196 protein-coding genes, 2 tRNA genes, 1 other RNA gene and 3 pseudogenes (1 of these 202 only partly in view) are annotated in these 230,686 nt (G+C 66.2%); 122 read left to right on the top strand and 80 right to left on the bottom strand.

What is annotated here, in order from left to right; translation table 11 throughout:
- On the bottom strand, positions 1-526 hold the 5' portion of the coding sequence (locus CR918_RS15210; RefSeq protein WP_099785293.1) for a hypothetical protein. The gene continues 158 nt to the left of window position 1, outside the view; 526 of the gene's 684 nt are visible here — the first part of the coding sequence; its start codon is at positions 524-526; its stop codon lies beyond the left edge, outside the window.
- A gap of 107 nt (positions 527-633) precedes the next feature.
- On the opposite strand from CR918_RS15210, the gene CR918_RS15205 reads away from it, so the two are divergent.
- The 3 genes from CR918_RS15205 (at position 634) to CR918_RS15195 (ending at position 3,642) form a co-directional block, all read left to right on the top strand.
- On the top strand, positions 634-1,452 hold the full coding sequence (locus tag CR918_RS15205; RefSeq protein ID WP_033831932.1) for an SDR family oxidoreductase: 819 nt from the start codon (positions 634-636) through the stop codon (positions 1,450-1,452).
- Positions 1,453-1,544: 92 nt separating this feature from the next.
- Complete coding sequence (locus CR918_RS15200) at positions 1,545-2,537, top strand: YiiG family protein (protein ID WP_099843547.1); 993 nt, start codon at positions 1,545-1,547, stop codon at positions 2,535-2,537.
- Between the two features lie 190 nt (positions 2,538-2,727).
- Positions 2,728-3,642, top strand: a complete 915-nt coding sequence (locus CR918_RS15195) for a YiiG family protein (RefSeq protein ID WP_415847031.1) — start codon at positions 2,728-2,730, stop codon at positions 3,640-3,642.
- Between the two features lie 187 nt (positions 3,643-3,829).
- On the opposite strand, the gene CR918_RS15190 is transcribed toward CR918_RS15195, so the two are convergent.
- Complete coding sequence (locus tag CR918_RS15190; RefSeq protein ID WP_025874187.1) at positions 3,830-4,702, bottom strand: ion transporter; 873 nt, start codon at positions 4,700-4,702, stop codon at positions 3,830-3,832.
- 63 nt (positions 4,703-4,765) lie between these two features.
- On the opposite strand from CR918_RS15190, the gene CR918_RS15185 reads away from it, so the two are divergent.
- Entirely contained in the window at positions 4,766-5,992 is a 1,227-nt protein-coding gene (locus CR918_RS15185) for an acetylornithine transaminase (protein ID WP_088101212.1), read from the top strand.
- 72 nt (positions 5,993-6,064) lie between these two features.
- Here CR918_RS15185 and CR918_RS15180 read toward each other — a convergent pair whose 3' ends face one another.
- On the bottom strand, positions 6,065-6,667 hold the full coding sequence (locus CR918_RS15180; protein ID WP_099843543.1) for an HAD-IA family hydrolase: 603 nt from the start codon (positions 6,665-6,667) through the stop codon (positions 6,065-6,067).
- Between the two features lie 122 nt (positions 6,668-6,789).
- Here CR918_RS15180 and azu point away from each other — a divergent pair, with 122 nt between their 5' ends.
- On the top strand, positions 6,790-7,239 hold the full coding sequence (gene azu, locus CR918_RS15175) for an azurin (protein ID WP_033831930.1): 450 nt from the start codon (positions 6,790-6,792) through the stop codon (positions 7,237-7,239).
- 46 nt (positions 7,240-7,285) lie between these two features.
- On the opposite strand, the gene CR918_RS21375 is transcribed toward azu, so the two are convergent.
- From CR918_RS21375 to thiE, 3 genes are read right to left on the bottom strand one after another with little or no spacing between them, the layout of a single operon-like run.
- Positions 7,286-7,420, bottom strand: a complete 135-nt coding sequence (locus tag CR918_RS21375; protein WP_279323984.1) for a hypothetical protein — start codon at positions 7,418-7,420, stop codon at positions 7,286-7,288.
- 54 nt (positions 7,421-7,474) lie between these two features.
- On the bottom strand, positions 7,475-8,764 hold the full coding sequence (gene hemL / locus CR918_RS15170) for a glutamate-1-semialdehyde 2,1-aminomutase (RefSeq protein WP_025874191.1): 1,290 nt from the start codon (positions 8,762-8,764) through the stop codon (positions 7,475-7,477).
- 15 nt (positions 8,765-8,779) lie between these two features.
- Positions 8,780-9,415 carry a thiamine phosphate synthase gene (thiE, locus tag CR918_RS15165; protein ID WP_025874192.1) on the bottom strand — a complete coding sequence of 212 codons (636 nt, stop codon included), beginning with the start codon at positions 9,413-9,415 and terminating at the stop codon, positions 8,780-8,782.
- 34 nt (positions 9,416-9,449) lie between these two features.
- Here thiE and CR918_RS15160 point away from each other — a divergent pair, with 34 nt between their 5' ends.
- Complete coding sequence (locus CR918_RS15160) at positions 9,450-9,674, top strand: rubredoxin (RefSeq protein WP_025874193.1); 225 nt, start codon at positions 9,450-9,452, stop codon at positions 9,672-9,674.
- 48 nt (positions 9,675-9,722) lie between these two features.
- Here CR918_RS15160 and CR918_RS15155 read toward each other — a convergent pair whose 3' ends face one another.
- The 8 genes from CR918_RS15155 to CR918_RS15120 all read right to left on the bottom strand — a co-directional run bounded on the left by CR918_RS15155 (position 9,723) and on the right by CR918_RS15120 (position 13,976).
- On the bottom strand, positions 9,723-10,568 hold the full coding sequence (locus CR918_RS15155; protein ID WP_099843541.1) for a SirB1 family protein: 846 nt from the start codon (positions 10,566-10,568) through the stop codon (positions 9,723-9,725).
- A gap of 317 nt (positions 10,569-10,885) precedes the next feature.
- Positions 10,886-11,332, bottom strand: a complete 447-nt coding sequence (locus CR918_RS15150; protein WP_025874195.1) for a DUF192 domain-containing protein — start codon at positions 11,330-11,332, stop codon at positions 10,886-10,888.
- A gap of 21 nt (positions 11,333-11,353) precedes the next feature.
- Positions 11,354-12,001: a ribose-5-phosphate isomerase RpiA gene (rpiA, locus tag CR918_RS15145; RefSeq protein ID WP_099843539.1), complete on the bottom strand. Its 648-nt coding sequence runs from the start codon at positions 11,999-12,001 to the stop codon at positions 11,354-11,356.
- 24 nt (positions 12,002-12,025) lie between these two features.
- Positions 12,026-12,505 (bottom strand): EVE domain-containing protein, encoded by a 480-nt coding sequence (locus CR918_RS15140; RefSeq protein ID WP_025874197.1) that lies wholly within the window; start codon positions 12,503-12,505, stop codon positions 12,026-12,028.
- Positions 12,502-13,095: a 5-formyltetrahydrofolate cyclo-ligase gene (locus CR918_RS15135; RefSeq protein ID WP_099843537.1), complete on the bottom strand. Its 594-nt coding sequence runs from the start codon at positions 13,093-13,095 to the stop codon at positions 12,502-12,504. Before CR918_RS15135 ends, CR918_RS15140 begins: the two co-directional genes overlap by 4 nt.
- A gap of 83 nt (positions 13,096-13,178) precedes the next feature.
- Positions 13,179-13,364: non-coding RNA, 6S RNA (gene ssrS, locus CR918_RS15130), on the bottom strand.
- 97 nt (positions 13,365-13,461) lie between these two features.
- Positions 13,462-13,758 (bottom strand): cell division protein ZapA, encoded by a 297-nt coding sequence (locus tag CR918_RS15125; RefSeq protein ID WP_025874199.1) that lies wholly within the window; start codon positions 13,756-13,758, stop codon positions 13,462-13,464.
- Positions 13,755-13,976 (bottom strand): TIGR02449 family protein, encoded by a 222-nt coding sequence (locus CR918_RS15120; RefSeq protein WP_025874200.1) that lies wholly within the window; start codon positions 13,974-13,976, stop codon positions 13,755-13,757. The genes CR918_RS15125 and CR918_RS15120 overlap by 4 nt, the downstream gene beginning before the upstream one ends.
- 153 nt (positions 13,977-14,129) lie before the next feature.
- Here CR918_RS15120 and CR918_RS15115 point away from each other — a divergent pair, with 153 nt between their 5' ends.
- Together CR918_RS15115 and CR918_RS15110 are read left to right on the top strand one after the other, a co-directional pair.
- The gene (locus CR918_RS15115) at positions 14,130-14,678 is read left to right on the top strand and encodes a UPF0149 family protein (RefSeq protein WP_025874201.1); all 549 of its coding nucleotides are present in this window, start codon (positions 14,130-14,132) and stop codon (positions 14,676-14,678) included.
- 5 nt (positions 14,679-14,683) lie between these two features.
- Entirely contained in the window at positions 14,684-16,006 is a 1,323-nt protein-coding gene (locus tag CR918_RS15110) for an aminopeptidase P N-terminal domain-containing protein (RefSeq protein WP_099844393.1), read from the top strand.
- Positions 16,007-16,491: 485 nt separating this feature from the next.
- Here CR918_RS15110 and pepQ read toward each other — a convergent pair whose 3' ends face one another.
- The 7 genes from pepQ to rph all read right to left on the bottom strand — a co-directional run bounded on the left by pepQ (position 16,492) and on the right by rph (position 23,661).
- Positions 16,492-17,823 carry a Xaa-Pro dipeptidase gene (pepQ, locus tag CR918_RS15105; protein ID WP_099843535.1) on the bottom strand — a complete coding sequence of 444 codons (1,332 nt, stop codon included), beginning with the start codon at positions 17,821-17,823 and terminating at the stop codon, positions 16,492-16,494.
- A gap of 75 nt (positions 17,824-17,898) precedes the next feature.
- Entirely contained in the window at positions 17,899-18,273 is a 375-nt protein-coding gene (locus CR918_RS15100) for a PilZ domain-containing protein (RefSeq protein WP_025874204.1), read from the bottom strand.
- Positions 18,270-20,546: a DUF1631 family protein gene (locus tag CR918_RS15095; protein WP_099843533.1), complete on the bottom strand. Its 2,277-nt coding sequence runs from the start codon at positions 20,544-20,546 to the stop codon at positions 18,270-18,272. Before CR918_RS15095 ends, CR918_RS15100 begins: the two co-directional genes overlap by 4 nt.
- A 119-nt stretch (positions 20,547-20,665) precedes the next feature.
- Entirely contained in the window at positions 20,666-21,898 is a 1,233-nt protein-coding gene (hemW, locus tag CR918_RS15090) for a radical SAM family heme chaperone HemW (RefSeq protein ID WP_243379174.1), read from the bottom strand.
- A 58-nt stretch (positions 21,899-21,956) separates the two neighbouring features.
- The gene (gene rdgB / locus CR918_RS15085; RefSeq protein WP_080150629.1) at positions 21,957-22,553 is read right to left on the bottom strand and encodes an RdgB/HAM1 family non-canonical purine NTP pyrophosphatase; all 597 of its coding nucleotides are present in this window, start codon (positions 22,551-22,553) and stop codon (positions 21,957-21,959) included.
- Positions 22,553-22,939 (bottom strand): VOC family protein, encoded by a 387-nt coding sequence (locus CR918_RS15080; protein ID WP_025874209.1) that lies wholly within the window; start codon positions 22,937-22,939, stop codon positions 22,553-22,555. The genes rdgB and CR918_RS15080 overlap by 1 nt, the downstream gene beginning before the upstream one ends.
- Entirely contained in the window at positions 22,936-23,661 is a 726-nt protein-coding gene (gene rph, locus CR918_RS15075) for a ribonuclease PH (RefSeq protein WP_025874210.1), read from the bottom strand. Before rph ends, CR918_RS15080 begins: the two co-directional genes overlap by 4 nt.
- A gap of 122 nt (positions 23,662-23,783) precedes the next feature.
- Between rph and CR918_RS15070 the strand changes: the two genes are divergently transcribed.
- The 10 genes from CR918_RS15070 (at position 23,784) to CR918_RS15025 (ending at position 35,773) form a co-directional block, all read left to right on the top strand.
- Positions 23,784-24,644, top strand: a complete 861-nt coding sequence (locus CR918_RS15070) for a YicC/YloC family endoribonuclease (protein ID WP_032976986.1) — start codon at positions 23,784-23,786, stop codon at positions 24,642-24,644.
- Positions 24,641-25,303, top strand: a complete 663-nt coding sequence (gmk, locus tag CR918_RS15065) for a guanylate kinase (protein ID WP_032976987.1) — start codon at positions 24,641-24,643, stop codon at positions 25,301-25,303. The genes CR918_RS15070 and gmk overlap by 4 nt, the downstream gene beginning before the upstream one ends.
- A gap of 110 nt (positions 25,304-25,413) precedes the next feature.
- Positions 25,414-25,713: a DNA-directed RNA polymerase subunit omega gene (gene rpoZ / locus CR918_RS15060; RefSeq protein ID WP_005410877.1), complete on the top strand. Its 300-nt coding sequence runs from the start codon at positions 25,414-25,416 to the stop codon at positions 25,711-25,713.
- Between the two features lie 106 nt (positions 25,714-25,819).
- Positions 25,820-27,982: a RelA/SpoT family protein gene (locus tag CR918_RS15055; RefSeq protein WP_025874213.1), complete on the top strand. Its 2,163-nt coding sequence runs from the start codon at positions 25,820-25,822 to the stop codon at positions 27,980-27,982.
- Positions 27,983-28,179: 197 nt separating this feature from the next.
- Complete coding sequence (locus CR918_RS15050) at positions 28,180-28,566, top strand: RidA family protein (RefSeq protein WP_025874214.1); 387 nt, start codon at positions 28,180-28,182, stop codon at positions 28,564-28,566.
- Positions 28,567-28,573: 7 nt separating this feature from the next.
- Positions 28,574-30,685: an ATP-dependent DNA helicase RecG gene (recG, locus tag CR918_RS15045; protein ID WP_099843531.1), complete on the top strand. Its 2,112-nt coding sequence runs from the start codon at positions 28,574-28,576 to the stop codon at positions 30,683-30,685.
- Positions 30,686-31,559: 874 nt separating this feature from the next.
- Positions 31,560-32,498 carry a nucleoside hydrolase gene (locus CR918_RS15040; RefSeq protein ID WP_059064983.1) on the top strand — a complete coding sequence of 313 codons (939 nt, stop codon included), beginning with the start codon at positions 31,560-31,562 and terminating at the stop codon, positions 32,496-32,498.
- An 87-nt stretch (positions 32,499-32,585) separates the two neighbouring features.
- Positions 32,586-32,828: a type B 50S ribosomal protein L31 gene (locus tag CR918_RS15035; RefSeq protein WP_006389217.1), complete on the top strand. Its 243-nt coding sequence runs from the start codon at positions 32,586-32,588 to the stop codon at positions 32,826-32,828.
- A gap of 296 nt (positions 32,829-33,124) precedes the next feature.
- Complete coding sequence (locus CR918_RS15030) at positions 33,125-34,402, top strand: citrate synthase (protein ID WP_025874217.1); 1,278 nt, start codon at positions 33,125-33,127, stop codon at positions 34,400-34,402.
- A 270-nt stretch (positions 34,403-34,672) separates the two neighbouring features.
- Positions 34,673-35,773 (top strand): hypothetical protein, encoded by a 1,101-nt coding sequence (locus CR918_RS15025; protein WP_099843530.1) that lies wholly within the window; start codon positions 34,673-34,675, stop codon positions 35,771-35,773.
- 237 nt (positions 35,774-36,010) lie between these two features.
- On the opposite strand, the gene CR918_RS15020 is transcribed toward CR918_RS15025, so the two are convergent.
- Entirely contained in the window at positions 36,011-36,784 is a 774-nt protein-coding gene (locus tag CR918_RS15020; protein WP_099843529.1) for an AraC family transcriptional regulator, read from the bottom strand.
- A 93-nt stretch (positions 36,785-36,877) separates the two neighbouring features.
- Here CR918_RS15020 and CR918_RS15015 point away from each other — a divergent pair, with 93 nt between their 5' ends.
- The 7 genes from CR918_RS15015 to CR918_RS14985 all read left to right on the top strand — a co-directional run bounded on the left by CR918_RS15015 (position 36,878) and on the right by CR918_RS14985 (position 48,866).
- The gene (locus CR918_RS15015) at positions 36,878-37,645 is read left to right on the top strand and encodes an alpha/beta fold hydrolase (protein WP_099843527.1); all 768 of its coding nucleotides are present in this window, start codon (positions 36,878-36,880) and stop codon (positions 37,643-37,645) included.
- Positions 37,646-38,038: 393 nt separating this feature from the next.
- Entirely contained in the window at positions 38,039-38,545 is a 507-nt protein-coding gene (locus CR918_RS15010) for a CS1 type fimbrial major subunit (protein WP_025874221.1), read from the top strand.
- A 49-nt stretch (positions 38,546-38,594) separates the two neighbouring features.
- Positions 38,595-41,318 (top strand): TcfC E-set like domain-containing protein, encoded by a 2,724-nt coding sequence (locus tag CR918_RS15005; protein ID WP_099843525.1) that lies wholly within the window; start codon positions 38,595-38,597, stop codon positions 41,316-41,318.
- Positions 41,315-42,445, top strand: a complete 1,131-nt coding sequence (locus CR918_RS15000; RefSeq protein WP_238379115.1) for a CfaE/CblD family pilus tip adhesin — start codon at positions 41,315-41,317, stop codon at positions 42,443-42,445. The genes CR918_RS15005 and CR918_RS15000 overlap by 4 nt, the downstream gene beginning before the upstream one ends.
- A gap of 19 nt (positions 42,446-42,464) precedes the next feature.
- Positions 42,465-43,163, top strand: a complete 699-nt coding sequence (locus CR918_RS14995) for a pilus assembly protein (protein WP_099843523.1) — start codon at positions 42,465-42,467, stop codon at positions 43,161-43,163.
- Between the two features lie 66 nt (positions 43,164-43,229).
- Entirely contained in the window at positions 43,230-48,059 is a 4,830-nt protein-coding gene (locus CR918_RS14990; RefSeq protein ID WP_099843521.1) for an ESPR-type extended signal peptide-containing protein, read from the top strand.
- Between the two features lie 69 nt (positions 48,060-48,128).
- On the top strand, positions 48,129-48,866 hold the full coding sequence (locus tag CR918_RS14985) for a hypothetical protein (RefSeq protein WP_099843519.1): 738 nt from the start codon (positions 48,129-48,131) through the stop codon (positions 48,864-48,866).
- A gap of 61 nt (positions 48,867-48,927) precedes the next feature.
- On the opposite strand, the gene CR918_RS14980 is transcribed toward CR918_RS14985, so the two are convergent.
- Both CR918_RS14980 and CR918_RS14975 read right to left on the bottom strand, forming a co-directional pair.
- The gene (locus tag CR918_RS14980; protein WP_099843517.1) at positions 48,928-49,572 is read right to left on the bottom strand and encodes a hypothetical protein; all 645 of its coding nucleotides are present in this window, start codon (positions 49,570-49,572) and stop codon (positions 48,928-48,930) included.
- Positions 49,573-50,062: 490 nt separating this feature from the next.
- Positions 50,063-52,489 carry a penicillin-binding protein 1A gene (locus tag CR918_RS14975; protein ID WP_099843515.1) on the bottom strand — a complete coding sequence of 809 codons (2,427 nt, stop codon included), beginning with the start codon at positions 52,487-52,489 and terminating at the stop codon, positions 50,063-50,065.
- Between the two features lie 217 nt (positions 52,490-52,706).
- Here CR918_RS14975 and CR918_RS14970 point away from each other — a divergent pair, with 217 nt between their 5' ends.
- The 13 genes from CR918_RS14970 to tkt all read left to right on the top strand — a co-directional run bounded on the left by CR918_RS14970 (position 52,707) and on the right by tkt (position 68,524).
- Complete coding sequence (locus CR918_RS14970) at positions 52,707-53,765, top strand: pilus assembly protein PilM (protein ID WP_032951624.1); 1,059 nt, start codon at positions 52,707-52,709, stop codon at positions 53,763-53,765.
- Positions 53,765-54,655, top strand: coding sequence for a PilN domain-containing protein (locus CR918_RS14965; RefSeq protein WP_099843513.1), 891 nt, complete (start codon positions 53,765-53,767; stop codon positions 54,653-54,655). The genes CR918_RS14970 and CR918_RS14965 overlap by 1 nt, the downstream gene beginning before the upstream one ends.
- Complete coding sequence (locus CR918_RS14960) at positions 54,652-55,308, top strand: type IV pilus inner membrane component PilO (RefSeq protein WP_099843511.1); 657 nt, start codon at positions 54,652-54,654, stop codon at positions 55,306-55,308. Before CR918_RS14965 ends, CR918_RS14960 begins: the two co-directional genes overlap by 4 nt.
- A 26-nt stretch (positions 55,309-55,334) precedes the next feature.
- On the top strand, positions 55,335-55,841 hold the full coding sequence (locus CR918_RS14955; protein WP_080150643.1) for a pilus assembly protein PilP: 507 nt from the start codon (positions 55,335-55,337) through the stop codon (positions 55,839-55,841).
- Between the two features lie 21 nt (positions 55,842-55,862).
- Positions 55,863-57,842: a type IV pilus secretin PilQ gene (locus CR918_RS14950; RefSeq protein WP_099843509.1), complete on the top strand. Its 1,980-nt coding sequence runs from the start codon at positions 55,863-55,865 to the stop codon at positions 57,840-57,842.
- Positions 57,843-58,019: 177 nt separating this feature from the next.
- Positions 58,020-59,045 (top strand): AAA family ATPase, encoded by a 1,026-nt coding sequence (locus CR918_RS14945; protein WP_099843507.1) that lies wholly within the window; start codon positions 58,020-58,022, stop codon positions 59,043-59,045.
- Between the two features lie 8 nt (positions 59,046-59,053).
- Positions 59,054-59,983, top strand: coding sequence for a DUF58 domain-containing protein (locus CR918_RS14940; RefSeq protein WP_099843505.1), 930 nt, complete (start codon positions 59,054-59,056; stop codon positions 59,981-59,983).
- Entirely contained in the window at positions 59,980-60,429 is a 450-nt protein-coding gene (locus CR918_RS14935; protein WP_099843503.1) for a DUF4381 family protein, read from the top strand. The genes CR918_RS14940 and CR918_RS14935 overlap by 4 nt, the downstream gene beginning before the upstream one ends.
- Complete coding sequence (locus CR918_RS14930; RefSeq protein ID WP_080150603.1) at positions 60,426-61,430, top strand: vWA domain-containing protein; 1,005 nt, start codon at positions 60,426-60,428, stop codon at positions 61,428-61,430. Before CR918_RS14935 ends, CR918_RS14930 begins: the two co-directional genes overlap by 4 nt.
- Before the next feature lie 17 nt (positions 61,431-61,447).
- Positions 61,448-63,235, top strand: a complete 1,788-nt coding sequence (locus tag CR918_RS14925; protein ID WP_243379168.1) for a tetratricopeptide repeat protein — start codon at positions 61,448-61,450, stop codon at positions 63,233-63,235.
- Positions 63,232-64,932, top strand: coding sequence for a BatD family protein (locus CR918_RS14920; RefSeq protein WP_099843499.1), 1,701 nt, complete (start codon positions 63,232-63,234; stop codon positions 64,930-64,932). The genes CR918_RS14925 and CR918_RS14920 overlap by 4 nt, the downstream gene beginning before the upstream one ends.
- Positions 64,933-64,989: 57 nt before the next feature.
- Complete coding sequence (locus CR918_RS14915) at positions 64,990-66,324, top strand: dicarboxylate/amino acid:cation symporter (protein WP_099843497.1); 1,335 nt, start codon at positions 64,990-64,992, stop codon at positions 66,322-66,324.
- A gap of 202 nt (positions 66,325-66,526) precedes the next feature.
- Positions 66,527-68,524, top strand: a complete 1,998-nt coding sequence (tkt, locus tag CR918_RS14910; RefSeq protein WP_032977193.1) for a transketolase — start codon at positions 66,527-66,529, stop codon at positions 68,522-68,524.
- A gap of 109 nt (positions 68,525-68,633) precedes the next feature.
- On the opposite strand, the gene ybiA is transcribed toward tkt, so the two are convergent.
- From ybiA to CR918_RS14890, 4 genes are all read right to left on the bottom strand, one after another.
- Positions 68,634-69,182, bottom strand: a complete 549-nt coding sequence (ybiA, locus tag CR918_RS14905) for a riboflavin biosynthesis intermediates N-glycosidase (protein WP_099844389.1) — start codon at positions 69,180-69,182, stop codon at positions 68,634-68,636.
- A 99-nt stretch (positions 69,183-69,281) separates the two neighbouring features.
- Positions 69,282-69,755, bottom strand: coding sequence for a hypothetical protein (locus CR918_RS14900; protein WP_025874243.1), 474 nt, complete (start codon positions 69,753-69,755; stop codon positions 69,282-69,284).
- A gap of 98 nt (positions 69,756-69,853) precedes the next feature.
- Positions 69,854-71,806 carry an acetyl-CoA hydrolase/transferase C-terminal domain-containing protein gene (locus tag CR918_RS14895; RefSeq protein WP_099843495.1) on the bottom strand — a complete coding sequence of 651 codons (1,953 nt, stop codon included), beginning with the start codon at positions 71,804-71,806 and terminating at the stop codon, positions 69,854-69,856.
- Positions 71,807-71,838: 32 nt separating this feature from the next.
- The gene (locus CR918_RS14890) at positions 71,839-72,396 is read right to left on the bottom strand and encodes a flavin reductase family protein (RefSeq protein WP_099843493.1); all 558 of its coding nucleotides are present in this window, start codon (positions 72,394-72,396) and stop codon (positions 71,839-71,841) included.
- A gap of 118 nt (positions 72,397-72,514) precedes the next feature.
- On the opposite strand from CR918_RS14890, the gene CR918_RS14885 reads away from it, so the two are divergent.
- The 3 genes from CR918_RS14885 to CR918_RS14875 are packed head-to-tail and all read left to right on the top strand — an operon-like array spanning position 72,515 to position 74,647.
- Positions 72,515-72,880: a BlaI/MecI/CopY family transcriptional regulator gene (locus tag CR918_RS14885; RefSeq protein ID WP_099843491.1), complete on the top strand. Its 366-nt coding sequence runs from the start codon at positions 72,515-72,517 to the stop codon at positions 72,878-72,880.
- Positions 72,873-74,087, top strand: coding sequence for a M56 family metallopeptidase (locus CR918_RS14880; protein ID WP_099843489.1), 1,215 nt, complete (start codon positions 72,873-72,875; stop codon positions 74,085-74,087). The genes CR918_RS14885 and CR918_RS14880 overlap by 8 nt, the downstream gene beginning before the upstream one ends.
- A complete protein-coding gene (locus tag CR918_RS14875) occupies positions 74,087-74,647 on the top strand; it encodes a hypothetical protein (protein ID WP_099843487.1) in 561 nt (186 codons plus the stop codon). Before CR918_RS14880 ends, CR918_RS14875 begins: the two co-directional genes overlap by 1 nt.
- A gap of 41 nt (positions 74,648-74,688) precedes the next feature.
- On the opposite strand, the gene CR918_RS14870 is transcribed toward CR918_RS14875, so the two are convergent.
- From CR918_RS14870 to CR918_RS14860, 3 genes are all read right to left on the bottom strand, one after another.
- Complete coding sequence (locus CR918_RS14870) at positions 74,689-75,489, bottom strand: MBL fold metallo-hydrolase (RefSeq protein ID WP_033831871.1); 801 nt, start codon at positions 75,487-75,489, stop codon at positions 74,689-74,691.
- Between the two features lie 10 nt (positions 75,490-75,499).
- A complete protein-coding gene (locus CR918_RS14865) occupies positions 75,500-76,318 on the bottom strand; it encodes a S1/P1 nuclease (protein ID WP_032977182.1) in 819 nt (272 codons plus the stop codon).
- 647 nt (positions 76,319-76,965) lie between these two features.
- Positions 76,966-77,595, bottom strand: coding sequence for an OmpW/AlkL family protein (locus tag CR918_RS14860; protein ID WP_025874251.1), 630 nt, complete (start codon positions 77,593-77,595; stop codon positions 76,966-76,968).
- Positions 77,596-77,788: 193 nt separating this feature from the next.
- On the opposite strand from CR918_RS14860, the gene gap reads away from it, so the two are divergent.
- The 8 genes from gap to CR918_RS14820 all read left to right on the top strand — a co-directional run bounded on the left by gap (position 77,789) and on the right by CR918_RS14820 (position 89,615).
- Positions 77,789-78,793, top strand: a complete 1,005-nt coding sequence (gap, locus tag CR918_RS14855; RefSeq protein WP_025874252.1) for a type I glyceraldehyde-3-phosphate dehydrogenase — start codon at positions 77,789-77,791, stop codon at positions 78,791-78,793.
- Positions 78,794-78,920: 127 nt separating this feature from the next.
- Entirely contained in the window at positions 78,921-81,605 is a 2,685-nt protein-coding gene (locus CR918_RS14850; RefSeq protein ID WP_099843485.1) for a DUF2339 domain-containing protein, read from the top strand.
- Positions 81,602-82,978, top strand: coding sequence for a DUF3999 domain-containing protein (locus CR918_RS14845; protein WP_025874254.1), 1,377 nt, complete (start codon positions 81,602-81,604; stop codon positions 82,976-82,978). Before CR918_RS14850 ends, CR918_RS14845 begins: the two co-directional genes overlap by 4 nt.
- Positions 82,979-83,685: 707 nt before the next feature.
- Positions 83,686-84,861: a phosphoglycerate kinase gene (locus CR918_RS14840; protein WP_099843483.1), complete on the top strand. Its 1,176-nt coding sequence runs from the start codon at positions 83,686-83,688 to the stop codon at positions 84,859-84,861.
- Positions 84,858-85,526, top strand: a complete 669-nt coding sequence (locus CR918_RS14835) for an HAD hydrolase-like protein (RefSeq protein ID WP_099843481.1) — start codon at positions 84,858-84,860, stop codon at positions 85,524-85,526. The genes CR918_RS14840 and CR918_RS14835 overlap by 4 nt, the downstream gene beginning before the upstream one ends.
- Positions 85,527-85,706: 180 nt before the next feature.
- On the top strand, positions 85,707-87,173 hold the full coding sequence (gene pyk, locus CR918_RS14830; RefSeq protein ID WP_032975201.1) for a pyruvate kinase: 1,467 nt from the start codon (positions 85,707-85,709) through the stop codon (positions 87,171-87,173).
- A gap of 198 nt (positions 87,174-87,371) precedes the next feature.
- A complete protein-coding gene (locus CR918_RS14825) occupies positions 87,372-88,376 on the top strand; it encodes a class I fructose-bisphosphate aldolase (protein ID WP_025874258.1) in 1,005 nt (334 codons plus the stop codon).
- A 135-nt stretch (positions 88,377-88,511) separates the two neighbouring features.
- Positions 88,512-89,615: an ABC transporter substrate-binding protein gene (locus tag CR918_RS14820; protein WP_099785226.1), complete on the top strand. Its 1,104-nt coding sequence runs from the start codon at positions 88,512-88,514 to the stop codon at positions 89,613-89,615.
- 72 nt (positions 89,616-89,687) lie between these two features.
- Here CR918_RS14820 and CR918_RS14815 read toward each other — a convergent pair whose 3' ends face one another.
- Together CR918_RS14815 and cysK are read right to left on the bottom strand one after the other, a co-directional pair.
- A complete protein-coding gene (locus tag CR918_RS14815; RefSeq protein WP_099843479.1) occupies positions 89,688-90,284 on the bottom strand; it encodes an O-acetyl-ADP-ribose deacetylase in 597 nt (198 codons plus the stop codon).
- 322 nt (positions 90,285-90,606) lie between these two features.
- The gene (gene cysK, locus CR918_RS14810) at positions 90,607-91,566 is read right to left on the bottom strand and encodes a cysteine synthase A (RefSeq protein ID WP_032975199.1); all 960 of its coding nucleotides are present in this window, start codon (positions 91,564-91,566) and stop codon (positions 90,607-90,609) included.
- A gap of 208 nt (positions 91,567-91,774) precedes the next feature.
- Between cysK and CR918_RS14805 the strand changes: the two genes are divergently transcribed.
- From CR918_RS14805 to CR918_RS14765, 8 genes are all read left to right on the top strand, one after another.
- A complete protein-coding gene (locus tag CR918_RS14805; RefSeq protein WP_025874261.1) occupies positions 91,775-92,758 on the top strand; it encodes a LysR family transcriptional regulator in 984 nt (327 codons plus the stop codon).
- Positions 92,759-93,400: 642 nt separating this feature from the next.
- The gene (locus tag CR918_RS14795) at positions 93,401-93,826 is read left to right on the top strand and encodes a DUF2946 family protein (RefSeq protein ID WP_265350036.1); all 426 of its coding nucleotides are present in this window, start codon (positions 93,401-93,403) and stop codon (positions 93,824-93,826) included.
- Positions 93,827-93,898: 72 nt separating this feature from the next.
- On the top strand, positions 93,899-95,962 hold the full coding sequence (locus CR918_RS14790) for a TonB-dependent copper receptor (RefSeq protein WP_099843477.1): 2,064 nt from the start codon (positions 93,899-93,901) through the stop codon (positions 95,960-95,962).
- A gap of 317 nt (positions 95,963-96,279) precedes the next feature.
- Entirely contained in the window at positions 96,280-97,386 is a 1,107-nt protein-coding gene (locus tag CR918_RS14785; protein WP_025874264.1) for an efflux RND transporter periplasmic adaptor subunit, read from the top strand.
- On the top strand, positions 97,383-100,508 hold the full coding sequence (locus tag CR918_RS14780; RefSeq protein WP_025874265.1) for an efflux RND transporter permease subunit: 3,126 nt from the start codon (positions 97,383-97,385) through the stop codon (positions 100,506-100,508). Before CR918_RS14785 ends, CR918_RS14780 begins: the two co-directional genes overlap by 4 nt.
- Positions 100,501-101,040, top strand: a complete 540-nt coding sequence (locus CR918_RS14775; protein WP_025874266.1) for a GNAT family N-acetyltransferase — start codon at positions 100,501-100,503, stop codon at positions 101,038-101,040. Before CR918_RS14780 ends, CR918_RS14775 begins: the two co-directional genes overlap by 8 nt.
- A 236-nt stretch (positions 101,041-101,276) precedes the next feature.
- On the top strand, positions 101,277-102,794 hold the full coding sequence (locus tag CR918_RS14770; RefSeq protein WP_025874267.1) for an alanine/glycine:cation symporter family protein: 1,518 nt from the start codon (positions 101,277-101,279) through the stop codon (positions 102,792-102,794).
- Positions 102,787-103,620, top strand: a complete 834-nt coding sequence (locus tag CR918_RS14765; RefSeq protein ID WP_099785218.1) for a TrmH family RNA methyltransferase — start codon at positions 102,787-102,789, stop codon at positions 103,618-103,620. The genes CR918_RS14770 and CR918_RS14765 overlap by 8 nt, the downstream gene beginning before the upstream one ends.
- A 140-nt stretch (positions 103,621-103,760) precedes the next feature.
- On the opposite strand, the gene CR918_RS14760 is transcribed toward CR918_RS14765, so the two are convergent.
- The 4 genes from CR918_RS14760 to CR918_RS14745 form a co-directional block, all read right to left on the bottom strand.
- Positions 103,761-105,182 (bottom strand): M28 family peptidase, encoded by a 1,422-nt coding sequence (locus CR918_RS14760; protein ID WP_099843475.1) that lies wholly within the window; start codon positions 105,180-105,182, stop codon positions 103,761-103,763.
- Between the two features lie 224 nt (positions 105,183-105,406).
- Complete coding sequence (mscL, locus tag CR918_RS14755) at positions 105,407-105,811, bottom strand: large-conductance mechanosensitive channel protein MscL (protein ID WP_033831860.1); 405 nt, start codon at positions 105,809-105,811, stop codon at positions 105,407-105,409.
- 56 nt (positions 105,812-105,867) lie between these two features.
- Complete coding sequence (locus tag CR918_RS14750; protein WP_025874273.1) at positions 105,868-106,584, bottom strand: fumarylacetoacetate hydrolase family protein; 717 nt, start codon at positions 106,582-106,584, stop codon at positions 105,868-105,870.
- A 70-nt stretch (positions 106,585-106,654) separates the two neighbouring features.
- A complete protein-coding gene (locus CR918_RS14745; RefSeq protein ID WP_025874274.1) occupies positions 106,655-106,936 on the bottom strand; it encodes a hypothetical protein in 282 nt (93 codons plus the stop codon).
- Positions 106,937-107,114: 178 nt separating this feature from the next.
- Here CR918_RS14745 and CR918_RS14740 point away from each other — a divergent pair, with 178 nt between their 5' ends.
- On the top strand, positions 107,115-107,450 hold the full coding sequence (locus tag CR918_RS14740) for a Rieske (2Fe-2S) protein (protein WP_049469607.1): 336 nt from the start codon (positions 107,115-107,117) through the stop codon (positions 107,448-107,450).
- Between the two features lie 439 nt (positions 107,451-107,889).
- Here the strand turns inward: CR918_RS14740 and CR918_RS14735 are convergent, their stop codons facing one another.
- From CR918_RS14735 to thiS, 4 genes are all read right to left on the bottom strand, one after another.
- The gene (locus CR918_RS14735) at positions 107,890-109,737 is read right to left on the bottom strand and encodes an SLC13 family permease (protein ID WP_025874276.1); all 1,848 of its coding nucleotides are present in this window, start codon (positions 109,735-109,737) and stop codon (positions 107,890-107,892) included.
- 27 nt (positions 109,738-109,764) lie between these two features.
- A complete protein-coding gene (gene trmB, locus CR918_RS14730) occupies positions 109,765-110,499 on the bottom strand; it encodes a tRNA (guanosine(46)-N7)-methyltransferase TrmB (RefSeq protein WP_099843473.1) in 735 nt (244 codons plus the stop codon).
- Positions 110,499-111,293: a thiazole synthase gene (locus CR918_RS14725; protein WP_032975186.1), complete on the bottom strand. Its 795-nt coding sequence runs from the start codon at positions 111,291-111,293 to the stop codon at positions 110,499-110,501. The genes trmB and CR918_RS14725 overlap by 1 nt, the downstream gene beginning before the upstream one ends.
- Before the next feature lie 132 nt (positions 111,294-111,425).
- Positions 111,426-111,626 carry a sulfur carrier protein ThiS gene (thiS, locus tag CR918_RS14720; protein ID WP_025874279.1) on the bottom strand — a complete coding sequence of 67 codons (201 nt, stop codon included), beginning with the start codon at positions 111,624-111,626 and terminating at the stop codon, positions 111,426-111,428.
- A gap of 207 nt (positions 111,627-111,833) precedes the next feature.
- On the opposite strand from thiS, the gene CR918_RS14715 reads away from it, so the two are divergent.
- The 3 genes from CR918_RS14715 (at position 111,834) to CR918_RS14700 (ending at position 114,429) form a co-directional block, all read left to right on the top strand.
- Positions 111,834-113,666, top strand: a complete 1,833-nt coding sequence (locus CR918_RS14715; RefSeq protein WP_099785212.1) for an autotransporter outer membrane beta-barrel domain-containing protein — start codon at positions 111,834-111,836, stop codon at positions 113,664-113,666.
- Positions 113,667-113,772: 106 nt separating this feature from the next.
- Positions 113,773-113,846 (top strand) — tRNA-Gly (locus CR918_RS14710).
- 349 nt (positions 113,847-114,195) lie between these two features.
- The gene (locus CR918_RS14700; RefSeq protein WP_099843469.1) at positions 114,196-114,429 is read left to right on the top strand and encodes a hypothetical protein; all 234 of its coding nucleotides are present in this window, start codon (positions 114,196-114,198) and stop codon (positions 114,427-114,429) included.
- Here the strand turns inward: CR918_RS14700 and CR918_RS21435 are convergent.
- From CR918_RS21435 to CR918_RS14685, 3 genes and pseudogenes are all read right to left on the bottom strand, one after another.
- Positions 114,325-114,984: pseudogene (locus CR918_RS21435) on the bottom strand (acyl-CoA dehydrogenase family protein); the annotation flags it as partial. The gene CR918_RS14700 and the pseudogene CR918_RS21435 overlap by 105 nt on opposite strands.
- 386 nt (positions 114,985-115,370) lie before the next feature.
- Positions 115,371-115,796: an acyl-CoA thioesterase gene (locus CR918_RS14690; protein ID WP_099843467.1), complete on the bottom strand. Its 426-nt coding sequence runs from the start codon at positions 115,794-115,796 to the stop codon at positions 115,371-115,373.
- Between the two features lie 33 nt (positions 115,797-115,829).
- A complete protein-coding gene (locus CR918_RS14685; protein WP_099843465.1) occupies positions 115,830-117,041 on the bottom strand; it encodes a YbfB/YjiJ family MFS transporter in 1,212 nt (403 codons plus the stop codon).
- 90 nt (positions 117,042-117,131) lie between these two features.
- On the opposite strand from CR918_RS14685, the gene CR918_RS14680 reads away from it, so the two are divergent.
- The 8 genes from CR918_RS14680 (at position 117,132) to CR918_RS14645 (ending at position 123,678) form a co-directional block, all read left to right on the top strand.
- A complete protein-coding gene (locus CR918_RS14680; RefSeq protein ID WP_099843463.1) occupies positions 117,132-118,157 on the top strand; it encodes a GlxA family transcriptional regulator in 1,026 nt (341 codons plus the stop codon).
- Between the two features lie 87 nt (positions 118,158-118,244).
- Positions 118,245-118,493 (top strand): hypothetical protein, encoded by a 249-nt coding sequence (locus CR918_RS14675; protein ID WP_223486525.1) that lies wholly within the window; start codon positions 118,245-118,247, stop codon positions 118,491-118,493.
- A gap of 93 nt (positions 118,494-118,586) precedes the next feature.
- Positions 118,587-119,465: a 30S ribosomal protein S6--L-glutamate ligase gene (gene rimK, locus CR918_RS14670; protein WP_099843462.1), complete on the top strand. Its 879-nt coding sequence runs from the start codon at positions 118,587-118,589 to the stop codon at positions 119,463-119,465.
- Positions 119,466-119,720: 255 nt separating this feature from the next.
- Positions 119,721-120,197 carry a hypothetical protein gene (locus tag CR918_RS14665; RefSeq protein WP_099843460.1) on the top strand — a complete coding sequence of 159 codons (477 nt, stop codon included), beginning with the start codon at positions 119,721-119,723 and terminating at the stop codon, positions 120,195-120,197.
- Positions 120,198-120,286: 89 nt separating this feature from the next.
- Positions 120,287-120,760, top strand: a complete 474-nt coding sequence (locus CR918_RS14660) for a hypothetical protein (protein WP_025874285.1) — start codon at positions 120,287-120,289, stop codon at positions 120,758-120,760.
- Between the two features lie 8 nt (positions 120,761-120,768).
- Positions 120,769-121,446, top strand: coding sequence for a response regulator transcription factor (locus tag CR918_RS14655; RefSeq protein ID WP_025874286.1), 678 nt, complete (start codon positions 120,769-120,771; stop codon positions 121,444-121,446).
- A complete protein-coding gene (locus CR918_RS14650) occupies positions 121,409-122,779 on the top strand; it encodes a sensor histidine kinase (protein WP_080150572.1) in 1,371 nt (456 codons plus the stop codon). Before CR918_RS14655 ends, CR918_RS14650 begins: the two co-directional genes overlap by 38 nt.
- Positions 122,780-123,291: 512 nt before the next feature.
- A complete protein-coding gene (locus CR918_RS14645) occupies positions 123,292-123,678 on the top strand; it encodes a hypothetical protein (RefSeq protein ID WP_025874288.1) in 387 nt (128 codons plus the stop codon).
- 51 nt (positions 123,679-123,729) lie between these two features.
- Here CR918_RS14645 and coaE read toward each other — a convergent pair whose 3' ends face one another.
- The 3 genes from coaE to CR918_RS14630 are packed head-to-tail and all read right to left on the bottom strand — an operon-like array spanning position 123,730 to position 126,483.
- Complete coding sequence (gene coaE, locus CR918_RS14640; RefSeq protein ID WP_099843458.1) at positions 123,730-124,341, bottom strand: dephospho-CoA kinase; 612 nt, start codon at positions 124,339-124,341, stop codon at positions 123,730-123,732.
- An 11-nt stretch (positions 124,342-124,352) separates the two neighbouring features.
- Positions 124,353-125,216, bottom strand: a complete 864-nt coding sequence (locus tag CR918_RS14635; RefSeq protein WP_025874291.1) for a prepilin peptidase — start codon at positions 125,214-125,216, stop codon at positions 124,353-124,355.
- A gap of 7 nt (positions 125,217-125,223) precedes the next feature.
- Positions 125,224-126,483, bottom strand: coding sequence for a type II secretion system F family protein (locus CR918_RS14630; protein ID WP_099843456.1), 1,260 nt, complete (start codon positions 126,481-126,483; stop codon positions 125,224-125,226).
- A 351-nt stretch (positions 126,484-126,834) separates the two neighbouring features.
- Here CR918_RS14630 and CR918_RS14625 point away from each other — a divergent pair, with 351 nt between their 5' ends.
- The 3 genes from CR918_RS14625 to pilB all read left to right on the top strand — a co-directional run bounded on the left by CR918_RS14625 (position 126,835) and on the right by pilB (position 129,761).
- Complete coding sequence (locus CR918_RS14625) at positions 126,835-127,257, top strand: pilin (RefSeq protein ID WP_099843454.1); 423 nt, start codon at positions 126,835-126,837, stop codon at positions 127,255-127,257.
- A 149-nt stretch (positions 127,258-127,406) separates the two neighbouring features.
- Complete coding sequence (locus CR918_RS14620) at positions 127,407-127,814, top strand: pilin (protein WP_080150564.1); 408 nt, start codon at positions 127,407-127,409, stop codon at positions 127,812-127,814.
- Between the two features lie 219 nt (positions 127,815-128,033).
- On the top strand, positions 128,034-129,761 hold the full coding sequence (gene pilB / locus CR918_RS14615; protein ID WP_099843452.1) for a type IV-A pilus assembly ATPase PilB: 1,728 nt from the start codon (positions 128,034-128,036) through the stop codon (positions 129,759-129,761).
- A gap of 200 nt (positions 129,762-129,961) precedes the next feature.
- Here pilB and CR918_RS14610 read toward each other — a convergent pair whose 3' ends face one another.
- The gene (locus CR918_RS14610) at positions 129,962-131,335 is read right to left on the bottom strand and encodes a sigma-54-dependent transcriptional regulator (RefSeq protein WP_099843450.1); all 1,374 of its coding nucleotides are present in this window, start codon (positions 131,333-131,335) and stop codon (positions 129,962-129,964) included.
- Between the two features lie 54 nt (positions 131,336-131,389).
- Positions 131,390-133,003: a sensor histidine kinase gene (locus CR918_RS14605; protein ID WP_099785194.1), complete on the bottom strand. Its 1,614-nt coding sequence runs from the start codon at positions 133,001-133,003 to the stop codon at positions 131,390-131,392.
- A gap of 376 nt (positions 133,004-133,379) precedes the next feature.
- On the opposite strand from CR918_RS14605, the gene sucC reads away from it, so the two are divergent.
- The 3 genes from sucC to CR918_RS14590 all read left to right on the top strand — a co-directional run bounded on the left by sucC (position 133,380) and on the right by CR918_RS14590 (position 137,299).
- Positions 133,380-134,549: an ADP-forming succinate--CoA ligase subunit beta gene (gene sucC, locus CR918_RS14600; RefSeq protein WP_025874298.1), complete on the top strand. Its 1,170-nt coding sequence runs from the start codon at positions 133,380-133,382 to the stop codon at positions 134,547-134,549.
- Positions 134,550-134,570: 21 nt separating this feature from the next.
- Entirely contained in the window at positions 134,571-135,446 is an 876-nt protein-coding gene (gene sucD / locus CR918_RS14595) for a succinate--CoA ligase subunit alpha (RefSeq protein ID WP_017356169.1), read from the top strand.
- A gap of 218 nt (positions 135,447-135,664) precedes the next feature.
- Complete coding sequence (locus CR918_RS14590; RefSeq protein ID WP_099786123.1) at positions 135,665-137,299, top strand: NAD+ synthase; 1,635 nt, start codon at positions 135,665-135,667, stop codon at positions 137,297-137,299.
- 110 nt (positions 137,300-137,409) lie between these two features.
- Here the strand turns inward: CR918_RS14590 and CR918_RS14585 are convergent, their stop codons facing one another.
- A complete protein-coding gene (locus CR918_RS14585) occupies positions 137,410-138,609 on the bottom strand; it encodes a lipase family protein (protein WP_099843448.1) in 1,200 nt (399 codons plus the stop codon).
- Positions 138,610-138,763: 154 nt separating this feature from the next.
- Positions 138,764-139,648 carry an outer membrane protein assembly factor BamD gene (locus CR918_RS14580; protein ID WP_032975164.1) on the bottom strand — a complete coding sequence of 295 codons (885 nt, stop codon included), beginning with the start codon at positions 139,646-139,648 and terminating at the stop codon, positions 138,764-138,766.
- A 113-nt stretch (positions 139,649-139,761) separates the two neighbouring features.
- Between CR918_RS14580 and rluD the strand changes: the two genes are divergently transcribed.
- The 3 genes from rluD to CR918_RS14565 are packed head-to-tail and all read left to right on the top strand — an operon-like array spanning position 139,762 to position 141,943.
- A complete protein-coding gene (rluD, locus tag CR918_RS14575) occupies positions 139,762-140,751 on the top strand; it encodes a 23S rRNA pseudouridine(1911/1915/1917) synthase RluD (RefSeq protein ID WP_080278287.1) in 990 nt (329 codons plus the stop codon).
- On the top strand, positions 140,751-141,518 hold the full coding sequence (gene pgeF, locus CR918_RS14570; protein ID WP_032975162.1) for a peptidoglycan editing factor PgeF: 768 nt from the start codon (positions 140,751-140,753) through the stop codon (positions 141,516-141,518). The genes rluD and pgeF overlap by 1 nt, the downstream gene beginning before the upstream one ends.
- On the top strand, positions 141,518-141,943 hold the full coding sequence (locus CR918_RS14565) for a thiol-disulfide oxidoreductase DCC family protein (protein WP_099843446.1): 426 nt from the start codon (positions 141,518-141,520) through the stop codon (positions 141,941-141,943). Before pgeF ends, CR918_RS14565 begins: the two co-directional genes overlap by 1 nt.
- 74 nt (positions 141,944-142,017) lie before the next feature.
- Here the strand turns inward: CR918_RS14565 and otsA are convergent, their stop codons facing one another.
- From otsA to CR918_RS14545, 4 genes are all read right to left on the bottom strand, one after another.
- Positions 142,018-143,382: an alpha,alpha-trehalose-phosphate synthase (UDP-forming) gene (gene otsA / locus CR918_RS14560; RefSeq protein WP_099785186.1), complete on the bottom strand. Its 1,365-nt coding sequence runs from the start codon at positions 143,380-143,382 to the stop codon at positions 142,018-142,020.
- Entirely contained in the window at positions 143,379-145,160 is a 1,782-nt protein-coding gene (locus CR918_RS14555) for a glycoside hydrolase family 15 protein (RefSeq protein WP_032975222.1), read from the bottom strand. Before CR918_RS14555 ends, otsA begins: the two co-directional genes overlap by 4 nt.
- Positions 145,161-145,198: 38 nt before the next feature.
- On the bottom strand, positions 145,199-145,957 hold the full coding sequence (gene otsB / locus CR918_RS14550; protein ID WP_088101059.1) for a trehalose-phosphatase: 759 nt from the start codon (positions 145,955-145,957) through the stop codon (positions 145,199-145,201).
- 166 nt (positions 145,958-146,123) lie between these two features.
- A complete protein-coding gene (locus tag CR918_RS14545) occupies positions 146,124-148,556 on the bottom strand; it encodes a TonB-dependent receptor plug domain-containing protein (RefSeq protein WP_099843444.1) in 2,433 nt (810 codons plus the stop codon).
- 239 nt (positions 148,557-148,795) lie between these two features.
- Here CR918_RS14545 and CR918_RS14540 point away from each other — a divergent pair, with 239 nt between their 5' ends.
- The 4 genes from CR918_RS14540 (at position 148,796) to CR918_RS14525 (ending at position 154,332) form a co-directional block, all read left to right on the top strand.
- Entirely contained in the window at positions 148,796-149,272 is a 477-nt protein-coding gene (locus CR918_RS14540) for a DUF3574 domain-containing protein (protein WP_032975156.1), read from the top strand.
- Between the two features lie 36 nt (positions 149,273-149,308).
- A complete protein-coding gene (locus CR918_RS14535; RefSeq protein WP_099843442.1) occupies positions 149,309-150,169 on the top strand; it encodes an SH3 domain-containing protein in 861 nt (286 codons plus the stop codon).
- A 109-nt stretch (positions 150,170-150,278) separates the two neighbouring features.
- Positions 150,279-151,997 (top strand): thiamine pyrophosphate-dependent enzyme, encoded by a 1,719-nt coding sequence (locus CR918_RS14530; protein WP_099843440.1) that lies wholly within the window; start codon positions 150,279-150,281, stop codon positions 151,995-151,997.
- Positions 151,998-152,724: 727 nt separating this feature from the next.
- Positions 152,725-154,332, top strand: a complete 1,608-nt coding sequence (locus tag CR918_RS14525) for a SulP family inorganic anion transporter (protein WP_099785180.1) — start codon at positions 152,725-152,727, stop codon at positions 154,330-154,332.
- Between the two features lie 59 nt (positions 154,333-154,391).
- Here the strand turns inward: CR918_RS14525 and CR918_RS14520 are convergent, their stop codons facing one another.
- Positions 154,392-155,102 (bottom strand): glutathione S-transferase, encoded by a 711-nt coding sequence (locus CR918_RS14520; RefSeq protein WP_032975154.1) that lies wholly within the window; start codon positions 155,100-155,102, stop codon positions 154,392-154,394.
- A 149-nt stretch (positions 155,103-155,251) separates the two neighbouring features.
- Between CR918_RS14520 and CR918_RS14515 the strand changes: the two genes are divergently transcribed.
- On the top strand, positions 155,252-156,067 hold the full coding sequence (locus CR918_RS14515; protein WP_099843438.1) for a DUF3014 domain-containing protein: 816 nt from the start codon (positions 155,252-155,254) through the stop codon (positions 156,065-156,067).
- 180 nt (positions 156,068-156,247) lie between these two features.
- Positions 156,248-158,833 carry an ATP-dependent chaperone ClpB gene (gene clpB / locus CR918_RS14510; protein ID WP_032975152.1) on the top strand — a complete coding sequence of 862 codons (2,586 nt, stop codon included), beginning with the start codon at positions 156,248-156,250 and terminating at the stop codon, positions 158,831-158,833.
- A gap of 84 nt (positions 158,834-158,917) precedes the next feature.
- Here the strand turns inward: clpB and CR918_RS14505 are convergent, their stop codons facing one another.
- The 3 genes from CR918_RS14505 to CR918_RS14495 all read right to left on the bottom strand — a co-directional run bounded on the left by CR918_RS14505 (position 158,918) and on the right by CR918_RS14495 (position 161,880).
- Positions 158,918-159,718 carry a MipA/OmpV family protein gene (locus tag CR918_RS14505; RefSeq protein WP_099843436.1) on the bottom strand — a complete coding sequence of 267 codons (801 nt, stop codon included), beginning with the start codon at positions 159,716-159,718 and terminating at the stop codon, positions 158,918-158,920.
- A 141-nt stretch (positions 159,719-159,859) separates the two neighbouring features.
- Positions 159,860-161,149 carry an ATP-binding protein gene (locus CR918_RS14500; RefSeq protein WP_099785174.1) on the bottom strand — a complete coding sequence of 430 codons (1,290 nt, stop codon included), beginning with the start codon at positions 161,147-161,149 and terminating at the stop codon, positions 159,860-159,862.
- Positions 161,146-161,880: a winged helix-turn-helix domain-containing protein gene (locus CR918_RS14495; protein WP_099785172.1), complete on the bottom strand. Its 735-nt coding sequence runs from the start codon at positions 161,878-161,880 to the stop codon at positions 161,146-161,148. The genes CR918_RS14500 and CR918_RS14495 overlap by 4 nt, the downstream gene beginning before the upstream one ends.
- A gap of 180 nt (positions 161,881-162,060) precedes the next feature.
- On the opposite strand from CR918_RS14495, the gene CR918_RS14490 reads away from it, so the two are divergent.
- Positions 162,061-163,347 carry an O-acetylhomoserine aminocarboxypropyltransferase/cysteine synthase family protein gene (locus tag CR918_RS14490; protein WP_099843434.1) on the top strand — a complete coding sequence of 429 codons (1,287 nt, stop codon included), beginning with the start codon at positions 162,061-162,063 and terminating at the stop codon, positions 163,345-163,347.
- 511 nt (positions 163,348-163,858) lie between these two features.
- On the opposite strand, the gene ybaL is transcribed toward CR918_RS14490, so the two are convergent.
- Positions 163,859-165,559, bottom strand: a complete 1,701-nt coding sequence (ybaL, locus tag CR918_RS14485; RefSeq protein WP_025874691.1) for a YbaL family putative K(+) efflux transporter — start codon at positions 165,557-165,559, stop codon at positions 163,859-163,861.
- A gap of 158 nt (positions 165,560-165,717) precedes the next feature.
- Entirely contained in the window at positions 165,718-168,105 is a 2,388-nt protein-coding gene (locus CR918_RS14480; protein WP_032975147.1) for a TonB-dependent receptor plug domain-containing protein, read from the bottom strand.
- Positions 168,106-168,439: 334 nt separating this feature from the next.
- On the opposite strand from CR918_RS14480, the gene CR918_RS14475 reads away from it, so the two are divergent.
- Positions 168,440-170,305, top strand: coding sequence for an ABC-F family ATP-binding cassette domain-containing protein (locus CR918_RS14475; RefSeq protein WP_025874689.1), 1,866 nt, complete (start codon positions 168,440-168,442; stop codon positions 170,303-170,305).
- Positions 170,306-170,396: 91 nt separating this feature from the next.
- Here the strand turns inward: CR918_RS14475 and ampR are convergent, their stop codons facing one another.
- Positions 170,397-171,260 carry a LysR family transcriptional regulator AmpR gene (gene ampR, locus CR918_RS14470; protein WP_025874688.1) on the bottom strand — a complete coding sequence of 288 codons (864 nt, stop codon included), beginning with the start codon at positions 171,258-171,260 and terminating at the stop codon, positions 170,397-170,399.
- Between the two features lie 174 nt (positions 171,261-171,434).
- Between ampR and blaL2 the strand changes: the two genes are divergently transcribed.
- The 3 genes from blaL2 to CR918_RS14455 all read left to right on the top strand — a co-directional run bounded on the left by blaL2 (position 171,435) and on the right by CR918_RS14455 (position 174,368).
- Positions 171,435-172,349, top strand: coding sequence for a L2 family extended-spectrum class A beta-lactamase (blaL2, locus tag CR918_RS14465; protein WP_099843432.1), 915 nt, complete (start codon positions 171,435-171,437; stop codon positions 172,347-172,349).
- Positions 172,350-172,455: 106 nt separating this feature from the next.
- The gene (locus CR918_RS14460) at positions 172,456-173,670 is read left to right on the top strand and encodes a cation:proton antiporter (RefSeq protein WP_099843430.1); all 1,215 of its coding nucleotides are present in this window, start codon (positions 172,456-172,458) and stop codon (positions 173,668-173,670) included.
- A 56-nt stretch (positions 173,671-173,726) separates the two neighbouring features.
- The gene (locus CR918_RS14455) at positions 173,727-174,368 is read left to right on the top strand and encodes a hypothetical protein (protein ID WP_099843428.1); all 642 of its coding nucleotides are present in this window, start codon (positions 173,727-173,729) and stop codon (positions 174,366-174,368) included.
- A 112-nt stretch (positions 174,369-174,480) separates the two neighbouring features.
- On the opposite strand, the gene CR918_RS14450 is transcribed toward CR918_RS14455, so the two are convergent.
- A complete protein-coding gene (locus tag CR918_RS14450) occupies positions 174,481-175,233 on the bottom strand; it encodes a DUF3011 domain-containing protein (RefSeq protein ID WP_033831829.1) in 753 nt (250 codons plus the stop codon).
- 160 nt (positions 175,234-175,393) lie between these two features.
- On the opposite strand from CR918_RS14450, the gene aspS reads away from it, so the two are divergent.
- From aspS to queC, 18 genes are all read left to right on the top strand, one after another.
- A complete protein-coding gene (aspS, locus tag CR918_RS14445) occupies positions 175,394-177,145 on the top strand; it encodes an aspartate--tRNA ligase (protein WP_059064882.1) in 1,752 nt (583 codons plus the stop codon).
- 16 nt (positions 177,146-177,161) lie between these two features.
- Entirely contained in the window at positions 177,162-177,497 is a 336-nt protein-coding gene (locus CR918_RS14440; protein WP_025874681.1) for a hypothetical protein, read from the top strand.
- Positions 177,498-177,529: 32 nt separating this feature from the next.
- Positions 177,530-178,051 (top strand): GNAT family N-acetyltransferase, encoded by a 522-nt coding sequence (locus tag CR918_RS14435; RefSeq protein ID WP_099843426.1) that lies wholly within the window; start codon positions 177,530-177,532, stop codon positions 178,049-178,051.
- A 77-nt stretch (positions 178,052-178,128) separates the two neighbouring features.
- The gene (locus CR918_RS14430) at positions 178,129-178,761 is read left to right on the top strand and encodes an esterase/lipase family protein (protein ID WP_025874679.1); all 633 of its coding nucleotides are present in this window, start codon (positions 178,129-178,131) and stop codon (positions 178,759-178,761) included.
- A 165-nt stretch (positions 178,762-178,926) separates the two neighbouring features.
- Entirely contained in the window at positions 178,927-179,658 is a 732-nt protein-coding gene (locus CR918_RS14425; RefSeq protein ID WP_032975140.1) for a YebC/PmpR family DNA-binding transcriptional regulator, read from the top strand.
- A gap of 129 nt (positions 179,659-179,787) precedes the next feature.
- The gene (gene ruvC / locus CR918_RS14420) at positions 179,788-180,309 is read left to right on the top strand and encodes a crossover junction endodeoxyribonuclease RuvC (RefSeq protein WP_025874677.1); all 522 of its coding nucleotides are present in this window, start codon (positions 179,788-179,790) and stop codon (positions 180,307-180,309) included.
- A gap of 13 nt (positions 180,310-180,322) precedes the next feature.
- Positions 180,323-180,916: a Holliday junction branch migration protein RuvA gene (ruvA, locus tag CR918_RS14415; protein WP_099843424.1), complete on the top strand. Its 594-nt coding sequence runs from the start codon at positions 180,323-180,325 to the stop codon at positions 180,914-180,916.
- A gap of 49 nt (positions 180,917-180,965) precedes the next feature.
- Positions 180,966-182,885, top strand: a complete 1,920-nt coding sequence (locus CR918_RS14410) for a potassium transporter Kup (RefSeq protein ID WP_033831825.1) — start codon at positions 180,966-180,968, stop codon at positions 182,883-182,885.
- 504 nt (positions 182,886-183,389) lie between these two features.
- Positions 183,390-184,430 carry a Holliday junction branch migration DNA helicase RuvB gene (ruvB, locus tag CR918_RS14405; RefSeq protein WP_099843422.1) on the top strand — a complete coding sequence of 347 codons (1,041 nt, stop codon included), beginning with the start codon at positions 183,390-183,392 and terminating at the stop codon, positions 184,428-184,430.
- Positions 184,420-184,857: a tol-pal system-associated acyl-CoA thioesterase gene (gene ybgC / locus CR918_RS14400; protein WP_032975136.1), complete on the top strand. Its 438-nt coding sequence runs from the start codon at positions 184,420-184,422 to the stop codon at positions 184,855-184,857. Before ruvB ends, ybgC begins: the two co-directional genes overlap by 11 nt.
- Before the next feature lie 10 nt (positions 184,858-184,867).
- Positions 184,868-185,647, top strand: coding sequence for a protein TolQ (tolQ, locus tag CR918_RS14395; protein ID WP_025874672.1), 780 nt, complete (start codon positions 184,868-184,870; stop codon positions 185,645-185,647).
- 24 nt (positions 185,648-185,671) lie between these two features.
- Entirely contained in the window at positions 185,672-186,100 is a 429-nt protein-coding gene (gene tolR / locus CR918_RS14390; RefSeq protein WP_025874671.1) for a protein TolR, read from the top strand.
- Positions 186,090-187,145, top strand: a complete 1,056-nt coding sequence (gene tolA, locus CR918_RS14385) for a cell envelope integrity protein TolA (RefSeq protein ID WP_080150524.1) — start codon at positions 186,090-186,092, stop codon at positions 187,143-187,145. The genes tolR and tolA overlap by 11 nt, the downstream gene beginning before the upstream one ends.
- A 249-nt stretch (positions 187,146-187,394) precedes the next feature.
- Entirely contained in the window at positions 187,395-188,714 is a 1,320-nt protein-coding gene (tolB, locus tag CR918_RS14380) for a Tol-Pal system beta propeller repeat protein TolB (protein ID WP_025874669.1), read from the top strand.
- Positions 188,715-188,778: 64 nt separating this feature from the next.
- Positions 188,779-189,297: a peptidoglycan-associated lipoprotein Pal gene (gene pal, locus CR918_RS14375; protein WP_025874668.1), complete on the top strand. Its 519-nt coding sequence runs from the start codon at positions 188,779-188,781 to the stop codon at positions 189,295-189,297.
- 3 nt (positions 189,298-189,300) lie between these two features.
- Complete coding sequence (gene ybgF / locus CR918_RS14370; protein WP_025874667.1) at positions 189,301-190,119, top strand: tol-pal system protein YbgF; 819 nt, start codon at positions 189,301-189,303, stop codon at positions 190,117-190,119.
- Between the two features lie 245 nt (positions 190,120-190,364).
- The gene (gene queE, locus CR918_RS14365) at positions 190,365-191,066 is read left to right on the top strand and encodes a 7-carboxy-7-deazaguanine synthase QueE (protein ID WP_099843420.1); all 702 of its coding nucleotides are present in this window, start codon (positions 190,365-190,367) and stop codon (positions 191,064-191,066) included.
- Between the two features lie 77 nt (positions 191,067-191,143).
- Positions 191,144-191,809, top strand: a complete 666-nt coding sequence (gene queC / locus CR918_RS14360; protein ID WP_099843418.1) for a 7-cyano-7-deazaguanine synthase QueC — start codon at positions 191,144-191,146, stop codon at positions 191,807-191,809.
- Between the two features lie 100 nt (positions 191,810-191,909).
- Here the strand turns inward: queC and CR918_RS14355 are convergent, their stop codons facing one another.
- The gene (locus CR918_RS14355) at positions 191,910-192,923 is read right to left on the bottom strand and encodes a DUF2268 domain-containing putative Zn-dependent protease (RefSeq protein WP_099843415.1); all 1,014 of its coding nucleotides are present in this window, start codon (positions 192,921-192,923) and stop codon (positions 191,910-191,912) included.
- Positions 192,924-193,097: 174 nt separating this feature from the next.
- On the opposite strand from CR918_RS14355, the gene CR918_RS14350 reads away from it, so the two are divergent.
- Positions 193,098-193,173, top strand: a tRNA-Lys gene (locus CR918_RS14350).
- Between the two features lie 14 nt (positions 193,174-193,187).
- On the opposite strand, the pseudogene CR918_RS21320 reads toward CR918_RS14350, so the two are convergent.
- A pseudogene (locus CR918_RS21320) lies at positions 193,188-193,403 on the bottom strand (hypothetical protein); the annotation flags it as partial.
- Positions 193,404-193,421: 18 nt separating this feature from the next.
- On the opposite strand from CR918_RS21320, the pseudogene CR918_RS14340 reads away from it, so the two are divergent.
- A pseudogene (locus CR918_RS14340) lies at positions 193,422-193,892 on the top strand (phage portal protein); the annotation flags it as partial.
- A gap of 81 nt (positions 193,893-193,973) precedes the next feature.
- Here the strand turns inward: CR918_RS14340 and CR918_RS14335 are convergent.
- The 3 genes from CR918_RS14335 to CR918_RS14325 form a co-directional block, all read right to left on the bottom strand.
- Positions 193,974-195,491 carry a DUF4365 domain-containing protein gene (locus CR918_RS14335; RefSeq protein ID WP_099843413.1) on the bottom strand — a complete coding sequence of 506 codons (1,518 nt, stop codon included), beginning with the start codon at positions 195,489-195,491 and terminating at the stop codon, positions 193,974-193,976.
- Positions 195,492-195,687: 196 nt separating this feature from the next.
- Complete coding sequence (locus tag CR918_RS14330; protein ID WP_108723612.1) at positions 195,688-196,914, bottom strand: phosphoribosyltransferase; 1,227 nt, start codon at positions 196,912-196,914, stop codon at positions 195,688-195,690.
- Between the two features lie 4 nt (positions 196,915-196,918).
- Positions 196,919-197,881, bottom strand: coding sequence for a DNA-processing protein DprA (locus CR918_RS14325; protein WP_099843410.1), 963 nt, complete (start codon positions 197,879-197,881; stop codon positions 196,919-196,921).
- An 860-nt stretch (positions 197,882-198,741) separates the two neighbouring features.
- Between CR918_RS14325 and CR918_RS14320 the strand changes: the two genes are divergently transcribed.
- Positions 198,742-199,017, top strand: coding sequence for a hypothetical protein (locus CR918_RS14320; RefSeq protein WP_099843409.1), 276 nt, complete (start codon positions 198,742-198,744; stop codon positions 199,015-199,017).
- Between the two features lie 145 nt (positions 199,018-199,162).
- Here CR918_RS14320 and CR918_RS14315 read toward each other — a convergent pair whose 3' ends face one another.
- From CR918_RS14315 to CR918_RS14305, 3 genes are all read right to left on the bottom strand, one after another.
- Positions 199,163-200,668, bottom strand: a complete 1,506-nt coding sequence (locus tag CR918_RS14315) for a P-loop ATPase, Sll1717 family (protein ID WP_099843407.1) — start codon at positions 200,666-200,668, stop codon at positions 199,163-199,165.
- A gap of 277 nt (positions 200,669-200,945) precedes the next feature.
- Complete coding sequence (locus tag CR918_RS14310; RefSeq protein ID WP_099843405.1) at positions 200,946-201,263, bottom strand: hypothetical protein; 318 nt, start codon at positions 201,261-201,263, stop codon at positions 200,946-200,948.
- 79 nt (positions 201,264-201,342) lie between these two features.
- A complete protein-coding gene (locus tag CR918_RS14305) occupies positions 201,343-201,699 on the bottom strand; it encodes a hypothetical protein (protein WP_099843403.1) in 357 nt (118 codons plus the stop codon).
- A gap of 713 nt (positions 201,700-202,412) precedes the next feature.
- Between CR918_RS14305 and CR918_RS14295 the strand changes: the two genes are divergently transcribed.
- Both CR918_RS14295 and CR918_RS14290 read left to right on the top strand, forming a co-directional pair.
- Complete coding sequence (locus tag CR918_RS14295) at positions 202,413-203,258, top strand: alpha/beta hydrolase (RefSeq protein ID WP_099843399.1); 846 nt, start codon at positions 202,413-202,415, stop codon at positions 203,256-203,258.
- A gap of 83 nt (positions 203,259-203,341) precedes the next feature.
- A complete protein-coding gene (locus CR918_RS14290) occupies positions 203,342-204,277 on the top strand; it encodes an alpha/beta hydrolase (RefSeq protein WP_099843397.1) in 936 nt (311 codons plus the stop codon).
- Positions 204,278-204,582: 305 nt separating this feature from the next.
- Here the strand turns inward: CR918_RS14290 and CR918_RS14285 are convergent, their stop codons facing one another.
- Both CR918_RS14285 and CR918_RS14280 read right to left on the bottom strand, forming a co-directional pair.
- The gene (locus CR918_RS14285) at positions 204,583-205,008 is read right to left on the bottom strand and encodes a response regulator (RefSeq protein ID WP_025874652.1); all 426 of its coding nucleotides are present in this window, start codon (positions 205,006-205,008) and stop codon (positions 204,583-204,585) included.
- Between the two features lie 92 nt (positions 205,009-205,100).
- Positions 205,101-205,868 carry a CPBP family glutamic-type intramembrane protease gene (locus tag CR918_RS14280; RefSeq protein ID WP_243379107.1) on the bottom strand — a complete coding sequence of 256 codons (768 nt, stop codon included), beginning with the start codon at positions 205,866-205,868 and terminating at the stop codon, positions 205,101-205,103.
- Between the two features lie 150 nt (positions 205,869-206,018).
- Here CR918_RS14280 and CR918_RS14275 point away from each other — a divergent pair, with 150 nt between their 5' ends.
- On the top strand, positions 206,019-206,342 hold the full coding sequence (locus tag CR918_RS14275; protein WP_099843393.1) for a TFIIB-type zinc ribbon-containing protein: 324 nt from the start codon (positions 206,019-206,021) through the stop codon (positions 206,340-206,342).
- Positions 206,343-206,348: 6 nt separating this feature from the next.
- On the opposite strand, the gene CR918_RS14270 is transcribed toward CR918_RS14275, so the two are convergent.
- From CR918_RS14270 to CR918_RS14245, 6 genes are all read right to left on the bottom strand, one after another.
- Positions 206,349-206,861, bottom strand: coding sequence for a GNAT family N-acetyltransferase (locus CR918_RS14270; RefSeq protein WP_099843391.1), 513 nt, complete (start codon positions 206,859-206,861; stop codon positions 206,349-206,351).
- Positions 206,862-206,942: 81 nt separating this feature from the next.
- Complete coding sequence (locus tag CR918_RS14265) at positions 206,943-207,902, bottom strand: copper resistance protein B (protein ID WP_099843389.1); 960 nt, start codon at positions 207,900-207,902, stop codon at positions 206,943-206,945.
- On the bottom strand, positions 207,899-209,710 hold the full coding sequence (locus CR918_RS14260) for a copper resistance system multicopper oxidase (RefSeq protein WP_099843387.1): 1,812 nt from the start codon (positions 209,708-209,710) through the stop codon (positions 207,899-207,901). The genes CR918_RS14265 and CR918_RS14260 overlap by 4 nt, the downstream gene beginning before the upstream one ends.
- 75 nt (positions 209,711-209,785) lie before the next feature.
- Complete coding sequence (locus CR918_RS14255) at positions 209,786-210,172, bottom strand: CopL family metal-binding regulatory protein (RefSeq protein WP_025874646.1); 387 nt, start codon at positions 210,170-210,172, stop codon at positions 209,786-209,788.
- Positions 210,173-210,347: 175 nt separating this feature from the next.
- Complete coding sequence (gene recQ / locus CR918_RS14250; RefSeq protein WP_025874645.1) at positions 210,348-212,153, bottom strand: DNA helicase RecQ; 1,806 nt, start codon at positions 212,151-212,153, stop codon at positions 210,348-210,350.
- A gap of 665 nt (positions 212,154-212,818) precedes the next feature.
- Positions 212,819-213,367 (bottom strand): Dps family protein, encoded by a 549-nt coding sequence (locus CR918_RS14245; RefSeq protein WP_088100980.1) that lies wholly within the window; start codon positions 213,365-213,367, stop codon positions 212,819-212,821.
- A gap of 86 nt (positions 213,368-213,453) precedes the next feature.
- On the opposite strand from CR918_RS14245, the gene hrpA reads away from it, so the two are divergent.
- Positions 213,454-217,539 carry an ATP-dependent RNA helicase HrpA gene (gene hrpA / locus CR918_RS14240; RefSeq protein WP_099843385.1) on the top strand — a complete coding sequence of 1,362 codons (4,086 nt, stop codon included), beginning with the start codon at positions 213,454-213,456 and terminating at the stop codon, positions 217,537-217,539.
- Positions 217,540-217,677: 138 nt separating this feature from the next.
- Here the strand turns inward: hrpA and CR918_RS14235 are convergent, their stop codons facing one another.
- Positions 217,678-218,214, bottom strand: a complete 537-nt coding sequence (locus CR918_RS14235; protein WP_025879372.1) for a hypothetical protein — start codon at positions 218,212-218,214, stop codon at positions 217,678-217,680.
- 130 nt (positions 218,215-218,344) lie between these two features.
- Here CR918_RS14235 and CR918_RS14230 point away from each other — a divergent pair, with 130 nt between their 5' ends.
- The 8 genes from CR918_RS14230 to tsaB all read left to right on the top strand — a co-directional run bounded on the left by CR918_RS14230 (position 218,345) and on the right by tsaB (position 230,495).
- On the top strand, positions 218,345-220,501 hold the full coding sequence (locus CR918_RS14230; protein WP_099843383.1) for a bifunctional (p)ppGpp synthetase/guanosine-3',5'-bis(diphosphate) 3'-pyrophosphohydrolase: 2,157 nt from the start codon (positions 218,345-218,347) through the stop codon (positions 220,499-220,501).
- Between the two features lie 30 nt (positions 220,502-220,531).
- A complete protein-coding gene (locus tag CR918_RS14225) occupies positions 220,532-222,103 on the top strand; it encodes a hypothetical protein (protein WP_099843381.1) in 1,572 nt (523 codons plus the stop codon).
- Positions 222,104-222,166: 63 nt separating this feature from the next.
- Positions 222,167-223,063 carry an NAD-dependent epimerase/dehydratase family protein gene (locus CR918_RS14220; RefSeq protein ID WP_099843379.1) on the top strand — a complete coding sequence of 299 codons (897 nt, stop codon included), beginning with the start codon at positions 222,167-222,169 and terminating at the stop codon, positions 223,061-223,063.
- Positions 223,060-224,088 (top strand): glycosyltransferase family 2 protein, encoded by a 1,029-nt coding sequence (locus CR918_RS14215; RefSeq protein ID WP_099843377.1) that lies wholly within the window; start codon positions 223,060-223,062, stop codon positions 224,086-224,088. The genes CR918_RS14220 and CR918_RS14215 overlap by 4 nt, the downstream gene beginning before the upstream one ends.
- Before the next feature lie 90 nt (positions 224,089-224,178).
- Positions 224,179-226,620 carry a penicillin-binding protein 1B gene (gene mrcB, locus CR918_RS14210; protein WP_099843375.1) on the top strand — a complete coding sequence of 814 codons (2,442 nt, stop codon included), beginning with the start codon at positions 224,179-224,181 and terminating at the stop codon, positions 226,618-226,620.
- Positions 226,617-227,153 carry a hypothetical protein gene (locus CR918_RS14205; RefSeq protein ID WP_080278370.1) on the top strand — a complete coding sequence of 179 codons (537 nt, stop codon included), beginning with the start codon at positions 226,617-226,619 and terminating at the stop codon, positions 227,151-227,153. The genes mrcB and CR918_RS14205 overlap by 4 nt, the downstream gene beginning before the upstream one ends.
- A 570-nt stretch (positions 227,154-227,723) precedes the next feature.
- A complete protein-coding gene (yoaA, locus tag CR918_RS14200) occupies positions 227,724-229,772 on the top strand; it encodes a DNA repair helicase YoaA (protein ID WP_099843373.1) in 2,049 nt (682 codons plus the stop codon).
- A gap of 9 nt (positions 229,773-229,781) precedes the next feature.
- Complete coding sequence (gene tsaB / locus CR918_RS14195) at positions 229,782-230,495, top strand: tRNA (adenosine(37)-N6)-threonylcarbamoyltransferase complex dimerization subunit type 1 TsaB (RefSeq protein WP_099843371.1); 714 nt, start codon at positions 229,782-229,784, stop codon at positions 230,493-230,495.
- Positions 230,496-230,686 lie beyond the last annotated feature (191 nt).

Raw genomic sequence — 230,686 nt, 5'->3', positions numbered from 1 at the left:
CCGCGGCCTGCGCCGGCGCGAACGGCGTGGCCTGCGGATGCGCCTTGAGCGCCTCCTGCACGCCGGGATCGGCGCGCAGCGTGTCGTCCAGCTGCACCGCATCCACGTCGATACGCTTGCCTGCGGCATCGACCAGGCGCGTGCCTTCATTGGTATTGGCGCGGAAGGGATACTCGACGGTGGCCACGCCCAGGCCGTCGTGTTCATGCCAGGCGGTCACGTAGGCTAGTTCGCCACCGGTGGACAGCTGCTCGGCCGCAGTGACCGCATCGGCACTGGCCCCACCGGACCGCATCGCATCGCGCAGGCAATCGCGGGTGGCCGCGCTGTCGCCCTGGCGGCAGGCGTTGAGGTCACCATCCCAGACAACGGCCTCGCTCCAGCGCAGCTTGCCATCACCGGTGGCCTTGTCGACGCTGGCGGCGTCATCCTTGGCCGGCGCGCTGCCGGGTTCGGGCGAGCGGCCCTGGCAGGCGGTGAGCAGGGCTAGGCCCAGGGCAGGCAACAACAGGCGGGAACAGCGCATGGCATGGACCTCGTGCAGTGACCGGGGCGCCAGTATCGTCAACGTGCGGTGAACTCCGCGTCGGCGCGGCATACTAGCGGCTCATTGCATACGCTGGAGTGTGGAACGTGGGCAGTCTGCAGGGCAAAACCCTTTTCATCACCGGTGCCTCGCGTGGCATCGGCCTGGCGATCGCGCTGCGGGCCGCGCGTGACGGCGCCAACGTCGCCATTGCCGCCAAGTCGTCGGTGCCCAATCCGAAGCTGCCGGGCACCATCCACAGTGCTGCCGAGGCCGTCACTGCAGCCGGTGGCCAGGGCCTTGCGCTGAAGTGCGACATCCGCGAAGAAGACCAGGTGCAGGCGGCCGTTGCTGCCGCCGTGGACACGTTCGGTGGCATCGACATCCTGGTCAACAACGCCAGCGCCATCTGGTTGCGCGGCACCCTGGACACGCCGATGAAGCGCTTCGACCTGATGCAGCAGGTCAATTCGCGCGGCAGCTTCCTGTGCGCGCAGGCCTGCCTGCCGTACCTGCTGCAGGCGCCGAACCCGCATATCCTGACCCTCGCGCCGCCGCCGAGCCTCGAGCCCAAGTGGTGGGGCGCGCATACCGGCTACACGCTGGCGAAGATGGGCATGAGCTTTGTCACCCTCGGCCTGGCCGCCGAGTTCGGCCCGCAGGGCGTGGCGGTCAATGCGCTGTGGCCGCGCACGGTCATTGCGACCGATGCGATCAACATGATTCCCGGCGTGGACGTCAGCGGCTGCCGCACGCCGCAGATCATGGCCGACGCTGCACACGCGGTGCTGGTGCGCGAGGCGGCAGGTTTCCACGGCCGTTTCCTGATCGATGACGAGGTGCTGGCCGAAGCTGGCGTGACCGATCTTTCCGGGTATGCGGTGGATGCGTCGCGTCCGTTGCTGCCGGATCTGTTCCTGGATTGAGCCTGCCGGTAGGGAAAGGCCGATGGCTGCCGCCTTCGGCCCGCTGCGCTAGAATGCGCGGCTGTAATCGTTTTCAACAGGGATGTGAGCCCATGTCACGTACTCTTTCCATCGCGGCGCTCGCCGCTTCGCTGTCGCTTCTTCTGGCTGCCTGTGGTGGCAAGGCGCCCGCAACCGACGGCGACGCGGGTTCCGCCGGCAAGCCGGAGGCCAGCACGGCGCCGGCTGACGCCCAACAGCAGTTGACCGCAAAGCTCAACGCCTACATCGGCTGCTTCAACGCGCTTGATTCGAAGACGCACGGCAGCATCCAGACCTACACGCGCTGGATCAAGGACGTGGACGCCGGCCCGAGCGGGCGCGAGACGAACGTGTACGGACCGTTCGAGATCGGCGATTACGACATGAAGCAATGCGACGCCCCCGTGACCGAGGCGATGGCTGCCAAGCCGGCGCTTGCCGATCTCGATGCCGCTGCGGGTCGCTATCAGCAGGCGCTGAAGGCCCTGGTGCCGATCAGCAAGGACGCGCACGACTACTACGATCGCCAGGACTACGAAGACGACGGGTTTGCCAAGGGCAAGCAGCTGCACGCGCCATTGATGGCCGCCTTCAAGGATTTCGTCGTTGCCAGTGAAACGTTCAACGCCGAACTGGAGCGCCAGAACGACGCTGCCCAGCGCGAACAGCTCAAGGCGCTGGAGCAGGCCGAAGGGCGCACCCGCGAGTACTACCGACTGGCGATGATGCTGGAAGCGAAAGCGATCATGGAGATGATGGGCGAGGACGACTTCGACGTGGCCCGGGCACGGGAGCGACTGGACGCCTTCAACCGCATTTCCGACGAAGCGCATGCCAAGGTGGCCGATCAGGAGCCGGGCAAGCTGGACTGGAACAGCTTCGAACGCGAGGCCGAGAACTTCCGCCGCGAAGGCAAGGAGCGGCTGCAGCGGGTCAGCGACAAGGTTCCGTACACCGATTTCGAGCAGAGGATGCTGGCGTCGCCGTCGATGGCGCCGAGCGGCTCGACCGGGCGACTGCTGCACATCTACAACGCACTGGTGTTCCAGAGCAATCGCCAGTAATCCGGCGCACTGCCCCCACTTTTGTCGCATTCGACCTGGCTGATTGCGACGTGAAGGATGGGGTGTCCCGTCGTCTCAATGGCATCGGCGTCCGCGTATGCGGGCTGTTCCACCGCGCGCGAGAATGTGCGCCGTCTCTTATCTGCAAGGAACCGGTTTGAATTCTTCCGCGCGTGTACTTTCTCTGCTTATGCTCGGCGCTGCCGCCGCCCTCTCTGGTTGCAACGGATCGACAGGACTGGCGGTGGCCGATCCGGGCCTGCAGAAGATCAACGCCTACATCGAGTGCTACAACGGCGTCGAACAGCCCATCCACGAGGGCTTCCAGACCTATACCGGCTGGATCAAGGATCCCGAAGCCGGGCCGACGGGCAAGGAAGCGCAGCCGCGCTCGCCGGGCAAGGTGCTGTCGCATCGTGTCGAGTACTGTGGCCAACCGCTGACCGATGCATTGGCCCGGACGCCGGCCACGCCGCTGGATGAGCCGGTGCGGCAGTACCAGACGGCCTTCCAGTCGTTGAATGCGCTGATCGAACGCGCTGATGGCTACTTCACCCGTGAGGACTATCGGCGCGACAACGGCGAAGGCATGCGCGCGCAGCATGCGCCGCTGATGCAGGCCTACGCTGACTTCTTCAAGGCCAGCGAGGCCCTGGATGCGGCGCTGGAGAAGAACGAGGAGGAACGCCGTGCCGCGCAGCTCAAGCAGATCGAAGCGGACGAAGGTCGTTCACTGGCGTACTACCACCTGCGCATGATCGGTGACGGCAAGCAGCTGGTGATGGTCCTGCAGGGCGACGAGCCGGAGCTGACCGAGGCCCGTCGGCAGTTGGCCGCCTACCAGGCGATGCTGGCCGAAATGCAGAGCGCCGGCGTAGGCAAGGACAACCCGATGTGGGCGCATGTGCAGCGCTCGGCCGATGTGCTGGTGCGCGATGCCGGACGCCGTATCGACCGGTTGGCATCGGGCAAGCCGTTCACCGCGCGTGAGCTGCAGGAAGATCTCGAGGCGAAGGGCAGCATGCTGACTGCACCGGACGGGGCGCAGTCGAAAGTGGTCGCCGCCTACAACGATCTGGTGACCACCAGCAATCGCATGAATTGAGCCAGTGGGTCGACTTCGATGGATGGATGCGGGACGCCGTATCCATCCATCGCGCGGATCTGATGTGTGCCTTTGGTGGGTGCGGACCTTGGTTCGCACCGCGATGGCTCCGGTGGGGCTTCATCCACGCATGGCGTGGATCTACTGTGCTGGCTATGGTGGGGCCGGCCGTCGGCCGCGCTCATCGTCAGTGGCTGAACGTATCCGGCAACGGTCCGCCACACTTGCGGCAGTGCCGCGCATCCGGCTCGTGGCCCTCCAGCCCGCAATGCGGGCAGCCACGTGCATCGCGGCGCGCGGCCAGCTCGGCATCGCGCATGGTGCTGGCCAGTTCGGCGGTGTAGATGCCGGTGGGCACGGCGATGATGCTGTAACCGATCAGGATCAGCACCGAGGTGACGAAGCGGCCGAGCACGGTCTGCGGCACGATGTCGCCGAAGCCGACCGTGGCCATCGTCACCACCGCCCAGTACATGCTGCTGGGAATGCTGGTGAAGCCATGGTTCGGTCCCTCGATCACGTACATCAGCGTGCCGGCGATGATGGTGATGGTGACCACCGTGAACAGGAACAGCAGGATCTTGCGCCGGCTGCGCCACAGCGACTGCATCAGCACGCCGCTTTCTTCGATGTAGCGGGTCAGCTTGAGGATGCGGAACACGCGCAGGATGCGCAGTGCGCGCACCACCAGCAGGCTCTGCGCACCGGGAATGAACAGCGACAGGTAGGTCGGCAGGATCGAGGCCAGGTCGATGATGCCCCAGATGCTCACCGCGTAGCGCAGCGGGCGCTTGACCACCACCAGCCGCAGCACGTATTCGGCGGTGAACAGGATGGTGAAGCCCCATTCCAGCACGTAAAGCCAGTCGGCATGGGCGATGTGGAAGCGTTGCACGCTGTCGAACATCACCACCAGCACGCTGGCGATGATCGCGTAGACCAGCAGCAGGTCGAAATTGCGCGAGGGCCGGCTGTCGTGGCGGTAGATGATGTCGAACCACCGGCGGCGCCAGCCGGTCTCGGTGGCGGGGTTCAGCTGGGGGGCGGAAAACGGTCGCATGCGTGCATTGTGCCGCACGGGTTCCAGCGCGAGAATGGGCATTCCTGAACCCTGCTGACCGCCATGACCGCCGCTACCGATCCGCTGATCTCCCTGTCGCACTACTACCTGCCGGTGTACAAGCCCCGCCAGGTGGTGCTGGAGCGAGGCCAGGGCGCCCGCGTGTGGGACAGCCAGGGCCGTGAGTTCATCGATCTGGCCGCGGGCATCGCCGTGTGCGGCCTGGGCCACAACGACCCGGACCTGGTCGCCGCGCTGGTCGAACAGGCCGGCAAGCTGTGGCACACCAGCAACGTGTTCTACAGCGCGCCGCCGCTGCACCTGGCCGAGGAACTGGTGAAGGCCAGCCGCTTCGCCGAGCGCGTGTTCCTGTGCAACTCCGGCGCCGAAGCCAACGAAGTGGCGATCAAGATGGTCCGCAAGTGGGCCTCCAGCCAGGGCCGCCCGGCCGACAAGCGCGTGATCATCACCTTCCGCGGCAGCTTCCACGGCCGCACCATGGGCGCGGTGACCGCCACCGCGCAGCCGAAGTACCAGGAAGGCTACGAGCCGCTGCCGGGGGGCTTCCGCTACATCGACTTCAACGATGAAGTTCAGCTGGAAACGGCGATGGCCGCTGGCGACGTGGCGGCGGTGATGCTGGAGCCGATCCAAGGCGAGGGCGGGGTGATGCCGGCCAAGTCCGGGTTCCTCAAGCGCGTGCGCGAACTGTGCGACCAGCACAACGCACTGCTGGTGCTGGACGAGATCCAGGCCGGCATGGGCCGTACCGGTACCTTGTTCGCGCATTGGCAGGATGACGTGGTGCCGGACATGGTGACCCTGGCCAAGGCGCTGGGTGGTGGTTTCCCGATCGGCGCGATGCTGGCCGGCCCGAAGGTGGCCGAGACCATGCAGTTCGGTGCCCACGGCACCACCTTCGGCGGCAATCCGCTGGCCGCGGCCGTCGCCCGCGTGGCGCTGCGCAAGCTGGCCTCGGCCGAGATCGCAGCCAATGTCAGCCGCCAGTCGAAGGCGCTGCGCGATGGGTTCGCCCGCATCAACGATGAGTTCAAGGTGTTCAGCGAGGTGCGCGGTCGCGGCCTGATGCTGGGTGCGGTGCTGAGCAAGGAGTTCGCTGGCCAGGCCGGTGCCATCCTCGACCACGCTGCGGAGCAGGGCCTGTTGACCCTGCAGGCTGGCCCGGACGTGCTGCGCTTCGTGCCGTCGTTGAACATCACTGACGAAGAAGTGGCGGAAGGCCTGAAGCGCCTGCGCGCGGCGATTGCCGCGTTCGTCGCCGCGCGCTGATCATTGACCAAGGTAGCGCCGGGCCATGCCCGGCGTTGCTTTTCCGCTGCGCTCGTCGCGCATGGCCCGGCGCTACCGCACCCCGTAGCGCTTCAGCACCTTCCCCAGTCCGCGTCCGTCCTGCACGGTTTCCGCGTGCAGGCCCGCTGCGCGTGCACCGCGCACGTTGACGAACAGGTCATCGACGAACAGCGTGTGCGCCGGTGCCACCTCGAGGGCTGCGAGCGTGCGCAGGAACACCTCCGGCGCAGGCTTGCGCAGGCCGAAGTCCGCGCTGCAGAACACCCGGCCGTGCAGCATGGGAAACAGCTCCGGCAGCAGCGTCGGCAGCGCCTGCGTCATCAAGGCACCATTGTTGGTCAGCACCGCCATCGGCACCTGCAGGGCATGCAGCCGTTGCAGCACGGCGTGCTGCGGGTGGCTGGCCGCGTGCCGGGCGGCGATCCAGGTGTGCAGCGTTACCGTTGTGCCGAGCCGTTCGCCCAGCTGGGCCAGATAGCGCGCGCCATCCAGCGTACCGCTGTCGTGTGCGGCTTCGAGCCCGCTGTCGTACAGCGCGGCCTGCACGTGCGCGGTCGGCACGCCCAGCGTCTGCGCCAGATGCAGCACGCGCTGTGCACGCTGGTAGTGCAGCAGCACGCCATCAACATCGAGCAGGAGAAGATCGATCCGCATCGGTCGAGCATGCCATTGCCGTATCCGCACGCAAACCCTGGACCACCACTGCGACACACGGTCGCAGCCGGGTGGCCAGGTGTCTGCCTAGAATGACCACCGAACCTGCAGGAGACGCGACGATGAAAGCTTGGATGGTAGCGGTGGGGCTGGGTGCGCTGATGCTGGCGCCATCGGCGATGGCGCGCGTATGTGCGGTGAGCATCGACAGCACCGACCAGATGAGCTTCAGCAGCCGGGAGATCAAGGTGGCTGCCGATTGCAGCGAAATCGACCTGACCCTGCGCCACACCGGCAGGCTGGCCGCCACCGCGATGGGCCACAACTGGGTGCTGACCCGCACCGCCGACTACCAGCCGGTGGCGATGGCGGGCATGCGCATGACCCTGGCCGACAGCTACCTGCCGAAGGCCGACAAGCGCGTGCTGGCCCACACCAAGGTGATCGGTGGTGGCGAGACCGCCCGCGTGCGTTTTTCCACGAAGGGCATGCAGAAGGGCGGCGATTACACCTTCTTCTGCTCGTTCCCCGGCCACTTCGCGATGATGAAGGGCAAGTTCGTCTTCGGTTGAGTGCGCAGCAGCCACGCATGGCGTGGCTCTACTCCAGAGACGCAGCTCAGTAGATCCACGCCATGCGTGGATGAAGCACATCGATCCAGTAGATCCACGCCATGCGTGGATGAAGCACATCGATCCAGTAGATCCACGCCATGCGTGGATGAAGCACGTCGATCCAGTAGATCCACGCCATGCGTGGATGAGGGCAGGCAGTGCCGACCACGGTCGGCACCTACCAGGCCGGGGTTCAGCCCTTGGCCGCCTTGAACGCCACGCGTGCCGCTGCCAGCGTGGCCTCGATCACGTCATCGTCGTGTGCGCTGGACAGGAAGCCGGCCTCGTACGCCGACGGTGCCAGGAACACACCCTGGTCCAGCATCGCGTGGAAGAAGCGGTTGAACGCCGGGATGTCGCAGGCCGTGGCCTGGGCGTAGGTCTCCACCTTCTCAGCGGTGAAGAACAGCCCGAACATCGCGCCCACCTGGGTGGTGGTCACCGCTACGCCTGCATCGGCGGCGGCAGCTTCCAGCCCCGCGCACAGGCGTGCGGCGCGCGCGCTCAGATCGTCGTGGAAACCCGGCTGCTGGATCAGCTCCAGCATGGCCAGGCCGGCGGCCATCGCCACCGGGTTGCCGCTGAGCGTGCCGGCCTGGTAGATCGGGCCAGCGGGCGCGATCTGCTGCATCAGCTCGCGGCGGCCGCCGTAGGCGCCCACCGGCATGCCGCCGCCGATGATCTTGCCGAAGGTGGTCAGGTCCGGGCTGATACCGTAGTGCGCCTGCGCACCGCCAAGGGCAACGCGGAAACCGGTCATCACTTCGTCGAAGATCAGCAGCGCGCCATGCTGCGTGCACAGCGCGCGCAGGTGCTGCAGGTAGCCTTCGCGGGGCGGAATGCAGTTGGCGTTGCCGACCACCGGCTCGATGATCAGGCCGGCGATCTCGCTGCCGCGTGCGTCGAACAGGGCGGTGGCCGCCTCGAAGTCGTTGTAGGGCAGGGTCAGGGTCAGTTCGCTCAGGCCGGCCGGCACGCCGGGCGAGGTCGGCACGCCCAGGGTCAGCATGCCGCTGCCGGCCTTGACCAGGAACGAGTCGCCGTGGCCGTGGTAGCAGCCTTCGAACTTGACGATGCAGCTGCGGCCGGTGGCACCGCGCGCCAGGCGGATCGCCGACAGGGTGGCTTCGGTACCGGAGTTGACCATGCGCACCATCTCGCACGACGGCACCAGCCGGGTGATGGTCTCGGCCATGGTCACTTCCGCTGCGCACGGCGCACCGAAGGACAGGCCGTTGTCGATCGCCTTCTTCACCGCCTGGCGTACGGCGGTGTGGTTGTGGCCGACGATCATCGGGCCCCACGATCCCACGTAGTCGATGTAGCGGTTGCCGTCGACGTCGTACAGGTAGGCGCCGTCAGCGCGCTCGACGAAGAAGGGTTCGCCGCCGACCGACTTGAACGCGCGCACCGGTGAGTTGACGCCGCCAGGCAGCAATTCCTGGGCGCGGGAGAACAGGGCGTGGGACTGGTCGTGGTTCATGGGGTTTCCTGGGGGTTACTGCTGCGTATCGAATCGGGCGAGGTAGGCGCGCTGGGTCGCGACCGGGTCCTGCGCGGCGTAGATGCCGCTGACCACGGCCAGCAGGTCGGCGCCGGCATCGATGATGGGACCGACATTGTCCGGGCTCAGGCCACCAATCGCCACCCGCGGCACGCCCAGTGCGGCGCTTTGCCGCAGCAGGTCGGGGTGGGCGCGGCTGCTGGTGACCTTGGTGGTGGTGGGGAAGAACGCGCCGAAGGCCACGTAGCTGGCGCCGGCCGCCACGGCACGCTCGGCGTTGGCCAGCTGGTCGTAGCAGGAGGCGCCGATGATGGCGTCCGGGCCGAGCAGGCTGCGTGCGGCGCCGATGTCACCGTCAGTGCCGCCCAGGTGCACGCCCGCCGCGCCGATGGCCTGGGCAAGCTCGGGGTCGTCGTTGACGATCAGCGGCACGCCGTGGGCGGCGCACAAGGCCTGCAGCGCCGTGGCCTGTTCCCGTCGCAGGGCATCGCTGGCGCTCTTGTTGCGGTACTGCAGCCAGGTGGCGCCGGCGGCGAGCAGCGGCGCGGTGCGCGCCAGCAGGCGGGCGGTATCGGGTTCATCCGGGGTGATCAGGTAGACGCCGCGGGGCGCCGGGGAAGCAGAAGTCATCGATGGCTACCGGTGAGTGGACCGCGATGGGACAATGGCGGCCCGTGAATCCAGCCCTGATTATCCGATGAGCGAAGCCACCCCCACCACCCTGCGTACCTGGATGTGCGTGGTCTGCGGATTCCTGTACCGCGAAGCGGATGGGCTGCCGGAAGAGGGCATCGCCCCGGGAACGCGCTGGGAAGACATTCCCGAGACCTGGACCTGCCCGGATTGCGGCGTGACCAAGGACGATTTCGAGATGGTCGAGATCGATTGATCGGACCTATCTGTGGGTGCGGACCGTTGGTCCGCACACCGGACAACCTCAATGCAGCCGCGGTACCGGGCCGCCCAGGTCGATCAGCTTCTCGCGCAGCCATTGCGCGTCGCTGGCCTCGGGGTTGCGCTTGAGGTACAGGCCCAGGTCGTTGCGCGCGCCGGCCAGGTAGTCCAGCTGCAGGTAGGCCAGGCCGCGATCGCGCAGGGCATCGTCCTGTTCGGGGGCAAGCTTGAGCAGGCGGTCGGCACTGCGCGCGGCACGATCCCACTCGCTGGCCTCGGCATAGACCCCATGCAGGTTGCGCAGCATGCGGATCAGGATCGCGCGGCTCGGTGCAGGATCGAGGATCTGCGCCAGCACCTGGTCGTCGGGCATCTGCCCGCCCAGGTGTGATTTGGCGCGTTCGCGCAGTTCGTCCACGTCCAGCGGCCGGCCCCCATTGAACGGGTCCATCACCAGCACGCCATCGTCAACCGGCAGGCGCACCAGGAAATGACCGGGGAATGACACGCCGTCCAACGGAATGCCCAGCCGTCGCGCCACCTCCATCTGCACCAGTGCCAGCGAGATCGGATTGCCCAGACGGCGCTCTAAGACCTGGTTGAGGTAGCTGTTGCGCGGGTCGTAGTACTCCTGGTGGTCGCCGCTGTAGCCCAGCTCATCGAACAGATGCCGGTTGATGGCCGCCATCTTCAGCGGGCTGTGCTCGATGCTGTCCACCTCGGCGCGCAGGTGCTCGACGTGGCTCTGCACCAGCGCATCGTAGGTCGACGGCTGCAGATCGGGATATTCATCGCGCGCGATCAGCAGCGCGGTCGGCAGCAGTGGCAGCGCCTCGTCGTCGAAGTCGGCCAGTGCATCCCAGTCGGGGAGTGTGATCCGGTCCTGCATGTCCACAGACTGGCGGCAATCGCAGGCGGTTTCAAGCAGCGTGGCGTGAATTCATCATCCCCCACGTGTCCCCATCCACGCATGGCGTGGATCTACCGTGTCGACCAAGGTCGACACCCACCAACAGCGGCAGGAAGCTGTCAGAGGTGGGGTGGTGTGGGCTTGCAGGCCCGCAGGCGCCATGGATGGCGCCTACGAGCCCCCAGGGATGGGTTTACGGCGTGTCCTGCAAGCCCACACCGCCCCACCATGCCTCGATAACCCAGCTCTTGCTTTTGATGTCGATTCGGCGGGTGCCGGGCGCAGCCCGGCCGCCCCTACTTCTCGATGCCCGGGCCGAAGATCAGCTCGGTGCCATCCTTCAGCTTGAGCTTCTCCGCCTGGCCGGCATTGAGTTCCAGCACGAAGCGTGCCGGGCCACCGCTGGGGTAGGGCGGGCACATGTCACCGGCCGAGCACGGCGGCACGTCGCGCTGCTGGCTCACCAGCCGCCGCTCGCTGTCGAAGTACAGGATGTCCAGCGCGATCTTGGTGTTCTTCATCCAGTACGCCTGCATTTCCTCGCGGTCATGCACGAACAGCATGCCGTGGTCCTCGGCCATCTGGTCGCGGAACATCAACCCGCGCGCACGGGTTTCATCGTTGGTGGCCAGTTCAACGTCATAGCGCGCACCGTCAAGTTCCACCCAGTGGCGGGCAGCATCGGTGGCGCAGCCGGTCAGGGCCAGCAGCGGGAGCATCAGCAGTGAGCGCAGCAACGACATCGTCAGGGTCCTTCGAAAGGGTCAGAGCACGATCGGCGGCTCGCCGCCGACGATCACCACATCGGCACGGCGCCGTGCGAACAGGCCGACGCAGACCACGCCCGGCAGCTGGTTGAGCTCACGCTCCAGTTTTTCCGGATCGGTGATCTGCAGGTTGTGGATGTCCAGGATCTGGTTGCCGTTGTCGGTCACCACGCCCTCGCGCCAGGTCGGCTGGCCGCCGGTCATGTCGCGGATCTGGCGGGCAACCAGGCTGCGGGCCATCGGGATCACTTCCACCGGCAGCGGGAACCTGCCCAGCACCGGTACCTGCTTGCTCGGGTCGACGATGCAGACGAAGCGCTCGCTGGCCTCGGCGATGATCTTCTCGCGGGTCAGCGCAGCGCCGCCGCCCTTGATCAGGCACTTGCCGGGATCGCACTCGTCGGCGCCATCCACGTACAGCGACAGGGTGCCGGTGTGGTTCAGCTCGATCACCTCGATGCCATGCTGCTTCAGGCGCGCGGTGCTCTGTTCGGAACTGGACACCGCACCCTTGATGCGATACTGGATGCGGGCCAGCGCATCGATGAAATAGGCGACGGTGGAACCGGTGCCGACACCGACGATCATGCCGTCTTCGACGTACTCGATGGCCTTCTCGGCGGCCAGGCGCTTGGCTTCAGACATTGCGGAGAACTCTCAGGCAGGGAATCAGGATTTCTTTTCCAGCGACAGCAGCAGCTTCCACTGCGCAGCGGTCACCGGGAACACCGACAGGCGGTTGCCCTTGGCAACCAGCGGGAAGCCTTCGCCGAGTTCCTCGGCATGCAGCTTGATCTCATCCAGCGCGATCACCTGCTTCAGCTTGCGGTCGAAGGCCACGTCCACCAGCATCCAGCGCGGGTTCTCGCGCGTGCTCTTGGGATCGTGGTAGTCGGATTTCGGGTCGAACTGGGTGTCGTCCGGGTATGCCGCGCTGGCCACCGTGGCCAGGCCGACGATGCCGGGCACCTTGGTATTGGAGTGGTAGAACAGGATGCCGTCACCGACCTGCATGCCATCGCGCATGAAATTGCGCGCCTGGTAGTTGCGCACGCCGTTCCAGGGTTCAACCTTGACCTTGGCCAGGTCGTCGATGGAAAAGGCGTCCGGTTCGGACTTCATCAGCCAGTAGCGCTTGCGGGCGGTCATGCGTTCACGGGGGCAGCGGAAGGGAGCAGGGTGCCGGCTTCAGTGCAGATCGCATCCACCGGCACGTCCCAGGACGCCACCGGCAAGGACTCGACCTGCTGCACCGAGAATGCCGCGCCGACCAGCCAGGGTGGCGCCGGCCGATCATGGCGGAAGGCGAAGCTGCGATCATACCAGCCACCTCCCATGCCCAGCCGCCGGCACCGTGCGTCGAAGCCCACCAGCGGCGTCACCACCAGGGCCATCTGCGCCGGTTCCAGCGTGTCTTCGATGGCGATGTCCGGTTCGGGAATGCCGTAGCGGTTGCTGGTCAACGGTTGGCCGGGGCGCCAGGGCGCGAAGCGCAGCACGTCGCCGTGCAGCACCGGCAGGCAGTAGGTCAAGCGATCGGGCAGCTGCAGTTGCCAGCGGTGCAGGGCGATTTCGCCATCCAGCGCCCAGTAGCCGGCCACGGCGCCTTCGCGCGGGGCGAACGGCAGCGCCAGCAGCGCATCGGCCAGCGATTCGGCAGCGGCGATACGGGCGGGGGCGGAAAGGTCGCGGCGGCGTTGCCGCAGCTCGTGGCGCAGGGCCTGTCGCGGGTCGGTCATGGCAGCGTGCGGCAAGGATCAGCCGTCATTGTGCCGGAAAGAACAAGGGCGACGCCCGAAGACGCCGCCCTTGCTGGAATATTGCATTCTCCGCAATGTCGATGCATGCGAAACGACCTTGAACCCGGGGGCTCAAGTGGGAACGCTGGAGAACCATCGGGCTTCCCGCTGCAAGGCGGACCTGCACTCCCGGCGCTGTCGCGCTCCCGGTGTCGTTCTTAAGGGACAAGGCGAATGTTTGCACATGCCGTCGAGTACCGCAGAGAACGCGTGGCCATTATAGCTACCGCGCGTGATCTGGATAGGCCGTTCGTCGGCAACAGTGCGTGCCAATTCAGAAAAGAGAAGGCGCATTCCGCGCCTATCTCAGGTGCTGCTGTCGATCGCCCGGTCCAGGCGCCGGTTCAGGTCGGCCAGGGTCTGTTGCAGGGCGACCGCCTGGCGGGCGTTCTCATCGCGCAGCAGCTGCAGTTCGTGTGCCAGGTTGAGTGCCGCCAGCACCGCGATGCGGTCCACCGCGGCCATCCGGTTGCTGCCGCGGATCTCGCGCATGCGCGCATCCAGCAGGCGGGCGGCCGCCATCAGGCTGTCGCGTTCATCGCCACCAACGCCGACCGTGTATTCGCGGTCTAGGATTCGGACGCTGACCGGTTCGGCACTCATGTGTGCTGCTCCAGGGATTTGAGCCGGGTGATCATCGCTTCGACCCGGGAACGCGCCTGCTCGTTCTTGGCCAGCAGCGTCGAGCGCTCGGCCACCAGCTGTTCCTGCTGGTGGCGCAGGCTGCGGTTCTCCTCGGCCAGCCGCTGGTTGCGGTCGAGCAACGCCTCCACACGGGCGGCGAAGGCCTGCAGCTGGGCAAGGGGATCGGCGGGTTCCATGCCCGCACGATAGGCAAGCCGGGTCAGGGCGGTCAAGCACTGTCGCAGCAGGGCCCGGCGGCTACGGAGAGCAGGCGGACACATTGCTACACTACCGGGCTCACGGGCGCGCGCGTGCGCGCTCCGCAGTTTCCCTTCCGAACGAGCCGCACGATGACCGAACTTCCCTCCGTCGACGACGTTACCCGCGCCAGCCAGGAACTGGGCCTGGGCGCCACTGCTGCCGAGCTGCATGGCGGGCTGTGCGGCTGGCTGGCCGCTGGTGGTGCTCCCGGCAACGATTGGCCGGCGCGCGTGCTGGCCGACGACAATCTGCCGCAGGCAGCTGCCGACAGTGCGCTGGCGCAGTTGCTGGAGGCCACCATCAAGCAGCTGGAAGACCGGGACTTCGCCTTCGAGCTGCTGTTGACCGACAGCAGCGACGTGGCCGCGCAGGCGGACGCCATGTTCAGCTGGACCCGTTCCTTCCTGGGCGGCTTCGGCCTGGGCAGTGGCGGCCACCGGCCGGCCCTGTCCGAAGAAGGCGAGGAGGCGCTGAACGACCTGGCCAGCCTGGCCCGTGCCTCGAGCGAGGATTTTGAAGCGGGCGGTGATGATGACGACGAAGCCCTGTCGGAGATCGAGGAGTTCATCCGCGTGGCGGTGCTGCTGCTGCACGGTGACGTGGTGCTGGCCGCGCGCCATCGGCAGCGCCTGAACTGATGGATATCAAGCAGCGCACCGGCATCGCTGCCGGCGAGTACAAGCGTCGTCGCCGGCAGTTGATGGACATGGCGGGCGAAGACGCGATCCTGGTGCTGCCGGCGGCATCTGAGAAGGTGCGCAGCCTTGATACCCATTATCCGTACCGGCAGGATTCGGATTTCCAGTACCTGAGCGGCTTCCCGGAGCCGGAAGCGGTACTGGTGCTGATTCCCGGCCGGCGCCACGGCGAAGCGATCCTGTTCTGCCGCGAGCGCGATCCCGAGCGCGAAGCCTGGGATGGCGGTCGCGCCGGCCAGGAAGGCGCCGTGGCGCAGTTCGCGATGGACGATGCCTACCCGATCACCGACCTGGACGACATCCTGCCGGGCCTGCTGGAAGGGCGTTCGCGGGTGTACTACCACTTCGGCCGCGATGCGGATTTCGACCTGAAGCTGATCGGCTGGGTGAACCGCGTACGTTCGCAGGTGCGTCATGGTGCGCAGCCGCCGCATGAGTTCCTGGAACTGGGCCATCTGCTGCACGAGCAGCGGTTGTTCAAGTCCGGTGCCGAGGTGGCGTTGATGCAGCGCGCGGCCGACATCAGTGTGCTGGCGCATCGCGCGGCCATGCAGCGTGCGAAGGCGGGCATCCACGAGTACGAACTGCAGGCCGAACTGGAGCGGGTGTTCCGTGCCAACGACGCGGTGCCTGCGTACTGCAGCATCGTCGGTGCCGGCCGCAACGCCTGCATCCTGCATTACCGCGACAACAACGCACGCTCGCGCGACGGTGAACTGGTGTTGATCGATGCCGGCGCCGAGTACCGCGGCTACGCCAGTGACATCACCCGTACGTTCCCGGTCAATGGTCGTTTCAGCGCCGAGCAGCGCGCGCTGCATGATCTGGTGGGTGCCGCGCAGGCGGCGGCGCTTGCCCAGGCCAAACCGGGCGTGGCGTACGAAATGGGCCATCTGGCGGCGGTGCAGACCCTTACCGAGGGGTTGCTGCAGCTGGGCCTGTTGAAGGGCACGCTGGAAAAGAATCTCACCGAAGGCTTGTACCAGCGCTTCTACCGGCACAAGACCGGGCACTGGATCGGGCTGGATGTGCACGACGTAGGCGACTACCGCCTGGCCGGCGATTCACGCCTGCTGGAGCCGGGCATGGCGTTCACCATCGAGCCGGGGCTGTATATCGGCGTGGACGACACAACGGTGGAACCGCGCTGGCGCGGCATCGGCATCCGTACGGAAGATGACGTGCTGATCACCGACGACGGGCATCGGGTGTTGACCGAAGGGCTGGAACGCAGCGCCGACGAGATCGAAGCGTTGATGGCGGGGTAAGGGTGTTTTTGCAGGGCTTGCAGCCCTGCATCCGCTACAAGCCAGAGCAACAGCAACAGCAACAGCGGCATTCGATGGGATGGCGGGGTACTGTGGGTTTGCGGGGCCGCCGCAAGTACGTCCTTGTAGGCTTGGTCGCGGCATCCATGCCGCTCACACCCCGCAAACCCACAGTACCCCGCCTTCGACAGTTTCCCGCGGCTGTTGGTAACGGCGGTTGTCGGCACGCGGGACTATTGGTAGGTGTCGACCTTGGTCGACACGGAGCGAGCGCAGCAAGCGACCCGCTCCTGCTTTTCTTTTTTCTTTTCCGTGGTTGGACGCGCGCAAGGAACTGTCAAAGGTGGGGCGGGTGGGCCATGCAGGGGCGTTGGCGCCATGGATGGCGCCATCGAGCTTACAGGGACGTACTTGCAGCGTCCCCTGCATGGCCCACCCGCCCCGCCAACCGCGGCTTTTGATTTCAGCATCCAACCACGAGGGGCTCAGCCGTTCGCCGCCGCAAACACCGGGCGCGTCAGGTTGTCCGCCTCGCCATCAGAGCACAGCACTTCGTCTTCAATGCGGATGCCGCCGTACGGACGGAAGAAGTCCACACGCTCCCAGTTGATCGCATCGCCATGACCGGCGGCCTTCACTTCGTTCAACAGCATGTCGATGAAGTACAGGCCCGGCTCGATCGTCACCACCATGCCCGGCTCCAGCACGCGGGTCAGGCGCAGGTACGGATGGCCGGCAGGACGCTCGATGCGGCCGCCTTCATCGCTGGCCGCGAAACCGGCCACGTCATGCACCTGCAGGCCGATCAGGTGGCCGATGCCATGCGGGAAGAACGCGGCGCTGACGCCGGTTTCCAGCGCAGTCTGCGGCGATACCTTGATCACGCCGAAGTCCTTCAGCACGCCCATCAGCGACAGGTGCGCATCCACGTGCAGCTGCTTGTAGTCGAAGCCCGGGCGCACGGCCGCGCACATCGTCTGCTGCGCGGCATCGACCGCTTCGATCATCGCCGCGAACTCGTCATGGCCGGCGGCGGCGTAGGTGCGGGTGATGTCGCTGGCATAGCCGTGCGCGCTGGCGCCGGCATCGATCAGGAAGCTGCGCAGCGGCTGCGGTGCCTTGCGGCCCAGTTCGGTGTAATGCAGCACCGCCGCATGCTCGTTCAAGGCCACGATGTTGCCGTACGGCAGCTCGGTGGCGTCCTGGCCCACGGCCTGGCAGTACGCCATGTGGATGCTGAACTCGTCGGCGCCGTTGCGGAACGCCGCTTCGGCCGCGCGATGGCCGCGCACGCCGAGCACCTGCGCCTGGCGCATCAGGGCGATTTCGTACGGCGTCTTGCTGCCGCGGTGCCATTCCAGGTAGTTCACCACCGGCGCCGGATTGTTGGGCACATACGCGCCCAGCGCGCTCTGCGGCTCACCCAGGATCGCGCAGCGCGCCGGGTCGGGCGGCAGCAGTGCCAGCGCTTCGTCCGGCGTGCGGATGATATGGATGTCGAAGTGCTCGACCCACCAGCCGCTCGGTGCATCCGGCACCACATGCCAGTAGTCGAACGGCTGGTGGAAGATCACCGCCGGACGCTTGCCCGGGGTGAACACGATCCAGCTGTTGGGTACACGGGTCAGCGGCAGCCAGGCCTTGAACTGCGGGTTGACCGCGTACGGATAGTCACGATCGTCGAAGACCTGGTAGTGCAGGGTGCCGCTGGGCACCACCAGGTGGTCGAAGCCGCCGCGTGCCAGCGCCTGCTCGGCGCGTCGGCACAGCACGGCCAGGTGGTCGGGATACAGGGCGCCGGGGTCTTGCTGGATCATTGCGGTGGCTCGACACGGAAAACGGCCCTAGATTCTGCCGGATACCGACGCAATCCGCTGTGCCGGAACCGGCACTCAGCCCGTCGAAACCGGTGCCTCGTCGCTGTCTTCGCCGATCCACCGGCGCAGCAGCTGCCGATGCTCGCGTGACAGGGTCAGGAAGCGGAAGCCTGCCCAGCTCTGGCCGGGGGCATGCGCCGGTTCGCTCCACAGCAGGTGTACGCCGACGTCGATCCACTCGCTGCGGCCATCGGCCAATGGCAACGGGAAGCGCAACTGATACAGCGCATCGTCGCGCAGCGCGGCGCTGGCCAGCATCAGCATGCCGGTCTCGGACACGTTGCCAAGCCGGCCGACCACGCTGTCGCGCATCTGGTCGGTCACCGGTACCAGATCGGACACCTGCCGGCGCGGCGCGCGGCGGGTATCAACGGGCGGCTGCGTACTCATGCGTTGGGCTCCTGCGGGCGACGTCCGGCCAGCGTGCGCAGTGCGCTCAGGCTGGCCTGCCAGGCGCGGTCGACCAGACGGCCCTTGTCTTCGGTGACCAGCTGCGCGCGTCCGACGGCCATCTGCCGGGCGAGGGCATCCAGGGTGGTCTCGCCGATCTTCTGCCCACGCGCGTTGACCAGCAGCACATGACCGGTCAGCAGGCTGTACCAGGACAGGCGCTGGCGGCGCAGCGCGCCTTCGCCATCGTCGATATCAAACCAGCTGCCGAAGGGCAGCGCGCACAGCTGCTGGTAACTGGCCTCCTCGGCCTCGCTGCGCGGTGCGGCGTCGCTTGCCAGGGCCTGTGCGCCGGTGTGTTCGCCCAGCCGTGCATGGGCCTTCAGGCGTGCACTGAGCTCGGTGCGCGAGGTGCTTTCGTCTTCGCCACCCGGCGTGGACAGGCGGCGCGCGACGGCAGCCGCCTCCTCTGCGTGGTAGCCCACCTGCAGCAGGGCCGATTCAACCTCGGCAGCCAGCGCAGCGTCGGTCGCGCTGCTTTCGCTGGCGGCCTCGGCAGTGATCGCCGCGATGCGTTCGGTCTGCTGCAGGCGCTCCTGCCATTGCGGCGAATCATCGCCGTGGCGCAGGCGGGTCAGTGTCAATGCATCTGCCCACGCCTGGCGCAGCAGTGTCTGTACGAAGCGCGGCGGCTCCTGCGTATCGCAGCACTGGTCGATCTGCGCATTGGCCTGGCGTCGCGCAAGTTCCAGCCGCTCCTTGCCGCGTGCGGCTTCCACGTGGCGGCGCTCGGCCAGCTCGGCGCGGTGCGCGGCGGCGCGCTGGTGCTGCTGTATCTCGTCGTTGGCGGCGGCAAAGGCCTCGGGCGTGCGTGCATCCTGGCCGAGCAGGCCCTGCACGCTCTGCGCCAGCCGCTGCAGCAGCTGCGGATCGACATCGTCATCGCCGAGCCAGCTGGCGCCGGCTTCAGCGACATGGTTGAGCAGTTCGCGTGCAGGATGTTCGTCGCGCACGAAGAAGCCCGGGTCGGCCATCGCTGCGCGCGCCAGCGGTACCTGCAGGCGCGCGAGCAGCGCAGCTGGCACCGGGTCCGGCCGTTGCTGCTGCTGCACCTGCTGCAGCAGCAGGCGCAGCAGATCGAGATTGTCGCGGTCGTGGCTGCCAAGGCTGGCCTGCGTGCCATGTTCGCTGCGCAGCTGGGCGAGCACGGCGGCCTGCAGATCGGTCATGGCGCTGGCGGCGCTGGCCTGCCCCTGCAGGCGCGCCAGCACGGCATCAACCGCTGCACTGGGCAGGGCCGCTGGATCGGCCGCTGGCTGTGGGGTCTGCCGCGCCTGTTGCAGCATCTCGTGCAGCACGCTGCTGGCCGGTACCGTCATGCCGGCCGACGCGCCGGGCGCGTCCGCATCCGCGAAGGCGTCCTGCATCAACGTCGACCACGAGCCGGGCGGTGCCGAGCCACCCCAGCCGGTCATCGGCGTGGGCACGCGCGGAGACGGGCGTCCGCTGCGGCCGCTGCCGACCGACTGGGTGATGATCCGGCGGGTGCTCGAAGAACGTGCCAGGTACGGGGTGTAGACCAGGCCCGGCAGGATGCCGTGCTGTGCCAGCAGCGCATTGGCGCGGTCGAGCACGTTGCCCAGCCGCTCCAGTACCTGCCGCTCGAAGCTACGGTACAGCGCCATCTGTACCTCGGCGCTGAGGGCATCCTGCTCGGCCAGCTTCCGCACCATCGCGCACAGGGCCTGCGGTGCCAGGGGCAGGGTGTCAGCTTCAAAGGCCGGTGCACCGGCGACAACACCCAGGCGCTGGCCCAGCAGGTTCAAGGCGTTGGCCGAACGCAGGGTTTCCCGGCGCACCATTTCGGTCAGCAGCAGGTCGCGGTCGACTTCATGCTCGGCCACCAGGCTCAACCCCAGCATGCCGGGCAAGGGCGGTGGTGTGGCGGCAGCCACGACCGGGGTGATCGGTTCACGCAGCCGCGCAAGCGCATCGGCCAGCGCATCGAGCATGCGGTCGCTGAAGTGGCCGGCGAACGCATGCAGCTGGCCGCGCTGTGCCAGCAGGTCGGCCTGCTGTTGCGGGTTGCGGGCATGGTCGGCGTCATGCAGCAGGGTCTGCTCCAGCGCTTCCACGGTCAGGATCAGCGGTGCCGTCAGGGCCTGGTGGCACAGGCCGATCAACGCGCCCAGCAGCTCGCGCACGCGCGGCGGCAGGTCGGCTGCCGCCAGGCGGGCAGTGTCGGCACTGGAAAGGGAAAAGACAGCAGACATCGGCGAGGGGGTCCGGATTCCCGCGGATCGATCTTGGAATCTACCGTGTCGGCCGGTGAAGGCGCTACTTTAGCGATGGATCCATTCAGGGCCGCCTTCGATGGCGGCGCCGCAGCAGATCATGCTTCCAGGAACAGGCTGACCACATCGTTGGTGAAGCGCCGGCCCAGTTCGGTCGGCTGCACGTGCCCGTCTGCCACCACCAGCCAGCCACGCTGCACTGCTTCGCGCAGTGGTACGTCCAGCACGCTGCGGGCCAGGCCGGTGCGCGATTCGAAGTCGCGCAGGCTGAACCCTTCGTGCAGGCGCAGCAGGTTGAGCATGTACTCGAACGGCAGGCGCTCGGCGGCAATCACTTCGTCACCGCCGAACGATGCGGCCGTGCCTGCGGTATCCATGAACGTCTGCGGGTGCTTGTGCTTCCAGCGTCGCAGCACGTGTTCCTCGGCGCCGGAACTGATCTTGCCGTGTGCGCCGGCACCGATGCCCAGGTAGTCACCAAAACGCCAGTAATTCAGGTTGTGCGCGCTCTGCCGGCCGGGGCGGGCATAGGCACTCACCTCGTACTGGCCGAAGCCGGCCTGCGCCAGCAGCGCCTGGCAGTGTTCCTGCATGTCCCAGGCATTGTCTTCATCGGGGATGCCCTGCGGCGGCCGCGCGAAGAACACGGTGTTCGGTTCCAGGGTCAGCTGGTAGTGCGAGATGTGGGCCGGCTGCAACGCGAACGCGCGTTCCAGATCGGCCTCGGCACCGGCCAGGGTCTGCTCCGGCAGTGCGTACATCAGGTCGATGTTGAAGTTGTCGTAGCCCGCGTCCTGCGCCATCTTCACCGCGCGCTCGGCCTCGCCACTGTCGTGGATGCGGCCCAGTCTTTTCAGCGCGGCATCATCAAAACTCTGGATGCCGAAGCTGAGGCGGTTGACCCCGGCCGCGCGGTAACGATCAAAGCGACCGTGCTCGGCGGTGCCCGGGTTGGTTTCCAGGGTGATCTCGGCATTCGGTGCAAAGCGCAGGCGGGCACTGGCCTGCTGCAGGAAGCGGTCGATCGCCTCGGGCGGGAACAGGCTGGGCGTGCCACCCCCGAAGAACACGCTGCTGACCACCCGGCCCCAGACCAGCGGCAGGTCCTGGTCGAGGTCGCGCACCAGCGCATCGATGTAGGCATCGAAGGGCAGTTCGCCCTTGGCCTGGTGCGAGTTGAAGTCGCAGTACGGGCACTTGCGCACACACCACGGCAGATGCACGTACAGCGCCAGCGGCGGTGGCACCAGACGCGGTGGTGTGTCGTGGTCGCAGGACTCGCCGGGCAGGTGGTTGCAGTGGTCGTGGTCGTGATCGTGATCGTGCGGCATGGTGGTCATCGGTAGTGCCGGCCGCTGGCCGGCTTCCCTGTGTCGATCGGGTGGGGTATCAGAGCCAGGCCGCGAGCTGCTGCTTGAGCTGCTGCAGGGCGATGGCGCGATGGCTGATGGCGTTCTTCAACGCCGGTTCCATTTCCGCAGCCGTCAGGCCGTGGGTGGTGTCCAGGAACACCGGGTTGTAGCCGAACCCATTCGTACCGCGCAGTTCGCGGATGATCTGACCTTCCCAGCGGCCTTCGCAGATCAGCGGCTGCGGGTCGGTGGCATGGCGCAGCAGCACGATCACGGCGTAGAAGCGGGCGCTGCGCTGGCCATCGGCGATGTCGGCCATCGCTTCCAGCAACTTGGCATTGTTGGCCGCCGCATTGGTCGGGTGACCGGCATAGCGCGCGCTGTACAGGCCCGGTGCACCGCCGAGGGCATCGACGATCAGGCCCGAATCATCGGCCAGCGCCGGCAGGCCGGTCGCTTCGCAGGCCGCGCGCGCCTTCAGCAGCGCGTTCTCGACGAAGGTCAGGCCGGTCTCTTCCACATCGCCCAGCCCCAGTTCGGCGGCAGAGGTGATCTGCAGCGGCAGGTCGGCGAGGATTTCCTGCATTTCCACCAGCTTGCCAGCGTTGTGGCTGGCCAGGACAAGCTTCTTCATCAGCGGGGCTCCAACAGGTCCCAGGTGTTGCCGTACAGGTCGCGGAACACCGCGACCGTGGCGTAGGGTTCTTCGCGCGGTTCTTCCAGGAACTGGACACCGGCAGCCAGCATCGCCGCGTGGTCGCGGCGGAAGTCATCGGTGTTGAGGAAGAAGCCGACGCGGCCACCGGTCTGGTTGCCGATACGACTGCGCTGCTCGTCGTCGCTGGCGCGGGCCAGCAGCAGGGCGGCGGCGCTGCCATCGGTCGGGCCGACCACCACCCAGCGCTTGCTGCCCTGGTCGATGTCGTCCAGCAGCTGGAAGCCGAGCTTGCCGGTGTACCAGGCGATGGCCTCGTCATAGTCGGCCACCACCAGGGTGGTCAGGGCAATGCGCCGGTTCATGCCGACAGCGCTGCCTGCTGCGCGGCCAGCAGCTCGGTCACGCCCTTCTCGGCCAGGCCCAGCAGGGCATCGAGCTCGTCACGGCGGAAGGCATGGCCTTCGGCGGTGCCCTGCAGTTCGATGAAACCGCCGCCGTCGTTCATCACCACGTTCATGTCGGTGTCGCAGTCGCTGTCTTCGGCGTAGTCCAGGTCCAGCACCGGGGTGCCGCGGTAGACGCCGACCGACACCGCCGCCACCGCGCCGAGGATCGGATTGCGCTTGATGTCGCCGCGCTTCATCAGCACGTTCACCGCATCGACCAGGGCCACGTAGGCGCCGGTGATGGCCGCGGTACGGGTGCCGCCGTCGGCCTGCAGCACGTCGCAGTCCAGGGTGATGGTGCGTTCGCCCAGTGCGTTTCGGTCCACGCAGGCGCGCAGGCTGCGACCGATCAGGCGCTGGATCTCCAGCGTGCGGCCGCCCTGCTTGCCGCGTGCGGCTTCGCGGTCGCTGCGGGTGTGGGTGGCGCGCGGCAGCATGCCGTACTCGGCGGTCACCCAGCCTTCGCCCTTGCCACGCAGGAAGCCCGGCACCCGGTTCTCGATGCTGGCCGTGCACAGCACGCGGGTTTCACCGAAGCAGACCAGCACCGAACCTTCGGCGTGGCGGGTGAAACCGCGCTGGATGACGACCGGGCGCAGCTGATCGGGCTGACGGCCACTGGGGCGGAAATCGGACATGGGGCAGGTTCCGTAGGGAAAGGGAGTACGCCACCATCCCCGCGGCCTTCACGGGGCGGGGAAAGGGGCTCAAAAGAGACCGCTAGGGTACCATTCCCCCTTTGCAAGCACCGGATACATCCATGATTCGAAGCATGACGGCCTATGCCGGCGGCGAGCGCTCCACCCCGTGGGGAACGCTGGGCTGCGAGCTGCGCTCGGTCAACCACCGCTTCCTGGAAGTGGGCACGCGCCTGCCCGAGGAACTGCGCGCATTGGAACCGCAGCTGCGCGAACGCATTTCCGCGCGCCTGAGCCGTGGCAAGCTGGATCTGGTGATGCGCCTGCGCGCGCCGGACTCGGCCGCCAGCCTGCAGGTCAACGAGGTGCTGCTGGGCCAGCTGGGCCAGCTGGCGCACCGGCTGACCTCCGATTTCCCCAACCTGCAGGTCAGCTTCACCGACCTGCTGCAGCTGCCGGGCGTTACCCAGGGTGAGGCCACCGATGCGGCAGCCCTGCAGATTGAAGCACTGGCGCTGCTGGACCAGGTGCTGGAGGGCTTTATCGCCGCCCGCGAGCGTGAAGGCAATACGCTGGCCACCGCCATCGCCGAGCGCGTGGATGCCATCGAGCGCATCGCCGCGGAGGTCCGTACGCTGATTCCCGCCATTCGCGACGGCCAGCGCACCAAGCTCGCCGCTCGCCTGGCCGACCTGCCGCATCCGGTTGATCCGGGCCGCGCCGAGCAGGAACTGGTGATGTGGCTGCAGAAGCTGGACGTGGACGAGGAGCTGGATCGCCTGTCCAGCCATATCGTCGAGATCCGCCGCGTGCTCAAGCAGCGTGAACCGGTCGGCCGCCGCCTGGACTTCCTGCTGCAGGAGTTCAACCGCGAGGCCAACACGCTTGGCTCCAAGTCGGTGGACAGCCGCACGTCCAACGCCGCCGTCGAGCTGAAGGTGCTGATCGACCAGATCCGCGAGCAGGTGCAGAACATCGAATGAGCATTTCCACGCCCCCGGCCGCGATCGCACGCGGCACGCTGTACATCGTTGCCGCCCCCTCCGGCGCCGGCAAGAGCAGCATCGTCAACGCCACCCTGGCCCGCGACCCGCAGATTGCCCTGTCGATCTCGTTCACCTCGCGCGCCATGCGCCCGGGTGAAGTGAACGGCCAGCACTACCACTTCGTCAGCGCCGAGAAGTTCGAGGAAATGATCGCCGCCGGCGATTTCTTCGAACACGCCTGGGTGCATGGTGACTGGAAGGGCACCGCCCGGCAGTCGGTGGAGCCGCAGCTGGCCGCCGGCCAGGACGTGCTGCTGGAAATCGACTGGCAGGGCGCGCAGCAGGTGCGCCAGCTGGTGCCGGGCACGGTGACGGTGTTCATCCTGCCGCCGTCCAAGCAGGCCCTGCAGGACCGCATGCGCAAGCGTGGCCAGGACAGCGAGGCGGTCATCGCCCAGCGCCTGGGCGCCGCCCGCGATGAAATGCTGCACTTCAACGAGTTCGACTACGTCATCGTCAATGAAGTGTTCGACACCGCCGTGGACGAACTGTGTGCGATCTTCACCGCCAGCCGCCTGCGCCGGGACGCCCAGAAGGTCCGCCATGCCGGCCTGATCCAGGCCCTGCTGACCCCGGATGCGGGTTCAACTGATTGATTCCTAAAGGGTCCGGTGGGGGTTGGCTTGATTTTGTCCAGCCCCTGCCAGTACACTCCGTCCCCTTTCCCTCATTCGACTGAGCGGCCGACCGGTCGCCGGGAGCCCGTATGGCCCGCATTACCGTAGAAGATTGCCTGGAAGTCGTTAACAACCGTTTCGAGCTGGTGATGATGGCCTCCAAGCGCGCCCGTCAGCTCGCCAATGGCGTGCAGGCCACGCTGGACAACAGCGAGACCGAGGACAAGCCGACCGTGCTGGCGCTGCGCGAAATCGCTGCCCGCAAGATCGACAACGCGCTGATCGACGAAGTCGAGAAGGCCGAGCGTGAGCGCGCCGAGCGCGAAGCGCTGGAGTGGGCCGCCGCTGAAGTGGTCGCCGACGAAGACATGTCCAAGAACGACGATTGATCGCATCGATCAACGTCATTGCTGGATACGCCGAACAGCCCGCCCCGTGCGGGCTGTTTCGCATTCAGGGTTTGCCGTAAACGTCGCACTGGCATAGGCTTTGGCCATGAACCCAGGCCCCACTGCCAAGGTCGCCGCAGTCCCCGCTGCCGCCGTACCCGATTACGTCCTCCAGCTCGAACGCGCCGCCCACTACCTGCCGCCCGAGCAGCTGCCGCTGCTGCGCCGTGCGTGGGAAGTCGGCGCCTCCGCGCACGCTGGGCAGACGCGCAAGTCGGGCGAACCCTACATCACCCATCCGGTGGCCGTGGCCCAGGTGCTGGCCGAGCTCGGCCTGGACGTGGAAGCGCTGATCGCCGCGATCCTGCACGACACCATCGAAGACACCCCGCTGACCCGCGAGGCCCTGTCGGCCGAGTTCGGCGAAGCCGTGGCCGAACTGGTGGACGGCGTCACCAAGCTGGACAAGCTGAAGTTCCGCGACCGCCAGGAAGCGGCCGCCGAGAGCTTCCGCAAGATGCTGCTGGCGATGTCGCGCGACCTGCGCGTGATCATGATCAAGCTGGCCGACCGCCTGCACAACATGCGCACGCTGGGCGCGCAGAGCCGCGAAGCGCGTGGCCGCATCGCCCGCGAGACGTTGGAGATCTACGCCCCGATCGCGCAGCGGCTGGGCATGAGCCTGGTCAAGAGCGAACTGCAGAACCTTGGCTTCAAGGCGCTGTACCCGTGGCGCCACGCGATCCTGGAAAAGCACATCCGCAGCCAGCCGGTCGTGCGCCGCGAGGCGCTGGCGCAGGTGGAAGTGCAGCTGTCGCAGCGCTTGGCCAAGGAAGGCATCGAGCACCGCCTGGTCAGCCGCATCAAGACCCCGTGGAGCATCTACAACAAGATGCGCGACGAGAACAAATCCTTCGACCAGGTGATGGATGTGTTCGGCTTCCGCCTGGTGGTGCGCGGCGTACCGCAGTGCTACCACTCGCTGGGCGCGGTGCATGCCGCGTTCAAGCCGCTGGATGGGCGCTTCCGCGATTTCATCGCCATTCCCAAGGCCAACGGTTACCAGTCGCTGCACACGGTGCTGTTCGGCCCGTATGGTTCGCCGATCGAGGTGCAGATCCGCACCGAGGAAATGGACCTGATCGCCGAGCGCGGCGTGGCTGCGCACTGGACCTACAAGTTCGGCGGTGATTCGCCCAACAGCGCGCAGAGCCGCGCCCACGCCTGGATCGTCGAACTGATCGATTCGCAGCGGGCCGCCGGTTCGTCGCTGGAGTTCCTCGACAACGTCAAGGTCGACCTGTTCCCGGACGAGGTCTACCTGTTCACCCCCAAGGGCAAGATCCTGGCCCTGCCGCGCAATTCCACCGCGCTCGACTTCGCCTACGCCGTGCATACCGACGTCGGCAACATGGCTGTGGCCTCGCGCGTGGACAAGAAACTGGTGCCACTGCGCACCAAGCTGGTGTCGGGGCAGTCGGTGGAGATCATCACCGCGCGCTCGGCCACGCCCAAGCCGCAGTGGCTCGAATTCGTGGTGACCAGCAAGGCGCGCACCGCCATCCGCCACCAGCTCAAGCAGCTGGAGCACGAAGACGCCGTGCAGTTGGGCCACCGCATGCTCGACCGCGCGCTGGAGGCGATGGACAGCTCGCTGGAGCGCCTGCCCAAGGGCCGCCTGGATGCCTTCCTGGCCGAACACCGGTTCCCGCGCCTGGAGGCCCTGCTGGCGGAAGTCGCGCTGGGCAACTGGATGCCGACCCAGGCTGCGCAGGCACTGATGGCCTACGCCGAACTGCGCGGCGGCGCGCATTCGCGCCACAGCTCGCAGGAAAAGATCCTGATCAACGGCAGCGAGCGTGGCGTGGTCACCTTCGCCGGCTGCTGCCAGCCCATTCCCGGCGACGACATCATGGGCTACCACACGGCCGGCAAGGGCATCGTGGTGCACCGCATGGATTGCCCGAACCTGGCCGAACTGCGCAAGTCGCCCGAGCGTTGGGTGCTGATCGGCTGGGATACCACCGTATCCGGCGACTACGACACCTCGCTGGTGGTGGAAGTGGAGAACGGTACCGGCGTGCTTGCACAGCTGGCCGCGGCGATCGCGCAGAGCCATTCCAACATCGAGCGCGTGGATTACCTGGACCGCGATTTCAACGCCGCAGTGCTGGCGTTCAACATCCAGGTACGCGACCGCAACCATCTGGCTGAAGTGATGCGTCGCCTGCGCCGCCTGTCGGTCGTGCAGGCCGTTCGCCGGCAGTAGATCCTGCGCGTACCCTGGTAGCGCCGGGCCATGCCCGGCGAGCGCGCAGCGCGGCATGAATCAAATGCCGCCGGGCATGGCCCGGCGCTACCGGATCCGCGCTGTTTCCCAACGGGAAGAGGATCCGACCCCAGCCGACATTGCCCCCACCCGGTACAATCACCGCTCTGTTTTCCCCCAACGCACCGGAGCGACCCATGTCCCGCCAGATCATCAACACCGAAAAGGCCCCGGCCGCCATCGGCCCGTACTCGCAGGCCGTGCGCGCCGGCAACACCGTGTATTTCTCCGGCCAGATTCCGCTCGACCCGGCCACCGGCGACATCGTCGGCGTCGGTGACGTCGAAGCGCAGGCCCGTCGTGCCTTCGACAACCTCAAGGCCGTGGCCGAAGCCGCCGGCGGTTCGCTGGACAAGGTCGTGCGCCTGGGCCTGTACCTGACCGACCTGGCCGAATTCGCCAAGGTCAACGCGGTGATGCAGGACTACTTCCAGGCCCCGTTCCCGGCCCGTTCCACCATCGAAGTCTCCGGTCTGCCGAAGGGCGCCAACTTCGAGGTCGACGCGGTGATGGTCATCGACTGACCGCCACGTGGCACGCAAGGCGGCGGTCACCCCGGCACTGGCACCGTCCGGTGAAGCATCGCTTGCGATGCTCGCCGGCGTCGGGCCGGCCGTGGCCGCCAAGCTGCAGGTGCGTGGACTGGCCACCCTGCAGGATCTCTGGCTGCACCTGCCGCTGCGCTATGAAGACCGTACCCGGCTGACCCGCATCGAAGACCTGCGCAACGGCATTCCGGCGCAGGTGGAAGTGCGGGTGGTGGCCGTCGAGCGCGGCATGCGCTACCGGCCGATGCTGAAAGTGGCAGTGGAGGATGAAGGGCAGGGCACCCTGGTGCTGCGCTTCTTCCATTTCCGCCAGCAGCAGGTCGGCCAGTTCGCGGTCGGCAACCGCCTGCGCTGCTTTGGTACGCCCAAACCGGGGCACCTCGGTTTGGAGATTGTCCATCCCAGCTACCAGGTACTGGGCCGCAACGACGATCCCGATCTCGGCGACCGCCTCGACCCGGTGTATCCCACCGTCGAAGGCGTCGGCCCGATGACGATGCGCAAGCTGATCGGCCAGGCGCTTGATCGCCTGCCGGAAGAAAGCACGCTGGAACTGCTGCCGAACGGCTGGCTCGAGGGCCTCGGCCTGCCATCGCTGCGCAGTGCGCTGCTGACCGTGCATCAACCACCGCCGGATGCAGACCTGGCCGCACTTGCCGCCGGTACCCATCCAGCGCAGCGCCGGCTGGCAATGGAAGAATTGCTGGCGCACCACCTCAGCCTGCGTCGCCAGCGCATTGCGCTGCAGGCGCATCACGCGCCGCCGCTGGCCGGTCCCGGCAAGCTGGCCAAGGCGTTGTTGAAGCAGTTGCCGTTCGCGTTGACCGGCGCGCAGGCACGCGTGTTCAAGCAGATCCGCGAAGACCTTGCGCGCCCCAGCCCGATGCTGCGGCTGGTGCAGGGCGATGTCGGCTCGGGCAAGACCGTGGTGGCGGCATTGGCAGCGATGCTGGCGGTGGAGCAGGGCAAGCAGGTCGCACTGGCCGCCCCCACCGAACTGCTGGCCGAACAGCATCTCAACAACCTGCGCGGCTGGCTGGAGCCGTTGGGCGTGCGGATCGCCTGGCTGGCCGGCAAGGTCACCGGCAAGGCGCGCGCGAAGGTGATGGAACAGGTTGCCAACGGCGAAGCGCAGGTGGTGGTGGGTACCCACGCACTGATGCAGGAGGCGGTGGTATTCCACGATCTGGCGCTGGCCATCGTCGATGAGCAGCACCGCTTCGGCGTTCACCAGCGCCTGGCGCTGCGCGACAAGGGCAAGGGCGGCAACAACGTGCCGCACCAGCTGGTTATGACCGCCACGCCGATTCCGCGCACGCTGGCGATGTCCGAATACGCCGACCTGGATGTATCGGCCATCGACGAACTGCCGCCGGGCCGCACGCCGGTGCAGACCGTGGCACTGAACAACGATCGCCGCCCCGAGCTGATCGAGCGCATCGCCCTGGCCTGCCGCGAAGGGCGGCAGGTGTACTGGGTGTGCACGCTCATCGAAGAAAGCGAAGAACTGGATGCCACCCCGGCACAGGCCACCTACGAATCGCTGCAAGCACTGCTGCCGGGCGTACGCGTGGGGCTGGTGCATGGCCGGCTGAAGGCGGCCGAGAAGCTGGCGACGATGGTCGCGTTCAAGGCCGGCGACATCGACCTGCTGGTGGCCACGACCGTGATCGAAGTCGGCGTGGACGTGCCCAACGCCTCGCTGATGGTGATCGAGAACGCCGAGCGCCTGGGCCTGGCCCAGCTGCACCAGCTGCGTGGCCGCGTTGGCCGTGGTTCGGCGGTGTCGCGCTGCGTGCTGCTGTACCAGGCACCGCTTTCGCAGATGGCACGCGAACGCCTGCAGACCATGCGCGAAACCAACGACGGTTTCGTCATTGCCGAGAAGGATCTGGAGCTGCGCGGGCCCGGCGAACTGCTGGGCACCCGGCAGACGGGCCTGGCCGGTTTCCGCATTGCCGATCTGGCCCGCGATGCCGGCCTGCTGCCGGGCGTGCATGCGCTGGCCGAACGCCTGCTGGCGCAGCAACCGGCGCTTGCAGATCGCGTGGTGCAGCGCTGGATCGGTACGGCCGTGCGCTACGCCTCGGCGTAAGGATCGGGCAGCCGGCCGGGGTCAGAGCCCTTGCCCTGCGACCAACGGATCCGACCCCTGCATTTCCTACGCTGCCGGCAACTGCGTGCCCATGTATTCGGCCAAACCCCGGCATGCCAGCAGCAACCCGAAGGGATAACGGGACGCGGTCATGTCGGCGGTCCTTGTGCGCAAGGCAGGAGGGCACCCACGCGAAGGCGAGGGTGGTGGACGGTGAGTGGTTCCAATACCGGTGACGGCCTCAAGAGCGCCGACGGGCGCGAAGCCCCCACGCACCGCCCGCCATAGAACGCGCGGACGGATTGCCTGCCGGACGCCACGCAGTAACACGCGCGCAACGCCGGCAGGCAAGCGTAAACAACAAGGCAGTCAAACGGGATTGGAAGCCCGCGCCATCCGTTGTCGATGGCCTCCCATGTTTTCCATGAAGGGCTGTGCGTCTCAATGAGAAAAGTTGGAGAGATCGAAAACGCTGCAATTGCAGCGCGGCCCCGCCCGGCACGCCGATTACGTCATCTTTCCCGATCCCGCCGACGTCCATCCACGCATGGCGTGGATCTACCGTGTCGACCAAGGTCGACACCCACCAACAGCAGCGGGAACCTGTCGAAGGCGGGGTGGGTCCGGTTGCGGGGGCGTGAGCCGCATGGATGCGGCGACCGAGCTTACATGGACGTACTTGCAGCGTCCCCCGCAACCGGACCCACCCCGCCATCCCACGGAATGCCAGCTTCTGCCGTTGCCGTTGCCGTTGCCGTTGCCGTTGCCGTTGATTCGGCGGGTGCCGGGCGCAGCCCGGCCGAACCCGACCCCCCGTACTTGCAACGGTCATCATCCCGGTCCACACTTCGTTGCCGATCTGAAGACGGCAACGATGACCAAGAAGATCCCGCTGTTGATCGATACCGACCCCGGTGTCGACGACGCACTGGCCCTGCTGATGGCCTTCGCCGATGAACGGCATGACGTGGTTGCCCTGACCATCGCCGCCGGCAACGTAGGCCTGCAGTACACCGTCCGCAACGCCCTCAAGCTCTGCGACATCGTCGGCCGCACCGACGTGCCGGTGTTCGCCGGCAGCCCCGATCCGCTGCTGCATCCATCCGTCGACGCCGCCCACGTGCATGGCCGCGATGGCTATGGCGATGTGGACCTGCCGCCGCCGAGCCGCCAGGCCGACGCCGAGCACGCCGCGCTGGCCATCCTGCGCCTGTCGCACCAGCATGCCGGCGAACTGATGCTGGTGATGCTCGGCCCGCTGACCAACCTGGCGCTGGCGCTGAAGCTCGATCCGACCCTGCCCCAGCGCATCAAGCGCATCGTGGTGATGGGCGGCGCAGTTACCTGCCACGGCAACATCACCCCCGCCGCCGAATTCAACATCGCCTTCGATCCGGAAGCCGCGCATGTGGTGTTCACCGCGTTCCCGCACTTGCTGGTGTCGGACTGGGAAGCCACCGTTGCCCACGGCCTGCCGTTGGCCGAAGCCGAGCAGTGGCTGGGTGCCGATTCCGATCGCGCGCGCTTCTACGAGCTGATCTCGCGCAAGACCCGTGGCCTGTCAGAAGACAGCAAGGGCGGCCGCTGGTATACCGCCGACGCGCTGGCCATGGCCTGGGCGCTGAACCCGGAAGGGCAGCTGCAGGTTGAATCGCGGCCGCTGAATGTGGAACTGAACGGCACGTTCAGCCGCGGCGCGACCATCGTCGACTGGAACCGCCAGACCGGCCAGCCGGACAACTGCGATCTGCTGATGGCCTACGATCAAGGGCGTTTCGAGGCCCTGGTACGCCAGGCCCTGGGTGCGGACTGAGGTCAGCCCCCTGCACTGGTTGCCCCGGGCGGCAACCAGTGCTTATAATGCCGCTCTTGACCACCAGCCCATTTACGGTGTGAGCCCATGAAGGCCGATATCCATCCGAACTACCGCGACGTCGTCTTCCATGACGTCACCTCCGATTTCAAGATCCTGACCCGCTCGACCATGAGCACGAAGGAAACCATCAAGTGGGAAGACGGCAACGACTACCCGCTGGTGAAGGTTGAAATTTCCTCGGCTTCGCATCCGTTCTACACGGGCAAGCACAAGGTCATCGACACCTCGGGCCGTATCGACAAGTTCCAGAAGCGCTACGCGCGCTGATACGTCGTACCCGGTTCGAACCGACGGCCGCGCTCTGCGCGGCCGTTTGTTTTTGTCCAGCGCCTACCCAACGGGCGTTTGGATGGACGGAACACTGCGTCCTTGTGACAACGCTTTTGCCGATCCCGGCCGCTCGCTGGCAGGGTGCCGGCTGCCTGTCGTCTACGACTTCTGTCTAGCGCCCGGCAAATGCTGCTGTGCGATAATGACCTGATCCCCGGCACAGGCCGAGGACGTCATTCACGTGCCTGACCAATGCGCTTGGGCAGGCGCCTTCCCATGAAGGAGCGCACACAGTGTCCGATCTTGATCAGGTCACGCTCAACGCCGGCGATAAGTCGGTCGTTCTGCCCGTCATCAAACCCACCCTCGGCAACGACTGCGTCGACATCGCGAAGCTGACCAAGGAAACGGGGTATTTCACCTACGATTCCGGTTTCACCGCGACGGCCAGCTGCAAGTCCGCCATCACCTACATCGACGGCGACAAGGGCGTGCTGCTGTATCGCGGCTACCCGATCGAGCAGCTGTCGGAAAAGTCGAGCTACGTCGAAGTGGCCTACCTGCTGATCAACGGCGAGCGCCCGAGCGCCGAGCAGCTGAAGGCCTTCACCGACGAGCTGGCTGCCGAAGCCAACGTCGATGAGTCGATCAACACCCTGATCGGCAGCTTCGCCAAGGATGCCCATCCGATGGCCATCCTGACCGCCGCCATCGCGCAGCTGTCGGGCATCTACCACGCCTCGCTGGACCTGTCCGACGCCGAACAGCGCCGCCAGGCCGCCGTGCGCCTGATCGCCAAGGTGCCGACCCTGTCGGCGCTGATCTACCGCCACGGCAAGGGCCTGCCGGCCAACAAGCCGGATACCTCGCTGGACTACGTCAGCCGCTTCCTCAAGCAGACCTTCGAGTCGGCTGATGGCAAGTACGAGCTGAACCAGGACGTGGTCAAGGCACTGGACCTGCTGTTCATCCTGCACGCCGACCACGAGCAGAACGCGTCGACCTCGACCGTGCGTCTGGTCGGTTCGACCGGTGCCAACCCGTATGCGTCGGTCGCCGCTGGCGTCACCGCGCTGTGGGGTCCGGCCCACGGCGGTGCCAACGAAGCCGTGCTGAAGATGCTGGAAGAGATCGGTTCGGCCGACAACGTCGAATCGGCAGTGCTGAAGGCCAAGGACAAGACCTCCGGCTTCCGCCTGATGGGCTTCGGCCACCGCGTGTACAAGAACTTCGATCCGCGCGCCAAGGTCATCGGCGAGATGACCGGCAAGGTGCTCAAGCAGCTGGGCGTGCAGGATCCGCTGCTGGACGTGGCCGTGAAGCTGGAACAGGCCGCGCTGCAGGACGAGTACTTCGTCGCGCGCAAGCTGTACCCGAACGTCGATTTCTACAGCGGCATCATCTACAAGGCGCTGCAGATCCCGACCGAGATGTTCACCGTCATGTTCGCCCTGGGCCGTACCTCCGGCTGGGTCTCGCATTGGCTGGAACAGCAGGTCGACCCGGAAATGAAGATCGGCCGTCCGCGCCAGGTCTACACCGGCCACGACGTGCGCGACTACCAGGGCTGATCGCCTGCGGTAGGTTGTGCTGAAGACGCCCCGCGATTGCGGGGCGTTTTTTTTTGCTTCGCTTTTGGTAGATGCCAACCTTGGTTGGCAAGCTTTCGGCGCCCGCGACACATCATCCACGCATGGCGTGGATCTACTGCGCCCGGGCGCTTGGCACGATGTTCGCCGCGGCAAGACCGCGTGATTCAAGGGTCTCACCAGCTTCACAAGCGCTCGCGCAGCCTCAGGACGCCAGCTGCACCTGCAGCACTGATACGGAGCGTCCAACCCATGAGTACCCGTTTCGACCTGCCCGAGCGCGATCCACTCGGTCCTGACATCGCCACCGTGGTGGCCACTCCCGTCGTGCCACCGCCCAGCGAAAGCGCGGTGTCCTGGGGCGCCATTTTCGCCGGCGCCGTTGCGGCCGCCGCACTGTCGCTGATCCTGTTGATCCTGGGCGTTGGCCTCGGCCTGTCCTCGGTTTCGCCCTGGTCGTTCGAAGGGGTGTCCAAGGAAACCTTCGGCTGGACCAGCGTCGCGTGGCTGACCTTCACCGCGCTGGCCGCTTCCGGTCTGGGCGGCTATCTGGCCGGTCGCCTGCGCACCAAGTGGACGCAGCTGCACGGTGATGAAACCTACTTCCGCGACACCGCGCACGGCTTCGTGTCCTGGGCTGTGGCGACCCTGCTCACTGCTGGCCTGTTGACCTCGGCCATCGGTGGCGTGCTGGGCGCCGGCGCAAAGGTTGCCGGCGCGACCGCAGGCGCCGCTGCCACCACTGCCGGTGCTGCCGTGGCCGGAGCTGGCAGCGCTGCTGCAGGCGCACCGGAGAGCGACCTCAACTACTGGGTGGATTCGCTGTTCCGCGGGGCCACCACGGCGGGCCCGGACGCTGCCGGTGCACCTCCGGTTGCGCCGGCAGCGGGCGCAGCGCCGGGTACCAGCCCAATGGACCCTGCCGCACCGCCGCCGCCCCCGGCCGCCGCCAGCGTCGGCCCACGTGACGCCCGCACGGCCCCGCCGCCGCCGCGCCCGATGCCGGGCAATGGCCCGATGGGCGACCGCCGCGAAGTCCGTGCCGAAGTGAACCGCATCATCGTCAACAGTCTGCAGGGGGACGGCCTGGACCCGGCCGATACCCAGTACCTGTCGCAGCTGATCGCGCGCGAGACGGGCATGAGCGCGGCTGAAGCGCAGGCCCGTGTGACCGACGTGCAGACCCGCATGCGTGCTGCGCTGGAAAAGGCCAAGAACACCGCCAAGCAAGCTGCCGACGATGCGCGCAAGGCAACGGCCTATGCCGCACTGTGGCTGTTCATCACCCTGCTGATCGGCGCGTTCTTCGCCAGCCTCAGCGCCACTTGGGGCGGCCGTCGCCGCGACCTGTAACCCGCATCTGATGCAAGGAGACCTGCCATGAAAACGCTTCTGCTGTGGTTCCTGGGCGTGCCGATTCCGCTGTTGATCCTGTACGCGATCTTCTTCTGAGATCGTGTCGTTGAGTGAGATCCATCAGGCCGCCGCGAGGCGGCCTGATGCCATCCAGTCGCGCATGGACATTTACAGCGTCGAGCCACGCTCGACCCACGCGCGCAGCGCGCATGACAACCAAGCATCGGCCGAGCACTACGCCTCTGAGTACCGGCTCGGCGAACATCCCAGCACACGCCGGAAGGCAGCAGAAAACGCGCTCGGGCTTGCATAGCCCAGGTCCAATGCCACACGCGTCACCGCCTGGCCCTGTCCCAGCCGCTCGATGGCCACCAGCAGGCACACCTGCTGCCGCCACTCGGCAAAACCCACCCCGGTATCGGCGCGGAACAGGCGCGTGAACGTGCGCCGGCTCATGCCTGCTTCGGCGGCAACGTCATCGAGGCGCACTGCCAGCGAAGGACTGTCGAGCAATGCGCGGCAGACACGTGCGAGGCGTGCATCGGTGGGCAGAGGTGCATGCAGGGAAAGTGTCGGCATCGATGCGATTTCCGCCACCAGCAGCTGCATCAGTTTGCCTGCGCGCCCGTCCTCGTCGTACAGCGGGGGCAGGTCCACCGCCGCCTCCAGCAGCTGGTGCAACAGCGCAGAGACCGCGTACACCCGGCAGTGCGCCGGCAGCGCCACGGCGTCGGCCGCCTCGGCGGAGAGAAAGGCGTTGAGCATCGTCACCGGCCCGCGCATGGTCATCTCATGCCCCAGGCCTGCAGGCACCCAGCAGGCGCGCCGTGGGGGAACCAGCCACCGCCCCTGCGGCGTAGCCACACTGATGGTGCCGCGCGCAGCGAACGCGAACTGCCCGCGCCGGTGGGCATGGCGGGGAAACGCAAATTCGGCGGCGTAGTCGTTCGAGGTGACCACGACATCGCGTGGCAGGTCTTCGTAGGGATCAAGCAGCGAATTGCGCATGGCCCGGATTCTATAGCGATTGACCCGTCATCGACGGTGGGCCGGATCCGCGCTGTCTAGCATCAACGCTCCCCTCAGCTGTAATGGAACCACATGACCAATACTTTCCATCGCGTGGGACACGGACCCCATGCTGTCCTGGTGCTGCACGGCTGGTTCGGCGACGCGCACGCGTTCGAGCCCATCGAGCCATGGCTGTCGCGCGACGACTTCAGCTACATCTTCATGGACTGCCGGGGCTACGGCGGCATGCGCGATGCACGGGGGGCCTATACCATCGGCGAGATTGCATCCGATGCATTGGATCTGATGGCGGTCCTGGTCCACGAACGCTTCAGCGTGGCAGGTCATTCGATGGGCGGCATGGCCATTGAACGTATGGCGGTGCTTGCGCCGGAACGGGTACACGGCATGGTGGCCATTGCGCCGGTGCCCTGCGGCGGCATTGCCTACGACGCCGCGACGCGAAGCCTGCTTGAAACGGCAGCCGGGGACGTAGGCGTGCGTCGGTCCATCATCGATCGCAGTACCGGCGGGCGGCTGCCAGCGCAATGGCTCGACTGGAAGGCCGCGTATTCGGCGGCACACGCTTCACCTGCAGCATTTGCTGCCTATCTTCCAGCATGGGCGGATACCGATTTCAGCAATGAGATCGTCGGCAAGCATCGGTTGAAGGTGCTGGTGGGTGCGCACGATCCCACCTTCAACCGCGCACTGATGGAGCGCACCTATCTGCGCCGCTACCGGCAGGTCACGATGGAGGTCCTGGAGGATGCCGGGCATTACCCGATGAACGAAACGCCGCTGGCCCTGGTGGCGGCCATGGAATCGTTCCTGAAAGAGGCGTCGGTTCCGGGATGAATGGTTTCTGGCACGGGAGGTCGTTTCCACATCTTTTCGGATCATCACATCCGCGACCAGCGTGACGACCAGCCTGTAGTGCTGCCGGGCACGCTGGTGGCCAGGATTGGCCACCAGTGCTCAACACGAGCACCCGTGCGTCGATCATGGCTCGACTCTGCAAAGTGCATGTCTCGCAATGAGGTTTGTTGCAAAGACCGGGTGAGGAAATTTGCATAACCCTCAAACATTGAACGCCTTCAAAAAATTTCCTTAACGTTCAGTTATTTAGGAATGGTTGAATGGCCGTCGCAGGGTAGGCGTACCTACCATTCTCTCCGTCGCCCGCCCCCACGCAGGCGGGTGATGCCTCCGCACTGGAGGCCTCATATCCCACCGTCCGAGAGAGACACCATGAACTCCATCCTGAAGAAGGCCGCGCTCGCTGCAGCGCTGGCCACCGTTTCGCTGTCCGCCAATGCATTCGATGCCGACATCAAGGTCTGGGCCAACGTCGATCCGACCCTGGCCCTGCTCAAGGCCGATGGCACTGCGCTGGATTCGGTGGTCAACATGGTCCACAACCCGGTCAGCGGCCTGGTGCCCTGGTCGCAGCAGGTGCGCATCTACTCCAACGATGAAAGCAAGGACATCGAAGTGCGTGTTGGCAGCACCCCGCAGCTGCTCAACACCGATGGTGGCGGCGCGCCGGTGCCGCTGACCGTCAGCCTCAATGGCAGGGCGCTGACCGTGGCGGCGCAGGACTTCTCCGCAACCGACCTGTTCGACGGCGCACTGCCGGGCGCATCGATCCCGCTGGCGCTGCGTATTGCACAGACCGTCCAGGCGCCGATCGCCCGCGGCGGCAGCTACGAAGGCATCGTCACCATCGCCATGCAGCAGAAGACCACCAGCCCGTAAGGCACCCGCGCCGGCCCGCTTGCCGGGCCGGCTGCTTCCGGTAATCCCCATGAATGCTCCCGCACCCGCCGTCACCCGGCTGGCGGTCGCGCTCGCCCTGTCGCTGGCCACACCCCTGGTCGCGGCGCGCGGCGTTCCCGCCGGTTTCGAGGATCTGGTCGAAGGCCAGACCGAACAACTGGAGATCCGTCTGTTCGGTCGTTCGACCGGGCTGGTGCCGGTGCGTGTGACCCTGGAACACGTGCAGCTGGAAACCCCGGCCGAGGCGCTGCAGGCATTGCAGCTGTCCGCCGAAGCGCAGGCTGCGCTGCTGCCGGCGTTGTCGCAGCCGCTGCCGCGGAACAGCCACCTGGCATGCCGTTACGGCGGTGCCAGTGCCGGTTGCGGGTACATCGATCCTCCCCAGGAGCCCACTGCCGTGCGCGCGCTGTATGACGAAGGCGAGGGCGCAGTGCGCCTGTTTGTCGCCCGCCAATGGATCCCCGGCGAGCCGGCCGCCGAGCGCTACCACCAGGTCAGCGCCAATGCCGAGAACGCCTTCCTGCACCAGCACACCTTCAATGTCAGCGGTGGCCGGGGCTACCAGGCGCTGGCCGCGCAGGGCATGGGTGCACTGGGCGTGTTCCAGCGCGGACACCTGTCCGCCGACTGGACCTTCAGCCAGCAGCACTACCGCGGCGGTCTTGCCAGCCGCCGTTTCCAGCTCGACAACGCCTACTACCGCCATGACCTGGGCCAGCAGCACTACCTGCAGGCCGGGCGCATGGACCGCCGCAACCTGAGCAGCCCGCAGGGCGGCACCTTCAGTTTCAGCATGCTGCCGATGGATCGCTTCCAGGGCCTGCGGCTGGGCACCACGCAGGCCTACGTGGACTCCGCCGCCGCCGTGCAGGCCACGCCCCTCACCGTGCTGCTGGCGCGCGATGCGCGTGTGGATGCGTTCGATGGCGAGCGCCTGTTGCAGACCTTCTACCTGCAGGCAGGCATCAACCAGCTCGATACGCGCCGGTTCCCCATGGGCAACTACACCGTCAGCCTGCGCATCTACGAAGACGGCGTGCTGGTACGCAACGAGGACGCGCCGTTCGACAAGGGCGGTGACTGGACCGACAGCAGCGTGCAGTGGTTCCTGCAGGGCGGCCGCCGCAACGAGCGCCGCAGCGACCGCTTCGACGACGAACTGGCGGCCATGGGCGGCCTGCGCGTGCCGATGGGGCGCAACGTGGCCATGACCGCTGGCATCGCCGATCTGGGCGGTTTCAGCTACGGCGAACTGCGGGTGGACCTGCGCCATGTGTTTGCCACCCAGGAAGTCCGCGCCACCTTCAGTGGCATGCACGGCAGCGATGGCAGCCGTGGCCAGCAGCATCAGCTTTCCTACCGTCGCCGCGCTTCGTGGAATGTGTACCACCAGCGCATGCGCGGCCGTGCCTGCCAGTTCGAGGATGACGCGCGCGACCGGCTCGGCTGCGCCGATTCGCTCAGCGCCTCGATGGCGCTGCCGGTGGCCGGCGGCAACGCCTACCTGGCCTATACGCGCCGCCAGACCTGGCGTGCAGGCACCGTGCGGCCGGGGCTGGATGATGATCCGCTGGCCGGACTTGACCCGCTGCTGCCGCCGTGGATGCCACAGCCCGCGCGCATACCGCAGCTCAGCCGCACCTGGCAGGCCAGCTACAGCCGCAGCCAGCGCTGGGGCGAGTTCAGCGTCTCCAGCCGCATCGGCGTGTGGCAGCAGACCAGCGGCGGTGGGCTGCGCGATGGACGTGACCGCGGCATCTACCTCAATTTCAGCCTCAACCGCCTGCAGCACGATGACCGCGGCAGTTCGCAGCGACGCTATGGCGTGGACGTGCGGCAACCACAGCATGCGCGGCCGGATATCAACTACAGCGCCGGGCAGACGCTGCGCCAGGAATACGAGGATCAGTACCGCGAGGTATCGGGCGAACTGCGCGGCAACAACAACGAGCGCTACAGCGCCACGCTGAGTACCCAGCTGCAGAACCGCATCGGCCAGACCGGTGCCACGGTGTCGCGCTACCAGCACCAGGGTGGCAACGAAGTGGCGTACAGCGCCACGCACAGTTCCGGCCTGGCCATCGGCAAGCGCGGCGTGTACTGGGGCGCTGGCGTTGGCGCCGACGCGGGGCTGGCGGTGCAGGTGGATGACACCGACGACCTGGACCTGAGCGGCGTTGCCGCCGAGCTGCAGGTGGGCGGGCTGCGTCGACAGCGACTGAAGCTGGGCGAGCGCCGGCTGCTGCCGATTTCCGCCTACCAGTCGCACCGCGCTGAAGTGCAGGACGCCAGCGCCCTGGACAGCATCGCCGCCGTGCGCGTGAGCGGTGTGGGCGGCGCGCGTCCGTTGTTCCTGCCACCAGGCCGGCTGGTGCGCATGCCGGTGCCTATTGAAGTGACCTACACCTTCATCGGCAACGCCCAGGACATCGCCGGCGCACCGCTGCGCGGTGCCCGCATTCTCAACGCGCCGGTGCCCGGCACCGGCAGCAATGGAGGTTTCGTGGCCGACTTCCCACGACGCGAGAAGACCCTGTACCTGCTGCAGGACGACCGGTTGCTGCACTGCCCGCTGCAGGTGCGCGAGCGCCGCAGCGTGGTGATGCTGGTAGGCGCCGTGCAGTGCGAGCCGCTGGCCGTGGCCCAGCTGCCGGCCGACATCCGCCACCAGGCACGGGTGACGCGGCTGCTGCAGGAGCAGGCGCTGATCGCCGCCACGCCACAGACCGCAGCAGCGGGAGGTGCGAAGTGAGCCGTCGGTTGTGGTGGGTGATGGCGGTGTTGTGTGGGCTGGTGCTGTTGGTGCCGAGGGCGAAGGCGCAGAGGCCGCCGGAAACGCATCCGTCGAGCGAGCACCGCGACATCGTGATGAGTTGGGATCGCTCTGCGATGCCGGGAGATATCGAGTTGTGGGCGCGGAGGACTGTGCTGGGCTATGAACTGCTTGGGACGCTTGACTACGGAAGGTTGTATCTGACCTGCAAATCAAGCAGTGACTCAGCACAGGGGAAATGCCCGGTCAATGACACGCTTGAGAATGCGACAAACATCAAGAGTGTTATTCCACTTCGATTTACCGAACGACGAAGTGGAATGACAGAAGATCTCGACGTGGTAGCAGAGCTGCGTCGAGGCGAAGCAACAACAGCCTGTAGCCTTGATTACTGGGATAGTTTAATTCGCCTGATTTGGTCATCGAGTTTCACGCCCTGCTTCGGGAAACCAGTGGGAACGGCTGTGTCAATGGAGCTGCAAGGAAAGCAGCTTGAGAGGTTGGTTGCAGGGAACTGGACGGCTCAACTGGCTCTTTCACTGCACACACCATCTCATTTGAATATCGCAACGTATACGTTTGATTTTGCTCTTGCGGTAACGGACAAGAACGCGGTCTCCATCTACTTCCCGCTTTTCGATCAGGTCACCCCGCACGTCGGTCTGAACCTGCAGTACGACCCGATCGCGCAGACCATCGGTGGCCGTACCCAGCTCGACATGTGCCTGTACGACGGACTTGGTTCGCAGAGTGCCTACCTCGGCGTCACCGTGCGTGACAGCGGCGCGCAACCTCCCGGGCCCTCGGGCTACTCGGTATGGCACGTCGATGGCGGCAGTGATGCCAGTCAGCGCGTGGACTACACCGTCACCCTGGATCACAACGGCAGCAGCCTGCCCATGCGCAATGGTGTGGAGCAGCTGCTGCACGGCATCGATACCGCACGGCTGCGCCTGGTGCTGCTGCCCGGCATGACGCAGCCGGTGTTCTGCGTGCCTACGCCATTGACGCTGGAAACACCGCGCGTGCCGGTCAGCACCAAGCGCCCCGGCTACTACAGCGGCGATCTCAAGGTGGAACTGCGTGTTCCCACCGTCACGCCCTGAACCCCACATGGAGTCCCCGATGAAACCCCTAGTCCGCTGCCTGCTGCCGCTGTCGCTGCTGATGGCGTTGCCTGCCCATGCCAATCTCACCGTGCACCCCATGCGTACGTCGGTGGACGCGAAGAAAGGCGCACAGATACGCATCTACTCGCAGTCCACCCAACCGCAGTACGTGCAGGCATCGATCAAGCGCATCGTCAACCCGGCGGGGGCAGGTGAACAGGAGGTTGAGGTGGAGCCGAATGAGGCCGCCATCGCCATCACGCCAGGAAAGTTCGCCCTCGCCGGTGGTGGCAACCGGCTGATCCGTGTGATTCCGCTGCAGCCGGTCGAAAAGGAAACGGCCTACCGCGTGTACTTCGAGGGCGTGCGCGGCCCCGAACGTGCTGACCCTGCAGGCGAGGGTGAGAGTGCCCAGGCCAATGTCGGCGTCAGCCTGGTCTGGGGCGCGCTGGTCAATGTATTGCCCGCGCAATCGACGATGGACGTGCAGGTGGAGGGAAACCAGCTGCGCAACACCGGCACGGTACGCGTGGGCATCACCAGCATCGCTGACTGCGATGGTGTGCGCTGCACCGCACATGACGTCTCGCGCAGCCTGTACCCCGGCAGCGCGCTGGAGCTGCCGTTCCCATTGCAGCCGGGTCACACGCTGCAGCTGCGCTATCGGCTGACCCGCGATGGCTATCGCGAGCACCTGCACAACGTCGCGCTCTGAATGCATCACGCCGCTGTGGCTTGGTGCCACAGCGGTTCCTTCTGTTTCGTTTGTTAAGGAGAATCCATGAACAAGATCTATCGACGACTCTGGTCCGCCGCCCGCCAATGCTGGGTGGTGGCAAGTGAGCTGACCCGAAGGAAGGGACGCAGCGCGGGAGGTGTCCAAGGCGGCTTGCTGGCATCCGTTTTGATTGGCTCACTTTCCACCACTGCGAGCGCGGCCATTTTCTATGGCTGTGATGGTGGTGTGTCCGGAATTGTCCGCTGCGCTCCGTTCGTTGGGCACGAGGACATGGGAAATGCGAATGCTTCGTCGCGTAGTTCCTACTATCTTTCCATGGGAGGGGGAGCATGGACCGACGGTCTCTACTCCACCAGTTTCGGAAACCGAACGTCTGCCGAGGGTGACAAGAACTCAGTATTTGGCTACGGAGCGGTGGCGAAAAAGGGATATGCCTCGGTATTTGGTGCGCATGCGGTGGGCGATGGTATTGGTGCAATCGCGTTCGGCCACAACGCGAAGGCTTACACCGAAAATTCCATCGCAGTCGGCAGCGGCTCAAGGACAAATGAGGGCGCAGGCGTGTCGAAGATTGCCATCGGCGGTGATGCCTATGCAGGGACCGCTGGTTGGACCGGCGCCATCGCGCTTGGCGGCAAGGCACGTGCCGAGTTCGACGGCCTGGCCATGGGCTACGAGGCCAAGGCTACTGCGAATGGCACGGTGGCACTCGGACGTGGTTCGGTCGCCAACGAAGGCAATACGATATCGGTTGGCAACACCAACACCAAGCGCCGTATCGTCAATGTGGGCGATGCACGCCTGAATGCCACCAGCACAGATGCAGTAACGGGAAAGCAGCTGTATCAGTTGTCGACTGCGACCAGTGGCCTGATCAGCCAGGCGAGCACGGGCGGGGCGGTTCGCATTGGTGCGGAGAACACCGGCACGACACTGACGGTCAGCAATAAAAGTGGTGCTGCCCGCTATCTCAACGGTGTCCGCAACGGCACGCTGAGCGCAACCAGTACCGATGCGGTTACCGGGCAGCAGCTGTTCGCCACCAATCAGAACGTGACGGCGGCAACCAATCGCATCAATGCGAGAGCACTGTCACTGGGTGAAGGCGCAACCGCCGAATCGGTTGCGTACGGGGTGAGTACAGCGCTTGGGTACAATGCCAAAAGCTACAACGGCCAGAGTGTGGCCGTGGGTTTTGACGCCCGTGCTGGTGTGGATGCCGCTGGCAACAAGGTGGTAAACCTGAATGCAGGTGTCTCGCTGGGTTCGCGCAGCCGCAGTGGCAATGGTGCCGTCGCGGCAGGGCTGCAGGCCAGCGCGGTGGGTGATCGTGCCATTGCCATTGGCCATGAGGCATCGGCGGATGTGATTCACGCCACCGCGATCGGATATCAGAGCGAGGCCAGCGCTGGGCACTCCATCGCACTCGGGCGCGGTACCCACGCAAGCGGCCTCTACGCGACGGCCATGGGCAATCTGGCCAGGGCCTCGGCCGAAAGTGCTGTGGCCATTGGTGATCGTTCCCTGGCTCAGCACAATGGTTCGGTGGCGTTGGGCAATGGTTCGCAGACCAGCGCCGCCAATCAGATTTCCGTCGGCAGCAGCGCCATCAAGCGCAAGCTGGTCAATCTGGCCGACGGTACGCTCAGTACGTCCAGCACCGAGGCCGTGACCGGCAAGCAGCTCAACGCTACCAATGCCAACGTGGTCACTGCACAGAATACAGCCAGTGCCGCGCAGGTGGCCGCTACCGGGGCGAAGACCGCAGCCGACAGCGCGCTTGCCAAAGCCACCACCCTGGCCGGCCTGGTGAGCCAGGTGTCCACCACGGGCAATATGCGTATAGGCAGCGAAAATGCCGGTACTGTGTTGGACGTGCGCAACAAGGCCAATGCCAACCGCAGTATCAGCGGGGTTGCCGACGCGACGCTGAGCAACAGCAGCACCGAGGCTGTCACTGGCCGACAGCTTGCGGCTACCAACAGCAACGTAACCACGGCGCAGAACACCGCCAACGCCGCGCAGACGGCGGCAACTGCGGCCAAGACCACTGCGGACAATGCGCTGGGCAGGGCCACAGCGTTGAGTGGTCTGGTCAGCCAGGTATCGGCCACGGGCAATGTGCGCCTGGGCGCAGACAATGCGGGCACCGTGGTGGATGTGGCCAACAAGGACGGCGCGAAGCGGCGCGTCAACAACGTCGCCAATGGCGTGCTGAGCAGCACCAGTACCGATGTCGTGACCGGACAGCAGCTTCATGCCACCAACCAGTCTGTTTCCACGCAGGGCCAGTCACTGTTGCTGCACGGCCAGCAGCTGGCAACGCATACCCAGGCCCTGGACGCGCAGGACCAGCGCGTCGCGACCAACCGCGCCGACATCGATCAGCTTCGTACGGACGTGGACAACTTTGATCCGGATCTGGATGGGGTAGTGAAGTTCAGTGCTGATCGCCTGCTTGTGGACATGGAGGGTGCGCGCATATCGGGAGTGGCGGCGGGGGATGTCAGCTCGGCGGCCAGTACCGATGCCGTGAATGGTGGGCAGTTGTTTGCGGCCAACGAGAAGATCTCGGCACTTGAAGGCGCCGGAAAGTTCGTTGCTATAGGCGGCGGTGGACCGGCCGATAGCGCGGCTGCGGGATTGGTCGCGGTCGCGGTCGGGGATTCGGCGAGGGCCGAGGCTGAAGGAGCGGTGGCCGTTGGTAGTTTCGCGATAGCAGCGGGAAAGAACTCAGTTTCCTTGGGTAGGGCTTCAAGCGTCGCGGCAAAGGCTGAGGATGGCTTCGCGCTAGGAGTCAGGGCATCCGTTGAGTCGGAGAAGGGTGTTGCAATAGGTGCCGGCAGCTCTGTTTCCGAAGCTGCTTTCAACAGTGTCGCCGTGGGCGCCGGCTCCATTGCAACTGAGGCGATGACGGTCTCAGTTGGACAAGGTGTTTTGAAGCGCCGGGTTGTGAATGTCGCTCGGGGTGTGAATGAAGGTGATGCATCGACGATTGGTCAGGTCAGTGACGCACTGGCAATGCTCGGCGGAGGCGCCGGCTTTGGCTCAGGAGGCGATGTCATTGCTCCTGTCTACAATGTACAGGGTGGCACGCAGAACAGCGTAGGTGACGCCTTGGCTGTGCTCGATGGCGCAGTGCTCAGGTCCGATAGCCGAGTAGATGGCGTCGAAGGCCAGCTGCGTGCGACATTCCAACAGTCGCCATCAACCAGCGCAGAAGGAATCGCCCAGGTGAACCTGGCTGGCGCGCAGGGCATGGTTCTGTCGAATCTGGCAGATGGTCGCATTGCTGCGGGTAGTCGTGATGCGGTGACTGGCAATCAGCTGTTTGCAGTCAAGCAGGATGTTGATCGGAACCGAAGCGAACTGAATGCATTGCTTGATGCAAGCGGATCTGGTGCTTCAACTGCCGGGGACGCATACGGCGTGATCGACTACGGCGGCGCCACGCTGACGGGTGTATCAGATGGTGAACTGTCGTCTGGGAGTAGGGATGTTGTGAACGGTGGGCAGCTGTTCTCCACAAATCTGCGCGTGCGAGAGCTGGAGCAGACGGGGCGTTTCCTGAGCGTGGGATTTGACGGCCTGAGCAATGATGCCGAGGCTGGTCTCCTCGGTGTCGCATTGGGGGATTCCGCCAAGGCGTCTACCGGCTCTGAAGGTGGTGTGGCCATCGGGAGTTACTCGATTGCACAAGGGACGAACTCAGTTGCGCTGGGCCGAGGATCTAACGTGGCCGATTCTGCTGAGAGCGGGTTTGCTCTGGGCGTTGGTTCGAATGTCTATGCGAACCAGGGTGTGGCCTTTGGCGCGTCGAGTCGTGTGGTAGCAGGCGCTGATGGAGCGCTCGCGCTGGGTTCCTACTCAATCGCGACCGAATCAAATACGGCTTCATTCGGTAACGGCTCGGTTAAACGGCGTTTGGTGAACCTTGGTCGCGGCACTGGTGAGCATGATGCAGTCACCGTGGCACAGTTGAGCGAGTCGCTAGCTGCACTTGGGGGCGGTGCGGGTCTCGATGAGGATGGTCGTGTCGTCACCCCCGGCTTCAACGTCCAGGGCCAACACCAGAACACCATCAACGAAGCCCTCGCCACGCTCGACTCGGCCGTAGTCACCACCGGCTCCCGTGTCGACCGTGTGGAAACCCAGCTCCGCTCGGTGTTCCAGGAATCTCCGTCCGTCCGCAGCGACGGCGCCGCCCAGCTCACCCTGGCGGGTGCCAACGGCATGGTCATCTCCAACGTCGCCAACGGCTTGATCGCCGCCGGCAGCCGCGAGGCGGTCAACGGTGGCCAGTTGCATGCCGCGCAGCAGCAGCTCAACGGTCGCATCGATGGCCTGGAGCAGCGCGTGGACGGCCAGCCGCAGGCGCGTGCAATGGCCACGGCATCGGCGGCGCCGACCGAAGAGATCATGCCAAGCCCGGAAGCCAGCGGTTCGCCGCAGGTCGCTTCGGCAGGCGAGGGCGCTTCGCCTGCACCGCAGCCGAAGTCGAAGAAGGACGATTCACCCGCGCCCACGCCGCAGGTCGACACCGCCGAGTTGGAAAAGATGCTGGCCCGCGCCAACGAGTACACCGACGGTGCGATCAGCAACTTCGAGCGCCGCCTGGACAAGATGGACAAGCGCTTCAACCGCATGGCGGCGATGAGCAGCGCGCAGACGGCCATGGCCATGAACACCGCCGGCCTGGCCACCTACAACCGCCTTGGCGCGGGCGTGGGCTACGCCGAGGGCGAGTCGGCCATGGCGGTGGGTTACCAGCGCGTGCTCAACGACAAGGGCTCAGCCACCTTCAGCCTCAATGGTGCCTTCACCAACAGCGGTGAACGCAGCATGGGCGTGGGTGTGGGCATCGGTTGGTAAGCCATGGCGCCCCGGTGTGGTGCGCGTAACGAGCCCCGCCGCGCCGGGGCCATTGCAGAGGAGGTTGCAATGTATCGCTTCATGAGCCGCTTCATGACCTATCGGCGCTACTACCTGTGGCGCGCCCGCATCCGCTACTTCACCCACGACATGGATACGTGGACGCTGGCCTGCCTGGTGCTGATGGTCTGCATGGGGTTGATGGTGTGGGGGTTCTGGCGCGTGGTGAACGTGCCGCAGCCGCGCATCCATCCGGAGGCCGCAGCCGTGCGGGTGGAAGTGCTGACCGACGAAGCGATCCATCGCATCGTGCTGGTGCGCCACGGCGGCACGACGCCGGGTGATCCCTTCTACAGTGCTGCGGAGATCCGCGGCAGCACCAAGCGCACGTTGCGGGTCCGGCAGACGCTGCAGGACCCGGTGGCGATGAAGCTGCAGGCGGACATGTACGCCGACATCGCCGACTACATCAACGCTACCGGTGCCTGCATGCCCTTTCCCTGCCGCCGCGTGAGTTTCCGCATCGAACAGCTGCAGCGGTCGGGGCACGAGAGTGCGGTACGCAACAAGGCGCTTGCCGAGATCCTGCAGGTGCCGTGGTACCTGGTGCCGAACCTTGATGGCGAACGCACGCGCGTGCGCAGTGGCTGGGCCGATGACTTCCAGGATGTGTATGCGCACGCCTGGAACCTGCATGACCTGCAGAAGATGCATGCGCGCATGATGGCCGAGTATCCGTACCGTGCGGCGGTGCCGTGGCTGGCACGATTGGCAACCCCTGCCCAGGAACAGCTGATCTTCCAGTAGCGCTGGGCCATGCTCGGCTGCTCTTGGCGCAGAGCCGGGCACAGGCCCGGCTCTGCCATGATCAACCGCCGATGTAGGCGGTGATTTCCATCTCGGCCAGCAGCTGCCGCAACTGCGTGGCCGAGGCCCGCCGCATGGGTTTCTCGTCCACCGGCGACAGCGGGGCCTGGCGCAACGCATCGTAGGGCAGGACGGCCAGGTCGAAGGTCAGGTCTTCGGCACTGAACACCCACACCGGTACATCCAGGTTGCGCTCACGGTCCATCCGCAGGCGCCGCGTACGCGATTCGGCGGGGATGCGATGTTCGTCCAGGAAGCGATTCACGGCCTCCGGGTCGTCACTGTGCAGGTGCAACTGCACGGGGCTGTTGGCATCGGCGGTGCCGTCCAGCACCGGTCCGGCCAGGCGCGGCGAAAACCCGTGCAGGAACTCCAGCGCCCGCAACGCGGACTCGCGCCGCCGCTGTAGTTCGCTGCCGTGCTGCGGGCCGGAGAACAGCCGCTGGTACTCGCGCAGCGCCTGTTCGATCTCGACGTTGCGGGGCAGGGAAGCATCGTCGTGGATGCCAAGGCGGCTGGCGGCCTTGAGTTTGGCCTGGTGGAAGTCGCGGATTCCGCCTTCGGCCATCAGCCGGGCGGCTTCGTGGGCGAGGCGATGACGCCGTTCGCGGGTCTGGCTGACAGCATGCTGGTGAGCGCGGTGCATGCGATGACTCCCTGTTGCGACCTGGCCACAGACTAGCGCAGGCGTGTGACATCTGCGTGGGCGAAGGCAACGGCGCCGCTACGCTCGCCGGCCATGGCCCGGCGCTACCGGAAGAGGGTGCCCGACGGGCGCGGCATGGTAGCGCCGGGCCATGCCCGGCGAATGCATCGGCGCCAACCGACGTTGGCATCTAGCGGGGTAGGGCCGGGCCATGCCCGGCGGATGCATCGGCGCCAACCAAGGTTGGCATCTACCGGGGTAGCGCCGGGCCGTGCCCGGCGAATGCATCGGCGCCAACCAAGGTTGGTATCTACCGGGGTAGCGCCGGGCCATGCCCGGCGGATGCATCGGCGCCAACCGAGGTTGGCATCTAGCGTGGTAGCGCCGGGCCATGCCCGGCGGATGCATCGGCGCCAACCAAGGTTGGCGACTACCAGGGCAGCGTCGGGCCATGGTGCCAACCAACGGTTGGCACCCACCCAGCCTGGCTTCAGAAGATATCGAACGCGGCCGCGTCAGCCTGCGGGGTGCTCTGCAGGTTGAGGTCGTAGTCGGTCAGGCGGTCCATGTCTTCCACCTTCACCCACTCCACCGCACCGTTGAGGGTGGCCTGGACCATGCCGCTCGGCGGTTCGTTCTGTGCGATCGGGGTGTCCTTCAGCGCGGTGCGCATGTAGTCGATCCAGATCGGCAGGGCGGCCTTGCCACCGTATTCGCGGTAGCCCAGCGAGCGGAAGTCGTCGCGGCCCACCCACACGGTGGTCACGTACGGGCCGCCGAAGCCGGAGAACCAGGCGTCACGGTGATCATTGGTGGAGCCGGTCTTGCCGCCCACGTCTTCGCGGCCGAGTACCTTGGCCTGCGCGCCGGTGCCGCGCTGGACCACGTCGCGCATCATCGACACCAGCTGGTAGGCGGTACGGGCGTCGATCGCACGCGGTGCGGTACGCGCGTCCGGGTTGGCGGGTGCGGCCGGCGTTTCGGTCTTGGCTTCCGGCTTGGCGGCGGCGGTGGCATCGACCTTGGGTGCCGGGGCGCCGAAGTTGAAGCCGTCCACGACCTGGTTCACCGGCTGGTCGCTGCTGCCGGCGCAGTCGCGGCAGGCCATCGCCGGGTTTTCCTTGAACACCAGGTTGCCATCGCGGTCGTTGACCTGGTCGATCAGCCAGGTGTCCACGCGTGAGCCGCCGTTGGCGAACACGGCATAGCCGCGGGCCACCGACAGCGGGGTCAGCGAGGCGGTACCCAGCGACATCGACAGGTTCGGCGGCAGCTCGGATTCGGCAAAGCCGAACTGGCTGATGTACTTGCGCGCGTAGTCCACGCCCATGCCATCAAGCAGGCGTACCGAGACCAGGTTGCGTGACTGCACCAGCGCTTCACGCAGGCGCATCGGGCCGCGGAAGCCGCCGCCGTCGTTCTGCGGTGCCCAGGTCTTGCCGCGGCGGTCGCGGAACACGACCGGGGCGTCGAGTACGATCGAGGCCGGGTTGTAGCCCTTGTCGAAGGCGGCCGCGTAGACGAACGGCTTGAAGCTCGAGCCGGGCTGGCGACGGGCCTGGGTGGCACGGTTGAACTTGTTGCCGGAGAAGCTGAAGCCGCCGACCAGCGCCTTCAGGGCGCCGCTGTGGGCGTCCAGCGAAACCAGGGCAGACTGGCCGCGCGGGAGCTGGTCGAGCAGCCATTCGCCCTCCTTGGCACCGGCGCGCACGCGCACGATGTCGCCGCGCTGCACCAGCTTGGCCGGGCTCTTGTTGGTCCACTTGGCGGCACCGGCCGGCAGCACGATCTCGCTGCGGTTGGCCAGCACCACAGTGGCGCTGCCGTCGGCGCCGGTGCTGGCGACGATGGCCGGCAGCAGGCCGGCCTGGCCGAACATGCCACGCAGGTGCTCGGCCAGGGCCGTGGCGTCATCGCCGGCGCCCAGCTGCACCTGCTTCTCCACGCCGTGCCAGCCGTGGCGATGGTCGTACAGCAGCAGGCCGTCGCGCACCGACAGGTTGGCGGCGGTCTGCAGGGTCGAATCGATCGTGGTGGTGACGTGGTAGCCCTTGTTGACCACGTCGCCGCCAAAGCGGGCGATCATTTCCTGGCGCACCAGCTCGGCCACGTACGGGGCATCGACCTGCACCGGCGGCTCGTGGGCGGTGGCGTGCATCGGCACGGCCTTGGCCGCATCGGCCTCGGCCTGGCTGACGAACTTCAGGTCGGCCATGCGCTGCAGCACATAGTTGTCACGACGCTGGCGGGCGCGCTCCGGGTTGGAGATCGGGTTGCCCGAGGACGGGAACTTGGGGATGCCGGCCAGCGAGGCCATCTCGTCCAGGTCCAGCTCGCCCAGCTTCTTGCCGTAGTAGAACTCGGCGGCGGCGGCCACGCCGTAGGCGCGGTTGCCGAAGAAACTCTTGTTCAGGTACAGCTCGAAAATCTCGTCCTTGCTCAGCTCGGACTCGATCTTGCGCGCCAGCAGGATCTCGGCCAGCTTGCGGGTATAGCTGTACTCGGAGCTGAGGAAGAACTGGCGGGCCACCTGCTGGGTGATGGTGGAGCCGCCGGGCACGCGCTTGTCGTTGGTGGTGGCCAGCAGCCACACCGCGCGACCGATGCCCTTGTAGTCCACGCCGCCGTGCTCGTAGAAGCGGGCATCCTCGGTGGCCAGGAACGCCTGCTTCAGCTTCTCCGGCACGTCCTTCATGGTGATGGGGGTACGCCGGGTCTCGCCGAACACCGCCATCAGCTTGCCGTCGGCAGCGTAGACGTACATCGGCTCCTGCATTTCCACGTCGCGCAGGGTCTGCACGTCGGGAAGCTTGGAAGAAACGGCGTAGTACAGGCCGCCAACGGCGGCCGCTCCGACCAGCGCCAGGACCAGGACAACAAGAAAGATCCAGCGCAGCCAGCGGCGGAGACGGGTCATCGGTGTCAGATTCCGATTGCGAATTTCGTGGTCGCAGAGTATAGATTACGCAAGGTGGCGGCTGGGGCCGGCACTGGGGAGTGCAAGGGGACGCCAGGGGCTGCGTGTTCATCCTGTGAGGGATGTCACAGCAGGGCGGTTGCCATTTGCTAAGAATACGTTATTAATGCGCGGACGCAGCTCTTGCGTCCAAGTGCCCGTCGGCAGGGGAGAAACCGTGGGGCTCATCCCAAAAAGTCAGTCGCCGCTCATTGGCGTCGACATCAGTTCGACTGCGGTAAAGCTGTTGCAGCTTTCCCGCAGCGGCAACCGTTTCCGTGTGGAACATTATGCCGTGGAACCGCTGCCGCCGAATGCGGTGGTGGAGAAGAACATCGTTGAAGTGGAGGCCGTGGGAGAGGCCATCCGCCGGGCGATGAACCGTTCCGGCAGCAAGGCCAAGCTGGCTGCTGCGGCCGTGGCTGGTTCGGCGGTGATCACCAAGGTGATCCCGATGCCGGCCGACCTGGACGAGAACGACATGGAAGCCCAGATCGAGCTGGAAGCGGTCAACTACATTCCGTATCCGATCGAGGAAGTGAACCTGGACTTCGAGGTGATCGGGGCGATCCCGAACAACCCGGAAATGGTCCAGGTGCTGCTGGCGGCCTCGCGTTCGGAAAACGTCGAGCTGCGCCAGTCCGCACTGGAACTGGGCGGCCTGCAGGCCAAGGTGATGGACGTGGAGGCCTTCGCGGTCGAGAACGCCTTCGCCCTGGTGGCCAGCGAACTGCCGGTGTCGGCCGAGGGCGTGGTTGCGCTGGTCGATATCGGCGCCACCATGACCACCCTCAACGTGCTGCGCGGTGGCCGTAGCCTGTACAGCCGCGAACAGGTGTTCGGTGGCAAGCAGCTGACCGACGAGATCATGCGCCGCTATGGCCTGAGCTACGAGGAAGCCGGTCTGGCCAAGCGCCAGGGCGGGCTGCCGGAAAGCTACGAGATGGAAGTGCTGGAGCCGTTCAAGGAAGCCACGGTCCAGCAGATCAGCCGCCTGCTGCAGTTCTTCTACGCCGGCAGCGAGTTCAACCGCGTCGATCACATCGTGCTGGCTGGCGGCTGTGCTGCCCTTGCAGGCCTGCCGGAGATGGTTGAGGAACAGCTGGGCGTGCCGACCGTGGTCGCCAACCCGCTGGCACAGATGACCCTGGGGCCGAAGGTGCAGGCGCACGCGCTGGCCCAGGACGCCCCCGCGCTGATGATCGCGACCGGTCTGGCGCTGAGGAGCTTTGACTGATGGCACGCATCAATCTATTGCCCTGGCGCGCCGAACGGCGCAAGCAACGCCAGCGCGAGTTCGGCATCATGCTGGGCATGGCCGCCCTGGGGGGCCTGCTGCTGTCGCTGTTGATCTGGTTCTACTACGACATGCAGGTCAGCGGGCAGAATGACCGCAATGCCTACCTGCAGACCGAGATCGACAAGGTCAAGGAGCAGAACAAGGAAATCGACCGCCTCGACGAGCAGAAGAATCGACTGCTGGCCCGCAAGGCCGTGATCGAGCAGCTGCAGGCCAAGCGTTCGCAGATGGTCCACCTGTTCGATGCGCTGGTCCGCACCATTCCCGATGGTGTGGTGCTCACCGCTCTGCAGCAGGAAGGCGACGTATTGACCCTGGAGGGCCGCACCCAGTCCAACGCCCGTGTCTCGGCGTACATGCGCAACCTCGAAGTTTCCGGCTGGATGACCAATCCGGAACTGGCGATCATCGAGGCGCGTGAGCCGGAGAAGGACAAGGAAGGGCGCGCGACCGGCCCGGTGGCTGACATCAAGGCCTTGCCGTACGTGTTCAAGGTCAAGGTCAAGCTGCCTGCTCAGAGCGAGGAAGCAGGCGCCACGCCGGGCCTGAACCCGGATGGCAGCGTGGCCGGCACCGCGCCTGTGGCACCGACGGTCGCACCGCTCAGCGCCGGGCCCGACGCCGCCGCACCGGCTGCCGCCGCACCAGCGCCGGGATCGACTCCAGCACCGGCAGCTACGCCTGCGACCGCACCTGCACAGGCGCCGGCGGCGACGCCTGCGCCGGCCACGCCTGCACCAGCCGCACCGGCCACCAAGCCTGAGGGCAGCCGCCTGGCGCAGCCGCCGCAGGCCTTCCACGCCCCGCTGCAGGGGGATCGCGCATGAGCAAGAAAGTCGACATCAAGAACCTGGACTTCAACGACATCGGCAATTGGCCGAGGAACGCGAAGATCGTGTTCTGCTCGCTGATTGCCGTGGTGATCATGTTCGTGCTCTGGATGCTGCTGATCAGCGGCAAGCGCGAGGAGCTGGCGGGCCTGGAATCGCGGGAAACCGAGCTGCGTGCCGAGTTCACCAAAGAACAGGAACGCGCGGTCAACCTGGAGCCGTTGAAGCAGCAGCTGGCACAGATGGAGCAGGTGCTGCAGCAGATGCTGCGGCAGCTGCCCAGCAAGACCGAAATGCCGGACCTGATCATCGACATCTCGCAGACCGCGTTGTCCAGCGGCCTGGCCAACGAGCTGTTCGAGCCCGAACAGGAGCAGATCAAGGAGTTCTACGCCGAGAAGCCGATCAAGCTGCGGATGGTGGGCAGTTACCACCAGTTCGGCGCCTTCGTCAGCGGCGTGGCCTCGTTGCCGCGGGTGGTGATCCTGACCATGCACGACATCAACCTCAAGCCGAAGGACAAGACCGGCGGCAACATCCGCGCCGGTGCGCTGGAACTGTCGGGCACGGTCAAGACCTACCGTTACCTGGATGAGGCCGAGGTCGCCGAACAGCAGAAGGCTGAAGCGGGCAAGGAGGCGAAGAAGTGATCCGTTCCTTCATTGCGCGTGGCGGTATGGCGTTGACCGTGCTGCTGCTGGCCGCCTGTGGCCGCGGCGTGACCAGCACGCCGGGTGATGCACCCAATCTGGAAAAGTGGGTCGAGAGCGAGCGTGCGCGACCGGCGCAGCCGCTGGAGCCGCTGCCGGTGATGCAGCAGTTCGAGACCTTTGAATACTCCGCGCAGGGCATGCGCGATCCGTTTACCGATGCCTGGACCAACCCGCAGCAGGGGAATGGGGGACTGCGGCCAGACCCGAACCGGCGCAAGGAGCCGATGGAAGGCTTCCCGCTGGACGCGCTGGACATGGTCGGCACCATCGGCACAGGCGCCGGCACCGTGGCGCTGGTGATGGGGCCGGACAAGGTGACCTATCGGGTGCGTCCCGGCGGTTACCTGGGGCAGAGCGACGGGCGGGTCACCGCGGTCTTTGAAGACCGCGTGGAGCTGATCGAACTGGTGCCGGATGGCGCGGGTGGCTGGCTGGAACGTCCAGCAACGCTCGCGCTGGAAGATCAATGATCGTTTACTGGGGATAGCACGATGACCTTTCACCAAGCCAAGGGGCTGCGTCCCATCCGGCGCTCTACCTTGAACCGCATCAGCGCGCTGGGAGTCGCGTTGATGCTGGCCTGCGCTCCGGCGCTGGCCGCCGCACCGTCGGAAAAGCCGACCGGCACGGCGCTGGCGGCCACGCCGGCCGCTGCACCGGCAGGCCTGTCGGTCGCACGCATCGATTTCAAGCGTGGCGATGACGGCGCGGGCCGTCTGATCCTGCAGTTCGACGGCCAGGGCGCCATGCCCGACCTGCGCAGCCAGGGCAACAGCGTGGTTGTCGATGTCGGCAACGCACGCCTGCCGGCCAACCTGCAGAAGCCGATGAACGTCACCGACTTCGCCACCCCGGTGCAGCGCATCGACGCCAAGCCGTCCGGGGCCGGCACCCAGCTGGTGCTGAGCACGGGCGGTCCGGTCGAGTCGCTGGCCTACCAGAGTGGCAACGAGTATGTGGTGGAGATCAGCCCGCGGCAGGCCCAGGCCGCCGTTGGCGCAGTCACTGCCGGCAGCGTGACCCAGGCCGCCAAGGGCGTGCCGCAGCGCGGCTACGCCGGCAAGCCGGTGACCTTCAACTTCCAGGACGTGCCGGTGCGCACCGTGCTGCAGTTGATCGCAGAAGAGTCGAATCTGAACGTGGTGGCCTCCGACTCGGTGCAGGGCAATGTGACCCTGCGTCTGGTCAACGTGCCGTGGGACCAGGCGCTGGATATCGTGCTGCGTGCCAAGGGCCTGGACAAGCGTCGTGACGGCAGCGTGGTGTGGGTTGCGCCGCAGTCCGAGCTGGCCAAGTTCGAGCAGGAGAAGGAAGACGCGCGCATCGCGATCGAGAACCGCGAAGACCTGGTGACCGACTACGTCCAGATCAACTACCACAGCGCCACGCAGATCTTCAAAGCGCTGACCGAAGCCAAGGGAATCGGCGGCGGTGGTGGTGGTGGTGGCGGCGGCGGTGGCGGTGGTGGCAGTTCGCAGGAAGAAAGTGGCTTCCTCTCGGGACGCGGTCGCATCGTCGCCGACGAGCGCACCAACACGCTGATGATCAGCGACATTCCGAAGAAGATCGCGCGCATGCGCGAGTTGATCAGTGTCATCGACCGCCCGGTCGACCAGGTATTGATCGAAGCACGCATCGTCATCGCCACCGACACGTTCGCGCGCGAACTGGGTGCCAAGTTCGGCATCAGCGGCAGCCGTGACAACGTGTATTTCAGTGGTGACCTGGAGGCCAACGCCAAGACCCGCGAATCGCAGGTGGATGCCGCCAGCACCAACGCCAAGGCTGAGCGCGACTGGATCGCCGGTGGTCGCGTGGGCCCGCCGCCGGTGTCGGTCGGTTCGGCCATCACCCGTGGCCTGAACTGGAACCTGCCGGTGGCAGCTGCCAGCAATCCAGGTTCACTGGCGCTGTCCATCCTCAACGCAGGCTATCTGCTTGATGTGGAATTGTCCGCCATGCAGGAAGAGTCGCGTGGTGAAGTGATTTCCAATCCGCGGGTGGTGACCACCAATCAGCGCGAAGCGCTGATCAAACAGGGCAAGGAAATCGGCTATGTCACCATCAGTGGCGGCGGCGCTGGCGGTGTAGCCACCCCGAACGTCCAGTTCAAGGAAGTGGTGCTGGAACTGAAGGTCACCCCGACCATCACCAACGACAACCGCGTGTTCCTCAACATGGCGGTGAAGAAGGACGAGGTCGATCAGCTGATCCAGCTGCAGGGCTACGGTACCGTGCCGTCCATCAACCGCCGCGAGGTCAATACCGCCGTGCTGGTGGAAGATGGCCAGACCGTGGTGATCGGTGGCGTGTATGAATTCACCGACCGCAACAGTGTCAGCAAGGTGCCGTTCTTGGGCGATGTGCCGTTCCTGGGCAATCTGTTCAAGAAGCGCGGTCGCAACAAGGACAAGGCCGAACTGCTGGTGTTCGTGACCCCGAAGGTCCTGCGCGTGGCCCGCCAGAACTGAGGCATCACATCTGTTGTATCCGACCGGGGCCGCCACGTGCGGCCCCGCGTCGTTTGCGCGGGAGGCCCGGTTGATCGGTCATGCGTGGAGGCTGTTCAGCCGTTCTTGATGCCAGCAGCCGGACGGCCTGCGATGATGTGGGGAACCCGAGCCATCCCGCGCCGGTCAAAGGCCCCCATGAACCTGCCTCCGCCGATGCCCGAATCCATTTCTCCGCCGCCTGCCCCCACCACCTCGCGCCTGCATGCGGCCTTCAGCGATCTGCGCGATGCACTGTCGGCCGAGATCGTCGGCCAGGCGGCGCTGGTCGAACGCCTGCTCATTGCCTTGCTGGCCGATGGCCACCTGCTGGTGGAAGGTGCCCCGGGCCTGGCCAAGACCACGGCCATCCGGGCCCTGGCGGCGCGGCTGGAAGCAGACTTCGCACGTGTGCAGTTCACCCCGGATCTGCTGCCTTCCGACCTGACCGGTACCGAGATCTGGCGCCCGCAGGAAGGTCGTTTCGAATTCGTGCCGGGGCCGATCTTCCACCCGATCCTGCTGGCCGATGAAATCAATCGTGCGCCGGCCAAAGTGCAGTCCGCGCTGTTGGAAGCGATGGGCGAGCGCCAGGTCACCGTCGGTCGCCACACCTATGCGCTGCCGTCGCTGTTCCTGGTGATGGCCACGCAGAATCCGATCGAGCAGGAAGGCACCTTCCCGCTGCCGGAAGCGCAGCTGGATCGTTTCCTGATGCACGTACGCATCGGTTATCCGGACCAGGCGGCCGAGTCGGAGATCCTGCGGCTGGCCCGCGAGCGCGCCCGCGGCGCGCTTGGCGAGGCCGCAGCGACGCCGGAAAAACTGCCGATGCAGGATGTCTTCGATGCGCGCCGCGAGGTGCTGGAGCTGCACATGGCCCCCGCGCTGGAGCGCTATCTGATCGAGCTGGTACTGGCATCGCGTGATCCCTCGCGCTACGACGCCTCGCTGGCGCGCCGCATCGCGTGGGGCGCCAGCCCGCGTGGCTCCATCGCACTGGAGCGGTGCGCACGGGCGCGGGCGTGGTTGTCCGGGCGTGATTTCGTCACTCCCGACGACGTGCGTGCCGTGGCCGCCGATGTGCTGCGCCACCGGGTTCTGCCCAGTTATGAAGCCATCGCCGAAGGCTGGGATGGTGAGCGCTTGGTGCAGGAACTGCTGGCCCGGGTCCCGGCGCCCTGAGCGCGCGCATGACCGGCACGACCAACGGACCTGCTCCGGTTACCAGCGAAGGCGATGGCCTGCGACCGCAACTGGCCGAGCTGGTGGCATTGCGCCGCCTGGCACAGCGTCCGCCGCCGCCTCGTCGTGGGCGCGCGGGCAGCGCCGGGCAAGCGCCTTCGCCGCTGCGCGGACGCGGCATGGAATACGCAGAATCGCGCGAATACGTGGCGGGCGACGACGCGCGCCACATCGACTGGCGCGTCACCGCGCGCACCGGGCGCACGCACACCAAATTGTTCCAGGCAGAACGCGAACGGGTCACCCTGATCGTTGCCGATACTTCACCTGCGCTGTACTTCGGTACCCGCGTGCGCTTCAAGTCGGTGCAGGCAGCACGCGCTGGCGCGGTTGCGGCATGGTCCGCACAGCGCCGCGGCGACCGCATCGGTGCATTGCGCGGTAGTGATCGCGAGGCGCCGATCGCGCCGGCCGGCGGTGCCCGCGGCGTACTGCGTGTACTCGATGCACTCACGCGCTGGTACGCGCAGCCACCTGCCGATGACCTTGGCCTGGAACGCGCGCTGGACCATGCCGGTCGGGTGCTGCGCCCCGGCGCCCGGATGCTGGTACTGGCCGATCCGCAGCAGGCGATCCGGATTCCGCCGGCGCGCTGGAGCGCGTTGGCCCAGCACCATGACCTGAGTCTGCTGCTGCTGGTCGATCCGCTTGAGTTGAAGCCGCCAACGGCGCCCCTGCAGTTTCTCGCCGCGCAGCAGCGCATCGGCCTGGACCTGCGCCGCAGCGATGTGCAGGCGCACTGGCAGGCGCATTTCGTTGAACCGCTGCAGCAGCTGCGCAGCCAGCTTGCCGCGCGTCGCGTCGATGTGCAGGTGCTGTCCACCGATGCGGCAAGCGATGCCTGGCTGGCGCCGGCACCGACGGAGGTGCCGGCATGAGTGCCTCCCTGCCACTGCGCGACGTGCAGTTGCCGCCCTCGCCAGCGTGGTGGCCCCCCGCACCTGGCTGGCTGATACTGATCGCATTGGTTCTGCTGTTGCTGGCCATCGTTGCTGCGGTGGCATGGCGTCGTCGTCGCCGCCGCCAGCAGTGGATGCGCGTGTTCGATCAGGAGATTGCGGCAGTGAACGGCGCGCCGTCGGAACTTGCGGCCATCGCCAGCCTGCTGCGGCGTGCGGCGCGTCAGGCACGCCCCGGTAGCGAAGCCCTGCGCGATGACGCGTGGTGGCAGTACGTCGATCCCAAGGACACCCTGTCGCTCGCGCAGCGCAACCTGCTGGCCGAGGGGGCGTATCGTCCAAGCGTGGATGCCGCTGCCGTGGCCGGCGTGCGCGCGTGGGCGCGGGCACGCTACCTGGCGTTGCTGCAGGAGCGCCGCCGATGAGCGCGCTTGCAGCTTACTGGCCGTGGCCGGATCTGCAGCTGGCCTGGCCGCTGGCACTGCTGGCACTGCCGTTGCCGATCCTGATGCTGGCATGGAAGCGGCGGGCCGATCCGGGCGCTGCGTTGCGCGTGCCCTACGCCGCTGCCGAACTGGAAGCACTGGCTGGCGGCGGTCGTGTCGGCGTTTCCTGGCTGCGCAGCGGCTTGCTGTGGCTGGGCTGGCTGGCGCTGTGCCTGGCGATGGCGCGACCACAGCAACTGGGTGAGGCGATCACCCCGCCGCAGGAGGGCCGGCAGATGATGCTGGCGATGGACGTGTCCGGCAGCATGAGCGAGCCGGACATGGTGCTCGGTGCGCAGGCGGTGGAGCGCTTGACCGCAGCCAAGGCGGTGCTGGCCGATTTCCTGGACCGTCGTGCCGGCGATCGCGTCGGCCTGCTGGTGTTCGGTGATCGTGCCTACACACTCACACCGTTGACTGCGGATCTGTCCAGCGTGCGCGATCAACTGCGCGACAGCGTGGTTGGCCTTGCCGGGCGCGAGACGGCCATTGGTGACGCCATCGCGCTGGCGGTCAAACGCCTGCGCAATCAGCCCGAAGGGCAGCGTGTACTCATCCTGCTGACCGACGGCGTCAGCAACGCCGGTGTGCTGGAACCCCTGCGCGCAGCCGAGCTGGCACGTGCCGAAGGGGTGCGCGTGCACACCGTGGCGTTTGGCAGCGACGGTAGTGCGCGGTTCTTCGGCATTCCCGTGGCCGCCGACCGCGATCCGGTGGATGAGGCAACGCTGCGCAGGATCGCCGAGATGACCGGCGGCCGCTTCTTCCGTGCGCGTGACACCGACCAGCTGGCTGGCATCTATGCCGAACTGGACAGGCTGGAGCCAATCGCAGCGAAGGGACCGACACTGCGTCCGCGCAACGAGCGCTATGCATGGCCACTGGCCGTCGCCTTGCTGCTGGGCGCATTGGCGTGGGCCTGGCCGGAACGTCGCCGATGAACGCCACTTTCCTGAAGATGCCCGACTGGAGCGCGTTCGACTGGAGTGCATTGCATTTCCTGCGGCCGGACGGCTTGTGGTTGCTGGCGGCACTGCCGTTGATCGTCGCGGTGGCCATCTACCGGCAACGGCGCAGCGACGCGTGGCGGCAGGCGGTCGACGCCCATCTGCTGTCGCAGCTCCTGGCGGGCGAGGGCAAGCGACGCACGCGCCTGCCATGGGCATTGCTGTTGGGCTGGACCCTGGCGGCACTGGCGATGGCTGGCCCCAGCTGGAGGCAGCAGGCGCAGCCGATCTATCAGGCCAGTGCGCCGTTGGTGGTGGTGCTGGATCTCTCCAGCCGCATCACCGCGACCGACCTGCCACCCTCGCGCCTGCTGCAGGCGCGGGCAAAGATCGGTGCTCTGCTGCGCGCCCGTCAAGGCGGACAGGTGGGCCTGGTGGTGTATGCCGAAGATGCCTATACCGTGGCGCCGTTGACCGACGACGCTGCCAACGTGGCGCTGTACCTGGACGCGCTGTCGCCGGAGGTGATGCCGCGTGATGGACAGCGCGCCGACCGTGGCATCGACTGGGCGGTCAGGTTGCTGCGGCAGACCGGTGCCCTGCGCGGCCAGATCCTCCTGGTCAGCGACCAGGCTGACAGCGAAGCGGCGCTTGCCGTAACGCAGGCGCGTGGCCTCGGCCTGCAGGTGTCGGTGCTGGGCCTGGGCACACCATCCGGCGCCGCTTATCGCGATGGTCAAGGCCAGATCGCACAGGCCGCGCTGGATGAAACCAGCCTGCGCGCCGTCGCCACCGCAGGCGGTGGGCGTTACCAGCGCATCGCCAGCGATGATCGCGACCTGAAGGCATTGGACGTACTTGATGCCAGCGAAGGTGGCGCACTGGAGCGGCCCGGGCAGGCCCGGCAATGGCAGGACGAAGGCTATTGGTTGTTGCCGCCGGTGATGCTGCTGGCACTGCTGGCGTTCCGCCGCCGCGCGGTGCTGGCGGCGGTGCTGGCCGTGGGTCTTCTGCCCTTGAGCGGGCAGTTGCAGGCACAGCCGCGCGCGCCCATGGCTGCGCCGACAGCGGGCACGATGTGGGAACGTGCCGACCAGCGTGAGCATGCACGCCTGGCCGAGGGTGTGCAGGCGTACCGTCAAGGTGATTTCGCCACCGCCCGCAAGCAGTTCGAAGGCATCGACAGCGATGCGGGCTGGTACAACCTCGGCAATGTGCTTGCTCGCCAGGGCGACTACGACGGTGCCATCGCCGCCTACGACAAGGCCTTGGCGCGCCACCCGCAGATGGCCGACGCCGTCGCCAACCGTGCGGTGGTCGACGCCGCGCGCAAGCGCAAGTCGTCGTCGAACAACAGCCAGGGGCAGGGCAAGGGGCAGCAGAAGCCGCAGCAGGGACAGCAGCAGAATCAGCAAGGCCAGCAGAATCAGCAGCAGGGCCAGCAAGGCCAACAAGGCCAACAAGGCCAGCAGCAATCGCAGGGCCAGCAGGGCCAGCAGAACCCGGCGTCTGCAGGTTCCGGCCAGCAGGGGGCGAAGCAGGAGCCGCAGGCAGCCGACGCGCAGGCCCAGGCGCAGGCCGATGCCCAGCAGCGCCAGCGCATGCAGCAGGCCCTGCAGCAGGCGCGTGCCGGCGAAGCCGGCAAGGCAGCAGTGCGCGGCGATGGCGGCACGCCGCAACAGCGTGAGGAACAGCAGGCCGTAGAGGCGTGGATGCGGCGCGTGCCGGATGATCCGGGGGCACTGCTGCGGGCCAAGTTCCAGTTGGAAAACGAACGTAGAAAGAGGGAAGGGCGATGACAGGCATGGCGAGCAGGCAAATCCGGTGGCCTCTGCCTGTGCTGGCGATGCTGCTGCTGTGGCTGCCGATGGTGGCCATGGCGCAGACGCGCGCCTGGCTGGAGCAGGACAGCATCGCCGCCGGTGATGCGGTCACCCTGCACATCGAGACCGACCAGGGCACGCCAGACTATGCACCATTGAATGCCGATTTCGTGCTCAGTGCGCAGAGCAGCAACCGCCAGGTGCAGTGGAGCAATGGCGGCGTCCAGCAGCGCAACCTCTATACGGTTGCGTTGACGCCGCGCCGCACCGGTACGCTGCAGGTGCCTTCATTGCAGGTAGGCGCAGCACGCACGGTGCCCTTGGTGCTGCAGGTAAGTGATGCGGTGGTGGCCACCCCGCAGAGCAACGCCACCGCCTTCATCGAAACCGAGGTGGATGACCCGACGCCCTACGTGCAGCAGAGCGTGGGCGTGGTGGTCAGGCTGTACTTCGCCTCGCAGCTGGCGTCGGGCGAACTGGTGCTCGACACACCCAGTGGCGCTTCGCTGCAGCGGGTGGGGGAGGATCGCAGCGACGTGCGCCAGGTCAACGGCCGGCGCTACAACGTGGTCGAACGTCGCTTCCTGCTGATCCCCGAGCGCAGCGGGGCGTTGCGCCTGCCGGGCGCGCGCTTCACCGGCCGCAGTGCAGGTGGCTTCTTCGATGACTTCTTCGGGAGCGGTGGCGATGGCCGCATGAATGCCGTCGGTGCCGAACGCACGTTGCAGGTGCAGGCGCAACCGGCGCAGGCCGTGCAGCCGTGGCTGCCCCTGCACAGCCTGCAATTGCGCTACACCGCTGCACCCAGCAGTGCGCGCACGGGCGAAGCGGCCACCGTGATGGTCGAAGCGATCGCCAACGGCGCTACCCGGGCCCAGTTCACCGATCTGCCCGTGCCCGACCTCGGCGACGCCGCACAGGTGTTCGCCGAACCTGCCCAGTACGAGGAGACCTTCAACGGCAGCACGCCACGCCTGAAGATCACCCGTCGCTACTCGATCGTGCCGCGGCAGGTTGGATCCCTGCGTGTGCCGGGGCCGCGCGTGGCCTGGTGGAACGTGGACAGTGGCAGTGCCCAGCAGGCCAGCCTGCCGGATCTGGAACTGGCCGTGGCCGCAGGCCGGGCCGGCGCGCCGGTGGCACAACCGATCGATACCGATGCCGCGTTGCCGGGAGACGCCGCACCCGCCGCTGCATCCTCTCTTGCACCCACCGCAGCAGGTCCCCGGCCGTGGCCGTGGATGGCGGCCGCCGCAGGCCTGGCGCTGCTATGGCTGTTGACCCTGGCATGGGGATGGCGACGTGGCCGCCGTGCCGTCGTCCACACCCGTCCGGTTCCCCGGCCAGGAGCCAGTGCCCCTGCAACGTCCTCGCGTGCCAGCGTGGCCGAGTTGCGCCGGGCGATCGATGGCGAGGGCTTTGACCAGGTAGAGGCGCTGCTGTGTTCGATGGCCGGCGTGGAACGCCTGGAACAGGTGATCGAGCGCCTGGCCGATCCGGCCCAGCGGCAGACCCTGCAGGCGTTGCAGCAGGCGCGCTGGGGCGGGATGGGGGATGTCAGTGCGCTACGGGCCCGCCTGCGCGAAAGCTTCCGTGACGGACCGCACTGGTCGGCCGCCACCGCCGCCGTCGACACTGGGCTGCCGCCGCTGTATCCGCCGCGGCAACCCTGAACCGGCGCGGCTTGCGCGCTTTGTTAGAGTAGATTCATTTTTCGAGGAATCCCGCGCATGACAGCAGCTGTTGCCGACAAGAAGAAGTTGCCCCTGCATTGGAAGATGGGCATCGGCTTTGCGATCGGCCTGGTCCTGGGACTGATCGTGCATGCCCTGGGCGGCAGCGTCGACGGCCTGCAGACCGGTGCCAAGTGGGTAATGGACTACGTCACCACCCCGGCGTCGGGCCTGTTCCTCAACCTGATCTTCATGCTGATCGTGCCGCTGATCTTCTCGGCGCTGATCATGGGTGTGTCGGAGATGGGCGACATCCGCGCCCTTGGCCGCATCGGCTGGAAGACGCTGGCCTACACCGTGCTGCTGTCCGGCATCGCGGTGGGTATCGGCCTGGTGCTGGTCAACCTGCTCAAGCCCGGTGCCGGCGTCGACCCGCAGGTGGCCGCGCTGATGCTGTCGGAGAACGCCGAGCGCAGCAAGGAAATCGTTGCTGGCATCCATGGCACGCCGAAGGGCATGGACATGCTGCTGTCGATCGTGCCGAGCAACGTGCTGCAGGCCGCCTCCGACAATGGCGCGATCCTGTCGCTGATGTTCTTCGCGCTGATGTTCGGCATCGGCATGGTGCTGACCGACGAGGCCAAGGTCGCCCCGCTGCGTCGCGCCATCGAAGGCGTGTTTGAGATCTCGATGACCCTGATCAACCTGGTCATCCGCCTGGCGCCGTATGCAGTGGCCTGCTTCATGTTCAATCTGGCCGCGCTGTTCGGTTTCGATCTGATCATCCGCCTGGGTGCGTATGTGGGCGTGGTGGTGCTGGCGTTGGGCCTGCACATGGTGGTGACCTACGGCACCGCGGTGTGGCTGTCGGGCCGTTCACCGCTGGCGTTCTTCCGCCAGACCCAGGAGGCCACGGTGATGGCCTTCTCCACCGCCTCCAGCAACGCCACCCTGCCGACCGCGCTGCGCGTGGCCGACCAGATGGGCCTGCCGCAGCGCGTGTCGCGCTTCGTGCTGACCGTGGGCGCCACCGCCAACCAGAACGGCACGGCGCTGTTCGAGGGCGTGACGGTGATCTTCCTGGCCCAGTTCTTCGGTGTCGACCTGAGCATCGGCCAGCAGGTCATGGTGATGGCGGTCTGCATCCTCGGTGGTATCGGTACGGCCGGTGTGCCGTCCGGCTCGCTGCCGGTGGTGGCGATGATCTGTGCGATGGTCGGCGTCAATCCGCTGGGCATCGGCCTGATCCTGGGCGTGAACCACTTCCTGGACATGTGCCGCACCGCGCTGAACGTGACCGGCGACCTGGCCCTGACCACGCTGGTGGCCAAGGGCGAAGCGCCGGACACTCCGGCCGAGGCCGCTGCCGCCGCGGCCCGTCTGGAAAACTGATCCAGGCAATGCCTGATCGGGGTCGGATCCCTTTCCGCAGGAAGGGGATCCGACCCCTCTTCATATGCGGAATCCAGCGCAGATCACGACGTTGCCGGCCAACGGCCGGCATTACCGCCCTGGTCGACCTGACCCTGCCGGGCGTCTGTGGGACAATAGGCCGCCCGCAGTTCCGCGGCCGCCTCCCGATTCCGACAGAACCATGACGCAGCCTACCCGTCGCCAGTTGGCCAACGCCATCCGCTTCCTCGCCGCCGATGCGGTTGAAACCGCAAAGTCCGGCCATCCCGGCATGCCCATGGGCATGGCCGACATCGCCGAAGTCCTCTGGAACGACTACCACCGTCACAACCCGAACAACCCGCAGTGGTTCAACCGCGACCGCTTCGTGCTGTCCAACGGCCACGGCTCGATGCTGCAGTACGCGCTGCTGCACCTGAGCGGGTATGACCTGCCGATCGAGCAGCTGAAGGCATTCCGCCAGCTGGGCAGCCACACCGCTGGCCATCCGGAGCGTCACGAGACCCCGGGCGTGGAGACCACCACCGGTCCGCTGGGCCAGGGCTTCGCCAACGCCGTCGGTTTTGCCTTGGCCGAGAAGCTGCTGGCACAGCGCTTCAACCGCCCGGAGCTGGAAATCGTCGATCACCGCACCTGGGTGTTCATGGGCGATGGCTGCCTGATGGAAGGCATTTCCCACGAAGCCGCCTCGCTGGCCGGCACCTGGGGCCTGCACAAGCTGGTCTGCTTCTGGGATGACAACCACATCTCCATCGACGGCAACACCGAAGGCTGGTTCACCGACAACACCCCGGAGCGTTTCGAGGCCTATGGCTGGAACGTGGTCCGTGGCGTCGATGGCCACGATCCGGAGAGCATCAAGGCCGGTATCGAAGCGGCCCTGTCGCAGGACGGCAAGCCGACCCTGATCTGCTGCCGCACGACCATTGGTTTCGGCTCGCCGAACAAGTCCGGCAAGGAATCCAGCCACGGCGCACCGCTGGGCAAGGACGAACTGGAAGCCACCCGCAAGGCGCTGGACTGGAACTACGGCCCGTTCGAGATTCCCGAAGAGATCTACGCCGGCTGGCGTGCCGGCGGTACCGGCACCCTGCGCCAGGCCGAGTGGGAGCAGCAGTTCGACAAGTACGCTGCGCAGTACCCGGCCGAAGCTGCTGAACTGACCCGCCGCTCGCATGGCGATCTGCCGGCCGACTTCATCGCCAAGGCCGACGCCTACATCGCCCAGGTTGCCGCCGAAGGCCAGACCATTGCGTCGCGCAAGGCGTCGCAGCTGGCCATCGAGGCGTTCGCGCCGCTGCTGCCGGAAATCGTGGGCGGATCGGCCGATCTGGCGCACTCCAACCTGACCCTGTGGAAGGGCAGCAAATCCGTCGCCACCGACGATGCCAATGCCAACTACGTGTACTACGGTGTGCGCGAGTTCGGCATGACCGCGATCGCCAATGGCCTGGCCCTGCACGGTGGTTTCATCCCGTTCGACGCCACCTTCCTGGTGTTCAGCGATTACGCCCGCAATGCCGTGCGCATGAGCGCGCTGATCCCGGCCCACGCCATCCACGTCTACACCCACGACTCGATCGGCCTGGGCGAAGACGGCCCGACCCACCAGCCGGTGGAGCATCTGGCCTCGCTGCGCTACATCCCGAACAATGACGTGTGGCGCCCGTGCGATGCCGTCGAGTCGGCCGTGAGCTGGAAGGCTGCGATCACCCGCCAGGACGGCCCGAGCTGCCTGGTGTTCAGCCGCCAGAACCTGCCGCACCAGCCGCGCGACGCTGAGCAGATCGCACAGATCGAGCGCGGTGGTTACGTGCTGGCCGATGCTGCCGGCACTCCGGACGTGATCCTGATCGCCACCGGTTCGGAAGTCTCGCTGGCGACCGAAGCGAAGGCTCAGCTGGATGCGGCCGGCCTGAAGACCCGCGTGGTCTCGATGCCGTCCACCGATGTGTTCCTGCGCCAGGATGCGGCCTACCGCGAATCGGTGCTGCCGAACGCCGTGCGCAAGCGCGTGGCCATCGAAGCTGGCGTCACCGGCTTCTGGCGCCAGTTCGTCGGCTTGGACGGTGCAGTGATCGGTATCGACACCTTCGGTGCCTCGGCCCCGGCCGACAAGCTGTACCAGCACTTCGGCATCACCACCGCGCACGTGGTGGAAGCAGCCAAGGCGCTGTAAGTCCCGCTGCAATGGAATACGGGGAGGCCGGCGAAAGCCGGCCTTTTCTTTGCCGGGCGATCCGCTTCGCCCGCCGTGCCCGTAGATCCACGCCACGCGTGGATGCGCGTTACATCGTGTCCCGCACGTCCATCAGCGCAAACCCCAGCAAATTCAATCCGCGCCACCGCGCCGGGTTGTGTGCGTCGGCGTGATCCTTGGCCAGGCCGATTCCCCAGATAAAATCCACCGGACTGGCTTCCACCAGCACCTGGTCTGCCGTGGCGCGCAGAAAATCACCCAGCGCCGCATTCTGCGAGAACTTGGCCCGATTGCCTTCGACCACCAGGGCGTAGCGCGCCTGCGCCCAGAGAGCCTCGTCGAAGCCGTCGATCTTCCGGCCCAGCGCTTTCACCTTGTCAGGCGTGCGGCTGGCGAGAACCTGTTCGAGGATGTCGGTGGCACCAAACAGTCGCGCTTTGCCGGCCATCATGAAGTGCTCGGCAGTGGGGTAGTGCACGCCTTCGATGTTGAAACCTGCGTCGTACCACTGGCTGAAACACGACGCCGCCACGCCCATGCGCGGCGGCTGGTGGCCCCAGAAGCACAGATAACGCAGGTGCTCGCCATCGGCTTGGCGGCGTTGCAGGTCATGCAGGAAACGGGAATCGTCGTTCATCCGCACAGCGTAGCGCATGAACACGCTGACGCCTTGGCGTGCACGTGCCCGAGGCTGTCCAGGGAGGTGTTCCAGGTCAGTGCTACGGTGTTCCTTGGATCAGCCTTGGCTGCCGATGGATTCCTTGATGAGCCGTTGATGCTCACTCAAGGCCTGGTTGAAGTCGGCAAGTGCAAATGTCACTGGTTTGCTATCTGGATACCAGCACGTGGAGGCGCCGACTTCCAGGCCCCCGGTTTCACTGCGACCGAACCGCTGCCAGCGCACGACATCGCCCTCGATCACCTGCTCGGTCATCAGCGTAGAACAGGCGAAATCCATGTCGTCACTACACACCAGCAGCGGCACCAGGGTGGAGGTTCCATTCGCGGCAGGGATGATGCGCCGATTGGCCAGCGCATCCTCATCCTCGTCGATCAACCACATCAGTGAAAGACCATGCACTTCGAGGTCGGGATGGTCCAGATGCTGGGCCAGCCACAGCTCGATCGGCACATCGTTGATGGCCAACCATGCACAACTGCTGCTCGAGAAGCACGCTCTGTGGTGGATGGCTGTAATGCGGTGGCGCATGAGACGTAATCGGGAAAATGATCGAGCGATCGTGATACAGGAATGGCGAGCCAATGCCAAGCCAGCCCGCCAGCCCAGTCCTGCAATCGGCGATGCAGCTACGCGGTGCGCGCCAGGGCCAGCCTCAACAACCGTGCATTGAGCCGTTCGCCGAAGTCCTTGGGCGACTGCAGTTCCATCCGCTGCAGATACACCGCGTCACCATCACCTGCAGGCTGCCACAGCGCGTCCCACACGGTACGCAGCTTGCTGCCGCGCGTCTGTGTATTGGCCTTCAGCCAGCCCAGTGCCTTCACCAGTACCTGTTCGATCTCGGTGAAGTCGCTGCCCAACGGGTAATCGGGCAGGGTGCCATCGTTGCGGAACGGCGCCAGCGCCGCCGCCAGCGCCTGGGGTGTATTGCGCTGCAGCCGCTGCGCATCAGGTTGCGCCGTGGCGGCCAGCTTGCGTGCCGAAAAGGCCTGCTGCAGCAGGGCGCCCTGGAACGGTGCTTCGGTGATGGCCGCCATCGCGTGCACACAGTCGTCGTCGGTCAGGCCACGCACGTCGGCGATACCGTACTCGTTGAGATAGATGTCACGCAGGTGGCGCGGAATGGTTGTGTGCCCGTAGTTCCAGCGCACGTTGGATTCGCGCTGGCCGCGGTCATCACGGGCAGCGCGGAACATCAGCACACTGCGCGCTTCCGGCAGGGCGTGCCCCATCGCCACGAAGTTGTACTGGCCGCCCACGCCGGAGACCACACGGCCATCCTCCAGCGCGTCGGATACCGCCGCGCCCAGCGCGGTGGCCATCATGCAGGAATTGAAGAAGCGGGCGTGACGGCGCTGCAGGCGCTCCAGCGTTTCGTTGCCACCGTACAGTTGGTTGATCTCGCTGATGCGGCGCATGCCGATCGCCCGGCATTCGTCCTCGGGCAGGGTGCGCAGCCATTCGTAGAATTCGGATGAGCCCAGGTAGAACGCGCCGTGCAGGTATTCGCCCTCGGCCTCCAACGTGGCATGGTCGATGGACAGCGTGCTGCCGTTCTCGATGCGCTGCATCAGTGCCAGATCGTCATGCACCTTGCGCTTGATCACACCGGTCTGCACCAGCCGGCGGAAGCCCTCGTTGAGCATTTCGCTGCAGCCGTACAGGCCGATCTCGAACGGGTCCAGTCCGCCGATCTCCTGTACCAGCGGATGGCTGGCCAGTTGCGGATCCAGCGCGTTCAACACGCGGCGGTAGCGTGCGTTGTCGGTGTGGCGCAGTACCAATGCGTGGCTGAGTGCATCGGCCAGGGTGCCGATGCCGATCTGCAGGGTGCCACCGTCGCGCACCAGGGTGCTGGCATACAGGCCGATGGCGTAGTCGGCGTCGGCCACCGGTTGCCGTGGCAGGCCGAACAACGCCGGATACGGCGCTGGCGGGGTGATGACCAGATCGAAGAAGGACACGTCGACCGTGGCTGTGCCGCCCAGATAGGGCAGCTGCGGATCGATCTCGGCGACCAGCAGCGGGCGTGGCAGGCCGCGTGCGGTCATCGCGTCCAGCGTGTCCTGGGTGATGTCGTTGTTGCAGGACAGCGAAAGGCGTCGGTCGTCCGGGCGCATCGCCACTTTCTGCACGATCACCTGCGGCGCGCGCTGCGCTACCGCGTCGGCAGCGTGGGTGTAGTTGAGGCTGGTGTAGCTGGATTGCGCCTGTCGCGAACCGAGCAGGGCACCGGACTGCATGTAGAACTCTTCCACTTGCACATGCGCTGGCAACGCATCGCGGGCGATTGCATCGGCGTAGGCCATGCGCGGGAAGTCTTCACCGAAGTGGCGGGCCGCGAACGGTGCCAGGAAACGTGCTTCCAGGCCGTTGCCCTTTGCCTGCGGCGGGTTCAGTGACAGCGCGGTATACAGCTCCAGCGGCCGCGACGGGTCCTGTTCGACGCGCGCATACAGGGCGTTGAGCAGGCGGTGTGGTTTACCCAGCGCCAGCGGCGCACCGATCCGCAGCGGCCCATCCACGCGCGCAAACAGCCAGTCAACGGCGGCGTCGAGGTCGGTGAGGTGTTCGGTCATCCGGGGCGGTCCTGCTTGGGGGAGTGCTGGCATTACAGCATGTCGGGCTTGAACCGCCGTCGACGCGAGACTTCGGCACCGGACACCATGAACTGCCCATCGCCCCGGTAATGCACCGTGCGCGGCAGCTTTGGGCGAGGCGCAACATGGGCGCGCACGATTTCCCAGATGAACAGGTTGCTCGATTCGACCTGGCTGTCGTCATGCAGGCGGCACTCGAAGCTGGAATGGCACTGGCCCACCAGCGGTGCCCCCACCTCCCGCGCTGGCATCGCATCCAGGCCGAACCGTTCGAACTTGTCCACGTCACGGCCGCTGCAGTTGCCGATATCGACCACCGTGTCCAGCAGCTCCACGCCCGGGATGTTGATCACGCATTCGCTGCTGCTGCGGGCCAGGCTGAAGCTGTGGTTCTCGTTCCACAGGTAGGTGGCGACCAGCGAGGGCGAGAAGCCCATCACCATGTGCCAGCCCATCGTCATCAGGTTGCGCTGGCCTTGCCAGGCGGTGCTGACCAGCACGATGGGGCCGGGCTCGAGGAAGCGCCGGGCCTGCTCGACCGGGAAGTCACGTTTGCGCAAGGGCTTCATGCCGGTACCTGCGGTGGAGGCCCCCCATGCTGGCGCAGGCGTGATGAATTACCGGTCGAGGGGTTGACAGTCGATTCGATTACGCGCGTAATCGAACCGTCGATTACGGATGTAAACCATGACCCCGATCAGCGAAGCCGAAGCCGTTGTGATGGAGGTGCTGTGGCAGCAGGCACCGCGCAGCGCCGACGAGGTGGTGGCCGCACTGGCGCACCGCGACTGGGCTGAGCCGACCATCAAGACCCTGCTCAACCGCCTGCTGACCAAGGGCGCGATCGCCGCCGAGCGCGATGGCCGGCGCTACCTGTACCGGCCGCTGCTGCAGCGCCAGGTCTGGGTCGAGGCGCAGAGCCAGGACTTCCTCGGCCGTGTCTTCGAGGGCCGGGTGGCGCCGCTGGTGGCGCACTTCAGCGAACGCGGCCAGCTCAGCGCACAGGACATCGCCGAACTCAAGAAGCTGATCCAGGAGCTGGACCATGAATGAGCTGCTCGATGGTCTGTGGCAGGCCAGCTTGTGGTTGGCGGTGGGCGTGGTCCTGCTGGCGGTGACGCGGCCGTTGCTGGTGCGATTGGGCGGCGCCGGCCTGGCTTACCGCAGCTGGTGGCTGCTGCCCCTGCTGTTGGCCACGCTGTTGATTCCCCTGCCACAGGTCGCGCTGTTGCAGCATGTGCCGACCTTGCCACTGAAGGTCGTGCCGGAAGCAGTGGAGGGCCTGCCTGCGTCATCTCTGCAATGGCCCTTGCTGCTGTTGTTGGCGTGGGCGCTGGGCGCGAGCCTCTGTCTGTTGCGCGACCTGCGCGCACAGCGCCGCTTCGAACGCGGCATGGGCGGCCTGCAGGCACGCGCCGATGGCAGCTGGCAGGCCAGTGGCGATCCCGGGCTGCCGGCGCTGGTGGGCCTGTGGCGGCCGCGCATCGTGGTCGGCCCCGATTTCGACCAGCAGTTCACTGCACAGGAGCAGGCGCTGATCCTGCAGCACGAGCACAGCCATCGTCGCAATGGCGATCACTGGGCCAACGGCGTACTGCTGCTGATGCGCGCGGTGTTCTGGTTCCATCCGCTGCTGCCATGGGCCGCACGCCGTTTCCTGCGTGACCAGGAACTGGCCTGCGACGCCCGCACCATTGCCCCGCAGCCTGCGCTGCGCGGCCTCTACGCCAGCACGCTGCTGAAGGCGCAGCTGGTCCATCCGGTTGCGCCGGCGGTATGCCACTGGCGCAGCCAGCCTGTGTTGAAGGAGCGTATCGCCATGTTGAAGCAGTCCAAGCGGAAGGCATTGCCGTGGGTGTCGGGGCAGGTGCTGGTGGTCGGGTTGTGCCTGGGCGTGGGGGCGGTGGCGTGGGCCAGCCAGGGTGGAGCAATGGCGGCCGGCCCAACCGTGGCCGTCATGGATCGCGAGATCCGGGTCGACAAGATGCCACCACCGAGCTACCCGAAGAGCGCGTTCGAGCAGAGCCAGACAGGCGTGGTGGTGCTCCGCGTCGACGTTGATGCGCAAGGTGCTGTCAGTGATGTGCGTGTAGTGAGTGCCACCAATCCGGGCGTGTTTGAAGCGGTATCGATTGCAGCAGCACGAAGCTGGACCTATCGCCCGGCGCTGAAGAACGGCAAGCCGGTGGCGGGCGCTGTACGCATTCCGATCACCTTCGCCATGGATGAGAGCGACGACGTGACGGAGACCGCCAGGTGATGCGCATCGCGCTGCTGTTGGCAGTGGGGATGCTGGCAGGCTGCGCCACCCAGGAACGGTTGACCACCGTCGATACCCGCAATGAGAGTGTCGGCCATCAGCGCCTGCATGCGGAAGGGAAAGGCGGCAGCGGCCAAGTGCAGGCGTACACGCTGGGAGCGACCGAAGGCTATCGGATGCCGCAGCTGTATGCGGCGCCGGATCCGCAGATCGGTGATCGTGACCCGCGCACCGAGCTGGCGCCGACCACGATCTGCCTGCAGGTGGTGGTCGATGCCGAAGGCGCTGTCGAGCGAAGCCTGGCGCTGGTCGACCGCAGCGAATGCGCGGCAGGCGCGGCGAGCGAGAATGCGCCGCTGTTGCAGGCTGCGCAGGAGGCGGTGGCGATGTGGAAGTATTCGCCCGCCGCGGTCTGCCACTTCGCTCCCGGCAAGGTGCCGAGCGACCGTGGCGACTGCGAAGGCGCCGAGCGCGTCGAACCGGTGCCGGTGAGCCTGCTGTATGCCTTCACCTTCGAGATCGTGAAGGGCCAGCATGTGGTGCGCACGCAGGGCAAATGACGCGGTGTCATTGCTGGCGCGATGAGGCGACCGTGCGGGCCCTACGCGCCGCCCTGGATGTTGGCCTTCACCGCTGGCTGCATCAGCTGCGGTTCTGCCAGGGTCGCATCACGCGCCTGACGCACGCTGACGAACTCCGCCTCGGCCACGCCTTCATGCACGTGGATATTGTGCGCGCGCTGTTCACCAATGGTGGTTTCGTTGGCGAAATCGCGTCCGCCCGGGCCGTAGTCGTGGCAGACGAATACGCGGGTGGCATCGGGCAGGGCCAGCAGGCGCTGGATCGAGCGGTACAGCTGCGCAGCATCGCCGCCGGGAAAATCGCAGCGTGCGGTGCCGCCATCGGGCATGAACAACGAATCGCCGGTGAACAGCGCATCGTCGATCAGATAGGCGATGCTGTCGCTGGTGTGGCCGGGTACGGCGATGATGCGCCCCTGCAGTTCACCCAGTGCGAAGGTCTCGCCATCAGCGAACAGGTGATCGAAGACGGCATGTTCCTCGGGCAGCTGCAGGCCATAGCGCGGTGCAAACGTGGCCTGCACCGCACGGATGCCTTCGCCGATGGCCAGCGTCGCATCCGGGAACCGTTGCTTGAGCCGACGTCCTGCCGACACGTGGTCGGCATGGGCGTGGGTTTCCAGCAGCCAGCGCACGTGCAGCTGCTGTTGCGCGATGGCATCGAGCATCGCGCGCACCGGCGATTCGCTGCTGGCGTCGGTATCCGGGTCGTAATCCAGTACCGGGTCGATCAGCGCGGCCTCGCTGCTGGCCGGGTCGCTGACCAGGTAGCTGAAGGTGTTGCTGTCACGGTGGAAGAACGATTGCACCTGGACCGACATCGGGCACTCCTCAGCGTGTGGCGAGCACGCGGTTCAGCAACTGCGCCAGGTTTTCACCGGCCAGTCGCAGCTGCGCTTCGGCCACCGGCCGGTAGCGCGTGGTGTAGTCGTCGCCGATCTTACGCGAGGCAGGGTAAACGCCAGGTTGCACCGAAATGCGGCAGCTGGCTTCAGCCCAGCTGACCGGATCGCGCTGCGGGTTGGACTGGCGTGCCAGCTTCGGCGCCGGCAGTGCGCGCAGCACCGGCAGGTAACCGGCATCGTCGACCTTGCGGGTATTGAGCATGCCGCTGTCCCACAGCGAGTGCAGGTTGGTACCGCGGTTGCCGAACTGCAGCTGGAAATCGTTGCCGCCCTTGTCGTGGCCGTAGCCGGCGTGCATCGGCTGGTGGATGTCACCGACCAGATGCACGACGAATTTCAGTGCCTGCAGGCGCTCGCCATCGGTCAGGCTGCGGTCGCCGAGGATCGCGCTCTGCGCCTTCAGCGCTTCGACGATGCAGTTGCCGCTCTTGCAGTGCTTCGGCGCCTCGTAGTGGCAGCCATCTTCGGCGATGTTGACGTAGTGCCAACCGGCCGAGCGACGGCCCAGGCCCGGGTCCTTGGCGCGCAGCTGGTCGGCCCAGGGCGCGATGCTGGCAAGGGTGGCGCCGGGTTCGGTGGCCAGCAGGCGGTCGACTTCAGCGCGCGTGGTCGGGTTGAGGCGGCTGTCGGCGACTTCGGCGACCAGGCGGTGGCCTTGCGCGCCCCAGGCATGGGCGGGTGCGGACAGGGTCAGCAGGGCCGGCGCGAGGGCGGCGGCGAGGAACAGGGAGTGCAGTGCTTTCATCCGCTCATTCTAGCCAGCGGGGGAGAAGGGTGGTTGATGGAAAGCGGCGCGTTCCTGTTCGCTGGGCAGGTGGCTGCAGGGGCAGGCGCTGCGAGACACGCAGCAAGTACGTCCCTGTAGGCTCGGCCGCGGCTTGCTCGTGTGCGCTGTCCTGCGCATACGGCAAGACCGGGGTTGGACATCCTGTCCAACCCGCCCGAGGCATGCCTTGGGCCCATGCCGCGGACGGTCCCGCAGCGCCTGCCCCTGCAGCCACCATCCAACATGGCCGCGTTGGCGGATGCAAACGACAAAAGCAGAATCACAGTCAAATGCAGGATCTCATCCTGCAGCCCGCAATCGCATGCAGCCGATGGCAACTGCGCAATGCGGTTGCCCGCTTCTGCTTGCGCTTGCGCGCGCGTGGAAAATGGAAGGGCGAGGCAGGGGAAGGGGACGGGACCGTTGGCGCCATGGATGGCGCCATCGAGCCCCCATGGATGGGTTTACGGCGTGTCCCGGCCCCTTCCCCTGCCTCGACCCACACCGGGACCTGGGCCCGTCGCGCCCAACAAAAAAGCCCCGGCACACACATACCGGGGCAACATGCTGCGAGGGTTTTGCCTGTAGCGGGGGAGCGGGGGCGCAGCCCCCGCCAATCAACCCCTTTAGAACTTGAAGACGTAGGACGCGCCGTAGACCAGCGGATCGATGTTGACCGTGCCGATCTTCTCGCCGTCCAGCTTCACCTTGCTGTCGATGTCGATCCAGCGCATGTCCACGCGCAGGGCGCCCTTCTCGCCAATCGCAAAGTCGATGCCTGCATGCGCGGCCAGGCCCCACGAATCCTGCAGCTTCAGCTTGCTGCCCGCCAGCGCACCGGTGGTGTCTTCGCTGAAGAAGGTCGTGTAGTTCAGGCCGGCGCCCACGAACGGCGACACCTTGCCCTTGCTGTTGAAGTGGTACTGCAGGGTGACCACCGGCGGCAGCTGCTTGGTGCTGCCCACGCGGCCCAGGCCGTTGATGTTGATGTCGTGCTTGAACGGCAGCGCCGCCAGCACTTCGATGCCCAGGTTGTCGGCGATGAAGTACTCACCGGTGATGGTCGGCTTGACGTCGTTGTCGACGTCGACCTTCAGGGTGCCGCCGGCCAGCCAGCCGTTGTTCGACTTCGGGGCGACCTGGTGCACGCCAGCGGAAAGGGTCCAGTCGCCCTTGGACTGGGCCATGGCCGGGGCAGCGGCCAACGACAGGGCGGCGGCCAGGCTGGCCACGATCAGGGGGGAGGTCTTGCGCATGGGGGTGATCTCGTTGCTGGGTGGATGTGGCCAGTCTCGGCCTCACGCCGCGCTAACGCTTTGATCCGGATCAAATCCTGTCCGGCCCCCGTCCCGGCGGCGGGCTTGGCCGGCGGTGGTCAAGGCCGGCCTGCTAGACTTGTGGGCCCTATCCACCCCGCCGCACCTGTCGCGGCTGCAGGAGCTTGAGAACATGGCAATCAAGGTTGGTATCAACGGTTTCGGTCGCATCGGGCGTAACGTCCTGCGCTCGGCGGTGCTGAACTTCGGCGACGACATCGAAATCGTGGCCATCAACGATCTGCTGGAGCCGGATTACCTGGCCTACATGCTCAAGTACGACTCCGTGCACGGCCGTTTCAAGGCCGACGTAGCCGTCGATGGCAAGGATCTGCTGGTCAACGGCAAGAAGATCCGCCTGACCCAGGAACGCGATCCGTCCAACCTGAAGTGGGACGAAGTCGGCGTTGACGTCGTGCTCGAAGCCACCGGCCTGTTCCTGGACAAGGTCAGTGCGCAGAAGCACATCGATGCCGGCGCCAAGAAGGTCATCCTGTCGGCACCGTCGAAGGACGACACGCCGATGTTCGTGTTCGGCGTGAACGACAAGACCTACGCTGGCCAGGCGATCATCTCCAACGCCTCGTGCACCACCAACTGCCTGGCGCCGCTGGCCAAGGTCATCAATGACAAGTGGGGCATCAAGCGCGGCCTGATGACCACCGTGCATGCGGCCACCGCCACGCAGAAGACCGTCGATGGCCCGTCCAACAAGGACTGGCGCGGCGGCCGCGGCATCCTGGAGAACATCATTCCGTCCTCCACCGGTGCCGCCAAGGCCGTCGGCGTGGTCATCCCGGAACTGAACAAGAAACTGACCGGCATGAGCTTCCGCGTGCCGACCTCGGACGTGTCGGTGGTCGACCTGACGGTCGAGCTGGAAAAGGAAGCCACCTATGCCGAGATCTGCGCCGAAGTGAAGGCACAGAGCGAAGGCGCGCTGAAGGGCATCCTGGGCTACACCGAAGACAAGGTGGTGGCCACCGATTTCCGCGGTGAAACCCACACCTCGGTGTTCGACGCAGACGCCGGCATCGCGCTGGACGGCACCTTCGTCAAGCTCGTGTCGTGGTACGACAACGAGTGGGGCTATTCCAACAAGTGCCTGGAAATGGCCAAGGTCGTCGCAGCCAAGTAAGGCCTGCGAAGATCGTCGCGCGAACCCCGGCCTGGCCGGGGTTCGTCGTTTAAGGGGCCCGGCCTGACGTAGCATGGGCCCGTCGACCGCCGCCATCGTGGCGCGGGATCGCATTGGAAGGCGAGGAATGGAAGCACTCTTGGTCCTGGCAGTACTGGTCCTGCTGGCGATACCGCTGCTGCTGGTGGTGGCGCTGGTGATGATTGCCGGCCTGCGCCGGCGGGTCGCCGCGCTGGAGGCCGCACAGAGCGTGCAGGTCGCGCCCACTTCGGCAGAGACGCTTGGCCGTGCGCCCACGGCAGTGGCCGCGCCGCCGCGCGCGCCTGCGGCATCGCGCGAACCCGGCAGCGAGCCCTCGTTCCTGCGGCCCACGGCGGCCACGGCCCCGCCGCCGGTTGCCGCCCGCGAGGACCTGCCGCCACCGGTCCAACCCGCGCGTCCGTCGCCGCCACCGCCGTTGCCACCTGAGCCCACATTGCCGCCCTTGCCAGCGGAACCGGCCCTGCCGAACCTGGTCGAGCGCGCGATCGGTGCGGTCAAACACTGGTTCACCCAAGGCAATGTGCCGGTGAAGATCGGCATGCTGGTGCTGTTGGCCGGCGTTGCTGCGCTGCTCAAGTACGTCAGCGACCAGGGCTGGCTGGTGGTGCCGGTCGAGCTGCGGCTGGCGGGCATCACCGTCGGTGCGCTGGGCCTGCTGGCCTTCGGCTGGCACCAGCGCGAGCGCCGGCGGATGTTCGCGCTGGCCCTGCAGGGGGGCGCCATCGGCGTACTGCTGCTGACCATCTTCGCTGCCTTCAAGCGTTTCGATCTGCTCGCGCCCGGCTTCGCTTTTGCCAGCTCGATCGCGCTGGTGGCGGGGCTGTGCGTGCTGGCGGTCGTGCAGAACTCGAGGACGTTGGCAGTGCTGGGCATCCTGGCCGGCTTCATGGCGCCGCTGTGGCTGTCCACCGGCAGTGGCAACCACGTCGGGCTGTTCAGCTACTACGCCGTGCTCAACGCGGGCATTTTCGCCATTGCCTGGTACCGCCCGTGGCGTGTGCTGAACCTGCTGGGTTTCGCGTTCACCTTCGGCATCGGCACCTTCTGGGGCGTGCTGCAGTACGACGCGGCCAAGTTCGCCAGTACCGAACCGTTCCTGCTGCTGTTCTTCGTCTTCTATCTGCTGATTCCGTTGTTGTATGCGCGCCGGCAGCCGGCCGGGCGTCGCGATCTGGTCGACGGCAGCCTGGTGTTCGGCACGCCGCTGATCGCCTTCTCGTTGCAGGCCGGCATGCTGCACGAACAACCGATGAAGCTGGCCCTGTGCGCGCTGGGCCTGGCAGCGATCTATGCGCTGCTGGCACGGGCCCTGATCGCACGCGCGTCGTACACGGTGCTGGCGCAGTCGCATGCGGTACTGGCCGTGGGCTTTGCGACGCTGGCGGTGCCGCTGGCATTGTCGGCGCGGGCCACCGGTGCGGTGTTCGCGCTGGAAGGTGCCGGCCTGGCGTGGCTGGGGTTGCGCCAGAAGCGCTGGTTGCCGCAGGTGACCGGTGCGCTGCTGCAGCTCGCCGCCGCATTCGCATTCGTGGTGGGCGCCGACCATTGGCACCAGGACCAGCGTTTCCTGCTCAACCCGACCGCGATCGGCGCACTGCTGCTGGCCGTGGCGGGTTTCGCGGCGGCGTGGAGCTATCAGCGCAGGCAGCGCCATGACATCGCCCTGGCGTACTACCTGTGGGGCCTGCTGTGGTGGTTGGGCGGTTTGGTGCATGAAATCGGCCGCTTCTTCCAGCATTCGGCGCAGGCCGACGCGGTGTTGGTGCTGGCCGCCGTCACCGCCTGGCTGACCTCGGAGGTGCAGCGCCGCATGCCGGCACGTGCGCTGGGCGTGACCGCGTTGGCGATGCTGGCCGCCGGCTTCCCGCTGGCCCTGCTGCAGAGCGATGCCCACCAGCAGCCGTTTGCCGGCTACGGCGCATTGGCATGGGCAGTGTTCGCCGTGCTCGGCGTGCGCAGCCTGCTGTGCCTGCGCCAGGGCAGCGGCGGCGTGGCCCGTATCGCGCAGTTCCTGTGGTGGCTGCTGTGGCCGTCGCTGCTTTCGCTGCTGGCCCTGTGGGGCGGCGGCGACGCGCGCCTGGCGCAGGGCTGGACGGCATTGCTGGTCACGTTGCCGTGGCTGCTGCTGGCGGCGCTGTCGCTGTGGCGCTGGAACGTGCTGCGCTGGCCGCTGGGTGCTGCGTTTGACCCGGTGCGCCTGCCGCTGCAGTGTGTGATTTTCGCGCTGCTGGCGCTGGCCTGGTTGTTCGGCCTGACCCTGGCGGGCGACGCCACGCCGTTGCCGTGGTTGCCGCTGCTCAATCCTGCCGAGCTTGCACAGTGGGTCAGCCTGCTGCTGATCGCGCGCTGGCTGTATGACCCGCAGGGACCGGCGCAGCTGCAGCGGTTGCGTGTGCCGGTGCTGGCCGTGGCCGGTTTCATCGCGTTGACCAGCACCGTGCTGCACGGCGTGCATCATTGGGGCGGTGTGGTCTGGGATCCGACGATGGCCCGCTTCAGCCTGGCCCAGACCAGCCTGACCGTGTTGTGGAGCGTACTGGGCGTGATCGCCTGGGTGTGGGGCTCGCGTCGCGGCCAGCGTGTACTGTGGATGGTCGGTGCCGTGTTGATGGCCGTGGTGCTGGCCAAGCTGGTGCTGATCGACCGCCAGCATCTGGGCAACCTGCTGGGAATCGCATCGTTCATCGCCTACGGCCTGCTGTGCACCGTGGTGGGCTATCTGGCGCCCGCGCCGCCGAGCGCGCCGCCAACCGTGGAGGAAAACCAATGAGGAAGTGGAGCCGAGCGTTGCTGCCGGTCTTGTTCGGCGTGGCCGGTGCGGTTGCCGCGCAGGCCACGGACTACCGCGCGCAGTACGCCGAACAGTGGCCGCTGAGCCTGTCCAGCGCGCAGTCCGGTGCCTATCGCGTGGTGCTGGAGCCGGCGATCTACCGCCGCGCAGGCGCCGCTGATCTCGGCGATCTGCAGGTGTTCAACGCTGCCGGCCAGGCATTGCCATCGGCGCTGCTGGCGCCGGACCAGCCGTTGGCGCAGCCGCCGGTGCAGCGCGAACTGCCGTGGTTCGCGCTGCCACCGCTGGCCGAGGCCCAGCGCAACGACCTGCAGCTGCTGACCGAGCGCGATACCGACGGCCGTGTGCGCCGGGTCGAGGCCAGGCTTGGTGGTGGTGCGGTGGCGAACGGGCAGGGCGGCTGGTTGATCGATGCCAGCGTGCTCGGCCAGCAGCCGCTGGCAGCGCTGGTGCTGGACTGGGCCGAAAGTGGCCAGCCGCTGCAGGCGCAGGTACAGCTTGACGCCAGCGATGATCTGCAGCGCTGGCAGTCGATCGCCCGTGATGTCCCCTTGGTGGACCTGCAGCGTGCGGGCAAGCGCCTGCTGCAGCGACGCCTGCAGGTCGACAGCAATGTGCGCTACCTGCGGATCCTGCCGCAGGGCGAGGCGCGCCTGCCGGAGCTGCGCAGTGTATTGGCCGAACTGCCGCCGGCACCGGCAACGGTGCCCTGGGAGTGGCTGTCGCTGACACCGACCGCGCAGGGCAAGGGGGAATTCACCTTTGAACTGGATGGTCGATTCCCGGTGACCCGCGCCGACGTGGCCAGCACCGACAACAGCCTGGTGCAGTGGACCCTGTTCAGCCGCGACGACGAAAGCGCCGAATGGCAGCGCCGCAGCGCGCCCTGGATCGCCTATCAGCTGCAGCAGGGGGCACCGGGCCAGCGCCAGCAATCGGCGGCCCAGCCGTTGGGCGGCATGTACCGCGACCGTTACTGGAAGCTGGTCGCGAGCCCGGTGGAGACCACCAGCGCCCCGACCCTGCGCTTGGGCTATCAACCGGAGGTGATGGTGTTCCTCAGCCAGGGCGCAGCGCCCTACGCGCTGGCCGTGGGCAGTACGACCGCGCGCCGCGCGGAGGCGCCGATCACGGTGCTGATCGAGGAACTGCGGCAGCGCAATGATCCGTCGTGGCAGCCGACGCTGGCACGCTTGGAGGGCAGTCCGGAGACGCTCGCCGGTGACGCAGCGCTGAAGCCGCAGCACGATTGGAAGGCGTGGTTGCTGTGGGCGTTGCTGGGGCTGGGCGTGCTGGTTGTGGGTGGACTGGCGTTGAGCCTGCTGAAGCAGAAGCCGTCGCCTTCGGCGTAGTTTGCAGCGAACGGCGCAGCCCCTCGTGGGTGGCCGGTCGTTGAGAGCAGAAGCCGTGGTTTGGCCGGGCGGGTGGGCTGTGCAGGGGACGCCGCAAGTACGTCCTTGTAGGCTTGGCAGCCGCATCCATGCGGCTGACACCCCTGCCCAGCCCACCCGCCCGGCCTCTGACAATTTCCGTGTGCGTCCACCCACGGAAGAGAAAAAAGAAGAGCAGGAGCCAAAGCGGGTCGCTTCGCTCCACGGCCATCGGGGTCGGAGCCGTTTTCCGCAGGAAAACGGCTCCGACCCCTTCTTTCTTCATCCGACCCCAGAAACCGCCTTTGCTTTTGCCTTTGCCGTCCGCTCCGCCTCATGAACCTGTCGAGGCCGGGGTGGTGTGGGGTCGCGGGGGCGTAAGCGCCATGGATGGCGCGCCCGAGCCTCCAGGGGTGAGGGCGCTTTGATTGCGAAGCACTGCTTCGCAAGCGCCCGAACGCACAGCCGCCAGCGGCTGGGCCGGTCTGGGGATTCACGGCGTCCGCCGCGGGCCCACACCGCCCCGGCCCACCCACAGCACAACGAAGCGCCAGTGCTTCGGCCGTTGCCGTTGCTGTTGCCGTTGCTTCGAAGCCTGCCGCAGGCAGCGGCGCGGCCGCCAGCCGCACCCGATACAATGACCGTCTGCCGCACGCCGGCATCCCATCTCCAGAGCCAAAGAGTTGCCCATGTCCATCGTCCGCATGACCGACCTCGACCTCTCCGGCAAGCGCGTGCTGATCCGCCAGGATCTGAACGTGCCGATCGAGAATGGCCGCATCACCTCCGAACAGCGCATCACCGCTTCCCTGCCGACGCTCAAGCGCGCGCTGGAGCAGGGCGCGGCGGTGATGGTCACCTCGCACCTGGGCCGCCCCAAGGAAGGCGTGTGGAGCGAAGCCGATTCGCTGGCGCCGGTGGCCGAGCGCCTGTCGGTGCTGCTGGGCCGCGAAGTACCGCTGGTGCGTGACTGGGTCGACGGCGTCGACGTGCAGCCGGGCCAGCTGGTGCTGCTGGAAAACTGCCGCATGAACGTTGGCGAAGGCAAGGACGATGAAGCCCTGTCGAAGAAGTACGCCGCTCTCTGCGATGTGTTCGTGATGGATGCGTTCGGTACCGCGCACCGTGCGCAGGCGTCCACCCATGGCGTGATCCGTTTCGCCCCGGTCGCTGCTGGTGGCCCGCTGCTGATGGCCGAGCTGGATGCGCTGGCCAAGGCCCTGGATGCGCCGGCCAAGCCGCTGCTGGCCATCGTCGCCGGCAGCAAGGTCAGCACCAAGCTGGAACTGCTGGCCAACCTGGTCGGCAAGGTCGACCAGCTGATCGTCGGTGGTGGCATCGCCAACACCTTCATCGCGGCGGCCGGCTACAAGGTCGGCAAGTCGCTGTACGAGCCGGACCTGCTGGATACCGCCCGGAAGATCGTGGCCGACGCCAAGGCGCGGGGTGCGGACATCCCGCTGCCGATGGACGTGGTCACCGCCAAGCAGTTCCTGCCCGACGCGGCTGCCGAAGTGAAGGCCGTCGATGCGGTGGCCGAAGATGACCTGATCCTGGATATCGGCCCGCAGACGGCCGCGCAGTACGCACAGCTGATCGCCAAGGCCGGCACCGTGGTCTGGAACGGCCCGGTCGGCGTGTTCGAGTTCGAAGCCTTCAGCAAGGGCACCGAAGCGCTGGCCCGCGCCATCGCCAGCTCGCCGGCGTTCTCCATCGCCGGTGGTGGCGATACCCTGGCCGCGGTCGACAAGTTCGATATCGCCCAGCAGGTCAGCTACATCTCCACCGGTGGCGGCGCGTTCCTGGAATTCCTGGAAGGCAAGACGCTGCCGGCAGTGGCTGCCCTGGCCGCGCGCGGCGCATGAGCGTCGATCCGCGGGTGGACGGAGAAGAGCGTGCAACGCTCTTCTTCGACATGGACGGCACGCTGATCGATTCGGAAGTGGGCATCACCACCTGCATCGCCTATGCGCTGCAGAAGATGGATTACCCGGTGCCGCCGCAGGAAACGCTGCTGGGCTGGATCGGCCCATCGCTGCGCACCACGTTCGCGCCGTTGTTCGGTGAGCCCGAGCGGGTGGAGCAGGCCGTGGCCTTCTATCGCGAGCGTTTCGACGTGGAAGGCTGGCGCGAGCATACGATCTACCCGGACATCGAAGCGGTGGTACGCGCGCTGCACGCACGCGGCCATCGTCTTGCGGTGGTCACCGCCAAGAACGAGCCGCATGCCCGCCGCATCGTCGAGCATCTGCCGTTCGGTGGCCTGTTCGAGGACGTGATCGGTTCAACCCCGGATGGCTCGCGCAGCAGCAAGCCGCAGCTGGTGGGCGAGGCGCTGCATCGCCTGCAGCTGGCGCCGGAACGCTGCTGGATGATCGGCGACCGCCGCATGGACATCGAGGGCGCCCGTCACCACGGGCTGCGCAGTGTGGGCGTGCTGTGGGGCTTTGGTGGCGAGCAGGAGCTGACCGAGGCCGGTGCCGGGCAGCTGGCCCGTGATCCGGCGCAGCTGCTGGCCTTGCTCGCCTGAGTTGGACGATGCCGCGCGCCGGGCCTTGCCCGGCGGCGTTTCGGCTGCCATCGACCAGCGTATGTCCGGAACATGTCCATGCGATGTCCGCAGAGTCAGGCAGCACAAGGCTGTAACCGTATACATGGGACGTGAAGGATGTGCTAATTTCCGTCCTTTAACGGGAGAGGCCCATCCATCATGTTCGAGCGTCAGCGTCGCACCAAGATCCTTGCCACCCTCGGTCCGGCTACCGATCCGCCGGGCGTGCTGGAGGATCTGTTCCGCGCCGGCGTCAACGTGGTGCGCCTCAACTTCAGCCACGGTGACCCGTCCGGCCAGGCCAAGCGTGCCGCCGATGTGCGCGCCGCCGCGCAGCGCGTGGGTGTGGAAGTGGGCATCCTGGCAGACCTGCCGGGCCCGAAGATCCGCATCGAGCGCTTCGCCGAGGGCAAGGTGCATCTCAAGGCCGGTGACCGCTTCGACCTGATCGCCAGCACCGATGCCGGCCCCGGCGATGCCACCCAGGTGGGCGTGAGCTACCTCGGCCTGCCGCAGGACGTGACCGCCGGTGACGTGCTGCTGCTCGACGATGGCCTGATGCAGCTGCAGGTGGTGGAAGTGCAGGGCGAGCGCATCATCAACACCGTGCTCAACGACGGTCCGTTGTCCGATCGCAAGGGCCTGAACAAGCAGGGCGGTGGCCTGTCGCTGGGCGCGCTGACCGAGCGCGACAAGGAACTGATCGGCATCGTCGCCAAGATCGGCGTGGATTTCATCGCCGTATCGTTCTGCCGCAATGCGCAGGACATGAACGATGCGCGCGAGATCGCCGAATCGCACGGCTGCTACGCCGCGCTGGTGTCCAAGATCGAGCGCACCGAGGCCATCGAGAACCTGGAAGAGATCGTCGACGCCAGTGACGTGGTGATGGTGGCGCGTGGCGACCTGGGCGTGGAAATCGGCGATGCCGAACTGCCGGGCCTGCAAAAGAAGATCATCAAGGCCTCGCTGGCGCAGAACAAGGTGGTGATCACCGCTACCCAGATGCTGCAGTCGATGGTCGAAAGCCCGATCCCGACCCGTGCCGAAGTGCTGGACGTGGCCAACTCGGTCATCGACGGTACCGATGCGGTGATGCTGTCGGCCGAAACCGCCGCCGGTGCGTATCCGGTCAAGGCGGTCGAAGCGATGGCGCGCATCTGCCTGGGCGCCGAGCGCCAGTTCCAGACCGAGACCGACTTCGGCGCTTCGCCGCGCAACCTGGAACGTGCCGACCAGGCCATTGCCATGGCCACCATGTTCCTGTCCCAGCACGTGGGCGTGCGCGCGATCGTGGCGATGACCGAATCCGGTGGCACCGCGCGCTACCTGTCGCGATTCCGTGCCTCGGCACCGGTGTTCGCGGTCACCCGCCACGACGGCGCCCGCCGGCAGATGGCGCTGATGCGCGATGTGTTCCCGATCAACTTCGACAGCCGGGGCTTCACCCCGCGCGAAGCCGCACGCGGCAGCATCCGCCTGCTGGTGGAGGGCGGCATGCTGCAGGCCGGCGACCGTGTGGTGTTCACCAGCGGTGAGCACATGGAAACCCACGGCGCGACCAATACCCTGCGCCTGCTGGAAGTGGGCGAAGACGGCCGCGCCAGCGGTCTGGGCGACCTGTAAGAGGTGGCCACATCGGGGCGGAGCCGCGGGCGCGGATCCGACCCGGGGTCAGATCCCCGAAAGGGGCTCTGACCCGATCCGGCAGGACATTTCCTGTCCCGTACAGACAGTGGAACCGGTTCCATCCGAGCCTCCACGTCGGGGCAACGGATAGCGGGGCTATACTTACGTTTTTCCCGCACCCGCCACAGGAAGTACATGAGCATCGAACAGCTGGCTGAAACCGCCCAGGCCATGGTTGCCCCGGGCAAGGGCATCATCGCGATCGACGAATCCACCGGTACCATCGCCAAGCGCTTTGCCAGCGTCGGCATCGAGAACACCGAAGAGAACCGTCGCGCCTACCGCGAACTGCTGCTGACCACGCCGAAGCTCAACGAGCACATTTCCGGCGCCATCCTGTACGACGAGACCATCCGCCAGTCGACCAAGGACGGCGTGCCGTTCGCCAAGTACATGTCCGACCACGGCATGATCCCGGGCATCAAGGTGGACAAGGGTGCGCACCCGCTGGCCGGCTGCCCGGGCGAGCTGGTCACCGAGGGCCTGGACGGCCTGCGTGAGCGCCTGCAGGAGTACTACAAGCTGGGCGCGCGCTTCGCCAAGTGGCGTGCGGTCATCAACATCGGCGAGAGCATTCCGTCGGGCACCTGCATCGAGTCCAACGCGCATGCGCTGGCCCGCTACGCCGCGCTGTGCCAGGAATGCGGCCTGGTGCCGATGGTCGAGCCGGAAGTGATCATGGACGGCGAGCACGACATCGAGACCTGCTACGAAGTCACCGAAGCCACCCTGCGTTCGCTGTTCGACGCGCTGTACCAGCAGAACGTGCTGCTGGAAGGCACCATCCTGAAGGCTTCGATGGTCATCTCCGGCAAGGGCTGCGACGAGCAGGCCGATGTCGAGGAAGTGGCCGAGTCGACCGTGATGTGCCTGAAGAGCACCGTGCCGGCGATCCTGCCGGGCGTGGTGTTCCTGTCCGGTGGCCAGAGCGACGAGCAGTCCACCGCCCACCTCAACGCCATGAACCAGATGGGCAACCTGCCGTGGCCGCTGAGCTTCTCTTATGGCCGTGCCATGCAGCAGGCGGCACTGAAGCTGTGGGCCAAGGACATGAAGGGCAACTACGCCGCAGCACAGAAGACCGTCTACGAGCGCGCCAAGGAAAACGGCCAGGCCGCGCTGGGCAAGTGGAACGGCTGATCCGCCGTTGCGCAGCATGAACTGAACAAGGCAGCGCCGGCATCACGCCGGCGTTTGCTTTTGCCGGTATCGTTGCCGCCTCCCGCACGCCAGGCCAGTGCGTGGGGCATACATGGAAGGCCAAGGAGAAAAAACATGCGTATCACCGCAATCACGCTGGCCGTTGCCACGGTGCTGGCTGTCGGCGGCTGCAACCGGATGGGCGGCAGCACGGACGTGGGCAAGGCCCCCTCGCTGGAGTTCGACAAGCCGGTCTCCGGCGAAATCACCTCGCGCAGCGGCGTCAATTTCAATGATGGCAGCCACCATCAGCTGTACCAGCTGAAGCTGGAAGACAAGCAACTGGCCGGCATCACGTTGACCGGTGCGCTGCGCGGCTCGATCGCCGTGTTCAACAATGGCGTGCTGGTGGCCAGCAGCAACTCGGGCTACGAGCGCGGCAACGACGTCTCGCTGGCGTTCCGCGCCAACGGCACTGGCAGCTACCAGGTGGCCATCAATGCCGACGGCCCCTCCGCCTTCGGTCCGTACCGCCTGCGCGCCGAGAAACTGGTGCCGTATGACGGCAAGCCGATGGTGGCCGAAGGTGAGATCGCCGACCTGCTGGTCTCCAAGTCGCAGGATTACACCCTGCAGGTGGACAAGGCGGGCATGTACGAAATCCGCCTGGAATCGAAGGCGTTCGATACCGTGCTGAAGCTGGATGGCAACGGCGTCCAGTCGGAGAACGACGATGGCGGTGATGACACCAATTCGCGCATTGGCATGCCGCTGGAACCGGGCAAGTACACCCTGCGCGTGCGCAGCCTGGATGAAGACAGTACCGGCGCTTTCAAACTGACGGCCAAGCGCACCGAGCTGCCGGCCAACATGGTCATGCGTGATGGCACCTCCCTGCCGAACAACGGCAGTGTCTTCGCCATGCTCGATGGCGAAGGCCGCCGCCGCTTCCTGCTGAGCCTGCCGCGTGCGGCCGATGTGCGCCTGGACGCCATTTCCAGCCAGGTGGATACGGTACTGCGCGTGGTCGGCGGCGACGTGGAGCTGGTCAATGACGATGGTGGCAACGGCACCAACGCACGCGTGGAAGAATCGCTGCCGGCCGGCCACTACACCGTGGACGTGTCCAGCCTCAGCGATGAAGCGGGCATGGTGGAAGTACGCGTGCAGATCGACGGCGCCGCTTCGGCCGCGGCTGCTGCGGCGACCGCCGATGCCGCCGTTGAAGCGACGGACTGACGCCGCTGCAACGGATGCAAACGAAAAGGCCGGGCAATGCCCGGCCTTTTTTTTCCCACGTCCGGCGTTGTTTCAATGCGCCGGCACGAAGCCGGTATCGCCCAAGGGCGACAGCAGCGAACCGCGCCCGCTGTCGGCGACCTGGCCTGCGGCCGACAGGGCCTGCTGGTAGGCCTTGGCAGTCGCTGTGTTGAACGCCACCAGCACGATCCGCATCGGCTGGGCGTGGCTGCGCTGCCAGGCGAGTGTTTCGGTGACCGCGATCTGTGCGGCCTGATACAGCGGATAGCCATACACACCGCAGCTGATGGCCGGGAACGCGATCGACTGCAGGTTCAGTGATTCGGCCAGCTGCAGCGACTTCCAGTAGCAGTTCGCCAGCAATGCCGGTTCGTCGCGCTGGCCGTCGTGCCAGACCGGGCCGACCGTATGCAGTATGTGCCGTGCCGGAAGCGCATAGGCATCGGTTGCGCGCACCTCACCGGTCGGGCAGCGCACACCGGGGCGCAGCTCCGGCAGACGCTCGCACTCGGCCAACAGGCCAGGGCCGGCCGCACGATGGATGGCGCCGTCGACACCGCCGCCACCGAGCAGTGATTCATTGGCCGCGTTGACGATCGCATCCACCGCCAGGGCCGTGATGTCGCCCTGCCACACTTCGATCTTCATGCGTCCGTCTCCTGCCTGTAGTTGTTGCGCGCCGTGCCCATGCTGGCTGTACCCGCATCTTGCGGGACAGGGCATCGATGCTGCGTCATGACCGTCTCACGCACTGCGATCCGCCCGGTTCATGCACGATGGCCGGCATCGCCTTCACGCAGGCTGAAGCGAGCGCCGCACGCGGGCGAAACGAAAGTTTTCGGGGTGAATCTCTTATGATTTCTGGGGAAAGCTGTCCGCTTCCGTCGGCAATACCCAGACAGGATCACCCAAATAGCAAACGCCCACCGCGAGGGTGGGCGTCATCCTGCTGTCATCGACAACGCAGCGATCAGGGCAGACCGGCCAACCAGTCGTCGTCCGAACCTTCATTGACGTCGGCGAACAGCGGCGTGGAGAAATAGCGTTCACCGGTGTCCGGCAACATCGCCAGGATCACCGCGCCCGGTTCGGCGCGATCTGCCACGTCCAGTGCGCTGGCAACCGTGGCACCGGCGGAGATGCCGACGAAGATGCCTTCCTCCGCCGCCAGCCGGCGGGCGGTGGCGATCGCGCGGTCATCTTCCACCGTCACCAGCTCGTCCACCACATTGCGGTTGAGCACATCGGGCACGAAGTCCGGGGTCCAGCCCTGGATCTTGTGCGGCTTCCAGTCATCGCCCTTCAACAAGGCGGCGCCGGCCGGCTCGGTGGCGATGATGCGGGTGTCCGGGCGGGCGACCTTCAGTACTTCGCCGACGCCGGTCAAGGTGCCGCCGGTTCCCCAGCCACTCACGAAGTAGTCCAGCCGCTTGCCGGCGAAATCACGCAGGATCTCCGCGGCGGTGGTGTTGCGGTGGTAGGCCGGGTTGGCCGGGTTGGCGAACTGGCTGGCCAGGAACCAACCGTGTTCCTCGGCCAGCTCGCGCGCCCTGCGCACCATGCCGCTGCCGCGCTCGGCGGCCGGGGTCAGGATGACCTTCGCGCCGTAGGCCCGCATCAGCTTGCGGCGTTCCACCGAGAAGGTCTCGACCATGGTCGCCACGAACTTGTAGCCGCGTGCGGCCGCCACCATCGCCAGGGCGACGCCGGTGTTGCCCGAGGTGGCTTCGACGATGGTGTCGCCCGGCTTGAGCAGGCCACGCTGTTCGGCATCGAGGATGATCGCCAGCGCCAGGCGATCCTTCACCGAGCCGCCCGGATTGAAGGACTCGACCTTGGCGTACAGGGTCACGCCCTGCGGCGCCAGTCGTTGCAGCTTGACGATGGGGGTGTTGCCGATGGTGTCGAGGATGGAGTCGTACAGGGCCATGGGAGCGCTCCAGGAACAGGCCGCGCCGGGCTCGGCGGGCGGAAAGGAAGTGGGCTGGCTGTTCAGGCCAGCGGCTGCCGGCTGACCGTAGCGCCGGCATATGACGCCCGGAAATGACCAGATACCTTTCTTAAACAACCTTTGGTTATAAGCTGGTGACGGCAATTGACCCTAGAGTGGACCTCCGCCCCCACATCGCCCGCCTGCCATGACGCTGACCCAGCTGCGCTACCTGGTTGCCATCGCCGACGCCGAGCTGAACATCACGCTCGCCGCCTCGCGCGTGCATGCCACCCAGCCTGGGCTGTCCAAGCAGCTCAAGCAGCTGGAGGACGAACTGGGCTTCCTGCTGTTCGTACGCAAGGGGCGCAGCCTGGAGTCGGTCACCCCGGCTGGCACCGAAGTGATCAGCCGCGCCCGCGCGGTGCTGTCCGAGGCCAACAACATCCGCACCTACGCGGCCAACCAGCGTCGCGAGAGCCAGGGCCAGCTGATCCTGACCACCACCCACACCCAGGCGCGTTTCGTGCTGCCGCCGGCGGTGGCGCGCATCAAGCAGGCCTATCCCCAGGTCAGCGTGCACCTGCAGCAGGCCGGTGAGGCCGATGCGCTGGACCGGCTGAACCAGGGCGATGCCGATATCGCGATCATCAGTACCGCCGGCAGTGAACCCAGCGATGGCATCGCCGTGCCGCTGTTCCGCTGGCGGCGGCTGGTGGTGGTGCCCAAGGGCCATCCGCTGGACCGCGCCGGGCGCGCACCGGACCTGGCGGCATTGTCACGCCAGCCGTTGATCAGCTACGAATCCTCGACCCGGCCCAACTCCTCGTTGCAGCGCGCCTTTGCCGCGCAGAGCCTGGTACCCGATCTGGCGCTGACGGCGCTGGATGCGGACCTGATCAAGACTTATGTGCGTACGGGTCTGGGGGTAGGTCTGCTGGCCGAGATGGCGATCAGCGCCAACGACGAGGATCTGCGGGTATGGCCAGCGCCGGCGCCGATCACCGAGTGCGTCGCCTGGGCGGTGCTGCCGCGCGACCGGGTGCTGCGCGACTACGCGCTGGAGCTGGTGCATGTGCTGGCCCCGCAGATCGATCCGCGCGACCTGCGGCGGGTGCTGGATGGCAACCAGGCCGCGTCCTGGCCGGTGCCGCCGACCTGGGAGTCGCTGACGCAGACGATCACGGTCTGAGGGGTGGTCGAGCAGGGCTGCGCCCTGCACCTGCTACGACATTCAAGCAACAACAACGGCAACAGCAACGGCAACGGCAACAGCAACGGCAACGGCAACAGCAACGGCAACAGCAACAGCAACGGCAACAGTGGGCATTCCGTGGGATGGCGGGGCGGTGTGGGTAGGCAGGACACGCCGTAAACCCATCCATGGGGGCTCGATGGCGCCATCCATGGCGCCAACGGTCCTGCCTACCCACACCGCCCCGCCTCTGACAGATTCCGGCGGCTGTTGGTAGGTGTCGACCTTGGTCGACACGGTAGATCCACGCCATGCGTGGATGAATCTCTTTCAGATATCGAAATCAATCTGAGCCCAAGAGCCATTCCAACAGATCGCGGAAATCTGTCGAAGGCGGGGTGGGTCCGGTTGCGGGGGTGTCCGCGGCATGGATGCCGCGGCCAAGCCTCCATGGACGGATTCACGGCGTCCCCCGCAACCGGACTCACTCCATCATCCTCCAGAAAGCCCGCTTCTGCTGTTGCTGTTGCTGTTGCTCCAGCTAGTAGCGGGTGCAGGGCGCAGCCCTGCCGATAAACCCCCTCCTGCGACGGTTCGTCGCACGGTGCCTTCTGGAGGCACCTCTACACTAGCGCGGTGATCCGTACCGGCTGCCTGCGTCGAACCCTGCTCCAGCTCGCCTTCATCGCGACGCTGTTGATGGTGCTTGCGCCGCTGGTCAGCCGTGCGCTGCAGCAGCCGATGGACCATGCGGCGATGGTGGGCATGGACCACGCGGCCATGGGCCATGACATGCACGAGATGGCCATGGCCGGGCACGATCAGCGCGGTGCCGTGCCGGCCGCACCCAGCCGGCCGGCCGATCCGCACGCCATGCACGGGGAGGCCTGCGAGTACTGCGTGCTGGCCATGCGCCTGCTGCCGTGGCTGGCCGTGCTGGTGCTTCTGCTGCCCTTGCTGTGGCGGCCGAAGCCGATGTTCCCATGGTCGCAGCCGCGACTGCCGCTGCTGCATTGGCCGGCACATGCCGCGCGTGGCCCGCCGCTGATCTCCACCGTCCGCTGATTTCCCTATCGAATCCGCCGCATGAGGCCTGCAAGGGCGTCGTGCGCGCGTGCGTACCTTGGAGCTGTTTCCATGAAAATGACTTTCCCCGCTGCGGGTGCCCGTGCGCGCCTGCCGTTTGCGCTTGGCGCTGCCCTGGCCGCCCCCTTCGCCCATGCCGCGCCCGCTGAAGAAGCGCGGACGCTGGATACGCTGGTGGTCACCGCCGCCGCGCCGTCCTCGCCGCTGCATTGGGTGACCGATCCGCGCCTGCCGCGGCAGCCGGTACCGGCCAGCGATGGCGCCGATTACCTGAAGACCGTTCCCGGCTTCTCCGCCATCCGCAACGGCGGCACCAACGGCGACCCGGTGCTGCGTGGCATGTTCGGTTCGCGCCTGAACATCCTCAGCAACGATGGCAATCTGATTGGCGCGTGTCCCTCGCGCATGGACAACCCGCTGTCCTACATATCGCCGGAGAGCTTTGTCCGGCTGACCATCATCAAGGGCCCGCAGAGCGTGCGCTGGGGCGCGGGTGCCTCTGCGGGCACCGTGCGTTTCGAGCGTGATACCCCGCGTTTCGATGCGCCCGGGCTGCGTGCCGATGCCAGTGCGCTGGTCGGCTCACGCAACCGCAACGACCAGGTGCTGGACCTGACCCTGGGCAATCCAACGGGCTACGTGCGTGCCAGCGGCAATCGCTCCGAAGCCGATGACTACAAGGACGGCAACGGCGATGTGGTTCCGTCGAAATGGCGCAAGTGGAATGGCGACGTAGCGGTGGGTTGGACGCCTGACGCCGATACCCTGTTGGAGGTCTCCGCCGGTGCCGGCGATGCGATCGCGCGCTACGCGGGGCGCGGCATGGATGGTGCCGCGTTCGAACGCACCAGTTACGCCGCACGCTTCGAGAAGCGCAATCTGCCCGGGGCGTGGGACACGCTGCAGGCGAACGTGTACTACAACGAAGCCGACCACGTGATGGACAACTACACGCTGCGTACGCCGAACCCACAAAGCATGATGCCGATGCCGATGGCGTCGAACGTGGATCGCCGCACGCAGGGCGGGCGCATCAGCGCCGAATGGCGCTGGCAGGACGTGCAGCTGGTGGCCGGCGTCGACGGCGAAGACAGCCGGCATCGCGGCCGCATGGGCATGGGGCGCGATACCTACAAGCAGGCGGACTGGAACACCGACGCCGATTTCCGCCGCTACGGTGCATTCACCGAACTGACCCTTGGCGTGGACACCGGGCAGCGTTGGATCGGCGGGCTGCGCATCGATCGTGCCAGCGTGCGCGATGAGCGTGCCGACATCGGCGGCATGATGATGGCCATGCCCAATCCCACCGCCGGCCAGCGCCGCAGGGAATGGCTGGGCAGTGGTTTCCTGCGCTACGAACAGGACCTTGCCTACGGCCTGACCTGGTATGCCGGGCTGGGCCACAGCCAGCGCATGCCCGACTACTGGGAACTGTTCTCGCCCGATCAGGGGCCGGCAGGTGCGGTGAACGCGTTCGCTGGCATCCAGCCCGAGCGCACCACCCAGCTCGACGTCGGCCTGCAATACAAGGGCCCGCGCGTGCAGGCCTGGGTCTCGGCCTATGCGGGTCAGATCCAGGACTACATCCTGTTCACCTATCGCGGCAGCGGCATGATGGGCATGAGCCAGGCTGACAATGTGCAGGCGCGCATCGCCGGTGCCGAGGCCGGCCTGCAGCTGCGGCTGGACGAGCAATGGAAGCTGGGGGGCACCCTGGCCTATGCCTGGGGCGAAAACCGCGATCAGCATCGCCCGTTGCCGCAGATGCCGCCGCTGGAAGCACGCTTGAGCGCTGACTGGGAAGGCCAGCGCTGGAGTGCCGGTGCGCTGGTGCGCGCGGTCACCCATCAGCATCGGGTCGCGGACGGGCAGGGCAACGTGGTCGCGCAGGACCTCGGGCCGAGCAGCGGCTTTGCCACGCTGGCGCTCAACGCGGCCTATCGTTTCAGTTCGCAGCTGCAGCTCAGCGCCGGTGTCGACAACCTGTTCGACCGTGCCTACAGCGAGCATCTGAACCTGGCCGGCAGCGCCGACTTCGGCTTCCCCGCTGACCCGGTGCGCATCAACGAGCCCGGCCGCAGCCTGTGGATGAAGGTGAACTACCGGTATTGATCCGCCGGGCATGGCCCGGCGCTACCGGTGCGCCGCGCACAGAAGGCCTGCGTCCAAAGAAAACGGGGTCGGATCCCCGCCAGGTTCCGACCCCGCCCGGCGCCCTCGGCCAGGCCCCTCGACTGTACGACGGCATCGCCCCTGGCGGGATGGCCTGATACATCCCGACATACGCCGACACTGCGTCGGTGCCCCCTGCATGGAATGGGCACACGGCGCTATCGCAGCCCCGGTTCCACGCCGGTAAACGCTTGGCACATACCGCTTTTGCGGGGCCTTGCCTACACTCGGCGGCCGTGTACCACTCAGGACGCTTCATGTTGGCTCGTATCGCTTCGACCCTGGCCCTTGGCCTCAGCCTGGCCGTGCTGGCCGGGTGCGCAGGCAAACAGGAGGCCGCCGCGCGTCGGCAGGGCGAAGCCGTGCCGGTCACCGCGCAGGTCGTGCAGGCGGTGCAGTGGAACGACACGCTGCAGGCGCTGGGTACGGCCAAGGCGCGCGAGTCGATCAGCGTGACCGCCAAGGTGAGCGAGATCGTCGAGCGCGTGCACTTTGAAAGTGGCCAGCAGGTCGCCGCCGGTGCGCCCCTCGTGACACTGCGCGGGCAGGCCCAGGAGGCCGCATTGGTGCAGGCGCAGGCAACCTTCCGCGAAGCCGACCAGCTGTACAAGCGCCAGCGCGAACTGGCGGCACAGCGGTTGGTATCCAGTGCGACCCTGGACACGCAGAAGTCGATCCGCGACGCCGCCGAAGCGCGGGTGGCACAGATGCAGTCGGACATCGGCGACCGTCGCGTGCGCGCGCCGTTCGCCGGCGTCCTCGGCATCCGCCAGATCAGCCCGGGCACGCTGCTGACGCCGACCACGGTGATCGCCACCCTCGACGACGTCGAGCGCATGCACGTCGATTTCCAGGTGCCGGAAGTGGAACTGGCGTCGCTGACCACCGGCGACAAGGTGCAGGCCACCAGCGTGGCCTGGCCGGGCCGCACCTTCGAGGGCGAGGTCAGCACCATCGATGCACGCATCGACCCGGCCACCCGTGCGGTGACCGTGCGTGCCGACTTCGCCAATGGCGACCATGCGCTGCGGCCGGGCATGCTGCTCGACGTGCGCCTGTTCCATCCTGATCGACCGGCCCTGGTGGTGCCGGAAATCGCGGTGGTGCAGGTCGGTCGCGACAGCTTCATGTACCGCATCAAGGCCGATGACACCGTCGAACGCGTGGACGTGGTCACCGGTGCACGCCGCGCCGGCGTGGTCGAGATCAAGCAGGGCCTGCAGGCAGGCCAGCGCATCGTGGTGGACGGCACCGGCAAGCTGCGGGCGGGCCTGAAGGTGGCAGCCTCCGACGCCGCGCCCGCCAGCGGTGCGCAGCCGGCGACGGTTGAAGCACCTGCAGCCGCCGAGGGTCACGGCGGATGAAGCTGTCCGACATCTCCATCCAGCGGCCGGTGTTTGCCGTGGTGATGAGCCTGTTGCTGCTGGTGCTGGGCGTGATGTCCTTCACCCGGTTGACGCTGCGCGAACTGCCGGCCATCGATCCGCCGATCGTTTCGGTCTCGGTGGATTACACCGGCGCCTCGGCAGCGGTCATCGAGAGCCGCATCACCCAGGTGCTGGAAGACGCGCTGGCGGGCATCGAAGGCATCGATACGATCAACGCGCGCAGCACCAACGGCCGCTCGCAGGTCAGCATCGAATTCACCTCCAACCGTGATATCGAAGCGGCGGCCAACGACGTGCGCGACGCGGTCAGCCGCGTGGCCGACCGCATGCCCGAGGAGGCACGGCCACCGGAGATCGCCAAGGTCGAGAGCGATGCCGACCCGATCATCTGGTTCAACATGGTCTCCTCGACCATGGATACGCTGGAACTGAGCGACTACGCCGACCGCTACGTGGTCGACCGCTTCTCCAGCCTCGATGGCGTGGCCCAGGTCCGCATCGGTGGCCGCCAGCGCTATGCGATGCGCATCTGGCTGGACCGCGACCAGCTGGCCGCACGTGGGCTGACCACCGGCGATGTGGAAACCGCGCTGCGCAACGAGAACGTGGAACTGCCGGCCGGCCGCATCGAATCCACCGACCGCGATTTCACCCTGCGCGTGGAGCGCAACTACATCAAGCCGGAAGACTTCGCGACCATCCCGCTGGGCAAGGGCAGTGATGGCTATGTGGTGCGCATGGGCGATGTGGCGAAGATCGAGCTGGCCTCGGCCGAGCGTCGCGCCTACTACCGCAGCAACGGCGAACCCGGCATCGGCCTGGGCATCGTCAAGACCTCCACTGCCAATTCGCTGGATGTGGCGCGCACCGCGCGCGCCGAGGCCGAACGTGTCGCGCTGACCCTGCCCAAGGGCACGCAGATCTTCGTTGCCTTCGACAACACCACCTTCATCGAGGCTGCCGTCGACCGCGTGTACGCCACCCTGGTGGAGGCGATGATCCTGGTGCTGGCGGTGATCTGGCTGTTCCTCGGCAGCTTCCGCGCGGCGTTGATTCCTGCGGTCACCGTGCCGGTATGCCTGGTGGCGGCATTCATCGCGCTGTACGCGTTCGATTTCTCGATCAACCTGCTGACCCTGCTCGCGCTGGTGCTGTGCATCGGCCTGGTGGTGGATGACGCGATCGTGGTGGTGGAAAACGTGCAGCGCCGCATCGACCTGGGCGAACCGCCGCTGGTGGCGTCCAAGCGGGGTACCGCGCAGGTGGCGTTCGCGGTGATCGCCACCACCGCCGTGCTGGTGGCGGTATTCCTGCCGGTCGGCTTCCTGGAAGGCAATACCGGGCGCCTGTTCCGTGAACTGGCGGTAGCCCTGGCCGCCGCTGTCGCGCTGTCGGCGTTCGTCGCGCTGACGCTGACGCCGATGATGGCCTCCAAGCTGCTCAAGCCGCATACCGGGCAGGCACCGCGCGGGCTGCACGGCTTCATCAACCGCAATCTGGAACGCCTGGCCGGCGCCTACGGCCGTGTGCTCGACCATCATGTCGATCGCACGTGGATCTACCTGCTGGTGATGGCCGCTGCGTTGGCGGCCAGCTGGCTGCTGATCAAAGTGCTGCCTTCGGAACTGGCCCCGGCCGAAGACCGTGGTTCGTTCCAGATCATGATCGACGGCCCGGAAGGCGCCGGCTACGACTACACCGTGCAGCAGGTGCAGCAGGTCGAAGCGCTGCTGGCACCGCACGTGGGCGCGGACAAGCCGATCGTGCGCGCCAACCCGCGCGTACCCGGCGGCTTCGGCGCCAGCGAGGAAATGCACACTGGCCGCGTCAGCGTGTTCCTGCAGCCGTGGCGTCAGCGCAGCGAAGGCACGCCGGAAGTCGCCAACGAACTGCAGAAGGAACTGGACACCATCCGTGGCGTGCGCGTACGTACCCAGGTCGGTGGTGGCCTGGTGCGCAGTGGCGGGCAGCCGTTCCAGATCGTGCTGGGCGGCCCGGAGTACGCTGAGATCGCACAGTGGCGCGACCGCATCCTGCTGCGCATGGCCGACAACCCCGGCCTGGTCGGCCCGGACTCGGACTACAAGGAAACCCGTCCGCAGATGCGGGTGAACATCGACCGCCAGCGTGCCGCCGACCTCGGCGTGCCTGTCACCGCGATTGGTTCGGCGCTGGAAACGATGATGGGCTCGCGCCGCGTCACCACCTTCGTCGACAACGGCGAGGAGTACGACGTGCTGGTGCAGGCGGGCCGTGATGGCCGCGCCAGCCCCGCCGATCTGGCCGCGATCCGCGTGCGTGCGACCTCCGGCGAGCTGGTGCCGTTGTCCAACCTGGTCACGCTGAGCGAAGTGGCCGAGGCCGGAACCCTGAACCGCTTCAACCGCCTGCGCTCGATCACCATCAGTGCCGGCCTGGCACCGGGTTATCCGCTGGGCGAGGCCATCGCCTGGGCCCAGCAGGTGACCGGCGAAGAGCTGCCGCAGTACGCGCAGGTGAACTGGAAGGGCGAATCGCGCGAGTACCAGAGTGCGGGCGGCGCGGTGCTGCTGACCTTCGCCATGGCCCTGCTGGTGGTGTACCTGGTGCTGGCCGCGCAGTTCGAGAGCTTCATCCACCCGTTGACGATCATGCTGACCGTGCCGCTGGGCGTGCTCGGCGCGCTGGTTGGCCTGTGGCTGAGTGGCGGCACGGTGAACCTGTTCAGCCAGATCGGCATCGTCATGCTGGTCGGCCTGGCGGCCAAGAACGGCATCCTGATCGTCGAATTCGCCAACCAGCTGCGCGACGATGGCCGCAGCGTGCGCGAAGCGATCATCGAATCGGCGATGGTGCGCCTGCGTCCGATCCTGATGACTTCGATCGCCACCGTGGTCGGCGCCATCCCGCTGGTGGTGGCCGGTGGCCCGGGCTCGGCCAGCCGTGGCACCATCGGCATCGTGATCATCTTCGGCGTCACCCTGTCCACCTTCCTGTCGCTGTTCGTGGTGCCGGCGTTCTACGCGCGGCTGGCCCCGTACACCCGCTCGCCGGAGGCGGTGAAGCGCGAGCTGGAGAAGCAGGAGGCCGACTCGCCGTCGGTGGGTGGTCATGCCTGAGCCGGCGCGGATCCTGCACGGCGCAGGCTTCCTGCTGCGCCCTTGGCGCAGTGATGACCTGCAGTCGCTGTTGCATCACGCCAACGACGCGGACGTCTCGCGTGGGCTGCGTGACCGCTTCCCGTATCCGTACACCCGCGAGGATGGCGAAGCCTTCCTGGGCGGGCGCGTACTGGCCCCAGGCACGCTGAACCTGGCCATCGAGATAGAGGGCCAGGCCTGTGGCAGCGTTGGCGCCCAGCAGGGCGTGGCCGAGCGCGGGCATACCGCGGAACTGGGCTACTGGCTCGGCCAGGCCCACTGGGGCCAGGGCCTGATGACCGCTGTGGTCGGCCTGTTCGCGCCCTGGGTGATGGATGAGCTTGGCCTGTTCAGGCTGCAGGCCACGGTGGTCGACTTCAACCTGGGCTCGGCCCGGGTACTGGAAAAGAACGGTTTCCAGGAGGAGGGCGTGGAGCGCTGCGCCGTCTACAAGCGCGGCGTCCTGCATGACCTGCGCCGCTTCGCCCGGGTACGCAGGCAGCTTCCGTAACAGGCCGCCAGGCACGGCCCGGCGCTACCGTGGGGGGCACGGTCATTGCCGGTCGACGGGCATGGCCCGGCGCTACCCGTGGTGCGGCCGGCATACCCGGTAGCGCCGGGCCATGCCCGGCGGAGAACACGCCCCCACATCCGGCGCTATCGCAGCGACCTTCGATCAGGGAGAATCGACCGGTCCCTTCCAGCCGACGGGACGTCCTCACAACCCGCCGACTGGAGAGAGCGCGCGTGGAAGCTACCGTACATTTCATCAACAGCATCATCTGGAGCAAGGCGCTGATCTTCATGTGCCTGGCCGCCGGCCTGTTCTTCAGCCTGCGCACCCGCTTCATGCAGATCCGTGGTTTCGTCGAGATGTGCCGCCTCACCGTGTCCGGTGAGAAGTCCGACGCCGGCGTGTCCTCGTTCCAGGCCCTGGCCATGTCGATGGCCGGCCGCATGGGCATCGGCAACATCGCCGGCGTGGCCACCGCCATCGCCTTCGGCGGCCCCGGCGCGATCTTCTGGATGTGGGTGATGGGCTTCCTCGGCGCCTCCACCTCGTATGTGGAATGCACCCTGGCGCAGATCTACAAGACCAAGGATGCCGAAGGCCGCTACCGCGGTGGCCCGGCCTATTACATCGAAAAAGCGATGGGCCTGAAGTGGTATGCCATGGCTTTCGCCATCGCCACGATCATCGCCGCCGGTTTCCTGATGCCCGGCGTGCAGGCCAACGCGATCGCCGACAGCGTCATCAACGCCTGCCGCGGTACCGCGCTGTGCGGTCCGCTCGATGGCCAGGCCTTCGGCATGGAATCGGCGCAGGCGCTGAAGCTGGGCATCGGCATCGTCGTCGCCCTGCTGCTGGGCGTGGTGATCTTCGGTGGCGTCAAGCGCATCGCCAACTTCGCCGAAGTGGTGGTGCCGTTCATGGCCGCCGGCTTCATCCTGATGGCCATCGTCATCATGATCATCAACTACGATCGCGTGCCGGAGATGTTCGGCATCATCTTCAAGAGCGCTTTCGGCACCCATGCCGCGTTCGGCGCGATGATGGGCCTGGCGGTGGAGTGGGGCATCAAGCGCGGCATCTACGCCAACGAGGCGGGCCAGGGCTCGGGTCCGCACGCTGCGGCGGCCTCGGAGGTCTCGCACCCGGCCAAGCAGGGCTACGTGCAGGCGTTCGCCATCTACTTCGACACCATGATGGTGTGCACCGCCACCGCTTTCCTGATCCTGGCCAGCGGCACCTACAACGTGTATTCACCGGTCGCCGGCGCCGCGCCGATCTTCCAGGGCCTGGCCGGCATTCCCGAAGGTGCGGGCTACGCGCAGGCGGGTGTGGAAGCGGTGCTGCCGGGCTGGGGCTCGGCCTTCGTGTCGGTGGCGATCTTCTTCTTCGCCTTCACCACGATCATGGCCTATTACTACATGGCCGAAACCAACCTGACCTACGTCAACCACAACAAGCGCCGGCCGCTCACCGTGCTGCTGCTGCGTTTGGGCATCATCGGCATGGTGGTGTTCGGTGCCTTCCACAACGCCACCCTGGCCTGGGCGCTGGGTGATATCGGCGTGGGCCTGATGGCCTGGCTGAACATCATCGCCATCCTCATCGTGCAGAAGCCGGCCATGCTGGCCCTGCGCGATTACGAACGACAGAAGAAGCTCGGTCTCGACCCGATCTTCGACCCCGATGCCCTGGGCATCAAGAACGCCGATTTCTGGCGTCAACGCAAGCTGGAGTTGTCCCGTAGTGAATGATCCCTGGAAGAATGCCCGCCGCCCGTCGTCGCGACCGCCGCGGGCCACCCCGCTGCCACCGCGTGAGGGCGGCACCCCGCCACCGCCGGGGCGGGGCAACGACGAACTGCGCCTGTATGGCTGGAACGCGGTGCAGGCGCTGTTCGCCAAGCGTCCGCAGGCGCTGCGCAAGCTGTACCTGGTGGAGTCGCTGATTCCGCGCATGCAGCCGGTGCTGAAGTGGTGCGTGGCCAACCGCGTGGGCTATCGCGTGGTGGAGGAGGGCGACCTCAACAAGCTGGCTGCCACCACCCACCATGAAGGCCTGGTGGCCGACGTGCTGCGCGCGCCGGTGTTGCCGCTGGCGCAGTGGCTGGCCGACCTGGACGAAGGCCCGGCGCTGGCACTATGGCTGGATGGCGTCGGTAATCCGCACAACTTCGGTGCGATCCTGCGCTCTGCCGCGCATTTCGGCGCCAAGGCGCTGCTGCTGCCGGCCAGCAGTACGCTGGCGCTGTCCGGCGCGGCCGCACGCGTGGCCGAGGGCGGCGCAGAGTCGGTGCCGCTGGTGCAGTTGCCTGAGGATGCAGAAGCGATGGCGCAGCTGCGCGCGGCCGGTTTCGGCCTCGCCGCGACCCTGGTCGAGGGTGGCGATGACGTGTTCCGCGCGTCGTTGCCGGCCCGCCTGGTCTACGTGATGGGCGCGGAAAGCGAAGGCATGGATCGCGGCCTGGCCAGCCAGTGTGACCAGCAGCTGTCGATTCCCGGCAGTGGCGCAGTTGAAAGCCTGAATGTCGCTTCCGCCACGGCCGTGTTGCTGGCGCAGTGGGTCAGCCAGCGCGGCTGAGCCGTGCAGGGGGTGCGAACCTTGGTTCGCACCCGGCTTGCCGCTGCGCTCGCCGGGCATGGCCCGGCGCTACCAATGCGGGATCTACCTTGGTGGATGTGGACCTGGGGCCGCACCGCTCCTGCCGCGCCGTTACTGCGTCACTCGTTCGGCGGCGTGGTTGCCTTGGCTTCACTGCCGAAACTGCCATCGGCTTCGGCGGCCAGATACGCAAACACGGTGTAGGCCGCCACGTTCTGCGCCAGCGCCTTCGGGTCGATCTTGTCGAGGGTGTCGTCGGCGGTGTGGTGCAGGTGGAAGTAATCCGAGCCATCCTGCGCCAGCCACGCCCACGCGCCACCCTTGGCGGCCAGCGGACCGACATCCGGCCCCGGGCCACCCTTGTCGGCGGCGTACTCGATGCCCAGCGGCTTCATCACCTCGGCAATCTGCCTGGTTGCCTCGCGCGAGCCCTCCGGGTTCGGCGAACCTGTGTTGAAGGCGTAGATGCGGCCAGCACCGAAATCGCTCTCGGCGGCCAGCTGGTGCAGGGCTACGTCCTTGGCATGCGCCTCGGCGTAGGCCTTGCCGCCATACAGGCCCTGTTCTTCGTTGGCGAAGGCGACCACGCGGATGGTGCGCTTCGGCGCCTGCTTCAGCTGGCCGATCAGATGACCGGCGGCCATGGTGATGCCCACGCCTGCGCCGTCATCGACCGCGCCGGTGCCCAGGTCCCACGAGTCCAGGTGTCCACCGATCACCACCACTTCCTTCGGCAGCGTGCGGCCGGTGATCTCACCGATCACGTTGTACGAGGTCGCCGTGCCATCCCAACCGCAGTCCAGTGCGACCTTCACCGTGGTTGCGCCACGGGCAAGCAGACGCGCCAGCTGGTCGGCGTCGGGCACCGACAGCGCCGCCGACGGCACCGGGGTCAGGCCGTCATCGAAGCGGGTGATGCCGGTGTGCGGCACGCGGTGCGAATCGGTACCGGCCGAGCGCATCAGGAAACCGATCGCGCCCTTGCGGATGGCCTCGGACGGGCCCTTGCTGCGGATCGCGCCGCCACGGCCATAGTCGCGGCCATCGCGGAACGGCAGCATCTGGTAATCGACGAAGGCGATCTTGCCCTTCAGCGAACCCGCCGGTGCGGCCTGCAGCGCGGCCAGATCGGCAAACCGCACTACCTCGGCTTCGACCGTACCGCCCGGGCTGCCGCCCAGCGCAGTGATCTGCAGCGGTTGCGGGTTCCTGCCGGTCACGGCGGCGTGTTCACTGCGGCGCTCCCATTTCGGGAAGGTCACCGGTTCCTTCCACACCTTGTCAAAACCCAGTGCCTTGAACTTGGCTTCGGCCCAGGCCACGGCACGGGCGTCGGCCTCGCTGCCGGCGATGCGAGGGCCGATCTCGGTTGTCAACGATTCGACCACCTTCCAGCCGGTGTCATCGGCCAGCGCCTGGTCGCGCAGTTGCGCCGCAGTGGCCAGCGAAGCCGGCGGCAGGGTGGTGGCATGCGGCGCCGCGAAGGCCGGCGCGGCCAGCAGGGCGAGGGAGGATGCGATGGCAAGGACGCGGCGACGCATGGACAGCTCCGGGAAGGGTGTAAGCCTTGGAGCTTAACAGTCGTTCAGCGCCGCGCATGGGCGGGAGGTCATGGCCGGCGCGGATGCTGTTTTCCGCCAGATGCAGCAAAGCGAAAGCCCCGCCGGAGCGGGGCTTTCGCATGCCTCTGCGGTAGCGCCGGGCATGCCCGGCGAGCGCAGCGGCAAGATGGCGTTCCGCCGGGCATGGCCCGGCGCCACCAACCTTATTTCTTCAGGCTGTCGCGGATCTCGCGCAGCAGCACCACTTCCTCGGCCGGCGCTGCCGGTGCCGCTTCCTTCTTGCGCGACAGGCGGTTGATCACCTTGATCACCAGGAAGATGGCGAAGGCCACGATCACGAACTGGATCAGCGTGTTGATGAAATCACCGTAGCCGATCACCACGGCCGGGATTTCCTTGCCATCAGGCCCGATGCTGGCCGGCGACAGCGTCCACGCCAGGTGCGAGAAATCCACCCGGCCAATCAGGTAGCCCAGCGGCGGCATGATGATCTTCTCCACCAGCGCGGTGACGATCTTGCCGAAGGCAGCGCCAATCACCACGCCGACGGCGAGGTCGATGACGTTGCCGCGCATCGCGAATTCCTTGAACTCGGTGAGCATTCCCATTGTTGTTTTTCTCCTGAGGGCGAGAGGGGACAGCGCGAAGGGTAGCGCAGGTGATGTCAGCCGGCGATCACGCCGTGGCGTTCGGCCACGTTCTCAAGGCGTGCACTGAAACGGTCGCCGGGCTTCAGTGCGGCCACGCCGGACGGCGTGCCCATGAACACGAGGTCGCCGGCGCGCAGCTGCCACAGCTTGGACAGCTCGTGCAGGATCTCCGGCACGTTCCAGATCATCTGGTCGAGCAGGGACTGCTGGCGGACTTCGCCATTGATCTCCAGCGACAGATTGAGCGCGGCCAGATCGCCGACTTCACCGGCGTGCACGATCTCGCTGATCGGTGCAGAGGCATCGAAACCCTTGGCCGAATCCCACGGGTGGCCCTTCTCCTTGGCGGCCGCCTGCAGGTCGCGGCGGGTCAGGTCCAGGCCCACGGCATAGCCATAGACCAGGGCCTCGGCGTCGGCCACGGCCAGCACGCCAGTGGGCGCGTCACGGCCGATCGCCACCACCAGTTCCACCTCGTGATGCAGGTTGCTGGTGGCAGGCGGATAGGGGATCACATCGTCGTGGCCGACCACGATGGCGTCGGCCGGCTTGGTGAAGAACATCGGGCGGCCGCGATCATCTGCTGCGGGCACGGCAGCACCCATCTCACGCGCATGGTCGGCGAAGTTGCGGCCGACGCAGTAGATGCGGTGCACGGGAAAGCTGCCGCCGCCAACCACCGGTACACGCGGCGTGGCTGCAGCAGGGATCACATCGGAGACATCGGACATGCGGGCATCCAGGAAGGGAGTGCCCGCAGTCTAGAACGCAGCAAGGCCCGCCGTCAGCGGGCAGCGTCGATCAGCGCGAGGACGGCAACGCCGACTTGCGCACCACGTGGTACTCGCCCTCGACCACGTTCGGGTCGACCGGGCGGCTCGGGCCGGGCTTGCGCGAAGCCAGCAGCTTCCACGCCAGGCCCACCAGGATCATGGCTGCACCGACGAATACGCCGATGAACACCATCGCGGCCAGGATCGCCAGGCCGAGCAGGCCCACGGCAACGCGCACCAGCGGATGGCGCGGCTTGCGCGGGGCAAACAGGGTGCGGAACTGGTTGAAGGCGAAATCGCGATTGAACATGGTGGCTCGATAGGCTGGAAATCAGCGAGCCATGAGTATCGGCAGCTGCCACTGTGATTGAGTGAAAAACTCGTTAAATATAGCCTCGGCTTATTACGGATCAATGACTTGTGTTCATGTCGCAGCTAGCCACATGACCAGGCGTGCGACAATGCGCGATTCCGTCCGAGCCTTCGCCATGACTGCCGCTGTTGCCCTGATCACCCTGGATGCCATTGCCGATGGTGCGTTTGCCGAGGTTGAAGCGGTGGTCGACGGCGATGCCGAGTCGCTGCTGCTGTACCGCGACGGTGAACAGGTGCGCGCGTTCCTGAATATCTGCCCGCACGCGGGCCGCCGCCTGGATTGGGCGCCCGGCCAGTTCCTGAAGAGCCGCGAAGGCCATCTGGTCTGCGCCGCCCATGGCGCCTCGTTCGCGCTGGACAGTGGCGACTGCATCGCCGGCCCCTGCAAGGGCGACCGCCTGCGCGCAGTGCCGGTGGATGTGCGGGATGGACAGGTCTACCTGGCCTGAGGCATCGGTGTGCGGACCAACGGTCCGCACCCACCGAGTTCAGTACCCACCACATCAGCGAAACATCCAGGAATCCATCCACGCATGGCGTGGATCTACCGTGTCGACCAAGGTCGACACCCACCCACAGCAGCACAGAATGCCGTTCCGACAGCGCGCGGAAATCTGTCGAAGGCGGGGTGGGGCCGGTTGCGGGGGTATCCGCGGCATGGATGCCGCGGCCAAGTCCCCAGGGGTGAGGGCGCTTTGCTTGCGAAGCACTGCTTCGCAAGCGCCCGAACGCACAGCCGCCAGCGGCTGGGCCGGACCGCGGAGCGGGGTTCACGGCGTCCCCCGCAACCGGACCCACCCCGCCATCCCAAGGAATGCAGGCCGTTGCCGTTGCCGTTGTCGTTGCCTCTGCGGGTGCAGGGCGCAGCCCTGCCAACAAACCCAACCTTCAGAACATCAGGTTGATCATCACCACCACCACGCAGGTGTAGATCAGTGACAGCGGGCCGCCGACCCGCCACATCTCGCGCGGGGTGTAGTTGGCCGGGCCGGTGATCATCGAAATCACCGGGTTCGACGCCGTCATCAGGTTGTTGGACGCCGACAGCGCCACGATCAGCGCGAACGCCGTGGGATTGCCGCCGGCCGCCAGCGCCAGGTTCACCGCGATCGGCACCATCACGATGGTCGCGCCCACATGGCTGATCACCAGCGAGAACACCGTGGTCAGCAGCGCCAGCGCCAGTTCCAGCACCCAGATCGGAATGCCGGTGGGCAGCTTGTCGATGGTATGGCCGGCCACCCATGCCGCTGCGCCGCTGGAATCCATCGCCCAGCCGAGCGGAATCAGCCCGGCCATCATGAACACCGTCTTCCAGTTGATCGAGGCATAGGCCTCGTCCATGCGCAGCACGCCGGTCAACAGCATCCCGGCCACGCCGGTCATCAGGGTCAGCGCCACCGGCAGTTTGCTGGTCAGCGCGATCAGGATGGTCAGGGCGAAGATCGCCATGGCGATCTTGAACTTGTGCGGGCGCTGCTCGCCAGTGGGGTAATCGGTGACCACCACGAAGTCACGGCTCTTGGCCGCTTGCGCGAGGTCGGTCCAGATGCTGTGGAAGACCAGCATGTCACCGGCGCGCAGCTGCACATCGCGCACATCCTCGCGGATCACCTGCTTGTCGCGGTTGATCGCCAGCAGGCTGATGCCGCGTTCCTTGCGCAGGCGCAGCTCGCCTGCAGTCTTGCCGATGACGCCGGAGGTCGGCGGCACCACCGCCTCGGAAATGCCAGCGCGGCTGGGATTGAACAGATCGCCAAGGTGCTTCAGGCGCGAGGACATGCGCAGGAACTGGTTCTGCGCGAAATCGTGGATCTGCTGGCGCGGTCCCATCGCGCCGAGCACGCTGCCCACCCAGATGCGCATTTCCGCCGGCGGTGCCAGGCGGGTGTCATTGCCGGTCTTCAGTGCCAGCAGCAGCGGCGCGTCATGCAGGTTCTCGGCCTCGCCCAGGGTCATGCCGACCAGCGGGCTCTCGGCGGTGACCACCAGCTCGAACACGTCGCCTTCGATGCCGTAGGTCTTGGCGAAGTAGCTCTCGGTGCGGGCCGGCGTGGTGCCGTCGTTGACCAGGCTTTCCTCTTCCACCAGCTTGCGGTCGCCGTAGTAGCGGAAATACAGCAGCGAGGCGATCAGCAGGGCGATGCCGATCGGCAGCGGCGCGAACATGCGCAGCGGCTCGATGGTGGCCAGGCCGGAGGGCAGGTTGTTGTTGGCCGAGGCCAGCAGATCGTTCAGCAGGATCAGCGGCGAGTTGCCGACCATGGTCAGCGCGCCACCCATCACGATCGCCGCCGAGATCGGCAGCAGCAGGCGCTGCATGGTCAGCCCGGTGCGCGCGGCCAGACGCGAGGCAACCGGCAGGTACAGCGCCATCACCGACGGGTTCTGCATGAAGGACGAGTTCAGGCCGGCGATGGCCGTGGTCATCATCAGCAGCCGCTGCTCCACGCCATGGCCGCGCCGCAGCAGCCAGGCCGCGAGCCGGTTCAAGGCACCGGTGCGGTCCAGGCCCGCGCCGAGGATGGTGGTGGCGATGATGCTCATCACCGCGTTGCCGGAGAAGCCGCCGAAGATCTCCTCCGGCGCGATCAGGCCGGTCACGCCCAGCACCACCAGCACCACCAGCGCGACCACGTCGGCGCGGATGCGCTCGAACAGGAACATCGCCATTGTGAAGCCGACCAGCCCGAGCACGAGCTTCATGTCAGTGGTCAGCGTCAGCGCGGTATCCATGTGGGGCGCGGCGTCCTCAGGCGTTCATCAGGTGCGGTCGTACAACAGGTCCCAGACGCCATGGCCGAGCTTCTGGCCGCGGGTCTCGAAGTGGGTCTGCGGGCGCCAGTCCGGGCGCGGCACGCTGCCACGCGGACCGGCGCGGTTGACCAGGCCGGGGGTGGCATCGAGCACGTCCCACATCTGCTCGGCGTAATCCTCCCAGTCGGTGGCACAGTGCAGGCGGCCACCGGGGCGCAGCTTGCGCACCAGCAGCTCGGCAAAACCCGGATGGATCAGGCGACGCTTGTTGTGGCGCTTCTTGTGCCACGGGTCGGGGAAGTAGATGCGCACTTCGTCCAGCGCGCCATCGGCGATTTCCTTTTCCAGCACTTCCACTGCGTCGTGGTGGTACAGGCGCACGTGGTCGGCGTTGTCGTCGGCCAGCGCGTTCAGCAGGCGGCCCACGCCGGGCGCGTGCACTTCCAGGCCAATGTAGTCGCGGCTGGGGTCCTGCTGCGCGGCGAAGCGCAGCGCGGCGCCGTTGCCGAAGCCGATTTCCAGCACCTTGTGCGCATCGCGGCCGAAGGTGGCATCCAGATCACGCGGTTCACCGCTGAAATCCAGGCCGAAACGCGGCCAGCGCTCGTCGAACGCGCGCTGCTGGGCCGGGGTGAAACGGCCCTGGCGCAGCACGAAGCTGCGCACTTCACGGCGACCTTCGTTGACCGTGAACGGCTTGGGCGGTGCCTTCGAACCGGCGCTGTCGAATGGATTGGTCATCAGCCGATCAACCCATCGATCGGCGAGGACGCACTGGCATAGCGCTTGCGCGGAATGCGGCCAGCCAGGAACGCCTCGCGGCCGGCTTCCACGGCCTTGCGCATGGCGCTGGCCATCAACACCGGGTTGCGCGCACCGGCGATGGCGGTGTTCATCAGCACGCCGTCGCAGCCCAGCTCCATCGCGATCGCCGCATCCGACGCGGTGCCCACGCCGGCGTCGACGATGATCGGCACCTTGGCGTCTTCGATGATCTGCAGCAGGTTGTACTTGTTCTGGATGCCCAGGCCCGACCCGATCGGCGCGGCCAGCGGCATCACCGCAGCGCAGCCGATCTCTTCCAGGCGCTTGGCCAGGATCGGGTCGTCGGAGGTATAGACCATCACCTCGAAACCGTCCTTGACCAGCTGCTCGGCGGCCTTGAGGGTCTGCACCACGTCCGGGTACAGCGACTTCTGGTCGCCCAGTACTTCCAGCTTGGTCAGGTTGTGGCCGTCCAGCAGTTCGCGGGCCAGGCGGCAGGTGCGCACGGCATCCTCGGCGGTGTAGCAGCCGGCGGTGTTGGGCAGGATGGTGTAACGGTCCGGCGGCAGCACGTCGAGCAGGTTCGGTTCGCCCGGGTTCTGGCCGATGTTGGTACGGCGGATGGCCACGGTGACGATCCGGGCGCCGGCGGCCTCGGTGGCCAGGCGGGTTTCTTCCAGATCCTTGAACTTGCCGGTGCCGGTAAGCAGCCGCGAGCTGTAGGTCTTGCCGGCGATCACCAGCGAATCGGGGGAGACATGAGCGTTCATGACGCGATTATCGCTTATCCGCCTGAAGATGGGGTCGTCACTTCGACGCCGCCGGGCATGGCCCGGCGCTACCGGAACGGATGCGCAGGGTAGCGCCGGGCCATGCCCGGCGAGCGCGGAGCGCGGGATGCCTCAGCCGCCGCCCAGGGCATGCACGATCTCCACCACATCGCCCTCGGCCAGCACATGCTCGGCATGACGGCTGCGGCTGACGATCTCGCCGTTTACCTCCACTGCCACCCGGCGTTGCAACAGCTGCTCGGCCGCGAGCAGGTCCAGGAGGGTCGCCGAAGCGGGCAGGGTGCGGGGTTCGCCATTGAGCTGGATGTTCATGGGGCCATTGTCGCTGATCGCCGGTTCGCATCGGAACCGTTGCAAGTTGTGCGCTACGCCCGCACCGGCAAAGCCCGCCGGGCCTGGCTCGAGCGACAATCCATGCGGCGGCGCAGCGTGAGCAATTGGCGGCGCAGTGAAACCATTCACCGTGCGCCGGCGTACGTGCGTCGGATCCTCAAACGATATCCCCACAGGAGTTTTTACATGCTGCTCAGCAAACGCCCGATCCGCTCCCTCATGGCGGCCGCGATCGCGCTGGCCGCGCTGCCGGCCATGGCAGGCGAATCCCCGTTCACCCGCACCGTGTTCATCGGTGACAGCCTGACCGACAGCGGCTACTTCCGTCCGCTGCTGCCGGCCGACGTGCGTCCGGTCACCGGCCAGTCCACCACCAACCCCGGTTGGGAGTGGGCACAGTGGGTTGCCGATTACTACGGCACCAACGCCAGCCCGAACGGCAACGGCCAGACCGGCGACAACTACGCTGTCGGCGGCGCCCGGGTCGGCACCGACTTCCGCAACCCGCAGCTGGGCAACGTGCTGGTGCCGTCGTTGAAGACGCAGACCGCCAACTACCTGGCCGCCAACGGTGGCAAGGCGGATCCGCGCGCGCTGTACACCGTCTGGGGTGGCGCAAACGACCTGTTCCAGATCACCAACCCGGCCCAGGCACCGGCAGTCATCGGCTCGGCGGTCACTGACCAGATCGGTATCGTGGCCAGCCTGAAGCAGGCCGGTGCCGAGTACGTGCTGGTTCCGAACCTGCCCGATATCGGCTCCACTCCGGGCTTCATCGATCGCGGCGCTGCCGCGCGCGTGCAGGGGACGGCGCTGTCCAACGCCTACAACAGCGCGCTTTATGGCGGTCTCAAGCAGGCCGGCATCGATTTCATTCCGCTGGACACCTACACGCTGCTGCGCGAGATCATCGCCAGCCCGGGCATGTACGGCTTCAGCAACGTCACCGGCCGGGCCTGCACCGTGCCGTCGTCGCTGACCTGCAGCCCCTTGGCCTATGTGCGTCCGGATGCGGCAAGTACCTACCTGTTCGCCGATGACGTGCACCCGACCACGGCCGCGCACCAGATGCTGGGCCAGTACGCCATCTCGATCCTGGAAGGCCCGCGCCTGCAGCAGGTGCTGAGCCACTCGGCGCAGACCATCGGCCGCTCGCGCGCCGACCAGGTCAGCCTGCACCAGGCCAGCCGCCCGGCCGACGGGATGTCCTGGTGGGGTGGCGTGCGCGGTGACATGCAGCGCTACGACCACGCCGATCTGTACGACGGCCTGGCCCCGGCCGGCCTGTTCGGTGTCGACTGGGCACGTGACGGCATGGTCTTCGGCGGCTTCGCCGGCTTTGGCCGCCTGAATGCCGACTTCGGCAACAGCCGTGGCGATTTCACCCAGAAGGACACCACGGCCGGTCTGTTCGCCGGCTGGTACGGCGACCGCATCTGGGTCAATGGCCAGGTCAGCTACACTTGGCTGTCCTATGACGTGAACCGCAAGGTCCAGCTCGGCCCGGCCACCCGCGAACACGGTGGCTCGCCAGACGGCAGCAACCTGACCGCCGCCCTGAACGCCGGTTACGAGTTCGGCACCGAAGGTGGCTTCCGCCACGGCCCGATCGCCTCGGTGATCTGGCAGCAGGTCAAGATCGACGGCTACACCGAAAGCGCCGATGCCGGCACCCTGGCCACCGCGCTGGGTTACGGCAAGCAGGATGTCGATTCCACCGTCGGCCGTATCGGTTGGCAGGCCCGCTTCGACGGCGGCACCGTCAAGCCGTACGTGCAGGTGACCTACGACCACGAGTTCGAAGACACCAAGCAGGCCAGCGCCTGGGTGCAGAGCCTGCCGGACGTCGGCATGTACCGCGTGCCGGGCATGGACTTCGACAAGAACTATGCAACCGCCATCCTGGGCGCGCGCATGGAGCTGTTCGGCCTGCAGAGCAACATCGGCCTGAGCGCCACCACCCTGCAGAAGCGTGCGCAGGACGCGACGCTGTTTGCCAGCTTCAGCGGCAGCTTCTGATGCACACGACGGCAGGCCTGCGGGCCTGCCGTCACCGTCACGGGCAGGCTGCAAGGGCCTGCCCGTTGCGTTTGAACACGTGCCCCGCATAGACTTGTCGGGCAACGCGGGCGTAGCTCAATGGTAGAGCTGTAGCTTCCCAAGCTACTGACGAGGGTTCGATTCCCTTCGCCCGCTCCATCCTGGCAACTGGGATGGAATGATGCCGAGGCCGCCCGTGGGCGGCCTTTTTCGTGGTCAGTCCTCGTTCTGCACGTATTCCAGCTCTTCCCGCAACGCATTGAGGTTGGAGCATCAGCAGCTTCGACGCCAAGCGGATGTCGCGACGGTCATAGCGCGCCTGCGATTCGTGGTCGCGCGCAACCAGGCCGGCGCCCGGCATCAGGTGCAGGCGCTGCGCGCGGCGGACCAGGCAATCCAGCCCGAACGCACGTGACAGCATACGCCCGAGGATCACCCGTCCGGCCTGGCTCAGGTTGTCGGTGTCGATGCCATCGAGCTGCCGCACCTGCGCTGCCGCGTGGCGGGTATGGCGGTTCTCGCGCAGCACTTCGCCCAAGCCCGACAGGCCACCGATGTGCATCTCGCGCAACGCGATGTCGGCCAGGTGCTGGCAGAGCAGGTCGTTGGTGCCGTCGAACAGGGTATAGACCCGCGCATCCAGCAGGGCGGTCGCTGCGATGTTGTCCGCGCCGGTGCGATAGCCCTCGCCGCCGCACAGCTGCTGGTAGTCGATGGCCGATTCCAGCATCAGTTCCGATGAGAGCACCTTGGTCGCCAGCGAGGCGAACATGCTGCCAGCAATGTCGTGGCGGTAGTCCTCTTCCAGCAGCAGGTGATGGTAGAGCGCGTTGCAGATCACGTAGTGGTTGCGGATGCGCGACACCTTGTAGCGCACGTAGTCGATGTCGTACAGGCAACCCTTGCCGATCTTTCGCCCCTTGGTCTGCGCCAGCGCCTCGCGGTACAGCCTGCGCAGGAAGCCACTGGACATCGCCGCCTTGCTGAAGCGGGAGGCACACAGAATCTCGGCGGTATCGCCCAGGCCACTGCGGCGCTTGTCCAGCCGCCTCTGCGCCGGCACCAGGATATCGATGTCGTTGAGGCCATAGCCCAGGTTCTTCAGGCCCAGGCTGTCGTATACCTCGGTGGTGACGAAGCCGCCCTCCGAACGCCGATGGACGAAGTAGCCGAATTCCTTGCCGGCGTACTGCCTTGCGCACACGATCCACCAGTCGGCCTGCGCGCTGAATGCCTGCCAGTGCTTGCTGCCACGGACGTGGTAACCCGCATCGGTTTCCTCGTAGGTAGTCTTCATCCGCGCCAGACTCGAGCCGAATTCCGGCTCGGTGAAGGCGATCCCACCTATCACCGGGTTCTCCTGGAAGTCGTCGAAGACTTCTTCCTGCAGTGCCGGTGATCCGGACAGTGCCACGTTGCGCAGGAACAGCACGGTGACGATCATCGTGTACATGCCCAAGGGCAGGTTGTACTCGGACACGATCTCGATCACCTCGCACATCTCGCGGTGGCTGTGCCGGCCCTCGTGTGTAGCCGGAATCGCCGGCAGGCAGATGCCCTGGCCCATCAGTTCGGTCCAGCGCTCCTTCGGCAGTGGCTGTTGCGGCAGCACGCGGCTGTCGAACGCCGGCAGCGCATCCTGGATCTGCCGTAGGAAGGTCTCGGTATCGCGGTGTGTCCTGGTCAGCATGGTTCCCTCATTGCCAATGACTGTGCGTACGCTTCGGTGAAGAAGATCGACAGCGCGTGGCGGCGTGCGCTGTCGATCTCCCGTGTGGTGTTGGCGGCGTAATCGAAATGCACCATCACGCAGCGGCCGCTGGCGACCAGCTGCCCGTACTGCAGCGCGCTCTGCACGATCGACAGCGACGATCGGCCGATCGCATCGATGCGTGTCTCGATCTCGACGTCGTGGCTGGCCCGTATCTGCTTGAGAAAGTCGATCTCGTAGCGGCGCAGGATCAGGCTCAGGTCGCGCATGTTTTCGCTCTGGCTGAACTGCAGGAAGATCGGCAGCCGCCCGTGTTCGAACCACACCGGCAGCGCGGTATTGGTTACATGGCCGAGTACGTCGACTTCGGAAAAGCGGGGCGAGATGGAGATGCGCATGGCAGGGCCTCGGACGGGTGTGGGATGCAGGCGCTAGGCGGCGTGTCGTGGAGCGCGTGCCGTCCACGGCAGCAGGACGGCGGCCAGATGCAGCGCGGCGCTGAGCCAGAGCGCGCCATCAAGACCGATGCGATCGGCTATCGCGCCGGCGGCGACCGGACCGATCGCCTGGCCTGCTGCGAAGGCCAAGTTGAACAGCGCCATCGCGCGACCGATGCGTGCTGCCGGCAGGTTCTGCCGGACCAGCACCGCGATCGCGGCCGCAGCGATGAACACGCTGGATCCGAACACGGCCGCTGAAATGAAAAGGCTGGAGGTGCTGCCCAGAAGTGGCGCCAGCGTACCCAGCAGCGAAATGGCGCAGCACACCGACAGCGTGTAAGCACCGGGCCAGTGCGCGAGCGCGCGGCGCCACAGCAGGCCCGAGCCGAGGATGGCGATGCCGAGCACGCTCCACACCGCCACACCTGATTGCCAGGACAGGCCGTGTTCGCGCAACCAGGCGAAGATGAAAGTGAGGTAGATGATGTAGCCGCCGGCCCAGCAGAAATACGCGGCCAGGCAGGCGCCGAGGTGGCGCAGCGGGAGTGGCCCGCTGCGATCCGCCTCGGCCGTGGCTGCCGCTTCCTGCACCTGGCCGGCCAGGCGCAATGGCCACAGTGAGGCGAGCAGGCCCACCGCGCCCAGCGCCATCCACGCCTGCGGCCATGCCGAAGGGCCGCGCAGTGCCAGCAGTGGTGCCACCGCCAGCCCGGCCGCGACGATGCCGATGCCTGCACCACCAAAGAACAGCCCGGTGGCCGCGCCGCGTCGCGTCGGTGCGTGGCGGTAATGCAGCAGCACCAGGGTGCTGCCGCACGCCGACACCCACGCCGCGCCGATGCCGTTCAGCGCGCGCTGGCTGCTCAGCCATGGCAGCGCTCCACTGGCGCCGGTGGCGGCCAGAGTGAACAGGCACAGACCCAGCCCCACCTGGAACAGGCGACGTGCGCTGACCCGGTGCAGCAGGGCATACGCCGATGCGGCCCCCAACACGTAGCCCAGCGCATTGGCGGTGTTGAGCCAGCCGGCCTGCGCGTAGTTCCAGAGGAGGTCTTCGCGCATGGCCGGCAGCAGCAGCGCGTAGGCGAAGCGGCCGAGGCCGTTGGCCACCGCCATCGACAGGCACAGCGCGAAGGCGGGCCACAGCGAGGGCAGCGCACTGCGCGCTGACGCCAAGGCGGTGGCATGTGGCCCGGAATACATTTGCTGGCGTCTCCTTGATCAGCCCGTCCCTCATTAGAACGGTCCTGATCTAGACTGCGAGGTGTCCTGATTGACAAAAAAGAATCCGCAATGGACACGCCAGAGTTCGTGATCGCCGTCCTCGACGGCACCCTTGCAGCCAGCGTCGGAGCGACCTTGGACGTACTGGACTTCGCCAACCGCTCCGCCGAGCGGCTGGGCCGACCGGCGTTCCGATGGCGGGTGGTCGGCAGCCGCCGCCAGCTGCGCCTGAGCAACGGCATGACCCTGCGCGCGGATCCGCTGTCGAGCATCGGCGACGGTGACCCTGGCGTACTGGTGATTCCCAGCCTCGGCCTGGACGGCATGCTCGACGTCAACGGACACGAGCCCTGCGGATTGGATGCGCGCTACACCGATGGCATCGCCCTGCGTCGCCTGGCGATGGTTGATGCGCAGCAGTTGGCACAGCTGGCCCGGCAGTTCCACGACCGAGGTGGGCGTACTTGTGCCAGCTGCTCGGGCGTGCTGGTGCTGGGCGAGGCCGGGCTGCTGGATGGGCGTCGCATCACCAGCCACTGGGCATTGTCGAGCCTGCTGCGTCGTCGCTTCCCGCGCGCGCGGCTGGATCCGGCCTGTATGGTGGTCGAAGACGGCCGCCTCACTACCGCCGGCGCGGCGATGGCGCAGATGGACCTGATGCTGCATCTGGTACGGCAGTACGCGGGCCGCGAGGTGGCCGAAGCGGTCATGCGTTTCCTGCTGGTCGACAGCCGTAGCACGCAGGCGCGCTACATGGCGTGGCAGGGCGCCGACCATGACGATGACACCGTGCGCCGTTTTGAATCGTTGATCGAAACCAGCCTGCCGCATCCGCTGGGCATGGAAGAGGCCGCGCAACGCCTGCATCTGACCACCCGCACGCTGGCGCGACGGGTACACCGGGTCACCGGCAGTTCGCCGCGCGTGTTGGTGCAGGCGGTGCGCATGCGCATGGCGCAGCGCCTGCTGGAGATGACCGATCTGTCCATCGATGACGTTGCAGAACGGGTCGGTTATGCCAATGCGACATCGTTGCGCAAACTGACGCTGAAGATGACCCGGCTGACGCCGGCATTGCTGCGCAGGCAACTGTGACGTCGCTGACAAGCACCGGCTTTCAACAATCCCCATGGCACACCGATGGCAGCCCGTTTAGCGTCCAGACTCCTTTCAAGTGGAAACATGCGCGTGGAAAGCAGGGATGACGTTGTCACACGGCTGCACAGGATCTTTCTTTCGGCCGGCATCGGCTCGGCCAAACAGGTCGAAGCGGTTCGAGCACTCGGGCGTGCCGGTGGCCCGGAGGCGGCGCGGTTGATCGGGCAGATCTATCAGGACGCCTTCAGTGGGTCGGTCATCCAGATGGCCTGCATCGCCGCGTTGGGTGAAGCGGCACGCACCTGTCCGCCGGTGTTGCCAGGCATGGAGTGAGCTGGGCAGCGCGGTTGCGCGCGGGCCGGGCAGCATCATCCAGACGCAACGCTGAAACGCTATGCTGCGCGCCTGCCGACCGATCCCACTGCGATGAAGCTCGCCATCCTGTCCCGCAACACCCGGCTGTACTCCACCCGTCGGCTGGTCGAGGCCGCGCGCGCGCGCGGCCATACCGTGCGCATCCTGGATCCGCTGCGCTGCTACATGCGCATCGCCGCGGACGGCTTTTCCATGCACTACAAGGGGCGGCCGATGACCGGCGTGGATGCGGTCATCCCGCGCATCGGTGCTTCGGTCACCCGCTATGGCACCGCCGTGCTGCGCCAGTTCGAACTGATGGGCGCACGCACGCCCAATCCGTCCGACGCGATCCTGCGCTCGCGCGACAAGCTGCGGGCGCACCAGCTGCTGGCGGCCAAGGGCATCGACATGCCGGTTACCGTCTTCGGTGACAACCCGGATGACACTGTCGACCTGTTGTCCATGCTCGGCCCACCGCCGCATGTGGTGAAGCTCAATGAAGGCACCCAGGGCCGTGGCGTGATCCTCACCGAGAAGGCCAGCGCCTCGCGCGGCCTCGTCGAAGCCCTGCGTGGCCTGTATGCCAACTTCCTGATGCAGGAGTTCATCGGCGAGGCCAAGGGCGCCGACCTGCGTTGCTTCGTGGTCGGCGACCAGGTGGTGGCGTCGATGCAGCGCCAGGCGCCGGAGGGGGATTTCCGCTCGAACCTGCATGCCGGCGGCACGGCGGTGGCGTCCAAGGCCAGCCGGGCCGAACAGCAGGTGGCGGTGCGTTCGGCCAAGGCGCTGGGACTGGGCGTCTGCGGGGTGGACCTGATCCGCTCCGAGCGCGGCCCGCTGGTGCTGGAGGTGAACTCCACCCCGGGCCTGGAAGGGATCGAGGCCGCCTGCGGGGTGGATGTGGCCGCACGCATCATCGAACACGTTGAGAAGATCAAAAAACCCTGATATTTCAGCGATTTGAAATTAAGTTCAGGCGGGGTTGGCGGGTTTAACGCTGCTTTAATCGCCCCGGGCGTAGCCTTCAACGAACCGCAGCTCTGCCTCTCAGCAGGATCGGTATCGGGATACAACTTCAGGCCCAGGCGGGTGCACCGCCTGGGTCTTTTTTATGCCCTGTGTCCCCCTGCCAAGGGGCCCTTGTGGGCACGTGGGGACACTCGTAGAGTTGGGCCTTCGTTCCGAAGGATCGGGAGGTTGGCGATGTACCGCACCACGATGATCGTGCTGTTGCTGTGCCTGCCTGGCGTTGCACTGGCCAAGCCGGAAAAGGCGGCTGTGCAGATGGACCGCCAGACCCCGGTGGCCGAGCAGGTCCGCCAGGTCGAAAAAGCCCTGCGGCAGGGCGACTACAACGAAATCTCCGCCGAGGACCGCAGTCAGGTCCAGCAGGCATTGGCGCGGATCACCCAGCGGATGGGCGACCGGCAGACCGTCCAGGAGCTGCCGCCGCAGGTGCAGAACGACGTCTTCAACGATCAGGAGCGGGTCAACAGCATCCTGACGCGCGCCCACGACGACAGCCGCCAGATCTGCTCGTACCAGCGCACCACGGGCAGCAACATGCCCAAGAGCCGTTGCATGACCGTGGCCGAACGGCGCCGCATCGAAGAGAAGGGCAAGGCCCTGCTCAACGACCAGCGCACCTACAGCAACTTGAACCCGGACTCCAAGCTTTAAGGCCGCCTGCACCCTGCCGGCCAGCACTTGCTGGCAGAGCGGGCATCCGCATACAGTCGGCGTTCACCTCAGACAGGGATTCGTTTGTCATGAAGCATCCAGTGATATCAGCGGTTCTGGTTTCGGCGTTGGCCCTGGTCGCTGCTTCGGCAGGGGCCAAGAGTGCCGAAGAGGTATTCCTGCCGGGCAAGCCGCTGCTGCAGCAGGTAGAGCGCATCGAGATCGAGCTCAACGATGGCGAAACCTATTCCGAGCTGCGTCAGGAAGAGCGCGGCAAGGTCCGCGAGACCCTGGTTCGCATCCGTGCCGCCGCCGAGCAGTACCCGACCAAGGACGCGATGCCTGAATCGGTACGAACTGAGGTCTTCAACGATCAGCAGGTCGTGAACACCGTTTTGACACAGGCGCGTGAAGATAGTCGTCTAATATGCCGACGTGAGAAGACCATTGGTTCCAACATGTCGTCCACGCAATGCATGACCGTCGCCGAGCGTGCTCGGCAGAAGGACAAGGCACAGCGCGACATGGGCCAGGCCCAGCGCGTCGGTAAATTCGTCAATTAGAGGTGACAGTGAGAATCCTGGTAATCGAAGACAACAGCGACATTGCGGCCAATCTGGGCGACTACCTGGAGGACCGGGGCCACACCGTGGACTTCGCTGCCGACGGAGTGACCGGGTTGCATCTGGCTGTCGTGCACGAGTTCGACGCGATTGTCCTGGACCTCAACCTGCCCGGCATGGACGGCATCGAAGTCTGCCGCAAGCTTCGCAATGAAGCGCGCAAGCAGACCCCGGTGCTGATGCTGACCGCGCGCGATTCGCTGGACAACAAGCTGGCCGGCTTCGATTCCGGTGCTGACGACTACCTGATCAAGCCGTTCGCGCTGCAGGAAGTGGAAGTGCGTCTGAACGCCCTGTCGCGTCGCGGCAAGGGCGTGCAGACCCGTGTGCTGGAAACCGGTGATCTGGAATACAACCTCGACACGCTGGAAGTGCGCCGCCAGGGCAAGCTGCTGCAGCTCAACCCGACCGCACTGAAGATCCTGCAGGCGTTGATGGAAGCGGCCCCGGCCGTGGTCACCCGGCAGGAACTGGAAACCCGTGTCTGGGGCGAAGAGCTGCCGGACTCTGATTCGCTGCGCGTGCACATCCACGGCCTGCGCGCCGTGGTGGACAAGCCCTTTGAAGTGCCGATGATCCAGACCCGCCATGGCATCGGATACCGCATCGCTACGCCGGAAGCCTGATTCTGTGGCAAGCAAGGGGGAGCGCCGGCGCACGCCTTATCGGCGGCGCCTGCGCAGCCGCATCATCGTCTCGTTCGTGTTGTTGGGTTTCTGCCTGACGACACTGTTCGCGTTCGCCACCAACTGGGCCCGCATGCGGGTGGAAAACCAGCTGGTGGAAGACGTGATGAACCGCAACATCAGCGAGTACGTGCGGCGTTATTACGAAAGCCCGGACCGCAACCCCGACCTGCCGGTGCAGCAGATGCGCGCGCGCCTGATCAAGCCGGACAAGTTCGAAGCCCTGCGCGAGGAGGAGCCGGACTGGTACGAGTTCAAGGACGGCCTGTACAACATGGGCGGTGTGGACGAGCGCGGCGAGCGCTATTCCTACAAGCTGGCCGTGCGCAAGACTCCCGATGCCTGGGCGTTCCTGGCCTACGACATGACCGACAGCGTCCGCGGTGGGCAGCAGCTCAACCGCGCGCTGTTCCTGTCGGTGCTGGTATTCAGCCTGCTGTCGCTGGTGCTGGGCTGGTGGTCGGCCTCCAAGGTGATGAAGCCGGTCTCGGATCTGGCCGCGCGCCTGCGTGCGTACCGTGGCGGTACCAGTGAGCCCGAGCCGTTGGCGCCGCGCTTCCCGGATGACGAAGTGGGCCAGTTGGCACAGGCGTTGGATGACTATTCCTCGCGGCTGACCGAAGTGGTGCAGCGCGACCGTGAGTTCAATGCCGATGTCAGCCACGAGCTGCGCACGCCGTTGGCGGTGATCCGTGGCGCCACCGAGCTTCTGCTGACCCGCCCCGGCCTGGACGAAAAGGTACTGCAGCGCCTGCAGCGCATCCAGCGTGCCGAGCAGCAGTGCAGCGATCTGATCGGAGCGCTGCTGCTGCTGTCGCGCAACGAACGCGGGCAGGGCAGCAGCAATGTGGCCCGGGTGGCCGAACAGCTGCTGGACGCGCACCGCGCCCAGTTGGGTGGCAAGCCGCTGGAGCTGCACCTGGATGGCGAACGCGATCTGGTCATCGATGCCCCCGAAGCGGCGTTGTCGGTGGCGCTGGGCAACCTGATCGGCAATGCGGTGAAGTATTCGCAGGATGGCGAGGTGCGCGTACATGTGGGCACCAACGCTGTGTCGGTGACCGACAGCGGGCCAGGCCTGAGCGAGGAAGATGCCGCCAAGCTGTTCCAGCGCGGCTACCGCGGTACCCATGCCGGTCACTCGCAGGGCGGTGGCATTGGCCTGTCGATCGTCAGCCGCCTGTGCGATCTGTACGGCTGGCAGGTGAGCGTGCGCCCGGGCGGCGCCCGTGGCGTGATCGCCACGCTGACGTTCTCGCCGAAGCCGTTGTAACGCCTTCTGGCTGCTGCTTTGGTGGGTGCCGACCTTGGTCGGCACGAATCCATCCGTCGTCAAAATCTCCCGTTCGGCGCGAAATGTCGCATGCAACGCCAATGCAGCTTCCGCGAAGGCGCGGCGTTTCTGGTCCAGCACGACACCTGCGTGATGCATTCCGCGCCCTGCGCGTGTCACACCGCACGGTTCCGCAGACGGTTGGCCGCATGGCGTTTTCGCCTCATGACCGCAATGCATGCAGCTGGCGAGATGGCACGGTCGGGGTCATCGCCCCGGCCGGGATTGGCGTCCTGAATAAACCCGACAACTTGAAAGCTCCAGATGCGCTTTGGCCATCGTGGAAAATGCATCGCATGCCTTCTGCTTCGGCGGGCGGTGCGTGGGGACTCGCAAGAGTCCGCTGGAGTCTTTTTCCTTGCTTTCGAGTTGTTGGGTCTCCGGTACGCCAACCCGCACCGTCCGCCACCCCGCATCCGCGGGTGGCCTTGCCGTCTGCGAGGAGCATTGCCATGTCTGCACGCACCACCTATCCGAACCTGCGCCGCCTGGTTGGCGAATCCGCCGATCAGTTGCCGGCCGACATCGCCGAACGCATCGAAGACGTACTGGCCGAACCCAGCGACCTGCTGCCCGCGCTGATGGCACGCATGGATGGCCGCGACAACGCCGATGGCCAGACGCGGAAGGGCACCGGTCTCAGTCCGTCGCAGGCCGTAACCCTGGCCAGCCTCAGCCGTACCCTGGCCGGTCTGAATGCGCTGATCCAGATGCTGCACGCCGCCGAAGCGGCACGCGTGCAGGGCAGCGCGGGCCAGCAACTGCCGCCGGATGTAGTGGAAGGTCTGTTGCTGGCCGCCCGCGAACTGGCCCGCTACGCCCGCCAGCAGCTGGAGTAGATCAACGCATGCGTGGATGCCCGTTCGCGCGGTGCCGATGGACCTGCAGGGTTATCCGGCCGCCAACGCCAGATACCGCGCATGCAACCGCTCGACCTGCGCCTGCAGGTCATCCGGATGGCCATCATTGACGACCACATCATCAGCCAGCGCGAGGCGCTGCGCGCGGGTGGCCTGGGCGGCGATCATCTGGTCAGCCAGCGCGGCGTCGATGCCGTCGCGCTGCATCAGCCGGGCGTGCTGCACGGCTTCCGGGGCATCTACCAGCAGCACCCGGTCCAGCCACGGATAGGCCTGGCGACCGCCCACTTCGGTCAGCAGCGGGATCGCCGCCAGCGCATAGGGGCTGGCGGCCTGCTCGCACTGCTGCTGCATCAGCCGGCGGATGGCCGGGTGGGTGATCGCTTCCAGCGCAGTCCGCTCGGCCGGGTCGGCAAAGATGTGGGCACGCAGGCGCGCCCGGTCCAGGGCGCCGTCGGCGAGCAGCATGTCTGCACCGAAGCGCTCGGCAACCAGGGCGAGGGCAGGGCTGCCCACCGCCACCACCGCGCGCGCGGCCAGGTCGGCGTCGGCAACACCAATTCCCAGCGTCTCGAAGCGCCGGGTTACCTCACTCTTGCCCGAGGCGATGCCGCCGGTCAGGCCCACCACATACTGGCTCATGGGGACTCCCCTCAGCGCAGCCCGCTCATCACCAGATACTGGTTCAACAGCGGCTCGCCCCACATGAAGAACAGCCAGCCGGCCAGTGCCAGGTAGGGGCCGAACGGAATCGGTGTCGCCCGGTCACGGCCACGGCTGTACAGCCAGATCGAGCCGATGAGGGCGCCCAGCACCGACGACATCAGGATGATCGGCAGGATGCCCTTCATCCCGCACCAGGCGCCCAGCGCGGCCAGCAGCTTGAAGTCGCCGTGGCCCATGCCTTCCTTGCCGGTCAGCTGCTTGAACAGCCACCACACCGACCACAGCGACAGGTAGCCCAGCAGGGCGCCGAGCAGGGCCGGTTTGGCCGGCATGTACAGGTTGTCGATGCTGCCGATCAACCCCAGCCACATCAGCGGCAGAGTCAATTGGTCCGGGAGCAGTTGGGTGCGCAGGTCGATGCCGGACAGGGCGATCAGGAAGCAGGTCAGCACGATCGCACCGAAGCCCTGCCAGCCGAAGCCGAACTGCCACACACAGGCCAGCACCATCACCGCGGTCAGGGCCTCCACCAGCGGGTACTGGATGGAGATGGGCGCCTTGCAGTGGCGGCACTTGCCGCCCTGGATCATCCAGCTGAACAGCGGGATGTTCTCGTACCAGGCCAGCTTGTGCTTGCAGTGGGGGCAGTGCGAAGGCTCCACCACGATGCCCGGCGGGGGCGGCTCGTAGAAGTCCGGCTCCTCCAGAACCTCGCGCGCATCGCGCTTCCACTGCCATTCCAGCCGCTTGGGCAGGCGCAGGATGACGACGTTCAGGAAGCTGCCCAGAAGCAGTCCCAGGCCGGCCGCGGCGGGATAGCCGAGGCCGGGATGCTGGTCGAGAAATGCCATGTATGTTTTATCCGACGACGGCGCCGAGCTTGAAGATGGGAAGGTACATGGCAATCACCATGCCGCCAACAATGGTACCAATGAACACCATGATCATCGGTTCCAGCAGGCTGCTCAGGGCATCCACCGAATTGTTGACTTCCTGCTCGTAGTACTCGGCCACCTTGAACAGCATGGCATCCAGGGCGCCGGCCTCTTCGCCGATGCCGGTCATCTGGATGACCATGTGCGGGAACAGGTTGGTCTGCTTCATGGAAACGTTGACCGGGTAGCCGACAGACACGTCATCGCGCATCCGCAGCACCGCCTCTTCATACACCGTGTTGCCGGTGGCGCCCGCCACGATGCCGAGTGCCTCCACCAGCGGCACGCCCGCCTTGAACGTCACAGCGGTGGTACGGGAGAAACGGGCGATGGCGCTGTTGTGCATGATCTGGCCGATCACCGGCACCTTCAACACGAACCGATCCATGGCGTGCTGCATCTTTGGCGATCGCTTGTAGGCCATGACCGCGCCGACCGCCGTTCCGATCGCAACAATCAGCATCAGCCACCACCACGACACCATGAACCGCGACAGGTTCACCACCATCTGGGTGAACGCCGGCAGATCGGCGCCGAAACTCTTGAACACATCCTCGAACTGTGGCACCACGAATACCAACATGATGCCGCTGACCAGCATGGCCACCACCACCACCATGATCGGGTAGAACAGCGCCTTCTTGATCTTGCCCTTCAGCGCCTCGATGTTCTCTTTGTAGGTGGCCACCGTGTCCAGCACGGTTTCCAGCACGCCGGCGCCTTCGCCGGCTCGCACCAGGTTGCGATAGAGCTCGTCGAACTGCACCGGATGCTTGCTGACCGCTTCGTACATCGAGGAACCGCCCTCGATATCGGTGCGGATGGTGTCCACCATCTTCTTCATGCGCGGGTTCTTGTGCCCGCTGCCGATGATCTCCAGGGCCGACACGATCGGTACGCCGGACTTCATCATCGTGGCCATCTGCCGGCTGAAGAAGGCGATGTCCCGCGGTTTGATTGGCTTTCCGGCAGCACCGAACAACGGTTTGGGCTTCGTTTTTACCGTGCCTGGGTTGATGCCCTGGCGACGGAGTTCGGCCCTCAGCAGGTTGGCATTCTTGGCCAACTGCTCGCCCTTCATCTTCACGCCCCGCTTGTCGGTCCCCTCCCAGACAAACGGCTGCAGCTCCATGGTGGCGCGCGCCACCGGTTCCTTCTTGATCGCACTGCGACTGACAGACATGTTGGCTCCCCGGCCCGCCATCCCCAGACGGGCATCCAGTTGCCGATGGTAGCGGGTTCATTGCCGTCTGGGCAGTTGCCGAGCGGGCCGGAATGCAATTTCGTGCCGGCCGCCGACCAAAGGTGACGCACTGCGTCACATTGCCGCGTCCATCGCAGATTCGAATACGGGGGGTTCCCATCCACGAAATTGCTGCCATCATGGGCGCGGGGAAATCCAGGGGGAGGCGTGCCGGGGTTGGCACGCAACCTGCGTTGATCCACCCGCAGGTGCAGGACCCGCTCAGCCGGCCGAAGGTCGGACCGATCCTGTGCACTGACTCAACCACCACTATCTTGGGGATGTACGACTATGAAGAACCAGAAGGGCTTCACCCTTATCGAACTGATGATCGTTGTTGCGATCATCGCGATCCTGGCCGCCATTGCACTGCCGGCTTACCAGGACTACACCTCGAAGTCGAAGGTCACTGCCGCTCTGGCTGACCTGGCCTCGCACAAGACCCAGTTCGAGATGGTCATCAGCGACGGTGGCACCCCGACCGTGGCCAACGCTGGCTTCCAGGCTGCCGAAACCGGTGCTTGCTCGACGATTGCCGTTGCAACGGCCGGTATGACCTGCACCATCCGCGACCCGGGTCGTATCGGCACTTCTTCGACGATCGCCCTGAACTACGCCGAAGCATCTGGCTCGGGTGCAACCGCAGTTGCTGGTGGCTTCAGCTGTGTCACCACTGGTGTTGACGACAAGTTCAAGCCCAAGGGCTGCAGCTGATCGATTTTTGATTGGGGTACGTCGCATCTGAATCTGGGCGACTCCAGTTGTTACACACAAGGCCCGCTTCGGCGGGCCTTGTGCTGACTGATGCATGAGAACCGGTCGGCACGCAGCAATGGGGATTGCTGGATAAAACAGGGGGAGTCATGAATACGCAAAAAGGCTTCACGCTCATCGAACTGATGATCGTGGTGGCCATCATCGCTATCCTGGCTGCGATCGCGATGGTGGCGTTCCAGCCGTACATCATCCGCACCCAATTGACCGCCGCGTTGGCCGATATCAGCCCCGGCAAGACGCTGGTGGAAATCGTCGTGTATCAAGGACGATCTGTCAGTGAAGTCACGCCGGAACTCATCGGCGGTTCTCAGAACGCCCACTGCTCGGTAGTCGAGGCCGAACTCAGCGAATCAGGTGTCGGCCATATCAGCTGCACCCTGAAGGGCCACAGTGCCCTGGAAGGCAAGGACCTGATCCTGCGCCGCTCCGCCGAGGGCATCTGGAGCTGCGACGGCAGCGCCTTTGAAGCACGCTATCGCCCAACGGGCTGCTGATCACATTTCAGCCGGCAATGGGATGTTGGGCGACCCTTGACGGGGCTATCATCCCCGGGGGAGTCAGGATCGAGCCTGCCGGGCCGGCAACGCCGGGCAAGGCAGCGTTGCTCATGGATTGGCGATGCCGCTGGCCGATGCTCGCGGCAGGTTCTGCTGCCCCGTGTGGTGCCCTTGGAGGGCGCACCGCGCTGCCAGACCCATGAGCCAAGGATTTCTATGAACGCCGTTACCACCGCCAATCTCGTCGGCATCACCGGCTTGGCCCGCCGCCTCGTCCAGGACGGCGCGCTGGACGAAGTCGCTGCCCGTGATGCCATGGCCAAGGCGGCCGCCGCTCGCCAGCCCCTGCCGACGTGGTTCGCGCAGAACAAGCTGGTCAGCGCCTCGCAGCTCGCTGCCGCCAACGCGGTCGAATTCGGCATGCCGCTGTTCGACGTGTCCACGTTCGACAGCAGCCAGAATGCGATGAACCTGGTCAGCGAAGAGCTGCTGCGCAAGCACAACGTGCTGCCGCTGTTCAAACGCGGCGGCAAGTTGTTCGTCGGCACCAGCAACCCCACCCACTCGCTGGACGAGATCAAGTTCCACACCAATTTGGTGGTTGAGCCGATCCTGGTGGACGAGGACCAGATCCGCCGCACGTTGGAGCAGTGGCATGCCAGCCACGACACGATGGGCGATGCGCTGGGTGGCGACGATGACGGCATGGCCAACCTCGATGTTGGCGGTGGCGACGACGACATGACCAGCACCGACAGCGGTATCGACGCCAAGGGCGACGACACCCCGGTGGTCAAGTTCGTGAATAAGGTGTTGGTCGACGCGATCCGCAAGGGCGCGTCGGACATCCACTTCGAGCCTTACGAAGACGACTACCGCGTGCGCCTGCGCATCGATGGCCTGTTGAAAATGGTCGCGCGTGCGCCGAACAAGCTCAACCAGCGCATTGCCGCGCGCCTGAAGGTGATGGCGCAGCTGGATATCGCTGAAAAGCGCGTGCCGCAGGATGGCCGCATCAAGCTCAATCTTTCCAAGACCAAGCAGATCGACTTCCGTGTCAGCACCCTGCCGACGCTGTTCGGCGAGAAGGTGGTGCTGCGTATCCTCGATGGCAGCGCGGCCAAGCTGGGCATCGACAAGCTGGGTTACGAGCCGGACCAGCAGAAGCTGTTCCTGGAGGCGATCCACAAGCCTTACGGCATGGTACTGGTGACCGGCCCGACCGGTTCAGGCAAGACGGTGTCCCTGTATACCGCACTGGGCATCCTCAACGACGAGACCCGCAACATCTCCACCGCCGAGGATCCGGTGGAAATCCGCCTACCCGGCGTCAACCAGGTGCAGCAGAACAACAAGCGCGGCATGACCTTTGCCGCAGCGCTGCGCTCGTTCCTGCGACAGGATCCGGACATCATCATGGTCGGCGAAATCCGCGATCTGGAAACGGCGGAAATTGCGATCAAGGCTGCGCAGACCGGTCACATGGTGCTGTCCACGCTGCATACCAACGATGCGCCGCAGACCATCGCGCGCCTGATGAACATGGGCATCGCGCCGTACAACATCACCAGCTCGGTGACGCTGGTGATCGCCCAGCGCTTGGCACGCCGCCTGTGCTCGAACTGCAAGCGGCCGGCCGACCTGCCTGCACACGCCCTTCTGGCCGAGGGCTTCACCCAGGCGCAGCTGGACGCGGGTATCCAGTTGCACGAGGCGGTGGGCTGCGATGAATGCACCGAGGGTTACAAGGGCCGTACCGGCCTCTACCAGGTGATGCCGATGACCGACGAGATCGCGACCATCGTGCTGGCGGGTGGCAATGCGCTGCAGATTGCCGAGGCCGCGCAGGCGATCGGTGTGAATGACCTGCGGCAGTCGGCGTTGAAGAAGGCGGCCGCGGGTGTGACCAGCCTGGCCGAGATCAATCGCGTCACCAAGGATTGATGCCGTAGATCCACGCCATGCGTGGATTGGGTAACCAGTAGATCCACGCCATGCGTGGATGACGCGGTACATGAGGTTGCCGGCCAGCGGCCGGCACTACCATTTCGACGCAGAACGGCCGGTTGATCCACGCCGTGCGTGGATGGCGCGGTGCACGAGGTTGCCGGCCAGCGGCCGGCACCACCACGGGGTGCCCCGCCTTATTCCATCCCCAGCTTCTTCAGCTTGTAGCGCAGCGCGCGGAAGGTGATGCCCAGCTGCGCGGCGGTGCGGGTCTTGTTCCAGCGGTTTTCTTCCAGCGCGCGCTGGATCGCACTGCGCTCGAGCTGCTCGATATACGAGGGCAGGGCGGCACTGCCCGGATGCAGATCCACCACGGCTTCGGCGTGCGCAGCGCTGCCCGGTGAGCGCGGCGCATGCTGCGGCAGGCGCAGGTCGTCGGCGCCGATACGGTCTTCCTCGGCCAGTGCCAGCGCGCGTTCCAGGATGTTCTCCAGCTCGCGTACGTTGCCGGGGAAGCCGTACTGGGCCAACGCGTCCAGCGCCGACGGCGCCAGCAGCGGGGTGGCGCGGCCGTGGCTGCGGGCCAGCCGCGCCAGGATCGACGCGGCCAGCGCGGGCAGGTCCTGGCGACGCTCGCGCAGCGGCGGTACGCGCAGTTCGATGACGTTGATGCGGTAGTAGAGGTCGTGGCGGAAGCGCCCGTCTTCGACCAGCTCGGCCAGATCCTTGTGGGTGGCCGAGAGGATGCGCACGTCCACCGGCTCTTCGCTGGGGGCGCCCACCGCGCGCACCGATTTTTCCTGGATCGCACGCAGCAGCTTCACCTGCATCTGCAGCGGCAGCTCGGCCACTTCATCCAGGAACAGGGTGCCGCCGTGTGCGGCCTGGAACAGTCCCGGCTTGTCGGCATGGGCGCCGGTGAAGCTGCCCTTGCGGTGGCCGAAGAACTCGCTCTCCATCAACTCGGTGGGAATGGCGCCACAGTTGACCGGCACGAACGGCCCAGCGGCGCGTGCACCCTGTGCATGGATGGTGCGTGCAACCAGTTCCTTGCCCACCCCGGATTCGCCCAGGATGTAGACCGGCGCCTGGCTGCGCGCAACCTTGCCGATGGTGGCGCGCAGCACGTCCATTGCCGGCGATTCGCCGAGCAGGCGTGCGGCCTGTTCGGCGGCGGGGCCGGCAACGGGGCGTTCGCCGTTGTTGAGTTCCAGCGCATGCTTGACCAGGCCGCGCAGTACGGTGATGTCCACCGGCTTGCTGACGAAATCGAAGGCACCGGCTTTCAGTGCTTCCACGGCCAGGTCCATGCTGCCGAAGGCGGTGATCATCGCCACCGGCGTGCGCGGGTAGTGCTGGGCGATCTCGCTGACCAGTTCGATGCCATTGCCATCGGGCAGGCGCATGTCGGTGATGCACAGGTCATAGGGATTGCTGGCCAGCAGTTCGCGGGCTTCGGCGAGGTTGGCGGCGGTGCTGATGCGCAGGCCCATGCGGCCGAGGGTCAACACCAGCAGTTCGCGGATATCGCGTTCATCGTCGACGACGAGGGCGCTGCGGGTTTCGTTCATGGGTGGGAAAGATAGCCGAGGGTGTGGAAGGCGACAAATGTTTGACGCACGGAATCAGTGCGGAAGCAGGGTGTGCGGGCCGGGCAGTACCAGGCGGAAGCAGGAGCCGCCGGCGGGGACGGGGATGTAATCCAGCCGCGCCTGGTTGGCCCTGCACAGCTCGCGGGCGATGTACAGGCCCAGGCCGGTGCCGTGCTCGGAGGTGGTGAAGAAGGGGCGGAACAGCTGCGCGGCGACGGTCTCGGGGATGCCGGGGCCACGGTCCATCACGTCGATCACCGCACTTCGCTCGTGCTGCGCCACGCGCAGCCGCACGCGCGCGGGCTGCTCGCCGATGCGGCCGTACTTGAGGGCGTTGTGCACCAGCACGGTCAGCACCTGGTACAGGTGGCGCGGGTCGACCTGGGCCGGCACCGAGGTGTCGTTGATGATCGGCTCGATGCTGTCGGTTTCCAGCGTCTGGCCCTGCTTGTACTCCAGCACGAAGCGGCGCACGAAGGCGGCCAGGTCGACATTTTCCGGGTTGGCGCGTTCGCGTCGGGCCAGGCCCAGCACGCTTTCAACGATGCCGTTGGTGCGCTGGCACTGCTGGTGGATGATCTGCAGCAGGCGACGGTCGCTTTCGTTGAAGCCGGTGCCTTCCTCCAGCAGCTGCACGGCGTAGTTGATGGCCGCCAGCGGGTTGCGGATCTCGTGCGCGAGGCTGGCCGAGAAGCGCCCCATCGCCGACAGGGTGAGCGATTCGGCGCGGCGCGAGACCACGCTGGAGTCGTCCAGGAACACCAGCACCAGGTCGCTGCCGGCCAGCAGGCGGGCGAAGCGTGGCTGCACTTCCGGCTGGTCGGGGTTGAGCTGCAGCGGCATTTCATCCTGTGCCCAGCCGTTGCGCCAGCGTTGCAGGCGCCGGGCAAGTTCGGGGGCGACACTGGCCAGGTCGAGGCGGCCCGAATCACTGTTGCCATCGCGGTCGCCCAGCAGGATCGAGGCAGCTTCGTTGGCCAGGGTGATGCGGTTGTCCGCGTCCACCACCACCACGCCGGTGCGCATGCGGCGGATGATCAGTTCGTTGATCTGGAACAGATTGGCCACTTCGTCGCCACGCTGGTTGGCCAGCTGCTGGTTGCGGCGTGCACGGTTGCCGACCTGGTAGCTGATGAAGGCCAGGGCCAGGTAGCTGGTGGCGAACATCGCCAGTTCGGCCAGGGTGCGGGTGGGGTCGCCGCCTTCCAGCACCTTCCACAGGTATTCGGCAGCGGTGGCGACGCTGGCGGCCAGCGCCAGCACCAGGCCCCAGCTGAGCGGCAGCAGGGTGGCGGCGGCGGCGATGTTGAACAGCAGCGACATCGAGATGCCGGCGCTGGCGCCGGGCAGGGCATGCGCCAGCAGGCTGGCGGCGACGATGTCCAGCAGCACGCCGCCAACCACGATCGGCCGCAGCCAGCGTTCGTTGCGGCCGATCACCAACCACAACAGGGACAGCAGCAGATAGGTGGCGCCGACCGAATAGGCCAGACGCGGGTGGTGGGCTTCGCCGACCATGGCCGACAACGGGCTGTACAGCAGGGCGGCGATGACCGAGGCGATCAGCACCCGGTACAGGGCGAAGAAATACAGCTCGCGCCGCGGTATCGATTCGATGCGGTCGATCAATGAAGCACTGGGTGACACGCCGGAACTCCCCTTCTGGCTGCCTGGAACTGGGTCATGACGGCGGTGGGCCGAACCTGCCCGACGTCCCCCGATCGTCGGATCTGCTCGCTGCCCGGTTGCCGGCACCGTGGGTCGAATTTACGGGGCCAGTATAGGGCGCCTGTACCGGGCTGGGCTGCGCAGTCGGCCGGGGCGGGCGTTTGCGGCGTGATCCAGCCCGTGCCGCAACTGCCTGAATGACCATGGAAATCTGGCCGGTTCCGGCCTTTTGTCCATACTTCTTTGCGCCCCGGCGCCGGCTCGGCCACAATAGTGGGCCCGCCGCGGTCCATGCCGGCGCCCCGCCGGGGCCCTGAGGAATTGCGTGCGGTCGTTCCTATTCCCACGGTGACGCATGAATTTCCACGAATACCAGTCAAAACAACTGCTTGCCGAGTACGGCATCCCGGTCCCGGCCGGCAAGGTCGCTGCGACCCCGGACGAAGCTGTTGCCGCTGCCAACTCCCTGGGCCAGGGCCCCTGGATGGTCAAGGCGCAGATCCACGCTGGCGGCCGCGGCAAGGCTGGCGGCGTCAAGTTCTGCAAGACCACCGACGACGTGAAGGCCGCTGCGGCCAAGATGCTCGGCACCAAGATGGCCACCTACCAGACCGCTGGCGTTGAACTGCCGGTCAACCTGGTGCTGGTGACCACCGCTGGCGAGATCGTCAAGGAACTGTACCTGTCGGTGCTGGTTGACCGTGGCACCAAGACCATCACCTACATCGCTTCTTCGGAAGGCGGCGTGGAGATCGAGCAGGTCGCCGCTGAAACCCCGGAGCTGATCCACTCGCTGAACGTCGACTTCGTCGAAGGCGTGCAGGGTTACCACGGTCGTGATTTCGGCTTCAAGCTGGGCCTGACCGCCAAGCAGGCCGGCCAGTTCGCCAATATCATGGTGAACCTGTACCGCCTGTTCAACGAAAAGGACCTGGCGCTGGTTGAAATCAACCCGCTGGCCATCCTGGACGACGGCAACCTGTACGCGCTGGACGGTAAGTTCGACAGCGACGACAACGCCGCGTTCCGCCAGAAGGCCCTGGTCGCCATGCGCGACAAGACCCAGGAAGATCCGACCGAAGTGATCGCTTCGGAGCTGGACATCAACTACGTCACCATGGACGGCAACATCGGCTGCATGGTCAACGGCGCAGGCCTGGCCATGGCCACCATGGACGTCATCAAGCTCAACGGCGGCGAGCCGGCGAACTTCCTGGACGTGGGCGGCGGCGCCAACAAGCAGCGCGTCATCGAAGCGTTCAAGCTGATCCTGTCCTCGGACAAGGTCGAAGGCATCTTCGTCAACATCTTCGGCGGCATCGTCCGCTGCGACATGATTGCCGAAGGCATCATTGCCGCCGTGAAGGAAGTGGGCGTCAAGGTTCCGGTCGTGGTGCGTCTGGAAGGCACCAACGTGGAAGAAGGCAAGCAGCTGCTGCGTGACAGCGGCATGGCCATCATCCCGGCCGACAACATCAACGACGGTGCCAAGAAGGTCGTCGAAGCTGTCAAGAACGCCGCCTGATCCGACACCGAAGGAAATCCAATGTCAGTTTTGATCAATAAGAACACCAAGGTGATCGTGCAGGGCTTCACCGGCCAGCAGGGCACCTTCCACGCCACTCAGATGATCGAGTACGGCACCCAGGTTGTTGGCGGCGTGACCCCGGGCAAGGGTGGTACCACCCATATCGACCTGCCGGTCTTCAACACCGTTGCCGACGCCGTGCAGAGCACCGGCGCCAACGCTTCGGTCATCTACGTGCCGCCGCCGTACGCGGCTGACGCGATCCTGGAAGCCGCTGCTGCCGGCATCAAGGTCATCGTCTGCATCACCGAAGGCATTCCGGTGCTGGACATGCTGCGCGTCAAGAACGTGCTGACCCGTTCGCATCCGGACACCGTGCTGATCGGGCCGAACTGCCCGGGCGTCATCACCCCGGGTGAGTGCAAGATCGGCATCATGCCGGGCCACATCCACAAGCCGGGCAAGATCGGCATCGTGTCGCGTTCGGGCACCCTGACCTATGAAGCGGTCAAGCAGACCACCGAAGTCGGCCTGGGCCAGTCCACCTGCATCGGCATCGGTGGTGACCCGATCAACGGCCTGAACTTCGTCGACTGCCTGAAGCTGTTCAACGAAGACCCGCAGACCGAAGGCATCATCATGGTCGGCGAAATCGGCGGCGACGCTGAAGAAGCCGGTGCCGAGTACATCAAGAACCACGTGAAGAAGCCGGTCGTCGGTTTCATCGCGGGTGCTTCGGCTCCGGCCGGCAAGCGCATGGGCCATGCCGGTGCGATTGCATCGGGCGGCAAGGGCACTGCCGAAGGCAAGTTTGCTGCCATGGAAGCTGCTGGCGTCGTCACCGTGCGTTCGCCGGGCGACCTGGGCGCTGCCATCGCCAAGCTGGTGAAATAAGACCGCAGCCGCGCAGCGGCTACGTGTTTGTAGAGCCGGGCCGTTGGCCGGCTGCTTGAAACAGAAAGGCCGCCTCAGGGCGGCCTTTCTGCGTCTGGGCATCCGCCGGGCATGGCCCGGCGCTACCAGAATGGTCCACGCGGTAGCGCCGGGCCATGCCCGGCGAGCGCATGTCGCGGCGCTACAATGTGCGCATTGCAACCACAGGCTGGACCCTCATGGCTTCGATCCGCATCGCGATGGCGCAGTTCGACTTCCCGGTTGGCGATGTCGCCGGCAACACCGAGCGCATCATCGAGATGATCGGCCAGGCGCGCGATGAGTACGGCGCCGGGCTGGTGATGTTCCCCGAGCTGGCAGTCAGCGGCTATCCGCCGGAGGACCTGCTGCTGCGCCCGGGCTTCCTGTACGAGTGCGAGCAGGCGATGATCCGCATTGCTGCTGCGTGCCGTGGCATCACCGCCGTGGTCGGTTGGCCGCAGGCGGCCGGTGCGGTGGTCTACAACGCGGCCAGCGTGCTGCGCGATGGCCTGGTGGAGCAGACCTACCGCAAGCGCGAACTGCCCAATTACGCGGTGTTCGACGAGCGCCGCTACTTTGATGTCGACCCGGACGGTGGCAGCTGCGTGTTCGAGGTCGACGGCATCCCGGTCGGCCTGCTGATCTGCGAGGACCTGTGGTTCGCCGAGCCGCTGGCCGATACGGTGCGTGCCGGCGCGCAGCTGGTGGTGGTGCCCAATGCCTCGCCGTACGAGCGCGGCAAGCATGCCCAGCGTGACGCCGTGCTGGCTGCACGCACCCGCGAAAGCGGCGCGGCCATCGCTTACCTCAACGTGGTGGGCGGCCAGGACGCGCTGGTGTTCGATGGTGCATCGGTGGTGGCCGATGGCGATGGCACAGTGCACCCGGCCGCGGCGGCCTTCGTCGACCAGTGGCTGGTGGTGGACTACGACGGCGCTACCCGCCGCTTCCTGCCGCAGGTATGGATGGACGACGGCGACGAGAGCATGGATGCGCTGGCGTGGCGCGCGGTGACCCGCGGCATCCAGGACTACTGCAGCAAGAACGGTTTCAAGAAGGTGTGGCTGGGTCTGTCCGGTGGCATCGACTCGGCGATCGTGCTGGCCATGGCGGTCGATGCACTGGGCGCGGAGAACGTGACGGCGGTGCGCCTGCCGTCGCGCTATACCGCCGGCATGTCCAACGACCTGGCCGCCGAGCAGTGCCAGGCGCTGGGCGTGAAGCTGGAAGCCGTTTCCATCGAGCCGGCGTTCCAGGGCCTGATGCAGGCGCTGGCACCGATGTTCGAGGGCACCACGCCGGATGTGACCGAGGAGAACCTGCAGTCGCGCAGCCGTGGCGTGATCCTGATGGCACTGGCCAACAAGTTCGGTGGCCTGCTGCTGACCACCGGCAACAAGAGCGAGTACGCGGTCGGCTACGCCACCATCTATGGCGACATGTGCGGGGGTTACGCGCCGCTGAAGGACCTGTACAAGACCGAGGTGTTCGGCCTGTCCAAGTGGCGCAACACCGTTGGCGGTGCGCCGGTGATCCCGCCGGCGGTGATCAGCCGCCCGCCCTCGGCCGAACTGCGCGAAAACCAGACCGACCAGGATTCACTGCCGGCCTACGACGTGCTGGACGGCATCCTGTACCGCTACATCGACCAGGAGCAGTCGCGCACGGAGATCGTCGCTGCAGGCTATGACGCGGCGGTGGTGGATCGTGTGCTGCGGCTGGTGCGGATCAGCGAGTGGAAGCGGCACCAGGCCGCGCCGGGCCCGAAGGTCTCGCGCCGCGCGTTCGGGCGTGAGCGCCGCTACCCGATCAGCAACGGCTACAAGAGCTGAGGGCCGGTCGCCGGGCATGGCCCGGCGCTACCAATGTTCGATGGATCCATCGGTAGTGCCGGCCGCTGGCCGGCAACCGGGTGTATCGCCCATCGATGCACGGCGTGGATCTACCGGGCTTCGTTGAGCAGCTGCTCCAGGCCGGCGGTTTCGGCGGCCTCGTCAAATTGGCTGTCCCCCAGCCGCGCACGCACGAATGCCAGGCCATCGGCCGCCGCTGCGTCCAGCGTGCCGCGATGGTCGACCGGGTATCGGCGGAATGCCACCGGTTCGCCGCGCAGGGCCAGACCGACGGCATACAGCAGGGTGGTGAGATAGGGCACGTCGCGATCCTCGCTGCCGTGGCCCAGCATCAACGGCTGGCTGAAGCCCCGCCGTGGCACGCCCAGATAGTCATGCAGCAGCGCCCAGATGCCCGGCACCGAGGTCAACGGTGCGCTGAACATTTCTCCCGTGTTCGCCCCTTCCAGGGTGGCCGCCAGCGGGCCCAGGCACTGCTGGCGCGCCAGCGCGACCCGTGCATGGCCTTCATCGCTGAGTACGCGTGCGATACGCGGCTCCACCTGCAGCAGGCCATCGAGGAGGTAGGCGTGATAGGCATTGAGCGCGCCCGGATTCGGCGTGCGGCTGTCCGGCTTCATCACCAGCGCGGTCAGTTCGACGGCCGTGGGTGTGCCGGTGGTGAAGCTGCCGCGGTACTGCAGCGAGGGTCCATAGGACGGTGCCAGATGGCCGGCAGTGAGCGCGGCAGCGCCGCCCTGCGAATGGCCCACCGATACCCAACGCGGTGACAGCGTGGCATTGCCGAGGAAATGGCGGCTGGCCTTGATGAGATCGATGGCGTTGCGCGCGGAGGTGCGCACGTGCAGGTAGGCGTGGTCACCCGGGCTGCCCAGGCCTTGGTAGTCGGCGGCGAGAACGGCATAGCCCTGTGCCAGGAACTGGTCGAGGAAGCGGCCATCGCGCTCGGGCTGATAGGGGCCGGATACCGAAGGCGCGCAGTGGTCGGCGATGCCCTGGGTGCCGTGGGCCCAGGATACGACCGGCCAGCCACCTGCTGGCGCAGGCCCTGCGGGCAGATAGACCAGCCCCGTCGCCTCGGCCAGGCGTCCGTGATGATCGGGGGTGCGGTAGGCCAGCTTGTAGGCCTGGGCGGCCTTGGAGGGCACCCAGCTGGCGCGGTAGGGCGCGGCCGAGAGCAGGTCACCCGGCTCCGCCGCCAGCGCGACAAGGGGACTGGCGGCCAGCGCAAGCAGGGCAGTGACCAGCAGGGTCGGGCGGAGTCGGAACCGCAGGGACGGTGAGGACATGTGGCGCTCCATGCAGGCCGGGATGGCCTTTGCGCCGCATTCTGGGAGCTGCGCTCCGCGCCGACTGCGATGGAAGTCGCAATGATCGCCGGTTCGTAGCATTCCTAGCGGTGACGCCAGGCAAAAAAAAAGGCCCCGTGCGGGGCCTCTTTTCTTACTTCTTTTCCAGTCGCGCGTTGCGCTGGCCGGTGGCGGCGGACTTTTCGCCGGCAAACGGGTTCAGCTTGCGGATCATCCACGGGTACTTCGGCCACTTGCCTTCCAGCCACGGGTGGTCCGGCTGGTTCAGCTGCAGGACGCGGCGGGCGTCGTCGGCCAGGGTCTTGTTGCCCAGGTGGGTGTAGGACTCGGCCAGCACCGCCACGGCATCGTTCTGGAATGCGCTCTGCGGGTAGTTTTCCAGCAGGTAGTTGGCGCGGCCGGCAGCCGAGACCCAGGCGCCGCGACGCACGTAGTACAGGGCATTGTCGAGCTCGTGCTGGGCGAATACGTCACGCAGCACCAGCATCCGCTGGCGCGCATCGGCGGCGTAGCGGCTGTTGGGGTAGCGGTCGACCACGATGTTGAAGTCTGAATACGCCTGGTGCGGCGTGGACAGATCGCGGCGGCTTGCGTCCAGCGACCATACGCGACGCAGGAATACCGTATTGCGATTGGAATTGGCCAGGCCGCGCAGGTAGTACAGGTACGCGATGTTGCGGTGGGTCGGGTAGGTACGGATGAAGCGGTCGATGCTGGACACCGCGTCATCGTGCTTGCCGGCCTTGTACTGGGCGTAGGCCGATTCGATCATCGCCTGCTCGGTGTACGGGCCGTAGGGATACTGTGCCACCAGGCGACGGAAGCTGGCTTCGGCGCCGCTCCAGTTGCCGCCTTGCATCAGCTTGTGGCTCTTTTCGTAGAGCTGTTCGACCGGGGTGCCTTCATCAGGGCGATCGCCCTTGGTGCCGCGGTTGCAGCCAGTGGCGACGATGACCAGCACCAGCAGGAGGGCGGTCAGGCGGACGGGCGCGGAGAGCAGGACGGAGCGTCGGATCATGGGGTCAATGCGGGACGCGGCTGGAATACGAAGGGTCGATGATAGCCTAGTGTCCTGTCCAGCGACTGAAACCGGTTCGCCGGGACCCCAAAATTTCAAAGATGCCCCCTGCCATGTCTGAACAACCCTCCGAATCGGCCCGCCAGGCCGTTGTCCCCGACACCTCCGCCGGCCGTCGTTTCGACGCGGTCGTGGCCGAGCTGTTCCCCGAATATTCCCGTTCCCGCCTGACCGAGTGGATCAAGGCCGGCGACGTCCTGCTGGACGGCGCGCAGGCACGCCCGCGCGACGCACTGCGCGGCGGCGAGGTGGTCACCCTGCAGGTGGTGCTGGAAACCCAGACCAGCGCCGAGCCGGAAGACATCCCGCTGGACGTGCTGTTCGAGGACGAGCACCTGCTGGTGATCAACAAGCCGGTCGGCCTGGTCGTGCACCCCGGTGCCGGCAACCACAGCGGTACCCTGGTCAATGCGCTGCTGTACCGCGACCCGTCGGTGGCGGTGCTGCCGCGCGCGGGCATCGTGCATCGCCTGGACAAGGACACCAGCGGCGTGATGGTCGTGGCCCGCACGCTGGAAGCGCAGACCGCACTGGTCGAGCAGCTGGCCGCCCGTGACGTGCACCGCCAGTACCTGGCCGTGGTGATGGGCGCGCTGGTGGCCGGTGGTACCGCAGATGCGCCGATCGATCGCCACCCGCGCGACCGCCTGAAGATGGGCGTGCGCGAGGATGGCAAGGAAGCGGTGACCCATTACCGCCTGCGCGAGCGCTTCCGTGCGCATACCGCGCTGGAATGCCGCCTGGAAACCGGGCGTACCCACCAGATCCGCGTGCACATGGCGCACCTGCGGCACCCGATCGTGGGCGATCAGCTGTACGGCGGTGCGCTGAAGCTGCCCAAGGGGGCCAGCGACGAGCTGGTGGCCGCGCTGCGCGGCTTCAAGCGCCAGGCCCTGCATGCAGAGACCCTGGAGTTCGTGCATCCGATCAGTGGTGAGCCGGTGCGCAACACCGCGCCGGCGCCGGCCGACATGCTGCACCTGATGAAGGTGCTGCGCGAAGACAGCGCGGCCTTCGCCGAGCGCGAGCGGGACCGCTGGTAATGACTACCGCGCTGCCGCTGCTGCAGGCTGATTGGCCGGCGCCCCCGGGCGTGCATGCACTGACCACGCGCCGGCATGGCGCGGGTATCTCGCCAGCGCCGTTCGCCCAGTTCAACCTGGGCAACCGGCATGCGGCCGACGGTGACACCCCAGCCAACGTCGAGCACAACCGGCAGCTGCTGCAGCAGGGCCTGGCACTGCCATCGGCGCCGCATTGGCTGCGCCAGGTGCACAGCAGCACCGTGCTGCGTTTCGGCGCGCCGCCGGTGGAGGGCGCCAGCGAACCGGTGGCCGATGCCGCGGTGACCTCGGTGCCCGGGGTTGTGCTGGCGATCCTCACCGCGGACTGCCTGCCGGTGGTGTTCGCCGCTGTCGATGGCAGCGAGGTGGGGGCCGCCCATGCAGGTTGGCGTGGCCTGGCCGACGGCATGCTGGAGGCCACCGTGGCCGCCATGCAGACGCCACCGGCGCAGCTGCGCGCGTGGCTGGGCCCGGCAGCGGGACCGGCCGACTACGAGATCGGCGAAGAGGTGTACCACGCCTTCGTCGGACACGACGCGGCCGCTGCGGCGGCCTTCGTGGCGACCCGCCCCGGTCACTGGAAAGTGGATCTGTTCGCGCTGGCGCGACAGCGCCTGCAGGCCGCGGGCATGGAGCTGGGCAACATCCACGGCGGCACGGTCTCGACCATGGCCGATGCGGATCTGTACTCGCACCGTCGCGACCGCCGCACTGGCCGGATGGCGACGCTGGTGTGGATGGACTGATGCGCGGTGATCGCGCTGCGGGTGTAGAGCCTGGCGGCGTGATCGTCTTCGATGGCGTCTGCGCGTTGTGCAGCCGCTGGGTGCGTTTCCTGCTGCGGTTCGACCGGCAGGAACGCTTTCGCTTCGCGGCGATGCAGGGCGCGCAGGGCAGCGCGATGTTGCGCGCGCACGGCCTGGACGCGCACGACCCGACCTCGTTCCTGCTGTTGGACGGGCAGGGCGCGTGGACCGATACCGATGCGATCCTGCGCGTGCTGGCGGCACTGGGTGGTGGCTGGCGCCTGGCGGCCGTACTGCGCGTGCTGCCACGCCGCTGGCGCGATGGCGCCTACCGCGTGCTGGCACGCAACCGCTATCGCTGGTTCGGGCGCCATGACGCCTGCTTCCTGCCGACGCCGGAACAGGCGGCGCGCTTCCTCGATTAAGCGCCGCCGGGCGTGGCCCGGCGCAACCCTGTGCCCGGATCAATGTAGCGCCGGGCCATGCCCGGCGTGGGCGGTCAACCTTCCAGGACTTCGAGGTAGCTGCGGCGCCAGTGGTTGATGTCGTAGGTGCGCAGGTGTTCCATCATCGCGTGCCAACGCTCCTTGCGCCGGTGCAGCGACATCGTCGCCGCAGTGGCGATGGCATCGGCCACGCCGTCCAGATCATGCGGATTGACCAGCAGCGCCTGCTTCATTTCATCGGCGGCGCCGGCCAGCAGGGACAGCACCAGTACGCCGGGATCTTCCGGATCCTGCGAGGCAACGTATTCCTTGGCGACCAGGTTCATGCCATCTCGCAACGGGGTGACCAGACCGACAGCGGCGGCACGATAGAAGCCGGTCAGCGTGGCGTGGGTGAAGTTCTGGTTGACGTAGCGCAGCGGTGTCCAATCCGGCTCGGCATGGCCACCATTGATGTGGCCGGCGATCTGCTCCAGCTGGCTGCGCAGTTGCCGGTACTCGGTGACATCGCCGCGCGAGACCGGTGCGATCTGCAGGTAGGTGAGCGAGCCGCGCTGGTCGGGATGGCGCTGCAGGTAGCGTTCGAAGCCGAGGAACCGTTCGGGCAGGCCCTTGGAATAGTCCAGGCGATCCACGCCGATGGCGAGCTGGCGGTCGCGCAGGCTGCTGCGCAGGTTCTTCACGGCCGCCTTGCTGGCTGCGGTGCTGGCCTGGCGGGCGATCAGCTCGGTGTCGATGCCGATGGGGAATGCCGCGGCACGGAAGTGACGTCCGCCGGGTGCTTCGAGATTGCCGTTTTCCAGTACCCGGCCACCGCCGAACAGGCGCAGGTAGGTCTGGAAGCGATCGGCATCGCGCTGGGTCTGGAAGCCGACCAGATCATAGGCATACAGCGCCGAGAACAGCCGCAGATGATCGGGCATGGCCTGCAGCAGGTCGGCCGAGGGCATCGGGATGTGCAGGAAGAAGCCGATGCGGCAGCCGATGCCGCGCTCGCGCAGCATCGCGCCGAGCGGAATCAGGTGATAGTCGTGGATCCAGACGATGTCGTCTTCGCGCAGCAGTGGGGCCAGCTTGTCGGCGAACAGTGCATTGACCCTGTGGTAGGTCTCGCGGGTGCCGCGGTCGTAATCGACCAGGTCCAGGCGGAAGTGCAGCAGTGGCCACAACGTGCGATTGGCGAAGCCGTTGTAGTAGCCATCCACATCGCGCTTGGCCAGGTCCATGGTGACGTACTGGATGTCACCATCGCGCTGCTCGTGCAGCGCGCCACTGGCCTCGCGCACGCTCTTGCCACTCCAGCCGAACCACAATCCGCCGCGTTCCTTCAGTGCCGCCAGCAGGCCCACGGCGAGGCCGCCGGCACGGTTCTCGCCGGGCACAGCCACGCGGTTGGATACGATGACAAGACGGCTCATGAGGCCTCCTGCCAGGAACGCGACAGGCGCATCGCCGCAGTGATCAGGCCGACATGCGAGTAGGTCTGCGGGAAGTTGCCCCAGGCTTCACCACCGTCGAAGGCAAGGTCCTCCGACAACAGGCCCAGATGGTTGCGTTGCTGCAACAGTGATTCGAACATGTCGCGCGCCTCATCCATGCGGCCGATTGCAGCGAGCGCATCGATGTACCAGAACGTGCAGATGGTAAAGCTGGTTTCCGGTTCGCCGAAATCATCCGGGGCGATGTAACGGTACAGCGCGTTGCCGTGCTTGAGGTCGCGGCCGATGGCCTCGACGGTGGCGACGAAGCGTGCGTCGTTGGCGTCGATGAAGCCGATGTCGGCCAGCAGCAGCAACGAGGCATCCAGGCGATGGCCATCGAAGGTATCGGTGAAGTGGCCGAGCTCCTCGCTCCAGGCTTTCTCCATGATGCGTGCGTGGATGGTATCGGCACGCTCGCGCCAGTACTGTGCACGGTCATCACGCTTCAGGCGCACGGCGATCTTGCACAGGCGATCGCACGCGGCCCAGCACATCGCGCTGGTGTAGGTATGCACTTCGGTGCGGCCGCGGAATTCCCACAGGCCGGCATCGGGCACGTCGTGCAGTGCGAACGCCTGTTCACCCAGCGGTTCGAGCCGGGCAAAGGTGTGGCTGTCACCCGGATCCTGCAGGCGACGGTCGAAGAACAGCTGAGTGGAGGCCAGCACCACGCTGCCGTATACATCGTGCTGGCGCTGTACCCAGGCCAGGTTGCCGCGCCGCACCGGGCCCATGCCGCGGTAGCCGGACAGGCTGGGCACTTCGTCCTCGTCCAGCTTGGCTTCGAAGCCGATGCCGTACAGCGGCTGCAGGGTGCCGTCGGTGGTGGCCAGGTTGAAGATGTAGCCGAGGAACTGCTCCATCGTGCGGGTGGCGCCCAGACGGTTCAACGCGCGCACCACGAAGGCGGCATCGCGCAGCCAGCAGTAGCGGTAGTCCCAGTTGCGCACGCTGCCGGGTGCTTCGGGAATCGAGGTGGTCATCGCTGCGATGATCGCGCCGCTGTCCTCGTACTGGCAGAGTTTGAGGGTGATCGCACTGCGGATCACCGCGTCCTGCCATTCCAGCGGGATGGACAGGTACCGCACCCATTCGCGCCAGTAGTCGCGGGTGCGCTGGAAGGCTTCCTGCACGTAGCCGCTGATGGAGCGGTTGAGCGATTCATCCACGCCCAGGATCAGGTGGATGGGATGGTTGAGCACGAACGGCAGGCCATCACGCACGAAGCGCACAGGAACGTCGGTGGTCAGGCGCAGCACGTGCTCGGGCAGGATCCAGCGCACGTGGTTGCTGCCCCAGGTGGACTCGGGCACGCGCGCGCCCCAGTCGGCCAGTGGGCGGGCACGGATCACGATGCGCGGGCTGCCGGACAACGGGCGCACCTGGCGGATCAGGCTGACCGGCCGGTAGAAACGATCGTTCTGGCGCCAGCGCGGGGCGAAATCGAGGATTTCCAGCGCGCCGCCATGCGCATCGCGCAGCACGGTGCGCAGGATCGCGGTATTGGTGAGGTATTCCTGTTCGCTGCCGGCGAAGTCTTCCAGCTCGATGGCGAAGTCGCCGCCGGTCTGCTGGTTGGGGCTGAGCAGGGCACAGAAGGTCGGGTCGCCGTCGAAGGTCGGCAGGCAACTCCATACAACACGGGCGTGTTTGTCGACCAGGGCGCCGAAGCTGCCGTTGCCGACCACGCCCAGATCAAGATCGGGTTGGGTCATCACGCGGTACATCTCGGTTGCGGCCGTGGGGGCCGGGGTCAATACGCATTCTCACGCAGCCAGGCGTGCACGCTGCGTATGTCGGGCAGCGCGAACACCGCTGCACTGGGTTCACGTTCGCCGATCAACACGCTCCAGCCATGCAGGCCATTGGCCGCATCGAAGCCGAATTCATCGGTCAGGTCATCGCCGAGGAACACCGGCAGACGACCACGGAACGGCAGGTACTGCATCAGCCGACGTACGGCTCGGCCTTTGTTGGTAGCCACCGGGACGAATTCGACGACATGGTCGCCCGGCTGCAGGCGATAGCTGGCACGGCCGCGCACGTGGCGGTCGGCGAAGGCGCGCACATCGTTGGCTGCATGCGGCGCGCCACGCCAGTGCAGGGCCAGGCCTACGCCCTTGTTCTCGACCAGTACGCCGGGGTGGCCATGGGCGAAACGCATGGCTTGTTGATGAAGCGCATGCAGCCAGTCGGCGGTGTCGTCACCATGCTCATCGCGTATCACGTGCCCGTCCTGCGCACGCAGTTCGTGGCCATGCAGGCCCGCAGCGGGAAGCTTGAGCGGCGCGAACAACTGGTCCAGCTGTTCAAGCGGGCGACCACTGACCAGTGCCACGGCACCTTCCAGCCGATCGCTGATGCGGCCGATGGCTTCACGCACATCGGGGAGAAGCTGCACGGCGTCGGGGCGTGCAGCGAATTCGATCAGGGTGCCATCCACATCGAGGAACAACGCGCAGGCGTCGTCCAGCAATGGAGGTGGCGGACGCAGGGGGAGCGGTTCAGCCATGGCGACCACCATGCCAGCGGCGGCGTGTACGCGGGGTCGAGGTCAGGCTACGGCTGGTGCGGACCAACGGTCCGCACCCACCCGGTGGGTGCCGGCGCACCCACCCGCAGCGATCCATCGCGTCCCGGTGGGTGCCGACCGTTGGTCGGCACGTTGTTCGCAGCAATCAGAACGTGTAGCGCACGCGACCGTAGTAGTACGCACCGTTGCTGCCTATCGGCGACAGCACGTCGTAGGGCAGGTTGCCGAAGTAGTGGATGTCCTCGTTGGAGCGATCCGGGTAGTTGTCGGTCAGGTTCTGCCCACCGATGGCCACGCTCCACTGCGGGGTGATGCGGTATTCCACTTCCGCATCCAGCTGCCACTCGGCCTGGTAGGTCTGGCGGGGAATGTAGCCATCACCGAAGTTGAATACGCGGGTCGCGCTGCCGTAGCGGTTCACCCGGCTGCTCAGCGACCAGCGGTCGTTGCTCCAAGCCGCTGAGAAACTGCCACGGGTGCGCGGGGTGGCGTCGGTCAGCGTATTGGTCTCTTCGATGCCGAACAGCACGTAGTCCGGGTCCAGCGCCTGCAGCTGCGCCGGTGTGGCCAGCACGTTCTTCAGCGTGGTCTTGGTGTAGGCGTAGGTGCCGGTCAACAGCAGCTGGCCATCGCCCAGCGACTGCCGCCAGTTGCTCACCAGCTCGGCGCCGCGGGTGCGCGTGTCGGCGGCGTTGACGAAGAAGCTGGCGCTCTGCAGGCCGCCGACGCCGTAGTTGGTGGCCACGTAATCGGTCAGCGCATCGCCGGTGATGCTCTCGGACAGTGCGATGCGGTCGTCGATGTCGATCTGGAAGAAGTCCAGCGACAGGTCGAAGTGCTCGCCGATGCGGCTGGTGAAGCCGAGCGAGGTGTTCAGCGACTTCTCCGGCTTCAGGTCCTGCGCCCCCAGGCCACGGGCGATGGGGTTGTTGACCGAGAGCAGGCGGCCCTGCACCAGCTGACCGCCGGCGTTGTAACCGGTGGAGGTGGATTCGTAGCCGATCTGCGCCAGCGACGGTGCGCGGAAATTGTTGGAGATCGCGCCGCGCAGGGCGAATGCCGGGGTGAACTCGTAGCGCAGGCCGAGCTTGCCGGTCAGTTCGCCGCCGAAGTCATCGCTGTGCTCGTAGCGCGCGGCCAGGTCGGTGGAGAATTTTTCGCCGAACTGGCTGGACAGGCTGGCGTAGGCGCTGGCCACATCGCGTGACAGGGTTGCCGCGTCCTGCGGAGTCAGGCCACCGCCTGCCTGCGAGCCGGTCGGACGATCGGTGTACGGGCCGGCGGCGTAGCTGGCCGGGTCGCCTGGACGGGTCTGGTAGCGCTCGTGGCGGGCTTCGGCGCCCAGGCCCAGGGTGTGGCTGATGCTGTCGCTCTGCGAGAACACGCGGCTCAGGTCGACGTTGCCCACGGTCTGCGCGTACTCGTAGTCCGCGGTCTTGAAGCGGGTCGGGCTGGTCGGGCCCAGCGAGGCATTCAGCGAATCGCGCAGACGATAGGTGAAGTCGTTCTGGCCGTAATCCAGGCTGCCGTCATAACTCCATTCACCCCACTGCCCACGGATACCGGCCACCGCCTGCACATCGCGGTTCTCGCCTTCGGAGATCGGCCGGTAGCCATTGGGGTAGACCTCCTTCCAGTTGGCATCGCCATCGGGATAGCGGAAGTAGTTCGCGCCTTCGGTATCACGCTGGTTAAAGGTACCGAACGCATAGAACGTCGCGGTCTTGCCCACCGGAATCTCGGTGTTCAGCCACAGATTGATGTCCTTGCTGGCGCCATCGCCGAGCACGTAGTTGCGCTTGCCCTGCAGGGCAAGATTGGCCTCGGTCTGGTCCCACGGCGGAATCTGGTCGAAGCCGGCGCGGTTGGTGCCGTTGCGCTTCTTGTATTCCAGGCCGACGCGCAGGAAGCCGCCGTCTTCGCCCAGCGAGGTGCCGACCTTGGCACTGAGGTTGCCCGTCTGGCCGTCGGTGAGGGTGCGGCCGATCGGCTTGAGGTCGGTGTGGTTGGCGCCGTAGCTGGCTTCGATCTCGCCGCCGTCGCCGCCGTTGTCGAGGATCACGTTGATCACGCCGGCCACGGCGTCAGAGCCGTACAGCGCACCGGCGCCATCGCGCAGTACTTCGATGCGCTTGATGGCGCTGACCGGAATTGCGTTGAAGTCGACCGGCGTGGTGCCCTTGCCGATCTTGCTGTCGGTGTTGACCAGCGCGGTGTGGTGGCGGCGTTTGCCGTTGACCAGCACCAGCACCTGGTCCGGCGACAGACCGCGCAGCTGCGCGGCGCGCACGTGGTCGGCGCCGCCGGAGTTGGACTGGCGGGGGAAGTTGAACGAGGGCAGCAGGGCCTGCAGGGCGCTGCCCAGCTCGCCATTGACCACGCCGGCCTTGCGGATGTCCTCGGCGGTCAGCACGTCCACCGGCGAGGTGGATTCAAGCACGGTGCGGTCGGCGGCGCGGGTGCCGGTGACGATCACCGTGTCCAGGTTGGTGGCGGCGTCCTGGGCCGAAGCCAGGGCGGGGGACAGGGCGAGCGCGATGGCGAGGCCGAGCGGCGACGCGGACAGGCGGGTGGACATGCGGACTCCAGCAGCAACGACGTGGGGAAGGGGGGGGAGATAGTTTCACTTACATCCATCCGGATGAAGCGATATATTATCTTGGCGTGAGGAGGCGGTGCGATGCAAGTCCCGGCTCCCATCGCATCACTTCATGCCCTGCCCGCATGAGGGCATTGGTTGCAGCCGCAACCGAGGCGCAGGTGTACCCTCCGTGCCCCTTCGTCGTGCTTTTTCCCCTTCCCGGAGCGCTGTTCCCGATGAAACACCTTGGCCTTGTCTTCGCCGTGCTGCTGGCCACCAGTGGCTGCGCCAGCCTGTCCTCCAAGGCGCCCAGCGCCTATGCCACCACCGCCGACCTGCAGGGCGACGCCGCGCGTCCGTCCAGCGGCCACGGCTGGGTGCGCAGCGAGCTTTATTTCGGCGTGGGCGAAGAGCAGGGCGCCGGTGACCGCCCGCAGGCCGACACCATCAGCGACGCGCAGTGGCGCGCGTTCCTGGACAAGGAAGTGACGCCGCGCTTCCCGGACGGCCTGACCGTGTTCGATGCCTACGGCCAGTGGCTGTTCCGTGGCGATGCCTCCCCGAACCGCCTGCGCACCAAGGTGCTGGTGGTGCTGCACGAGGACAGCCCGCAGCGCCGCGCCGACATCGAAGCGATCCGTCTGGCGTGGAAGCAGCAGACCAGGCACCAGTCGGTACTGTGGTCGCGGCAGGCGGTTGACGTATCGTTCTGACCTGGACGCGCCACTGTGGCGCTGCAGGGAATGACGATGACACCCAGGGATGTGCTGATGGCGGTGATGCTGGCCGGTCTGTTGGCGCCGGCGGCACAGGCGCAGGACGAGGACCGGGGCCCGCTGCGGTTTTCGCCGGCAGCGGGCGTGCAGGCGGCGGTAGAGGTACAGGAGGACGGCATGCTTGCCGTGCTCCTGCAGCCGGCAGGTAAACGGCAGCGCCTGCCTGGCGCGCCGGATGCCGAGGGACATTCGCGCGTGAGCGCAGAGGATCTCGATTTCGACGGGCGTCCCGAGCTGGTTGCGCGCGCGGCGGTGGGCATGGTCAATGAGGCCGTTGCGGTCTACCGCTTCGACGTGGGCAGCGGTGAGTTCCGCGCACTGAAGGCGGTGACCCATGGACACGACCAGTGCGGTGACCTGATGGGCCTTACCGCCGACGCCGCCACGCGCACGCTGACCGCCAGCTGCCGCAGCGGGCCGATGTGGTACACCGACGTGTATCGCTTCAACGGACCGCAGCTCTATCTGTACCGCGGTGAGAGCGTGTTGATGTTGGGCGATACGCTGAACCGGGCGCTGCACTGGGAAGAGACCGAGAACCAAGGGCCACTGGCGGTGTGGCGCACCTACGATCCCTCCGGCAAGGTGCTGGAAAGCGCCATCGGCGACGGGCTCGGCGCACCAGCAAGCGGTGCGCCGCTGGTGGGGCTGATGGCGAGCGTGCTGCCTGCGCGCCTGTTCCTGTTCGATCATCCCGGTGCGTCCAGCACGCAGCGCTACCTGGTGCAGGGTGATCGCGTGGAGATGCTGGATGAGCAGGATGGTTGGCTGCAGGTGCGCTACCGCAACCCGAAGCGCGGCGTGGTGACGGGGTGGATCAACGTCAACGATTGACGGCAGCCCTGCCCGGAGTTTGCACGACAAGGTGATCGGCCTCTTGCCCACGGGAGCATCACTTCACCGGGACTAGCCTCGGGGTTCCCCCTTGCAAGGCTGTAGTCCCATGAGCAAGCGCGTTGCCGAGATCGTCGTCGATACCCTGCAGCAGGCGGGCGTCCGCCGTTGTTATGGCATCGTCGGCGACACCCTGAACCATGTCACCGACGCACTGCATCGCAGTGAGATCGAGTGGGTGCATGTCCGCCATGAAGAGGTCGCGGCGTTCGCGGCCGGTGCCGATTCATTGATCAGTGGCCAGCTGACCGCCTGCGCGGGTTCGTGCGGTCCTGGCGGTCTGCACTTCATCAACGGCATCTTCGAGAGCAACCGCAACCGCGCGCCGATGGTGCTTATCGCCAGCCAGGTGGTCACCAGCGAACTGGGCATGGAGTTCCCGCAGGAAGTGGATTTCAAGGCGGTGTACGGCAGCTGCACCGTGTTCTGCGAACAGGTGCACAGCCCGGCCCAGGCAAGGCGCGTGGTAGCGCTGGCCTGCCAGGCGGCGATCAGCCGCCGCGGTGTGGCGGTGGTGATCCTGCCGGCCGACATCAGCGAAGCGGAAGTGAAGCACGATGTGCCGTTCTCGGTGCATCACACCCAGCCGGTGCTGCGCCCCTCCGATGCCGAGCTGCAGCACATCGCCGAACTGCTGGGCCAGGGCAAGCGCATCGGCATCTATGCCGGCGCCGGTTGCCAGGGGGCACATGCGCAGCTGCTGGAACTGGCGCGGCGCCTGCAGGCACCGGTGGCGCACACCTCGCGCGCCAAGGATTTCGTCGAACCGGACAACCCGTACAACATGGGCATGACCGGAGTCTTCGGCATCGAATCCGGGTTCCACACGTTGATGGAGTGCGACACGCTGCTGCTGCTCGGCGCGGATTTCGCCTGGGGCCAGTTCTATCCGGACAAGGCCACGATCATCCAGGTCGACCGCGACGGCAGCCACCTCGGTCGCCGCCATCCGGTGAACCTGGGCGTGGTCGGTGATATCGCACCGACGCTGGACGCGCTGCTGCCGATGCTGCCCCCGCGCGAAGACAGCAGTTTCCTGGACGAATGCATCGAGCACCGCGACAAGGCGCTGAAGAAGCGCGAGCAGGAGGAACAACCCGGCGAAGGCGAACTGATCCATCCGCAGCACCTGACCGCGCTGCTGTCGAAGTACGCTACCGACGATGCGCTGTTCACCGCGGATGGTGGCTCGCCGATGGTGTGGGTGCTGCGGCACATCCGGGTGAACGGCCGGCGCCGCACGCTGACCAGCCTGCTGCACGGCACGATGGCCAACGCGATGCCGCAGGCGCTGGGTCTGCAGAAGGCCTTCCCGGGGCGGCAGGTGATTTCGTTGTCCGGCGATGGTGGGTTGGCGATGTTGCTGGGCGACCTGCTGACCGCGGTGCAGGAGAACCTTCCGATCAAGGTGGTGGTGTTCAACAACGGCTCGCTGAATTTCGTCGAGCTGGAGCAGAAGGTGGAAGGGCTGCTGGACAACTACACCGACCTGAAGAACCCGGATTTCGGCCGGTTGGCCGAGGTGATCGGCTTCCATGGCCGCACGGTGACCCGCAGCGAGGACCTGGAAGAAGCAGTGCAGGATTTCCTGGCCCAGCGTGGGCCGGCGCTGCTGGATGTACATACCAGTCGCGCGGAGCTGGTGATGCCGCCGCAGATCGAGGCCAAGCAGGTGGCAGGCACGGCGTTGTATGCGGCCAAGGCGGTACTGAGTGGTCGCATCGACGACGTGAAGCATCTGCTGGTGGACAACTTCCTGAAGAAGTGAGGGTTGGCGTCTGATGCAGGGCTGCGCCCTGCACCCGCCGAATCAACGTCAACGTCAACGTCAAAAGCGGGGTATCGGTGGGATGGCGGGGTGGGTCCGGTTGCGGGGGACGCCGTAAACCCCCAGACCGGCCCAGCCGCTGGCGGCTGTGCGTTCTGGCGCTTGCGAAGCAGTGCTTCGCAAGCAAAGCGCCCTCACCCTTGGGGGCTTGGCCGCGGCATCCATGCCGCGGACACCCCCGCAACCGGACCCACGCCGCCTTCGACAGATTTCCGCGATCTGTTGGAATGGCATGGCCTGTTGCTAGTGGGACCTTGGTCGACACAGTAGATCCACGCCATGCGTGGATGTCTGTCGGTAGTGCCGGCCGCTGGCCGGCAACCACGCAGATGCCTGCGATCCGGCGCCTGAGAGCGCAGCGACCGGCTTCTGCTTTTGATCTTTTGATTCTCTTCCGTGGCTGGCGCCCGCAGGAAACTGTCCGTGGCCGGGCGGGGTGGGCTGCGCAGGACCGTTGGCGCCATGGATGGCGCCATCGAGCCCCCATGGACGGGTTTACGGCGTGTCCTGCGCAGCCCACCCCGCACGACCCACTCCGATAGGCTGCTTTCAGCGACCAACCACGAGGGGCTCCGCCGTTGGCTGGAACCCATCATTCCACTCGGGAATTGGCGCGCCGGCCCCGCTGGGCCTACCATCGGCGGTCCCCACCCCCACCGCCCCTTCCATGTCCGCTCCCGCTTCCACCGCGCCGCGCCGCTGGTTCGTCGCTGGCGACTTCAATGGCTTCTTCGGCCTGGTCGTCGACAACCTCTCCATCCTCGGTTTCATCGCCATGGCGCTGGTCGGGATGTTCCAGTTCCCCGCCGACGTGGTCTTCGGCCGCATGTTCCCCGGCACCGCCCTGGGCGTGCTGGTCGGCAACCTGCTGTACACCCTGATGGCACGGCGCCTGGCCGCGCGTACCGGGCGCGACGACGTCACCGCCATGCCGCTGGGCCTGGATGCACCGACCAGCATCGGCATGGCGCTGCTGGTGCTGGGCCCGGCCTTCCTGGCCTTCAAGCAGCAGGGCCTGGACCCGCATGCCGCCGCCATCGCCACCTGGCAGCTGGGCATGGCCTCGCTGGTCATCATGGGCGTGCTCAAGCTGATCCTGTCCTTCTTCGGTGAAGCGGTGACCCGCGCGCTGCCGCGCGCTGCGCTGCTGGGTTCCATCGCAGGCATCGCACTGGTGCTGATGGGCCTGCTGCCGTTGCTGGAAACCCTGCGCTCGCCGCTGGTGGGCTTCACCACGCTGGGCCTGCTGCTGTACGTGCTGATCGCCAAGGGCAAGCTGCCGCTGCGCGGCCCCGGTGTGCTGCTGGCCTTCGTGTTCGGTACCGTGCTGTATTACGGGCTCGGCCTGGCCGGCCTGGGTGTGCCCGGCTTCCAGATTCCGGCCTGGGTGCCGCCGCAGGTGGTGCTGCCGCTGCCGACGCTGGGCTTCATCGAGGGCCTGCCGACCGCGATGACCTACCTGCCGCTGCTGTTGCCGTTCGGCCTGCTGATGGTGGTCGGTGGCATCAACGTATCCGAAAGCGCGCGCGCGGCCGGCGATGACTACCGCACCCGCGACATCCTGCTGGTGGAGGCGGTGGCCACGCTGGTCGCCGGCGTCTGCGGTGGCGTTGCGCAGACCACCCCGTACATCGGCCAGCCGGCCTACAAGCACATGGGCGCGCGCAGCGGCTACACGCTGCTGACCGGCCTGTTCGTCGGCATCGGCGGCATGCTCGGCATCATTTCCGGGCTGGTCCAGTGGCTGCCGCTGGCGGTACTGGCGCCGATCATCGTGTACGTGTCGATCGACATCACCACCCAGGCCTTCCAGGCCACCCCGCGCCAGCATGCCGGTGCGATGGTGCTGGGCTTCCTGCCGTCGGCGGCCTACCTGCTGGCGATCAAGGCGCCGGGCTGGATTCCGGCCGAGCAGATGGGCGCGCTGCTGACCCACGTCGATGGCCACGGCCTGCCGGAGCTGGCGGTGATCTTCGCGCTGGGCAACGGCTTCATCATCACTTCGATGCTGTGGATCGCCACCGTCGCAGCGATGGTCGATGGCCGTCTGCGCCGCGCCTGCGGCTTCCTGCTGGTGGCGGCGGCGCTCACCCTGTTCGGCCTGATCCATTCGGTGGATCCGCGCGGCGGCATCTACCTGCCGTGGGATCTGCAGGGCCTGGCCCGCGTCATCAGCTGGCAGTTCGCCGGTGCCTATGTGGCGCTGGCCATCCTGCTGGGGCTGCTGTCGCTGCAGAAGCAGGCGGTGAAGCCGCTGGCTGAAAACGCCCATTGACCGGTAGCGCCGGGCCATGCCCGGCGTTGGGTTGCGCTGCCGCCGGGCATGGCCCGGCGCTACTTCTCGCCATCCAGTTCCGGGTAATGCCGGAAGATGCCGTTGGTGTTGAAGGCAAGCCGCCGTTCCGAAGCGAGATAGGCGGCGATGCCTGGCCGTTGTTCCACCCGATCCTTCAGCGCGCGCAGCAGTGGCAACGTCGGCCACAGCGCCTGCATGCGGCGTGGGAACATATAGTCCAGCCCGCTCAGCAACTGGAACAGCGACAGGTCCACGTAGGAGTGTTCGCGCAGCGGGTGGCGACCGCCATTGGCCTTCAGCACCTGCTCGAAGTAGCCAAGGAATTTCGGCAGGCGCTCATCGCGCATCGCTGCCGCGCGCGCCCTGGCCTCGGTCTTCTGGTCTTCGTAGTACTTCGACGCGGCGATCGGATGGTGGGTGTCGTGCACTTCGGCCACCAGATCGGCGATGGTCAGCTGCAACTGCAGCGCCTGCATGCGCCGCGAGGCGGCCTGCGGAACCAGATCCAGCGTCGGGCCGAGGAAATCGAGAATGGCCGCGACCTGCGCGATGACCTGTCGCCCCGCCTTCAGGAACGGTGGCGCGAAAGGCTGCGCACCTTCGCTGTGGCCATCGAGGAACGGCTGCATCACGGCGTCGCCGTGCACACGCGCCATGTCCACGTAATCGGCGCCGGCATCTTCCAGCGCCAGCCGCACGAACTCGCCACGGCCCTGGATGCCGGTCCAGTAGTACAACGCGTACTGCATGAAGGCTTCTCCACCCAACAGGAACAGCAGGGTCGCGCGTACCGCGCAAAGCAGGCGTGAACCACAACGGCAGCGGAATGGCTGGGGAACCCCGCCGAATCAGGGCAGTCACACCTTGTCCATGCAGGTGAAAAGCGAGGTTCTGCATCATGCAGAGTGGAAAAGCGGTCTGGCCCTGGGTTCTGGGCGTGGTGGTGGTGGGCGGCGCGGGCACGTGGTTGTTCCGCGACCAGTTGCAGCACCTGGCAGATGGCGTAGCGGTGCCGGAGCAATCCGCGCCGACCTCGGCCGTCGCCGCACCGAAGCCCGCTGCTACGCAGGAACCCGCACCCTCTCCGATCAAGCATCCGCTGGATTCCGAGGCCGCCGCCGATCCTGCGTTGCCGAACCTGGCCGACAGCGATGCCGCCGCCTGGAGCACATTGAGCGGACTGTTCAAGGGCGAGGGCGCGTTGACTGCGCTGTTGCGCGATCACCTGATCCAGCGCCTGGTCACCCAGGTCGACAACCTGGACAAGGCCAGTGTGCCGCCTACCGCGCTGGCCTTCCGGCCGCTACCGGGCAGCCTGCAGGTGGAGCCGGGCGAGGGCGGCGAACGCATCGCCGCGGCCAATGCAGCGCGCTATGCGCCCTATGTGCAGGCCTTCACTGCGCTCGACCCGGCGGCGGCGACCCACGCGTACAAGCGCTTCTATCCGTTGATCCAGCAGGCGTATGTCGATCTGGGCCGTCCTGACGGGTATTTCAATGATCGCCTGGTAACGGTGATCGACCACCTGCTGGACACCCCGGAGCTGGCCCAGGCGCCACTGCTGCAGCGCGATGAGCGCGGCCGCTACCGCTTCGCCGATGCCACCCTGCAGTCGCGCTCGATCGGGCAGAAGGCCTTGCTGCGCATGGACGTGGCGCAGGCGCGGGCGGTCAAGCAGCAGCTGCGGGCGATCCGGGCCGCGATCACCCATTGAGGCCTCCAGCGTGCGGATCTGATCCGGATCAACGCGCCGACAACACCGCTTCCGGCATGCTGGCCACAGGCTGACTGGCCTTCGAATGCAGTCGCAGCCACCCTTGAAACGGGGTGGGGCAACCGCATCTTTCCAGCATCGCCGGCGCGGGCCGGCCAAGATGACCGATGAGGTTTCGCAATGCGGATGGACAAGCTCACCTCGCGTTTCCAGCAGGCGCTGGCAGACGCGCAGTCGCTGGCGGTAGGCCGCGACAACAGCATCATCGAACCGGTGCACGTGTTCAGTGCCCTGCTGGACCAGCAGGGGGGCAGCACCCGGCCGCTGCTGGCCCAGGCCGGCGTCAACGTGCCGGTGCTGCGCGAACGCCTGGACGAGGCGCTTGAAGCGCTGCCGAAGGTGTCCGGCCAGGCCGGCAACCTGTCGATCGGCAACGACCTCAACCGCCTGCTCAACCACACCGACAAGCTGGCCCAGCAGAACGGTGATGCCTTCATCGCCAGCGAGTGGTTCGTGCTGGCCGCGCTGGAAGACGGCGGCACGCTGGGCATGGCGATGCGCGCTGCCGGTGCCGACAAGGCGCGCCTGCAGACCGCCATCGACAAGCTGCGTGGTGGCGAGAACGTGCAGTCGGAGAACGCCGAAGAGCAGCGGCAGGCGCTGGAGAAGTACACCATCGACCTGACCGCACGCGCCGAGAGCGGCAAGCTCGACCCGGTGATCGGTCGCGATGAAGAAATCCGCCGCACCATCCAGGTGCTGCAGCGCCGTACCAAGAACAACCCGGTGCTGATCGGCGAACCCGGCGTGGGCAAGACCGCGATCGTCGAAGGCCTGGCCCAGCGCATCATCAATGACGAAGTGCCTGAAGGCCTGCGCGGCAAGCGCGTGCTGTCGCTGGACATGGGCGCGCTGATCGCCGGCGCGAAGTTCCGCGGTGAATTCGAAGAACGCCTGAAGGGCGTGCTCAACGACCTGGCCAAGAGCGAAGGGCAGATCATCCTGTTCATCGACGAGCTGCACACCATGGTTGGCGCGGGCAAGGCCGACGGTGCGATGGATGCCGGCAACATGCTCAAGCCGGCACTCGCGCGCGGTGAACTGCACTGCGTCGGTGCGACCACGCTGGACGAGTACCGCAAGTACATCGAGAAGGATGCCGCGCTGGAGCGCCGCTTCCAGAAAGTCTTCGTGGGCGAGCCGACGGTGGAGGACACCATCGCGATCCTGCGCGGCCTGAAGGAAAAGTACGCGGTGCACCACGGGGTGGAGATCACCGACCCGGCCATCGTCGCTGCGGCCACCCTGTCCAACCGCTACATCACCGACCGCCAGCTGCCGGACAAGGCCATCGACCTGATGGACGAGGCCGCTTCACGGCTGCGCATGGAGATCGATTCCAAGCCGGAGGAACTGGACCGGCTGGAACGTCGCCTGATCCAGCTGAAGATCCAGCGCGAGATGCTGAAGAAGGAAAAGGACGACGCTTCGCGGCAGCGCCTGGCCGATCTGGAAAACGATATCGATGCGCTGGAGCGCGAGTTCTCAGATCTCAACGAAGTCTGGAAGTCGGAGAAGGCCGCGCTGCAGGGCACGACGAAGATCAAGGAACAGGTCGAGCAGGCCAAGGTTGAACTGGAGTCGGCGCAGCGCCGGCAGGATTTCGCGCGCATGAGCGAGATCCAGTATGGCGTGCTGCCGCAGCTGGAAAAGCAGCTGGCTGCCGCCCAGGAAGTGGAGAACCACGACTTCAAGCTGGTGCAGGACCGTGTCACCGACGAGGAGATCGCCGAGGTCGTCTCGCGCTGGACCGGCATCCCGGTCAACAAGATGCTCGAAGGCGAGCGTGACAAGCTGCTGCGCATGGAAGAGGTGCTGCACAACCGCGTGGTCGGCCAGGAAGAGGCGATCAAGGTGGTGTCCGACGCGGTGCGTCGTTCGCGCGCTGGCTTGTCCGATCCGAATCGACCGGGGGGATCGTTCCTGTTCCTGGGCCCGACCGGCGTGGGCAAGACCGAACTGTGCAAGTCGCTGGCCGAGTTCCTGTTCGACAGCGCCGACGCGATGATCCGCATCGACATGAGCGAGTTCATGGAGAAGCACAGCGTCGCACGCCTGATCGGTGCGCCCCCCGGCTACGTGGGCTATGAGGAAGGCGGTTACCTCACCGAGGCTGTGCGCCGTCGCCCGTATTCGCTGATCCTGCTGGACGAGGTGGAAAAGGCGCATCCGGATGTGTTCAACATCCTGCTGCAGGTACTGGACGACGGTCGCCTGACCGATGGCCAGGGCCGCACGGTGGACTTCCGCAATACCGTCATCGTGATGACCTCCAACCTGGGTTCGCACCAGATCCAGGACATGAGCGGCGATGACACGCCGGAGGCCTACACGCAGATGAAGGCGGCGGTGATGGGCGTGGTGCAGGCGCACTTCCGTCCGGAGTTCATCAACCGCTTGGATGACATCGTCGTGTTCCATCCGCTGGACAAGCAGCAGATCAAGCAGATCGCGCGCATCCAGATGCGTGGCCTGGAAAAGCGCCTGGCCGAGCGTGGCCTGAAGCTGGTGGTGTCCGATGCAGCGTTCGATCTGCTCGGCAACGTCGGCTTCGATCCGGTCTACGGTGCGCGTCCGCTGAAGCGTGCGATCCAGGCACAGCTGGAAAACCCGCTGGCGCAGAAGATCCTGTCCGGTGCGTTCGTCAACGGCGATACCATCGAAGTGGGCAACGACGGCGGCCATCTGGTGTTCGCCAAGGCCTGATGCGTGCCACGGGGCGCTGCATGATCGCAGCGCCCCGTCTCTTTGCCAGCGCGAACGTCGGTGTCCGGCGCTCGCCGGCCATGCTCAGAACCGGTGCGTATACCCGGTCATCAACCCGAACTGGTTGGCCTTCTGCACGATAGGGCTGTCGGCGGCGTCGCCGAGCAGGCGGGTGCCTTCCACGGCGATGTACCAGTTGCCATTGCGACCAGCGCGATGGCTCCATTTCATGCCCAGCCCGGCGCTGACCAGGCCGGCCTTGGGCTTGTGCTGGGCGAAACCGGTACGTGCGGCCTGGTCGGGGCTGACGCCGTACCAGGTCTGCATATAGCCGCGGTTGCCGTAGTCGGTGGAGACGCTGCCGCTGACCACGCCACCGGCCAGATCGAACAGCGGCATCTCCAGGTTCAGGTGGATCTGCTGGGTGGCAAGGCCGTTGTCGCCCTTGTCATCGTCTTTCAGCGTGTACTGCCAGGAACCACTCAACACCGCCTCACCCAGCGTATAGCCAGCCGCCAGGCCGACCAGGGGCCGGGTATCGATATCGCCCATGCCACGCAGGAAGTCCGAGCCGCCGAGGATCGAGTTCTTCTCGCGTCGGCTGCCGCTGCCGCCGACGTAGGCACGCACGCGGGTGTGTTCGCCGATCGCCGTGCCCCAACCCGCACCGCTGGTACCCAGAAACCAGCCGCCCGGCGAAGTCACGTCGAACGACAGCGTCGGTGCGGCCTGGAATTCCTCGCTGCCGCTATAGCGCGGGGCAACGCCGCCACCGGCGGCCAGCTCGAAGGTCCATTGATCCTCCTTGGTATGCGCTGTGGACGTTGCGAACAAGGGCAGCAGGGCCAGGCCGAGCAGGGTGGGGAAACGGCGACGGTGGGACATGGCAACTCTCTACAGTGGGAGGAAATGCAGTGCGCGCATCCGGCGCGTGCTGCTGGGTCGACAGCGTGGCGGGATGCCACCGACCAATCCGTCCGCAGTTGTGCGGGAGTTGTAAGCAACTGTAAGCGCGGCCCGTGGCGTTCAGCTGGCAGCCAGTGGCCAGTGCATTTCCAGGCGTGCACCGCCCAGGGTCGCGCGTCCCACGCGCAGCTCGCCGTGGTGACGAACCGCGATGCGCCCGGCGATGGCCAGGCCAAGACCAAAGCCGCCGGTGTCGCGGCTGCGGCTGTCATCCAGGCGGGTGAACGGGCGCAACACCTTCTCGCGATCGCCTTCGGCAATGCCGGGGCCATCGTCATCCACGCGCAGGCAGGCCTTGCCGGCCACGCTGACCAGTGACACCTCCACACGGGTGCGTGCATAGCGCATCGCGTTGCCGACCAGGTTGCTCAGGGCCAGCTGCAGCAGGCGTGGCTCGGCATCCACGCGTGGCAGCGCGCTGGGCCAGACCTGCAGCACCAGGCCCGCGCGCTCGGCATCGCGCCGTGCATCTTCCATGCAGGCCTGCAGCCAGTCGTTCGCCTCGATCCGCTGCATGGGCTCGGCGTCGTTGGGATGCTCCAGCCGCTCATAGGCCAGCAGTTCGCTGACCAACCGGTTGAGCTCGGCCAGATCACCATGCAGGCCGGCAGCGAGGTGTGCCCGCCGCGCCGGGTCGTTGCTGTCCTGCATCAGATCCAGGCCGAAGGCCAGGCGTGCGATCGGCGTGCGCAGCTCGTGGGAAATGGCATGGGTAAGATCGCGCTGCCGTTGCACCAGTTCGGCCACGCGCGCGGCCATGCGGTTGGAATGCTCGACGATGACCCGGATCTGCGAACGTGGCGATACCTGCGCACGCGCCTGCAGGTCGCCGGCACCGATGCGATCGGCATGACCCCGCAGCGCTTCCAGGTCGCGCCACAGCAGGCGTACCCAGGCATACAGGCAGGCGCCGACCAGCAGCAGGATGCACAGGTAGGCGGCGGCGGTCATGTACAGGGTCATCTGCACCTCGCCGGGAAGGCGCAGCTGCAGCCAGGGTCCGTCAGTCCCCTCGATAGGCAGCAGCACCTGCTGGTAGCGCTCACGGACGATGAAGCCGTCCCCGCGCAGGGCACTGCGCTCTTCGTCATCGAGCACGGGCGGTGCATCCAGCAGTGACAGCGCAATGCCGTAATGCGGCTGCCACTGCAGCAGGCGCTGCTGTTGCTGCTGGCGGTCCAGGCCGGCCAGTCCGCTGCGCAGCGCATACACCTGTCCGCGCACCTGTTCGACGAAGACTCGTTCCTGCAGGGGCGTGTAGATGCGGTCCAGCAGGTGGTTGAGGCTGAACACCGACACCAGCAGGCAGCCGCCCGTGACGAACCACAACCACAGGAACAGGCGCTTCACGCCGACCAGGCCGAGGGATTGAACTGGTAACCGCGGCCCCACACGGTCTTGATCCGGCGCGGTTCGCGCGCGTCATCGCCCAGCTTGCGGCGCAGCTTGCCGATGCAGACATCCACGCTGCGGTCCAGGCCATCGAAACCGATGCCGCGCGCCGCCTGCAGGATCTGGTCGCGCGACAGGATCTGCCCAGGCTGGCTGGCCAGCAGCCAGAGGATCTCGAATTCGGTGGTGCCCAGCTCTACGGGCTGCCCATGCAGGTGGACCTCGCGCTGCACGCGATCGATCAGCAGTTCGCCATGCATCAGTCTGCACGGCACGCCGACAGGGCCGCTGCCATGGCGACGGCGCAGCAGCGCACGCAGGCGCGCCAGCAGCAGGCGCGGCTCGATCGGCTTGTGCACATAGTCATCGGCGCCGGACTCCAGGCCCAGCACCTGTTCGATATCGTCCTCGCACGCCGTCAGCATCAGGATCGGCACGTCGGAAAAACTGCGGATCTGCCGGCACACATCGATGCCACCGAGGCCAGGCAGCATCAGGTCCAGCACCACCAGTTCCGGCGCGTGCTGGCGGCAGGCCGCGCTGGCCAGGTCGCCACGCGGCACGTGCTGCACGGCAAATCCATGTTCGCTCAGGTAGTCGCTGACCAGCTCGGCCAGGCGGCGGTCGTCCTCGACCAGCAGCACCTGGGTCGGGTTGCCGGCGGCGGGAGTCCACGGGGAGGGCTGCATGGGTAGGGCGTCCTTGTCCGGGGCAAAGGGCCCGGCGGCGAAGCCTAGCAATGGCCCATGACGACTGCCTGAATCCCGGGCAACCTGATAACCGCCGGTACTGGCGTCATCGCCAGGGGCTCTCAATGGCGGTCGATGGCTGGCCTATGGTGGGCGTTTCCCCGGATGGAGCCTGGCGCAATGAGCGATCCACAGTGGCAACTGGAAACCCTGGCCGTGCACGGCGGCTACCGCCCCGAGCCGACCACCCGCGCGGTGGCGGTGCCGATCTACCAGACCGTGGCCTACGCATTCGATGACACCCAGCACGGGGCGGATCTGTTCGACCTGAAGGTGCCGGGCAACATCTATACGCGCATCATGAACCCCACCACCGATGTGCTGGAGCAGCGCGTTGCGGCGCTGGAAGGGGGCATCGGCGCGTTGGCACTGGCTTCCGGGCAGGCCGCGATCACCTACGCGATCCAGACCATTGCCGAGGCCGGCGACAACATCGTCGCTGCCAGTGCGCTGTATGGCGGCAGCCTCAACCTGCTGGCGCACACGCTGCCGCAGTACGGCATCCAGGCGCGTTTCGCAGATCCGGCAGATCCGTCCGCGTTCGCCGCGCTGATCGATGAACGCACCAAGGCGGTGTTCGTCGAATCGATCGGCAACCCGCGCGGCAACGTCACCGACATCGCCGCCATCGCCGAGGTCGCGCATGCGGCCGGCGTGCCGTTGATCGTCGACAACACGGTGGCCACGCCATTCCTGCTGCGCCCGTTCGAACATGGCGCCGACATCGTGGTGCACTCGCTCACCAAGTACCTCGGTGGCCACGGCACCAGCCTGGGCGGGGCGATCGTCGATTCCGGCCGCTTCGACTGGACGGCACAGCCGCAACGCTTCGCCCGCTTGAACCAGCCCGATCCGAGCTATCACGGCGTGGTCTATACCGAAACGCTCGGCGCGGCGGCCTACATCGGCCGTGCGCGGGTAGTGCCGTTGCGCAATACCGGCGCAGCGTTGTCACCGTTCAACGCCTTCCTGATCCTGCAGGGCATCGAGACCCTGGCGCTGCGCATGGAGCGGATCAACGCCAATGCGCTGGCTGTGGCGCAGTACCTGCGCGCGCATCCGAAGGTGGCGTGGGTGCGTTATGCCGGGCTGGCCGACGACCCCGAACACGCGGCGGCGCAGCGTTATCTGGGCGGCCATGGCTCCGGTGTGCTGACCTTCGGACTGCCGGGCGGGCGCGTTGCCGGCGCCCGCTTCCTCGATGCCCTGAAACTGTTCACCCGGCTGGTGAACCTGGGCGATGCCAAGTCACTGGCCACCCACCCGGCCTCGACCACCCATCGCCAGCTGGATGCGGCCGAACTGGCCAGGGCCGGGGTCAGCGAGGACACCGTGCGGCTGTCGATCGGCATCGAGCACATCGGCGATCTGCGCGCGGACCTGGAACAGGCGTTGGCGGACGGCTGATGCCTGCTGGCTTGGTCGTCATCGCCAGAGGCGATCACCACCACTGCAGGAAAGCGTTACGGTAGAGACGCTCTCCAAGGGCGTGGCGATATCATCCCCGGCCGATGCGGGTCGGCCGGGGATTTTTTTGGGGGCAGCCAACCCAGGTAGATCCACGCCGTGCGTGGACGCATTTTGATGCACTGTCGAAATATTCGATTCCGATGGAGATCCATCCACGCATGGCGTGGATCTACTGTGTCGACCAAGGTCGACACCTACCAACAGCGGCACCGAACGCCGTACCCGCAGCTCGCTGAAATCTGTCGAAGGCGGGGTGGGTCTGGTTGCGGGGGTGTCCGCGGCATGGATGCCGCGGCCAAGCCTCCAGGGATGGATTCACGGCGTCCCCCGCAACCGGACCCACCCCGCCATCCCACAGGAACCCCGCTTCTGCTTCGGCTGTGGCTGTTGAGGTTGCCGGCCAGCGGCCGGCACCACAGCGGGTGCCGGGCGCAGCCCGGCCGCACCCTCACACCACCGGGATGCTGTGCTGCCCAAGACTGCGGTACGGCGGGGTAGCCATCACCATTTCCGCCAGCGAGTAGGCCAGCTCGCGCTCGGCCATCACCGTGCCGTCGGCACCGTGTTCAAGCAGATGCTTCACTTCGGCATCGCTGTGCGCGCGCGCCAGCAGGGTCAGGTTGGGGTTGATCGCACGCAGCTTGGCCAAGGTCTCCCCGGCTTCCAGCGGCTGCGGGATCGCCAGCACCGCGATCTTCGCGCGCTCGGGATGGGCTTCGGCCAGCACCTTGTCCGAGGCGGCGCTGCCGCGGATGCCGGGCAGGCCGGCGGCATGCGCCTCGGCCACGTGTTCCTTGTTGTCGTCGATGATCATCACCGGCACGCCACGGTCGCGCAGCACCTGCGCCAGCGCGCTGCCGACGCGGCCATAGCCGATGACGATGGCATGGTCGTGCAGGTCCAGCGACGGCCCCGGTGGCAGCTCGGTCTCCACCGCGGTGGGCGTGGTTTCCTGGTGCTTCAGCAGCCAGCGGTCGAGCAGGCCGAACACCAGCGGGTTGAGCATGATCGAGATCAGCGCGCCGGCCAGCACCAGCGCTTGGCCGGTCGGTGGCAGGATCTTCAGGGTCACGCCGAGGCCGGCGATGATGAAGGCGAACTCGCCGATCTGCGCCAGGCTGGCCGAGATCGTCAACGCGGTGCCGGTGGGGTGGCCGAACGCGCGCACGATGAAGAACGCCGCCGCCGATTTGCCGAACATGATGATGCCGGCGGTGGCCAGCACCTGCCACGGGTGCTCGATCAGGATGCCGGGATTGAACAGCATGCCCACCGAGACGAAGAACAGCACCGCGAACGCGTCGCGCAGCGGCAGGGAATCGCTGGCCGCCTTGTGGCTGAGTTCCGATTCATTGAGCAGCATGCCGGCGAAGAACGCGCCCAGCGCGAAGGACACACCGAACAGCATCGCCGAGCCGAACGCCACGCCCAGCGCGATCGCCAGCACCGACAGGGTGAACAGTTCGCGCGAGCCGGTACCGGCAATGCGCTCCAGGATCCACGGAATGACCCGGCGGCCGACCACCAGCATCACCGCCACGAACAGGCCCAGCTGCACGAACGTCCAGCCGATGCTGGCCAGCACGCTGCCGAGGGTGTGGTGTTCATTGGCCGCGTCGGGCCCGAACACACCGGCCATCACCGGCATCATCACCAGTGCCAGCACGCAGGCCAGGTCCTCGACGATCAGCCAACCGACCGCGATCTTGCCGCGCTGGGTTTCCAGCAGGCGGCGCTCTTCCATCGCGCGCAGCAGCACTACGGTACTGGCCGTGGCCAGCGCGAAACCGAACACCACGCCGTGGATGACCGGCCAGCCCATCAATGCCGCCAGGCCCCAGCCGAGCAGGGTAGCGACCAGGATCTGGCCGATCGCACCGGGAATGGCGATGGCCTTGACCGCCATCAGGTCCTTCAGCGAGAAGTGCAGGCCGACGCCGAACATCAGCAGCATCACGCCCAGCTCGGCCAGCTGGTTGGCCAGGGCCTGGTCGGCAACGAAGCCCGGCGTGAACGGCCCGACGCAGATGCCAGCAACCAGGTAACCGACCAGAGGAGACAAGCGGAGCTTGTTGGCCAGCGCGCCGAAGATGAAGGCGAGCCCGAGACCAACGGCAACGATGTTGATCAGGTCGGTGTCATGGTGCATCGGCTCTCGCAGAAATCAGGGGGATGCCCCGATTTTCACCTAATGAGCCAAATGCGGCAAACCTTTGGAGCAAATAGGGTCAGATCCCTTTTCCTGGAGGAAAAGGGATCTGACCCCGGATGAACCCGCCGGGCAGGGCCCGGCGCGCCCGTTACCGCTTACCAGTTGTACTTGATCCGCCCGTACACATACGCGCCATTGAAGCCGAACGGCGAGTAGTTGCTGTACGGCAGCATGCCGAAGGTCGAGTTCTGCAGGTCCTCGGTGCGATCCGGGTACTCGTCCAGCAGGTTGTCGGCGCCCACCGTCAGCGTCCAGTTCGCACTCGGCTTGTAGCTGGCCGAGGCATCCAGCACCCACTTGTCGCCGTAGGTCTGGTCGCGCGCGGCGGTGGCCGAGTTGCGCACCGTGAACTCGCCGTAGCGGGTCGCCGCCAGGCCCAGTTCCCAGTGATCCGAACGCCAGGTGCCACTCAGGATCGTCTTGTCACGCGGATAACTGTCCTCGATGCGGCCGATTTCATCGCGGCCGATCAGCGACTGGGTCAGGCCCAGTGTGCCGAACACCGCCGGCGTGCCACCCACGCGCTGCACTTCGGTGTCGTTGTAGCTGTAGGCCGCGGTCAGTTCCAGGCTGCTGGCGCTGAACGGCACGGTGTAGCTGGACACGAAGTCGACGCCGCGGGTGCGGGTGTCCAGGCCGTTGGTGAAGTACGAGAACGCAGTCACCTGCGGCAGGCCGAGCGTGGTCAGCAGCGCGCTGCTGGCGGCATTGGTGCTGATGCTGGACGACAACGCGATGCGGTCGTCAATGTCGATCTGGTACGCGTCGACGGTGATGTACAGGCGATCCACCGGCTGCAGCACCAGGCCCAAGCTGTAGGAGGTGGAGGTTTCGGCTTTCAGCGGCGACGCGCCCAGTGCCTGTGCGGCCGGGCTGGTGGTCGGGAAGGTGCCGCGTTCAACGAACACGCCGTTGAGGAACTGGCTGGTCACCGCCTGGTAGCCCTGCTGGGCCAGCGACGGTGCGCGGAAACCGCTGGAGGCGGTAGCACGCAGCGCCACCTTGTCGGTGAAGGCATAGCGCGCCGACAGCTTGCCGGAGAAGCGGTCGCCGAAGTCCGAGTAATCCTCGTAACGACCAGTGACACCGGCGGAGAACTTCTCGCTCAGGTCCGCTTCCAGGCCCGCGTAGACTGCGTAGTTGTGGCGGTCGGTATGCACTTCGTTGGTCGGGGTGAAGCCGCCGAAGCCCTGCGCACCGGTGCCGGTGTAGGAATTCAGCTCGCCCGGGCTCTGGTCCCACTTCTCGCGACGGTACTCACCGCCGAAGGACAGCGTGACCGGATAGGCCAGGCCCCAGTCCAGCGACTTGGTCAGGTCGGCGTTGAAGATGTCCTGCTGGTACTTCAGCGTGCCGTCGTAGAACGAACGCGGGCTGGTCGCGCCCAGGCTGTAGTTGATGCTGTTGCGGGTGTGGAAATCCAGGGTGTTCTCGCCGTGGTTCAGGCTCAGGTCCCAGGTCCAGCCGTTGTCGGTGTTGCCTTTGACCCCGGCCACCAGCGAGCGGTCCTTGGAGTACTGGTTGATCTCCGGCACGAAGCCGTCGGGGTAGGTCTGCGCCAGCAGCGCGGTCTGTCCGTTGTGGTTGCGCGAACGGTAGAACGCGAACGAGGTGATGTCGCGGTTGCTGAGCAGCGCGCTCGCATAGCCGGTCACGTGGTCGCTGAAATCAAAGCTGGCATTGGCCGACGCCGCAGTGGCGTCCACGCGCGGGTCGCCGACGATGAAGGTGGTCTGGCCCACGGACGGGTAGTTGACGGTATTCGGCGTGGTGCCGCGATAGGGGCCGGCGCGGTCGCTCTCGTCCTGCTGGCTGATCTGGCCGGCCACGTGCACGCGGCCACGGCCGTTGCCGAATTCCACGCCGGTATCGCCGGACAGCTGGTACTTGTTGCCGTCGCCAGCCGAGTACTGGCCGTAGTCGACGGCCAGGCTGCCGCCACTGCCGCTGCCCTTCAGCACGATGTTGATGACGCCGGCGATGGCATCCGAACCGTACTGCGCCGAGGCGCCGTCGCGCAGCACCTCGACGCGCTCGATGGCGGCGATCGGAATCGCGTTGATGTCCACCGCCGACGAACCGCGGCCGATGCTGCCGTTGACGTTGATCATCGCCGAGGTGTGGCGGCGCTTGCCGTTGACCAGTACCAGCACCTGGTCCGGGGACAGGCCGCGCAGCTGTGCCGGGCGCACACCGCTGGTGCCGTCGGTCAGCGCGGGGCGCGGGAAGTTCAGCGACGGCAGCGCGCGCGACAGCGCGGTGGCCAGCTCACCGGTACCGGTGGACTGCAGGATCTCGGGGGTGATGATGTCGATCGGCGACTGCGATTCGGCGACCGTGCGGTCGGCCACGCGGGTGCCGGTGACGATCACCGTATCCAGGGTGTTGGCGGCGGTGCCGGCCTGCTGGGCGGCGGCAACGAACGGAGAACCACCGAGTGCGACAGCGACGGCGGCGGCGATCAGGCTGGTCTTGCGGGTCATCGGGAGGGGGCTCCGGTTGGCGGGATGGCACCGGAATCGACATCACGGGGGTGAGGCGGACGACGGTTGTTGCGGTGCGCAATACAGGAATTAACGGGATATTCAGTGCCTGTCAAATGCCGGTCATCAGAAAAAATGTTGCAGCAGCAACCATTTAGCTGCGACAGGCGGTGACGGGGAAGGGGCCCGGGAGGCGCGCGGACAGGACGTGGGAGAGAGGAACGTCGGCCGTCGCGCATCCCGGGGCGCGTCAAGTATTCGTTAACGTTAGAATTGCGTCGCAGGAACAGTGCTTACCAGCACATTCCATTCGGTTATATGGACGCCTCCCCCCATGATTTCGCTTCGTAATTTCGCCTTGCGCCGCGGCGAGCGGCTGCTGTTGTCCAATGTCGACCTGACCCTGCATGCCGGTTACCGGGTAGGCGTGGTCGGCCGCAACGGTGCTGGCAAGTCCAGCCTGTTCGCGGCGGTGAAGGGCGAACTGGAGGCCGACAAGGGTGACGTCGACCTGCCGGGCAAGATCCGCATCGCCAGCGTTGCCCAGGAAACCCCGTCCCTGCCGGACCCGGCGCTGAGCTTCGTGCTGGGCGGTGACATCGAAGTGGCTGCGGTGCTGGCTGCCGAAGCCGACGCCACCGCCCGCGAAGACTGGGAAGCGGTGGCCGAGGCGCATACGCGCATGGCCGAGCTGAACGCCTACGACGCCGAAGCACGTGCCGGCAAGCTGCTGCATGGCCTGGGCTTCCCGGCCGAAACGCACCACCGCGCCGTGTCCTCGTTCTCCGGCGGCTGGCGCGTGCGCCTGAACCTGGCCCGCGCGCTGATGATGCCCAGCGACCTGCTGCTGCTGGACGAACCGACCAACCACCTGGATCTGGACGCGGTGTACTGGCTGGAACAGTGGCTGCTGAAGTACCCCGGCACCCTGCTGCTGATCTCGCATGACCGCGAGTTCCTCGACAACGTGGCCACCCACACCCTGCACCTGCACGGTGGTGGCGCCAAGCTTTACCCGGGCGGTTACACCGACTTCGAGCGCCAGCGTGCCGAACAGCTGCGCCAGCAGCAGATCGCGCATGAGAAGGAACAGGCCGAGCGCGCCCACCTGCAGAGCTTCATCGACCGCTTCAAGGCCCAGGCCAGCAAGGCCGCACAGGCACAGAGCCGGATGAAGCGCCTGGCCAAGCTGGCCGGCACCGAGGCGGTGCGCGCCGAGCGCGAATTCCGCATCGAGTTCGCACCGCCGGCCAAGCTGCCGTTCTCGCTGATCCGCCTGAACCACGTCGAGGCCGGCTACGGCAGCGATTCGGTGATCCTGCACAACGTCGGCTTCGGCCTGGAAGCGGGCCAGCGCATCGGCCTGCTGGGCCCCAACGGCGCCGGCAAGACCACCCTGGTGAAGACCCTGGTGGGCGAACTGGCACCGATTGCCGGCGAGCGCGCCGCGCACCCGGACCTGCGCATCGGCTACTTCGCCCAGCACACGGTCGAGTCGCTGCATGAAGGCCAGTCGCCGATGGAGCACTTCCGCGACCTGGCCCCGGATGCACCGAACCAGTCGTTCCGCGATTTCCTCGGCAAGTGGAATTTCCCGGGCGACCGTGCCTTTGAACCGGTGGATGGTTTCTCCGGTGGCGAGCGTGCACGCCTGGCGCTGGCATTGATCGCCTGGCAGCAGCCGAACGTGCTGTTGCTGGACGAACCGACCAACCACCTTGACCTGGAAATGCGCGAAGCCCTGGCCGAAGCACTGGCCGATTTCGACGGCGCGATCGTGATGGTTTCGCATGACCGCCACCTGATCGGCCTGGTCTGTGACACCTTCTGGCGTGTGGCCGACGGCGTGGTCGAACCCTTCGATGGTGACCTCGATGCCTACGCCGCCTGGCTGCGCACGCGCCCGCAGGCGCAGGGCACCAAGGCACGCATGGAGCAGGTGGAGGAACCGGTGGTGGTCACGACCGCACCGGTCGCGCAGGTGGTGCAGAAGAAGCCGGTCAACCCGCACAAGCTGGCCAGCGCCGAAGCCAAGGTCGCCGAGCTGGAAGGTGTGCTGGCCGAACTGGACCGGCAGCTTGCCGACTCGAGCAACTATGCCGATGCCACGCGCATGGCCGTGCTCGGCCGCGACCGCGAAGCCGCCGCCGCACAGCTGGAAAAGGCCGAAGCGGCCTGGATGGAACTGCTGGAGTCCTGATTCCATCGGTAGCGCCGGGCCATGCCCGGCGGCTTCTTCCAACCGCTGCGCGCGCCGGGCATGGCCCGGCGCTACCCGCGGCGCGCGTGTTTCATCCCTGCGCCTGCAGCCATTCGCGGAACCGCTTGGCCGGTTCCCGTTCGGCACGCGAGCGCAGACGGGTCAGCCAGTAGCGACCCAGCTCCAGCGTGGTGGCAAACGGCTGCAGCAGCCGGCCCTCGGCCAGGTCCGCTTCGAACATGCGCAGCGGCAGCAGGGCAACGCCTGCGCCACCGGCCGCAGCTACCGCCAGCGTCAAGGACGAATCGAACACCGGTCCGCGTGCTTCCACGCCGTTGGCCCCGGCCATCTGCAGCCAGCGTGGCCATTCGTCGCTGCGGTACGAACGCAGCAGCGGCAAGGCCGCCAGGTCGCGCGGATGCTTCAGCCGCCGCGCCAGTGCCGGCGCGCACAACGGCGCGAACGGCGCGTCCAGGATCGCCGTGCAGGCCTGTCCCTGCCAGTCGCCATCGCCGAAACGGATCGCCAGGTCCAGGCCTTCACCGGCCAGGTCGATGCGGTTGTTGTGGGTCTGCAGCCGCAGTTCGATATCCGGGTGGGCCGCATCGAACGCGGCCAGCCGCGGCAGCAGCCAGCCGGTGGCGAAGGTGCCGACCACGCCGATCGTCAGCACTTCCCGCGCCGGGCCACCGGTGTAGCGGGCGATGCTGGCTGAAATGCGCTCGAAGGATTCATTGAGCACCGGGTACAGGGCTGCTCCTTCCTCGGTCAACGCCACGCCGCGGGGCAGGCGGTGGAACAGGCGGATACCCAGCCGGTCCTCCAGTCCGCGTATCTGGTGACTCAGCGCCGCCTGGCTGACGCAGAGTTCCAGCGCGGCGCGGGTGAAGTTCTGGTGCCGGGCAGCCGCTTCGAAGGCGCGCAACGCATTCAGCGAAAGGGTGGGGTGCAGCATGGGGACGTGTGAGGCAGGATGATGGCTGATGGTAGCGCCTTGCCATGGGCGTTGGATAAATAAAGGGTTTAATGCGTCATGCATGAATTAATCTCATGACTGACGCTGAAAAAACGCGCTGGTCGCCTTTGCCCACCCTTTCAATAATCGGGACAGCTTCCACGAGGATTCCGCATGCTTGCCCGTCGTCGATTCCTGCAGTTCAGTAGTGCCGCAGTCGCGTCCACCCTTGCGTTGCCGCTGCTGGCCCGGGCTGCCGCACCCGCCACCGTGCCCGCCACACCGGTCGATGCCGCCATCGCTGCCGCCGCCGACTTCGCCGCACTGGAAAAGGCGTGCAGCGGTCGACTCGGCGTAACCCTGCTCGACAGCGCTGGTGGTCGCCGCCTCGGCCATCGCCAGGACGAACGCTTCCCGCTGTGCAGCACCTTCAAGAGCGTGCTGGCCGCCACGGTGCTCAAGCAGGCCGAGCGCGATGCGGCACTGCTGGACCGGCGCCTGCCGGTGCGGACCCAGGACCTCCTGGAGCACGCGCCGGTCACCCGCCGCCACGTCGGCAAGGACCTGACCGTGCGTGACCTGTGCCGGGCCACGTTGATCACCAGCGACAACACCGCCGCCAACCTGTTGTTCGCAGCGATCGGCGGGCCGCCAGCAGTCACCGCGTTCCTGCGCGCCAGCGGCGACACGATCACCCGCAGCGATCGCCTGGAGCCGGAACTGAACAGCTTCGCCATTGATGATCCCCGCGACACCACTACGCCGGCGGCCATTGCATCGACGCTGCAGCGTCTGGTGCTGGGCAATGCACTCAGGCCTGCCTCACGCCAGCAGCTGGCCGACTGGCTGATCGACAACGAAACCGGCGATGCCTGCCTTCGTGCGGGCCTGGGCAAGCGTTGGCGGGTGGGCGACAAGACCGGCAGCAATGGCGAAGACGCCCGCAACGACATCGCCGTGTTGTGGCCGGTGCAGGGCGGTTCGCCCTGGGTCCTGACCGCCTATCTGCAGGCGGGCACGATCAGCTTCGAACAGCGCGCGGCGGTACTTGCGCAGGTCGGGCGGATTGCAGATGGGCTGATCCGCTGAAGGGCGCTCTGCCGAAAGGAGAGGACACTTTCAGCCGTGTCCGGCTTGCCCGATCCGGATCGAACCCGCATCCTGCGCGCGTTCGATCCACACGGAAGTCCCCCCGATGAGCCATGAACTGGTCTACCTGCTGCTGATCTTCGCGCTGTTGGTCATCCCGCGCGCGCTGCAGCGGTTCAGCCTGCCGGCGCCGCTGACCTGCCTGCTGTTCGGCATCATCGGCATGCTCTGGCTGGGCGACCAGGCGCACGACGCGGTCATCGCGCTGCTGGCCACGCTGGGCATCTCCTCACTGTTCCTGTTCGCCGGCCTGGAAGTTGACCTGCAGGCCCTGCGGCGCGGCATGTGGCCGCTGCTGGCGCATCTGCTGATCCGCAGTGCGACCCTGTTCGGCGTCGGCTGGCTGGCCTGGCGTTACGCCGGCCTGCCATGGCAAGCGGCCGGGTTGCTGGCGCTTGCGCTGCTGACCCCCTCCACCGGTTTCATCATGGATTCGCTGTCGCGGCTGGGGCTGAGCGAGGACGAGCGGTTCTGGGTCACCAGCAAGGCCATCGCCGGTGAACTGCTGGCCCTGGCGGCGTTGTTCATCGTGCTGCAGGCTGGCGACCCCGGGCACATGGCGCTGTCCAGCCTGGCCCTGCTGGCGATGATGATCGGCCTGCCGCTGCTGTTCATCGCGCTCGGTCGCTGGGTCGCGCCGCATGCGCCGGGCTCGGAATTCTCGCTGCTGGTGATGGTGGGCATGGTGGCGGCGTACATCACCTACCTGCTGGGCGTGTACTACCTGGTCGGCGCCTTCATTGCCGGCCTGGTCGCGCGCCTGCTGCACCAGCGCATGCCGCTGCTGGCCTCGCACGAAAACCTGCATGCGCTGCGTCTGTTCGCCTCGTTCTTCGTGCCGTTCTACTTCTTCAACGCCGGCACCAAGGTGCCCAGCGAAGCGCTGAGCTGGGAGGCACTGGGGCTGGGCATCGTCATCACCCTGGTGGTGCTGCCGCTGCGCATCGCGGTGGTCTGGCTGCAGCGCCGCGTGATGTTCGGCGAGAGCTTCCGCAGCAGCCTGCGCGTATCGCTGGCGCTGGCACCGACGCTGATCTTCACCTTGGTGCTGGCCGCGATCATGCGCGATCGCTTCCAGATTCCCGCGGTGCTGTTCGGCGCGCTGCTGCTGTATGCGGCCTTGACCACGCTGCTGCCTTCGCTGGTGTTCCGCACGCCGTTCGATGTCGATCCGGTCGAGCAGGAGCCGGCAGGGCAGGGCGAAGATGCGCCGGTGGCGGCGACGGACGTGGTTGCCGTCGCCCCTGCAGCCGAGCGCTGAGGTGGATCCAGGGAGTGCGGTTTGCGCGCATCGGCCATGGCCGTTAGGGTTGGGGCATGAAACCGATCGCCGCTGTTGCTTCCGCCTTCGCCCTGCTCGGCCTCGCCGCCTGCTCGCAGCCATCGCATACGGTCAACCACGATCTGTCGACCGCGCCGGCCGACGCCTTCATGGCCGCGGTCGCTGCCCATTGTGGCCAGGCGTACGAGGGCAAGGTGGTGGAAGACACGCCGGCCCCTACCGGTAAAGACCCCTTCGCCGGGCAGAAGCTGGTGATGCACGTGCGGGGCTGCGCCGACCCGGGCCATGAGCTGCGCATCCCGTTCCACGTCGGCGATGATCATTCGCGCACCTGGGTGTTGACCCGCACCGAGCACGGGCTGCGCCTGAAGCACGACCATCGCCACGCCGATGGCAGTCCCGATGCGATCACCCTGTACGGCGGTGACAGCAAGCCGCCGGGCACCGCCGGACGCCAGCAGTTCCCCGCAGATGGCGAATCGGTGGCGATGTTCCGCCGTGCCGACATGCTGGCTTCAACCCACAACACCTGGGCGATGGAGATCGAGCCGGACCAGCGTTTCGTCTATGAGCTGACGCGCCCGGAAGGGCGCCGTTTCCGGGTCGAGTTCGATCTCAGCAAGCCGGTCGCGCTACCGCCGGCGCCCTGGGGTGATGCAGCGGCGCCGGCACCCTGATCGGCCCCCTGGCATGCTGCCGCGGACAGCCCGGTAGCGCCGGGCCATGCCCGGCGGCTTTCAAGCGGAGACCCTGCCACTGCGCTCGCCGGGCATGGCCCGGCGCTACCCCTCAACGCGTGCCGAAGCGCGCCCGGCAGCCGTTGCTGACCCACACATTGCCGCGCGAGTAGCCCCAGGTCCGGCCTTCCTGGCAGGCGCTGCCGGACAGCTGCTGCTGCAGCACAGGCCGGCCCTGGCGTTCATCCCAGTTGCAGCTCTGCTGGCGGTTGTTGTTGCTGCTGCAGGTCACGGTGTAGTTGCTGTTGCCACCACCCCAACCGCCGCCATTGCCCCCACCATTGCCGCCGCCCCAGCCACCGCGGGCCTCGGCGAACTCGGCGCGGCAGCCGCGGTTGACCCAGATCGCGCCGTTGCGCACGCCCCAGTTCTGGCCTTCCACGCACTGCGTGCCGGAGATCTGCCGGACCACGCGTGCATTGCGCCAGCCCACCGGGCAGCTGCGTTCGCGGTTGTCCTGGCTTTCGCAGCGCACGGTGCCGCTGTTGCCGTTGCCACCACCCCAACCGCCGCCGTTGCCGCCACCCCAGCCGCCTCGGCCCTGGGTGAATTCGGCGCGGCAGCCGTTGTTGACCCAGATGCTGCCATTGCGGGTGCCCCAGGTTCGGCCTTCCACACAGGCCGAGCCGGACAGCTGGCGGACCAGCCGGGCATCGCGCCAGCCGGTGTTGCAGACGCGTTCGCGGTTGTTCTGGCTCTCGCAGCGGACCACCCCGTCCTGCGCGGCGGCAGGGGCGGAGTGCAGGGCGAGCGCGGTAAAGGTGCCAAGGATCACGGCCAGGCTGGCCAGGGACTGCGGTTTCATGGCGACATCCCCATACGGGAGTAGGTGCGCGACTATAAGGACGGGGGCGATCAAGCCCGCGTGACCGTCCGCATTTGCCCCGGCCGGGGCGTCGGCCGCAGAATAAGAGGCTTTCCGGCCCCCATCAGGCGCCGGCGTTCTCCAGCGGAGCTTTCCCCCCATGCGTACCCACTTCTGCGGCCTGGTCGATGAGACCCTGATTGGCCAGACTGTCACCCTCGCCGGCTGGACCGACGTGGCCCGTAACCAGGGCGGCGTCTGCTTCATCGATCTCCGCGATCATGAAGGCATCGTGCAGGTGACGGTGGAGCTCGACAACGCCGAAGTGTTCGCCGTGGCCGCCTCGCTGGGCTATGAGGACGTGCTGCAGGTGGAAGGCGTGGTACGTGCCCGCCACGCGGTCAACGACAAGCTGCGCACGGGCAAGGTGGAAGTGATCGCCACCGCCATCACCGTGCTGAACAAGGCCGCGCCGCTGCCGTTCCACGCCCACGAGAACCCGGGCGAAGAAACCCGCCTGAAGTACCGCTACCTGGACCTGCGCCGTCCGGAGATGCAGCGCATGCAGCGCACCCGCATCAAGCTGGTGCAGGCCCTGCGCCGCCACCTGGACGAGAAGGGCTTCCAGGACATCGAAACGCCGATCCTGACCAAGGCCACCCCGGAAGGTGCACGCGACTTCCTGGTGCCGGCGCGCATGCACCCGGGCGAGTTCTATGCCCTGCCGCAGAGCCCGCAGCTGTTCAAGCAGATCCTGATGGTGGCCGGCTTCGACCGCTACTACCAGATCGCGCGCTGCTTCCGCGATGAGGCCCTGCGTGCCGACCGCCAGCTGGAATTCACCCAGCTGGACATGGAGTTCGCCTTCGTCCGCGAGCGCGACGTGCAGGACTTCGTCGAAGACATGATCCGCGCCATCTTCAAGGAAGTGGTCGACGTCGAACTGGATGCCAGCTTCCCGCGCATGACCTGGGCCGAGGCGATGCGTCGCTATGGTTCGGACAAGCCGGACCTGCGCATCGCGCTGGAACTGGTGGACGTGGCCGAGCTGGTCAAGACCAGCGAATTCCCGGTGTTCACCGCTGCTGCCAATGATGCCGATGGCCGCGTCGCCGCCCTGCGCATCCCCGGTGGTGCCAGCCTGTCGCGCAAGCAGATCGACGAGTACGCCGCGCACGCCGCCAAGTACGGTGCGAAGGGCCTGGCCTACATCAAGGTGGGCGAGAACGGTGAAATCAGCTCGCCGATCCAGAAGTTCTTCAGTGAAGAGGGCTTCGCCGCCCTGGTCGCCCATGTCGGCGCCGGCAACGGCGACATCGTGTTCTTCGGTGCTGGCGGCTACAACAAGGTGTCCGACTTCATGGGCGCGCTGCGCCTGAAGGCCGGCAAGGACTTCGGTCTGGTCGCCGACAGCTGGGCGCCGCTGTGGGTCACCGACTTCCCGATGTTCGAATGGGACGAGGAAGCGCAGCGCTACGTCGCCCTGCATCACCCCTTCACCGCGCCGGCCGTGGACGACATCGCCGACCTGCGCGCGCACGCCAAGACCGCCGTTTCGCGCGGCTACGACATGGTGCTCAACGGCAATGAAATCGGCGGCGGTTCGATCCGTATCCACCGCCCCGACATGCAGAGCGCGGTGTTCGAACTGCTAGGCATCGGTGCCGAAGAAGCCCGCGCCAAGTTCGGCTTCCTGCTCGACGCGCTGAACTACGGCGCGCCGCCGCACGGTGGCATCGCCTTCGGCATCGACCGCATCGCCGCGCTGATGGCCGGCACCGAGTCGATCCGCGACGTCATCCCGTTCCCGAAGACCACCGGTGCGCAGGATCTGATGACCGACGCGCCGTCGCCGATCGTCGACGAGCAGCTGGCCGAAGTGCACATCCAGGTTCGCCCCAAGAAAAACTGATCAGGAGATCCAGGCAATGACCGAGTTTGCGTTTTCGCTGGAGTGGGAAAAGCTGGGCAATGAAGGCTCCGAGGCCAACCTGGTCACCGAGCGTGCACGTGTCTTCGGTGGTTGGCTGGTCCGTGTCGGTACCAACCCGTCGGCCATGGCCCTGACCTTCGTCGCCGACGGCGAAGGCCGCTGGGACGGTGAAGACTTCGGCGTCGAGGATTACGAAGACGACGAAGAGGAAGAGTACGACGAGGACGAGGAAGGCGAAGAAGAGGAAGACGGCGAGGAAGAAGAGGACGACGAGGAATACGAAGAAGAGGAAGAGGAAGAAGACGACAAGGAGCCGGCGGAACGGGCTTGACCCGAACCGTGGTCCTGACGTCAACTCGACCCATGTATTCGATCCGCCGCGCCACTGTGGACGACGCGCCGACCCTGTCGGCGCTGGCCGCACGCACGTTCACCGAAACCTTCGGCCATCTGTATCCGCCGCAGGACCTGCAGGACTTCATCGACGAGGCCTACACGGTCGAGCGTCAGCGCACGATCCTGGCCCACCCCGATTACGCGGTGTGGCTGCTGGAGCTGGACGGGGAGGCGGTCGGCCATGCCGCCGCCGGCCCCTGTGGGTTGCCGCATCCGGAGGTGAAGCCCGGTGACGGTGAGCTCAAGCGCCTGTACCTGATCAAGACGCAGCAGAGCTGCGGCTGGGGCAGCCGCCTGCTGGAAACCGCGCTGGCCTGGCTGGAGCACGACGGCCCGCGCACGCTGTGGCTGGGCGTGTGGTCGGAAAACTTCGGCGCGCAGCGCTTCTACGCCCGGTATGGTTTTGAAAAGGCCGGCGAGTACCTGTTCCCGGTGGGCGATACCAACGATCTTGAGTTCATCCTGCGCCGTTTGCCGCATCCGGCCTGAAACCGTTCACCGCCGCTTGCCCCTGGCTTCTGTTCAATCACCGTAGTTCCGCCCCGCTGACCGCCAGGCTGTTGCACATGACTCCCCCCGTTCTGTTGTTGCATGGCATCTGGAATGCCCGTGCCTGGGTCGGGCCGCTGGCCTGGCGCCTGCGCGCGCGCGGCTTCCAGGTCCATACCTTTGGCTACTCGTCCGTATTTGGCGGTCCCGATGTGGCCGTGCCGCAGTTGCTGGAGCGGCTGGCAGATGCAGGCCCGCTGTCGCTGGTCGGGCACAGCCTGGGTGGCCTGCTGGCGCTGGAAGCCCTGCGCCGGCAGCCGCAGTTGCCCGTGCAGCGCGTGGTCTGCCTGGGCTCGCCACTGCGGGGCAGTGGTACTGCGCGCTCGTTGTCCGAACATGGTTGGGGCCTGGCCCTGGGCCGCAGCAGCGAGCTGCTGCTGGACGGGCTGCCGGACTGGCAGGGCAAGGCAGCCGTCGGCCTGATCGCCGGCTCTGTGCCACATGGGCTGGGCAGCCTGCTCGGGGCGCTGGATGACGATTCCGACGGTACCGTGGCGCTGGCCGAGACCCGCCTGCCGGGGCTGGCCGACCACTGCGTGGTGCGCACCAGCCACAGCGGCCTGGTGGTGTCGCCCGATGCCGCGCGGCAGACCGCGCATTTCCTCCGCCATGGCCAGTTCGACCATGGCCGGGACGCTGCCGCCGCGTAAGGCGGTTCGCCGGGCATGGCCCGGCGCTACCACGGCGGTGCACCCCCGGTAGCGCCGGGCCATGCCCGGCGAGCGCAGCGGCATCCATCCGTCCTCGACACGGTCAGCGGGCCCGATCAGGTAGAATCCGCGGCCTTATCCATCAACGCACGTACGGAAAGACCCATGGGTAGAGGCCCCTCCATCGAGAACCGCAAGAACGCGTCTGACGCGAAGCGCGGCAAGATTTTCACCAAGATCATCCGTGAGATCGGCGTGGCTGCCCGCGGCGGTGGAGGCGACCCCAACAACAACCCGCGCCTGCGTGTAGCCGTGGACAAGGCGCTGACCGCGAACATGTCCAAGGACGTGATCGAGCGCGCCATCAAGAAGGCCACCGGTGAACTGGAAGGCGTCGAGTACGAAGAGATCCGCTACGAGGGCTACGCGCCCGGTGGCGTGGCCGTCATCGTCGATTGCCTGACCGACAACCGCGTGCGCACCGTGGCCGATGTCCGCCATGCGTTCAGCAAGTGCGGCGGCAACATGGGCACCGAAGGCTCGGTCAGCTTCATGTTCAAGCGCGTGGGCGTGCTGCACTACGGCGCCGGCGCCGATGAGGACGCCATCTCCGAAGCGGCCATCGAGGCCGGTGCCGATGACATCGTGGTCTACCCGGAGGATGGCGCGATCGACGTGCTCACCGCCGCGGACAGCTTCCACGCAGTCAAGGATGCGATGCAGGCGGCTGGCCGCACGCCGGATCATGCCGAGCTGACCTTCCGTGCCGACAACGACATCAAGGTCGAGGGCGACACCGTCCTGCAGGTCAAGAAGCTGCTGGACATGCTGGAAGACCTCGACGACGTGCAGGACGTGTACTCCAACGCCGATCTCGGCGCGGACGCCTACGCCTGAACGGACGCTGCGCCGGTCGCCTTTGGCGGCCGGTGAGCGGACAATGCGGACCATGATGACCCCAGACGTTTCCAGCCATCACCGCCGCATGCGTCCTTCCCGGATCAGCGGCCTGCGCGCGTGTGCCGCATGACCCGCATTCTCGGCATCGACCCGGGTTCACAACGGACCGGGGTCGGCATCATCGATGTCGATGCCAGCGGCCGGGTCAGCCACGTGCATCACCAGCCGCTGGTGCTGCTCGGTGCCGATGACTTCCCGCAGCGCATGAAGCTGCTGGTGCTGGGCCTGGCCGAGCTGTGCCTGGAGTTCCAGCCGCAGGAAGTGGCCATCGAAAAGGTGTTCATGGCGCGCAACCCCGATTCGGCGCTGAAGCTGGGCCAGGCCCGTGGCGCGGCGATTTCGGCGGTGGTGCTGCGCGACCTGCCGGTGCACGAATACGCTGCCAGCGAGATCAAGCTGGCGGTGGTCGGTCGTGGCGGCGCCGAAAAGCAACAGGTTCAACACATGGTCGGGCTCATGCTCAACCTGAAAACCAAGCTGCAGGCCGACGCGGCCGACGCGTTGGCCGTGGCGATCACCCACGCCCACGTAAGGGCAACGGCCAACCGCCTGGGGCTGACTGCCCGCCAGGCGTGGGGCCGCAAATGAGGAGCTGCACGCAATGATCGGTCGACTGCGCGGAATCGTCGCCTACAAGGCGCCGCCGTGGCTGGTGGTGGACGTCAACGGGGTGGGCTACGAGCTGGAGGCGCCGATGAGCACCTTCTACGACCTGCCCGAGCTGGGCCGTGAGGTCACGCTGTACACCCATTATTCGCAGAAGGAAGACAGCGTCTCGCTGTACGGCTTCCTGCGCGAAGGCGAGCGCCGCCTGTTCCGCGACGTGCAGAAGGTCAGCGGCATCGGCGCGAAGATCGCGCTGGCCGTGCTGTCCGGGGTCACCGTCGAAGAATTCGCCCGCATGGTCCAGGCCGGTGACATCACCGCGCTGACCCGCATCCCGGGCATCGGCAAGAAGACCGCCGAGCGCATGGTGCTGGAACTGCGTGACCGCGCGGCGCAGTTCGGTGCCGGTGGCGCACTGCCGACCGGCAGTGGCCCGGCCCCGGCCGATCCGCTGTCTGATGCCACCGTGGCCCTGCAGCAGCTGGGCTACAAGCCCGCCGAGGCGGCGCGGATGGCGCGCGAGGCCTTCAACGAGGGCGACGAAGTGGCCATGGTCATCCGCAAGGCCCTGCAATCGGCGCTGCGCTGAGCCGCTCCGTTTCCTTCCCCATTACACCCTGAGCTTCGCCAGGAGCCCCATGTCCAGCAGTCAAACCCCGCACACCGCCGCCCATGGTGGCCATGGTCACGCTCCCCCCGCCGGGGGCCTGGCGCTGATCATCGGTGCGATCGGCGTGGTCTTCGGCGATATCGGCACCAGCCCGCTGTACACCCTGAAGGAGGCGTTCTCGCCGCACTACGGGCTCAACAGCGACCACGACACCGTGCTGGGCGTGCTGTCGCTGGCGTTCTGGGCGCTGAACATCGTGGTCACCCTGAAGTACGTGACCATCATCATGCGCGCCGACAATGATGGCGAGGGCGGCATCATGGCGCTGATGGCGCTGACCCAGCGCACGCTGCGCAACGGGTCGCGCTCGGCCTACGTGGTCGGCATCCTCGGCATCTTCGGCGCCTCGCTGTTCTTCGGCGATGGCGTGATCACCCCGGCGATATCGGTGCTGGGTGCAGTTGAAGGCCTGGAGGTTGCCGCGCCGGGGCTGCACGCCTTCATCGTGCCGATCACCGTGGTGGTGCTGCTGGCCGTGTTCGCGGTGCAGCGTTTCGGTACCGCGAAGATCGGCAAGCTGTTCGGCCCGATCACCTCGATCTGGTTCATTTCGCTGGCCGCGATCGGCATCTACAACATCGTCGACGCGCCGGAAGTGCTGAAGGCGTTCAACCCGTGGTGGGCGATCCGCTTCTTCATGGAGCACGGCTGGCACAGCATCTTCATCCTCGGCGCGGTGGTGCTGGCGGTGACCGGTGGCGAGGCGCTGTACGCCGACATGGGCCACTTCGGTGCCAAGCCGATCCGCCACGCCTGGTACTTCTTCGTGCTGCCCTGCCTGGTGCTGAACTACCTGGGGCAGGGCGCGCTGGTGCTCAACCATCCCGAGGCGGTGAAGAACCCGTTCTTCGAGGCGGTGCCGTCGTGGGCGCTGTACCCGATGATCATCCTGGCCACGATGGCGGCGGTGATCGCCTCGCAGTCGGTGATCACCGGTGCGTTCTCGGTCTCGCGCCAGGCCATGCAGCTGGGCTACATCCCGCGCATGCGCATCAAGCACACCTCGCACGACACCATCGGCCAGATCTACATCCCCGGCATCAACTGGGGCATCGCGGTGATGGTGATCGGCCTGGTGCTGGCCTTCCGCAGCTCGTCCAACCTGGCCGTGGCCTACGGCATCTCGGTGTCGGCCACCATGCTGATCGATACCCTGCTGCTGGCCCTGGTTGCACGTTCGCTGTGGCCCAAGGCACGCAACTGGATCCTGCCCTTGTGCGTGGTGTTCTTCATCATCGATCTGGGCTTTGTCATCGCCAACGGCGCCAAGCTGCTGCAGGGCGCCTGGTTCCCGGTGGTGCTGGGCATCTTCCTGTTCACCATGATGCGCACCTGGCGCCGTGGCCGCGAACTGTTGCGCGACGAGATCCGCAAGGACGGCATCCGCATCGACACCTTCCTGCCGGGCCTGATGCTGGCGCCGCCGGTACGCGTACCCGGCACCGCGGTGTTCCTCACCGCCGACCCGACCGTGGCCCCGCATGCGCTGATGCACAACCTCAAGCACAACAAGGTGCTGCACGAGCGCAACGTGTTCCTGCATGTGGTGACCCTGCCGGTGCCGTACGCGGCGGAAGGGCAGCGCCTGAAGATCGAATCGGTGGGCGATGAGTTCTATCGGGTCTACGTGCGTTTCGGCTTCATGGAGACCCCCGACGTACCGCTGGCGCTGATGCGCTCGTGCGACCACGGTGGCATCTACTTCGACCCGATGGACACCACCTTCTTCGCCAGCCGCGAGACCATCGTCGCCACCGCCAACCGTGGCATGCCGATCTGGCGCGACAAGCTGTTCGCGCTGATGCACAGGAACGCCGCCCCGGCGACGGGCTTCTTCCGGATTCCGGGCAACCGCCTGGTCGAGCTGGGCGCGCAGGTGGAGATCTAATCTCCACCTGCGCTACGTCCCACGATTTGCTGCGCAAATCGTGGGCCCCGCCCGCATTCCGCCTTAACCCCCCGCCTGTCGGCGCGCCCCCTTGAACAACAAGGGGGCTCCACTTGCGGAGGCGCCGCGCGCCAGAAGCCGAGCCCACTCTGCTCCTCAGCTCCATCCACGCATGGCGTGGATCTACCGGGTCGACCAAGGTCGACACCCACCAATAGCAGGCCATGCCGTGTCGACCAAGGTCGACACCTACCAGGAGCAGGCAATGCCATTCCGTCAGATCGCGGAGATCTGTCGAAGGCGGGGTGGGTCCGGTTGCGGGGGTGTCCGCGGCATGGATGCCGCGGCCAAGCCCCCATGGATGGGTTTACGGCGTCCCCCGCAACCGGACCCACCCCGCCATCCCGCAGCAAACCCGCTTTTGACGTTGACGTTGACGTTGCATGTAGCGGGTGCCGGGCGCAGCCCGGCCGAATCTCCCCGCTTTTACCGCATAATCAGCACATGACCGACGACCGCATCATCGCCGCCGGCGCCACCCGCGAGGATGACGCCGCCGACGCCAGCATCCGACCCAAGCGACTTGCCGATTACCTCGGCCAGGTGCCGGTGCGCGAGCAGATGGAGATCTACATCCAGGCCGCCAAGGGTCGTGGCGACGCGCTGGACCACGTCCTGATCTTCGGCCCCCCCGGCCTGGGCAAGACCACCCTCAGCCACGTCATCGCCAACGAACTGGGCGTGGCCCTGCGCGTGACCTCCGGCCCGGTGATCGAGAAGGCCGGCGATCTGGCCGCGCTGCTGACCAACCTGCAGCCGCACGATGTGCTGTTCATCGACGAGATCCATCGCCTGTCGCCGGTGGTGGAAGAAGTGCTGTATCCGGCGATGGAAGATTTCCAGATCGACATCATGATCGGCGAGGGCCCTGCGGCGCGCTCGATCAAGATCGACCTGCCGCCGTTCACCCTGATCGGCGCCACCACCCGCGCCGGCCTGTTGACCGCGCCGCTGCGCGACCGCTTCGGCATCGTCCAGCGCCTGGAGTTCTACAGCGTCGAAGAACTGACCCGCATCGTGCGCCGCTCGGCCGCGATCCTGGCCATCGACTGCACCGCCGACGGGGCAGGGGAGATCGCGCGCCGCGCGCGTGGCACCCCGCGTATCGCCAACCGCCTGCTGCGCCGCGTGCGCGATTACGCCCAGGTCAAGGCCGGTGGCCACATCGACCAGCCCGTGGCCCAGGCCGCAATGCAGATGCTCAAGGTCGACCCGGAAGGCTTCGACGAGCTTGACCGCCGGCTGCTGAAGACCATGGTCGATTACTTCGACGGTGGCCCGGTGGGCATCGAGTCGCTCGCCGCGGCGCTGTCCGAAGAGCGTGGCACGCTGGAAGACGTGGTCGAGCCGTACCTGATCCAGCAGGGCTTCCTGGTGCGCACCGCGCGTGGCCGCATGGCGACCCACAAGGCCTACCGGCACATGGGCCTGAAGCCGAAGAACCCGCCACAGGACCTGTTTGCCGAGGTCCCCGATGTCGGTTGAACCGCGATTCAGTTGGCCGACACGCATTTACTGGGAAGATACCGACGCTGGCGGGGTGGTCTACCACGCCCGCTACGTGGCCTTCATGGAACGGGCCCGGACCGAATGGATGCGCGCGCTGGGCTACGGCCAGGAGCGCATGCGGTCCGAGCACGGCATGGTCTTCGCGGTGCGCTCCATGCAGATGGATTTCATCAAGCCGGCACGGCTGGATGACCAGCTGCAGGTAAGCGCCACCCTGGTCCAGCTGAAGAAGGCCAGCATGGTCTTCGACCAGCAGGTCCTGCGCGACGGCCAGCTGCTGTTGTCCGCACAGGTCCGCATCGCCGCACTGGACGCGGCCAGTTTCCGCCCGCGTGGCATGGACGATGCCGTCCTTGCCGCGCTGCAACCCCACCTCCACCCCGAATCCGAACAGAACTCTTGAGGAACAACGGATGATCGCAACGCTCCTGGCCCTGCAGGCCACGGTCACCGAGGCTTTGCCGGCTGACGTCAGCAATGCCGCGACCCAGACCCTTGCCCAGGCCACCACCGGCGGCGGCATCAACTACCTCGAACTGATGGCCAAGGCCAGCTTGCCGGTGAAGATCATCGTGCTGGCGCTGCTGGTCGGCTCGTTCGTCAGCTGGGTGATCATTTTCCGCAAGGCCCGCATCTTCAAGCAGGCCACCCGCGAAGCCGACGAGTTCGAGAACCGCTTCTGGTCCGGTGCCGACCTGGGCAAGCTGTACAGCTCGGCCACCGACCGCAGCCGCAATGTCGGCGGCCTGGAAGCCATCTTCGAAGCCGGTTTCCGCGAGTACACCCGCCTGCGCGACAAGCGCCGGCTGGATGGCCGTGCCCAGCTGGAAGGTGCCCAGCGCGCCATGCGCACCACCTACACCCGCGAAGTCGACCAGCTCGAGCGCAACCTGGAACTGCTGGCCAACATCGGCTCGACCGCCCCGTACGTGGGCCTGGTGGGTACCGTGTTCGGCATCATGGTGACCATGCACGACATGATCAGCAGCGGCGCCCAGGCCGGTATCGCCGCCGTCGCCCCGGGCATCTCCGAAGCGCTGTTCGCCACTGCCATCGGCCTGTTCGTGGCGATCCCGGCAGTGTGGGCCTACAACCGCTTCACCACCCGCGTGGAGCGCATGTCGGTGCGTTTCGAGACCTTCGCCGACGAGTTCAGCTCGATCCTGCAGCGCCAGAGCGCTGGCGACGAGTAAGCGCCAGACCCGGGAGTCCAAGCCATGTCCGCTGCCATCGGTCGCCGCAAGCGCCGCAAGCTGAAATCGGAAATCAACGTCGTTCCCTATATCGACGTCATGCTGGTGCTGTTGATCATCTTCATGGTCACCGCGCCACTGCTCACCCTGAGCTTCGATGTCGACCTGCCCAATTCCAACGCCAAGGCGCTGGAAAGCAAGCAGGACCCGGTGATCGTCTCGGTGCGCCAGGACGGCCAGCTCAGCCTGAAGCTGCCCGACGCCAAGGAACCCACGGCCGTCACTGCCGAGGAACTGCAGGGCCACCTGTCCGGCATCGCCGCGCAGGACAAGGGAGTGCGCGTGATCGTCGCCGCCGACCGTGCCGTGGCCTATGAAAAGGTCATCGCGGCGATGGACGTGATCAAGCGCGCCAACGTGGACAAGGTAGGCCTGGCCACCGATGCACGCTGACGCCCTGCCGCCACCGCACAAGCAGGAACCCGGCTGGGGCCAGCCGATGGTGCTGGCCGTGCTGGTGCACCTGCTGGTCGCGTTGATCTTCATCGGCGCCTGGCTGTGGTCACCGCAGCGCAATACCGATGCCGCCGCAGGTGATCCCTCGGTCGAGGCCAGCCTGGCGCTGTCCGCGTCCGAAGCCGCCGCCGCCCGCCAGGCCCTGCGCCAGTCGGAAAAGCTGGAAGACCTGCCGCCGCCGGTGGCCGAACCGATCCCGGTGCCGGAAGACACCATCCCGCCGCCGCAGCCGATTGAAGAGCCGCGCCCGCAGGACGCACCGACGCCGCAGCAGCAACAGGCGCAGGAGCGCGTGGCGCAGCCCGATACCAAGGACCAGGACGCGGTCAGCGCGTTGGCGATCTCGCAGGAAAAGGCCAAGCAGGAGCAGGAAGCCAAGCGCCGCCAAGAGCAGATCGACCTGACCGAGCGCAAGCGCCAGGAAGAGGCCGAGCAGAAGCTGCGTCTGGCCAAGCAGCAGGAAGCGGACGCCAAGAAGAAGCAGGCCGAGCAGGAACGCCTGGCCGCTGACAAGGCTGAGGCCGAGAAGCAGAAGAAGATCGCCGACATCCGCGCCCGCCGCGAGCAGGCCGAAAAGGAAGCCAAGCTGGCCGAGCGGAAGCTGCGCGAGGTCGCCGCTGCGCGCAATGCCGCAGGCACGGCCGCTGCCGGTGCCAGTGGTGCCGCACAGCCGGCTGCCGGTGGTGGTGGCAGCAGTGATGATCTGTCTGCCAAATACGCGGCGGCCATCCAGGCCAAGGTGCTGGCGCAGTGGGTGCGTCCGGACAGCGTGCCGCTGGGCCAACGCTGCCAGATCACCATCAACCAGTTGCCGGGCGGTACCGTCCGCAGCGCCACGGTCAGCGCCGGCTGCCCGTTCGATGAAGCCGGCAAGCGCTCGATCGAGGCCGCCGTGCTCAACGCCCAGCCGCTGCCGTACCGCGGTTTCGAGCAGGTATTCGCACGCACGATCAACTTCACGTTCACCGCCCAGGATCGCTGAGGCGCGGGGCAGGGCAGCCCTTTGGGGCTGTCCCGTCATCCAATGACGCCTTTAGCTCTGGATCGTGCGGGCCCGTCCACGCCATGCTTGGGACGCGTCATTCGCACGAAAGGTGGCCGCGACGTTAACGGCATGTGAGAGACCCGGCTGGCACTGACCAGGAATTCACGTACCCTTGGTTCATGATTGCGAAGCGGTTCACTGCCGTTTTGTTATCCCTCGTTCCGGTTCCCCCTATTTGAGCGCTCCATGAAGAAGATGCCTCGCTGGCTTGCCGTGTTTGCGGCCCTGTTGCTGCCCTTTGCTGCCGTCGCGCAGCAGAAGGGGCTGGATATCGACATCATCGGCGGCAATGCCTCCGCCCTCCCGATCACCATCGTGCCGATGCCCTACCAGGGTGCAGCCGGTGCTCCGCAGACCGACGTCGCCGGCGTGGTCCGTGCCGACCTCGAACGTTCGGGCCAGTTCCGCACGCTGCCCGAAGCGCAGATCGTCGAAAAGCCGATCCGTGGCGGTGACATCCAGTTCGCCACCTGGCGCGCGCTGAAGCAGAACTACATCGTCGTCGGCCGGGTCATGGACGCCGGTGCCGGCGCCTACCGCGTCGAGTACGAACTGTTCGACGTGCCCAAGGGCGAGCGCCTGCTGGGCCTGGCGATGACCGCACGTGGCAATGCCATGCGCGACGTTGCCCACCAGATGGCCGACGCCATCTACGAGAAGATCACCGGTGTCCGTGGTGCCTTCTGGACCCGCATCGCCTACGTGACCGCCAGCGGCAAGGGCGACGCCATGCGCTACGCGCTGATGGTGGCCGATTCGGACGGCTTCAACCCGCAGACCATCGTGCGTTCGGCCGAGCCGCTGCTGTCGCCGTCGTGGAGCCCGGATGGCAACAAGCTGGCCTACGTCAGCTTCGAACGTGGCAACTCGGCCATCTACATCCAGAACATCTCCACCGGCGCCCGTGAGCTGGTCACCAGCTTCCGCGGCATCAACAGCGCCCCGGCCTTCTCGCCGGACGGCCGCAAGCTGGCCCTGACCCTGTCGCGTTCGGGCAACCCGGAGATCTACGTGATGGATCTGGGCAGCAAGCAGCTGACCCAGCTGACCAACCACTTCGCCATCGATACCGAGCCGACCTGGGCGCCGGACGGCAGCGCGGTGTACTTCACCTCCGACCGCGGCGGCCGTCCGCAGGTCTACAAGGTCGGTGCCGGTGGTGGCAGCGCCGAGCGCGTGACCTTCCAGGGCAACTACAACGCCAAGCCCTCGGTGTCCTACGACGGCAAGAAGATCGCCGTCGCCCAGGGTTCGGGCAACAGCTACAAGATCGCCCTGATGGACAGCTCGCTGGGTTCGCCCCGCTGGAGCACGCTGTCGCCGGGTTCGCTGGACGAATCGCCGAGCTTTGCGCCCAACGCGAGCATGGTGCTGTATGCCGCCCGTGAGGGTGGTCGTGGTGTGCTGTACGCCGTCTCGGCCGATGCGCGAGTGCGCCAGCGCCTGGTTCTGGCAGACGGTGATGTGCGCGAGCCGGCATGGTCCCCATACCGTACCCAGCGCTAAAAGAGTGTTAATATTTTCTCTGTATTGAACCCCTCATCGGCTTAGGAGCCACAAAGGTATCGCCATGAACAAGTCCACCCGCGTTCTGCTTGTTTCCCTGCTGTCTGTGGCCGTCCTGGCCGGTTGCTCGAAGAAGGTCAAGGAAGAAGCCCCGGCTCCGGTCGATACCGGCACCTCGACCACCACCCCGACCGGTCCGTCCACCTCCGGCCTGTACGGCCCGGGCGACCTGGACACCGATGCCTGCCTGCGCCAGCGCGTTGTCTACTTCGACCTGGACAAGGAAGACGTGAAGCCGGAATTCCAGGCCATCATGGCTTGCCACGCCAAGTACCTGCGTGACCGTCCGTCCTCGCGCATCACCCTGCAGGGCCACACCGACGAGCGCGGTTCGCGCGCGTACAACCAGGCCCTGGGCGAGCGTCGTGGCAACGGCGTCAACTCGGCACTGCAGGCCAACGGTGGCTCGGCTTCGCAGCTGACCGTCGTTTCCTACGGTGAAGAGCGTCCGGTCTGCACCGAGTCGAACGAGTCCTGCTGGTCGCAGAACCGTCGCGTCGAAATCGTCTACACCGCGCAGTAATCCATGCGCCTTGGCATCAAACTGATGCTGGTCGTTGCGGCAGCCCTCGTGGCTGCCGCACCGGCGCATGCACAACGTCAGAGCCTGGCCGACCGCGTCGGTTCGCTCGAGCAGCAGATGTACAACAACAGTGCCAACCAGGACCTGTTGAACCAGATCAATCAGCTGCGGCAGCAGGTCACCAGCCTGCAGGCCTCGATCGAGCAACTCCAGCACGACAACGCCCAGCTCAAGCAGACGGCCCAGGATCAGTACCTGGATCTGGACAGCCGCCTGAACCGGTTGGAAGGGGGCTCTGCCGCCCCGGCCCTGCCTGCGGTTCCGGCGAGCGCACCGAAGGCTCCTGCAGCCCCGGCAAAACCCGCAGCGGCGGCCACTTCCGAGCGGCCGCCTTCCGTCCATGGTGACCCGGGCAGCCTGGCCGTCACCGGTGACGAGCGTACGTCCTACAACGTGGCCTTCGACGCATTGAAGGCGGGCAAGTACGATGATTCGGCGCAGCTGTTCCTGAGCTTCCTGGAGCTGTACCCCAACGGCGTCTACGCCCCCAATGCGCTGTACTGGCTGGGTGAAAGCTATTACGCCACCCGCAATTTCCCGATGGCCGAGTCCCAGTTCCGCGAACTGCTCTCGCGCTATCCCACCCACGACAAGGCCGCTGGCGGCCTGCTCAAGGTCGGCCTCTCGCAGTACGGTGAGGGCAAGGTCGACCAGGCCCAGCAGACGCTGGAGACCGTCGTGGCGCAATACCCGGGCTCGGACGCCGCGCGTACCGCGCAGGACCGCCTGCAGTCGATCCGCCTCGGCAATCAGATCCGCTGATCCGCTGATCCGCTGAGCGGGCGTACAATGTGTTCCCCGTAGCGCCGAGCCCTTGCTCGGCTGCTTTCGTTTCCGGGTCGGCAAACCCGTCCGGATCCGGTAGCGCTGGGCCATGCCCGGCGGCTTGCATTACCCGCCGGGCCATACCCGGCCGGCTGCTGTTGTAGAGCCGAGCCATGCCCGGCTGCGTTCGTTACCGGCCACGGTAGCCCACCCGCCACGTGTCCCATCAAGAAGTCCCTGCCATGACCGCCGTTCCCCCGTCCGCCGCCGTCGCCACGCCCAGCGAAATCGTGCAGTCGCCCCTGCCGCGCCTGAAGATCACCGAGATCTTCACCTCCCTGCAGGGCGAAGCCGATACCGCCGGTTGGCCGACCGTGTTCGTGCGCCTGACCGGCTGCCCGCTGCGCTGCCAGTACTGCGACACCGCCTACGCCTTCCACGGCGGCACCTGGTGGGACATCGACGACATCGTCGCCCACGTGCAGGCGCAGGGCGTGCGCCACGTCTGCGTGACCGGCGGCGAGCCGCTGTCGCAGAAGCGCTGCCTGGTGCTGCTGCAGAAGCTGTGCGATGCCGGCCTGGATGTGTCGCTGGAGACTTCCGGTGCGCTGGACGTCAGCGCCGTCGATCCGCGCGTGTCGCGCGTGGTCGACATCAAGACCCCCGGCTCGGCCGAGGTCGCGCGCAACCGCTGGGAAAACCTGCCGCTGCTGACCACGCGTGACCAGATCAAGTTCGTGATCTGCAACCGCGAAGACTACGACTGGGCCAAGGCCATGGTCGCCGAACACCAGCTGGTGCAGCGCACGATGGTGTTCTTCTCACCCAGCAAGGGTGAGATCACTGCCCGCCAGCTGGCCGACTGGATCGTCGAAGACCGGCTGCCGGTGCGCTTCCAGATGCAGTTGCATAAAATCCTGTGGAACGACGAGCCGGGCCGATAAGCCGGCGCAGTGTTTCCTGATGTAGCTCCGGCGCGGGACAGCGTGCTGGCTTTCTCCCCCAACCGGATGATTTACCCATGAAGAAGGCAGTCGTGCTTCTCTCCGGCGGCATGGATTCAGCCGCCGTCATCGCCATGGCCCAGGAACAGGGCTTCGCCGTGCATGCCCTCAGCGTGCGTTACGGCCAGCGCCACACCTCCGAGCTGGATGCTGCCGCGCGCGTGGCAAAGGCCCAGGGCGTGATCGTGCACAAGACCGTGGACGTGGACCTGCGCAGCATCGGCGGCTCGGCGCTGACCGACGACATCGACGTGCCCGAGGCGGGCGGCGAGGGCATCCCGGTCACCTACGTGCCGGCGCGCAACACCATCATGCTGTCGCTGGCGCTGGGCTGGGCCGAAGTGCTTGGTGCCAACGACATCTTCTGCGGCGTCAACGCCGTGGACTACTCCGGCTACCCGGATTGCCGCCCCGAGTTCATCGCCGCCTTCCAGGCGCTGGCCAACCTGGCGACCAAGTCGGGCGTGGAAGGCGCGGGCATCACCGTGCATGCACCGCTGCAGTTCCTCAGCAAGGGCCAGATCGTCAGCGAAGGCGTGCGACTGGGCGTGGACTTCGGCCTGACCGTGTCCTGCTACAACGCCGATGCCAGCGGCGCGGCCTGCGGGCATTGCGATGCCTGCCGCCTGCGCGCGCAGGGCTTCACCGAAGCCGGCGTAGCCGACCCGACGCTGTACGCCTGACCGCCTCTGGTAGTGCCGGCCGCTGGCCGGCCTCCCCGGCAGGTCTGATTCTGGTAGGTGCCAACCTTGGTTGGCGCTGTCCGCCGGGCGCGGCCCGGCGCTACCAATGTTGGGATTCCGGTAGTGCCGGCCGCTGGCCGGCAGCCTCATTGGTGCGCGGAGGCTGCAGCCAACCCGATGCTTCAATGAAGCCGCGCACCGCAACCGGATCGCTGTAATCCAGCTCGATCATCCGTGCGATCGCCGGCTGCTCATCCGGCTGCTGCCGCATGTACTCCTGCGCGATGCGGTAACCAGCGTAGTACCCCACATCACTCACCCCGAACGCATTGCGGGCGCTGTTGTACAGCCAGTTGTCCAGCGCATCGCCATCCATCTCCGCTCTGAAGCGAGCGCGGATCTCCGATTCGTGCAACGGCCCGTAGGCATACAGCGGCAGCGCCGGTCGGCGACCGCTGATGCGCTCGGCAATGTACTCGGCCACGCCCTCACGCACCGCGTATTGCGCGAGCGATCCCGTGGTCTCGCGCTGCTGGGTGTGCACGTACTCGTGCAGGTTGTTCTGCGCGTTGTTCGCGCCGGGTGTACTGTCGTAGAAAATCCGCAGGCGACTGCGCAACGGCTCCGGCAGTTCGCTGACATCCACGCTTGCATCGCCGAGTGCCATTTCCGCGCCGATCAGCACCTGGTCCCCCAGCGTGGTGCCGCCTGTGCGCAGCACGCCCACCGCATAAGTGATGCTGGCCGGGCGCAGGGCGGGGTAAAGCCTGCGGAACGCAGCCAGATCCCGCTCCAGCGTAGCGCTGGCCTGCCGGGCGTTGGCGGTCAGCGGCCGCACCGAGGCCCAGAAGCGCGGCCAGGCGAGCATTGCTTGTGCGTATTCGGCGGCGGTGTAGTTGCGCACCTTCATCAGCGCATGCAGGCCAGGGCTGCCGGGCTCGATGTAGCGCTGCTGCACCAGGGCCACCCGCTGCGCGGCATCGGGCTCGGCGAGCACCGCATTGTAAGTAGCCCAGAAGCGGCCGATGTCGTCGGTCCGCACCTGTGCAGGCGATGCCGCAGCGGCGGAAAACGGCAGCAGCAGGGCGAGCATCAGCGGCAGTGGCAGGCGCATCCATCGCTCCGGGGCAGGGGCGAAGGTGAGATGCGGCGGGTGGCGGAAAGGTTTAGAGGCCCGCAGCCGGGGTAGTGGCGGCCGCTGGTCGGCAACCTGGTAGATCCCCGGCTTCACCCCGCCCGGAAAAGTACGGTAGAATGCCCACCCCGCCGAAAGGCCGGGGCCTTGCATGGGCCGTTAGCTCAGTCGGTAGAGCAGAAGACTTTTAATCTTTTGGTCGATGGTTCGAATCCATCACGGCCCACCATTGCATTCAACGACTTAGGCGCCCTCGCGGCGCCTTTTTCGTGTCTCCGGAAAAATTGCCGGAAAAATTAAAGTGGTTCCATGCTCAAGTGCGTTCCTCTTGCCGGGCGGTTGAACCACCGGCAGTTCATGGTCGTAGCGCTGCCGCATCGTTTCGGTAACGTGGTCGCCTGCAGCTTTGTTGCCGCCGTCCGTGATGCCCCGGTGTTTCAGGCCGTGCAGTGCAAAGCGCTAAAGCCGGCAGCGTAGTCTGCGCTGCTCAATGAATCGGCGACGCTGTTCCGCCGCAAGTATTACAACAACGGCTCGCACGCCGGTTTTATTCTGTACCTGATCGATAGTCAGCCCGAGGGCGGCGACGTGGACAATCTGCGCGAGGCGCTGCGGCAGTCCCGTGGCCCTGGCAATTTCCGCAATTTGTTCGTCCACTCGCCAGGCGGCAGCAAGGATGGTTTGAAGCTGATCCCGGTCAGCGTAGTGGCGGCCAAGGATGAGTTCACTGGCATCAAGAGCGTCACCCGGGACGACATGCTCGCATCGCTTGGGACGCCCCCACAGCTGCTGGGGATCGTGCCGCAGAACAGTGGCGGCTTCGGCTCGATCCGCGAGGCCGCGATGGTGTGGGCCGCGATGGAGCTAGCGCCGCAGCAGACACGCATGACGGACATCAACGAGTGGCTGGGCCATGAGGTTATTCGGTTTGATGCGTTTGAGCTTTGAGCGCCTGCTTGACGGATGCAAGTGCTTGACTGCGGTGTGGGCGAACGTGCAGCGACTGTGCAGCGCGTGCCGGACAGCGCGCTACTGCCAACGGAGGGATGCGGTGGATCTGCTTTCAGTACTGCGTGTCAGCTCGAAGCAACCAGAAGCATCAAGAGGTCCGACTGAGTAACGGTATAGGTTAATAGTGATTGGGATCTTGCACACAAGAGTTTTGCCGACCACTATCGAGAATTCCGAGGCGATTTCGTGGTCTGCAAGGCTGTTCCCCTTCTCAGCATCTGAATGCCTGCCAAAGGCCGAAAGTACCTCAATAGTTACTAATTCCCCTCGGAATAGGCGATACGCAAGATCAATTTTCTGCGCCTCTTTCGTGGTCAGTGCGAGGCTATCGGGTAGGACGTATTCTGAATTGGTGATCCTCGCGATGTGATGAAGTTTTCCGAGAATGATAAGTCCTTCAATAAGTGGTTTGGCATGATCTGTCGGCGCCGAAAATTTGAGAGACTGCTTTGAGGCGCATATCTCGATGGATAGTCTTCCGCTAGCTTCTAAACTCTCCGCCCACTGCCCGATTCTCCCGATGCTCTGGTTGAGCGAGATTTGCTCAGCGAAGAGGGATTCGGGGAGTCCCATAGTGAGTTTGACGTCCACGGCGTTGTCACTTTTGGAAACTCGAAGCTTCGCGTTCAGAGTTGCGCGCTCGGTAGTCTGAACCGTGAGCCCTGCACGGCCGAAGGTAAGGACGCCGGGCAAAACCAATTCATCCCCTAAAAGGGACGTCCCGGCCGGGCACAGTCGCAGTTTGCATTCTTTCTTGTGGGCGGGCGAAAGCTGGAGAGTGCCAGGTTGTGGGATATTCAGCCCTAGCTCCTCATAGAGAGGTGATCCATAGAATTGAAGACTCTGGCTGCGTATCGTTGCTGACTCGCCATATAGAGTCATCTCTTGAATTGCTAGGAATTCTTCGTCGCCAACCTGCAGGGTTACACCGGCCGGAGACGCAGGATGACTATTCTGCGTGATTGAAATGGTGCTCTCGTTCCCATTCGCTGATATGGTTACATCCAGCGTCTCATCGAGACTGGAAAGATATCTTTCTCGCCTTGTAATTAATTCTTGGACGCCGTTAATTCGCCTGTGGGATGGCGTCAATATCGGCTTCACGACCCGCAGGAACTCGTCAAAAGATGATGCGCTATGGGACATCCGGACTTGCGCAATACCCGCTCCTACAGCCAAGCGCGGATTCTCCTCAACCACCTGTTGCGCGTGTGTCCAATAGGCAGAATTGTCATCCAGGAACACTCGGAATATCAGTACCGGCATAACGTCGCGCGCATAATCCCGAAGCCGGGCCCTTGATACGGGCGCAAACACCCCGCCTTTTTGACGCTTCGCCTGCCCCTTCACCTGAACAAGGAAGCACTGCCCATCAAATTCAGAACGGGGTGGTGTGACAAACAGATCGAATCCATCGTCGATCTTATATCCACCTGTTGTCCAGCCCTGGCGCGTGAAATACGTGTCTACCCAAATCTCCGCTAATCTTCCGGTCTTTTGATTGGCAGGGAAGTTAGGCTTAGGTCGAGATATCACTGGTCTGTCCTGGTGGGCGCTTCACGCGCGCGTAGCATGGGTTATTTCTGAGTGGGAGGCGCGACTGGTGGTTCAGGGAGACCGTTAGCTCCCCACTCTCCGCGCACTAGGTCCCTCTTGTGGTACGCGAAATTGCGGGGCGGCGTCACTGAGAAGAATCCGGCGCACGCCCTGCATACGGTCGCCACAGGCCGTGTCAGATGTTCCAAGCAACGAAACGCTTGAGCATGTCGTCGAGTTCCGCTGCAGCATTCTGTGCGATCACCCCAGCTTGATAGGAGTGCGCCGTCGATGCGGGCTCGTTTGTAATTGTGTTTATCTCGTATGGCTTCAATCCCGGAATAGGGGCATTGAGGGCCATGTACGGCGCGGAGATTGTCTTCAACCATCCGAACATTGTCACCTGTCCTCCAGCCGCCTCGATGTAAGCGCGGGCGCTTTCGATGCTTCGACCTGATGTGATCATGTCATCGACGACCAGAACTCGCTTTCCCCTAAGCGAGATGGGCGTTTTCCGCGCGTTGGCCGCAAGGTTGCTATGGGGGAACTTGTTCAACCTGATGGTGCTGAGCTGATTTTTGAAGAGCCTATCAGATGCTTTGATAGGTTGACTCTTCGCTGCGGTCGAGTGTCGCAGAATCAAATCGTGAAGATAGGATGCGCGGGTACATTTACCCAGCCTGGCAAGAATGCTCTCGAGACCATTCGCGGTGATTTTCTTGGGTGTGTCGGTGTGGCCGGGGTAACTGCAGATATGGTCGACGTCCTCCATGAGCCCAGAGAAATAGAGCGACGCCACCGTAATGTAGAACCAAAATTCTGGATGCCCGGCGCCATGCTTGGCGGCGTCCCTCGCGTCGTAACCGAATAGTGCATATGCCGCTATCATTGTCGAGAACGGCCCCGCCGTGGAGACGCTCCAGTTTGCTCCGTTGGTCTGCCAGAATAGGTTGTATTGCCGTAGTCCAAAAATTCCGCAGAATCGGCGTAGTTCCTCGACAGATTTGACTTGAAACCCGTGGTCGGTTCTCTGCCCATACCAGTCACTACGGATGTGGAGCAGGCGATTATTGACGCCGCAGATCATGTCCTCGTCACCGCCGCCAAGCAGAATGGTCTCATGCCTCTGTACGCCATGGCTGGCAAGAATTGACGCTGCGGAGTCCTTCCTCTTTCTCGCAGGTGAGCCGTCCCACTGAACGCCGTGGGCGTAGATCGTGACGCCCGCCATTGACTGGATGTATTGGTGCAATGGCACGTTGTTGCAGGTCCAAGCTTGGTTGGACCAAAGGGCCAATCGAACACCATGCGGATGCAGATCGGCTGCTAGCCGTGCGAGATCTTTTGCGACTTGAAGTTCAACCACATTATGCGGGTTGACGATTGTCCCCTTGATGGAGACCAGGATTAGCTTCAATGCCATTGATTCATCCAAATAGCGAGTGCTGTTCGGCCAGCGATGGAGGCTCAGGCGGCTCGCTTCTTGCCGGGCCAGGCCAATGATTGAGGGCGGATTCTAGGCATGCTGTGAAGCTGGAATGCTCTCTTGGTACTGTGAAGAGATGTTCTGCGACACCGTGGTCGGCGGAAACTCTCATGCCATTGGGAACAAGATTGATGGTCGGCTTGCCAAATCCCTTGGCAAACCGGACCGTGTGAGCGGTGCCAGAAGATTTCTTCCATTGCGTCGCGACGACGCAGGCCGCTAGAGCGGCCTGCAGCCGGTTACGCCAGACAAATTGATCGGCAGCCGGCTCGGCCTCTGGGAAGTACTCGGAAATCAAAACACCCCCGCTATCGACAATGGCATCTGCCATCCAGGCATTTCGTGCGGGGTAAGGCCGCAAAATCCCTGTCCCCAAGACCGAGACGTTGGGAACGGCTGAGGAGATCGCGGTTTCATGCGCAATTGCGTCGACGCCTAGCGCTAGCCCGCTAACCAGAGGAACATCAAACTCCTGTACCGTTCTTGCGGCGTACTGGGTTAAGAATGCACCTTCGGTGGAGGGGTCGCGCGTGCCTACCACCGCGATGGATGGCCTCTGCAGAAGTGACAAATTCCCTCTGCAGAAAAGCCAGAGTGGCTGAATTTCGGGATTCATCTGTCTGAAAGCGACTGGATACCGATCATCCGCCTGGGTGATCAATTCGACACCCGCCTCTCTAAGGCGCCTCCTTAGAGCCACGCCCTCCATCATAGCGAAGCGCTTAAGGATGGGAGGCTCGATACCAGTTGCAGCGGCCAGTGTCGTCAATAGACTGCCATCGGCCTCTTTAGCCGCGACCCCTGGCGGGCCACCAAGATCACGCATGGTTTTGAAGCCGATGCCCTTGACTCGCGTCAAGCCCAAGAACAGCGACGAGGTTTGAGGTCGAGCTGACTCATTCATGTCTGCATGTTAGCGGATGGCAGTGCCTCGCGGCGCTCTCCGTGCGCACTCGTCTCCCTGCCACGCCTGCGCACTTCATAGGGTGCTTTTTCTGCATTCCCTGCGGAACGGCCCAGCACCGGCACCGTATGGCGTTCTCCGGGTGTCGCTGGCTCTGGCTTGTCCCTGCGGTTTCCTGCGCGATAGGGGGTGTTTGCGGGGCGTCCGGTGCCTCCTCTGGCCACCTTCGGCCGTAGCCGATTTTTCAGGTGACCACGGGAAGGGGGTAACCAGGTAACACGCGGCCCCAGACGACAAGTAAGTGATTGATATTCAACAAAAAAAGACGGTTACCTTTTGGGGTGGTCTGAGGTAATTTTCTGACTCCGACAAAGTGATGTTATTGATTTAAAAGGAAATTTTTGAACATTGATGTTGCCTGTTGAAAAGGTAATGGGATTACTCAAAGGTTACCCTATTGTTACCTTGATTTATTTAAATATAAGCCATTGATTGTAATGACTAATTGAGCTGTTCTTTCGGTGTGGTTACCTTTATTACCTCTTTCCCGTGGTCAACTCAAAATTTTCGTCTCAGCGCGTGTAAGGCGGCCATCAGCATCTCCGCCGCCGCACACGCTCACGCCTGCAGCTCGCTCCCTTGTCGCAACCTTTGGGAGGGCCAGCCGTATCCTCCCCACCATACCGCTGCCCCCCCCCCCCCCGACTTCTACTGGACGACACGCGCTGCCAGCTTTCCAAGCGGTGACCCCACGGTCATCGTTTTGAACGGTGTGTGGGTGGTGGCGCTGAGACAACGGGTAGGCGACGGGATCTAAATCGCCTGTCTCGACCGACAGTCGCCCAGGTGAGGTGCCGACAGTGATCGTGTGCGACGGGGTGTGGGTGGTGGCCATGTTCCAGCGCGTGGACGACGGCAACTGGGTGGCCACCCTCGACCGGCATCGGAACGGACCACGCGGAACATCCCGCCCCTGCAGCAGCTACGAACAGGGTGCCGGCGCTGAGATGTGGGTGTCCAGGTACGAGGCCCGGCTGCGCGATGACGTCGACCAGATCCTGCGATACCGCCAGGCGGTACGGGCGAACAGGCTGGCCAAGGGCAGCATCGAGCAGCCCTTTGACTGGATGGGGTAGGCATCCGCCGACTCCCCAGCACCTACAACTGAGACGAGCGACTGGCGAAGGTTCCATCCTACGAGCGGAAAAGTGGCCACCGTCTCGTTGATGGCAAACACTTCATTGGATCGCCTGCCACCACGTGTCACAGTGCTGAGGCTATCTAGCGCGTAGCCCTCGCTTTGGCATCCTTAACGTTTAGCAGATGGCTGCGGAAGGCCGGATGGATCTCCCAGTGGGCAGCTTGGAGATTGTTCCAGTTTTCGTAACGAACGAACTTGGGATCATCCGAGTAGTTCTTGTGAGCAAACCCTTTCGGCTTGGTCTTGTCCACGATGCGTGCGTTGACAAACCCGACTTCATGTAAGAGAGCCAATAGTGCGATGATGTGATCATCTCGGTTCTGCAACGTAGATCCTCGAAGTTGCATCTGTGCAATGCCCAGCGACCTAGCGAGATGGTCTCGCAGCTGTTCAAACCCCATCTCGAAATCGGAGGAATGGAAAGAGTCGATCAACTCTCGGACTGAAGGGAGATCGAGTGAGTATTCATTCGCGACGTCGTCGACCCTCTCGGAAGAGTAGATTGACATTGCGCGATCGGCGTCGTCATCACCGATCTTAGGGTGGGTGTTGTCCTCAGCCACCTCGATCATGCTCTTGATCAACTGCAAAGCATCACGTGGGCGCTCGCGAGCGGACTTCGCGATGAAGTCTGACCAGCGGCGACGTTGTTTACTGCCTGGGAGCAGAACGTCCTGTCCCTCAAAGAACGGTGCATACGCAGTGAGAGCGGGCATTTTCACCGTTTTCATTGCCTCCCGCATACGCCGTTCAATGATTTGGACAATCACTTCATCGCTGGCACGTAGCTGCACAGTAAGCGGACGGATATGATCTACTTGGTCTCGCTGTCCTGCGTTTTCATGCATCAACCTCGACCAGACACTGGATCGCAAGGTAACGATCGGCCGGACGGCGTTGCACTCCATGGCCAGTCGTCTGACCGCGAGAATCAACGCCCATATTTTGTTCAGCTGCTGGCGGTCATCAGGCGCGGCTATCTGATCCGTGTCATCTATTAACAAGAGGAACAGCTTCTCGCTCTTGTTCAACAAGTGGTCATTCAACGCAGATGTCAAAGCGGCAGTTGAATTCCTACCGCTGATGCGACTGAGCAACTTCTTTGTATCTATTTTGGTCACAGGCTCTGAGAACTCTCCGATCAGTGACACCGCCTTAGACACGATGTCTCCTGATGCGCCTCCTGACACAGCCTCGTTGTACAAGGTGGCACGACTGCCAGTAAGCGGCAGGTAAGAAGCGATCTGTGAACCGATCTCAACAGCGACCGAGCGCAGCAGCGTTTCATAAAAGAACCGCTTTAGCGTTGCCAAGTCAGTCGCGGAAGGTACGCCCGCGCCTACCAACTGATCTGGTCTCACGAGGACGCATGGCGTCTTAGACTCGACTGCCGCCTTCCTGAGCCATTCCGTGAGAGCAGACTTGCCCGCTCCCTTGTTACCCACCAATACGCGCATGCTACCCGGCTCCACGCCGCAGATCGAGGCGAGCTGTGCGGGGGTCACAAAGACGTCGTTGAGGAAGTTGCGATCGCCCTCAGTGGTACCGTGACGAACGTAGGGCAGCAGCTTAGGCAGATAGGACATCGATCTCGGATCCTTGAGCGCGTCAGAAGCGCCGGGCCCAATGCGCCAGCGCTCCGGGAAAATTACATCGCCCGCCTTGATATCTCAATGGTTCCACACAGCCCTGCCGGGGAAAAAATCCCGCATAAGTTATTGTTTTAACGGCATAGTTAAGCTTTCTTTTAATCTTTTGGTCGATGGTTCGAATCCATCACGGCCCACCATTGCAGGCAATGACTCCGGTCATCCAGAAAGGCACCGCCAAGCGGTGCCTTTCTTGTTGCAGAACGGTGAGGTCCTACCTGGACTTCGCGCCCTGGGAACGGGCTGCCTCGCGGTCTGCCGCTACTTGTGCGGCAACGGCGGCCGCGTTGGCCGCACGCTCCACTGCGGCGCGCTCTGCGTCGAACCGGGCCTGCCGCTGGGCGCTGTAATTGCGCTCCAGTTCCAGCGAGGCAGTGAAGCTGTCGGGGTACTTCGCGGCGCACGCCTGCTGCACCAATTGCACGGCGCGGTCGGACAGACCGGGTTGGATGTTGCCGAGCAGGCAGTCGGCGTACGGTACGGGCGCGGCTGGGCTTGCGGCCAGCGCGGCAATGATCATGGCATTCAACATGCGAACCTCCTTGTGTCAGTGTCGATGGAACCCGGGACGGGCCCGGCCCGAGTATGGGCTGGATTACGGTGCAGGGTTCCTACTCAGCCCGGATATCCCGGCATACCAGTTCCGCCAGCCCGCGGAAGGCGAAGAACAGCCCTTCGACCACGCCGTCATCCAGATGCCGGTCCGGCGTTGCCATCGATCGGCAGCGATCGGCGGCGTGCAGCATCTCTGCCACGGTCAGCATGCCGACGGCCGCCCGCTCCACGCGTGACAGTGCCAGCCTGCGCCCTGCGGGAAGGCTGGTATCAGGCCAGGGCTGGCCGTCTGCACCTTCGCCCGCGCGGATGCGTTTGAGGCAACCCAGGAACGTGCTCAGTTCGGGCGCAGGGTTGTCATCGTCGTCGTTGACGCTGGCGGCATATGAGGCATAGGGCGGACCTTCGGTCATCTCGGCTTCCTCGGCTCTGAGGTGGGAGTGCCACCGCGCAGAGCGGGTGGCGGACGGTGCGTGGCTGCAAGCCGGGATGATTAGAGCCATTGACCGGCGGGCACGAAGGCCCCCACGCACCGCCCGCCATAAAGGCCGACGGATTACCCGCCGGCACCATTGAAGAACGGTGCCGGCGGGCAAGCGTAAACAACGGCTCGAAAATCATCACGGGCTTGCAGGCCCGGTGCCACCCGTTGTCGGTGGCGCAGCATGGTGTTTGCGCTTTCGCTTGGATTTCAATCAGGAATTTCCGGAAGGACATGCGGAATCCAGACGCGCGACGATGGTGGCGCAGGCCTGTCCTGCGCAGCAAGCGTCAGTACACGACGCATTCGTTTCCGCAGCTGGTTGATCGCGCTGGAAGATGCCGCAAACCGCACATTGCGATGCATCTGCCGTGAACCAGCGTGTGTAAAGCTGGCTTCACTTTCGCTATCAATGTCCTCTGTGCGTTCCAGTTGTACCCACCGCATTTCGGTGCAGGTGCGACGATAGTGGCGTCCTTGGCGGTTCAAACACGACACGTGGCGGTGCACGCGCGGTACGGGGGCCGTACCCGGGCGCGAGTCACGGCAAGTCATCCAGGCATGGCATGGATCTACCCATCTGGCAGGCGCCACTGCGCGCGTCCGGGCGCTATGCTCGGCATCTTTCGCTGGATGGGGCGCCCAATGCGCTTGATCGTACTGTCGCTGTTGTTGTCCTGTGTCTCCGCCGCGCCGCTGATGGCCGCCGAACCGGCGCCTCAGCCGGCGGTCGCCTCACCGTTGGTCATCGGCGAGACCTTCACCCTCCAGTCCAAGGCGTTGGGCGAAACCCGGCGCATCAACGTCTATCGCCCGCAGCCGTGGGGTCTGGACCCGAAGACGCCACTGCCGGTGCTGTACATGCCCGACGGCGGCATCGGCGAGGACTTCCTGCACGTGGCCGGGTTGGTGCAGGTGCTGACCGGCAACGGCAGCATGCGTCCGTTCCTGCTGGTCGGCATCGAGAACACCGAGCGCCGCCGCGACATGACCGGCCCGAGCCGTGATCCTGAGGACCAGAAGATCGCGCCGCGCATTGGTGGCTCGGCGGCGTACCGTGATTTCCTGCGCGATGAACTGATGCCGCAGGTACGCCAGCGCTATGCGACCACCGACGAGCGGGCACTGATCGGGGAATCGCTGGCCGGGTTGTTCGTGATCGAGACGCTGCTGCAGGAACCGGCCTTGTTCAACAGCTATATCGCGCTGGACCCCAGCCTGTGGTGGAACGGCGGCGCCTTGCTGTCTGGCGCAGGCAAGCAGGTGCCGTCGGTCGCGCGCAGCGGTGCGCGGCTGTTCCTGGCCAGCAGTGGCCAGCCGGAACTGGCAGCGTCGAGCGCGCGCTTGGCGGCGCTGCTGCAGCAGGCATCGCCGGCAACGCTGGTGAAGTACCAGCCGCTGCCGGAAGAGACCCATGCCACGATCTACCACCCGGCCGCCCTGCAGGGCCTGCGTACGTTGTTCCCGGTACCGCCGCCTGCGTCGCCTTGAGAGGTTTGGCGTGCAACAACGCGGTGTGTGAGGATGCATCAGCGGCGCCACCTGGGTGCGCCGCCCGCAACAGGAGAGCGCGGATGCAGCGTGTGCGTGTATGGAGTGTGCTGGCCTGCCTGGCCTTGGCAGGGTGCGCGATGTCGGTGGCGCCGCCGGCAACGCAGAAGGAAGCCAGGGAAAGCGCGACGGCCGTGCCAGGCGTTGTGCTGCCCGATACCGAGTCACTGCGCGTGCATGACCCGATCGGGCGCGACTATGCCCTGTGGGTGGCGTTGCCTGCCGGCTACGCGGCGCATCCGCAGAAGCGTTATCCGGTGGTGTACGTGACCGATGCGCTGTACAGCTTTCCGCTGGTGCGCAGCATACGCAACTTGGTGGGGCAGCAGGGCGTCAACATCGAGGATTTCATCCTGGTCGGTTTGCCGCCGCAGGAAGGCCTGACCTCCAAACAGAGCCGCTCGCGCGACTACACCCCCAGTGATCCTGTACGCACCCCTTCCGGCTACTACAGCGATGACGTGACCTATGGCGGCGCGGCCCATTACCGCGACTTCCTGGCTGACCACGCGCTGCCGATGATCGATGCGCGCTACCGTACCGATCCGGCCCGGCGCGTGTTTGCGGGTCATTCCTATGGCGCGCTGTTGGGTGCTTACGTGCTGACGACCCAGCCCGACATGTTCGGCACCTATATCCTGTCCAGTCCGTCGCTGTGGTTCGACCAGGGCCTGCTGCCGCGCATGCAGGATGCCGCCGTGATGCCGTCACAGCCCATCCGCGTGCTGCTGTCGGTGGGCGGCTACGAGACGGTCAAGCCGGGGCCGCGCTATTCAACGGGCAACGACATGCTGCGGCAGACCGCCGACTTCGCCGGTCAGCTGCAGCGCAGCGGTCGCAAGCTGCAGGTGGAGAACATCGTGATTGATGGCGAAGACCATCTCACCGTGTATCCGCGCGTGATCACCGGTGCGCTGCTTGAGGTACTTCCGGGCGAAGGACCGTATACCGGCGGCTGACGGCCGGCTCCATCCACGCATGGCGTGGATCTACTGGCAGCATTTTCCGTTCACGCAACGGTGCGCATCGAAGTAGATCGACGCCGCGCCTGGATGCACCAGTAGATACACGCCATGCGTGGATGCACCCGTAGAGCCACGCCATGCGTGGATGGACCAGTAGATCCACGCCATGCGTGGATGCACCCGTAGAGCCACGCCATGCGTGGATGGACCAGTAGATCCACGCCATGCGTGGACGCACCAGTAGAGCCACGCCATGCGTGGCTGCACCAGTAGATCCACGCCATGCGTGGATGGCAGCCTCAGGCCGCGCTTGCCTGCGGCGCCGGCATCAGCGCGGCATCAGCGGCATGGCGGAAGCACAGCCGGATCGCATCCAGCAGCTCGCTCATGTTGTAGGGCTTGGGCAGGAAATGAATGCCGTCGTGCAGTTGCGGCAGCACGGCATGCTGGTCCATGCCGGAGGTCACCAGGATCGGCAGCTGCGGATACAGGCTGCGCACGCGGTTGGCGGCCTCGATGCCGCTGACCAGGCCGAGATTGACGTCGGTGAACATCAGGTCGAAGCGCTCTCCGGCGGCCAGCAGGCCCAGCGCGGCTTCGGCGCTGCTGACGCCTGCGACGTGGCAGGCCTGGCTCTCCAGCGCCATCCGGCTCAGTTCACGGGTTTCCTCGGCGTCTTCGATCAGCAGGACGCGTGGTTCAACGTGGCGCTTGGACAGCAGCATGACGCAACAACTCCGGACGGCAGGGCATGAAAGGCGCGCAAGTATGCGCAAGCCCCCAGTGAGCCCCGTGTGCAGGATCGGCTAAGCCGGCGTTACAGCGCGCGGTCGCGCTGGCGCCGCACATGCCAGGCCAGCGCTGCCACTGCCAGCAGCGTAGTGCCGATGCGCAAACTTGTGGCCTGCCAGCCCAGCGCAACGGCGTCGTCGAGGCTGAACACATTCCAGGCCAGGTTCATCGACACGTGCAGGGCCAGGCCGCACCACAGGGTGTTGCCGTCGAGGTGGTCGAGCCAGGCGAAGATGAAGCCGCCGAAGGCGATCACTACGCCGACGAACAGGGCCATGCCGCCGCCGTCGAAGCCGCCGAAGCCAAGCCAGTGCACCATGCCGAACAGCAGCGCCTGCGGCAGTGCGAGCAACGGCCAGGGGCCGCGTACGATCTTCACCAGCAGCACGAAGCCGAGGCCACGGAACAGCACTTCTTCGGCCAGCGGAAACAGCACGGCCAGCATCGTGGCGTCCAGCGTCGTCAGCGCCGTGTTGGGCGTCCCCAGCAGGGCCAGCCCCAGCCAGCACGGCAGGCTGGCCAGCAGCACCCACAACGGGCCACGCATGCCGTTTCCGCGCAGGCCGAGGCTGGCCAGCAGGCCCACTCCGCGGGGGCGCAGCAGCGTGGCCAGCAGCAGTGCGACCAGCACCGCCAGCGCGTTGTCCAGCAGGCTGCCACCGTAGGGCATGGGCAGGGCGGGAATCGGCGCGCCCAGCGCGGCACTGATGTCGCGCACGTTCAGGCCAAGGCCAGGGCCAAACAGCACCAGCAACAGGCGGACGCCTGTGGGAATCGAGTCACGGGCAGTCACATGCATTCCTTGCAGCGAGGTCGCGAGGCAGTCTGCAGGGCGGCGGACGTGGCGGCACGCGCCGGAAGTCCCTGTGCCATCGGTCATGCGTTGCCGCACAGTCATCCGCACGCAGGTACAGTCGAGGCCAGACCGACAGGAGCAATGCGAATGCTGTGCCCCGTGTGCAAGACCCAGACCCTGCAGATGGCCGAGCGCCATGGCATCGAGATCGACTACTGCCCGAGCTGCCGTGGCGTATGGCTGGATCGTGGCGAACTCGACAAGATCATCGAGCGCGCCACTGACGGTGCAGGTGCCGCCATGCCGCCGCCAGGGCCCGCGCCGGTGCAACCGCAGGCCGCTCCGCCGCCGGTGATGCATCGCGATACCCGTCATCTCGGCCAGCGCCATGATGACAGCCGTGGCCAGTACAGCCAGGGTTACAAGAAAAAGAAGAAGGAGAGCTTCCTTTCGGAGTTGTTCGATTTCTGACGCGGCTCAGGGCCGGCGCAGGATGAACTCGCGGTCGCGGCTGTCGCCGACAATGAAGTCATACTCGCCGGCCTTGCTGCAGCCGTAGCGCGCGTAGAAGCGCTGCGCGCCGAAGTTCTCTTCCCACACGCCCACCCACAGGGTGCGGCGCTGCGGCTGGTCCAGCCAGGCCATGAAGGCATCCATCAGGCGCGCGCCGTGGCCGCCGTTCTGGTGGCTGGCCAGGATGTACAGCCGCTTCAGTTCGATGTCGCCTTCGCGTGCTTCGGCATGCGGCAGGGTGTTGGCACCGGCGGCCAGATAGCCCACCACCGTCTCACCCTCCAGCAGCAGCCACACCGCGCTGCGCGGGTCGGACAGTTCCGCTCGCTGCGGCTCGGCGCCGTAGTGATCCTGCAGGAAGCGGTGCAGGTCCTGCGGCGGATAGGAATCGCCCCAGGTTTCGATATAGGTGGCGATGGCGATCGCCGACAACGCGTCGACGTCGGCGAGGGTGGCGCGGCGGATAGACAACGACATGGTGCAGCCTGCAATGGAACGTGCGGCAGTGTAGCCGGCCCCGGCGGTTGCCGGGGCTGGCTGCTGCTCATGATCCGCTGCTCAGAACCACATGCGGATGCCGGCGACCCAGCGTGTGTCGCGTGCATGGTCGCCCGCATAGTCGGCGGTATCGCCGAAGGCGCGTTCGTGGCTGATGCCGATGTACGGCGCGAAGCGGCGATTGAACTCGTAGCGCAGGCGCAGGCCGGCTTCGACCTTGTTGAGACCGCGGCCGATGCCGTGCTCCGGTTCGTCCTTGCTGGCCGCGGTCGCTTCCAGCAGGGGCTGCAGGATCAACCGGTTGGTCAACAGCACGTCGTATTCGATTTCGGCCTTGGCCATCAGCTGGCCACCGGAACCGGCATACAGCGTGGCCGAGCTTTCGAACTTGTACGGCGCCAAGCCCTGGATGCCGATCGCCGCCCAGGTGCGTGAATCGGCGGGGCGGAAGTCCTGGCGTACACCGACCAACACGTCCCACCACGGCGAAATTGCACGCCCGTACAGTGCTTCCACGCCTGATGATTCCGTGCGGCCTTCACTGCGTTCGCCATCGGTGCGCAGCCACAGGCGGTTGATGTTGCCGCCGATCCAGCCACTGGCCTCCCAGGCCTGGCCGTTGCCGTTCTTTCCATCCCAGTGTTCCAGGCGATCGATCAGCAGCAGGCTGTGGATTTCCGGGGCGTGCTCCATCGCACCATGCGCGATGGGTGGAAACGCGGCCGCACGATCGGCATCGGTGGGGACAGGTATCGGTTCGCGCGGCTGCGTCGGCGCGGGGGGGGCGTGGCCCATTGTCGAGTGATCCATCGCGCCATGGTCCATCGTTGAATGGTCCATCGCACCGTGATCCATCTTCGAATGGTCCATCTTCGAATGATCCACGTCGGCCGCTGGCGTGGCATCGGCAGGAGGCGCGTGTGCTGTCATGTCATGGCCGGCATGGGACTGCGCGAACGTGGGCAGCGCGGCCAACAGGCCGAGAGTCAACAGGCTTGGGGCAAGCAGCGAACGGCTCATTCTTCGATCCTCACTTCGCGCATCATGCCTGCTTCCATGTGGTACAGCAGATGGCAGTGGTAGGCCCAGCGGCCGAGTGCATCGGCGCGTACGCGATAGGTGCGGCGTGTACCGGGCGGCATGTCGATGGTGTGCTTGCGCACCTGGAATTCACCCTGCGCGTTTTCCAGGTCGCTCCACACGCCATGCAGGTGGATCGGATGCTGCATCATGGTGTCGTTGACCAGCACGATGCGCATGCGCTCGCCGTAGTTCAGGCGCAGCGGTTCGGCACCGGCGAAGGGAATGCCGTCGAACGACCAGGAGAACTTTTCCATGTGGCCGGTCAGGTGCAGCTCGATCTCGCGGCCGGGCTCGCGGCCATCGGGGTCTTCGAACAGGCTGCGCATCGCACCATAGGTCAGCACCTGGCGGCCGTTGTCGCGCAGGCCGATGCCGGGGTCGTCCAGCTTGGGCTCGGTGGCCGAACTCTGCATGTCCACCAGCGGATTGTTGCGCTCGCTGGCCGGATGCTTTGGCGCTTTGCTGGCGGTATCACCGCCGCCATGTGCGCCGTGGCCCATGCTGGCACCGCAGCCGCCTTCCATGCCCTTCATTGCTGCCATGTCGTGTCCGCCGTGGCCACCGCCGCCCATGTCGTGACCCATGTCGCCCATCGTCAGCAACGGGCGCGGATCGCGCGCGGGAATCGGTGCCTGCAGCCCATGCCGCACGGCGAGGGTGCCGGCGGCATAACCCGTGCGGCCCATGTCCTGGCAGAAGATGGTGAAGGCATCCTGGCCGCTGGGTTCCACCAGTACGTCGTAGGTTTCGGCCGGGGCGATGCGGAACTCGTCGATGCTGACCGGATGGATGTACTGGCCGTCGGCGGCGACCACGGTCATCTTCAGGCCGGGAATGCGCACGTCGAAGTAGGTCATCGACGCACCGTTGATGAAACGCAGCAGCACCTTTTCGCCACTGCGGAACAGCCCGGTCCAGTTGCCGGCCGGCGCGGTCCCGTTCATCAGGTAGGTGTAGGTGTGCGCGTTGATGTCGGAGATGTCGCTGGGCGTCATCCGCATCCGGCCCCACATGCCGCGGTCGGACAGCGCGGCCGACCAGCCATCGCGACGCGCGTCGTGCAGGAAGTCGGGCAGGGTGCGCTTGTAGTAGTTGTCGTGCTCGGCGAGCTTCTTCATGCGCCGGAACAACGCGCCGGGATCCATGTCGGTCCAGTCGGACAGCATGATCACGTGCTCGCGGTCATGCCGGTACGGCGCCGGTTCGGCCGGGTCGATGATCAGCGCGCCGTACAGACCCGCCTGTTCCTGGAACAGCGAATGGCTGTGATACCAGTAGGTGCCGGACTGTTTGAGGTCGAAGTGGTAGTGGTAGGTCTCGCCGGGGCCGATGCCGCTGAAGCTCAGGCCGGGCACGCCATCCATGTTGGCCGGCAGCAGGATGCCGTGCCAGTGGATCGAAGTAGGGTGCTGGCCGAGCGTGTTGCGCACGAACAGGTCCACGGTCTGGCCTTCGCGCCAGCGCAGGATCGGTGCCGGCAGCGATCCGTTGACGGTGATCGCCGGGCGGGTGCGTCCGGTGAAGTTGGCCAGCGACTCGCCGATTGCCAGTTCGACGCGGGTATCGCTGATGACCGAAGGTGCGCCGGCCAGGCGTGGCGCGGCAGAAGCGGCGGCGAGCGCGCGCTGCGGGATGCCGGCCGCGGCGATGCCGGCGACCACGCCGCCAGCAGCGATGCCCTGCACGAACAGACGGCGCGACGGCATGGGCACAGCGCCCGGGCCGGGAGGAATACGGGTACTCATGGTGGTGACTCCAAACACGGAAAGACGCCAGCGCAGGGCCGGCTTCAGTGCGCAGCGCGCACGAGGCGTGTTGGATCAGCCGATGGGAGGGCGTGAGATCGGCGGCAGCGGCGGTGCCGGGCGGCCATTGGCAGGCATCGGCTGCGGGGTCAGGGAAAGACCGGGACCGGTCAGGAAAGGCAGTGCCTGCACGGCCAGCAGCGGGTGCTGGGCACAGCTGCGCACGCAGTCCTTGATCTGGCAGTGTGCGTCGTGGGCGGGGGCCTTGGCCTGCGGCGCCTCGTCTGCCGTCATGCCGGCGTGGTGGTGGCAGTCGGCGTCGCCTTCATCGGTCATCGCCGAGGCCATCGCATGGGCCATGCGGCCCATGTCCTCGTGCCCGCTGGCCATGGCCGCGTTCAGCCCGTTGAGCAACAGGCTGAGCATGAGCACGACACGGAGCAGGGTCGAGGCGAGGGACATGGCGCTAATCTAGCGGCAAGTGGGCGGACATGCACATCCGGCTGAACGGGTGGTTCAAGGTTTGAGCCGGGCGAGGGTGCGCAATCGCGCAGCGCTGGTACCGCCGGGCCATGCCCGGCGAGCGTGAAGCGCGGTCGATATGCGGGCCGCCGGGCATGGCCCGACGCTACCGGGGTCACCCCTCTTCGCGCACGATCTCGACCAACCGCGGGCCATAGCGGCTGAGCTTGGTGCCGCCGATGCCACCGACCCGGGCCAGCTCGTCCAGCGAGGTCGGGCGCTGTTCGGCGATGTTGCGCAGGGTGCTGTCGTGGAAGATCACGAAGGCCGGCACGTTCTGCTCGCGCGCCAGCTCGGCGCGCAGGCCGCGCAGCGCGTTGAACAGGGCCAGATCCTGCGGCAGCACCGACAGGCCGGTGCGTTGCGCGCTGCGTTCGCGCCCGGCGCTGGCACTGACCGCATCGCGGCGCATGCTGATCTGGCGGCGACCGGTCAGCACATCGCGGCTGGCATCGGTCAGGCGCAGGCCACCGTGGCCCTCGCTGTCCACTTCCAGCAGGCTGGCGGCCACCAGCTGGCGGAACACGCTGCGCCAGGTGCGCGCGTCCAGGTCGCGGCCGATGGCGTAGGTGCTCAGCTTGTCGTGGCCCTGCTGCTTGACCTTCTCGTTCTCGCTGCCGCGCAGGACATCGATCAGGTGGCCGACGCCGAAGCGCTGGCCACTGCGGTATACACAGCTCAATGCCTTCTGCGCAGGGATGGTGGCGTCCCAGGCCGCCGGCGGGGTGAGGCAGTTATCGCAGTTGCCGCAGGGCTTGGGATAGGTCTCGCCGAAACCGGCCAGCAGCACCTGCCGGCGGCACTGCATCGATTCGCAGTACCCCAGCAGGTGGTCGAGCTTGGACCGCTCCAGCTGCTTGCGCTCCTCGCTGGCCTCGGACTGCTCGATCATCTGCTTGAGCAGCACCACATCGCCCAGGCCGTAGCAGAGCCAGGCCTCGGCGGCTTCGCCATCGCGCCCGGCGCGGCCGGTTTCCTGATAGTAGCCTTCCATCGACTTGGGCAGGTCGGTATGGGCGACAAAGCGTACGTCCGGCTTGTCGATGCCCATGCCGAAGGCGATGGTCGCGCACATGACGATGCCGTCCTCGCGCAGGAAACGGCGCTGGTTGTTGGCACGCACTTCCGCGGGCAGGCCGGCGTGGTAGGGCAGGGCATTGAACCCCTGCGTGCACAGGAACTCGGCGGTTTCCTCCACCTTGCGCCGTGACATGCAGTAGACGATGCCGGCCTCGCTGCGATGGCTGCGCAGGAAATCGCTCAGCTGCTTGCGGGCGTTGTCCTTCTGCACCACGGTGTAGCGGATGTTGGGGCGATCGAAGGAGCTGACGAAGTGACGTGCTTCGGCCAGGTCCAGGCGCTCGGCGATCTCGCGCTGGGTTGGCGGGTCGGCGGTGGCGGTCAGGGCGATCCGCGGAATCTCCGGCCAGCGCTCGTGCAGGACGGTCAGCTGCCGGTATTCGGGGCGGAAGTCGTGGCCCCATTGCGACACGCAATGGGCTTCGTCGATGGCGAACAGGGCGATCCGGCTGCGCGACAGCAGCGACAGGAAGCGGCCGGTCAGCAGGCGCTCGGGAGCGACATAGAGCATGTCGAGCTCACCGGCGAGCAGTTCGCGTTCGACCCGGCCGGCCGTTTCGGCGTCCAGGGTCGAGTTCAGGAATTCGGCGCGCACGCCGAGCTGGCGCAGGGCTTCGACCTGGTCCTGCATCAGCGCGATCAGCGGCGAGATGACGATGCCACAGCCGTCACGCAGCAGGGCGGGCACCTGGTAACACAGTGATTTGCCGCCGCCGGTGGGCATCAGCACCAGGGCATCGTGACCGGCAGCCACATGCTCCACGATGTCCTGCTGCGGACCACGGAAATCGTCGTAACCAAAGACGCGGCGGAGCAGGTCGTGCGCGGGACGGGAAGCCATCCAGCTAGTTTACCCCGGCGGGGGTTCGGCCGGGTTGCACCCGGTACCTGCTGTAGTGCCGGCCGCTGGCCGGCAACCCTGGCAACAGCAACAGCAACAGCAACAGCAACAGCCGGCTCTGGGGTGATCCGTGGTTTGGCGGGGCGGTGTCGGATTGCGGGGACGCCGCAAGTACGTCCCTGTAGGCTTGGCCGCGGCTTGCTCGTGTGCGCTTTCCTGCGCACACGGCAAGACCGGGGTTGGGCGTCCTGCCCAACCCGCCCGAGGCATGCCTCGGGCCCATGCCGCGGACACCCCGCAATCCGACACCGCCCCGCCTTCGACAGTTTCCCGGCCACGGCGGGCCATCCACGCCATGCGTGGATGAAATCTGTCAGATATCGACAAACAAAATGGGGTCGGATCCGTTTTCCTGCGGAAAACGGATCCGACCCCAAGAGCTGGCCCGGCAGATCGCGGAGGTCTGTCGAAGGCGGGGTGGGTCCGGTGGCAGGGGTGTCCGCGGCATGGATGCCGCGGCCAAGCCCCCATGGACGGGTTTACGGCGTCCCCTGCCACCGGACCCACCCCGCCTACCCACAGGAAGCCAGCTTTTGCTTCGGCCGTTGCCGTTGCCGTTGCCTCTGCGGGTGCAGGGCGCAGCCCTGCCGAACCACCCAAAACCCTTACTGGAGCAGCGAGCGCAGCATCCACGCGTATTTCTCGTGGGTCTGCAGGCGCTGGGTCATCAGATCCTCGGTCGGAGCATCGTCGCCCTTGGCAGCCACGTCCAGCACTTCACGTGCCGTACGGCATACCGCTTCGTTGGCGACCACCAACTGGCGTACCATTTCACGCCAGTCCGCACTGTCGGTCAGGCCCGGCTCCTCGACGATCGAGGTCAGCGCAGCAAATTCCCGGTAGGAGCCCGGGGCATTGAAGCCCAGTGCGCGGATGCGCTCGGCCACATCGTCCAGTGCCGCCCACTGCTCGGTGTACTGCGTCTCGAACATGGTGTGCAGCGAGTTGAACATCGACCCGGTGACATTCCAGTGGAAGTTGTGGGTCTTCAGATAAAGCGTGAACGCATCGGCCTGGAACCGCGCCAATCCGTCGGCGATCTTCTTGCGGTCGCCCTGGGTGATCCCGATATCGATGTTGGGGGCCGACGGCGCGGAAGCCGCAAGCTTCTGCTTGCCGGTCTTGGGCTTGGTCGTGCTCTTGGTCTTCGCCATGGGGTTCCTCCTTGTGGAATCGTTGGCCTTCACAATAAATCAGTCTTGATGACTGGTCGCATTCAAAGTTTTAAACGAACCGATTGATGAACGCTATCGACAAAATGCCGCAGTCCCGCCAGCGCCAACAGCGTGCCGCCATCGACGGCGCCATGAGCCGCGACCGTGGACGATTGCTGGGAATGCTCTCGCGTTGCCAGGCCAAGCCACAGGATGCGGCGTTGGCCGCCAGTTTCGAGCAGGCCTTGCAGGTTTCGGTGCAGCGCCGGCAGGCGCGGGCGCAACAACAGCCGGCCATTACTCTGGACCCACAGCTGCCGATTGCGCGTGAAGCCGAGACCATCACCCAGTTGATCCGCGACCATCAGGTGGTGGTGATCGCCGGTGAAACCGGCTCGGGCAAGACCACGCAGCTACCGAAGCTGTGCCTGGCCGCCGGCCGTGGCCAGGCCGGCATGATCGGCTGCACGCAGCCGCGCCGGATCGCCGCACGTGCGGTGGCCAGCCGTGTCGCGCAGGAACTGCAGAGCGAGCTGGGCCAGCTGGTGGGCTACCAGGTGCGCTTCAACGACAAGGTCGGCGAAGACACCCGCATCAAGTTCATGACCGACGGCATCCTGCTGGCCGAAATCGCCAGTGATCGCTGGCTGTCGAACTACGACACGATCATCGTCGACGAAGCGCACGAACGCAGCCTCAACATCGACTTTCTGCTTGGCTATCTCAAGCAGCTGCTGCGCAAGCGCCCGGACCTGAAGCTGATCGTCACTTCGGCGACCATCGACACCGAGCGCTTCGCCCAGCATTTCGACAATGCGCCGGTGATCAGCGTCGAAGGCCGAACCTATCCGGTGGAGGTGCGCTATCGCGCGCTGGAAGGCGAGGGCGAAGACCAGGGCGAACGCACGGTCAACGATGCGATCGTTGCGGCCATCGACGAAATCACCCGCCTGGATTCCCGTGGCGACGTGCTGATCTTCCTGCCGGGCGAGCGTGAGATCCGCGATGCACACCAGTCACTGGAGCGGCGCAAGTACCGCAGTACCGAAGTGCTGCCGCTGTACGCGCGGCTGTCCAACCAGGACCAGGACCGGGTGTTCAACCCCGGCCCGAACCGGCGCATCGTGCTGGCCACCAACGTGGCCGAGACCTCGTTGACGGTGCCGCGCATCCGTTATGTGGTCGACCCCGGTTTCGCCCGCGTCAAGCGTTACAGCCCGCGCAACAAGCTGGACCGGCTGCACATCGAGCCGATCTCGCAGGCCAGTGCCAACCAGCGCAAGGGCCGCTGTGGCCGCGTGGCCGAGGGCATCTGCTATCGCCTGTATGCAGAGGCCGATTTCCAGGCACGGGCGGAGTTCACCGATCCGGAAATCCGTCGTTCCAGCCTCGCGGGGGTGATCCTGCGCATGCTGCAGCTCGGCCTGGGCCGCATCGAGGATTTCCCGTTCCTTGAAGCGCCGGATGAGCGGGCCGTCGCTGACGGTTGGCAGCATCTGACCGAGCTGGGGGCGATCGACAGCGAGCGCCACCTGACCGCGATCGGCAAGCAGATGGCGCGCCTGCCGGTGGACGTGAAACTGGCGCGCATGCTGGTGGCGGCGCAGGCGGCGGGCTGCCTGCGACCGATGCTGGTGATCGCCTCGTTCCTGGGCATCCAGGATCCGCGCGAGCGGCCGCCCGAGGCGCGTGGCGCCGCCGACAACGCACACGCGCAGTTCGCCGATGGCCGCTCCGAGTTCGTCGGTGTGCTGCGCCTGTGGGACGCCTATCGCCAGTCCCATGAGGATCTGACCCAGTCCAAGCTGCGCGACTGGTGCGGCCGCCACTTCCTCGGCTTCCTGCGCATGCGTGAATGGCGCGAGCTGCATCGGCAGCTGCGCCTGCTGTGCGAGGAACTGGGCTGGAAGGAAGAGGCCAACGAGGCATCGATGGCCCCGCTGCTGGCCGGCAGCAGTGCGCCGGCTCCGGCGCGCGATGATGCTGCTGCGGTGAAGGCGACCCGTGGCCAGCTGCACCGTGCCGCGCGCCTGGCCCGCGAGGGCAAGGCGGAAACGGCGCCCGCGCCGGTCGCCGCCCGTGCGCAGAAGGACCAGGCGCCCGACGGCGGTGGTTACAGCGAACGCGCTCGCGCCACTGCGTACCAGACCCTGCATCGGGCCTTGGTGGCGGGCCTGCCCACGCAGATCGGCCATCGCAGCGAGAAGGGTGATTTCCAGGCGCCGCGCCAACGCCGTTTCCTGCCGTTCCCCGGTTCGACGCTGTCCAAGCGGCCGCCACCGTGGCTGCTGGCCGCCAACCTGCTGGATACGCAGAAGGTGTGGGGCATGACCCTGGCGGCGATCGAGCCGGACTGGGTGATTGCCGAACTGCCGCACCTGCTGCTGCGCAAGCACTTCGACCCGCATTGGTCGCGTGCGCAGGGCCAGGTGCTGGCCTCCGAGCAGATCAGCCTGTTCGGGCTGGTGCTGGCACCGAAGAAGCCGGTGCACTACGGCCGCATCAACGCCGGCGAGGCGCATGACATCTTCGTGCGCCAGGCACTGGTGACCGGTGAGATCAACACCCGCGCCAGCTTCGTGGCCGACAACCAGAAGGTGCTGGAGCAGGCACGCGAGGAAGAAGCCAAGCTGCGCCGTGCCGGCATCGTTGCCGACGAGGACTGGCAGGCACGCTGGTACCTGGACCGGGTGCCGCCGCAGATCCACTCCGCGTCCGGGCTGGATGCGTGGTGGAAGGCGCTGCCGTCGGAACAGCGCAAGGGCCTGCACTGGTCGCTGGTGGATCTGCTGCCGGGCGAAGGCAGCGAGCAGGAGCGCTATCCGAAGTACCTGGCGCTGGGCCAGGCGCGGTTGCCGCTGCACTACCGCTTCGAGCCGGGTGCCGACGATGACGGCGTGACCCTGGACGTCCCGCTGCACCTGCTCAATGCATTGGATGCGGTGCAGTTGGGATGGCTGGCGCCGGGTTTCGTTGCCGACAAGGCGGCCGCGCTGATCCGCAGCCTGCCCAAGGCGATGCGGCGCAACTACGTGCCGGCACCGGATTTCGCGCGCGCGTTCTACGAGGCGTTCCCGCAGCCCAGCGCGGACGCGATCACCGGCGAGCTGGCGCGCTTCCTGTCCCGTGCAACGGGGGCAACCGTGGCCGCTACCGATTTCGAGCCCGGTTCAATCGAACCGCACCTGCACATGAACCTGCGCCTGCGCGATGAGCAGGGCAAGGTGCTGGCAACCTCGCGCGACCTCGATGTGCTGCGTGCGAAGTTCGGTGGCCGTGCCGGCGATGCGTTCGCCGCACGTGCCGGGCGAGAGATGGCGGCCGATGGCCTGCGCACGTTCCCGGCCTCGCCGATTCCGCTGCAGGTACCGGGCGAGGCCGGCGTGCCGGCCTATCCCGCGCTGAAGGATGAGGGTGACAGCGTTGCACTGCGCATCTTTGCTGATCGCCAACAGGCCGAGGAAGCACACCCGCTGGGCGTGCGTCGACTGCTGGAGATCGGCCTGGGCGAGAAGATCAAACAGGCACGCAAGCAGTTGCCGGTAGCAGCGAAAACCGGTCTGTTGTACGCCTCGATCGAAACCCAGGAACGCCTGCGTGGCGATCTGGTCGATGCAGCGCTGAATGCCGTGCTGGCCGACGGCCTGGGCGATATCCGCGATGCGGCGGCATTCGAGCAGCGTCGCGAACACGCCGCAAAAACGCTGTTCGGCGAAGCCATGCAGCGGTTGAAGCTGGCCGAGTCGATCCTTGCCCTGGTGGCAGAGTTGAAGCCGATGCTGGAAGCACCGTTGATGGGCTGGGCGCGCGGCAATCTGGATGACATGGAGGCGCAGCTGGTTGGGCTGATCCATCCCGGCTTCCTGCGCGACACGCCGGCCGATGCCCTGGCGCAGTACCCGCGGTACCTGAAAGCGATGATCCTGCGCACCGAACGCGCCAAGCGCGATCCCCCGCGTGACCAGGCGCGCATGCTGGAACTGCACCCGTTCCTGGAGGCGTTGCAGGTGGGCGAGCAGCAGGGCCTGCGCGAGCGGCCGCAGTGGCAGGCCTTGCGCTGGGATCTGGAGGAGCTGAGGGTTTCGTTGTTCGCGCAGGAGCTGGGCGCACGCACCGGCGTTTCGGCGAAGAAACTGGCACAGCGGGTGACCGCACTGCGCCAGGCCTCGTAACCCCTGGGCTGGCCCCGCCGGGCACTCGTCGGCGGGGTCAAGCGGAACGGCATCCACGCATGGCGTGGATCTACAGTCGGTGGTGGCGCAGACGGTTGCCGCCAAACGTTGGCTTGGCTCTACAGCAAAGCCAGGCCGTTACTTGGTGCGGCGCACCTTGGGCTGGGTGTTCACGCCTTCGACCTTCAGGTACCACACGCCCATCACTCCGGGGCTGATGCTGACCTTCGGCGACTGCTTGCGTACGCCGGAAATCGAGGTGGCATCGGTCTGTTCCCACTGCTGGCCATTGTCCAGCACGTAGATCCGGCCCTTGCCGAAACCGCGGAACTCGCCCTGCAGCACGCCGCTGATCGGCTCGTTGCTGCCGAAGTCGAAGAAGCCGCGGTTCTTCACGATCACTTCCTGGCGGCCTTCCTCGCGCGCTTCTTCGCGCACCGCAGCGACGGCCTCGGTGGTGGCGGCTTCAACCTTGCCCTGCAGCCAGCGGTTCAGCGTGGCCAGCTCGGCGGCATTGAGCTTGTCCAGGCCAGCGGCCTTGAATTCGGCCGGTGACATCTGCTGCTGCAGGTCACCCTGCACCACGCGCTGGGCCAGCGCAGGCGTCGACAGGGACAGCAGCACGGCGGCACAGGCCAGCAGGCGAGGGCGGAAAGGCAGGGTGATCGAAGGCATGGCGGAACTCTCCCGTGGATGTCGGCGAGTGTAGCGGCATGTCCACATTCCCGGCGATGCTGGCCGCGGCGATTGTTCCTGAACGGCTGCGGCGCTAGTGTAGGGGCTTCTGTCTTGCCTGCTCGATGCTGTGAACCGCGCTTCCGTCCCCGGCCTGGATGCCTTGTTGAACCGCCCCTCGGCAGCCGTGCTGCCGGCTCCGCTGCGCCAGGCCCTGCGCGGGCATTGGGAAGCGCCGGACTGCGACCCGCAGATGCGTGCCAGCTGGTCGGTGCTGGGCGATACCCTGGACGCGCTGGCGATGCTCTCGGCAGACGAGGGTGCCGTGGTGGCGGCCCTGCTGTTCGATCTGCCGGGCCTGCGCGTCCATCTCGACGCACTGCCGCTGGGCAGCCACAAAGCGGCGGTGATCGGCCTGCTTGATGGACAGGATGCGGCTGATCCCGTCTGGGCACTGCATGCCGGGCGCGAGGCCGGCCGCAACAGCGAAGGCCTGCGCCGGTTGCTGCTGGCCATCATCCGCGACCTGCGGGTGGTACCGATCCTGCTGGCCCGGCAGCTGGCGCGCATGCGCGCGGCCGACAAGCTCGATGAGGAGCAGCGCCGCGCGCTGGCCCAGTTGACCCGCGACATCCATGCGCCGCTGGCCAACCGGCTCGGTATCTGGCAGTTGAAGTGGGAACTGGAAGACCTGGCCTTCCGCCACCTGGAGCCGGAAACCTACCGGCGCATCGCGCGTGAGGTCGACGAAACCCGCATCGCCCGCGAACGCTACGTCGAGAATGTGAAGAAGGTGCTGTCGCGCGAACTGGGCGTGCAGGGCATCCGCGCCGAGGTCAGTGGCCGGCCCAAGCACATCTACAGCATCTGGCGGAAGATGCAGAAGAAGCGCCTGGCCTTCGACCAGCTGTATGACATCCGTGCGGTACGGGTGATGGTCGACGACGTCGCCGCCTGCTACGCCGCGCTCGGCGTGGTGCATGCGCTGTGGGCACCGGTGCCGAGCGAGTTCGACGATTACATCGCCCGGCCCAAGGCCAACGATTACCGCTCGCTGCATACGGCGGTGGTTGGCCCGGAAGGGCGCACCATCGAAGTGCAGATCCGCACCCACGACATGCACGCGCAGGCCGAGCTGGGCGTGGCCGCGCACTGGAAGTACAAGGAAGGCGGCAAGGGCGCGGAGAAGTCGTTCGATCGCAAGATCACCTGGATGCGGCAGCTGCTGGAGCAGGCGCAGGACGGGCAGGGCAATGAACTGGCCGGGGCGCTTGATGCCGAGCTGACCGAAGACCGTGTCTACGCGCTGACCCCGAAGGACGAGGTGCTGGACCTGCCGCAGGGCGCAACACCGCTGGATTTTGCCTACCAGGTGCACACCATGGTCGGGCACCGCTGCCGTGGGGCCAAGGTCAACGGCCGCATCGTGCCGTTGACCTACCGCCTGCGCAGCGGGGATCGCGTCGAGATCCTCACCGGCAAGGAGGCCGACCCGCGCCGCGACTGGCTGATGCCGGCCAACGGCTTCCTGGCCAGCAACCGCTCGCGCGAGAAGGTGCGCAGCTGGTTCCACAAGCTGGACCGTGCGCGCAACGTGCAGGCGGGGCGCGAGCTGCTGGAGCGCGAACTGAAGCGGCTGGGCCTGCAGCATTCGGACCTGTCCGCAGCGGCGAAGAAGTTTCACGCCGACAGCGTCGACGACCTGTACATCCAGGTGGCCCTGGGCGATACCGGCCCCAACCAGGTCAGCCGTTCGCTGCTGGAGGCCGAGCGTGCGGCCAGCCAGCCGGCGCCGACGTCGGCCTTGCCGCGGCCGACCGCGCGCCGCGAGAACCTGGGCAAGTCCAAGTTCACCGTACAGGGCGTGGGCAACCTGCTGGTGCAGCTGGCGCGTTGCTGCCAGCCGGTGGCGGGTGAACCGATTGTCGGCTACCTGACCCGTAGCCGTGGTGTCACGGTACATCGTGCAGACTGCGTGGCACTGGCACGGCTGGCTGCGACCAGCCCGCAGCGGATCCTGCCGGTGGAATGGGGCCAGGCCGGCGGTGGCTATGAAGTGGATGTGGTGGTCGACGCGGTCGACCGCCGCTGGTTGCTGAAGGACATCACCAACCTGATCGCACAGGAAGACGCCTACGTGCTGGACATCCACAGCGACAACGTCCGCAATAGTGGCCGCGCGCATCTGCGCCTGCGGTTGAAGGTCAGCGACTACGGCCAGTTGTCGAATCTGCTGGGCAAGCTCGATGCGTTGCCGGGCGTAAGCGAGGCGCGTCGTCTGGGCTGAGCTTCACGCTGCCCCGGCTACCCTGCACGCATGGAACGCGAGCCCCCGCATCGCTCACACGGCGCCGCACATCCGGCGCTGGATCGCGTTCGCCGTGAAAGCCGCTGGTGGTGGCTGCAGGCGCGCCATGCACGACGGGTGTGGCGTTGGGCACTGCTGGCTGCCGCAGCCGTGTTCGTGCTGCTGGTACTGGTGCGCAAACCGCTGGCGGACTGGTTCTGGGATGAGCCACAGATAGAACAGCTGCTGGCCGAGGGCGATCGCGCACTGAGCGAAGGACGCCTGACCGCGGCCGACGGCAGCGGCGCGCGAGAACGCTATCAGGCGGTACTGGCCCTGGATGGCGACCGTCCGCAGGCACGACAGGGCCTGGCCCGCACCGGTGCGGCAGCGCTGCAGCACTCACGCGAGCGGCTGCGGGCGGGTGACCTGGACGGCTGCGCGCAGGCGCTGGCGTTGGCACGTGAGCTGCAGGTGCCGCGCGCCGAGGCAGATGCGGTGGCCCAGCAGCTGCAGGCGCGTCGTCGCGCCGGTGCTGGCATCGGTGCATTGCTTGCGCAGGCCCGCAATGCCTTTGCAGCGGGGCGGCTGGACGACGGCGACAGCAGCGCGCTGCCGTTGTTCCAGCGCGTGCTGGCACTGCAGCCGGACAACCTGCCTGCACTGGAGGGGCGCGAGGATGCATTGAGCGATCTGCTGCAGCAGGCGCGTGCACAGGCCGCACGCGGTGAACTGGCCACGGCGGCAGCGATCCTGCAGCGCGCACGCCAGTTCGATCCAGGTCATTCCGAACTTCCTGCCAGCCAGGAAGCGCTGGCCCGTGCAATCGACCAGCGCCTGCAGCAGGGGCATCGCGCGCTCAAACGGCAGCAGCTCGAGACGGCTGCGGATAGCTTCCAGGCCGTGCTGGCGGTCACCGCCGATGATCCTACGGCACTGCGTGGGCGTGAGCAGACCGTGCAGGCGTTGCTGGCGCGCAGCCAGAAGGGGGCCGACGACTTCCAGTTCGAGGCGGCCGACAAGGATGCCGCGCTGGCCGCGGGGCTGGGTGCCTCGCAGGCAGCGCAGCAGCAGCTGGCACAGCGCCTGCAGCGTGCGCGGCAGGCGCGCCAGTCGTTGCAGCAGCCGGGCATCAGCACGGCCCAGCGTGAGCGCCAGCTGCGTGATCGGTTGCGCCAGATCGATCGTGCCGAGCGTGCCGGACAGTGGATCAGCCCTCCCGGTCACAGCGCCTTCGATGCGCTGCGCGAAGCGCAGGCACTGGCGCCGCGCGACAGCCGGGTCAAGGCAGCGGCAGCGCGTCTGCTGCCCGCCAGCCGGTCCTGTTTTGATGACAACCTGCGGCAGAACCGGGTGCAGGCTGCGGGCGCCTGCCTGCAGGCCTGGCAGACCCTGGCACCGACCGCCACAGGGTTGCCCGATTCGCGTGCCCGCCTGGCACAACGCTGGCTGGCGATCGGCAGCGAACGGCTGGGTCGCGGTGATGTGGCTTTTGCCGAACGTGCACTGGAACAGGCGAGCCAGCTGGGTGCCGGTCCGGCCACCGCCGAATACCAGCAGTTGCAGGAGCGGCTGCGCGACATCGGTAGCGTGCCGCCCTGACCCGATGGATCGCATTGACGCAGCTATAGTAATGGCCCCCTGTTGCCTTGCCCTGGATAGTAGATGACCGTTCTTGTTTCCGGCGCGACCAGCCAGATCGGTCGTTACCTGTTGCCACGGCTGGTCCAGGCCGGCATGGACGTGCAGGCGGCAAGCCGACGTCCACAGGCGGAGCAGCCAGGAGTGCAGTGGCTGGGCGGCGACCTTTACGATGCACTTGACCAGAGTGGCCCGCACGCTTGGCAGGCCATTGCCAGCTCCAGCCCGATGGAGCTCTGGGCGGAATGGCTTTCCCGGCAGACGGTGGCACCGGCGCCCCGGATCATCGTCACCAGTTCGATGAGCGTGCTCACCAAGCAGGAATCGGCCCAAGCCGATGAGCAGGATGTGGTTGCAATGCTGCAGCGCGGGGAACGGGGCCTGATTGCGCAGGCCGAGCGTCTTGGCATGGAGTGGACGATCCTGCGGCCGACGCTGATCTACGGTGCCGGCATCGATCGCAGCATCTCCCCGATCGTGGCGCGCGCGCGCCGTCTTCGAGTGTTTCCCATTCCGATGACCCATGGCATGCGTCAGCCAGTGCACGCCGACGATATCGCCCAGACCATGGTGCAGGCCATACGAACCGGGGCCGCCGCAGGCCGGGTGTTGGAAATCGGTGGCGGCGAACGGCTGCCTTACCACGAGATGTTCCGTCGCATGCGTGCCAGCCTGGTGGAATCGACCCTGCCCGTGCCGCTCCCGGATCTGTCGCTGCGCATGTTGGCCGCGGTTCTGCCCCGTGCGCGCGGCCCGGTGTCGCGCCTGCAGCAGGACCTGATCGCCGACAACAGCGAATTGACGGCGCTGCTGGGTGTGCGGCCGCGCCCGTTCCGGCCGGATGCTGGTACCTGGCAGCCCATGACCCCCGAGCTGGCATCCGCACGCGTTGCCGCTTCTCCGCCAGGGGCAGTGGCATGACCTTCGTACGTCCCAGCGTGGGTGTTGCGTTGTGTACCTACAACGGTGCGCGCTACCTGCAGGCGCAGTTGGACAGCATCCTGGCGCAGAGCGAGCCGGTGGATGAGGTGGTCATCGGCGACGATGGCTCTTCGGATCAGACCATGGCCCTGCTGCAGGTGTTCAGCAGCCGGGCGGGCGCGATGGGCATACGCGTCGAGGTCGTGCAGCATGCACGCAATCTCGGCTACATCCTGAATTTTGCCGATGCGCTGCAGCGCTGTCGGTCCGACATCCTGTTCCTGTGCGACCAGGACGACGTCTGGTATGTCGATCGGGTTGCAACTTACCTGCAACGGTTCCAGGCCGATCCGGGCCTGCTGCTGCTGCACAGCGATGCGCGCCTGGTGGATGGCGATGGCGTTGCGCTGGGTGGACATCTGCTTGAAGTGCTGGGAGTGCATCCGGCCGAAGTCGAGCTGGAGCGATCTGGGCTTGTGATCGATGCGGTTCTGCTGCGCAACTTCATTACCGGGGCAACCTGTGCGCTGCGCCGGGGGCTGCTGGAGAGCGCGTTGCCGATCGCTCCGTGCTGGAGCCACGACGAGTGGCTGGCTGTAGTCGCCTCGCTGGACGGTGGGCTGGACATGATCGCGCGGCCTACCATTGATTATCGCCAGCATGGCAACAACCAGATCGGTGCCGGCCGCCGTGGACTGATGCGGCACCTGCGCCAGCTTGACCTGTTTGAACGCCAACGCCGGCAACGCACGGCCGATCGCCTGCTGGCGCTGGATGCGCTGCTGCGTCGGCGTGACGTGCTGATCGCGCCTGTTCGTTTCCACGGCCTGGCAGCGCTGGCCTGGCGCATGGCCTGGTCGCGGCTGCAGCTGTATCGGCGGGCCGATGTGTCGCTGCGCTGGATTGCCCAGGACGCGCCTCGCCTGCTGGCCCGGCTCGCCAATGTGTGCCTCGCCGGGGCAGGCTGGAGAGGCGTTCACGCGGCCGCGGCCGGTGCCCGTGCCGGGTGGCGGATGCCGCGCTAAGCTTGAACTGCAGTGAAACCCGGGGCCGGCGCCTGCCTGCCTTAGCGGCGCCTGCGTTAGACTCGCCGGACCCTATCAATCCGCATTCCCGTGCCCCGACGCTACGATTCCGACGACATCGACGATTCCGACGACGACCTGCAGGACGATGGCAGCCCGCTCTGGCGGCGCCGACTGATCACCTGGACCATGGCTGCGGTCGCGTTGGGATTGGGTTTCCTGATCCCCTATACGCTGTACCTGAACCAGCAGGTGACGCAACGCTTCGGTGAACTGCGCTGGCAGATCCCGACGCGCGTCTATGCACGCCCGCTGGTACTGATGCCCGGCAAGGCGATGGATGCGGCAACTCTGAAGACCGAACTGGCCGCCTCGGCCTATCGCGATGATGGTCAGGGCAAGGATCCGGCAACCTATGCGGTGCAGGGCGGCCGCTTCGTCATCTCCAGCCGCGGCTACAACGATGTCGATGGACACGTTGCTGCGCGCCGGGTCGAGCTGTCGCTGTCCGGCGGCAGCATCGCATCGTTGCGGGACGCCGACAGCCGCAAGGCGCTGAAGGCGGCCCGCATGGATCCCGCGCGCATCGCCACGCTGTATGGGCAGAAGCAGGAAGAGCGCCGCCTGATCCGCATGAACGAGGCCCCCGACCTGTTGGTCACTGGCCTGCAGGCGGTCGAGGACAAGGACTTCAACCGCCATCACGGCATCGATCTGTCCGGTATCGCGCGCGCGGTCTGGGTGACTGTCCGCTCCGGTGGGCAGAGCCGCCAGGGCGCTTCCACCCTGACCCAGCAGCTGGCCCGCAGCGGCCTGCTGGGAATCGGCAAGGAACAGACCGTCACCCGCAAGTTCAACGAGGTGCTGTACGCGCTGATCATGGAAGCGCGCTATGACAAGCGCACCATCTTCGAGGCGTACCTCAACCAGGTGTATCTGGGCCAGCGCGGCAGCCAGGCGATCCACGGCATGTCCTCCGGTGCCGAGTTCTGGTTCGGCCGTGATCTTTCCTCGCTGGAAACCGAGCAGATCGCGCTGCTGATCGGCCTGGTCAAGGGGCCGTCCTACTACGACCCGCGGCGCAATCCCGAGCGCGCGCTGGACCGTCGCAACTTCGTGCTGGGCAAACTGCACGAGGCGACCCTGATCGACGATGCCGAGTACCAGCGTGCGTTGAAGGCGCCGCTGGGCGTGCCCAAGACCCCGGGCCTGGTGGCAGCCAACCGCTTCCCGGCCTACGTCGACCTGGTGCGTCGCCAGCTTGCCCACGACTATCCGGAATCCGCCCTGCAGGGCGCTGGCCTGAGCGTGATGAGCGGCATGTCGCCGTCCGCGCAGGCTTATGCCGAAGGTGCGGTCACGCGCACCATCAAGTCGCTGGAAAGCAAGCGTCGCCCCGAGCTGCAGGCCGGCCTGGTGATGACCGACGTGCACAACGGTGACGTGGTGGCGGTGATCGGCAGCCGCGAAGTGTCCGAGGTCGGCTTCAACCGTGCCATCGAGGCGCAGCGCCCGGTCGGCTCGCTGCTCAAGCCATTCGTGTACCTGCTCGCACTGGCGCAGCCGGACCGCTATTCGCTGGCCAGTTGGGTCGATGATTCACCGGTCACGGTGCAGCTCAGCCGCGGCCGCAACTGGAACCCGGGCAATGCGGACAACCGCAGCCACGGCACCGTGCGCCTGATCGATGCGCTCGCCCACTCCTACAACCAGGCGACGGTACGGGTGGGCATGCAGGTCGGACCGGAGCGGGTGACCCAGCTGATCCACGTACTGGCCGGGATCAAGGCCGAGGCGAACCCGGCGGTGATCCTCGGCTCGACCGACCAGAGCCCGTACGCGATGGCGCAGCTGTACCAGTTCCTGGCATCGGGCGGCGAGATCCAGCCGCTGCACGCGGTGCGTGGCGTCCTGGATCCGCAGGGCAAGCTGCTCAAGCGCTACGACAAGACCCCGGCACCGGCACAGGAAGGTGACTCGATTGCCGCCAACCTGATCAGCATCGGCCTGCAGCAGGTGGTGGCCAGTGGCACCGCGCAGCGTTTGAACGCCGATGGCCTGGGCCGCCTGCAGCCGGCCGGCAAGACCGGCACCACCAACGATGGCCGCGACAGCTGGTATGCCGGTTACACCGGCGATCACCTGGCGGTAATCTGGATGGGCAATGACCAGAACGAACAGGCCGGCCTGTATGGCGCCACCGGCGCGATGCGGGTGTGGTCGGGCATCTTCCAGCGCCTGCCGACGGCGCCGTTGAAGGTCAGCAACAAGGGCCTCGACTGGCAGCCGGTTGCCGCTACGGGTACCAACAGCACCGATGAAGGCTGCCCGGGCGCGAGGCGATTCCCGTTCGTGGTGGGTTATGCGCCTGCGTATGAACCGTGTGCACCGGCGCCCTTGCCGGACGCGCAGGGCGGTGCGGAAGGCGAGGGCGGCGGCTGGCGCAGCTGGTTCGGCCTTGACCGTAAGCCCGAACCTGCCGCTGAACCTGCCGCAGCACCCGCTGCAGCGACTCCTCCTCCAAGCCGATGATGCCGATGACTATCCGTTCGCTGTTCCAGCCCCTGGTCCTGAGTGGCCTCAGCCTGGCCCTGGCGGCCTGCGTGAGCAGCGCGCCGCAGGTGGTCAAGCCGGTGGACACCACCACGCCCGCACAGCGGCTGGCAGCCGTGGAAGCCGCAGCCGGCCCGGATGACAAGGAACTGTCGGTGCAGCCACTGCGCGATTCCCAGGTTGAGGATCTGCGGCAGACGGCGCTGAGCCAGCGCAAGGCCAATGATCTGGCTGGCGCGGCCGGCAGCCTGGACCAGGCGTTGCAGATCGTGGCCGGTGATCCGTCGGTATTGCAGGAACGCGCGGAACTGGCGCTGCTGCAGGGCCAGTGGGCGGAGGCGGAAACGTTCGCACGCAAGGCTGTGGATCTTGGCTCGAAGACGGGGCCGTTGTGCCGCCGGCACTGGGCGACGATCGAGCAGGCGCGCCTGGCGCGGGGCGAGAAGGAGAATGCGGTGTCCGCGCACGCGCAGATTGAAGGCTGCACGGTGCCGGGGATCAAGCGGTACTGAGTATTCCCCTCCATCGGGCGCTGCCCCCTCTGCGGCGCGCGAATTGATGGTCTGCTGTGGGTTGGCCGGGTGGATGGACTGGGCAGGGGGCGCTGCAAGTACGTCCATGTAAGCTCGGTCGCCGCATCCATGCGGCTCACGCCCCTGCCCAGCCCATCCACCCGGCCACGGACAGTTTCCTGCGGCCGCCGCAGGCAAGAACAAAATCAAACATCAAAAGCGGGTCGCGCGCTGCGCGCACTCGCAGGGGTCGGATCCGTTTTCCGCAGGAGAACGGATCCGACCCCTTCTACTTTCTCCGTTACACCAACCGCTTCCGCTCTGCCTTTGCATGCCGTCACCGGAAAACTGTCGAAGGCGGGGGGCTGTGGGTTTGCGGGGTGTCCGCGGCATGGATACCGCAGCCAAGCCCCCAGGGATGGGTTTACGGCGTCCCCGCAAACCCACAGCCCCCCGCCAGCCCTCAGTACAACCCAGAGCCATGAACAAACGCTGTTGCCGTTGTTGTTGCCGTTGCTCCGGCTTCAAACGGGTGCCGGGCAGCGCCCGGCCGGGTATCCTTTCCACCTGATGTCCGACCTTGTCCATGCCAGCCGCGAAGCCCTCAGCGAAGGCGGCGCGCTCGCCTCCCATCTGGATGCGTTCGTCCCGCGTCCTGCGCAGCTGCGCCTTACCGAGGCCATTGCCGCGTCGATGCAGCAGCGCGACCTGCTGCTTGCCGAAGCCGGTACCGGCACCGGCAAGACCTTTGCCTACCTGGTGCCGGTGCTGCTGTCCGGAATGCGCACCATCATTTCCACCGGCACGCGCGCGCTGCAGGACCAGCTCTACCACCGTGACCTGCCGCGCGTGCGCCAGGCACTGGGCGTCGGCCTGCGCAGCGCGCTGCTGAAGGGGCGCAGCAACTACCTGTGCCGCTACCGCCTGCAGCAGGCACGCGGCGAGCCGCGCTTCTCCAGCCCGGAACAGGCGGCACAGTTCCAGCGCATCCTGGCCTGGTCCGGCCGCTCGGAATCGGGCGATATCGCCGAACTCGATGGCCTGGCCGACGACTCGCCGCTGCTGCCGATGGTCACCTCCACCGTCGACAACTGCCTGGGCAACGAGTGTCCGTTCTGGGATGACTGCTTCGTCGTGCGGGCCCGCCAGCGTGCCCAGGCCGCCGACCTGGTCGTGGTCAACCACCACCTGCTGCTGGCCGACCTGGCGCTGAAGCAGGAGGGCTTCGGTGAACTGCTGCCCGGTGCGCAGGCCTTCGTCATCGACGAAGCCCATCAGCTGCCCGAACTGGCCGCGCAGTTCTTCGGCGAAGGCTTCGGCATGCGCCCCTGGCAGGAACTGGGCCGTGACTGCCTGGTTGAAGCGCGCGGCGTGGGTGGCGCACAGTCTGCACTGCAGGAACCGGTCGATCATCTGCAGCAGGCATTGTCTGCGCTGCGTATTGCGATGGAGGGGCTGCCCGCGCGTGGCACCCAATGGCGCGCGCTGGCAATGCCGCAGGTACGCGAGGGTTTCGATGCGGTGATGTCCAGCCTGGTGGTGCTGGAGCAGGCATTGCAACCGCTGCGCGAAGCCGCTGCTGGCCTCGATGCCTGCCATGCGCGCGCACGTGAGGCGATTTCGCGGCTGGGCCGTTGGCTGGGGGATGAAGAACCCGCGCTCGACTTCGATGCCGATCCTGCAGAAGCGACCGCCGTCGCTGGTGACGTGCTCTGGTATGAATTGACCGCGCGCGGTTTCCGCTGCCAGCGCACGCCGATGGATGTGTCCGCACCGCTGCGCGAACATCGCGAGCGCAGCCATGCCGCATGGATTTTCACCTCCGCCACGCTGACCGTTGGCGGTGGCTTCGAGCACATCGCCACGCGCCTGGGCCTGGATGATCCGCAGACGCTGGTACAGCCCAGTCCGTTCAACTGGCCCGAGCAGGCACTGTGCTACCTGCCTGAAGGCCTGCCGGATCCGGCTGCGCGCGGTTTCGGAACCGCACTGATCCAGGTCCTGCGTCCGGTGCTGCAGGCGTCGCAGGGCAGGGCGTTCCTGTTGTTTGCTTCGCATCGTGCGCTGCGCGAGGCGGCCGAGGCGCTGCGTGATGGGCCCTGGCCGCTGTTCGTGCAGGGCGAAGCGCCGCGCGCGACCCTGCTGCAGCGTTTCCGCGAATCCGGCAATGGCGTGCTGCTGGGCTCGGCCAGCTTCCGCGAGGGCGTGGATGTGGTCGGTGAGGCATTGAGCGTGGTGGTGATCGACAAGCTGCCCTTCGCCACGCCCGATGATCCGGTGTACGAAGCGCGGCTGGATGCCATACGCACCCAGGGCGGCAATCCCTTCCGCGACGAGCAGTTGCCGCAGGCGGTGATTGCCCTGAAGCAGGGCGTTGGCCGCCTGATCCGCAGCGAGACCGACCGTGGCGTACTGGTGCTGTGCGACCCGCGCCTGCTCAACCGGGGTTATGGCAAGGTCTTCCTGCAGTCGCTGCCGCCGTTCCGGCGAACCCGGGCCCTGGCCGATGTGCAGGCCTTCTTTGCGCCACAATGGGCGCCCGTGGCGGATGCCGCTGCCCCGACCGCCGCCGTGGCGGGGCCGGAGCCGGCTCCCGGCGCCACGTTCCCCCTGTTCTGACCCGATCCGATGAAACTGCTCGCCTTTGAAACCGCCACCGAAGCCTGTTCCGTAGCCCTGCATGTGGATGGGCAGGTACGGGAACGTTTCGAGATCGCCCCCCGCCGGCATGCCGAACTGAGCCTGCCGTGGGCGGAGGAGCTGCTGGCCGAGGCCGGCATCAGCCGCCGCCAGCTGGACGGTATCGCGCTCAGCCGTGGTCCCGGTGCGTTCACCGGTGTGCGCCTGGCGATCGCGTTGGCGCAGGGCATCGCGCTGGCGCTGGATCGGCCGTTGCTGCCGGTGTCGACGCTGCAGGTGCTGGCGCTGCGCGCGCCGGTGGAAGAGAAGCAGATCCTGTCGGCGATCGATGCGCGGATGGGCGAGTTGTACGTGGCACGCTTCGAGCGCGTGGATGGACTGCCGGTGGCGCGGGATGCCGAGCGCGTGTGCGTGCCGGCGGCGGTGTCGTTGCCGGAAGCTGCGTCCGTCTACGGCGTCGGCACCGGGTTTGCCGCGGCCGAGGGCGCGCTGGTCGCGCAGCTGGGGGCTGGCCTGCGCCGCTTCGATGCAACGGCGCTGCCACGTGCAGCGGATGTGCTGGCACTGGCGGTACCGGCGTTCGTGCGCGGCGAAGGCATTGCGCCGGAGAAGGTCGAGCCGGCGTACCTGCGGGACAACGTGGCGCTGACGCTGGTCGAGCAGCAGGCGGCGCGGGATGCCAAGGCGAAGGCCAACGGCTGAGCCCCTCGTGGCGGGGTGGTGGGTCGCTGACAGCAGAAGCCGTGGGTTGGCCGGGCGGGTGGGCTGCGCAGGGGGCGCCGTGAATACGTCCATGTAGGCTCGGGCGCGCCATCCATGGCGCTTACGCCCCTGCGCAGCCCACCCGCCCGGCCACGGACAGTTTCCGTGCGCGTTCGCCACGGAAAATCAAA

It is taken from the genome of Stenotrophomonas indicatrix (genome assembly GCF_002750975.1).
GTDB lineage: Bacteria > Pseudomonadota > Gammaproteobacteria > Xanthomonadales > Xanthomonadaceae > Stenotrophomonas > Stenotrophomonas indicatrix.
The sequence above is the reverse complement of the archived record's forward strand: the minus strand, read 5'-3'. Positions and strand labels throughout refer to the sequence as shown.

Bases quoted from the DNA above. Each gene is read 5' to 3' on its own strand.
- CR918_RS15200 (WP_099843547.1), top strand. From the start codon at position 1,545: ATGTCACGTACTCTTTCCATCGCGGCGCTCGCCGCTTCGCTGTCGCTT.
- CR918_RS15195 (WP_415847031.1), top strand. From the start codon at position 2,728: ATGCTCGGCGCTGCCGCCGCCCTCTCTGGTTGCAACGGATCGACAGGA.
- CR918_RS15190 (WP_025874187.1), bottom strand. From the start codon at position 4,702: ATGCGACCGTTTTCCGCCCCCCAGCTGAACCCCGCCACCGAGACCGGC.
- CR918_RS15185 (WP_088101212.1), top strand. From the start codon at position 4,766: ATGACCGCCGCTACCGATCCGCTGATCTCCCTGTCGCACTACTACCTG.
- CR918_RS15180 (WP_099843543.1), bottom strand. From the start codon at position 6,667: ATGCGGATCGATCTTCTCCTGCTCGATGTTGATGGCGTGCTGCTGCAC.
- azu (WP_033831930.1), top strand. From the start codon at position 6,790: ATGAAAGCTTGGATGGTAGCGGTGGGGCTGGGTGCGCTGATGCTGGCG.
- CR918_RS21375 (WP_279323984.1), bottom strand. From the start codon at position 7,420: ATGGCGTGGATCTACTGGATCGACGTGCTTCATCCACGCATGGCGTGG.
- hemL (WP_025874191.1), bottom strand. From the start codon at position 8,764: ATGAACCACGACCAGTCCCACGCCCTGTTCTCCCGCGCCCAGGAATTG.
- thiE (WP_025874192.1), bottom strand. From the start codon at position 9,415: ATGACTTCTGCTTCCCCGGCGCCCCGCGGCGTCTACCTGATCACCCCG.
- CR918_RS15160 (WP_025874193.1), top strand. From the start codon at position 9,450: ATGGCGGCCCGTGAATCCAGCCCTGATTATCCGATGAGCGAAGCCACC.
- CR918_RS15155 (WP_099843541.1), bottom strand. From the start codon at position 10,568: ATGCAGGACCGGATCACACTCCCCGACTGGGATGCACTGGCCGACTTC.
- CR918_RS15150 (WP_025874195.1), bottom strand. From the start codon at position 11,332: ATGTCGTTGCTGCGCTCACTGCTGATGCTCCCGCTGCTGGCCCTGACC.
- rpiA (WP_099843539.1), bottom strand. From the start codon at position 12,001: ATGTCTGAAGCCAAGCGCCTGGCCGCCGAGAAGGCCATCGAGTACGTC.
- CR918_RS15140 (WP_025874197.1), bottom strand. From the start codon at position 12,505: ATGACCGCCCGCAAGCGCTACTGGCTGATGAAGTCCGAACCGGACGCC.
- CR918_RS15135 (WP_099843537.1), bottom strand. From the start codon at position 13,095: ATGACCGACCCGCGACAGGCCCTGCGCCACGAGCTGCGGCAACGCCGC.
- CR918_RS15125 (WP_025874199.1), bottom strand. From the start codon at position 13,758: ATGAGTGCCGAACCGGTCAGCGTCCGAATCCTAGACCGCGAATACACG.
- CR918_RS15120 (WP_025874200.1), bottom strand. From the start codon at position 13,976: ATGGAACCCGCCGATCCCCTTGCCCAGCTGCAGGCCTTCGCCGCCCGT.
- CR918_RS15115 (WP_025874201.1), top strand. From the start codon at position 14,130: ATGACCGAACTTCCCTCCGTCGACGACGTTACCCGCGCCAGCCAGGAA.
- pepQ (WP_099843535.1), bottom strand. From the start codon at position 17,823: ATGATCCAGCAAGACCCCGGCGCCCTGTATCCCGACCACCTGGCCGTG.
- CR918_RS15100 (WP_025874204.1), bottom strand. From the start codon at position 18,273: ATGAGTACGCAGCCGCCCGTTGATACCCGCCGCGCGCCGCGCCGGCAG.
- CR918_RS15095 (WP_099843533.1), bottom strand. From the start codon at position 20,546: ATGTCTGCTGTCTTTTCCCTTTCCAGTGCCGACACTGCCCGCCTGGCG.
- hemW (WP_243379174.1), bottom strand. From the start codon at position 21,898: ATGCCGCACGATCACGATCACGACCACGACCACTGCAACCACCTGCCC.
- rdgB (WP_080150629.1), bottom strand. From the start codon at position 22,553: ATGAAGAAGCTTGTCCTGGCCAGCCACAACGCTGGCAAGCTGGTGGAA.
- CR918_RS15080 (WP_025874209.1), bottom strand. From the start codon at position 22,939: ATGAACCGGCGCATTGCCCTGACCACCCTGGTGGTGGCCGACTATGAC.
- rph (WP_025874210.1), bottom strand. From the start codon at position 23,661: ATGTCCGATTTCCGCCCCAGTGGCCGTCAGCCCGATCAGCTGCGCCCG.
- CR918_RS15070 (WP_032976986.1), top strand. From the start codon at position 23,784: ATGATTCGAAGCATGACGGCCTATGCCGGCGGCGAGCGCTCCACCCCG.
- gmk (WP_032976987.1), top strand. From the start codon at position 24,641: ATGAGCATTTCCACGCCCCCGGCCGCGATCGCACGCGGCACGCTGTAC.
- rpoZ (WP_005410877.1), top strand. From the start codon at position 25,414: ATGGCCCGCATTACCGTAGAAGATTGCCTGGAAGTCGTTAACAACCGT.
- CR918_RS15055 (WP_025874213.1), top strand. From the start codon at position 25,820: ATGAACCCAGGCCCCACTGCCAAGGTCGCCGCAGTCCCCGCTGCCGCC.
- CR918_RS15050 (WP_025874214.1), top strand. From the start codon at position 28,180: ATGTCCCGCCAGATCATCAACACCGAAAAGGCCCCGGCCGCCATCGGC.
- CR918_RS15040 (WP_059064983.1), top strand. From the start codon at position 31,560: ATGACCAAGAAGATCCCGCTGTTGATCGATACCGACCCCGGTGTCGAC.
- CR918_RS15035 (WP_006389217.1), top strand. From the start codon at position 32,586: ATGAAGGCCGATATCCATCCGAACTACCGCGACGTCGTCTTCCATGAC.
- CR918_RS15025 (WP_099843530.1), top strand. From the start codon at position 34,673: ATGAGTACCCGTTTCGACCTGCCCGAGCGCGATCCACTCGGTCCTGAC.
- CR918_RS15020 (WP_099843529.1), bottom strand. From the start codon at position 36,784: ATGCGCAATTCGCTGCTTGATCCCTACGAAGACCTGCCACGCGATGTC.
- CR918_RS15015 (WP_099843527.1), top strand. From the start codon at position 36,878: ATGACCAATACTTTCCATCGCGTGGGACACGGACCCCATGCTGTCCTG.
- CR918_RS15010 (WP_025874221.1), top strand. From the start codon at position 38,039: ATGAACTCCATCCTGAAGAAGGCCGCGCTCGCTGCAGCGCTGGCCACC.
- CR918_RS15005 (WP_099843525.1), top strand. From the start codon at position 38,595: ATGAATGCTCCCGCACCCGCCGTCACCCGGCTGGCGGTCGCGCTCGCC.
- CR918_RS14995 (WP_099843523.1), top strand. From the start codon at position 42,465: ATGAAACCCCTAGTCCGCTGCCTGCTGCCGCTGTCGCTGCTGATGGCG.
- CR918_RS14990 (WP_099843521.1), top strand. From the start codon at position 43,230: ATGAACAAGATCTATCGACGACTCTGGTCCGCCGCCCGCCAATGCTGG.
- CR918_RS14985 (WP_099843519.1), top strand. From the start codon at position 48,129: ATGTATCGCTTCATGAGCCGCTTCATGACCTATCGGCGCTACTACCTG.
- CR918_RS14980 (WP_099843517.1), bottom strand. From the start codon at position 49,572: ATGCACCGCGCTCACCAGCATGCTGTCAGCCAGACCCGCGAACGGCGT.
- CR918_RS14975 (WP_099843515.1), bottom strand. From the start codon at position 52,489: ATGACCCGTCTCCGCCGCTGGCTGCGCTGGATCTTTCTTGTTGTCCTG.
- CR918_RS14965 (WP_099843513.1), top strand. From the start codon at position 53,765: ATGGCACGCATCAATCTATTGCCCTGGCGCGCCGAACGGCGCAAGCAA.
- CR918_RS14960 (WP_099843511.1), top strand. From the start codon at position 54,652: ATGAGCAAGAAAGTCGACATCAAGAACCTGGACTTCAACGACATCGGC.
- CR918_RS14955 (WP_080150643.1), top strand. From the start codon at position 55,335: ATGGCGTTGACCGTGCTGCTGCTGGCCGCCTGTGGCCGCGGCGTGACC.
- CR918_RS14950 (WP_099843509.1), top strand. From the start codon at position 55,863: ATGACCTTTCACCAAGCCAAGGGGCTGCGTCCCATCCGGCGCTCTACC.
- CR918_RS14945 (WP_099843507.1), top strand. From the start codon at position 58,020: ATGAACCTGCCTCCGCCGATGCCCGAATCCATTTCTCCGCCGCCTGCC.
- CR918_RS14940 (WP_099843505.1), top strand. From the start codon at position 59,054: ATGACCGGCACGACCAACGGACCTGCTCCGGTTACCAGCGAAGGCGAT.
- CR918_RS14935 (WP_099843503.1), top strand. From the start codon at position 59,980: ATGAGTGCCTCCCTGCCACTGCGCGACGTGCAGTTGCCGCCCTCGCCA.
- CR918_RS14930 (WP_080150603.1), top strand. From the start codon at position 60,426: ATGAGCGCGCTTGCAGCTTACTGGCCGTGGCCGGATCTGCAGCTGGCC.
- CR918_RS14925 (WP_243379168.1), top strand. From the start codon at position 61,448: ATGCCCGACTGGAGCGCGTTCGACTGGAGTGCATTGCATTTCCTGCGG.
- CR918_RS14920 (WP_099843499.1), top strand. From the start codon at position 63,232: ATGACAGGCATGGCGAGCAGGCAAATCCGGTGGCCTCTGCCTGTGCTG.
- CR918_RS14915 (WP_099843497.1), top strand. From the start codon at position 64,990: ATGACAGCAGCTGTTGCCGACAAGAAGAAGTTGCCCCTGCATTGGAAG.
- tkt (WP_032977193.1), top strand. From the start codon at position 66,527: ATGACGCAGCCTACCCGTCGCCAGTTGGCCAACGCCATCCGCTTCCTC.
- ybiA (WP_099844389.1), bottom strand. From the start codon at position 69,182: ATGAACGACGATTCCCGTTTCCTGCATGACCTGCAACGCCGCCAAGCC.
- CR918_RS14900 (WP_025874243.1), bottom strand. From the start codon at position 69,755: ATGCGCCACCGCATTACAGCCATCCACCACAGAGCGTGCTTCTCGAGC.
- CR918_RS14895 (WP_099843495.1), bottom strand. From the start codon at position 71,806: ATGACCGAACACCTCACCGACCTCGACGCCGCCGTTGACTGGCTGTTT.
- CR918_RS14890 (WP_099843493.1), bottom strand. From the start codon at position 72,396: ATGAAGCCCTTGCGCAAACGTGACTTCCCGGTCGAGCAGGCCCGGCGC.
- CR918_RS14885 (WP_099843491.1), top strand. From the start codon at position 72,515: ATGACCCCGATCAGCGAAGCCGAAGCCGTTGTGATGGAGGTGCTGTGG.
- CR918_RS14880 (WP_099843489.1), top strand. From the start codon at position 72,873: ATGAATGAGCTGCTCGATGGTCTGTGGCAGGCCAGCTTGTGGTTGGCG.
- CR918_RS14875 (WP_099843487.1), top strand. From the start codon at position 74,087: ATGCGCATCGCGCTGCTGTTGGCAGTGGGGATGCTGGCAGGCTGCGCC.
- CR918_RS14870 (WP_033831871.1), bottom strand. From the start codon at position 75,489: ATGTCGGTCCAGGTGCAATCGTTCTTCCACCGTGACAGCAACACCTTC.
- CR918_RS14865 (WP_032977182.1), bottom strand. From the start codon at position 76,318: ATGAAAGCACTGCACTCCCTGTTCCTCGCCGCCGCCCTCGCGCCGGCC.
- CR918_RS14860 (WP_025874251.1), bottom strand. From the start codon at position 77,595: ATGCGCAAGACCTCCCCCCTGATCGTGGCCAGCCTGGCCGCCGCCCTG.
- gap (WP_025874252.1), top strand. From the start codon at position 77,789: ATGGCAATCAAGGTTGGTATCAACGGTTTCGGTCGCATCGGGCGTAAC.
- CR918_RS14850 (WP_099843485.1), top strand. From the start codon at position 78,921: ATGGAAGCACTCTTGGTCCTGGCAGTACTGGTCCTGCTGGCGATACCG.
- CR918_RS14845 (WP_025874254.1), top strand. From the start codon at position 81,602: ATGAGGAAGTGGAGCCGAGCGTTGCTGCCGGTCTTGTTCGGCGTGGCC.
- CR918_RS14840 (WP_099843483.1), top strand. From the start codon at position 83,686: ATGTCCATCGTCCGCATGACCGACCTCGACCTCTCCGGCAAGCGCGTG.
- CR918_RS14835 (WP_099843481.1), top strand. From the start codon at position 84,858: ATGAGCGTCGATCCGCGGGTGGACGGAGAAGAGCGTGCAACGCTCTTC.
- pyk (WP_032975201.1), top strand. From the start codon at position 85,707: ATGTTCGAGCGTCAGCGTCGCACCAAGATCCTTGCCACCCTCGGTCCG.
- CR918_RS14825 (WP_025874258.1), top strand. From the start codon at position 87,372: ATGAGCATCGAACAGCTGGCTGAAACCGCCCAGGCCATGGTTGCCCCG.
- CR918_RS14820 (WP_099785226.1), top strand. From the start codon at position 88,512: ATGCGTATCACCGCAATCACGCTGGCCGTTGCCACGGTGCTGGCTGTC.
- CR918_RS14815 (WP_099843479.1), bottom strand. From the start codon at position 90,284: ATGAAGATCGAAGTGTGGCAGGGCGACATCACGGCCCTGGCGGTGGAT.
- cysK (WP_032975199.1), bottom strand. From the start codon at position 91,566: ATGGCCCTGTACGACTCCATCCTCGACACCATCGGCAACACCCCCATC.
- CR918_RS14805 (WP_025874261.1), top strand. From the start codon at position 91,775: ATGACGCTGACCCAGCTGCGCTACCTGGTTGCCATCGCCGACGCCGAG.
- CR918_RS14790 (WP_099843477.1), top strand. From the start codon at position 93,899: ATGAAAATGACTTTCCCCGCTGCGGGTGCCCGTGCGCGCCTGCCGTTT.
- CR918_RS14785 (WP_025874264.1), top strand. From the start codon at position 96,280: ATGTTGGCTCGTATCGCTTCGACCCTGGCCCTTGGCCTCAGCCTGGCC.
- CR918_RS14780 (WP_025874265.1), top strand. From the start codon at position 97,383: ATGAAGCTGTCCGACATCTCCATCCAGCGGCCGGTGTTTGCCGTGGTG.
- CR918_RS14775 (WP_025874266.1), top strand. From the start codon at position 100,501: ATGCCTGAGCCGGCGCGGATCCTGCACGGCGCAGGCTTCCTGCTGCGC.
- CR918_RS14760 (WP_099843475.1), bottom strand. From the start codon at position 105,182: ATGCGTCGCCGCGTCCTTGCCATCGCATCCTCCCTCGCCCTGCTGGCC.
- mscL (WP_033831860.1), bottom strand. From the start codon at position 105,811: ATGGGAATGCTCACCGAGTTCAAGGAATTCGCGATGCGCGGCAACGTC.
- CR918_RS14750 (WP_025874273.1), bottom strand. From the start codon at position 106,584: ATGTCCGATGTCTCCGATGTGATCCCTGCTGCAGCCACGCCGCGTGTA.
- CR918_RS14745 (WP_025874274.1), bottom strand. From the start codon at position 106,936: ATGTTCAATCGCGATTTCGCCTTCAACCAGTTCCGCACCCTGTTTGCC.
- CR918_RS14740 (WP_049469607.1), top strand. From the start codon at position 107,115: ATGACTGCCGCTGTTGCCCTGATCACCCTGGATGCCATTGCCGATGGT.
- CR918_RS14735 (WP_025874276.1), bottom strand. From the start codon at position 109,737: ATGGATACCGCGCTGACGCTGACCACTGACATGAAGCTCGTGCTCGGG.
- trmB (WP_099843473.1), bottom strand. From the start codon at position 110,499: ATGACCAATCCATTCGACAGCGCCGGTTCGAAGGCACCGCCCAAGCCG.
- CR918_RS14725 (WP_032975186.1), bottom strand. From the start codon at position 111,293: ATGAACGCTCATGTCTCCCCCGATTCGCTGGTGATCGCCGGCAAGACC.
- thiS (WP_025874279.1), bottom strand. From the start codon at position 111,626: ATGAACATCCAGCTCAATGGCGAACCCCGCACCCTGCCCGCTTCGGCG.
- CR918_RS14715 (WP_099785212.1), top strand. From the start codon at position 111,834: ATGCTGCTCAGCAAACGCCCGATCCGCTCCCTCATGGCGGCCGCGATC.
- CR918_RS14700 (WP_099843469.1), top strand. From the start codon at position 114,196: ATGGCGGTTCTCGCGCAGCACTTCGCCCAAGCCCGACAGGCCACCGAT.
- CR918_RS14690 (WP_099843467.1), bottom strand. From the start codon at position 115,796: ATGCGCATCTCCATCTCGCCCCGCTTTTCCGAAGTCGACGTACTCGGC.
- CR918_RS14685 (WP_099843465.1), bottom strand. From the start codon at position 117,041: ATGTATTCCGGGCCACATGCCACCGCCTTGGCGTCAGCGCGCAGTGCG.
- CR918_RS14680 (WP_099843463.1), top strand. From the start codon at position 117,132: ATGGACACGCCAGAGTTCGTGATCGCCGTCCTCGACGGCACCCTTGCA.
- CR918_RS14675 (WP_223486525.1), top strand. From the start codon at position 118,245: ATGCGCGTGGAAAGCAGGGATGACGTTGTCACACGGCTGCACAGGATC.
- rimK (WP_099843462.1), top strand. From the start codon at position 118,587: ATGAAGCTCGCCATCCTGTCCCGCAACACCCGGCTGTACTCCACCCGT.
- CR918_RS14665 (WP_099843460.1), top strand. From the start codon at position 119,721: ATGTACCGCACCACGATGATCGTGCTGTTGCTGTGCCTGCCTGGCGTT.
- CR918_RS14660 (WP_025874285.1), top strand. From the start codon at position 120,287: ATGAAGCATCCAGTGATATCAGCGGTTCTGGTTTCGGCGTTGGCCCTG.
- CR918_RS14650 (WP_080150572.1), top strand. From the start codon at position 121,409: ATGGCATCGGATACCGCATCGCTACGCCGGAAGCCTGATTCTGTGGCA.
- CR918_RS14645 (WP_025874288.1), top strand. From the start codon at position 123,292: ATGTCTGCACGCACCACCTATCCGAACCTGCGCCGCCTGGTTGGCGAA.
- coaE (WP_099843458.1), bottom strand. From the start codon at position 124,341: ATGAGCCAGTATGTGGTGGGCCTGACCGGCGGCATCGCCTCGGGCAAG.
- CR918_RS14635 (WP_025874291.1), bottom strand. From the start codon at position 125,216: ATGGCATTTCTCGACCAGCATCCCGGCCTCGGCTATCCCGCCGCGGCC.
- CR918_RS14630 (WP_099843456.1), bottom strand. From the start codon at position 126,483: ATGTCTGTCAGTCGCAGTGCGATCAAGAAGGAACCGGTGGCGCGCGCC.
- CR918_RS14625 (WP_099843454.1), top strand. From the start codon at position 126,835: ATGAAGAACCAGAAGGGCTTCACCCTTATCGAACTGATGATCGTTGTT.
- CR918_RS14620 (WP_080150564.1), top strand. From the start codon at position 127,407: ATGAATACGCAAAAAGGCTTCACGCTCATCGAACTGATGATCGTGGTG.
- pilB (WP_099843452.1), top strand. From the start codon at position 128,034: ATGAACGCCGTTACCACCGCCAATCTCGTCGGCATCACCGGCTTGGCC.
- CR918_RS14610 (WP_099843450.1), bottom strand. From the start codon at position 131,335: ATGAACGAAACCCGCAGCGCCCTCGTCGTCGACGATGAACGCGATATC.
- sucC (WP_025874298.1), top strand. From the start codon at position 133,380: ATGAATTTCCACGAATACCAGTCAAAACAACTGCTTGCCGAGTACGGC.
- sucD (WP_017356169.1), top strand. From the start codon at position 134,571: ATGTCAGTTTTGATCAATAAGAACACCAAGGTGATCGTGCAGGGCTTC.
- CR918_RS14590 (WP_099786123.1), top strand. From the start codon at position 135,665: ATGGCTTCGATCCGCATCGCGATGGCGCAGTTCGACTTCCCGGTTGGC.
- CR918_RS14585 (WP_099843448.1), bottom strand. From the start codon at position 138,609: ATGTCCTCACCGTCCCTGCGGTTCCGACTCCGCCCGACCCTGCTGGTC.
- CR918_RS14580 (WP_032975164.1), bottom strand. From the start codon at position 139,648: ATGATCCGACGCTCCGTCCTGCTCTCCGCGCCCGTCCGCCTGACCGCC.
- rluD (WP_080278287.1), top strand. From the start codon at position 139,762: ATGTCTGAACAACCCTCCGAATCGGCCCGCCAGGCCGTTGTCCCCGAC.
- pgeF (WP_032975162.1), top strand. From the start codon at position 140,751: ATGACTACCGCGCTGCCGCTGCTGCAGGCTGATTGGCCGGCGCCCCCG.
- CR918_RS14565 (WP_099843446.1), top strand. From the start codon at position 141,518: ATGCGCGGTGATCGCGCTGCGGGTGTAGAGCCTGGCGGCGTGATCGTC.
- otsA (WP_099785186.1), bottom strand. From the start codon at position 143,382: ATGAGCCGTCTTGTCATCGTATCCAACCGCGTGGCTGTGCCCGGCGAG.
- CR918_RS14555 (WP_032975222.1), bottom strand. From the start codon at position 145,160: ATGACCCAACCCGATCTTGATCTGGGCGTGGTCGGCAACGGCAGCTTC.
- otsB (WP_088101059.1), bottom strand. From the start codon at position 145,957: ATGGCTGAACCGCTCCCCCTGCGTCCGCCACCTCCATTGCTGGACGAC.
- CR918_RS14545 (WP_099843444.1), bottom strand. From the start codon at position 148,556: ATGTCCACCCGCCTGTCCGCGTCGCCGCTCGGCCTCGCCATCGCGCTC.
- CR918_RS14540 (WP_032975156.1), top strand. From the start codon at position 148,796: ATGAAACACCTTGGCCTTGTCTTCGCCGTGCTGCTGGCCACCAGTGGC.
- CR918_RS14535 (WP_099843442.1), top strand. From the start codon at position 149,309: ATGACACCCAGGGATGTGCTGATGGCGGTGATGCTGGCCGGTCTGTTG.
- CR918_RS14530 (WP_099843440.1), top strand. From the start codon at position 150,279: ATGAGCAAGCGCGTTGCCGAGATCGTCGTCGATACCCTGCAGCAGGCG.
- CR918_RS14525 (WP_099785180.1), top strand. From the start codon at position 152,725: ATGTCCGCTCCCGCTTCCACCGCGCCGCGCCGCTGGTTCGTCGCTGGC.
- CR918_RS14520 (WP_032975154.1), bottom strand. From the start codon at position 155,102: ATGCAGTACGCGTTGTACTACTGGACCGGCATCCAGGGCCGTGGCGAG.
- CR918_RS14515 (WP_099843438.1), top strand. From the start codon at position 155,252: ATGCAGAGTGGAAAAGCGGTCTGGCCCTGGGTTCTGGGCGTGGTGGTG.
- clpB (WP_032975152.1), top strand. From the start codon at position 156,248: ATGCGGATGGACAAGCTCACCTCGCGTTTCCAGCAGGCGCTGGCAGAC.
- CR918_RS14505 (WP_099843436.1), bottom strand. From the start codon at position 159,718: ATGTCCCACCGTCGCCGTTTCCCCACCCTGCTCGGCCTGGCCCTGCTG.
- CR918_RS14495 (WP_099785172.1), bottom strand. From the start codon at position 161,880: ATGCAGCCCTCCCCGTGGACTCCCGCCGCCGGCAACCCGACCCAGGTG.
- CR918_RS14490 (WP_099843434.1), top strand. From the start codon at position 162,061: ATGAGCGATCCACAGTGGCAACTGGAAACCCTGGCCGTGCACGGCGGC.
- ybaL (WP_025874691.1), bottom strand. From the start codon at position 165,559: ATGCACCATGACACCGACCTGATCAACATCGTTGCCGTTGGTCTCGGG.
- CR918_RS14480 (WP_032975147.1), bottom strand. From the start codon at position 168,105: ATGACCCGCAAGACCAGCCTGATCGCCGCCGCCGTCGCTGTCGCACTC.
- CR918_RS14475 (WP_025874689.1), top strand. From the start codon at position 168,440: ATGATTTCGCTTCGTAATTTCGCCTTGCGCCGCGGCGAGCGGCTGCTG.
- ampR (WP_025874688.1), bottom strand. From the start codon at position 171,260: ATGCTGCACCCCACCCTTTCGCTGAATGCGTTGCGCGCCTTCGAAGCG.
- blaL2 (WP_099843432.1), top strand. From the start codon at position 171,435: ATGCTTGCCCGTCGTCGATTCCTGCAGTTCAGTAGTGCCGCAGTCGCG.
- CR918_RS14460 (WP_099843430.1), top strand. From the start codon at position 172,456: ATGAGCCATGAACTGGTCTACCTGCTGCTGATCTTCGCGCTGTTGGTC.
- CR918_RS14455 (WP_099843428.1), top strand. From the start codon at position 173,727: ATGAAACCGATCGCCGCTGTTGCTTCCGCCTTCGCCCTGCTCGGCCTC.
- CR918_RS14450 (WP_033831829.1), bottom strand. From the start codon at position 175,233: ATGAAACCGCAGTCCCTGGCCAGCCTGGCCGTGATCCTTGGCACCTTT.
- aspS (WP_059064882.1), top strand. From the start codon at position 175,394: ATGCGTACCCACTTCTGCGGCCTGGTCGATGAGACCCTGATTGGCCAG.
- CR918_RS14440 (WP_025874681.1), top strand. From the start codon at position 177,162: ATGACCGAGTTTGCGTTTTCGCTGGAGTGGGAAAAGCTGGGCAATGAA.
- CR918_RS14435 (WP_099843426.1), top strand. From the start codon at position 177,530: ATGTATTCGATCCGCCGCGCCACTGTGGACGACGCGCCGACCCTGTCG.
- CR918_RS14430 (WP_025874679.1), top strand. From the start codon at position 178,129: ATGACTCCCCCCGTTCTGTTGTTGCATGGCATCTGGAATGCCCGTGCC.
- CR918_RS14425 (WP_032975140.1), top strand. From the start codon at position 178,927: ATGGGTAGAGGCCCCTCCATCGAGAACCGCAAGAACGCGTCTGACGCG.
- ruvC (WP_025874677.1), top strand. From the start codon at position 179,788: ATGACCCGCATTCTCGGCATCGACCCGGGTTCACAACGGACCGGGGTC.
- ruvA (WP_099843424.1), top strand. From the start codon at position 180,323: ATGATCGGTCGACTGCGCGGAATCGTCGCCTACAAGGCGCCGCCGTGG.
- CR918_RS14410 (WP_033831825.1), top strand. From the start codon at position 180,966: ATGTCCAGCAGTCAAACCCCGCACACCGCCGCCCATGGTGGCCATGGT.
- ruvB (WP_099843422.1), top strand. From the start codon at position 183,390: ATGACCGACGACCGCATCATCGCCGCCGGCGCCACCCGCGAGGATGAC.
- ybgC (WP_032975136.1), top strand. From the start codon at position 184,420: ATGTCGGTTGAACCGCGATTCAGTTGGCCGACACGCATTTACTGGGAA.
- tolQ (WP_025874672.1), top strand. From the start codon at position 184,868: ATGATCGCAACGCTCCTGGCCCTGCAGGCCACGGTCACCGAGGCTTTG.
- tolR (WP_025874671.1), top strand. From the start codon at position 185,672: ATGTCCGCTGCCATCGGTCGCCGCAAGCGCCGCAAGCTGAAATCGGAA.
- tolA (WP_080150524.1), top strand. From the start codon at position 186,090: ATGCACGCTGACGCCCTGCCGCCACCGCACAAGCAGGAACCCGGCTGG.
- tolB (WP_025874669.1), top strand. From the start codon at position 187,395: ATGAAGAAGATGCCTCGCTGGCTTGCCGTGTTTGCGGCCCTGTTGCTG.
- pal (WP_025874668.1), top strand. From the start codon at position 188,779: ATGAACAAGTCCACCCGCGTTCTGCTTGTTTCCCTGCTGTCTGTGGCC.
- ybgF (WP_025874667.1), top strand. From the start codon at position 189,301: ATGCGCCTTGGCATCAAACTGATGCTGGTCGTTGCGGCAGCCCTCGTG.
- queE (WP_099843420.1), top strand. From the start codon at position 190,365: ATGACCGCCGTTCCCCCGTCCGCCGCCGTCGCCACGCCCAGCGAAATC.
- queC (WP_099843418.1), top strand. From the start codon at position 191,144: ATGAAGAAGGCAGTCGTGCTTCTCTCCGGCGGCATGGATTCAGCCGCC.
- CR918_RS14355 (WP_099843415.1), bottom strand. From the start codon at position 192,923: ATGCGCCTGCCACTGCCGCTGATGCTCGCCCTGCTGCTGCCGTTTTCC.
- CR918_RS14330 (WP_108723612.1), bottom strand. From the start codon at position 196,914: ATGGCATTGAAGCTAATCCTGGTCTCCATCAAGGGGACAATCGTCAAC.
- CR918_RS14325 (WP_099843410.1), bottom strand. From the start codon at position 197,881: ATGAATGAGTCAGCTCGACCTCAAACCTCGTCGCTGTTCTTGGGCTTG.
- CR918_RS14315 (WP_099843407.1), bottom strand. From the start codon at position 200,668: ATGTCCTATCTGCCTAAGCTGCTGCCCTACGTTCGTCACGGTACCACT.
- CR918_RS14310 (WP_099843405.1), bottom strand. From the start codon at position 201,263: ATGTTGAATGCCATGATCATTGCCGCGCTGGCCGCAAGCCCAGCCGCG.
- CR918_RS14305 (WP_099843403.1), bottom strand. From the start codon at position 201,699: ATGACCGAAGGTCCGCCCTATGCCTCATATGCCGCCAGCGTCAACGAC.
- CR918_RS14295 (WP_099843399.1), top strand. From the start codon at position 202,413: ATGCGCTTGATCGTACTGTCGCTGTTGTTGTCCTGTGTCTCCGCCGCG.
- CR918_RS14290 (WP_099843397.1), top strand. From the start codon at position 203,342: ATGCAGCGTGTGCGTGTATGGAGTGTGCTGGCCTGCCTGGCCTTGGCA.
- CR918_RS14285 (WP_025874652.1), bottom strand. From the start codon at position 205,008: ATGCTGCTGTCCAAGCGCCACGTTGAACCACGCGTCCTGCTGATCGAA.
- CR918_RS14275 (WP_099843393.1), top strand. From the start codon at position 206,019: ATGCTGTGCCCCGTGTGCAAGACCCAGACCCTGCAGATGGCCGAGCGC.
- CR918_RS14270 (WP_099843391.1), bottom strand. From the start codon at position 206,861: ATGTCGTTGTCTATCCGCCGCGCCACCCTCGCCGACGTCGACGCGTTG.
- CR918_RS14265 (WP_099843389.1), bottom strand. From the start codon at position 207,902: ATGAGCCGTTCGCTGCTTGCCCCAAGCCTGTTGACTCTCGGCCTGTTG.
- CR918_RS14260 (WP_099843387.1), bottom strand. From the start codon at position 209,710: ATGAGTACCCGTATTCCTCCCGGCCCGGGCGCTGTGCCCATGCCGTCG.
- CR918_RS14255 (WP_025874646.1), bottom strand. From the start codon at position 210,172: ATGTCCCTCGCCTCGACCCTGCTCCGTGTCGTGCTCATGCTCAGCCTG.
- recQ (WP_025874645.1), bottom strand. From the start codon at position 212,153: ATGGCTTCCCGTCCCGCGCACGACCTGCTCCGCCGCGTCTTTGGTTAC.
- CR918_RS14245 (WP_088100980.1), bottom strand. From the start codon at position 213,367: ATGGCGAAGACCAAGAGCACGACCAAGCCCAAGACCGGCAAGCAGAAG.
- hrpA (WP_099843385.1), top strand. From the start codon at position 213,454: ATGAACGCTATCGACAAAATGCCGCAGTCCCGCCAGCGCCAACAGCGT.
- CR918_RS14235 (WP_025879372.1), bottom strand. From the start codon at position 218,214: ATGCCTTCGATCACCCTGCCTTTCCGCCCTCGCCTGCTGGCCTGTGCC.
- CR918_RS14225 (WP_099843381.1), top strand. From the start codon at position 220,532: ATGGAACGCGAGCCCCCGCATCGCTCACACGGCGCCGCACATCCGGCG.
- CR918_RS14220 (WP_099843379.1), top strand. From the start codon at position 222,167: ATGACCGTTCTTGTTTCCGGCGCGACCAGCCAGATCGGTCGTTACCTG.
- CR918_RS14215 (WP_099843377.1), top strand. From the start codon at position 223,060: ATGACCTTCGTACGTCCCAGCGTGGGTGTTGCGTTGTGTACCTACAAC.
- CR918_RS14205 (WP_080278370.1), top strand. From the start codon at position 226,617: ATGATGCCGATGACTATCCGTTCGCTGTTCCAGCCCCTGGTCCTGAGT.
- yoaA (WP_099843373.1), top strand. From the start codon at position 227,724: ATGTCCGACCTTGTCCATGCCAGCCGCGAAGCCCTCAGCGAAGGCGGC.
- tsaB (WP_099843371.1), top strand. From the start codon at position 229,782: ATGAAACTGCTCGCCTTTGAAACCGCCACCGAAGCCTGTTCCGTAGCC.